Genomic DNA, 230,686 nt, shown 5'->3' with positions numbered 1-230,686 from the left:
TGGAGCATGCCCGGATCCGACCCGCGGGCCTCAAGGGAACCGACACCGGTGTCTTCGTCGGCATCGCCGCCGACGACTACGCCACCCTGCTGCACCGCTCCGGCGCTGCCATAAACGGCCACACCGCCACCGGCCTGCACCGCAGCCTCACCGCGAACCGCCTGTCGTACCTGCTCGGCCTGCGCGGGCCCAGCCTCACCGTCGACTCCGCGCAGTCGTCGTCCCTGGTCGCCGTCCATCTGGCGTGCGAGAGCCTGCGCCGGGGCGAGAGCACTGTCGCGCTCGTCGGCGGCGTGAGCCTCGTCCTGGCCGCGGAGAGCAGCGCAGGCATGGCGCTCATGGGCGCCCTGTCTCCCGACGGACGGTGCTTCACCTTCGACGCACGCGCTAACGGCTACGTCCGTGGTGAAGGCGGCGTAGCGCTCGTCCTCAAGCCCTTCGGCCGGGCGATCGACGACGGCGACCGGGTGCACTGCGTGATCCGTGGCGGCGCCGTCAACAACGACGGTGGTGGTCCGAGCCTGACCCACCCCGACCGGGAGGCCCAGGAGGCGCTGCTGCGTCGGGCGTACGAGCGGGCAATGGTCGCGCCGGAGCAGGTCACCTACGTCGAACTGCACGGCACCGGAACGAAGGCCGGCGACCCCGTCGAGGCGGCTGCCCTCGGGGCGGTACTCGGCGCGGCCCGCACCCTCGACACCAGACTCGCCGTCGGATCGGTCAAGACCAACATCGGCCACCTTGAGGGGGCCGCCGGCATTGCCGGCCTGCTCAAGACGGTGCTCGCCGTCCGCGAGGGAATGCTGCCCCCGAGCCTCAATTTCCAGACGCCGAACCCGGACATCCCGCTCGACGACCTCAACCTGCGGGTGCAGACGGACCTCCAGCGGTGGCCGGGCCGCGAAACCGGCCTGCCCCGCCTCGCCGGAGTCAGTTCCTTCGGGATGGGCGGTACCAATGTTCATCTGATTTTGGAGGAGGCTCCTTTTGTTGAGGGGTCTGTGTCTGTGGGTGGTGTGGGTGTCGGTGATTCGGTGGTGCGGCGTCTTCCGGTGGTGCCGGTGGTGTTGTCGGGTAGGTCGGAGGTGGCGTTGCGGGCGCAGGCTGATCGTCTTCGGGGTGTTTTGGGGGGTGCGCGGTTGGTGGATGTTGGTTGGTCGTTGGTGTCGACGCGGTCGGTGTTTGAGCGTCGGGCGGTGGTTTTTGGTGCGGATTCTGTGGTTGTGGATCGTGGGTTGGCGGCTGTGGCGTCGGGTGATGTGGGTGTGGGTGGTGTGGTGTTTAGGGGGTCGGGTGGGTTGTCGGGTGGTGGGGTGGTGTTTGTTTTTCCGGGTCAGGGGGCGCAGTGGGTGGGTATGGGTGCGCGGTTGATGGATGAGTCGCCGGTGTTTGCTGAGTCGATGGTTGAGTGTGCGGGGGTGTTGTCGGAGTTTGTGGATTGGGATTTGTTGGAGGTGGTGCGTGGGGGTGGGGTGGATTTGTTTGGTCGGGTTGATGTGGTGCAGCCGGTGTCGTGGGCGGTGATGGTGTCGTTGGCGCGGTTGTGGCGGTCGGTGGGTGTGGTGCCGTCGGCGGTTGTGGGTCATTCGCAGGGTGAGATTGCGGCGGCGGTGGTGGCTGGTGTGTTGAGTTTGTCTGATGGTGCGCGGGTGGTGGCGTTGCGGTCTCGGGTGATTGGTCGGGTTTTGGCGGGTCCGGGGGCGATGGCGTCTGTTGCTTTGCCGGTGGCTGAGGTGGAGTCGAGGCTTGTGGGTTTTGGGGGTGGGTTGGGTGTGGCGGCGGTGAATGGTCCGTCGGGGACGGTTGTTTCGGGGGATGTGGGGGCGGTGGTGGATTTTGTGGCGTGGTGTGAGGGGGAGGGGGTTCGGGCGCGGAGGATTCCGGTGGATTATGCGTCGCATTCGGTGCGGGTGGAGGTGGTTGAGGCTGAGTTGCGGGGGGTGTTGGCGGGGGTGGTTCCGCGGCGGGCGGAGGTGCCGTTTTATTCGACGGTTGAGGCTGGTGTGGTGGATGGTGCTGGTTTGGATGGGGGGTATTGGTATCGGAATTTGCGGCAGCGGGTGTTGTTTGGTGAGACGGTGGAGTGTCTTGTTGGGGATGGGTTTACGGGGTTTGTGGAGTGTAGTGCGCATCCGGTGTTGGTGTCGGGTGTGCAGGAGGTGGTGGAGTTGGTTGGTGGTGGTGTTGGGGGTGTGGTGGTGGGGTCGTTGCGGCGTGATGATGGTGGTTTGGATCGGTTTTTGGTTTCGGTTGCGGAGGCTTTTGTTGGGGGGGTTGATGTGGATTGGGGGGCGGTGTTTGTTGGTGTTGGGGGTCGGGTGGTGGATTTGCCGACGTATCCGTTCCAGCGACGCCACTACTGGGCTGAGACCCCGAAGCCTGCTGCCGCCGTCGGTGGCGATACGGACCCGACGACGGGCTGGCGGTATCGGATCACCTGGAAGCCGCTTCCCGTCGGCGGCCCTCGCCGGCTCACCGGACGCTGGCTGCTGGTGGCCGACCCCGCGACGACCGCGTCGGCTCTGGCCGCCGACATCACCGCGGCACTCTCCCGTCGGGGTGCCGAGGTCGAGCCGCTGAGCCTGGATCCGCTCGCCAGCCGTACCCGCCTCGCCGGCCTGCTCGCCACCACGGCCGACGGCGCGACCCCGCTGGCAGGTGTTGTGTCCCTGCTCGGACTGGTAGCCGGCACTCACCCAGACCACCCGTCCATCGCGCGGGGAGTAGCCGCCTCGCTGGCACTGGTGCAGGCCGCCGGTGATGCGGTCCTCGACGTACCGCTGTGGACCGTGACCCGGGCGGCGGTGGGTGTGACGTCGCAGGAGGTGCCCGACGCGGTCGGCGCGCAGGTGTGGGCGCTCGGCCAGGTGGCAGCCCTGGAACTGCCCGACCGTTGGGGTGGCCTGGTCGACCTGCCGCAGGAACCGGACTCCCGGGCCCTGGACCACCTGGCCAGCGCGGTGGCCGGAGGAGAGGGCGAGGACCAGATCGCGGTACGCGGCTCCGGGGTCTACGGGCGACGGGTGGCGCGGGCCTCGGACAACCCCCGCCGGGAGTGGCGCCCCCGCGGCACGGTCCTGGTCACCGGCGGTACGGGGGCATTGGGCGCCCAGGTGGCGCGCTGGCTCGCCCGCACCGGTGCCGAGCACCTGGTTCTCATCAGCCGGCGGGGTGCCCAGGCTCCCGGCGCGGTCGAGTTGGAAGCGGATCTGCTGGCGCTAGGCGCGGCGGTGACCATCGTCGCCTGTGATGTGTCCGACCGCGCCGCGCTCGCCACCGTCCTGGAGGCCCACCCGCCGACCGCCGTCTTTCACACCGCCGGTGCCCTTCACGACGGTGTGCTCGACACCCTCACCCTCGCCCACGCCGAGGCGGTGTTCCGCCCGAAGGCGGACGCCGCCCTGCTCCTCGACGAGCTCACCCGACACCGGGACCTCGATGCCTTCGTCCTCTTCTCGTCCATCACCGGGGTCTGGGGCAACGGCGGCCAGGCTGCCTACGCCGCAGCCAACGCGTCCCTGGACGTACTCGCCGAGCAGCGCCGCGCCGCCGGCCTTCCCGCCACCGCCATTGCCTGGGGGCTGTGGGGTGGCGGCGGTATGGCCGAGGGGGTCGGCGAGCAGAACCTGAACCGACGCGGCATCACCGCCATGGACCCGGACGGCGGCATCCGCGCCCTCCAACGGGCCCTCGACCGCGACGACGTCTGCGTGACCGTCGCCGACGTTGACTGGGCGGACTTCGCCCCCCGATTCGCCGACCTGCGCCTGGGCCGGCTCTTCGACGGCGTTCCCGAGGCCAAGAGCGCGCTCGACGCCCGCCGGGCCGACGCCGCAACGCAGACCTCCGGCCTGGCGCAGCGCGTGGGGAGCATGTCCGAGTCGGAGCGGCAGCAGGTCCTGCTGCAACTGGTGCGCACGGAAGCAGCGGCCGTCCTCGGCCATGACACCGTGGAGGCGGTCACCCCCGGCCGTGCCTTCAAGGCTGCGGGCTTCGACTCGCTCACCGCACTGGAACTGCGCAACCGCTTGAACACCACGACCGGGCTCACCCTGCCGTCCACCGTCGTCTTCGACCACCCGAGCCCATCGGCTCTGGCCTCGTTCGTGGAGGAGGCCCTCACCGGCGCTATCCCTGAACCCGTCGTCTCGGTGGCGACCGGCACCGCACCCGTCGACGAACCCATCGCGATCGTCGGCATGGCCTGCCGCTACCCCGGCGGGGCGGACACCCCCGAGAAGCTCTGGGACCTGCTGCTGAACAAGGCCGACGTCATCGGTCCCGCCCCCGACGACCGGGGCTGGGACGTCGACTCCTTCTTCGACCCCACCCCCGGCGCGGCGGGCAAGTCGTACGTGCGCGACGGCGGGTTTGTGTACGACGCGGGGTTTTTCGACGCCGAGTTCTTCGGGATTTCCCCTCGTGAGGCTTTGGCGATGGATCCGCAGCAGCGTCTGCTGTTGGAGACTTCGTGGGAGGCGTTGGAGCGCGCTGGCATCGACCCGGAGGCACTGCGGAGCAGCCGCACCGGCGTCTATTCCGGACTCACTCACCAGGAGTACGCCGCCCGCCTCCACGAAGCGCCCCACGAGTTTGAGGGATATCTGCTCACCGGCAAGTCGGTCAGTGTCGCTTCCGGTCGGGTTTCCTACGCTCTTGGGTTGGAGGGTCCTGCGGTTTCTGTTGATACGGCGTGTTCGTCGTCGTTGGTGGCGTTGCATTTGGCGTGTCAGGGGTTGCGGTTGGGTGAGTGTGATGTGGCGTTGGCGGGTGGGGTGACGGTTATTGCGGCGCCGGGTTTGTTTGTGGAGTTTTCGCGGCAGGGTGGGTTGTCGGTTGATGGGCGGTGTCGTGCTTTTGGGGGTGGTGCGGATGGTACGGGTTGGGCTGAGGGTGCTGGTGTTGTGGTGTTGGAGCGGTTGTCGGTGGCGCGGGAGCGTGGTCATCGGGTGTTGGCGGTGGTGCGGGGTTCTGCGGTTAATCAGGATGGGGCGTCGAATGGTTTGACGGCGCCGTCGGGGGTTGCGCAGCAGCGGGTGATTCGTGATGCGTTGGTGGCGGCGGGTGTGGCGGCTGATGAGGTTGATGTGGTGGAGGCGCATGGTACGGGGACTCGGTTGGGGGATCCGATTGAGGCTGAGGCGTTGTTGGCGACTTATGGGCGTGGTCGTTCGGGTGGTCCGTTGTGGTTGGGGTCGTTGAAGTCGAATGTGGGTCATACGCAGGCGGCTGCGGGTGTTGCTGGTGTGATGAAGATGGTGTTGGCGTTGCGGGCGGGGGTGTTGCCGGCGACGTTGCATGTGGATGAGCCGTCGCCGTTTGTGGATTGGTCGTCGGGGTCGGTGGAGTTGTTGTCGGAGCGGCGTGATTGGCCGGTGACTGGTCGGCCGCGTCGGGCTGCGGTTTCCGCGTTTGGGGTTAGTGGTACCAATGCTCATCTGATTTTGGAGGAGGCTCCTTTTGTTGAGGGGTCTGTGTCTGTGGGTGGTGTGGGTGTCGGTGATTCGGTGGTGCGGCGTCTTCCGGTGGTGCCGGTGGTGTTGTCGGGTAGGTCGGAGGTGGCGTTGCGGGCGCAGGCTGATCGTCTTCGGGGTGTTTTGGGGGGTGCGCGGTTGGTGGATGTTGGTTGGTCGTTGGTGTCGACGCGGTCGGTGTTTGAGCGTCGGGCGGTGGTTTTTGGTGCGGATTCTGTGGTTGTGGATCGTGGGTTGGCGGCTGTGGCGTCGGGTGATGTGGGTGTGGGTGGTGTGGTGTTTAGGGGGTCGGGTGGGTTGTCGGGTGGTGGGGTGGTGTTTGTTTTTCCGGGTCAGGGGGCGCAGTGGGTGGGTATGGGTGCGCGGTTGATGGATGAGTCGCCGGTGTTTGCTGAGTCGATGGTTGAGTGTGCGGGGGTGTTGTCGGAGTTTGTGGATTGGGATTTGTTGGAGGTGGTGCGTGGGGGTGGGGTGGATTTGTTTGGTCGGGTTGATGTGGTGCAGCCGGTGTCGTGGGCGGTGATGGTGTCGTTGGCGCGGTTGTGGCGGTCGGTGGGTGTGGTGCCGTCGGCGGTTGTGGGTCATTCGCAGGGTGAGATTGCGGCGGCGGTGGTGGCTGGTGTGTTGAGTTTGTCTGATGGTGCGCGGGTGGTGGCGTTGCGGTCTCGGGTGATTGGTCGGGTTTTGGCGGGTCCGGGGGCGATGGCGTCTGTTGCTTTGCCGGTGGCTGAGGTGGAGTCGAGGCTTGTGGGTTTTGGGGGTGGGTTGGGTGTGGCGGCGGTGAATGGTCCGTCGGGGACGGTTGTTTCGGGGGATGTGGGGGCGGTGGTGGATTTTGTGGCGTGGTGTGAGGGGGAGGGGGTTCGGGCGCGGAGGATTCCGGTGGATTATGCGTCGCATTCGGTGCGGGTGGAGGTGGTTGAGGCTGAGTTGCGGGGGGTGTTGGCGGGGGTGGTTCCGCGGCGGGCGGAGGTGCCGTTTTATTCGACGGTTGAGGCTGGTGTGGTGGATGGTGCTGGTTTGGATGGGGGGTATTGGTATCGGAATTTGCGGCAGCGGGTGTTGTTTGGTGAGACGGTGGAGTGTCTTGTTGGGGATGGGTTTACGGGGTTTGTGGAGTGTAGTGCGCATCCGGTGTTGGTGTCGGGTGTGCAGGAGGTGGTGGAGTTGGTTGGTGGTGGTGTTGGGGGTGTGGTGGTGGGGTCGTTGCGGCGTGATGATGGTGGTTTGGATCGGTTTTTGGTTTCGGTTGCGGAGGCTTTTGTTGGGGGGGTTGATGTGGATTGGGGGGCGGTGTTTGTTGGTGTTGGGGGTCGGGTGGTGGATTTGCCGACGTATCCGTTCCAGCGACGCCACTACTGGGCGCACACCTCCCCGGCAGGCGTCGGGACCGCCGCCGCGGCCAGGTTCGGCATGGAGTGGGAGGACCACCCGCTGCTCGGCGGCGCGCTGCCGGTCGGCGGCACCCGGAGCCTCCTGCTCGCCGGCCGGCTCTCGTTCGCTTCGCACGCCTGGCTCGCCGACCACGCCGTCTCCGGCACCGTCCTGGTGCCCGGTACGGCCTTCATGGAACTCGCCCTGCACGCCGCCGAGGTGGCCGCCTGCACCGGTGTCGAGGAGCTGCGCCTGGAGGCGCCGCTGGTGGTGCCGCCCACCGGCGGCGTACGGCTCCAGGTGCTGGTGGACGAACCGGCCGAGGGATCCGACCACCGGCCGGTGAGTGTGTTCTCCCGTGCCGAGTCCGCAGCCGACGAGGCCGCTTGGACCCGCCACGCGGTCGGTGTCCTGACCACCGGGGCGCGGCCCGTCCCGGCGACCTCGTGGCACACCGAGACCTGGCCCCCCGCCGGCACCGAACCCGTCGACGTGGACGCCCTGTACGAGCGGTTCGCCACGCTGGGCTACGAGTACGGCGAGGTCTTCGCCGGACTCCAGGGTGTCTGGCGGCGCGACGGCGAGGTCTTCGCCGAGGTGCGCCTGCCATCCCGGGTCGCAGCCGAGGCCACCCGGTTCGGGGTGCACCCCGCACTGCTCGACGCCGCCCTGCAACCGTGGCTGGCTGGCGGACTTGTCGACGTCCCCGACGGCAGTGTGCTGCTCCCGTTCGCCTGGCAGGGCGTGACCCTGCACGCCGCCGGCGCCGACACGCTGCGGGTCCGCATCGGCCGGGCCGGCGAGGCAGCGGTGTCGATGCAGGCGGTGGACCTCGGCGGGGCCCCCGTCCTCTCGCTCGACGCGCTCGTCCTGCTGCCGCTCGCCCGGGAACACCTCGGCGTCGCCGGTATGACCACCGCCCTGCCGCTGTACCGGGTGGGATGGCGGCGAAGGACCGCAGTGGCGGCGCCGCCGCAGTGGCGGTGGGCGGTCGTCGGCCCGTACGGCACCGAGGTGGTTGGTGCCGCCGCGCGGTACGGATGGCCGGTCACCGCCGTCGACGCCCACGCCAACCTGGCCTCCTTGCGGGAGGCCCTGGACGCGGGCGCGGAAGCGCCCAGCGTCGTCCTTGCCGACTTCCGTATGGGCTCCTATTCCACCGAACCCGCCCACGTCGCCGATGCGGTCCGGGCGGAGACCCAGGCCGGGCTAGAGCTGCTCCAGGGCTGGCTGGCCGACGAGCGGTTCACCGCGGTGAAACTCGTCGTGCTCACTGAACGGGCCGTCGCCGCCGGCACCGACGAGGACGTGCCGGACCTCGTCCACGCCGGACTCTGGGGCATGCTGCGGTCGGCCCAGTCCGAACACCCGGACCGGTTCGTCCTGCTCGACGTCGACGCCGACGACACCTCCATCTCCGCGGTCCCGTCGGCGCTCACCGTGGACACGCCGCAGCTCGCGGTTCGGGCCGGCGAGATTCGGGTGCCCGAGATTGAGCCGCTGCGTGCGGAACCGGAGCCCGCCGACCCGCTGGCGGGCGGGCTCGACCCGGCCGGCACCGTCCTGGTGACCGGCGCCACCGGCACCCTCGGCCGCCTGCTCGCCCGGCACTTGGTGACCGCGCACGGGGTACGTCGGCTCCTGCTGGTCAGCCGGAGCGGACCCGGCGCCGCCGGGGCGGACCGGCAGATTGAGGAGCTGACCGGGCTCGGCGCGCACGTGTCGCTGGTCGCCTGTGACGCCGCCGACCGCGCGGCTCTGGCGGATGTCCTGCGGGGCATCCCCACCGCGCACCCGCTGACCGCCGTGGTGCACGTGGCCGGCGTCCTCGACGACGGGGCGCTCCAGGCGCTGACCCCCGACCGGATCGACGCGGTGCTGCGGCCGAAGGTCGACGCCGCGCTGAACCTGCACGAGTTGACCGCAGGGCTGCCTCTGGCCGCGTTCGTCCTGTTCTCCGGGGCGGCTGGCATCCTGGGCCGCCCCGGTCAGGCGAACTACGCGGCGGCGAACACCTTCCTGGACGCCCTGGCACAGCACCGGCAGGCCCAGGGGCGGCCCGGCGTCGCCCTCGCCTGGGGCCTGTGGGGACCGGCCAGCGACATGACGGGTCACCTCGGTGAGAACGACCTGCGGCGGATGCGCCGCTCCGGCATCGCGCCGATGACCGCCGAGGAGGGGCTCGTGCTGTTCGACCGGGCGCTCGACCGGTCCCGGCACGAACCCCTGCTCGTACCCGCGCGTCTGGACCTCGCGGCGTTGCGGCGGGAGCAGGCCGCCAGCGGACCGGACGCGGTTCCGGCGCTGCTGCGCGGCCTGGTCCCGCCGGCACCGGCCCGACGGGCCACCACATCGGGGAGCGGGGGCGGGGCGTCCGCGCCGGCCGCCGCCTCCGCGGAGCCGGCAGACCACCTGCGGAGGCGACTGGCCGGGCAGGACGCCCCGGCCCGGGTCCGGGAGCTGCTGGACCTGGTCCGCACCCACGTGGCGGGAGTGCTCGCCCTCGACGCGGGGGCCGCGAAGGCGGACCCGAGACGACCGTTCCGGGAGATCGGGTTCGACTCGTTGACCGCCGTCGAACTGCGTAACCGGCTGAGCACGGCGACCGGCCTGCGGCTGGCCCCGAGCCTGGTGTTCGACCACCCGGACCCGCAGGCCGTGGCTGAGCACCTGGCTGACGAACTCGCCGCCGACGGGGTGGCCGACGCGGGCGCGACAGCGCTGACCGGGCTCGACACCCTGGCCGCCGCGCTCGGTGGGATGAAGACCGACGACGTCCGCCGGAACATCGTCCGCCGTCGGCTGGAGGAGATGCTCGCCCTGGTCGGCGGCCCCCGGTCGCTGCCGGCGGAGGACGGGCTGGCGGACGCCACGGTCGCCGAGCGGCTGGCCTCGGCGACCGACGACGACGAGTTGTTCGCCTTCATCGAGGAGCAGCTGTGAACCCCGACCAAGGAGACAACCGGCAGATGGCCGCCAACGAGGACCGGATCCGTGAGTACCTCAAGCGCGTCACCGCCGAGCTGGCCGGCACGCGGCGACGGCTGCGCGAGCTGGAGGACCGGGCGTGCGAGCCCATCGCCATCGTGGGGATGAGCTGCCGGCTGCCGGGCGGGGTACAGACCCCCGAGGACCTCTGGCAGCTGGTCGACGGCGGGACCGACGCCATCTCGGGCTTCCCCGACGACCGAGGCTGGGACGTGGAGAAGCTCTACGACCCCGACCCCGACCCCGACCCGGACGCCACCGGCACCAGCTACGCCCGCGAGGGTGGCTTCCTCCACGACTGCGCCGACTTCGACCCGGAGTTCTTCGCCATTTCACCGCGCGAGGCCCTGGCCATGGACCCGCAGCAACGGCTGCTGCTGGAGACCGCGTGGGAGGTCCTCGAACGGGCGGGCATCGCACCCGGCGAGGTCCGGGGCACCCGCACCGGGACCTACGTCGGCGTGATGTACGACGACTACGGCACCCGGCTCGCCGAGGTCTCGCACGACCTGGAGGGCTACCTGGTCAACGGCAGCGCGGGCAGTGTCGCCTCCGGCCGGATCGCGTACACCCTGGGGTTGCAGGGGCCGGCGGTCACGGTCGACACGGCCTGCTCGTCGTCGCTGGTAGCGCTGCACCTGGCGGTGCGGGCCCTGCGGTCCGGCGAGTGTGACCTTGCCCTCGCGGGCGGGGTGACGGTGCTCGCCACCCCGACGATGTTCGTCGACTTCTCCCGCCAGCGTGGACTCGCCGTGGACGGCCGCTGCAAGGCGTTCGCGGATGCGGCGGACGGCACCGGCTTCGGCGAGGGCGTCGGGATGCTGCTGCTGGAACGGCTCCCGGCCGCGGTCCGCAACGGGCACCGGGTACTGGCCGTCGTCCGGGGCACGGCCGTCAACCAGGACGGGGCGAGCAACGGCCTGACCGCCCCGAACGGTACCGCCCAGCAGGCGGTCATCCGGCAGGCGCTGGCCGACGCGGGGCTGGCCACCGACGAGGTGGACGCGGTGGAGGCGCACGGTACCGGCACCCGGCTCGGCGACCCCATCGAGGCGCAGGCGCTGCTGGCGACGTACGGGCAGGGTCGGCCGGCGGACCGGCCGCTGTGGCTCGGGTCGCTGAAGTCCAACGTTGGCCACACTCAGGCCGCCGCCGGGGTCTGCGGTGTGATCAAGACGGTGCTGGCGATGCACCACGGCCGGTTGCCCCGGACCCTGCACGTCGACCGGCCCTCGACCAGGGTGGACTGGTCCTCCGGCGCGGTCCGACTGCTGACCGAGAGCCGACCGTGGCCCGCGTTTGACGACCGGCCCCGGCGGGCCGGCGTCTCGTCGTTCGGCGCCAGCGGCACCAACGCCCACGTCATCCTGGAAGCCGCCCCCGGCCAGCCGGGGGCCGAACCCGCCGCCGCGCCGCCCTCGGTCGCCGGGGTACCCGTCTGGGTCCTGTCCGGCCGCGACGAGGCGACCCTGCGCGAGCAGGCCCGGCGGCTGCACAGCCACCTGACCGGCCGGCCCGATTCCGCCGACGCCGTCGCCCGCGCGCTGGCCCGGACCCGCACCGCGTTCCCGTACCGGGCCGCCGTGCTCGGGCCGGACGCCGCCACCCTGCTCGACGGGTTGCGGGCTATCGCAACCGGCCGCAGCGCCGCCGGGCTGGTCACCGGCCGGGCCACCCCGGAACGCCGCGTCGCGGTTCTCTTCACCGGCCAGGGCAGCCAGCGGCCGGGGGCGGGGCGGGACCTGTACGCCCGGCACCCCACCTTCGCGCAGGCGCTCGACGAGGTGCTCGCCGAAGTGGACCGGCACCTGGACCGGCCACTGCGGGACGTCATGTTCGCCGAGCCGGGCAGCGACGCGGCGGCCCTGCTGGACGACACGGCATACACCCAGCCGGCGCTGTTCGCCCTGGAAGTGGCGCTGTTCCGGCTCGTCACGAGCTGGGGGCTGCGCCCGGACGCCCTGCTGGGGCACTCGGTGGGGGAGATCAGCGCGGCGCACGTCGCGGGCGTGCTCACCGTGGCCGACGCCGCCCGGCTGGTGACCGCACGCGGTCGGCTCATGGCGGGCCTGCCCGCCGGCGGCGCGATGGCCGCGATCGAGGCCACCGAGTCCGAGGTCGCTCCGCTACTCACCGGACGAGGACACGAACTCTCCATCGCGGCGGTCAACGGGCCGCAGGCCACCCTCGTCGCCGGCGACGAGGCCGCTGTCGAGGAACAGGTCGCCTGGTGGCGCGAGCAGGGTCGCCGGGCCACGCGGCTGCGGGTCAGCCACGCCTTCCACTCGCCCCGGATGGACGGGATGCTCGCGCCGTTCGAGAAGACCATTTGGGACCTCGACTACCGGGAACCGACCATCCCCGTCGTCGGCACCGTGACGGGCGCGCCGGCGTCCGGCGGCGACCTGCGGACCCCAGAGTACTGGGTCCGGCACGCCCGCGACCCGGTGCGCTTCCTCAACGGCGTACGCCGGCTCCGCACCGAAGGCATCGACACCTTCGTCGAACTCGGCCCGGACGGCGTGCTCACGGCGATGACGCGGGACTGCCTGGCCGAGTTCTCGGACCCCGCCGAGACCGACCGGCCCCTGCTGTTCCTGCCCTTCCTGCGCCGGGACCGCGACGACGACTTCGCCGTCGGGGAGGCGCTGGCGACCGCCCACGTCCACGGCCTTCCCGTCGACCCGGTCGCGGCGCTCGGCGACGGCCCGCGCAGCACCGACCTGCCCACCTACCCGTTCCAGCGGACCCGCTACTGGCTAGACCCGCACCCCGGCCCACCCGACCTCACCGCCGTGGGGCTCGACCTGGCCGGGCACCCGCTGCTCGCCGTCGCGGTGGACCTGCCCGACGATGCCGGCACGGTCTGGACCGGCCTGCTCTCCGCCCGCACCCACCGGTGGCTCGCCGATCACAGCGTGTGGGGGCGCACGGTGTTGCCGGGCGCCGCCCTGCTGGAGATCCTGCACGAGGTGGGTGCCGCCGCCGGCTGCGGCCGAGTGGCAGAGCTGACCTTCGAGGCGCCGCTGGTGGTCCCCGACGACGAGGGCGTCCGGCTGCGGGTCGTGCTGAGCGGTCCGGACCCGGACGGCATCCGGACCGTCCAGATCCACTCCGCGCCGGCCGCCACCGGACCCGAGTGGACCCGGCACGCCACCGGCCGGGTGGCCGACACCGCCGAGGAGCCGCCCACCGGCGGGGCTGGGCCGGCCACTGACCTCGCCGGCGTCTGGCCGCCCGAGGGGGCGCAGCCCGTGGAGGTCGAGGGCGAGTACGAGCGGTTCGCCGATGCGGGCATCGGGTACGGCCCCGCGTTCCGGGGACTACGCGCCGCCTGGCGACGCGGCGACGAGACGTTCGCCGAGGTCCGGCTTCCCGAGGAGTACGCCCCGGAGGCGGGCCGCTATCGGATGCACCCGGCGCTGCTGGACGCCGCCCTGCACGCGATCGTCCTCGGCGACCAGTTCCCCGACGGCGCGCACGGAATGCTGCCGTTTGCCTGGACCGACGTCCGGCTTTGCGCCACCGGGACCGACCGACTCCGGCTCCGGATCGCCCCGGCCGGTCCCGAGTCGGTCAGCGTCACCGCCGCCGACGGCGCCGGCGCTCCAGTGCTCACAGCCGCCTCCCTGGCCCTGCGCCGAATACCTGCCGACCGGATCGCCGCCGTCGTCACCATCCAGGCGCCGCTGTACCGGCTGGACTGGGCGGCCGTGCCGTCCGCTCCGCCGACCGGGGAGGTCCGGTTCGTCCTCGTCGGCCCCGATCACCCGGCGCTGCTCGCCGCCCTGTCGGCCGAGGCGCCCGCGCAGGCGTACCCGGACCTGGACGCGCTGGTCGCAGCCCTGGCCGACGGCCCGGAACCGACCCACGTCGTCGTCACCATTGGTCGGGCCGACGGCGTGCCGGCCGGTGAGGTGACGGCCGCCGGTGTGGACCGGGCCACCCGGCAGGCGCTCGACCTCGTCCAGCGGTGGCTCGCCGAGGACCGGTTCACCGGCTTCCAGCTGGTCGTGCTGACCACCGGTGCGGTGCAGACCGGCACCGGTGTCACGGATCCCGCCGCCGCCGGGGTCTGGGGCCTGCTGCGGGTCGCCCAGACCGAGCACCCGCAACGGTTCCTCCTCGTCGACGTCGACGACCACCCGGACACGCTGCGTACCCTGCCGGGGGCGGTGCGAATGGCCGAACCGCAACTCGCCCTGCGCGCCGGGACGGCCACCGTCCCGGGTCTCGTCCGGGCGCCGGCCGTCAACGATGCTGTGGTGCCCTGGTCGGGCACCGGCACGGTGCTCGTCACCGGGGGGACCGGGATGCTCGGTGGGGCCGTGGCCCGGCACCTGGCCCGCCGGCACGGGGTACGGCACCTGCTGCTGGTCAGCCGGCGCGGGCCGGACGCCCCCGGTGCGGCCGACCTGACCCGGGACCTGATGGCCCTGGGCGCCTCCGTCCGGGTCGCCGCCTGCGACGTCGCCGACCGCGACGCCCTGGCCCGGCTGCTGGCCGAGATCCCGCCAGGGCATCCACTCACCGCCGTGGTGCACACCGCCGGTATCGCCGACGACGGTGCGCTGACCGCCCAGACCGGGGACCGGGTCGCGGCCGTGCTCCGCGCCAAGGCGGACGCGGCGATCAACCTCCACGACCTCACCCGCGACCTCGACCTCACCGCCTTCGTGCTGTTCTCATCCGTGGCCGGCACCATCGGCAGCGCCGGCCAGGCCGGGTACGCCGCCGCCAACGCCTTCCTCGACGCGTTCGCCGACTGGCGGCGGGGCCGTGGGCTGCCCGCGACGTCGCTCGCCTGGGGGCCGCTGGACGGCGGGATGGCCGCCGCCCTGGGCCGCGCGGACCTGGCCCGCCTGCGTCGGTCCGGGCTTGTGCCACTCGGCATCGAGGAAGCGCTCGTGCTCTTCGACGCCGCCTGCGACCACCCCGGGGCGGTCTTCTACCCGGTCCGCCTCGACCCGGCGGCGCTGCGCGCGGGCGGTCCGGTCGGCGCGGTGCCCGCCGTTCTGACCGGCCCGACCCGGGCGCGACCGAGACCCGGTACACCGGAGCAGCCGGCCGAGGCCACCGTCACCGCGCAACTGGTGGGTAAGTCGGCAGCCGAGCGAGCGGCGATCCTCACCGGCCTGGTCCGTGCCGAGGCCGCCGTCGTACTCGGCCATGCCGGGGTGACGACGTTGAGTGCGCAACGGTCCTTCCGGGACGCGGGTTTCGACTCGCTCACCGCCGTGGACCTGCGCAACCGGCTCGGCGCGGCGACGGGCCTCCGCCTGCCCGCCGCCATCGTCTTCGACCACCCGACCCCCGCCGCACTCGCCGCCTACCTGGGGACCGAACTGGACCGCCGGTCCTCCGGCGACTGGGTGCCGACCGACGCCGCCGGTGTCCTGGCGGCGCTGGACCAGCTCCGCACCGGGATTTCGGCGGCGGTGCGGGCCTCAGCCGACCGCACCCGCGCCGCCGAACTGCTCCGTGCCCTGCTCGCTGAGGTCGGCGGCACCGCCGGGCCCCCCGATCCCGACGACGGCTCCAGCGCCGAGGTCTCCGACCGGTTGCGGACCGCCTCCGACGAGGAACTGTTCGACCTGCTCGACAGCGACTTCCGGCTGTCGTAGCGCCGGCCGTGCCACCGACCGACCCGACACCCGACTCCACGACGATACCGGACCACAGGGGGAGCACCGTGCCCGTCACCAACGAAGAGAAGCTCCGCGAATACCTGCGCCGCGCGATGAGCGACCTCCACGAGGCCCGCGAGCGGATCCGGCAGTACGAGTCCGCTGCCGTTGTGGACGATGATCCGGTTGTGGTTGTGGGGATGGGTTGTCGGTTGCCGGGTGGTGTGGTGTCTCCGGCTGGTTTGTGGGATTTGGTGGTGTCGGGTGGGGATGCGGTGTCGGGTTTTCCGGTGGATCGGGGTTGGGATGTGGAGTCGTTGTTTGATCCGGTGCGGGGTGTGGTGGGGAAGTCGTATGTGCGGGAGGGGGGGTTTGTGTATGACGCGGGGTTTTTTGATGCCGAGTTTTTTGGGATTTCCCCTCGTGAGGCTTTGGCGATGGATCCGCAGCAGCGGTTGTTTTTGGAGACGTCGTGGGAGGCGTTGGAGGATGCGGGGATTGATCCGGTGGGGTTGCGGGGGTCGCGGACTGGTGTGTATGTGGGGGTGATGGGTCAGGAGTACGGGCCTCGGTTGTCGGAGGGGGGTGGCGGGTTTGAGGGGTTTTTGTTGACGGGGACGACGCCGAGTGTGGTGTCGGGTCGGGTTTCCTACGCTCTTGGGTTGGAGGGTCCTGCGGTTTCTGTTGATACGGCGTGTTCGTCGTCGTTGGTGGCGTTGCATTTGGCGTGTCAGGGGTTGCGGTTGGGTGAGTGTGATGTGGCGTTGGCGGGTGGGGTGACGGTTATTGCGGCGCCGGGTTTGTTTGTGGAGTTTTCGCGGCAGGGTGGGTTGTCGGTTGATGGGCGGTGTCGTGCTTTTGGGGGTGGTGCGGATGGTACGGGTTGGGCTGAGGGTGCTGGTGTTGTGGTGTTGGAGCGGTTGTCGGTGGCGCGGGAGCGTGGTCATCGGGTGTTGGCGGTGGTGCGGGGTTCTGCGGTTAATCAGGATGGGGCGTCGAATGGTTTGACGGCGCCGTCGGGGGTTGCGCAGCAGCGGGTGATTCGTGATGCGTTGGTGGCGGCGGGTGTGGCGGCTGATGAGGTTGATGTGGTGGAGGCGCATGGTACGGGGACTCGGTTGGGGGATCCGATTGAGGCTGAGGCGTTGTTGGCGACTTATGGGCGTGGTCGTTCGGGTGGTCCGTTGTGGTTGGGGTCGTTGAAGTCGAATGTGGGTCATACGCAGGCGGCTGCGGGTGTTGCTGGTGTGATGAAGATGGTGTTGGCGTTGCGGGCGGGGGTGTTGCCGGCGACGTTGCATGTGGATGAGCCGTCGCCGTTTGTGGATTGGTCGTCGGGGTCGGTGGAGTTGTTGTCGGAGCGGCGTGATTGGCCGGTGACTGGTCGGCCGCGTCGGGCTGCGGTTTCCGCGTTTGGGGTTAGTGGTACCAATGCTCATCTGATTTTGGAGGAGGCTCCTTTTGTTGAGGGGTCTGTGTCTGTGGGTGGTGTGGGTGTCGGTGATTCGGTGGTGCGGCGTCTTCCGGTGGTGCCGGTGGTGTTGTCGGGTAGGTCGGAGGTGGCGTTGCGGGCGCAGGCTGATCGTCTTCGGGGTGTTTTGGGGGGTGCGCGGTTGGTGGATGTTGGTTGGTCGTTGGTGTCGACGCGGTCGGTGTTTGAGCGTCGGGCGGTGGTTTTTGGTGCGGATTCTGGGGTTGTGGATCGTGGGTTGGCGGCTGTGGCGTCGGGTGATGTGGGTGTGGGTGGTGTGGTGTTTAGGGGGTCGGGTGGGTTGTCGGGTGGTGGGGTGGTGTTTGTTTTTCCGGGTCAGGGGGCGCAGTGGGTGGGTATGGGTGCGCGGTTGATGGATGAGTCGCCGGTGTTTGCTGAGTCGATGGTTGAGTGTGCGGGGGTGTTGTCGGAGTTTGTGGATTGGGATTTGTTGGAGGTGGTGCGTGGGGGTGGGGTGGATTTGTTTGGTCGGGTTGATGTGGTGCAGCCGGTGTCGTGGGCGGTGATGGTGTCGTTGGCGCGGTTGTGGCGGTCGGTGGGTGTGGTGCCGTCGGCGGTTGTGGGTCATTCGCAGGGTGAGATTGCGGCGGCGGTGGTGGCTGGTGTGTTGAGTTTGTCTGATGGTGCGCGGGTGGTGGCGTTGCGGTCTCGGGTGATTGGTCGGGTTTTGGCGGGTCCGGGGGCGATGGCGTCTGTTGCTTTGCCGGTGGCTGAGGTGGAGTCGAGGCTTGTGGGTTTTGGGGGTGGGTTGGGTGTGGCGGCGGTGAATGGTCCGTCGGGGACGGTTGTTTCGGGGGATGTGGGGGCGGTGGTGGATTTTGTGGCGTGGTGTGAGGGGGAGGGGGTTCGGGCGCGGAGGATTCCGGTGGATTATGCGTCGCATTCGGTGCGGGTGGAGGTGGTTGAGGCTGAGTTGCGGGGGGTGTTGGCGGGGGTGGTTCCGCGGCGGGCGGAGGTGCCGTTTTATTCGACGGTTGAGGCTGGTGTGGTGGATGGTGCTGGTTTGGATGGGGGGTATTGGTATCGGAATTTGCGGCAGCGGGTGTTGTTTGGTGAGACGGTGGAGTGTCTTGTTGGGGATGGGTTTACGGGGTTTGTGGAGTGTAGTGCGCATCCGGTGTTGGTGTCGGGTGTGCAGGAGGTGGTGGAGTTGGTTGGTGGTGGTGTTGGGGGTGTGGTGGTGGGGTCGTTGCGGCGTGATGATGGTGGTTTGGATCGGTTTTTGGTTTCGGTTGCGGAGGCTTTTGTTGGGGGGGTTGATGTGGATTGGGGGGCGGTGTTTGTTGGTGTTGGGGGTCGGGTGGTGGATTTGCCGACGTATCCGTTCCAGCGACGCCACTACTGGGCTGAGACCCCGAAGCCTGCTGCCGCCGTCGGTGGCGATACGGACCCGACGACGGGCTGGCGGTATCGGATCACCTGGAAGCCGCTTCCCGTCGGCGGCCCTCGCCGGCTCACCGGACGCTGGCTGCTGGTGGCACCCGAGGCGCTGGGCGGTGACGAGACGACCGACGGCATCCGGCAGGCCCTGACCGCCCGGGGCGCCACCGTGGACCTGCTGACCGTCGACTCGGCGACCGACCGGGTCCGCCTCGCCGAGCACCTGACCGCCGCCACCGCGACGGACCCGGCCGGCCTGACCGGCGTGGTCTCCCTGCTGGCCCTCACCGGCGGTGCCGAGCCGGACGCCGTCCTGCTCGGCCTGACCGCCACGCTCACCCTGATCCAGGCCCTGGCCGACACCGACACGCCTGCCCGTCTCTGGGCGGTTACCCGGGGTGCCGTGGCCGTCTTCCCAGGCGACTTGCCGGACGCCGGGCAGGCCCCGGTGTGGGGACTCGGCCGGGTCGCCGCCCTGGAACTGCCCGACCGGTGGGGCGGCCTGGTGGACCTGCCAGCCAGCCCCGACTCCCGCGCCTACCCCCACCTGGCCGCCGCGCTGGCCGGCACGGGCGGCGAGGACCAGGTCGCCGTCCGGGTCTCCGGGCTGCACGGCCGACGCCTCGTCCACGCCCGGCCCGTTGCCGGCGACTGGCAGCTCCGGGACACCGCGCTGCTCGTCGGCGAGCCCGGGCCGGTCACCGTACCCCTGGTCCGTCGTCTCCTCGACGATGGCGCGGCGCACGTGGTGCTCGCCGGCCCGGCCGATGCACCCAGCACCGACCTGCCCGCCGGCCGGGTGACCATGGTCGATTGTGACCCGACCGACCGCGACGCGCTCGCCGCCCTGCTCACCGCCCACCGGCCCCGCGCGGTCGTGGTGGTCCCGCCGCCCGTCGCGGCGGCCAACCTGACCGACACCAGCCGCACGGACCTCGCCGCCGCCGTCGCCGCCAAGACCACGACCGCCGACCACCTCGACGCGCTCGTGGCAGAACTGGATCTGGATCTGGACGCCTTCGTCGTCTGCTCCTCGGTCACCGGCACCTGGGGCGGTGCCGGGCACGCCGGCTACGCGGCCGGGATCGCCCGCCTGGACGCGCTCGCCGAAGCCCGGCGGGCCCAGGGGCTGCCCGGCACTGCGGTCGCCTGGGCACCGTGGGTGCGCCCGGATTCCGCCGACGGGGCCGGCCCCGACCTCGACCTGCTGCGCCGCACCGGGCTCACTCCCCTGGAGCCCGGGACCGCGCTCGACGCACTGGCGCAGGCCGTGGCCCTGGGCGAGGGCCACGTCACCGTGGTCGATGTGGACTGGGCCCGCTTCGTCGCCTCGTACACCGCTGCGCGGCCGAGCACGCTCTTCGACGAGCTGCCCGGAGCGGGCGCGCTCCGCGACGCCGACCACGCCCCTGCCGACGACGCCGGCGGATCCAACCTGGCCCGATCCCTGCGCGGTCGGCCCGTGGCCGACCAGCACCGTGCGCTGCTGCGGACGGTCCAGGCCCACGTCTCGGTCGTCCTCGGCCACGACGGGACCGAGGACGTCGACCCGGACCGGGCGTTCCGGGAACTGGGCTTCACCTCCGTGGGGGCGGTCGAGCTGCGCAATCGGCTCAACGCCGCCTCCGGACTCGCCCTGCCGGCCTCGGTCGTGTTCGACCACCCGAGTTCCCGCGCGCTGGCCGCGTTCCTCCGTACCGAACTCCTCGGCCCGGTGGCCGGCGACGGCCCGGCGGACCCCACCGCTGATGACCTGCCGGCCGGCCCGTCGACGGTAGGCGACGACGAGCCGGTCGCGGTGATCGGAATGGCCTGCCGGTTCCCTGGCGGTGTCACCTCCCCCGAAGAGCTGTGGGACCTGCTGGAGAAGGGCCGGGACGGCATCTCGACGTTCCCCACCAACCGGGGCTGGGACGTCGACGGGCTGTACGACCCGGACCCGGCCGCACCCGGCCGCACCTACGTCCGGGAGAGCGGCTTCCTGCACGACGCGCCGGACTTCGACGCCGCCTTCTTCGGGATCTCCCCCCGTGAGGCGCTGGCCATGGACCCGCAGCAGCGCCTGCTGCTGGAGACCACCTGGGAGTCCCTGGAACGGGCCGGCCTCGACCCGACCACGTTGCGGGGTACCCGGACCGGCGTCTTCGTGGGCACCAACGGCCAGCACTACATGCCGCTGTTGCGCGACGGCGCGGACGACTTCGACGGCTATCTCGGCACCGGCAACTCGGCCAGCGTGATGTCCGGCCGGCTCTCCTACGTCTTCGGCCTGGAGGGCCCAGCGGTCACCGTCGACACCGCCTGCTCCGCCTCGCTGGTCGCCCTGCACCTGGCCGTCCAGGCGCTGCGTCGGGGCGAGTGCGGCTTGGCCCTGGTCGGCGGGGCCACCGTAATGTCCACGCCGGACATGCTGGTGGAGTTCTCCCGGCAGCGGGCCATGTCACCGGACGGCCGCTCCAAGGCGTTCGCCGCCGCGGCCGACGGCGTGGGGCTCAGCGAGGGCGCCGCCATGATAGTGGTGCGACGGCTCTCCGACGCCCGCCGGGACGGTCAGGAAATCCTCGCCGTCATCCGCGGCACGGCCGTCAACCAGGACGGCGCCAGCAACGGCCTCACCGCCCCGAACGGCACCGCCCAGCAGGCGGTCATCCGGCAGGCGCTGGCCGCCGCGGGCCTACGCGCCGACCAGGTCGACGCCGTGGAGGCACACGGTACCGGTACCGCCTTGGGCGACCCCATCGAGGCGCAGGCGTTGCTCGCCACGTACGGGCAGGGGCGGCCGGCGGACCGGCCGCTGTGGCTCGGGTCGCTGAAGTCCAACATCGGCCACACCCAGGCGGCCGCCGGTGTCGCCGGGGTGCTGAAGGTGATCCTGGCGCTGCGCCACGACACGCTGCCCCGCACCCTGCACGTGGACCGGCCGACCTCCAAGGTGGATTGGGCCTCCGGCGCGGTTTCCCTGCTGACCGAGGCGGTGCCGTGGCCGGCGGGCGACGAGCCACGCCGGGCGGCGGTCTCCTCCTTCGGCATCAGCGGCACCAACGCCCACGTGATCGTCGAGCAGGCCCCGCTCACCGTGCACGAGTTGCACGACCACCCCTCCGACGAGGTCACCGTCCCGCTGTTCCTGTCGGCCCGGAGCACCACCGCGCTCGGTGCGCAGGCCGGCCGGCTGCGGGCCCGGCTGATCGAGGCACCCGACCTGGACATCGCCGAGGTCGGGTACACCCTGGCGGGTAGTCGGGCGCACTTCGAGCACCGGGCCGTGGTCGTCGGGGAGAACCGGGCCGAGGCGCTCGACGCCCTCGCCGCGCTGGCCCGGGGCGAGGAGCACCCGTCGCTGCTGCGGGGCCGGGCCGCCACCGACGGCCGGGTCGCGTTCGTCTTCCCCGGGCAGGGCTCGCAGTGGGCCGAGATGGCCGACGAGCTGCTGGACCGCTCCCCGGCGTTCCGAGCCAGCGCCGAGGAGTGCGACACGGCGCTGCGGGCGTATCTCGACTGGTCGGTGCTGGACGTGCTCCGGTGCGAACCGGACGCACCGTCACTGAGCCGGGTGGACGTGGTCCAGCCGGTGCTGTTCACGATGATGGTGTCGCTGGCCGCGGCCTGGCGGGCGCTGGGTGTGCACCCCGCCGCCGTGGTCGGCCACTCCCAGGGCGAGATCGCGGCGGCCTACGTGGCCGGTGGCCTCACCCTCGACGACGCCGCGCGGATCGTCGCGTTGCGTAGCCAGGCGTGGCTGCGGCTGGCCGGGCAGGGCGGGATGGTGGCCGTGTCGCTGCCGGTCGACCAGCTCCGCGCCCGACTGGCCCGCTTCGGTGACCGGCTCTCAGTCGCGGCCGTCAACAGCCCCGGTACGGCTGCGGTCAGCGGCTACCCCGACGCGCTCGCCGATCTCGTCGAGGAGCTGACCGCCGAGGACGTGCACGCGCGGGCCATCCCCGGGGTGGACACGGCCGGGCACTCCGTGCAGGTGGACGTGTTGAAGGACCACCTGACGGCGGTCCTCGCCCCGGTGTCGCCACGCAGCTCGCAGATCCCGTTCTTCTCCACCGTCACCGGCGGGCTGCTGGACACCGCGCAGCTCGACGCCGACTACTGGTACCGCAACATGCGTGATCCGGTGGAGTTCGAGCAGGCCACCCGGGCAATGCTCGCCGAGGGGCACCGGGCGTTCCTGGAGCCCAGCCCGCATCCGATGCTCGCGGTGTCGGTGCAGGGCACGGCGGCGGACGTCAACGCCACCGTAGCCGTGCTGGGGACGCTGCGGCGCGGCAAGGGCGGCGCCCGGGGCTTCGGGGTCGCGCTCGGCCTCGCCCACGCGCACGGCGTCGAGATCGACGCGGCGGTGCTCTTCGGCACCGACTCTCGCCGGGTCGACCTGCCGACGTACCCGTTCCAGCGGGAACGGTACTGGTACCAGGCGCCGGCCGTGGCCGGGGACGTCGCCTCCGCCGGCCTCAGCGGCACCGACCACCCGCTGCTCGGCGGCGCCGTCGAGCTGCCCGACCAGGGCGGTCAGGTGTACCCGGCCCGGCTCGGCCCCGGCAGCCACCCGTGGCTTACCGAGCACACCCTGCTGGGCACGGCGATCCTGCCCGGTGCCGCCTACGCCGAGCTGGCGCTCTGGGCGGGACGGCGCAACGGGGCCGAGCGGATCGAGGAGCTGACCCTGGACGCGCCACTGGTGCTGGCCGATGACGGGGCGGTGCAGGTCCGGCTGGTGGTCGGCCCGGCGGACGCGGACGGACGGCGACAGCTCACCGTCCACTCCCGCGTCAACGGGGCGGAACCGGACACCGCGTGGACCCGGCACGCCCAGGGCACCCTCGGCCCGGCCGACCCTGCCGACGACGGTACGCCGGAGGCGACCTGGCCATCGGCCGGCGCGGAACCCGTCGACGTGGCGGGCATGTACGACCGCTTCGCAGACCGGGGTTACCAGTACGGGCCGCTGTTCCGGGGGGTACGGGCCGCCTGGCGGGCCGGCGACACCGTGTACGCCGAGGTGGCCCTGCCCACCCCGCAGGCCGGGCAGCCCCGCTTCGGGATTCACCCGGCGCTGCTCGACGCGGCGTTCCAGGTGATGAGCCTCGGCGCATTCTTCCCCGAGGACGGGCAGGTGCGGATGCCGTTCGCGCTGCGCGGCGTGTCGTCGTCCGGTGGCGCCGCCGACCGGCTGCGGGTCACGGTTGGCCCGGCAGGCGACGACGCGGTGCGGATCGTCTGCGCCGACGAGCAGGGCCGCCCGGTGGTGGCGGTCGACTCGCTGCTGGTGCGTCCGGTCCCGGTGGCGGCGCTCACTTCGGGCGCTCCCGGCACCGGGGACGGCGTGCCGTACCAGGTGACCTGGGCCGCCCGGCCGGCCCTGACCGCCGTACCGGTCCAGCGCTGGGCGATCGTCGGTGGCGACGACCACGGGCTGACCGGGCGCCTGGCCCGGGCCGGCGCGGTCTGCGACCCGTACCCGGATCTGGCCGCCCTGGTAGCGGCGGTGGCCGAGGGCGCGGCGGTGCCCGACGTGGTCGCCGCGCCGGTCGCCGGTGGGGCGCCGATCGGGCCGGACGCGGTCCGCGCGGTCGTGCTCCGGGCACTGGAGCTGACCCGGTCGTGGCTCGCGGTCGACGGCCGGTTGGGCGCGGCCACCCTGGCGTTCGTCACCGCCGGTGCCGTCTCGGTCGGCGACGGACCCGAGCAGGTCGATCCGGTACCTGCCGCCGTGTGGGGGCTGGTGCGGTCCGCCCAGTCCGAGGAACCGGACCGGTTCGTCCTCGTCGACGTGGACGCCGACCCGGCCGGCGCGCAGGCCCTGCTGGCCGCGCTGGCAACCGGGGAACCGCAGGTGGCGGTGCGCGCCGGGACAGCGTATGTGCCCCGGTTGACCCGGCCCCGGTCCCGGCCCGACGGCCCGCTGACGCCTCCGACCGACGTTGCCTGGCGGCTCGCCGCCGGTGGGCAGGGCACCCTGGACGGCCTGGCGCTGGTGCCGGCCCCGGACGCCGAGGCGCCGTTACCGGCCGGCCACGTCCGGGTCGCAGTCCGCGCCGCCGGGGTCAACTTCCGGGACACCCTCATCGCCCTCGGCCTGTACCCGGGCAACCCGGTGCTGGGCGCGGAGGGCGCCGGGGTGATCACCGAGGTCGCGCCGGACGTGACCGGGATAGCCCCCGGCGACCGGGTGCTGGGCATGTGGACCGGTGGGTTCGGCCCGGTGGCCGTCGCCGACGCCCGGATGGTCGCCCCGGTACCGACCGGCTGGTCGTTCGCCGAGGCCGCGTCCGTGCCGGCCGTCTTCCTCACCGCCCACTACGCACTCACCCGGCTCGCCGGGATCCGCTCCGGGCAGTCGCTGCTGGTGCACGCCGGCGCTGGCGGGGTCGGCATGGCGACTCTCCAACTCGCTCGGCATCTGGGCGTGGAGGTCTACGCCACGGCCAGCCGGGGCAAGTGGGACGTCCTGCGCGGCCTCGGCCTCGACGACGCGCACATAGCCGACTCGCGCAGCCTCGACTTCGCCGACCAGGTCCTGGCGGCCACCGGCGGGCGGGGCGTAGACGTGGTGCTGAACTCCCTCGCTGGCGAGTTCGTGGACGCCTCTCTGCGGCTGCTGCCGCGCGGCGGTCACTTCCTGGAGCTGGGCAAGGCCGACGTCCGTGACCCCGAACGGATCGCCGCCGGGCACCCGGGCGTCGACTACCAGGCGTTCGACCTCGTGCGGGCCGGGCCGGAGCTGGTTGGGCAGCTGCTCGGCGAGCTGATGGCGCTTTTCGACGCGGGCGTGCTGCGGCCACTGCCGCTGACCGTCCGGGACGTGCGTCGGGCCCGGGACGCGTTCCGTCTGATCAGCCAGGCCCGGCACGTCGGCAAGGTGGTGCTGACCATGGTGCCCGCGTTCGACCCGTACGGCACGGTGCTGATCACCGGCGGTACCGGTACGCTCGGCAGCGCCGTCGCCCGGCACCTGGTCGCCCGGCACGGGGTCCGGCACCTGGTACTGGCCAGCCGGGGCGGACCTGCCGGTGAGGGCGCGTCCGCGCTCGTCGAGGAGCTGGCTGCGGGCGGCGCGTCGGCCGTCGTCGTCGCCTGCGACGTCGCCGACCGGGAGGCGCTGCGCTGCCTGCTCGACGGCATCCCGGACGCGTACCCGCTCACCGCCGTAGTGCACACCGCCGGTGCCCTCGACGACGCCACCATGACCGCGCTGACCCCCGGGCAGGTGGACGCCGTGCTGCGGCCCAAGGCCGACGCGGTGATCAACCTGCACGAGCTGACCCGGGATCGGGACCTGTCCGCGTTCGTGCTGTTCTCCTCGGCGGCGGCCCTGTTCGGCAGCCCCGGTCAGGGCAACTACGCGGCGGCCAACGGGTTCGTCGACGCGTTCGCCCAGTACCGGCGCGCGCAGGGACTCCCGGCGGTGTCGCTGGCCTGGGGCCTGTGGGCGGACAGCAGTCGGATGGCCGGGCACCTCGACCAGGAGGGGATGCGCCGCCGGATGGCCCGGGGCGGCGTGCTGCCGCTCACCGTCGAACAGGGCCTGGATCTGTTCGACGCCGCGCAGCGGGTGGACGAGGCGCTACAGGTCCCGATCCGGCTCACCGTCGGCGCGCTACGGGCCGCCGGCCCCGTCCCGGCGTTCCTGACCGACCTGGTGCCGAGCGCGGCGACCGGCAGCGCGGCCGGCGCCGTGGCCCGCGACGACGCGGAGCGCACCCTAACCGACCGGCTGGCCGGGCTGACCGCCGACGAGCAGCGGGACGTGGTGCTGGAGAGCGTCCGAGGGCACGCCGCAGCCGTCCTCGGGCACACCGATCCGCAGACCGTCGACGCCGGCCGGGCCTTCCGGGAGATCGGCTTCGACTCCCTGACAGCGGTGGAACTACGCAACCGGCTCGCCACCGCGGCCGGGCTGCGCCTGCCGGCGACGCTGGTCTTCGACCACCCCACCCCGGACGCTCTCGCCGCGTACCTGCTCGCCACCCTCGCACCCGAGCCGGCCACGGCGCAGGTGCCGTTGCTGGCCGAGTTGAGCCGGCTGGAGGCCGCCCTGGCCAGCACCGACGGGGCCACCCTCGACGCGCTGGACGACCTGGTGCGGCGGGAGATCGGCGTCCGGCTCGCGGCGCTGCCCGGCCGGTGGGGTGCCATCCGGGACGACGCGGCCGAACCCGACGGCGCCGAGGCGGCCGAGATGCTGGAGTCCGCCGCCGACGACGACATTTTTGCATTCATCGACGAGCGGTTCCGCACCTCCTGACCGGCGCTCGGGCCGACGACGAGGCGGACGGAACCGACGGACAAGGATGGGTTTGGGCATGTCGGACGAGCAGAAGCTCCGCGAGTACCTGAAGTGGACCACCACCGAACTCACCCGGGTCTCCGACCGACTGTGCGCGGTCGAGTCGCGGGCGCACGAACCGATCGCGATCGTCGGCATGGCCTGCCGCTACCCGGGCGGGGTCAGCTCCCCGGAGGAGCTGTGGGAGTTGGTGGCCTCGGGTACGGACGCGATCTCCCCGTTCCCGGACGACCACGGCTGGGACGGCCACGCGCTGTACGACCCGGACCCGGCGGCCGCGGGGCGTACATACTGCCGGGAGGGTGGCTTCCTCGACGGGGTCGGAGATTTCGACGCCGCCTTCTTCGGCACCTCGCCCCGCGAGGCGCTGACCATGGACCCGCAGCAGCGGCTGCTGCTGGAGACCTCCTGGGAAGCACTGGAGCGGGCCGCTATCCCCCCTGACTCGCTGCGTGGCAGCCGTACCGGAGTGTTCGTTGGGGCCTGGAACGACGGTTACACCGACCTGGCCGGGCAGCCTTCGGCGGAACTGGAGGGGCACCTGCTGACCGGCGGGGTGGTCAGCTTCACCTCCGGGCGAATCTCGTACGTGTTGGGTCTGGAGGGCCCGGCGGTCACCGTGGACACCGCCTGCTCGTCGTCGCTGGTGGCCCTCCACCTGGCGGTACGGGCGTTGCGGCAGGGGGAGTGCGACCTGGTGCTGGCCGGCGGTGCCACGGTGCTGGCCGACCCGGCGGTGTTCGTACAGTTCTCCCGGCAACGGGGGCTGGCCCCGGACGGCCGCTGCAAGGCGTTCGCCGACACAGCGGACGGGTTCGGGCCGGCCGAGGGAGTCGGCATGCTGGTCGTGGAGCGGCTCTCCGACGCCGTCCGGCACGGGCACCGGGTGCTGGCCCTGGTCACCGGCACAGCGGTCAACCAGGACGGGGCCAGCAACGGGCTCACTGCGCCCAGCGGCCCGGCCCAGGAACGGGTGTTGCGGCAGGCGCTGGTCGACGCCCAGGTGACGGCGGCGGACGTCGACGTGATCGAGGCCCACGGCACCGGTACCCGGCTGGGCGACCCGATCGAGGCGCGGGCCCTGATGGCCGTCTACGGTGCCGGCCGGCCCGCCGACCGGCCGCTCTGGCTCGGCTCGCTGAAGTCGAACATCGGCCATACCCAGGCCGCCGCCGGGGTCGGCGGGGTGATCAAGACGGTGCTGGCGATGCGGCACGGGGTCCTGCCGCCGACCCTGCACGTGGACACCCCGACCACCGAGGTCGACTGGTCGACCGGTCAGCTGGCGCTGCTGCGCGAGGCGAGGCCGTGGCCGCAGACGGACCGGCCGCGTCGCGCCGGGGTCTCCTCCTTCGGGGTCAGCGGCACCAACGCCCACGTGGTGCTGGAGCAGGCCTCCGCCTCTGCCGACCCGCCCGCCGCGACCGGCACCCCGCCGCCGGTGGTGCCGCTGGTGCTCTCTGCCCGGTCGGCGGCGGCGCTGGCCGGGCAGGCCCGGCGGCTGCGCGACACCCTGGCGGCCACCCCGGCCCCCGACCTGGCCGCCACCGGCCTCGCACTGGCCACCACCCGGTCCGTCTTCGACCACCGGACAGTGGTGACGGCCACCGGCCGGCAACCGGCGCTCGACGCGCTGGATCTGCTGGCCACGGGCGAACCCGGCCCCACCGTGACGACCGGCCCCACCGTGACGACCGGCCTCGCCGCGCCGACCGGGCGGACCGTCTTCGTCTTCCCCGGTCAGGGCACGCACTGGGCCGGTATGGCCGCCGACCTGCTCGACGAGGCGCCGGTCTTCGCCGAGTCGATGGCCCGCTGCGAGCAGGCGCTGGCGGTGCACACCGATTGGAAGCTCGGTGACGTGATCCGGGGCGCGGCCGGCAGCCCGCAACTGGAGCGCGTCGACGTGCTCCAGCCGGTCTCCTGGGCGGTGATGGTGTCCCTGGCCGAGCTGTGGCGCTCGCTCGGCGTCGAGCCGGACGCGGTGGTCGGCCACTCCCAGGGCGAGATCGCCGCCGCCGTGGTGTGCGGCGCGTTGACCCTGGCCGACGCCGCCCGGGTGGTCGCGCTGCGGTCCCAGGTCATCGGCCGGATGCTTTCCGGCCCCGGTGGCATGGCCTCGGTCCAGCTCCCGGCCGACCAGGTCACGCCTCGGCTGGCCGACTGGGCGGGGCGGCTCGACGTGGCCGCCGTCAACGGGCCTCAGTCCACCGTGGTCGCCGGGCACGCCGACGCGGTCACCGCCCTGGTGGCGGCGTACGAGGCGGAGCAGGTCCGGGTCCGGCGGATCCCGGTGGACTACGCCTCCCACTCGGCGCACGTCGAGCGGCTGCGCGACGACCTGCTCACCGCCCTCGGCCCGGTGGCCGCCCGCCCGGCACGGATCCCCTTCTACTCCACGGTGGATGCCGCCCGGATCGACACCACCACCCTGGACGCCGGGTACTGGTACCGGAACCTCCGCAGTCAGGTCCGCTTCGCGGAGACCGTCGGGCTACTGCTCGACGCCGGGCACCGCGCCTTCGTGGAGGCCGCCGCGCACGCCGTCCTCGTTCCCGGCATCCAGCAGATCGCGGACGCGGCCGGCGTCCGGGTGGTTGCCGTCGGGTCGCTGCGCCGAGACGCGGGCGGCCTGGCCCGGTTCCTGACCTCGGCGGCCGAGGCGTTCACCCAGGGGGTGGCCGTGGACTGGTCCCAGGCCCTGGCCGGTACCGCCCGTACTGCCGTGGACCTGCCCACCTACGCTTTCCAGCGGCAGCGCTACTGGCTGGAGCCCGCCGCTCCGGCCACCGCCGCGACGACAGTGGACGGCTGGCGGTACCGGGTCGGCTGGAAGCGGCTGGCGCACACCGGCGGCCCGCTGACCGGACGGTGGCTGCTGGTCACCGCCGGGGACCAGCCGGCGGAGCCGGTCGAGGCGGCCACGGCGGCGCTCACCGCGCGGGGCGCGCAGGTGCGGCACCTGAGCGTCGACCCGGCCACCGCCGACCGGGCCGCCCTCGCCGCGCTGCTCACCACCGCCGCCGGTCCGGACACCGAGGGCGTGCTGTCCCTGCTCGGCACCGACCGCCGTCCGCACCCCGAGCACCCGGACGTCGCCGTCGCCACCACCGCGACCTTGCTGCTCACCCAGGCCGTCGCTGACGCCCTGCCCACGGCCCGGCTGTGGACCGTCACCCGGGGAGCGGTCGCCGTCGCGCCGACCGAGACCGCCGACGACCACCAGGCGCAGGTCTGGGGGTTCGGCCGCGTCGCCGCGCTCGAACTGCCCCGGTCGTGGGGCGGACTTGTCGACCTGCCCACCGAGGCGGACGGGCCGGTCTGGGACCTGCTGGTCGACCTGCTGACCGGTGCGGAAGACCAGGTCGCGCTACGTGGCGCGGTCGCGTACGGCCGTCGGCTGCGGCGCGCGCCCGTGCTGCCCCAGAAGCGCGCGTACCGGCCCCAGGGCACCGTCCTGGTCACCGGCGGAACCGGCGCGCTCGGCGTGCACGTGGCCCGCCGGCTGGCCGCCGACGGGGCCGCGCACCTCGTGCTGACCAGCCGGCGTGGGGCGGACGCCCCGGGCGCGGCCGACCTGGTCGAAGAGTTGCGCGCGCTGGGCGTCGAGGTGACCGTGGCCGCCTGCGACGTCGCGGACCGGGCCGCCGTGGCGGAGCTACTCGCCGGCCTGCCCGCCGACCCGCCGCTGACCGCTGTCTTCCACACGGCGGGCGTCGCGCACTCGGTGCCGATCGACGAGACCGGTCTACCCGAGGTCGCCGAGGTGTTCGCCGGGAAGGTCGCCGGGGCCCGGCACCTCGACGAGCTCACCCGGCGGTACCACCTGGACGCCTTCGTCCTGTACTCCTCGAACGCGGGCGTGTGGGGCAGCAGCGGGCAGAGCGCGTACGGGGCGGCCAACGCGGCGCTGGACGCGCTCGCCGAACGGCGTCGCGCCGAGGGTCACGTCGCCACCTCTGTCGCCTGGGGCCTGTGGGGCGCGGGCGGCATGGGGGAGGGCGCCGCCGAGGACTACCTCAGCCGCCGGGGCCTGCGGCCGATGTCGCCCGAGCGGGGCGTGGACGCGCTGCTGGCGGCCCTGGACCGGGACGAGACCTTCGTCGCCGTCGCCGACGTGGACTGGGCCCTGTTCACCGCCGGGTTCACCGCGTTCCGGCCCAGCGCGCTGATCGGCGACCTGCCGGAGGTCGGCGCCGCGCTGGCCGCCGCCGCGTCGCCGGAGGCGGCGCCCGCCGACAACGACCTGGCGCAGCGGCTCACCGCGGCGGCCCCGCAGGAACGCCACCGGATCCTGCTCGACCTCGTCCGCCGGCACGTCGCCGCCGTCCTCGGGCACCCCGGCCCGGAGCATGTCGGCCCGGATGCCGCGTTCCGGGAGATCGGCTTCGACTCGCTGACCGCCGTCGACCTGGCCAAGCGGCTCAAGGCGGCGGTCGGCGTGCCGTTGCCGGCGACGCTGGTCTTCGACCACCCTACTGCGACGGCGGTCGCCGGACATTTGGACGGGCTGGTGGCGCCCGCGCCAGCCAGCGGCGAACCCGGTGAGGCCGAGGTTCGGCGGGCGCTGGCCACCCTGCCGCTGGCCCGACTGCGTGACGCCGGCCTGCTGGACGGCCTGCTCGTGCTGGCCGGGCTGCGCGACGACGCGGTGCCGTCCCAGCCGGACCCGGTCACCGACGAGATCGACGACCTCGACTCGGAGGAACTGGTGCGGATGGCGCTGGACAGAGCCGGCTCCTGACCCGCCCGACCCCTTCCTCAAGGAGCCCCACCCATGGCCATGCCCCCCGACAAGGTGATCGAGGCGCTGCGGACGTCCGTCAAGGAGACTGAGCGGCTGCGCCGACAGCACCGGGAACTGCTCGCAGCGCTCCACGAGCCCGTCGCCGTCCTGGGAATGGCCTGCCGCTACCCGGGCGGGGTGGCCTCCCCCGAGGACCTGTGGCGGCTGGTCGAGTCGGGCACCGACGCGATCGGTGACTTCCCCGCCGACCGGGGCTGGGACGTCGACGCGGTGTACGACCCGGATCCCGAGTCGCCGCACACCACCTACTGCCGGCGGGGCGGGTTCCTGGCCGGGGCGGGCGACTTCGACGCCGCCTTCTTCGGGATCTCTCCGCACGAGGCGATCGTGATGGACCCGCAGCAGCGGCTGTTGCTGGAGGTGTCCTGGGAGGCGCTGGAGCGCGCCGGGACGGATCCGCACAGCCTGCGCGGCTCCCGGACCGGAGTCTACATCGGTGCTGCCCACCAGGGGTACGCGGCCGGCCCGCTGCAGGTGCCCGAAGGGTCGGCGGGCTTCCGGTTGACCGGCAGCGCGGACGCCGTCCTGTCCGGACGGATCTCGTACGTACTCGGGCTGGAGGGCCCGGCGCTGACCGTCGAGACGGCCTGCTCGTCCTCGCTGGTCGCGGTGCACCTGGCGGTGCAGGCGCTGCGCCGGGGGGAGTGCGGGCTGGCGCTGGCCGGCGGAGTGGCCGTGATGCCGGACCCGGCGGCGTTCGTCGAGTTCTCCCGGCAGCGGGGCCTGGCGGCCGATGGCCGCTGCAAGGCGTTCGGCGCGGGCGCGGACGGCACCGGCTGGGCGGAGGGCGTCGGCGTACTGGTCCTGCAACGCCTCTCCGACGCCGTCCGCGACGGCCGGTGGGTGCTGGGGCTGATCCGGGGCTCGGCGGTCAACCAGGACGGTGCCAGCAACGGGCTGACCGCCCCGAGCGGCCCGGCCCAGCAGCGGGTCATCCGGCAGGCCCTGGCCGACGCCCGGCTCGGTTCCGACCAGGTCGACGTGGTCGAGGCGCATGGCACCGGTACCCGGCTCGGCGACCCGATCGAGGCGCAGGCCCTGCTGGCCACCTACGGCGCCGACCGGGACCAGGACCGCCCGCTCTGGCTCGGCTCGCTGAAGTCCAACATCGGGCACGCCCAGGCGGCGGGCGGCGTCGGCGGACTGATCAAGATGCTGATGGCGATGCGGGCCGGGGCGATCCCACCCACCCTGCACGCCGAGGTGCCGACCCCGCTGGTCGACTGGTCCGCCGGGGCAGTCCGGCTGGTGACCGGGGCGGTGCCCTGGCCGACGGTGTCCGGGGCGCCCCGGCGGGCCGCGATCTCCGCGTTCGGCGTCAGTGGCACCAACGCCCACGTGATCGTCGAGCAGCCGCCGGCACCCTCCACCGACGCCCCGGCCCCGCCCGACGCGGCGGCCCCTCCGACGGCCCTGCCGCTGACGCCATGGGTGCTCTCTGCCCGCACCGAAGCCGCGCTGCGCGCCCAGGCCGATCGCCTGCGTGCGCACCTGGCTGCAGCCACCCGACCGGACCCGCTGGACGTCGGGTTCTCCCTGGCCACCACCCGGGCCGCCCTGGCCCACCGGGCGGTGCTGTTGGCACCCGACGGGAACGGCCTGCGCCGCGCCCTTGACGCGCTGGCCGCTGGCGGCACCGCGCCCGGCCTGGTCCGGGACACGGTACGGCGCGACGGCGGGACCGCCTTCCTCTTCACGGGGCAGGGCAGCCAGCGGGTGGGTGCGGCGCGGGAGCTGTACGGGGCCTACCCCGCCTTCGCCGTCGCCCTGGACCAACTCGCCGCCGGGCTGGACCGGTACCTCGACCGTCCCCTTCTGCGGGTGCTCTTCGCCGAGCCGGACTCGGCCGACGCCCGGCTGCTGGACGGTACCCGGTACGCGCAGGCCGCCCTCTTCGCCGTCGAGGTGGCGCTGTTCCGGCTGCTCGACGGCTGGGGGGCGCGCCCCGACGCGCTGCTCGGCCATTCGGTGGGCGAACTGGCCGCTGCCCACGTTGCCGGGGTGCTCGCCGTCGACGACGCGTGCGCGCTGGTCGCGGCGCGCGGGCGGCTGATGGGCGAGCTGCCGCCGGGCGGCGCGATGGTGGCGGTCCGGGCCACCGAGTCCGAGGTCGCGCCGCTGCTGGCCGGGTACGGGGACCGGATCGCCGTGGCTGCGGTCAACGGGCCTCGGGCGGTCGTCCTCTCCGGCGACGAGGAGATGGTGCTGGCCGTCGCCGAGCGCTGCGCCGCCCTCGGCCACAAGGTGAAGCGCCTCACCGTCAGCCACGCGTTCCACTCGCCCCTGATGGACCCGATGCTGGAGCCGTTTCGGCAGGTGGCACGGGGCCTCACCTACCATGCCCCGCGCATTCCGGTGGTGTCGAACGTGACCGGTCGGTTCGCCACCGCCGAGGAGCTGTGCGACCCCGAGTACTGGGTCCGGCACGTCCGCTGGCCCGTCCGGTTCCGTGACGGGGTGCACGCCGCCCGGGACCGAGGGGTCGCCACCTTCGTCGAACTCGGCCCCAACGGGGTGCTGTGTGCGCTGGCCGAGGAGAGCATCACGGACACCGACACCGGGCGGGAGCCGGTGCTGGTACCGCTGCTGCGCCCCGGCCGGCCGGAGGCGGTCACCCTGCTGACCGCGCTCGCCACCGCATACGCGGGGGGCACCGGACTGGACTGGTCCCGGCTCTTCACCGGCACCGGCGCCCGCCGGGTCGAGTTGCCCACGTACGCCTTCCAGCACCGGCGGTACTGGGTGGCCCCGCCCGCGCCGCCGGCCCCGCCCGCCGACGACTGGCGGTACCGGATCGACTGGCGGCCCCTGCCGCCGCCGGCCGCCGGGCCTGCGTCGCGGGGCGGACACTGGGTCCTCCTGGTGCCCACCCACCCGGGCCGACCTTCGCTGCCCGGCGCGGCCGAGGCCGCCCTGCGGCGCGCCGGTGTCACGGTGACCCCGGTGACCGTGGACGCCTCCGACGTCGACCGGGACACCCTCGCCGCGCTGCTGGCCGACCCCGCCGTCGGCGCCCGCCCGGACGGGGTGCTCAGCCTGCTGGGCGACGACGACCGGCCGCATCCCCGGTTCGTCGCGGTGCCCAGCGGGGTGCTGGCGACCCTGTTCCTCACCCAGGCCATGGCCGACCGGGCGGCTTCCGCGCCGCTGTGGTGCGTGACCCGGCAGGCGGTCGCCGTCACGACCGGCGAGGGTCCGTCAGTCGCCGGGGCCCAGCTCTGGGGCTTCGGCCGGGTCGCCGCGCTGGAACTGCCCCGGCTCTGGGGCGGCCTGGTGGATCTGCCGGCCGAGCCGGACGACCGGGACTGGGACCGGCTCCTGGCCGCCCTGACCGGCGCGGAGGACCAGATGGCGGTCCGGGCTGGCGTCGCGTACGCCCGCCGGCTGGTCCCCGCCCCGCCGCCAGCGGCCGGGCGGTCCTGGCGTCCGCGCGGCACAGTGCTGGTGACCGGCGGCACTGGGGCGCTCGGCGCGCACACCGCCCGCTGGCTGGCCCGCGCCGGGGCAGCACACCTCGTGCTTACCAGCCGCCGGGGCGACGACGCCCCCGGTGCCGCCGCGTTGCGGGCGGAACTGACCGCGCTCGGCGTCTCGGTGACCGTGGTCGCCTGCGACGTGGCCGACCGGGCGGCCGTGGCCGACCTGCTCGCCGATCTGCCTGCCGACGCGCCGCTCACCGCGGTCTTTCACGCGGCGGGCGTGCCGCAGGTGTCACCGCTGTGCGAGACCAGCGCGGAGTCGTTCGCCGAGGTCTGCGCCGGCAAGGTCGCCGGGGCGGTGCACCTGCACGACCTGACCGGCGACCTGAACGCCTTCGTCACCTTCGCGTCCGCCGCCGGGGTGTGGGGCAGCGGCGGGCAGTGCGCGTACGCGGCAGCCAACGCCGCCCTCGACGCGCTCGCCGCGCGCCGTCGCGCCGCCGGGCTGCCCGCCACCTCCGTCGCCTGGGGCGTCTGGGGTGGGGCCGGGATGGGCGAGGGCGCGGGGGAGGAGTACCTGCGCCGGCGGGGCGTGCGCGCGATGGCCCCGGGGGCCGCGCTCACCGCCCTCGGGCGGATCCTGGACGCCGACGAGACCGGGGTGACCGTCTCCGACACGGACTGGGCCGGGTTCGCCGCCGGGTTCGTCGCCGCCCGCCCCGCCCCGCTGCTCGCTGACCTGCCGACCGGGGAGGCCGGCCCGACCGACCCGGTACACGCCGACGTGCCGCGACGCCTGCCGGCGACCGCCGACCGGGCCGCCCTGCTCGCCCTGGTCCGCGCCGAGGCGGCCGAGGTGCTGGGACACGACGGCATCGACGAGGTCCCGGCCGACGCGGAGTTCGCCGCCCTCGGTGTCGACTCCCTGGCCGCCGTGCACCTGCGCCGCCGGCTCGCCACGGCCACCGGGCTGGACCTGCCGGGTGCCGTGGTCTTCGACCACGGCACCCCCGACGCCCTCGCCGCGCACCTGCACCGGTTGCGCATGGACGTGGCCGGCGCAGCGGCCCCGTCGGCGGCCGAGAGCGCCCTGGTCGGCATGTACCGGCGGGCGGTCGGCGACGGCCGGGCCGGGGAAGCGGTGACGGTCCTCGGCACCGTCGCCACCTTCCGCCCCCTCTTCACCAACCCGGCCGAGTTGAACGGGCGGCACCCGACGCCGGTGCCGCTCGCTACCGGGGCGGGCGGCCCTCCGCTGATCTGCTGCGCCGGCACCGCCGTGGCGTCCGGCCCCCGGGAGTTCACGGCCTTCGCCGCAGCGCTGGCCGGCCAGCGCGACGTCGCTGTGCTGCCGCAGACCGGCTTCCTGTCCGGCGAGCCGCTGCCCGCCGGGCTGGACGCCCTGCTCGACGCCCAGGCCGACGCCGTCCGGGCGTACGCCGCCGGGGGACCCTTCGTCCTGGTGGGCCACTCCGCCGGGGCGAACATGGCACACGCGCTGGCGTTGCACATGGAGGCCCGGTGCGGCGGGCCGGTGGCCCTGGTGCTGATGGACATCTACACGCCCGCCGCGCCCGGGGCGATGGGGGTGTGGCGGGAGGAGATGCTGGCCTGGGCCACCGAACGGTCCGTCCTGCCGGTCGACGACACCCGGTTGACCGCCATGGGCGCGTACCACCGGATGCTCCTGGACTGGACGCCCCGGCCGACCCGGGCACCCGTGCTGCACCTGTACGCCGGCGAGCCGATGGGCACCTGGCCGGACGACGCCGGGCAGGACTGGCGCTCGCACTGGGCGGACGCGCACACCAGCACCGAAGTGCCCGGCACCCATTTCTCGATGATGACCGAGCACGCGGCGGTCACCGCCGCGACCGTGCACGCGTGGCTCGACGAGGTGTGCCCGACCCGTGTGCCGTGACCCGTCCGGTCCGTCCCCGCTGACCCGACGACAGCAGGAGGAAGCGCAGATGACCACAGTCCCTACCGGTGGAGACCCCGCGACCTGGGCCCGCCGGCTGCAACTGACCCGCGCCGCGCAGTGGTTCGCCGGCAATCACGGCGACCCGTACGCGCTGATCCTGCGGGCGGAGACCGACGACCCGACCCCGTACGAGCAGCAGGTGACCGCGCACGGACCGCTGTTCCGCAGTGACCACCTGGACACCTGGGTGACCGGCGACGCCGTGTTGGCCAGCGAGGTGCTGACCGACGACCGGTTCGGCTGGCTGACCCGGTCCGGGCACCGCCCCGCCGAGCGGATCCTGCCGCTGGCCGGCACCGCGCTGGACCACGGGCCGGAGACGCGGCGGCGACTCGACGCGCTCACCCGGCTCGGCGGCCCGGTCCTGCGCGCCGACGCCGAGGGGCTGCGGATCCGGGTCGAGAAGAGCACCCTGGCCCTGCTCGACGGGGCCGGGACCGACGTGGACCTCGCCACCCTGGCCCGCCGGCTGACCGCATCGGTCCTGGCAGACCTGCTCGGGGTGCCCGCCGGTCAGCAGGGCCGGTTCGAGGAGGCCCTAGCCGCCGTCGGCCGGACCCTGGACAGCCGGCTCTGCCCGCAGACCGTGGCGCACGCGTTGGCCACGGTGGCCGCCACCACTGAACTGGCCGGCCTGCTCGCCGAGGCGTCCGCAGCGACCCAGGGCGAGCCCGCGGCCGGCCCGGCCACCGACGTGCGGGCCGACGACCGGGTGACCGCCGGGCTCGCCCTGGCGGTCGGCACCGCCGAACCGGCGACGACGCTGCTCTGCAGCGCGGTCCGGGCACTGCTCGACCGGCCCGCGCAGTGGGCCCTGCTCCGCGCCGACCCCGGCTTGGCCGCCGTCGCCGTCGAGGAGACCCTGCGCTGGTTCCCTCCGGTGCGCCTGGAGAGCCGGGTCGTGTTGGAGGACGTCACCCTCGTCGGGCAGCTCGTCCCGGCGGACGGTCACCTGGTCGTGCTGGTCGCCGCCGCGAACCGGGCGGTGCTCGCGGCGAGCGACCCCGACCGGGACGGCTTCGACCTGACCCGCCCGGCGGCCCCGGCGCTCGGACTCGTCGGGGTGCCGTACCTGGCCGGGGCGGGGGAGCTGATTCGGCTCGTCGTCACGACCGCCCTGCGGACCCTCGCCGGGGCGGCGCCCACGCTGCGGCCGGCGGGGCCCCACGTTCACTGGCGACGTTCCCCCGTCCTGCTCGGCCACGCCCGGCTCCCGGTCAACCGGGACGGCGGAACCCCCGAGTCCGACGACCGCCCGGCGACGGAAGAGGCGACCCGATGCGAGTCCTGATCACGTCCTTCGCGCACAACACCCACTACTACAGCCTGGTACCGCTGGCCTGGGCGCTGCGCGCGGCCGGCCACGAGGTCCGGGTGGCGAGCCAGCCCTCGCTCACCGACACCATCGTGACGTCCGGGCTGACCGCCGTCCCGGTCGGCGACGACCAGGCGATCATCGACCTGCTCACCGAGATCGGCGGCGACCTGGTGCCGTACCAGCGAGGCCTGGACTTCACCGAGACCCGGCCCGAGGTGCTGACCTGGGAGTACCTGCTCGGCCAGCAGACCATGCTCACGGCGCTGTGCTTCGCCCCGCTCAATGGTGACTCCACCATGGATGACATGGTCGCACTGGCTCGGTCCTGGCAGCCGGACCTGGTGCTCTGGGAGCCGTTCACCTACGCCGGGCCGGTCGCGGCCCGGGTCGTCGGGGCGGCGCACGTCCGGCTGCTCTGGGGGCCTGACGTGGTGGGTAACTCCCGGCGGCTGTTCACCGAGGCACTGGCGGGGCTGCCGGCCGAGCAGCGCGAGGACCCGATGGCCGAGTGGCTGCGCTGGACGCTGCACCGGTACGGCTGCCAGGTCGGCGAGGACGAGGTGGAGACCCTGGTCACCGGCGAGTGGACCGTCGACCCCACACCAGGGAGCACCCGCCTGCCCGTTCCCGGTCGCCGGTTGGCCATGCGGTACGTGCCGTACAACAGTCCCTCGGTGGTGCCCGAGTGGGTGGCCAAGGCCGAGCGGCCCCGGGTGTGCCTGACCCTGGGGGTGTCGAGCCGGGAGACGTACGGCAAGGATGTGGTCTCCTTCCAGGACCTGCTCGGTGCTCTCGGCGACCTGGACGTGGAGGTCGTGGCTACGCTCAGCGATGCCCAGCGAGACCACCTCGGCGACCTTCCGGACAACGTCCGGATCTGCGACTTCGTGCCGCTGGACGTGCTGCTGCCGAGCTGCGCCGTGATCATCCATCACGGTGGCGCGGGCACCTGGTCGACGGCGACGCTCTACGGCGTCCCGCAGATCATGATCCCGTCGTTGTGGGACGCCCCGCTCAAGGCGCAGCAGGCGGAACGGCTCGGGGCAGGCATCGCCGTCCGGCCGGAGGAGCTGACGGCCGACTCCCTGCGTGCCGCCGTGGTCCGGGTTCTCGACGACCCGTCGATCACGGCCGCTGCCCGTCGGCAACGCGACGAGCTGCTCGCCGCGCCGTCCCCGGCCGAGGTGGTCCGGATCCTGGAGTCCCTCACCGCAGAGCACCGGTCCGGCCGTCCGGCCGGCACTGCCACCGACCACTCGTGGAAGGGCTGACACGATCCATGATGTACGCGGACGCGATCGCCGAGGTCTACGACCTGGTGTACCAGGGGAGAGGCAAGGACTACGCGGCGGAGGCGGAGGAGTTGACCGCCCTAGCCAGGGCCCGCCGGCCAGGCGCCCGGACGTTGCTGGACGTCGCCTGCGGCACCGGCCTGCACCTGCGGCACCTGGCCGGGCTCTTCGACGACGTGGGCGGCGTCGAGCTGGCCCCGGACATGCTGAGCATCGCCCAGCAGCGCAACCCCGGCGCGGCCCTGCACCTCGGAGATATGCGTACCTTCGACCTGGGACATCGCTACGACGTCATCACCTGCATGTTCAGCTCGGTGGGCCACCTGGAGACAACGGCCGAACTGGACGGGACGCTGGCCCGGTTCGCCGCGCACCTGTCCCCCGGGGGTGTGGCGATCGTCGAGCCGTGGTGGTTCCCGGAGACGTTCACGCCCGGGTACGTGGGCGCGAGCCTGCTGGAGGTCGACGGCCTCACCATCTCCCGGGTCTCCCACTCCGTACGTGAGGGCGGCACTACCCGGATCACCGTGCACTACCTGGTGGCCAGCGCCGACGGCGGGATCCGGCACTTCGACGAGAGCCACCTGATCACCCTCTTCGAGCGGGCGGACTACGAGCGCGCCTTCGCGCGGGCCGGCTTCACCACGGAGTACCTGACGCCCGGCCCGTCCGGCCGGGGGCTCTTCGTCGGCGTCCACCGCTGACCGCCCGGCCCGGCACCCCGGGCCGGGCACCGGCCGCCGGAACGTGACCTGACCCCGATCCGCCCCACCCGACTCCTGGGAGACACCGGTGCGAGATACCCCCGAAATGAACCGCATCCTCGACGCGATCCTCGCTCCAGAGCCGGACGCGCGGGAGCTGGCCGCCCTGCCGTTGCCGCCCTCGTACCGGGCGGTGACCGTGCACAAGGACGAGACGGAGATGTTCGCGGGCCTCTCCCGCCTGGAAAAGGACCCGCGCAAGTCGCTGCACGTCGAGGAGGTGCCTGTCCCCGAACTCGGCCCAGGGGAGGCCCTCGTCGCGGTGCTGGCCAGCTCGGTCAACTACAACACCGTCTGGTCATCGCTCTTCGAACCGTTGGCCACCTTCGGTTTTCTGGAGCGGTACGGCCGCCTGTCCGAGCTGGCCCGGCGACACGACCTGCCGTACCACGTCCTCGGTTCGGACCTGGCCGGCGTGGTGCTGCGCACCGGGCCGGGGGTGAACCGCTGGCGGCCGGGCGACGAGGTCGTTGCACACTGCCTCTCGGTGGAGCTGGAGTCCGCCGACGGCCACGGCGACACCATGCTCGACCCGGAGCAGCGCATCTGGGGCTTCGAGACCAACTTCGGCGGGCTCGCCGAGATCGCGCTGGTCAAGGCGAACCAGCTGATGCCCAAGCCGGCCCACCTGACCTGGGAGGAGGCCGCCTCGCTGGGGCTGGTCAACTCCACCGCCTACCGGCAGCTCGTCTCCGGCAACGGGGCCCGGATGAAGCAGGGCGACAACGTCCTCGTCTGGGGCGCCACCGGCGGCCTCGGCGCGTACGCCACCCAGCTCGCGCTGGCCGGCGGAGCCAACCCGGTCTGCGTGGTCTCCAGTCCGCAGAAGGCCGAGATCTGCCGCCGGATGGGCGCCGAGGCCATCATCGACCGGGTCGCCGAGGACTACCGCTTCTGGTCGGACGAGCACACCCAGAACCCCCGGGAGTGGAGGCGGTTCGGTCGGCAGATCCGGGAGCTGACCGGCGGTGAGGACGTCGACATCGTCTTCGAACATCCCGGCCGGGAGACCTTCGGCGCCTCGGTCTACGTCACCCGCAAGGGCGGCACCGTGGTCACCTGCGCCTCGACGAGTGGCTTCGAGCACGTCTACGACAACCGGTACCTGTGGATGTCCCTGAAGCGGATCATCGGAACCCACTTCGCCAACTACCGGGAGGCATGGGAGGCCAACCGGCTGGTCGTGAAGGGGAAGATCCACCCGACGCTGTCCCGCTGCTACCCGATGGAAGAGGTCGGCCAGGCGGTGTACGACATACACCACAACCTCCACCAGGGCAAGGTCGGCGTACTGGCACTCGCGCCACGGTCCGGGCTCGGGGTGCGGGACGCCGAGCTGCGGGAGCGTCACCTACACGCGATCAACCGGTTCCGCGTGCCGGAGTGAAACCTCGCACGACGGTTGGGGACAAATAGGAGAGTCGGGAGGTGTCCGTGACCCCGCACCGGCCGGATCCGGTCGGTCTATGCGATCGGTCTCTGCAGCGAAAGGCCAGCTCTGCGTGGGTGAGGCAGGGCACGAGGCGGTCCGTACACGCCGGAACGTCGATAAAGGATCATGCGCAATCCGTTGCGATCAGCGAGATACGATAGGTGTATCGATGGCCGTGAACGGAAGTTCCCGGATCCCTGGCCCATGTCCATAGGCGTTGTGTGCGAGGTGGTGGGACGCATGACTGGCCCCGGCTCTCCGTCGCGGGACCACGAACTTCAGTTCTTCGAACTCCTGGCCCGGGAGGCGCCCGTCCTACAGTACGAGGAACTGGTGCAGCAGGCGCAGCGCGACGGCGTGGACCGGGCCGCGCTCGACCGGATCGTGACGGCCAAGCGGCTTGCCCTGCAGCTGCGGGAAACCGTCGGCCGGCGGTGCCGGCGCGGAGTCGAACTGGCTGCCCTCGTCGACACCGCCCGGGACCTCGCCGGGGCCTCGAACCTGGAGGCCGGGCTGCACCTGGTCGTCCGGCGGGCGCAACTGCTGCTCGCCATCGACGTGGCGTTCGTCAGCCTGGTCGACAAGGTGACCGGCGACTCCTACGTCGCGGCGGCTGTCGGCGCGGCCACCACGCTGAACAACGGCTTCCGGCTGCCCCGCCGGCACGGCCTGCTCGTCCCCGCCGGGGGTGGCGAGTCGATCTCCTGGACGGCCGACCACCTCGCCGACGAGCGGCTCGAACACCACCCGGTCACCGACGGCCTGATCCGCGCGGAGGGGCTGCACGCCGTCCTGTCGGTGGCCCTGTGCGTGGACGGCCGGCACCTCGGGGACCTGCACGTCGGCCACCGGCAGATCCGGCACTTCGCCCCGGACGAAGTTGCCGCCCTGCGCCTGCTCGCCGACCTCGCGGCGACCGCCGTGAACCGGATCAGCGTGCTCTGCGACACCTGGGCTGACCTCAAGCAGGCCCAGCAGGAGACCGCCCAGGCCCGCGCAGAGCTGAGCGCTGCCCGGGAGGTGGGCGGCCTGCAACCCGAACTGGTCCAGCTTGTCCTCGACGGCGCCGGACTGGACGGCCTGGCCGCCAACGCGGTACGCCGGCTGGGCGGGGCGTTGCAGGTCCGCGACCGGACCGGTGCCGTGCTGGCCGTGGTCGGTGAGCTTCCGTCGCCCGACGAGCGGGAACTGTCCCGCGCCCGGCTCGGCGCCCGCACCACCGGCCAGCCCGCCCGGCTGAGCACCGGCTCCTGGGTGGTGCCGGTGGTCGCCAGCGCCGACGACCTCGGCTGTGTGCTGTTCCACCCCGACGAGACGTTCGATGCCGAGCGGGTGGCGACCCTCCCGGCCGTCGCCCAGTCCGTCGCGCTGCTGCTGACCCAGACCGTCGGAATCCGGGGCCGTCCGGGCGACCAGCTCCTGGAGGACCTGCTGGGTCCCTGGCCGGAGCTGGACCGGGACGGCAAACCTGGGCGCCGGACCCGGGCCGACCTGGACCGTCCGTACGTGGTGGTGGTCGCCCGGCCCGAGGGCACCGCCCCCCCCGGCGTGGTCGAACGGGCGGTCTGCGTCGCGCACGGGCTGGACGGCATGAAGGCGATGCGCGACGGACACGCGGTGCTGCTGCTGCCCGGGGACGACCCGGGAGCCCGGGCCCGGGACGTCTCCCGCGAACTGGGAGGGCTGCTCGGCCTGCCGGTCACCGCCGGCGGGGCCGGCCCGGTGCGGACCGCCGACGCGGTCAGAGGCACCTACCAGGAGGCGGCCCGGTGCGTCGACGCCCTGGTCGCGCTGGACGCGACGGGACGGGCGGCCTGCTCGCGGGACTTGGGCTTCCTCGGGCTGCTGGTGGCCGACGGCCACGACGTTCCCGGCTTCGTCGACCGGGTCCTCGGGCCGGTGCTGAACTACGACGCCCGGCGGCTCGCGAACCTCGCCGAGACCCTGGAGGTCTACTTCGACTCGGGCGGCAGCCGAACCCGCGCGGCGGAGATGTTGCACGTCCACCCGAACACCGTCTCCCGACGGCTGGACCGCATCGCCCAGCTCCTCGGCAACGACTGGCAGAAACCGGACCGGGCCCTCGACACGCAGCTCGCCCTGCGCCTGCACCGGGTCCGGGACCTGCTCTGCGCAGAACGCTACGACTAGGCCCCGGCCCCGGCCCGGTGGGCGGCACCCGGGCGACCGGACGGGCCTACCGGCGCCTCATGGTGCCCCAGCATCCGCAGGGCGTGCGCCACGGACGCGAGGGTGACGTGCCGGTGCCAACCCGGATACGAGCGGCCCTCGAAGTCCCGCATTCCGACGTCGAGGCTGATGTCGGAGAAATCGGTCTCGACCCGGCGGGTGAGCCGGCTCAGCCGCAGCAGCGGGCCGTAGCCGGCACCGGTCATGTTGGTCAGCCACACCTGCCGCACCCCGCGCTCGTATGTCTGCCACGTGCCGAGCAGCGTCAGCGGTAGCCCGAGGGCGGCCGTCCGGGTCGACCCGGCAGCGGACCCGGCGTACGGGCCGGGCGGGCGGGCGTCGAGCGTACTCGGCCAGTACACCTGCAAGGGTGCCACCAGGCTGGTACGCCGGGACCCGGGGCTGGCCGGGTCGATCCATTCCACCGGGCGGCGCTGGGCCCGCGCCAGGCCGAGCAGGTGTTCGGCGGAGGCCGCCGAGACCCGGTTCTTGCTTTGGCCGACCCCGGCGGCCAGCAGAGTGCAGCCCCCGTTGACCCGCAGCAGGAACGGCAACCCCGCCGCGGTGAACGCCTCCACCAGCGGGGGCAGCGCCGAGTACCGGGCGTCCATTACCACCGGACGCGGCTCGATGCCCCAAGCTGCGGCCTTCAGCACCGCCTGAACCGCCGCTCCGTCGCCGGTCGTGCCGTCCTCGTCGTCGGGGACGGTGGCGCGGATCCGCGTCCGGTTGTCCTGGAGCCACCCTTTACTGATGGACAGCTGCCAGTTGACCGGCGCGGCGGCTGTCTCCGAGGCGAGCCAGAGCCCGTAGCTCTGCTGGCTGTTGACCGTCTCGCCGAGCGCCGGCGCGTACCGACGTTCCACCCCGACCGAGTGCCGGCCGGTCTTCGGCACCAACATCGATCGCACCACCCAGGACCGGGGCGCCAGCAGCCGGTCCAGATGGCGGGCGAGGGAGGCGCGGATGACCGTCCAGTCCCAGGTGGAGCAACTGATGAAGTGGTGCAGGCTCTGCGCCGCCGCCGGATCGTCGGTGCTCGCGGCCAGGTTGCGCATGGTCTTGCGGCCGGGCGAGGTCAGCAGGCCCCGGACGTACATCTCGCCCTTGCGCCGCTGGTCGACCCGGGGCAGCGAGGCCAGCAGGGTGCCGCACGCCCTGGACACCGTGTCCAGATCGGCCCGTCGCGCTCGGCTCTTCTCCCGGACGTCGGGCATCGGCACTCTCCTCCGGTTGCTGGTGGGACGATGCGCTGATCACGGCCAGGGCCCGGCCCTCGTCCCACGATCGCCCGGTGGCCCGGTGTTGCCCAGGTGCGTCGGAACCACACTTGACCGCCGACGGCGGTTGCGCACTGAACGTAGTTGGGTGTGCACCTGAACGTGTGGTCGATTGTGGTCCCGGCACCCGGTGACGCGACCACACCTCACGGCCCGGACCGCAGCGAAATGTGTGATCGGCGAACCTCGCATCCCGCGCCACTCTCCGGAAGCCTTCTAGGAGATCGGCAATCGTCGTGATGTGTGGCAGGTGCCGGTCCCGCCCCCCGGGTTCCAGCCCCCCGTCGGGGCCTACCGCGACCCGTCGCCCCACCGACCTGCTAAGGACCCCGATGACCTCCGCGCCGCACCACCCCCGGTACTCGGCGAGGGCTGACGCCCTGATGGACAACGCCGACGTCCGGCCGGGCACCGAGGAGGTCAACGGTGCGCAACTCGACCGGGACGACCGGGCCGCGCTGCGGCGGGTCGTCGGCCTGTCCACCGAGACGACCGACGTCACCGAGGTCGAGTACCGGCAGGTACGGCTGGAACGGGTGGTGCTGGTCGGGGTCTGGACCGCCGGCACGCTCGACGAGGCCGAACGGTCCCTGGCCGAGCTGGCGGCGCTGGCTGAGACGGCGGGGGCGATGGTGCTCGACGGGGTGATCCAGCGCCGCGGCCGGCCCGACCCGGGAACCTACCTCGGGTCCGGCAAGGCCCGGGAACTACGGGACATCGTCCGGGCGGCCGGCGCTGACACGGTGGTGTGCGACGGTGAACTCAGCCCCGCCCAGCTGGTACGCCTGGAGCAGGTCGTCGACGCGAAGGTGGTGGATCGCACCGCGTTGATCCTCGACGTCTTCGCTCAGCACGCCACGTCCCGCGAGGGCAAGGCGCAGGTGGCCCTGGCCCAGATGCAGTACATGCTGCCCCGGTTGCGCGGCTGGGGTCAGTCGCTCTCCCGGCAGATGGGCGGTGGTGGCGGCGGTGGCATGGCCACCAGGGGACCGGGTGAGACCAAGATCGAGACCGACCGGCGGCGGATCCACGAGAAGATGGCCCGGCTCCGCCGGGAGATCGCCGAGATGCGGACCGGCCGGGAACTCAAGCGCCAGGAGCGGCGGCGCAGCAGCATCCCGTCGGTCGCCATCGCCGGCTACACCAACGCCGGGAAATCCTCGCTGCTCAACCGGCTCACCGGGGCCGGCGTGCTGGTGCAGAACGCGCTCTTCGCCACCCTCGACCCGACCGTCCGCCGGGCCATCACCCCGGCCGGGCGGGCGTACACCATCACCGACACCGTCGGGTTCGTCCGCCACCTGCCGCACCACTTGGTGGAGGCGTTCCGCTCCACCCTGGAGGAGGTGGCCGAGGCCGACCTGCTGCTGCACGTCGTGGACGGCTCGCACCCCGCGCCGTTGGCGCAGCTCGCCGCAGTCCGCGCGGTCATCCGGGACGTCGACGCGGGCGACGTGCCGGAGCTCGTGGTGGTCAACAAAGCCGACGCGGCCAACCCGGCGGCTCTGGCCGCGCTGGCGGAGGCCGAGCCCCGGCACGTCGTCGTCTCGGCCCGTACCGGGCAGGGCGTCGACAGGCTCCGGGAGACCATCGGCACCGCGTTGCCGAATCCCGAGGTGCAGGTCCACGTCCTGATCCCGTACACCGCGGGTGGTCTCGTCGCACGGATCCACGCCTACGGCGAGGTGCTGGCGGAGGAGCACACCGCCGACGGCACCGTGCTCCGGGCCAGGGTGGCTGCCGACCTGGCCGCCGACCTCGACGAATACGCCAGGACCTGAGCCGGGCCGGGGGCGCCCGGGGCCGGACGCAGCCGTGAACCGCGGAAAGGAGGCAGGATCATGAAGCGCGATCTCGGGGACCTGGCGCTCTTCGGAGGGCACGCCAGTTTCCTCCAGCAGATCCACGTTGGGCGGCCCAACCGGATCGAACGGACGCGGTTCTTTGACCGCCTTTCCTGGGCGCTGGACAACCAGTGGCTGACCAACAACGGGCCGCTGGCGCGGGAGTTCGAGGAGCGGGTGGCCGACCTGGCCGGGGTCCGCAACTGCGTGGCCACCTGCAACGCGACCGTGGCCCTGCAACTGCTCGTGCACGCGGCGGAGCTGACCGGCGAGGCGATCATGCCGTCACTGACCTTCGCCGCGACCGCGCACGCGGTCCGGTGGCTCGGCCTGGAGCCGGTCTTCTGCGACATCGACCCGCGTACCGGGGGCATCGACCCAGCGGCGGTGGCCAGCGCCGTGACCCCCCGCACGTCGGGGATCTTCGGCGTCCACCTGTGGGGGCGCCCCTGCGACGTGGACGCGCTGGAGAAGCTGGCCGCCGACACCGGCCTGCGCCTGTTCTTCGACGCCGCCCACGCCATCGGCTGCACCTCGCAGGGACGGCCGTTGGGGAGCTTCGGCGACGCGGAGGTGTTCAGCTTCCACGCGACCAAGGTGGTCAACGCCTTCGAGGGCGGGGCGATCGTCACCGACGACGACGACCTGGCCCACCGGATCCGCAGCCTGGCGAACTTCGGATTCAATCTGCGGAGCCCCAGCACGGCCGGCGGCACCAACGCCAAGATGAGCGAGGCGTCCGCCGCCATGGGGCTCACCTCGCTCGACGCGTTCCCGGAGGTGGCCCGCCACAACCGGGACAACTACGAGCAGTACCGCGGCGAACTGGCCCGGGTGCCGGGCCTCAGCGTGATCGACATCGATCCCGACGAGCGGCACAACTACCAGTACGTGATCGTCGAGATCGACGAGGAGATCACCGGGCTCCCCCGAGACCTGCTCGTCGAGCTGCTGCGGGCCGAGAACGTCGTCGCGCAGCGCTACTTCTCCCCGCCGTGCCACCAGATCGAACCGTACCGGTCCCGGCAGGAGGTGGTGCACCTGCCGCATACCGAGCGCCTCTCGGCGCGGGTCGTGGCGCTGCCAACCGGTTCCATGATCTCCCGTGAGGACATCCGCAGGGTGTGCAACATCGTGCGGTTGGCGGCTACCCGGGGATCCGAACTGACCGCCCGGTGGCACCAGCAGTCCGGGGCCGGTGGACAGGGCGTGGTGCCGGCCGGCTGACCGGCCGGGACCGGATGAACGTGTGGGAGGGCCCATGACGGCAGAGATGTCCGTGACGAACTCCGCGATGCCCGGCAGCGATCTGACGGCGGTGGCGCAGGCACTGCACGAGGAGGTGGCGGGCACCGGGCTTGTGCCGCTGGCCGAGATCGGCCCGACCGCTCACCGGTTGGCGGCACTGGCGCGCATCTACGGGAACGCGCCCTTCGTGCCGCTCGAACAGGCGCGCCACGAACTCGGCGTGGACCGGGCCGGCTTCGAGCGGCTGCTGGAACTGTTCATCCGGATCCCGGCGCTGCGGGCCGCTGTCGAGAACGGCCCCTCGGGCCGCTACTGGACGAACACCGTGCTCAGCCTGGAAAGGGCGGGTGTCTTCGACGCCGTGCTCGCCAGAAAGCCGACGTTCCCGCATCTCGTCGGTCTCTACCCCGGGCCTACCTGCATGTTCCGCTGCCACTTCTGCGTCCGGGTCACCGGCGCCCGGTACCAGGCCTCCTCGCTGGCCGGCGGAAATGAGATGTTCGCGGCCGTCATCGACGAGGTTCCCGCCGGCAACCGCGACGCGATGTACGTCTCCGGCGGCCTGGAACCGCTCACCAACCCCGGACTGGGCGCCCTGGTCAGCCGGGCAGCCGGGCGGGGATTCCGGATCGTCCTCTACACCAACTCCTTCGCGCTGACCGAGCACAAGCTCAAGGGTGAGCAGGGCCTATGGGACCTGCACGCCGTCCGGACGTCGCTGTACGGGCTGACCGACGCGGAGTACCAGGCCACCACCGGCAAGCAGGGCTCGTTCACCCGGGTCCGGGACAACCTCGCGCGGTTCCAGCAGTTGCGCGCCGAGCGGGAGGCGCCGATCCGCCTCGGGCTCAGCTACATCGTCCTGCCCGGTCGCGCCGGGCGGCTGAGCGCGCTGGTCGACTTCATCGCCGAGCTCAACGAGGCGGCGCCGGATCGCCCGCTGGACTACATCAACCTGCGCGAGGACTACAGCGGCCGGCCGGACGGGAAGCTCTCCTCGGACGAGCGGGCCGAACTCCAGGACGAGCTGAACCGGTTCCGGGAGAAGGCGGCGCAGCGTACCCCGACGTTGCACGTCGACTACGGCTACGCCCTGCATAGCCTGATGATGGGCACCGACGTGCAACTGGTCCGGATCCGGCCGGAGACCATGCGGCCCACCGCGCACCCCCAGGTGTCGGTGCAGGTGGACCTGCTGGGTGACGTCTATCTCTATCGGGAGGCGGCCTTCCCCGGCCTGGCCGGCGCGGACCGCTACCGCATCGGCACGGTGCGGCCGGACACCACCCTCACCGAGGTGATGGAGACCTTCGTGACCAGCGGCGCGACGGTCACCCCCCAGGCGGACGACGAATACTTCCTGGACGGATTCGACCAGGCCGTGACCGCGCGGTTGAACCAGATGGAGACCGACATCGCTGACGGGTGGGGGGAACGACGCGGTTTTCTTCGCTGACCGAGATCGGCTGCGGCGCGGGCGACGAATGTGAAGAAACCGACGTACCCGGCGGTTGAGCCTCGTCCGGACCCACGTGTTCCGCAGAGTCGGGTATAGTGCCGGGCATGGGTATTGTGTGTTTCATCAGGTTCCGCCGCGCATAGCGGCGGACTATCGCTCTTCTCGATGAGCTCCGCCGCGTAACGGTTCACCGCCGGTGCGGAATTTCCAGCCGACCGGCTCCGAAACGATAATCGCGGAGCACGCACATGCCTTACCACGAGCACGTCGGACGACACGAGTTCGGCCAGAACTTCCTGGTGGACCGCTCGGTGATCACCAATCTGACCGACCTCGTCGCCCGGACCGAGGGCCCGATCGTCGAGATCGGAGCCGGCGACGGCGCCCTCACGCTTCCGCTGAGCCGGCAGGACAGGGAAGTGACCGCTGTGGAGATCGACCCCAAGCGCGCCAAGCGGTTGAGCAGGCAGACCCCGGAGAACGTCACCGTGATCTGTGCCGACATCCTGCGCTTCCGGTTTCCCCGGCACCCCCACGTGGTCGTCGGGAACGTCCCCTTCCACATGACTACCTCCATCATCCGGACCCTGCTCGCCGCCGACCACTGGCACGCGGCTGTGCTGCTGGTGCAGTGGGAGGTGGCCCGCCGACGGGCGGGTGTCGGCGGCGCGACGCTGCTGACCGCGAGCTGGTGGCCCTGGTACGACTTCGAGTTACACTCCCGGGTGCCGGCGCGAGCCTTCCGGCCGGTGCCCGCAGTGGACGGTGGACTGTTCACGATCGCCCGTCGGGAGACTCCGCTGGTGACCGACCGCAAGGGCTACCAGGACTTCGTCCGGACGGTCTTCACCGGTCGAGGACATGGCCTCGCGGAGATCGTCCAGCGGTCGGGGCGGATCAGCCGACCCGACCTGCAGGACTGGATGCGGGCCAACCGGGTGGGGCCGAACCTGCTCCCGAAGGACCTCGACGCCCACGAGTGGGCCTCCCTGTGGCAGCTGGCCGGCCCGGCCCGGCCCGGTGGCGGTGGCCGGCCCACGCCGCGCCGGCCACGGAACCCCGCCTCGACCCGTCGACTCTGACCGGTGATGGGGGCCGGTCCCGCCCCGGCCCCATCACCGCCTCATCAGGTCGTGGCGGGCGGCGTGATTTCGACACCCGGCTCCCACCAGCCGGGTGTCGGACCACTCGACAGTGTCCGCACCAGCTGGTAACGACTGGCCGGTGAGGCGAGACGCACCTTGTCGGCTCCGACGGACGTGTGGTGTGTCCGATGACGTGATGCCGTGTCGACGGTAGGTCCGCGGCGGCGGCCGGGTAGAACACCTACCTGCGGAGGCGGCTCAGCGGCGGCGGCCCGGCCCGCCGGACGACGACGCAGGCCTTCTGACGCGGCGTTTGGCGGGCTGCTGCTGGTTGGGCGCCGTGGCCTGTGGCGGGCGCCGCCGGTCGGCGAGGTTCCAGTGGTACCGCTCGTACAGTGCGATCCCGGCACAGACGGAGACGTTCAGCGATTCCGCGGCCGGGTCGATGGGGATCGACACCGAATGCTGGGAGATGCTCTCGAAGGAACGCGACGTGCCGGTCTTCTCGCTGCCGAGCAGCAGTGCTAGCTGCTCGTCCGCGTCACGTAGATCGCTGACCGCGAGATCGCCGTCGGCGTCGAAGGCGATCAGCGGAATACCGGTGCGCCGGAAGTAGCCGGTCGCCTCGGCCCGCGACGCGAGCACGATCGGCAGCGAGAATACGTAGCCCCGGCTGGCCCTGATCAGGCGCCGGTCCGCGATGGTGCTCAGGTCGCTGTCCACCAGCACGATGCCGCCGGCGCCGAGCGCGAACGACGTACGCACGATGGCCCCGATGTTGCCGACGATCTTCACCCCGTCCAAAACGACGAGGTCGCCGGTCGTACGGGACAGCTCGTCAAAGCTCCACGGCCTCGGAACCCGGGCTATCCCGAACGCCTTGGGCTTCTTGTCGGTCCGGAACAGGTCGTTCATGATCGGGGCCGCGACCAGGCGGACCGGGATTCCCTCCCGCCGGCATGCGGTGATCACCTCGTCGGGCAGCGGGCTGGTCTGCACCCCGTAGACCTCGATGAACTCCAGCCCGGCGTGAATCGCCTGCACCAGCGGCTCGGCGTCCTCGATCAGCACGGTCCGTACGACGGATCGCGAATGTTTGGTGACGTCGATGATCCGCTGGACAGCCGGATCCGACCGCTCGGTGATGACATCGAGTTCCGCCACGACAACGACCCTAACCCACACCGGGTGCGGCCCCGCCGCCGAGCGCCGGCACCGCACCGGGTTTGCCGCCCCGATCCGGGGGTACGCGCCGGGGATGCTGCCCCACTGACCGGGCGGGTCCACCCTCCCGCCCGGCCGAACCGTACGGGAGGTGTCCGATGAGCCAACCCCGCGACCAGATGCAGGAACGCGGCTGGGATCCGATCGGCAGTCTGCAGTCGCTCTGGTCGGAGCTGGGCCGGGTCTTCGGCGGCGACGCCGGCGTACCCGAGGTCGAGCTGCTGGACACCGACGACGGCTGGCGGGTGGTGGCCCGGCTGCCCGGCGTCGCGCCGGAAGAGGTGGCGGTCGAGATCGACGGCGCGGACCTGTGCCTGCGGGGCCGGTCCGAGCAGGAGGTCAACGTCGACAACGGGCTGCCGGACACCGGTTCGACCGAGCGCGGCTTCGAGTACCGGCTGTGCCTGCCCAGCGGGGTGGACGTGCACCGGATGGACGCGGTGATGGACCACGGGCTGCTCACCGTCACGATGCCCCGGGCCGAGCCGGGCGGCCGCCGGTCGATCACCGTGGGCCGGCCGCAGCATCAGCAGCCGACGGCCGGTTCGGCCGCCGCCCGACCCGGCCGGGCCGAACAGGTCCGGATCACCACGGGCGGCGCCGGGATCGCCGCCGAGGAGATCGATCCGGCCGCCGACCGGGAGATGCACCATCCGTACGCGGGTGAGACGGACATGCAGCGGCAGCAGGCCAGCACCGCCCGATGAACGCCGAACCGGCCCGGCCGGCCACGCTGGGCCTGACCGCCGACGCGGCCGGTGATCGGCTGGCGCCGGACGTGCACCGGATCGCGGTGCTGCGCGCCAACGCGCTCGGCGACTTCATTTTCGCCGTACCGGCGTTGACGGCGTTGCGGGCCGCGTACCCGCAGGCGGAGTTGGTGCTGCTCGGCGCGCCCTGGCACGCCCGCTGGCTGGACCCCCGGCCGGTGGCCGACCGGCCGGGCCCGGTGGACCGGGTGCTGGTGGTGCCGGCCGCCGACGGCATCCGGGCGGCCCAGCCCGACGACGAGCCGGTCACGATGGCCCAGTTCCTGGACCGGGCCCGGCGCGAGTCGTTCGACCTGGCGGTGCAGTTGCACGGCGGCGGACGTAACAGCAATCCGCTGGTCGCGGCGCTGGGTGCGCGGGTCACCGCCGGGCTGCGGGCGACCGACGCGCCGCCGCTGGACCGCTGGATCCGGTACGTCTACTACCAGCCGGAGGTGTTCCGCTACCTGGAGGTGGCCGGGCTGGTCGGCGCCGAACCGGTGACGCTGCAGCCCAAGGTGCCGGTGACCGGCGCCGACCGGGCTGAGGCGGACCGGGTGCTCGGCCCGGCCCGGCAGCCCCGGGCGGTGCTGCATCCGGGGGCCAGCGATCCGCGCCGCCGGTGGCCGGCGCAACGGTTCGCGGCGGTCGCCGACGCGCTCACCGACCGTGGCTTCGAGGTGCTGGTGACCGGCACCGGGCCGGAACGTGACGTGGTCGCCGAGGTCAGCGCGGCGACGGCCCGGCCGGTACGGACCGTGGTGGACGAGTTGAGCCTGGGCGGTCTGGCCGGGCTGCTGGCCGGCTGCGCGGTGCTGGTCGCCAACGACACCGGCCCGCTGCATCTGGCGGCGGCGGTCGGTACACCGACGGTCGGCATCTACTGGATCGGCAACCTGCTCAACGGTGCCCCGCCGGTACGCGGCCGGCACCGCCCGCTGGCCGCGTTCACCATCCACTGCCCGGTGTGCGGGATGAACGTGAGTACGGTCGGCTTCCCGGCCCGGGGCGGCGGGGACAGCTGCGGCCATCAGGAGTCGTTCGTGACCGACGTGCCGGTCGCCGAGGTGGTCGACGCGGTGCTGGAGCTGGCCCCTGCGGCATCCAGCACACCGGGCGGCGGGCACCGACGGTCCGCCCGGGTGCCGGCCGCCGTCAGGGCGGCGGGTCGCCCGGCCTGACCAGCTGGTGCCGGTAGGCGAACACCACCAGCTGCGCCCGGTCCCGGGCGGCCAGCTTGATCATCGTACGATTGATGTGGGTCTTGACCGTCAGCGGCGACAGATGCAGCCGCTCGGCGATGTCAGTGTTGGACAGTCCGTGCGCGACCAGCAGCAGGATCTCCTTTTCCCGGTCGGTGACCAGGTCGAGCTCCGGTGGCCGCCGGACCGGCGGTTGGAGGTCCCGGATCAGCCGGCTGACCAGTCCGCGGGTGGCCCGGGGCGACAGCAGCGCCTCGCCGTCGGCGACCACCCGGATGGCGTTGACCAGGTCACCGGGGGCCACGTTCTTGCCCAGGAATCCGCTCGCCCCGGCCTGGAGGGCGTGGATCACGTTGTCGTCGTTGTCGAACGTCGTGAGCACCAGCACCCGGACACCGGCGAGGCGCTCGTCGGCGCCGATGCGTCGGGTCGCCTCGATGCCGTCGACCCGTGGCATCCGGATGTCCATCAGGACGACGTCGACCCGGTGGCGGTGGCACAGCTCGACGGCCTCAGCGCCGTCGGCGGCCTCACCGACGACCTCCAGCCCTGGCGCGGCGTCCACGATCATCCGGAACCCGGCGCGGATGAGTGCCTGATCGTCGGCGAGCAGAACCCGGATGGTCACGTCACCTCTCCTCGATGGTGCCGGTCCTCGGTAGCTCCGGCGGGAGCGGGCGCCGGCCGTGGCCGGTCCGGCGGGTTGAGCCGGTCGACCGCGCGGTCGTCGGTGGGCAGTTCGGCGCGTACCCGGAACCGGCCGTCGCCGGTCGGTCCGACGGTGATCGTGCCGTTCGCGGCGGTGGCACGCTCCCGCATGCCGAGCAGCCCGAACCCGGTACCCCGACCGGCACCGGACCCGGTACCCCGACCGGATCCGGCGGTGACCCGGTTGGTGACCTCGACGCGGACCGTGTCGACGGCGTATTCGAGGTCGAGGGTGGCGCCGCCGTCGCCGTACCGGTGGGCGTTGGTCAACGCCTCCTGCACGATGCGGTACGCGGCCAGGTCGACCACGGCCGGCAGCGGCCGGGGCTCGCCGCGCTGTCGATGCCGTACGGCGAACCCGGTGGCCGCCATCCCGGCCAGCAGGTCCGGCACCCGTTCCAGGCCCGGCGCCGGTTCGGCGTCGCGTACCTCGTCCGGGTCGCGGAGCACGCTGATCACCGACTTGATCTCCGCCAGGACGGTGTCGGCGGCGGTACGGATGTGCCCGAGCACCGGCCACACCTGGTCCGGCTGGTGGCGCAGCACATGGTCGGCGGCCCCGGCGTGCACACTGATCACCGCGATGTGGTGGGCGACGACGTCGTGCAGCTCGCGGGCGATGCGCAGCCGCTCGTCGACCACCCGGCGGCGGGCCTCCTCCTCCCGGGACAGCTCTGCCTGCCGGGCCCGTTCGGTGACCTCGGCGACGTACGCCCGGCGCATCCGGACCGAGTCGCCCACCCCGGCGCCGCCGAAGATGATCGCCGCCACCGTCAGCTGCTCGGCGTTCCACCAGTCGAGCAGGTAGACGGCCGAGCCGGTGGCCATCAGTGCAGCCCAGACGAGCCCGGCGTAGAACCACGGTCGGCGACGTGGGCTGTACAGCACGGCCGAGTAGGTCAGCAGCCCGACGGTGATGAACAGCCCGTCCGGTGGGCGACCCAGCGCGATGGCGACCATGGCGAGCCCGGTGGCGACCGTCAGCACCGGCACCGGCCACCGCCGGCGGATCAGGGCCAGCGCGGCGCACAGCACCGCCAGCACCGTCATCGCCGGGTGCGTCGCGGTGACGCCGACGAAAAGCACGGACAGCACCCCGGTCGTGGTCAGCACCACGTCGCCCAGCAGGCCACGGTAGCGGTCGTAGGGCAGGAAACTCCGTCGACTGCTCACCGCGTACACGGTCACGACGGTAGAACGCCGGGCCGGTCCCCATCGACCTGTTCCCGCAGTACCGGCGGTCTCGCGGCTACCGCATCCGCGGTACGCGGCCGCCTGCCCCTGCCGGACGACGCACCCGCCCGCCCGCCGCGATCGTGTAACCACCCCTGAATCCGGGGTTCCACCAGCAACGGAGGACGTTCGTGGCGACCTTGTTCTACCGGCTCGGGCGGGCGAGTTTCCGGCACCGCCGACTGACCCTCGTCATCTGGATGGTGCTGCTCGCCTCGTTCGGGCTCGGCGCGGCCAAACTGTCCGGGCCGACCAGCGACGCCCTGTCCCTGCCCGGCTCGGAGTCGTGGCGGGCGATGGAAGTGCTGGGCGAGGAGTTCGGCACCGGCACCACCGCCTCGGTGAAGGTGGTGTTCACCGCGCCGGACGACGCGACGTTGGCCGGCCCCGACGAGCAGACGGCCGTGCGGGCCACGGTCGCCGAGCTGCGGCGACTACCGCAGGTCGCGACGGTCGACGACCCGTACGAGGCGCAGGCGATCGCGCCGGACGGCCGGACCGGCTACGCGGACGTCTCCTACGCGGTGGGCGAGCACGAGGTGACCGCCGAGTCCCGGGCGGCGCTGCTCGCCGCCGGCGACACCGCCCGGCGGGCCGGCGTCGGAGTCGAGTACTCCGGCGACGTGGTCACCGAGGCCGAGGAGGGCGCCGCCGCCGAGGCGCTCGGCCTGGCGGTGGCCGCCGTCGTCCTGCTGATCACCTTCGGTTCGCTCGCCGCCGCCGGCCTGCCGCTACTGACCGCGCTCCTCGGAGTCGCGGTCGGCCTGCTCGGCATCGGGATCGCCGCCGGCTTCCTCGACCTCACCTCGAACACCTCCGCCCTGACCACCATGCTGGGCCTGGCCGTCGGGATCGACTACGCCCTCTTCGTCATCTCGCGCTACCGGCACGAGCTCACCGCCGACCGCGACCCGGCGCAGCCGCCGGGCCGTGACGGCGAGGAGGCTGCCGGCCGGGCCGTCGGCACCGCCGGGTCCGCCGTCGTCTTCGCCGGCCTGACCGTGATCATCGCGTTGACCGCGCTCGCCGTGGTCCGGATTCCGTTCCTGACCGCGATGGGAATCGCCGCCGCCGGCACCGTCGCCGTCGCGGTGCTGATCAGCCTGACCCTGCTGCCGGCCCTGCTCGGCTTCGCCGGCCACCGGGTCCTGCCCAGGGCCCAGCGGAGCCGGTCGAGGGGCCGCCGGGACGGCACCGACAAGCCGGCCGGCCGGGCCGGCCGGGTCCAGCCGGCCCGGACCCCGTTCGGCGAACGCTGGGCCCGGGGCGTGGTCCGGCACCGCGTCCCGGCGCTGGTCCTGTCGGTCGTCGCGGCCGGCATCGCCGCGATTCCCGCGCTCGACCTGACGCTTGCGTTGCCCGACGCCGGCACCGCCGCTCCCGAGTCGACCCAACGCAAGGCGTACGACCAGCTCGCCGCCGGTTTCGGGGCCGGCATCAACGGTCCGCTGCTCGTGGTCGTGGAGACCGCCCCCGGAGCCGCCACGGCCGCCGCCGAACAGGCCCGGCAGTACGTCGCCGGCCTCGACGACGTCGTGGCGGTCACCCCGGCGGCGGCGAATCCGACCGACGACACCGCCATCCTCCAGGTCGTTCCCGCGCACGGGCCGACCAGCGAGGACACCAAGCAGCTGGTCCGCGCGATCCGTGCCCACCAGGCGGACTTCGGCGCGGCCGGCGCCGGCGCGGCGCTGTCCGTCACCGGGCGGGCCGCGATCGACCTGGACGTGTCGGAGCAGATCGACGACGCGCTGCTGCCGTACCTGGCCGTCGTGGTCGGTTTCGCGCTCGTCCTGCTGATGCTGGTGTTCCGCAGCGTCCTGGTGCCGGTCAAGGCGGCGGCGGGCTTCCTGCTGTCGGTGGCCGCTTCGTTCGGCGCGCTGGTCTTCGTGTTCCAGCAGGGCCACTTCGCCGACCTGTTCGGCATCGCCGCGACCGGTCCGGTCGTCAGTTTCATCCCGATCTTCCTTGTCGGCATCCTGTTCGGCCTGGCCATGGACTACGAGGTGTTCCTGGTCTCCCGGGTCCGGGAGGAGTACGTGCACGGTGCCGCCCCGGACGACGCGGTGGTCGCCGGCATGCGGCACAGCGCCCGGGTGGTCACCGCCGCCGCGCTGATCATGATCAGCGTCTTCGCCGGCTTCATCCTCGCCGAGGACAGTGTGGTCAAGTCGCTCGGGTTCGCGCTCGCCTTCGGCGTCGCCGTCGACGCGCTGCTGGTCCGGATGACCATCGTCCCGGCGGTGCTGTCGCTGCTCGGCCGGCCCGGGTGGTGGCTGCCGAGGTGGCTCGACCGGATTCTGCCGAACGTCGACGTCGAAGGTGAGCGGCTCACCCGGCGGCTGGCGTCAGCCGGCACCAGCGGCGCGCACCTGGACCGGCGGGGGGAACAACTCCCGGACGTCGTCGGGCAACGGTAGCTGCACCCGGTACAGCACCCCGGCCGGGCAGTAGCCGGCGATGCGGTCCAACGCGGTCCGCACCCCGTCGCGTACCGCCCGGTCGTCGGTGTCGTACCGGCCGGTCCGGCGGCGGACCCGCCGGACCAGCTCGGCGGCGTCGAACCGCTCCGGCCGGTGGTTCGGGTCCGTCCGGTGCTCCGGGTCCGGGCGGGCCGCCATCGCCAGCAGCGGCGGCAGCGCGTCGACCAGCAGCGCCGCCTCGCCGTCGGGCAGCAGTTCGACGAGGGTACGCAGCACCGCCACGTCCAACTGCCAGATCGTGGTGGTCGGGCGGGCCAGCCGTACCGTCACGGTCCGACCTCCTGCCGCTCGTGCCGTGACCCGCTGTCGGCCGCCGCCGGGGCGTACCCGGCCGCGTCCTCCTCGTCGAGCAGCAGCTGCCAGCATTCGACCCGTCGGTCGGTGACCGTCGTCGGCGACTCCAGGTGGAACGCGCCGCTGGGCACGATGCCGGCACCGCCGTAGCGGCTGAGCACCGCCAGCTGGGCGGCGACGTCCTCGCCCTGGTGGTCGACCGGCATCCGACGCCAGAAGTCGAAACCGCCGGCGGCGACCAGCTTGGCCCGGTCGAACAGCACGCACCCGCCGATCCAGGACACCCGGTACGCCCGCCACTGACCCTCGCCCAGCTGAAGCCGCTCGGTGACGTGCAGCAGGTTGGCGGCCGAGTGCAGCCGGGCCCGGGACCACTGCGGCGTGCCGGGGCGGATCCGCTCCGGCTCCGGCCGGCCGTTCCATTCGACGTACCCGTCGTGGTCCTGCGGCCGTACGTCATCCAGGTAGGACAATCCGTGTACGGCGTTGCCGACGAAGCCGCAGCGCAGTTCGGCGATCGCGGTGACCAGTCGGTCGATGGTGCCGGGGGCGAGCCAGACGTCGTCGTCGAGCATCAGCACCAGCCGGGCGGCGGAGAGGCTGAGCAGGTACGCCCGGTGCTCGGCCAGCCCGCGCCGGGGCAGCCGCCGGGTGAGCAGCACCGGGTGACCGGTGTGCCGCAGCGCCCGCACCATGGTGGCGGCGGCCGGGTCGGCCCACGCCGGTCCGCCGTCGGACTGGTCGCTGACCACTATCCCGAACCCGTCGGGGGCGTCCTGAGCGGCGAGCCCGGCGAGGGTGGCGGCCAGCTCGGCGGGTCGGTTGCGGGTCGGGACGAGTACGTCGAGCAGCCGGTTGCGGCGGAACTCGACCGGGTCCCCGGGCGGCAACGGTCGACTCATCGGGCTCCTTCCGGGTGTGCTTCGGGTTCCGGGCGTGCGTCGGGCCGGCCGGTCGGGACAGCCGCCGACCGGATCCGGTCGATGACCGCCGAGGTGGACCGGTCCGCGACGTAGCCGAGGATGTGCACCGCTCCGCCGAGCCGGCGGACCAGTGGCGCTTCGGGCACCATGTCCGGTGGGTAGTCGCCGCCCTTGACGTAGACGTCCGGCCGGATCTGCTCGATCAGCCCGGCCGGGGAGTCCTCCTCGAAGACCACCACGTGGTCGACGCTGGTCAGCGCGGTGAGCACGGCGACCCGGTCCTCGACCGGGTTGACCGGCCGGTCCGGCCCTTTCAGCCGCCGCACGCTGTGGTCCGAGTTGACGGCGACGATCAGCAGGTTACCGAGGGCGGCGGCCTCCGCCAGGTAGCCGACGTGGCCGCGGTGCAGCACGTCGAAGCAGCCGTTGGTGAAGACGATCCGGGCTCCGGCGGCACGCTGTACGCGTACCTGCTCGACGAGGTCGGCCGGGTCGGTGCCGGCGGCCGGGGTCGGAGCCGAGGTGGCGACCCGCCGGCCGCCGCCCGAGGCCGCGTCCGGGATCGCGTCGGCCAGCGTGTCGCGGTGGCAGACGCAGGTGCCGCAGTCGTGCACGGTCAGCGCGGCGGCGAGCTGGGCCAGTTCGGCGGCGACCGGCAGGGTCGCACCGGCGACCACGGACAGGGTGAGTGCGGCGAGATAGGTGTCGCCGGCGCCGACCGCCCGGCTGGCCGCGACCGGTTCGGTACGGCAGTGGTGCGCCGCGCCGCTGCGGTCGCCGACCACCGAGCCGTCGGCGTCCAGGGTCACCGCCACCAGGTCCGCCCCGGTGGCGGCGTGCAGCCGGGGCAGCAGCCGCCGGGCGGCGGCGACCCGGTCGCGGTCCGGCGTGGGTTCGCCGACGGCCGGTGCGGCCTCGGCGATGCTGGGCGTGATCAGCGTCGGCCGCAGTCCGGCCCACCGGGTGAGGTCGTGGGCGTCGAGGGCGACGGTGCCGTACCGGTCCCGGTGCCGGATCAGCCACTGCCGGATCCGGTCGGGCAGCGCACCGAGCCCGTAGTCGCAGATGACCAGGTCGGGCCGTACCACGTCGGGATTCGCCCCGGTGCCGTCGACATCCGGCTCGGCTGGGCCGAGCCGGATCTCCTCGGTGCTGGCGACGAGCGCGGCGAGCAGTCGTTCGACCTGTTCGGCGGGGAGTGGACCGGCGGGCCCGCCGTCGTCCTCACGGAGCAGGATCTGGTCGGCGGCGAGCAGCCGACGTTTCACCGGGGTACGGGTGCCCGGCTGGGCGACCATCCGGTCCTGCACACCGGCCCGGTGCAGGCAGCGCGCCACCTGGTCGCCGACCTGGTCGACGCCGATCGGGGCGACCAGCAGCGGACGGGCGCCGAGCGCGGCGAGGTTGACCGCGGTGTTCGCGGCACCGCCGGCGGCGACCTGCCGCCGGTCCAGGCTGAGCACCGGGGCGGGTGCCTCCCGGCAGAGCCGGGTGGAGGTGGCGAACCGCCATTCGTCGAGCATCGCGTCCCCGACGACCAGGATCCGGCGCCCGGACCACCGTTCGACGAGGCCGGTGGGACCGGCGCCGCCAGGCGGCCCGGCGGGGCCGGCCGGGCCGGTGCGGTGCCGCTGGTCGTTGGACGAGGGCCGCATGGGGCAGCGGGTGCCCGGGACGGGCACGGTCAAACGTGCGGGTCGGTACATGTCGGGGATCACAGATAAATCGGTTGGCTTTCCGCCCCGGCATGGCAGAATGCTTGTAGCAAGCAACTATCGAATGGGGTGAGATCGGCGGTGCACACCGACCCGCCGACCGGTCCCGACGCGGAGCTCATCGCCCTCGGCAAGCAGTTCGGCGTCTTCCACCGGTCCGTGCACATGTTCTACCAACGGCTGCGGTTCGACCCGCCGCTGGAGCGGGCGGCGTACACCCTGCTGGTGCGGATCGCCGGCGACCGGCCGGCCCGGCTCAGCGTGCTCGCCGACGGCCTCGGCCTGGACCTGTCCACGGTGAGCCGCCAGGTCGCCGCGCTGGAGGCGGCCGGGCTGGCCACCCGTACGCCGGATCCCACCGACCGGCGGGCCAGCGTGATCGCGGCGACCGAGCTCGGCGTGCAGGTCTACACCCACAACCGGGCGGTCTGGGTGGGCGCGATGCGGGACCTGCTGGCCGACTGGACCCCGGCCGAGATGAGCGAGTTCGGGCGACTGCTGACCCGGCTCAACGAGACGATCACCACCCGCTACGGGGGGACGGATCCGGCGGATCGCTGTCCGCGGGGGGAAGGGGAAACACCACAATGACGACCACCGAGGAGCGGGTCGCGCCGGCGCTCAGCCGCCGGCAGATCCTGCTGCTGCTGGCCAGCCTGATGACCGGCATGCTGCTGGCCGCGCTCGACCAGACCATCGTCGGGGTGGCGCTGCCCACCATCGTCGGCGAGCTGGGCGGGATCAACCACTACTCGTGGGTGGTCACCGCGTACCTGCTGGCGTCCACCGCGTCGACGCCGTTGTACGGCAAGACCGCCGACCTGATCGGCCGCCGACCGGTGTTCCTGTTCGCGATCGGGATGTTCCTGCTGGGCTCGCTGCTGGCCGGCATGTCGCAGAACATGACCCAGCTGATCGTCACCCGGGGCCTGCAGGGGCTCGGCGCGGGCGGCCTGATGACCCTGGCGTTCACCATCATCTCGGACGTGGTGTCGCCCCGCGACCGCGGGCGCTACCAGGGCCTGTTCGGCGCCGTCTTCGGCCTGTCGTCGGTGGCCGGGCCGCTGGCCGGCGGCTACTTCGCGGAGACGAACTGGCGCTGGATCTTCTACATCAACGTGCCGCTGGCCATCATCGCGATGGTCATCTGCTGGTACGTGATGCGGCTGATCCCGTTCCGGCGCCGGGACCACGCGATCGACTGGCTCGGCGCGACCCTGCTGGTGGCCGGGGTCAGCGCCATTCTGCTGGCGCTGAGCTGGGGCGGCGGCGAGTACGCCTGGGGCTCCCCGATGATCATCGGACTGTTCGCCGCCGGCGCGGTCCTCGCCGCGGTCTTCCTCGTCCAGGAGTCCCGGGTCGCCGAACCGATCCTGCCGCTGAGGCTGTTCCGCGAACCGACCTTCGCGCTGGCCAACGCCGCCGGCTTCGTGCTCGGTCTGGCCATGTTCGGCTCGATCATCTTCATCCCGCTCTACCTGCAGATCGTCAAGGGTGCCTCGCCGACGGCGAGTGGTCTGCTGATGCTGCCGATGATGGCCGGCATCATCGTCACCTCGGTGGCCGCCGGGCGGGCGATGACCCGGTACGGCCGGTACAAGTGGTTCCCGGTGGCCGGCTCGGGGGCGCTGGTCGCCGGTGGTCTGCTCTTCACCCAGCTGGAGGTGACCAGCCCACTCTGGCAGGCGTTCCTGGTGATGGTGGCGGTCGGCGTCGGGCTCGGGCTGTCCATGCAGTCGCTGGTGCTCGCCGTACAGAACGCGATCCCGCTGCGCGACCTGGGTGCCGGCACCTCCACGGTGACCTTCTTCCGGACGCTCGGCGGCTCGTTCGGGGTCGCGATCCTCGGCGCGGTGCTCAACGCCCGGCTGACCGGTGAGCTGGCCGACCGGATGCCGGCCGCGATCGCCCAGCTGCCGCCGGAGCAGGCCGCCGACATCGCCGCCGCCGGGGGCGCGGAGATCTCGATCGACCAGCCGGCGGTGATCCTGGCGCTGCCCGACCCGGTCCGGGACGCCATCCAGTACGCCTTCGTGGAGTCGCTGCACACGGTGTTCCTGGTGACCGGCCTGGTCGCGGTGATCGCCGTGCTGATCACGCTGGTGCTGCCGGACCGGGAGCTGCGCGGCGAGGTCGAGTCGCAGGCCACCTCCGCCGACCTCGCCGGATAGTCCGGAGACCGGAGCGGGCCGGATAGTCCGGAGCGGACCGGGCCGGATGGTCCGGTCCGCTCCGGGTCTACTTCAACACCAGCTGGCCGGAGTGCTCGAAGGCGGCCAGGTCGGTGAGGGTCTCGCCGACGGTGCCGGCCAACGGCGCCGGCATCGCGGCGGAAGCGAAGAACCCGGCGTCGGTGGTCTCGTCGGTGACGGTCAGCAGCTCGCCGGCGAAGCCGTCGACCCGGAAGCAGACCACGAACAGCTGGTACGTGTCGTCGAACATGTTGGTGAAGGTGTAGTCGGCGCCGGTGTGCATGGCGAACGGGGTGACCCCGGCGGCCCGCAGCCCGGTCTCCTCGAAGACCTCCCGGGCGGCGCAGCCGGCGATCGACTCGCCGAGCTCCATCGCGCCGGCCGGTAGCGCCCACAGCCCGTTGTCCGACCGCCGGATCAGCAGGACCCGGTCGTCGGCGTCGCGGACCACACAGCGGGCACCGACGAACATCAGGGTACGGTCGCCGGCCAGCGCCCGCAGTTGCCCGAGGTACGAGTCCGCCCAGGAGATGCTGGCCATGGATCAACCTTAGGCGAGGCGGGCGCCGACGTTCGCGTGGCCGGACGACTGCAACTGCTCCACGCCCGTTGGCGGGCTGGCCCTGACCTGTTACGCTTTCACCTGTCAGAAAAACATGACACGTGAAGGAGAGCGATGACATCGGCCACGCCCTCCGGCGACGATCTGGTCGAGAAGCTGGCGGCGCTGGCCAACCCGCTGCGGCTGCGGATCATCGGCCGGCTCGCCGCCGGTCGGGACTACGTCAGCCACCTCTCCCGCGAGATCGGCATCAGCCGGCCGCTGCTGCACATGCACCTGCAGCGGCTGGAAGCCGCCGGCCTGATCGTCGGGAGTCTCGAGCTGTCCGAGGACGGCAAAGCCATGAAGTACTACGAAGTCGCCGATTTCACCCTGCACCTGACCCCGTCGATGCTCGCCGCGGCGGCGGCGACCCTCACCGGACCGGACCCGTCGGCAGCGGGCCCCGCGCGTAAGGAGAAGTCCTGATGTACGCCAACGCGGCGCAGGCCGCATCAAGCTGGCCGGAGACGACCCTCGTCCTCGGGGCGATGGCGCTGGCCGTCATCCTGGTCATCGCGATCCTGTCCACTTTGCATGAGTTCCGCAAGACCCGGACCCTGGCCGGTCAGGAGGAGGCGATGCGCCAGCTGGTGCGCCGCTACGAGCAGCTCGCCGAGAACTCGGTCGACACGCAGCAGCGGGTCGCGGCCGATCTGGCGGAGCTGCGGACCCGGACCAGCGCCATCGAGCAGATTCTGCGGACCGTCGAATGAGCGCCGGTCGGACCACCCCGGTCACCGACACCATGCGGGCCGTCGTCCAGGACCGCTACGGGTCCGCCGAGGTGCTGACCGTGCGGCGGCTGCCGTGTCCGTCCATCACGGACAAGGACCTGCTGGTACGGGTACAGGCTGCCTCGATCAACTACGCCGACCTGGTGTTCGTCACCGGTGAGCCGTACCTCGCCCGGTTGGCCTTCGGCCTGTCCGGCCCCCGGGCGAAGGTGCGCGGGCGCGACGTCACCGGCGAGGTCGTCGCGGTTGGCGCGGCGGTCTCCGACTTCCGGCCCGGCGACCGGGTGTACGCCGAGATCGACAGCGGCAGCTTCGCCGAGTACGCCGCCGTTCCCGCCGACCGGGCCTGGCGTACCCCGGCCAACGTCACCCCGGTGCAGGCAGCGACGGTGCCGCTCGCCGGCGTCACCGCCTGGCAGGGGTTGCGGGACCACGGCCGGCTCCAGCCCGGTCAACGGGTGCTGGTCAACGGCGCCTCCGGCGGGGTCGGCACCTTCGCGGTGCAGCTCGCCAAGGCGCTCGGTGCCGAGGTCACCGGGGTCTGCCGGGACCGCAACGTCGACCTGGTGCGCTCACTCGGCGCGGACGACGTGATCGACTACACCCGGGAGGACTTCACCCGGTCGGGCCGGCAGTGGGATCTGATCTTCGATGTGGCGGGTCGGCACCGGCTGACCGACTGCCGCCGGGCGCTGACCCCGCGCGGAACGCTGGTCCTGTGCGGCGGTACGGGTAGTCGCTGGTTCGGCCCGGTGGGCCGGCTGCTGCGGTCGAAGGTCTGGGCACCGTTCGTCAGCCAACGGGTGACCGGGTTCCTGTCCGCGCCCGGGCAGCAGCCGCTGCGGGAGTTGACCGAGTTGATCGAGGCCGGCCGGATGGTCCTCCCGGTGGAGCGGACGTTTCCGCTGGACCGCGCGGCCGAGGCGGTGCGGTTCTTCGTCGAGGAGCATCCCCGGTCGAAGATCGTCGTCGAGGTGACCCCGGACGGGTCATGATCGACACGCGGTGGCCGGCTCCGGTACCCGGCCGGGCCGCCGGTGCGCGACACTTGTCGTCGACCCGACAGCGGGGTCGAGCCGTGCGCGGGAGCGCAGCGTCGGCGGATCGGAGGTGAGTGGCGTGCTGCTGGATCGGCGACGGGTCGTAACGCTGCTGACCGCCGTCGCGGCGGTCGCCGCCACGGCGGGATGCACCGGGTCGCGGTCGGCCGAGCCGGCGCTGGTGCCGGTCGTCCCCGAGCGGGCCGCGTCGGCCGCGCCCACCGAGCAGTTGCGGGTCGAGGTGCTGGCCCGCTATCCGCACGACACCGCCGCATTCACCCAGGGGTTGGAGCTGGCCGGTTCGGACCTGTACGAGGGCACCGGCCAGTACGGCGAGTCCGAGCTGCGGGTCGTCGACCTGGCCAGCGGTACGGTGCGGCGCCGGGTGAGCCTGCCGGACACCGCCTTCGGCGAGGGCATCACCGTGCTGGAGTCGCGGATCTGGCAGATCACCTGGCGGGAGGGGGTCGCGTACGAGCGCGACCGGGAAACCCTCGACGTGCTGCGCGAGGTGACCTACGACGGCGAGGGCTGGGGCATCTGCCACGACGACGCCGGGGACCGGCTGGTGATGAGCGACGGCACCGACCGGCTCACCTTTCGTGACCCGGCCACGTTCGAGCCGACCGGGTCGGTCACGGTGACCCGCGACGGTACGCCGCTGCGCGACATCAACGAGCTGGAGTGCGTCGACGGCCAGGTCTGGGCGAACGTCTGGCGGACCGACGAGATCGTCCGGATCGACCCGGCGACCGGGCAGGTGGTCGCCGAGGTCGACGCCGGTGACCTGCTGACCGGTGCGGAGCGGGCCGGAGTGGACGTGCTCAACGGCATCGCGGCGGTGCCCGGCACCGATGATTTCCTGATCACCGGCAAGTACTGGCCGGCGCTGTTCCGGGTCCGGTTCGTCTCGGGCTCCTGAGCCCTGGCCCGGGCTCCTGAGTTCTGGCCCGGCGCCGGCGGCGCCGCCCGGTAGCCGCTGGTCAGCGTGGTGCACCGACGACGGCGCGGAGCGCGATGTCGACGGAGGCCTGCAGCTCCTCGCGGCTGGCGCCGGCCGCCGCCTGGACGGCGTGTCCCTCGCTGAGCGCCATCACGAACCGGGCCAGCGCCCGGGCGTCCACCCCGTCGGGCAGGTCGCCGTCCTCGGCCGCGCGGGCCAGCCGTGCGGCCACGGCGGCTTCGGTGGCGGCCCGGCCGGCGGCCAGCATCTCGGAGATCCGGGCGTTCTCCGGCGAGCAGCTCAGGCCGCCCTGGACGGAGAAACAGCCGGCCGGGTGGCTGTCGGCGGTGAGGCCGTCGGCGCTGGCGCGCAGGAGAGCTTCTATCGCGGCGTACGCGGTGGGCTGGTCGAGCGCGGTGCGCACGGTGGCCAGCTGAGCGTCCTGGTAGCGGGCGAGGGCGCGCTGGAACAGCTGCTCCTTGCTGCCGAACGCGGCGTACAGGCTCGGCCGGTTGATGCCCATCGCGGCGGTGAGGGTGCTCAGCGAGGCGCCTTCGTAGCCGTGCCGCCAGAAGACCTCCGTGGCCCGGTCGAGGACCGCCTCCTCGTCGAAGGCCCGGGGTCGGCCGGCGGGGTGTGTCCCTGTGCCCATGCGCCCACTTTACCGCTCGGTACAGATCGTGACCGGGCTCACCAACCGATCGGTACAGAATCTGTTACGGTTCCTCCCAACCGATCGGTACAGAATGAGGGGCGGACCGGTTCCGCCGCCGCTGGGAGGAGACACATGTCAGTCGCACTGGTCACCGGCGCCAACAAGGGTCTGGGCTTCGAGACCGCCCGGCAGCTTCTCGCGTTGGGCCACACCGTCTACCTGGGCGCCCGCGACGTCGAGCGGGGTGAGCGGGCCGCCGCGACGCTGGGCGCGCGGTTCGTGCAACTCGACGTCACCGACGACGCATCGGTACGCGAAGCCCTGGCGGTGGTCGCCTCGGCCGAGGGCCGCCTCGACATCCTGGTGAACAACGCGGGCGTACTCGGACTCGACGCGGTCGACGGGCCGGCGGCCCTGCGGGTGTTCGACACCAACGTGGTCGGGATCTACCGCGTCACCGAGGCGGCGCTGCCGCTGCTGCGCAAGGCCGCGAACCCCACGGTGGTCACGGTGTCGAGCAGCATGGGTTCCTTCTGGGCGGTGACCAATCCGCAGCGCCCGGAGTTCGGTCTACCTGCGGCGCTGTACGCGGCGTCCAAGGCGGCGGCCACCATGCTTACCGTCCAGTACGCCAAGTCCGAGCCGGGCATCAGGTTCAACGCGGTCGAACCCGGCTTCACCGCCACCGACATGACGGCCGCCATGAGCGGTGGACGGCCGGCGGCGGACAGCGCCAGGGTCATCGTGCACTGGGCCACCCTCGACGCCGACGGTCCAACTGGGACCCTGCACGACGAGTCCGGTCCGCTGAGCTGGTAACGAGCAGGAGAGGGACGGTGACAACGACGATCGGGATCATCGGTGCCGGCGAGGTCGGCAGCCAGATCGCGCGGGCGGCGGTGTCGGTCGGATACCAGGTCGTCATCGCGAACTCCCGGGGACCAGAGACGCTGGCCGGTCTCGTCGCCGAGCTCGGCCCGGCGGCGCGGGCGGCGTCCGCCGCGCAGGCCGCGGCCGCCGGCGACTTCGCCGTCGTGGCGGTGCCTCTCAAGATCGTCAACGACATGCCGGTCGACGAACTCGCGGGCAAGATCGTGCTGGACACCAACAACTACATGGTCTGGCGCGACGGCAACATCCCGGTCCTCGACTCCGGAGAGAAAACGGTCCACGAACTACGTCAGGAACAACTCCCGACGTCCAAGGTCGCCAAGGCGTTCACCCACATCCAGGCTCCCCGGCTGCTCACCGCCGGCCGGCCGGCGGGTGCCCCCGACCGGCTGGCGCTGTCGGTGTCGAGCAACTTCCCGGACGCCGTGGCACTGGTGACCCGGCTGTACGACCAGTTCGGGTTCGACACCGTCGACAACAGCCCGCTGAGCGAGTCCTGGCGCAGTGGTCCGGGCCAACCCGCCTGGCTCCGGCACGCACATCAGAACCGTGACGAGTTGATTGTCAACCTGAGGAAGGCGCGGCGTGTGATCCCGGGCTGACCTGCGGACCCCTGGGTTGACCTGCGGTTTGACCATGCTAGCTTGCCGACATGAAAACCGTTACCGTTTCCGTTGGGCTGGCGGTGGTGCTGGCGGTCGGCCTGGCCGGCTGCGCCACCGCCAGCCCCGACGCCGACGCCGGCACCGCCACGACCCCGGCGGCCGACGTCGTCGAGATCACCAACTGCGGCACCACGCTGACCATCGCCGCACCGCCGCGCCGGGCCCTCGCCATGGAGCAGAACGCCACCGAGATCCTGCTCAGCCTCGGCCTGGCCGACCGCATGATCGGCACCAGCTACCAGACCGACCCGGTGCTGCCCGAACTCGCCGACGACTACGCGGCCGTACCGGTGCTCGCCGACCTCTACCCCAACCGCGAAGCCGTCCTCGACGCCGCGCCCGACTTCGTCTACTCCACCTTCACCTCCGCGTACAGCCCGGAGGCCGCCGGCCCGCGCGCCGACCTGGCCGCCCTCGACGTGCCCGCCTACCTGTCCCGCTTCGCCTGCGAGGACCCAGCTACCGGCGAGAGCGCGGTCGACTTCGACGGCATCTTCGCCGAGATCACCGAGATCGCCACCATCTTCGGCGTCACCGAGCGGGGTGAGGCACTCGTCGCCGACCAGCGTGGCCGGCTCGACGCCGCCACCGCGGCCGCCACCGCACCGGCCGACACCAGCCTGCTCTGGTACTACTCCGGCACCGCCACCCCGTACGTCGCCGGATCCGGCGGCCTGCCCGACGCGATCAGCACCCAGCTCGGGGTCACCAACGCCTACGGTGACGCCGAACAGACCTGGCCGGCCGGCAGCTGGGAGGAGATCGCCGCCCGCAACCCCGACGTCATCGTGCTGGCCGACCTGACCCGGGGCGGCGACGGCGACAGCGCCCAGGCCAAGATCGACTACCTGCGGAGCAACCCGACCACCGCCGAACTCGACGCCGTCAAGGCCGGCCGGTTCATCACCGTCTCCGGTTCGTCGATGGACCCGTCCGTACGCAGCGTCACCGCCGTCGAAGCGGTCGCCGCCGGCCTCGCCCAGCTCACCGACTCCTGAGGAACAATCTGATGACCGACCTGATGACCGACCAGTTCACCCCGGCCGACGCGCGTCGACTGCTCGACCTGTGGGACACCCAGCAGGCCGCGTACGTCGCCCACCGGGAGAACCGCTTCCAGGCGATGCGCGACGTGCTGCGCCTGCACCTCGGCGACCGGCCGGCGACCGTACTCGACCTGGCCTGCGGACCCGGCGCCCTCACCGACCGGGTGCTCACCGAACTGCCCGCCGCCCGCTGCGTCGCCGTCGACTACGACCCGATGCTGCTGCGCATCGCCACCGCCGCGCTCGCCGACCACGGCGACCGCGCCGACGTACGCGACCTCGACCTGGTCGCCGACGACTGGGCCGACCGGCTCGGCGTCGACACCGTCGACGCGGTGGTCAGCTCCACCGCCCTGCACTGGCTCTCCCCGGCGCAACTGCTCGCCGTCTACACCGCCGCCGCCCGGCTGCTACGCCCCGGCGGAATCCTGCTCAACGCCGACCACCTGCGGTTCGGCCCCGAGCAGCCGACCCTGGCGACGCTGGCCCGGCAGCACGACGAGCAGACCCAGCAGGCCGGCTTCGCCGCCGGAGCGCTGCGCTACGACGCCTGGCACGCCGAGGCGGCCCGCACCCCCGCCCTCGCCGCCCTGACCGACGAGCGGCAGCGGCGCTTCGTCGACCGGCCGCAGCAGCCGGACTCGCCGCTGCAGTTTCACCTCGCCGCGCTGCGTACCGCCGGATTCGCCGAAGTCGGCACCATCTGGCAGTACCTCGACGACTACGTGGTCTTCGCCCACCGATGACCATCGCGCCGCCACGGGCGAGTCCCACCCGGGTGCGGGCAGCACGGGGTGCCCGCACCCGGGGGCCGGTCCTCGTCCTGGCCCTGGCCGTCCTGACCCTGAGCGTCGCCGCCGCGACCACCATTGGCACCGCCGACCTGACCGTCGCCGACGTGTTCCGCACCCACGCCGTCCACCTCGGACTGCCGGTGACCGGGCTGCCGCCGCTGGCCGACAGTATCGTGTGGAACCTGCGTACCCCTCGGGTGCTGCTCGCCAGCCTGGTCGGCGGCGGCCTCGCGGTCTGCGGCGCGGTCCTGCAAGCGTTGACCCGTAACCCACTGGCCGACCCGTACCTGCTGGGCATCTCTGCCGGAGCGTCGACCGGCGCGGTGTCGGTGCTGGTCTTCGGCCTCGGCGTCGGCACCGCCGCGCTCACCGGCGGGGCGTTCGTCGGCGCCGTCGCCGCGTTCGCCGCCGCCCTGGCCATGGCCGGCCGCCGATGGACCGAACCGTCCCGGATCCTGCTCGCCGGGGTCGCCGTCGGCCAACTCTTCGCCGCCGTCACCAGCCTGATCGTGGTCTCGGCCGCCTCACCGCAGCAGACCCGGGGCGTCACCTTCTGGCTGCTCGGCTCGCTGACCATGGCCAGCTGGCCGTCGGTGGCGCTGGCCGCCGCGGTCACCACCGTGGCTGTCCTGATCTGCTGGGCCGCCACGCCGGCGCTCGACGCGTTCACCTACGGCACCGACATCGCCCAGTCCCTCGGTTTCGCCCCGGCGAAGGTCCGGGCGGCGCTGTTCACCACCACGGCGTTGCTGGCGGCGGTCCTCGTCGCGGCCAGCGGCGCGATCGGCTTCGTCGGGTTGACCGTGCCGCACGCCGCCCGGTTCCTGGTCGGCTCCCGGCACCGGATCCTGCTGCCCACCTGCGCGATCATCGGCGCCACCTTCCTGATCTGGGCGGACACCGCCGCCCGGACCGTGTTCGCGCCGCAGGAGGTGCCCGTCGGGGTGGTCACCGCACTGCTCGGGGTGCCGGCGTTCGCACTGCTCATCCGCCGTCGGCAGGCGCCGGCATGAGACTGCGCGCCGAGAAGATCAGCTGGGCGGTACGCGGGAAGCCGCTGCTCGCCGACGTCACCCTCGACGCGCCCGCCGGCACCCTGGTCGGGCTGCTCGGCCCGAACGGCTCCGGCAAGTCCAGCCTGCTGCGGGTGCTCGCCGGCCTGCAGCGGCCGGACACCGGCCGGGTGCTGCTCGACGGGGTCGACACCCGGTCCATGCCCCGCCGGGCACTGGCCCGGACGTTGGCACTGGTCACCCAGCACACGGCGGCCGACGTGGACATGTCGGTACGTGACGTACTGCTGCTGGCCCGGATCCCGCACCGGCCGCTGCTCGCCGCGACCACGGCGGCGGAGGTCGCCGCCGCCGAGCAGGCGCTGGCCGACGCCGGGTTGGCCGGTTTCGCCGACCGGCGCTGGTCGACGCTGTCCGGCGGGGAGCGGCAGCGGGTCGACATCGCCCGTGCGCTGCTGCAACAGCCGCAGGTGCTGCTGCTTGACGAGCCGACCAACCACCTGGACATCCGCCACCAGCTGGAGCTGCTGCACCGGCTGGCGCGGGAACCGGTCACCGTGGTGACGGCGCTGCACGACCTCAACCTGGCGGCACGGTTCTGCGATCAGATCGTGCTGCTGCACGCTGGCCGGGTAATGGCCGCCGGCCCACCGGCGCAGGTGCTGACGCCAGCCCGGATCGCCGAGGTCTACCAGGTGACCGCCGACATCGATGTGGACCCGGTCGGTCATACCCGCGTCCATCTACGTCAGAGCATCGAATCAGTCCACTCAGGCTAGCTGGATCAGGAACCACCGCTTACTCATTGACAGTGAGCGATCAGCCCCGTAGCGTCGCGATCCACTTGACTTTCGGTGGTCTCTACGGGGGAGGACCGGATGGCAGTCGTTCAATGGCGCGCATTCAGAGGCGCACGGCGGCGAGCGGTGGCGGTGGCGACCGCAGCGGCACTGCTACTGACCGTCGCGACCGTGATCACCGCCGAGGAACCAGGGCGGTTCGACGCGGTCCTCGCCGCACCCAGCACGATGCAGGGGCGAGCACTGCAGGCCGCCCGGGAGAGCGGCGCACCGGTCCGCGTCGACGGGCAGACCTCGGAGACGACCGAGGTGTGGGCCCGCCCGGACGGCCAACTCGAGGCACGGATCTCCGCCGACGTCGTCCGGGTCCGCCGCGACGGCGCGTGGGTGCCGGTCGACCTGCGGCTGAGCCGGGCCGCCGACGGCACCGTCGCGCCTGCCGCACACCCGAACGACCTACAGATCTCCGGTGCCCGCCCGGCCGGCACCCACGAGCTGGCCGCCGTCGGCCACGACGACGCCCGAGTTGCGATGAGCTGGACCGGCGCACTACCGGAGCCACGGCTCGACGGACCTGTCGCCACCTACCCCGATGTGCTGCCCGATGTGGACCTCGTGGTGCGGGCCACCCGGACCGGGTTCGAGCAACTGCTCACTGTGCACGACCGCGACGCGGCAGACCGGATCCGCGAGATCCCCCTCCTGCTGACCGGGCCGGGCATCGCCGGGCACCGCCACGACGAACTCGGTGGCGTCACCCTGACCGGTGCCGACGGCGAAACCACCGCCACCATCCCGGCACCCGCTATGTGGGACGCGCAGACCACCCCGGCCGGCACACCGGCCCGCACGGCACCGATCGACACCACGGTCACCGCCCGCGCCGACGGCGTCGACCTCGTGCTGCGCCCCGCCGCCGACTGGCTGGACTCGCCCGACACCGTCTACCCGGTGACCCTCGACCCGACGGTCAACCCACTGTCCACCACCTTCGACGCGTACGTACGGGAAAGCGTCACCACGAACCAGAGCGGCACCGACGACCTGCAGATCGGGCTGCTCGCCACCAGCCCACCGACGATCACCCGATCGTTCGTCACCTGGAACGCGGCGGTGCTCGCCGGCAAGCAGATCAACTCGGCGACCGTCCACTTCTGGAACTGGTGGTCGCACACCTGCACCCCGAAGGCATGGGAGATCTGGTCCACCGGCGCGGCCAGCACCGCCACCCGGTGGACCAACCAGCCGCAGTGGCTGCACCGCGAAGCCAGCTCCACCATGACCAAGGGCTACGACTCCAGCTGCGACGACGGCTGGTCGACGATCAGCGGCACCGGGTTCTTCCAACGGGCCGCGACCGCCGGGGCGAGCCAGGCCCACATGGGCATCCGGGCCACCGACGAAACCGACACCGCCACCTTCAAGCAGTTCCGCTCCCGGGACACCTCCGCTTCCTCACAGGTGCCGTACGCCGTCGTTACGTACAACTCGTGGCCGACGGTGACCGCCCGGTCGACGGTGCCGGCCACCGCCTGCGTCACCGGCACCAACCGGCCACTGGTCAACACCTTGACCCCGCAGCTCCAGGCCAGCGTCGCCGACGACGACGGCACCGCGATGTCGGTCGAGTTTGAATGGTGGGCGGTCGGCGCCACGGCGCCGCTCGGCGGCCAGACAGTCGGCACCGTCCCCTCCGGTGCCACCGCGAGCGTCACCGTGCCGGCCGGCGCGTTCCTCGACGGTGGCCGCTACCAGTGGCGGGTGCGGGCCGACGACGGCGTCAGCGGCAGCGCCGTATGGTCCGACTTCTGCGAGATGACCGTCTACGTGACCGTGCCACCAGCGGAAGGCTGCGTCGGCGGAGTCGCCAACGATTACGACGGCGACGGAGTGGCCGACGTGGCGATCGCTGACCCGGAAGCCACCGTCGCCGGGCAGGCCGAGGCCGGCCAGGTGCACGTGCGCTACGGCGGCAGCGGCACCGTCGACACCCTGCACGAGAACAACATCCAGGGATCCGGGGCCGCCGGGGCCGGCGACCAGTTCGGCGCGGCGTTGGCCAGTTACGACGTGAACAACGACGGCTGCACCGACCTGGCCGTCGGGGTGCCGTACGACGATCTCGGCGGACAGGCCGACGGCGGCTTGGTGTACCTGCTGCTCGGCTCCACGGACGGGCTCGCCGGTGGCCCGTCGTCGATCATGCTGCACCAGAGTCAGTCGGAGTTCCCGGAGACAACCGAGGCCGGCGACTGGTTCGGGTTCTCCCTCGCCGCCGGGCACACCGTGGTCGGTGAGCCGTTTCTGCTGATCGGCGCCCCCGGCGAGGACGTCGGCACCGCAGTCGACACCGGCGTGGTGCACTACCTGAGAGGCACCGCGAACATCCTGCTCAGCCAGGGCGGCAACGGTGTGGTCGGCGCGCTGGAGAACGACGACAGGACCGGCTATGCGCTGGCCGCGTCGAGCCACCACTTCGCCATCGGCTCGCCGGGCGAGGCGATCGGCGCCGAGGTCTTCGCCGGCGCGGTCAACGTCTTCAGCCACCAGTACACCTCCGGCCGCCCCACCCTGGTTGGCGCGATCGACCAGGACCAGGCCGGCGTGTGGGGGACCTCGACCGCGAACGACACGTTCGGCAAGTCGCTGTCCATGGTCGACTACCGGGCGGCCGGCGCACCCGTCGGCGGGACCGACTCGTTCCTCGCCGTCGGCGCTCCCGGTAAGGAGTACGGTACCGCCGGCATCGCCGACACCGGCGTCGTACAACGGTTCCACGTCACCGACAGCGGATTCACCGAACTGCCGGTCCTCGCCCAGCACATCGTCGGCATACCCAGCGGCGACGAGGAGGGCGACTACTTCGGTGAGCGGGTCCACCTCGTCAACCTGGCACCCGGATCGGCCGCGACCGCGCAGAACCTGCTGCTGGCTGTCGGCGCCCCCGGTGAGGACACCGGGTCAGCCGCCGACGCCGGAGTGATCCGGGTGTTCGGTGCGGCCGCGGACCCGATCACCGGCTACGCGACCGTGGAACGGGTGTCCGGTGCCCTGCCCGGGGCACCGGCCGCGCAGGAACTACTCGGCCTGGCGATCGCCGGCAACCAGACCCATCTGTACATTGCCAGCCCGTACTCCGACCAGGCGGTCTACGCCATCCCCTGGTCGACGCTGGCCGGCGGGTCGGCGACGCCCGAGCACGTCTGGCGGGCCGGCGATGGCGGCTTCCCCGCCGGAGCGGTCGCCTTCGGGACGGCGGTCGAGTGATGGCCATCGACAGGTGGAACGGCGTGACGGGGGAGGACCGCGACATGATCGGTGGCAACACGAAGTTCAGTGTCCGACGCCGGCTCGGGCTGAGCCTCGGCCTGGCCGGGCTGCTGACCGCGTACGCGGTGGTGTCCAGCCCGGCGGTGGCGGCCCCGGACCGGACGGCGCAGGCCGCCCCCGCACCGGCGGCAGAATCGGACGAATCGGCACCGGCACCGGCCGTGGACGGCGCGGAGCCGGTCCGGCAGACCGAAGCCGAGGCGTTCGCCCACGCCGTCGACATCGGTGAGCGGGTCGAAATCGGTGCCCTGCAGGGTGAGAGCACCCAGACGTTCGCCAACCCGGACGGCACGCTGACTTCGGTGCAGCACGCCCAGCCGTTCCGGGTGGTCCGCGACGGCCAATGGGTGCCGACCGACGCGACCCTGGTCACCGCCGCCGACGGCAGCATCGGCCCCCGGGCCGCCACCCTCGGGCTGCGGCTCTCCGGTGGTGGCGACACCCCCCTGGTACGGGTGCAGCGCGCCGGCCGCAGCATGACCCTCGACTGGCCCGGTGCCCTGCCGGAGCCGACGGTCGACGGTGACCAGGCCATCTACGCCGAGGTGCTGCCCGACGTGGACCTGGTGGTCGATGTCGAGGTCACCGGTTTCTCCCACGTACTCGTGGTCAAGACCCCGGAGGCGGCACAGCAGCCAGAGCTGGCCGAGCTGGAGTTCGGCCTGGCCACCGCCGGGCTGACCGTGCAGGACGGCCTCGAAGGTGGGCTGGCCGCCGTCGACACGATGTCCGGCGCGCCGGTGCTGGAGGCCGCCGCACCGGCGATGTGGGACTCGGGTGACGACACCGCCGGCACCGACGCCGCGACGCCGGGCCGGACCGCTCCCGACGCCGGAGACGCGACCGGTGTCGACGCCACCGAGTCCGCCCCGCCGGGTGCCAGCCAGGCACCGATCGGCTGGCGGATCGACGGCGACACCCTCACCCTGCTGCCCGACCAGGCGATGCTCACCGATCCCGACACCCGCTGGCCGGTCTACATCGACCCGGTCTGGCAGGACACCCGCAGGAGCGACTGGGCGATGGTTGCCAGCGGCTACCCGCACATGTCGTACCACAAGTTCTCCGGCACCGAAGGCGTCGGCAACTGCCCGGTCAACTCCGGGCAGTGCAACAAGGTCGGGAAGAAGCGGATCTACTACGCGCTGCCCACACCGTACGCGGGGCGGACCATCCTGAGCGCGGAGTTCCGGGTGACGATGACCCACACGTACAACTCGACCCCGAAGAACGTCTCGTTGTACCGGGCGTCGTCCGGCATCAGCTCCGGCACGAACTGGAACAACAAACCGGCGCTCGGCGTCCTGCTGCAGACGAAGGCACCGACCGCGAAGAAGGACTCCTGCACCTCGACGAACCAGAACGTCGGCTTCACCGCCACCGCAGCGGTGCGGGAAGCTGTGACCAAGGGCTGGTCGACGACCACGTTCGGACTCGCCGCCACGGACGAGAACGACCAGACGGCGTTCAAGCGGTTCTGCGGAAACGCGCTCCTGGCTGTGCACTACAACCGGACACCGAGCCAACCGAAGCAGTCCGAGTTGACCATGTCACCCGGTGGCCAGTGCGTCACCGGCACCAACCGACCGTACGTGGACACCCCGCCGACGCTGTTCATGGTGCTACGCGACCCGGACCACAGCTCGTCGCACACCGAGGATGTCCGGGGCCAGATCCTCTACTACTGGTACGACTCGGCCGGCACCCGGGTCAACAACTACGTCACCACCGGGTGGAAGGCCAGCGGTTCCCGCTTCCAGTACACCCTGCCATCGAACATCCCGCAGAACACGCCGATCACCTGGGAGGTGCAGGCCGGCGACTCGGAGGTCTGGGGGCCGTGGAGCTGGGAAGGCAGCACCCAGACCGCCTGCCAGTTCGTCTACGACTCCACCGCGCCGGCCGCGCCGGACATCGACTCTCCGGAGTATCTGCCGCTCGACGCCAGTGAGCACACCAGCGCCTGCGTCGAGGACGACCAGCACCGGGGCGGGGTCGGCATCTACGGCACCTTCATTTTCGACTCGGTCTCCACCGACACCGTCCGCTACCTGTACGGGTTCAACACCAACCCGTTGCCGGACAACGAACTGGTGCCGACCAGCCCCGGCGGCCCGGTGTCACTGCGCTGGATGCCGGTCGATGACGCTCCGAACATCGTGACGGTGCAGGCGGTCGACCAGTCCGGCCTGCGGTCGGCGATCGCCACCTGCGTGATATCCGTGCCGACCCGGCTGGCGGCCGGCGAGTGGGGGCTCGGCGAGGCGGCCGGTGCCGTGTCGGCCGAGGACGCCCGGGGCAACCATCCGGCGGTCGCCGGGGCCGGGGTGACGTTCGGGGTGTCCGGGCCGGGCTGCGGTGATTCCGGCTCCGAGTGCCAGTTCGACCGGGCAATACAGTTCACCGGCGACGCCGCCGAAAGCTACCTGGCCACCACCAGCTCGGCGCTGGTCGACACGTCGAGCGGGTTCGGAGCCAGCGCCTGGGTGCGGCTCACCGACGACACCACCGACCGGGTCGCGGTCAGCCAGGACGGCAGCGGCGAGCCCGGCTTCACCCTCGGCTTCGACGCCGCCACCGGCAAGTGGGAGTTCGCGATCCCGTCGACGGACGTGCTGTCGCTGGGCGGCTGGTCGGTGACCAGCACCGCCCCGGCGATTCGCGACGAATGGACTCATCTGGCAGCCGCGTACGACCCGGAGCTCAAGACGATGACGCTGTACGTCAACGGGGACGTCCAGCCGACGGCGCAGCGTCGGTCGGCGTGGAAGTCCCGGGGCGCGGTGCAGATCGGTCGGGCGTACGCCCGCAGCGCCCACACCGCCGGCTGGGCCGGCGAGCTGGCCGACATCGCCGTCTACGACCGGGTGCTGGTGCCCCGGGAGGTCAGCGAACTGTCCACACTGCGGCCTATCCGCCTCGGCTACTGGCCGTTGGACGACGTCTCCGGCGACCGCAGCCCCGAATACGACGACGAGAACGGCCAGGAGCTGCTGTTGGAAAACGGTGCCCACCTGTACGCACCGGACGTCGACGCAGACCCGTTCGCCGAACCACCGCTGGTCGGCGGCGGACATCTGGTACTCGACGGGGTCGACGACCGGGCCCGCACCGACGCGCCGGTGGCGGTGACCGACGGCAGCTTCACCGTCGCCGCCCGGGTCCGGTTGCCCAGCCCGACCTGTGGTGACCGGGATCAGGCGGTGCTCTCCCAGGCAGGCACCGTCGCGAGCGGATTCGTCATCCGCTGCGGCAGCGCCAACCGCTGGGAGCTGGTGCTGCCGCACAGCGACAACAACGACCCGCAGACCACCCTGGTCTTCGATGGTGAACAGTTGCCAAGTGCCGACCAGTACGGCCAGCACCTAGCGGTGGTCTACGACGCGTTCCGCAACGAGCTGCGGCTGTTCGTCAACGGCGAGGTCGCCGTGACCGCCGCCGCCACCTACACCGCCGGCTGGCGGGCGGACGGACCCCTGCAGGTGGGCCGGGCGCTGCACAACGGCGGCTTCGGCCAGTACCTCGGCGGTGTCGTCGACGAGGTACGCGTCTACACCGGGGTCGCCGACGACGAGACGATCCAGCTGATGACCTCCATCGATCCGAACCCGTACCTCTGACCCGATGCCTCGCTTTCCCGCCCGCTTCGCCCGGCCCTTGGAGTGGTGATGAGTTCCCGGATTCTGGCTACGACCCCGGTCAGCCGTCGACGGCTGACCGCCGCTGTCACCTGGGCGACGGCGGTCGTCGTCGCCGCCGGCCTGCTGCAGGGGGTGGAGAGCCCGGCCCAGGCCGAGCCATCCTCCGGGGCACCGGCCGTCCAGCAACATGACAAGTCGGCCCCGGACCGCCCGGCGGCTCCGGTGCCGCCCCGCGAGCCGAACCCGGTGGTGCAGGCGGCGCTGCGTACCGCACCGGAGGTTGCCTGGCCGGCGGTCGGGACGGTGGAGGTGCCGGTGACGCCAGTGGCCAGTCCGACCAGCGGGACGGGCCGGGCGGCCGGCGCCGCGCCGCCGAGCAGGGTGCGGGTGCAGACCCTCGACCGCGCGGTGTCGACGAAAGCGAAGGTCGACGGACCGGTCACCCGGATCGGGCGGGCCGCCGGCGAGACCGGTGCCGGCACCGTCCGGGTGGCGTTGAGCTACGCCGGGATCGCCGATGCGTACGGCGGCGATTTCGGTGCCCGACTGCGGCTGGTCCGGTTGCCCGACTGCGCGTTGACCACGCCGGACGCGTCGGCGTGCGCGCCGCAGCCGGTACCGGCGGTCAACAACGCGGGAGCGGACACCCTCACCGCCACGATCGACGTCGGTGCCGGCTCGGCGCTGTACGCGATGGTCGCTTCGGAGGCTTCCGCGCAGGGCAGCTTCGCCGCGACCGAGTTCGCTCCGTCGTCGAAGTGGAACGTGTCACCGTCGTCGGGTGCGTTCAACTGGTCGTACCCGATGCGGGTGCCGCCGGTGCCGGGCGGGCTGACCCCGTCGGTGGTGCTCGGTTACAACTCGCAGGCCACCGACGGGCGGACCGCGACCACCAACAACCAGGGCTCCTGGCTGGGTGAGGGCTTCAGCTACGACCCCGGGTACGTCGAACGCCGCTACAACACCTGTCTTGACGACGGCCGTGACGGCATGGGCGACCTGTGCTGGGCGCACGACAACGCCGTACTCATGCTCAACGGACGGTCCAGCACGCTGGTGCGGACCGGCAGCACCTGGCGGTTCGCCAACGACGACGGGTCGAAGATCGAGCGGTACAGCGGGACGGTCGACGGCGCCGTCAACGGTGACAACGACCGCGAGTTCTGGAAGGTCACCACGATCGACGGCACCGAGCACTACTTCGGGCTGAACCGGCTGCCCGGATGGGCGTCCGGCAACGCCGAAACCAACTCGGTGTGGACGGTGCCGGTCTTCGGCGACGACAGCGGCGAACCCTGCTACAACGCGACACTGGCGAACGCCTGGTGCCACCAGGCCTGGCGGTGGAACCTCGACTACGTCAAGGACCGGCACGGCAACGTCACCTCGTACTTCTACGAGCGGGAGACGAATCACTACGCGCTGCGGGCGCAGACCACCGTCAACGGCACCGTGTACCACCGAGGTGGTTGGCTCAAGCGGATCGACTACGGTCAGCGGCACAACGCGGTCTACTCCACCCCGGCACCGGCCCGGGTGGTATTCACCGACGCCGAACGGTGCATCCCGAGTGGCAGCATCACCTGCGCGCCGGGTCAGTTGAACAACAGCACGGCCAACTCCTGGCCCGACGTGCCGTGGGACCGCAACTGCGCTGCTGGAACCCATTGCACAGCCGGCCAGTCGTCACCCAGCTTCTGGACCCGCAAGCGGGTCAGTCAGATCACCACCGAGATCCGCACCGCCAGCGGATGGACGCCGGTCGACTCGTGGAAACTGACCCACCTGTTCACCAACAACGCCGACGGCAGCCGGTCGCTGTGGCTGCACAAGATCGACCACCAGGGCCGCTACGGTGGCGGCGACCCGCTGACCGTGCCCTCGGTCGAGTTGGGTCCGCTGCAGCTGCCCAACCGGATCGACATCCCCGGCGACAACGTCGCCCCGCTGATCCGGCCTCGACTGACCACCGTCTACACCGACTCCGGCGGTCAGGTCGACGTCGCCTACAAGTCGCCGGACTGCTCGGCCAACTCGCTGCCGACCCCCGGCAACAGCACCCGCCGCTGCTACCCGGTGAAGTGGTCGCCGAGCGGCGAGGTGAATCCGATCACCGACTGGTTCCACAAGTACGTCGTCGAGTCGGTCACCGAAACGGACCGCACGAACGTCGAGCCCGGCACCGCCCTGGCCCCGGACATGGTGACCAGCTACGAGTACCTGGGCGACGCGGCCTGGCGGCACGCCGACCCGGACGGCATCGGTGACACCGAGTTGCTGACCTGGAACCAGTGGCGCGGCTACGAGAAGGTGCGCGTCCGGCGCGGCGACGGCGAGACCTTCACCACCCGCACCGAGCACACCTACCTGCGCGGCATGCACGGCGACAAGAACCCGGCCGGCGGCACCCGCACGGTCACCCGTACCGACTCGGTCGGCACTTCCCACACCGACCACGACGAACTCGCCGGCTTCGAGATCGAGACCGCCGTCTACAACGGCTCCCAGGTCAGCAGCAAGTCGGTGACCAGCCCGTGGCGTTACGAGACCGCCAGCTACAGCCGGCCGTGGGGCACCGATCGGGCGTTCTTCGTCAAGTCGCGGGTCAGTCGGGGCTTCACCGCGCTGGCTGGCGGCGGCTGGCGGGAAACGAAGTCGATCACCACGTACGACCCGGCGACCAGCGGTTACACCGACCCGGTCGGGCGGGTCACGCAGGTCGAGGATCTCGGCGACGTCAGCACCGCCGCCGACGACCAGTGCACCCGGACCACCTACGCCGACAACCACAGCCTGCGGCTACGGACCCTGGTCGCCCGAGAGGAGACCGTCTCGGTCGCCTGCTCGGTCACCAACCCGGACCTGGCGGCCCAACTGCTGACCGACAACCGGACCTCGTACGACGGCCAGGCATACGGTGCGACGCCGACCAAGGGCAACGCCACCCGGATCGAGAAGCTCGCCAGCCACAGCGGTTCCGCCGCGAGCTATGTCACCGTCGGTGAGGGCACCTTCGACATGTACGGCCGGCCGCTGACGGCGCAGGACGGCTCCGGCGCGGTCACCAACATCGCCTACACCGAGACGAACGGTCTGACCACCCGCAAGATGGAGACGGGACCGCAGATCCGGGTCGGCACCGCCGACACCCGGTTCATCGCGACCACCGACTACCACCCGGCGTGGGGACAGCCGGTTACCCAGATCGACTGGAACGGCAAGCGCACCGACGTCGAGTACGACAAGCTTGGTCGCGCCGTCCGGGTCTGGCTGCCGCACCGTCCAAGGACGACTCACCCGGATAGCCCACGCATTCAATACACCTACCGGAACCAGGACAACGCACCTGTCTCGGTGAAGACCGAGCGGCGCGACAGTGCCGGTAACTGGCTGACTCCTGAGTACACGATTTATGACGGCTTCCTGCGCCCTCGGCAGATCCAGGTCCCTGGACCGGACGGTGGACGGCTCGTCTCGGAAACCTTCTACACCGCTACCGGCAAGGTGGCGAAGGTCAACGACAAGTTCCACGCCTCCGGTGCCCCGTCAAGCACTCTGCTGAAGACGGTCAACGGCGATGTCGACCTGCAGACGGTGTATCAGTACGACGGCGTTGACCGGGTCACCGACACCATCACCCAGGTCGCCGGTCAGGAGAAGTGGCGGACGGTCACCACGTACGGCGGGGACCGGGTGCATGTCGACCCGCCGACGGGCGGCACCCCGACGACCACCATCACCGATGCCCGCGGTCAGGTCGTCGAGCTACGGCAGTACCACGGTGCCGGGACGAGTGGCAGCTTCGACAGCACCACGTACACCTACACTCCAGCCGGTCAGCAGGCCAGCGTCACCGACCCGGCCGGCAACGTGTGGACCTATGGGTACGACCAACGGGGTCGCAAGATCGAAGCGGTCGACCCGGACAGCGGAACCAGCACCTTCACCTACAACGACTACGACCAGTTGACCTCCGCCACGGACGGTCGGGGCATCACGATCAGTCACACTTACGATGTGCTCGGCCGCAAGACCGGCACCTATGAGGGCTCGGTCGGAACCGGCACCAAGCTGGCGGAGTGGGGCTACGACACCATCGCGAAGGGGCAGCTCTACTTCGCCACCCGCATCGCCGACGGCGGTCACAAGTACCACGTCATCTACCCGGCTAGAGATGCCTTTTATCGGGTGCAGGAGACCCGCTACTTCATCCCAGAGGCAGACACCCACGCCGAACTCGCCGGGACCTATCGATTCTTCACTCAGTACAACAATGACGGAACCGTACAGAGCACGAGCTTCCCTGAAAGCGGCGGGCTTTCGGGCGAAACGATTGTTTACAGCTACGACGATCTGCAGCGGGTTACCAAGATCAGCAACTGGATGTATACGTACCTCAGCCGGGCTGAGTACGCGCAGACGGGCGAGCTGTTGCAGGCTGAAACCAGCGTCGGTAGCCGTAAGGTCTACGGCACCTACTTCTACGAAGAGGGCACCAAGCGGCTGACCCGGTCGATGCTGAGCAGGCAGGCATTTTCGGGCGAGAATCCGATGGTGCCGACCAGCGACATCGACCAGCACTACGAGTACGACGACGCCGGTAACGTCCTGTCGATCGCTGACCGGCCGGGCTCCGGAGTGCGGGACATCCAGTGTTTCCAGTACGACTATCTGCGGCGGATGACGCGGGCGTGGAGCACGGCGACCACCGCGAGTGATTCGTGTGCGGGTGGGCCGGGCACCAGCGGGGTGGGCGGACCGGCGCCGTACCACCACTCCTACAGCTACGACCTGGCTGGTAACCGGCTGAGCGAGACGATCCACGCCGCAGGTGGGGCCGACGAGGTGGAGCGGACGTATTCGTATCCGCAGCCGGGTCAGGCACAGCCGCACACGTTGTCGCAGGTGGTCGAGGAGACTTCGGCGGGTGACCGATTGTACTCGTACGAGTACGATGCGGCGGGCAACACGACGAAGCGGGTCCGGGTCGGCGAGGAGCAGGACCTGGTCTGGAACGCCGAGGGCCGGCTGGAGTCGGTCACCGAGGACGGGAAGACCACCAGTTTCGTCTACGACGCCGATGGCGGTCGGTTGGTCCGGAAGGATCCGGATTCGATCACGGTGTATCTGCCGAACATGGAGTTGAAGCTGAACCGCTCCAACTCGGTGGTCGATGGGACGCGCTACTACCCGGTCGGCGGTCAGTTGACGGTGGTGCGAACGGTCGCGGGTGTGCAGGTGCAGGCTGCGGATCATCACGGTTCCGGGCAGGCCGCGGTGGACGGAGCGACGGGGCAGATCACGCATCGGCGGATGGCGCCGTTCGGCACGCCGCGCGGCACTCAGCCGGGGGTTGGTCAGTGGTTGGGTGAGAAGGGCTTCGTTGGTGGTACGGAGGACGCATCGACGGGGTTGACGCATCTAGGTGCGCGGGAGTATGACCCGCAGACTGGTCGGTTCATTTCGGTGGATCCGATCATCGATGTGAGTGATCCGCAGCAAATGCACGGGTACGCGTATGCAAACAATTCGCCGGTGTCGTTTGCGGATCCGGATGGTCTGCGGCCGTTGGCGACGGGTAGTGGTGCGGAGGAAGACGCGTACTGGAAGAAGTACGGTGAGCAGTTGGTGTACTCGATGTCGTCGAACCGGTGGACGGTGGTGCCGCGGCCGCCGCCGGTGTCGACGGTGCCGCCGGAGGTGGCGCAGGCGCGTCGGGATGTGGAGGACGCGAAGCAGGTCGTTGTGGCGGTGGCGAAGGAGCTCGGCCAGATTTTGATGGACGAGTTAGGGATCACCGATGCGGTCGACTGTTTCATCAACGGTGATCTGGCGGCTTGTGCGACGACGGCGTTGAACGTCGTGTTGACGGCGGTGGGTGGTGCGGCGGGGAAGCTAGCGGCCCGATACTGGAACAAGTTGGACCACGTTGGTGCCCTGGTGAACCGATTGTGGAACCTGGGCGGCCAGTTGAAGAAGGCTGTTGGCAAGTTCTTCAGCAGCCGCAGGAAACTCGACGACCTGGGTAGCTGTCCGACGAGGCACAGTTTTGTGCCGGGCACGTTGGTGCTGCTCGCCGATGGTTCGACGAAGCCGATCGATGAGCTCGAGGTCGGCGATCTGGTGATCGCGACTGATCCGGAGACCGGTGAGTCGGAGGCGAAGGCGGTCGTCGCCACGATTACCGGGCACGGTGTCAAGGAACTGGTCGAGATCATCGTGGACACCGACAGTGACCGAGGCGACGCCGAAGGTGTTCTGGTTGCCACCGATACCCACCCGTTCTGGGCGCCCGATACAGGCGAGTGGCTCCATGCTGGCGACCTGACAGCCGGGCAGTGGCTGCAGACCTCCGCCGGTACGTGGGTCCAGATCACCGCCGTCCGGCAGTGGACCCAGACCCAGAGGGTCCACAACCTCACCATCGACGACATCCACACCTACCATGTGGCGGTCGGGGTAGCCCCGGTGCTGGTGCACAACTGTGGTGGATACTTTGACGGTCATGCTGATTCGTGTGAATGCGAAGGTATCGGTGACATCACTTACGAGGAAGTGTTAGATGATGTCGTTGAGGAGGCTGATGATTTTACCGGGCATGCCCTGGAGCGGTTGAAGGGGCGTGGCGTCTCTGAATCGCAGGCTAGGGCTGTCCTTGACAGGCAACCGTTCTCCTATCGGCATGATGGGCAGTGGAAAATGGGCTACTACGACCCTCGCTCAAAGATATTCATTGCTAAGACTGTCGATGGAAACGTAAATACAGTTATGACAAACGTCGACAAGGCGTATATTCGTCGACTCCAAGGTGGTCGTTAAGTAGTGGCTGAGTTTAGGGTGACTTACGATGCGAAGGCTGATGCGGCCTATATCTATCTGGGTGAGGTGGGACCTAGTGGGGTTGCCTCTATGTACCCATGTGATCCAATTCGCGTCGGTGGAATGATCAATCTCGACTTCGATGATAGTGGCAGGCTTGTGGGGGTGGAGGTGCTTGGTGCTGCATCGAAGTTGCCGCGAACTCTAATCGATCAGGCGGAAAGAGTGTGAAGCGATCAACGGTTTTCGGCTATTGTTAGTAGTCCGCCGATCGGTCAGGGTCGTTGCGTAGTCGGCTGAGGGCTGGCTGAGGTGGGAGTTTGGGAGGAATTCGGGGGTCTATGCAGGATGGGCGCGGCCTGGCGGCCGCGTACGACCCGGAGCTGACCACGATGACCCCTGTACGTCCACGGCGACGAACAGCCGGTGGCGCTGCGTCAGTCCTGACTTCGGTCACCGGCTTCCGGCGCGACGGTGGGTAGCGCTCTGACCTGGGGTGTTGGGTGCTGGTGGGGTGTTTCTGAGGCACTAACGGTTCCCCTTACGCTCGGGTTCATGGCGTGGATTCGGCGGGTGCGGACGGCCTCGGGCGCGACGGCGGTGCAGATCGCCGAGTCCGTCGGGGGACGTCGGCGGATCGTGGCTCATGTGGGCTCGGCGCATACCGAGGCCGAGTTGGGGCTGCTGATGGGCACGGGCCCCGCGAGTTGCTCGCCGATCCCGGTCAGGGCGAGTTCGACCTCGGTGTCGCCCCGGGCGCGCAGAGGACGACACTGATCGGCCCGGCCAGCGACGCGGGGCTGTTCGAAGTCGCCGGTTCGTCGGAGCGTGGGCCGGCGGCGGTCGCCGCGCCGCGGGTGGTGTCGACGGCGTCGCGGGTGCTGTACGAGGCGCTGGCCTCGGTGTTCACCTGCCTCGGGTTCGACGCCCTGGACGACAAGGTGTTCCGGGACCTGGCGATCGCGCGGATCGTGGAACCGACCTCGATCCGCGACACCGGCCGGGTACTGACCGACCTGGGGTGTCAGCCGGCCAGCGAGAAGACGATGCGCCGCACCCTGACCCGCGCCCACACAGGCGCGTACCGGGACCAGATCGCGCGGCTGTGCTTCGCCCACGCCATGAACAACGGCGACGTCAGCCTGTGCCTGTACGACGTGACCACGTTGTACTTCGAAGCCGAGAAAGAGGACGACCTGCGCAGGGTCGGCTACTCCAAAGAGCGGCGGGTGGACCCGCAGATCGTCGTCGGGCTGCTGGTCGACCGGCACGGGTTCCCGTTGGAGATCGGCTGCTTCGCCGGCAGCAAGGCCGAAACGTTGACGTTGCTGCCGGTCATCCGCCAGTTCCAGGCCCGCCACCAGATCACCGGCATGGTCATCGTCGCCGACGCCGGCATGCTCTCGGCGACCAACCTACGCGAACTCGACGACGCCGGCCTCGGCTTCATCGTCGGTTCACGCACCACCAAGGCGCCGATCGACCTCGAGTCGCACTACCGCTGGCATGGCGACCACTTCACCGACGGACAGACCATCGACACCGTCACCCCCCGCACCGGCGCCAACCGCGACAACGACCCCGCCCTCAAGGCCGAACCGGTGTGGCACCCGAAAACCCACACCCGTTCATGGCGGGCGGTGTGGGCGTACTCCGCCAGCCGCGCCGCCCGGGACAACAGGACACTCAACGCCCAGGAAGCGAAGGCGCGGGCCGTCATCGCCGGGGAGAAGGCGGCACGGACTCCGAGGTTCGTCACCATCAACGGCGACGCCCGCACCCTCGACGAAGCGTCCCTGGCCAGGGCACGCAAGCTGGTCGGACTGTCGGGTAGCCCCGACCCATTGCTGGGTCGGGGCCCCCTCAGAGTGAAGTGGGCCGCCGGCGAGGTGCCCATGGTGTGGGTCCTTTTCCGTCGGCCTCTTCCCGAACCGTGCTGGTCGGTTTCCCTGACACACGGCTCTCCAGTGGTCAGTTCCGGGTGGATGTGCGTGTCCGACCGGCGTGGATGTCCTCGTGGCAGTTCCGGCAGATCACGAGGGTCTTGCGGCGCCGTTTGGCCATGAGGTGCACCCACGCGGGTTTGTCGGGTCGATCGCGGCGGTTGAGGTCGGCGAGTTTCCGCAGGTGATGGACTTCCAACCTGTCGGTGGACTCGCAGAGCTCGCATCGTCCGGCCAGCAGCCGGTGGATCAGTTCGTTGCGGTTGGTGCTGGCCATGATCGGTGACATGTCGGTCAGGACCGCTGCGCGTTGGCGGCGGAGCGGTATCCCACCGAAACGGGCGACCAGTGGCTTCCTGCCTCGGTCCCGGGGGACGGTGACCTGGAAACAGGTCCGTGGCCCGTCAGGGGTGCCGATGACCGTCTTGTACTTGCGGGCCATCTTCGTGACGGTGGACCGGTGTTTGCCTGCGAGGGTCTTGAGCATGGAGGTCTCCATGACCCAGCGCAGGGTGTCCAGGCGGAACACGTCCTGGGCGAGGAGGTAGTACTGGACCAGGCCCCGGTACTCGGCCTGGTACTTCGCGACGATGGTGAAGTCGTCGTCGTGAAGCAGCGCACCGCGTTGGGCGGGTTTGCCTTCGCGCAGGTAGTTCGCGCATCGCTGTCTGATGACGTCGCGGGGCACGAACAGTCCGATTGCCCCGTTGGCCGCTCGGCGGCCCCGGGTGATCTTCGTGTCCGAGTGTTGCGTCTTGATCTCGTAGCCGAGGAACTGCGCCGCCTGGCTGGTGGCGTGGGTGATCAACGTCTTGGATGGCGAGAGTTCCAGCTTGAGTTCCTCGCGCAGGAACGTCGCGATCCGTGTCTTGATCTGTTCGGCTTCGTGCCGCGGTCCGGCGAACCCCAGCAGCCAGTCGTCGGCGTAGCGCACATACCGAAGTCGTCGATAGCCCGGATCGTTGGGGTCCTGGCTCGGTATCCGGCGGCGGCGCTGCGTGAGCAGCCGGACCGCAGCACGGTCACCGTGGCGTTTGGCCTTCGCGATCTGGTCGACGACGACTTGGTAGGCGCGGTGGCGCCGACGCCGGACGCCTTGATGGTATTCAGGCAGCAGAGTCTGTTCGACGAACCGGTCCAACCGGTCCAGGTAGATGTTCGACAAGACCGGTGACGCCACTCCGCCCTGCGGCGCACCGCTGAGCGTGGCGTGCCATCGCCAGTCTTGCAGGTACCCGGCCGTGAGCATGTTGGACACCAACCGCAGGAACCGGCCGTCATGGATCTTCTCCGCCAGAATCGAGCCCATGACCTGGTGATCAAGAGACCCGAAGCAGTCGGAGATGTCGCCCTCGATGAACCAGTGCGTTCCCTTCCAGACCTCGACCACCTCACTCAACGCGGTGTGGCAGCCCCGGCCCGGACGGAAGCCGTGGGACCGGTCGGAGAACTGGACGTCGTAGTACGCCTCCAACAGCAGGCGCACCACCTCAGCGACCAGTTTGTCCGACCACGTCGGCAGGCCCAGCGGGCGCGATCTCCCGTTGCTCTTCGGGATATGCACACGCTTGACCGGCCGCCATCGGTAGCGCTCACGACGTAGCACGTCGATGATCGCTTCGATCTTGGCCAGGGACATGCCGTCCACGGTCTCCGGCGTGACCCCGGGCGTCATCGACCCCTTGTTGGCGTAGATGCGCCCGTAGGCCAGCAGGAACAACTGCGGGTTGAACAGTTGCCGATACAGCCTCTCGATCGGCAGGCCACGCCTGCCGCGTTCTCGGATGACGCCCAGCACCGTTGCGGCGTTCCGCATCACGCGTACCTCCCATCGCTGGACGTCGTGATCACCTGTGCCCCTTCGCCCTGCGGTCCGGCTTTCCCGGCCTCCCTGGCGGGTCGTGACTCCCGCGACTACTACGGGCACTCCGTCGCCGTAGGACTCGCGTCCCGTAGGCGATCCCGTGGTACGTCTTCGTCATACGTGTCGAGCCCGACGTAGGCCGCCCACTCATCCCCTCACCCGCCCTCGTTGGGCGGTGCCACACGCCGTGGAGGTTGCATCGACCTCCGGGTTCATGCCGACGCACGACGCGGCATCGGTTTCAAGCGTCATTCCGATGGATGCGCACATTCATCGCTGGGGATTGGGCTTCAAGCAATCCAGCCTTGGCCATATCGGGCGGGTCCCGTGACACGTCACCCTGGACGCCTCCAGACAACCGTCACGCTTCCGGCATGCTCTTGTCCCCTCGCGCTTTCGCGTCCAGGTAAGCCGGCAGACCCAGGAACCTCCCTCCAGTTCCTCCCCGCTGCGCGGGGGATACAACGAAGCGCCTCACGGCGCACACCGGACGTGCCCCTTTCAGAGCATCCGGCTCAAGCAAGTCCAAGGACGGTGTCAGGTGCGGGGAGGAACGTCGGCAGGATCTCGGTGGGGTCCGGTCGCCGTCTGCGGCGCTGTCGCCAGTAGTCGGTCAGGGTCGGGTCATCGACGGATGCCCGGCCCTTCACCTTCACGTGGCGGACAATGGGAGTCCATGCGAATCGTCGCAGGTCGCGACCACTGTCGTGGTCGCCGAACACCCACCGGTCGTCGCGTCTGGGGTTGAACCGTCCCCAGTAGCGAGCCTGAACCCATCGATTCCCCTTGTTCGGATGCGCGCGTCGCGCCCAGCGCCAAAGGCGTATCCACATCCAGTAGTCCAACTGGGCGTAGATCTTCTTTGACGCTCCGATACGGTAGTACGCCGCCCATCCCCGGATGATCGGGTTGAGCGCGGCGATGATCGCCGCCGCGTTGGCACCGTTGCGTCTGGTCACTTCGACTCTGAGCTTGTCGCGGATCCGTTGCCGCGCGGCCTTGGATGGCATGGTCAGGACCTTCCCGCTGGTCGGGTAGCGCCTGATGGTGAACCCGAGGAAGTCGAACCCCTCGGACAAGGGCACGATTTGTGTCTTGTCCTCGTTGAACGCCAGCCCTCGGGGCTTGAACCATTCCGTTAGCCGCGCCTTGACCGCCAGGGCTTCCTCGCGGGTGTGGCACATGACCACGAAGTCGTCCGCGTAGCGGACAACGGCCGGAGTGCCGGGCACGATCCCGTCCGCCTGTGACTTCCTGGTCGGGGAGTACCTGCGTTCCCCGGCGGCTTCCTCCATCCCGTGCATGGCGATGTTCAACAGCAGCGGTGAGATGATGCCACCTTGCGGGGTTCCCGCCTCGGTCGGCAGATACTCGCCCTGCTCCATGACCCCGGCCTTCAACCACGCGGCGACGTGTTCCCTGGCGGGGAACCCGTTCAGCATGGCCAGGAGGTGGTCATGGTCGATGTTGTCGAACGCCGCCTTCAAGTCGGCGTCCAGCACCCATGCGCGAAGCGACTTGCGCTTCCCGCACAGGCCGAAGATCGACTCGATGGCGTCATGGCAGCCACGTCCGGGCCGGAAGCCGTAGACGTCCGGCTCGAAGCGGGCTTCCCACTCCGGCTCCAGCGCGTTACGGACCATCGCCTGGATGGCGCGATCGATCAGCGTCGGGATGCCGAGCGGTCGGCGTTTGCCGTTCGCTTTCGGGATGTAGACACGCCTCACCGGCGAGGGCGTCGTCGTCATCGCGTTCTTCGACAGCCACTGAACCATGGCGGTCCGTGACTCGTCGTCGAGAACGACAACACCGTCCACCCCGGCGGTGTGGCGTCCCGCGTTGTCCTGCGTCACCCGGCGCACGGATACGAGCACGTTCGCTCGTGACCGCAGCATCAGGCGTTGCAAGCTGCGGACCCGCTTGTGGTCCGCGTCCTTTGCCGCCGTGAAGATCCGTTGCCTCAACGCACGTACGTCCGCCTCGACCTTCGACCAGACGACGCCCGGCCACCAGTCGAAGCGCTCGTCTGCGGGTCTGTTCGCCGAAGCGTCCAACATCCCCCGCAATTCCCTGCGCATCCGCACCTTCCATTCACGACTCACCTGGCTCACGTCAGCCCGGTTTCCCGTCCGGGAACGTGCCCGGTATCCAGGTGGTTATCGCTACGGCAACTGCTTGGAGGAGCAGCCGCGTGCCGCGCGTTTCCCAGTGCCTTTCGACGTCCTGGCGTTCGCTTCTTGAGCCATCCTGTTCCCGCCGCGCACGTCAACGCCCCTTACGGGCACGTCCACCGGATCAACCGGCGCGTGACGGGGTTTCCGTGTTCCACACCCTTCAGATACGACCTGGCAGGGCGCCGTCTATCCCCCGAGGGCAGTGGTGTCCTCGCACCGAGACCCTTACCTCTCTCGTGCCACCTGCCGGACCTTCCCCGGCCGGCCCTTGCCACCCCCGCCGCCTGCCAGCAAAGGGGCTCAACGTTAACGAGGGGTCGACGACGGTTCACTTGCGTTCGCCCATCCAGGTCTCCCTCTCTGTCAGGCTGAGTTGAGACAGGCCGTCTACCAGGGGATACGCTCCCCGGGACGGGTCTGAGGGGAGTTCATCAGCATGGCAGACAAGTCCATCGGTTCCGGCGATCTGGACGCCAAGCCGGTTCGTCGGACATTCACCGCAGAGTTCAAGGCCAGGATCCTCGCGGAATACGACGCGGCCCCCGACGCCACGGCCCGGGGTGCGATCCTGCGCCGGGAACGCCTGTACGGATCACACATCCTGGACTGGCGCAAGGCCCGTGACGCGGGCGCAGCGGCAGGCCTGACCGACCGACGCCAGTCCACCGAACGGACCCGGAAGAACACCGAGTCAGCCGAACTCGCCCGGCTACGTCGACAGAACGCCCGCCTCGAGATCGAGCTGACCAAGACACGCACAGCACTGGACATCATGGGAAAAGCGCACGCGCTCTTGGAACTGCTCTCCGAGAGCGCGGACACCGCGACACCCCCGCCGGCCTCGGCGAGGCGCACACCGCGCTGACACCACTGTGGGGCACCGCTGCGGCGTGCCGACTGACCGGCCTGTCCCGAGCCACCATCTACCGCCACCGCGACCCGACACCGCCGAAGCCCCGGACACCCCGCAGACCATCACCGTCCGCACTGACCGAAACCGAACGACAGCAGGTCCTCGACCTGCTCAACAGCCCGCCCTACCAGGACCTGGCACCCGCACAGGTATGGGCACGCGAACTCGACGAGGGCCGCTGGTGGTGCTCCGAGTCCACCATGTACCGAATCCTGCGCGCCGCTGGACAGAACGGCGAACGCCGCAACCAGGCCACCCACCCGGCCCGCACCAAACCCGAACTCGTCGCCGACGCCGCGAACCAGATATGGAGCTGGGACATCACGAAGCTACGCGGACCCGTCAAAGGCGTCTGGTACCACCTGTACACCGTGATCGACATCTGGTCCCGCTACGTCGTCGGTCACCTGGTCGCCACGCACGAGGACGGCCAACTCGCCGAAGCGCTGATCGCCGACGCCGCCGCCCGCGAACGCGTCGACCCCGACCAGCTGACCGTGCACGCCGACCGGGGCGCGGCGATGACCTGCAAGACCATCACCCAACTCCTCACAGACCTGAAGATCGGCCGCAGTCACAGCCGACCCAAGACATCCAACGACAACCCGTACATCGAGGCGAGCTTCAAGACCCTGAAGTACGACCCCACGTTCCCCGACCGGTTCGGGTCGATCCAGCACGCCCGGCAGCACTGCGAAGCCTTCTACACCTACTACAACCACGAGCACCGGCACTCCGGGATCGGCCTGCACACCCCCGCCTCGGTGCACCACGGCACCGCTGGACAGATCCGTCAGCAACGCCAGCACACCCTCGACGCCGCCCGTGCGGCTCACCCACACCGGTTTGGCCGCCGCCGACCCCAGCCGCCCCGCCTACCGGACCGGGCATGGATCAACAAACCAGACAACACCGCCCCCGACCAGAGCACCACCCCGCCCACGACCACACACCCAGCAACACAAAGCTAAGAAAAATCAAGAAGCTGTCTCACTTGCCTTGACAGGCTCCGGGTCGTGCCGTCAGCGGCAGCGGCTACACCGCGGGCTGGGCCGGAGACATGGCCGACGTCGCGGTCTTCGACCGCGTACTGGTGTCCCGCGAGGCGCGAGACCTGTCGGCTCGGCCGACGACCTCGTTCGGCTACTGGCCGCTGGACGAGGCCACCGACGGCAACAGCCCGGAGTACGGCGGCGGCGCGGACCTGCGGCTACACGGCGATTCGCACCTGTACGCCCCGGATATGGACGAGGACCCGTTCGTTGAGACCCCGCTGGTAGGCGATGGGCATCTGGTGCTCGACGGAGTCGACGACTGGGCGCAGACCGACGGGCCGGTCGCGGTGACCGACCGCAGCTTCACCGTCGGCGTACGGGTGCGGTTGCCGGGCCCGAACTGCGGAGACACCGACCAGGCGGTGCTGTCCCAGGCTGGTACGACGGCTAGCGGGTTCGTCATCCGCTGCCACGCCGCGTCGAATCGCTGGGAACTGGTCCTGCCACAGCAGAACACCACCGACCCGACGACGACAGTCGTCTCCGACAACTTGACGTACCCGGAATGGGATTACTTCGGCCAGCACTTGGCGGTGGTCTACGACTCGGCGCGCCAGGAGGTGAGACTTTACGTCGACGGCTACCTTTCTGCGACCGGCACTGCCGCGTACACGGCCGGCTGGCGGGCGAACAGCGGCCTGCAGGTGGGCCGGGCGTTGCACGACGGGAGCTTCGGCCAGTACCTCACCGGCGTCGTTGACGAGGTCCGGGTGTACGCGGGAGCCGCCGACGAGACCATGATCGCCGAGATGTCAGGAACGGCGGGCGGCCCGATCGGGTAGATTTAGCTGGGTGGGAATGGACGGACTCGGTATGCAGAATCTGACGGGGGACATGAGGCGTAGCATCGCCGAGAGGTTCGCCAGATCCGGTTGGGTGGAGATGGCCACCGGCGAAGAAGACTACGCTGTTCTGGGGAAGTGCAAGGGCGATCTAGGGCTTCGGATTGGGTTCGATCTGTCGATGCGAGAGTTTGGACTCTCCTTGAACCCCTCGGTAGGAGTTCACCACGGTCGGGTTTCGGCCTTAGTGGGCTCCTTGTACGGGCTGTCCGATGGTGGTTTCTTGGTCGGCTCTTCGCTAGCAGGTCTGTTTGATGCGGCTGGCCGCGAAGGAGGTTTGCTTCCGCGATGGTGCGTCCTGTCCAACGATGACGTCGACTTAGTTGTCGATCTACTCGAGTCCGACATCCGGGCGTACGCGATCCCCTATTTTGATGGATTCTCCAATTTTTCTGATATTGCTTCCAGCTTGAAGGAAAGGCCAAATATTTCCCAGTTTGAACTAGGTCGACTGGCGGTTGTCTGCGCTGAGCTTGGGGATCTTTCATCTGCCAGGTCTGCGATTTCCAGTATTAGACGCCTCGCTGACTTCAGCTCCACTTTCGTGGCCGATCAGATCCGGCTATTTATCGGCAACTTCGAAAAGGAATATGGGTGCTGATGTAGGAAGTTGAAGGCTCGGTGGTTGGGTCATGGTTGGGAAGGACCATTCGGCGTTGCTTGCCGAGGCCGAGTTGCACCTCATTGGGGCAGCTGACTATTCTGAACTGCCTATCCGGCCGCCAATGTGCCGTCGTGGGGGGCGCGACAAAGTGAGGTCATCGTGTCGGCAATGGTTGCTTTGAAAATGGAGAGGTTTTCCTAAGGAGCGTTACGTTCGGGGTGCTAATGGATGAACTTCTTTCTGTCCTGAGTGACCCTGCTGGTCATCAAATCGTCGTGGATGCGGTTGATCTAAACTGTTTGTGGATAGATGAGGTGAACCTGGGCCGCCGGCTTGATCTGGTTGCCGCTCTCCGTCGTTCAGTCGACAACTTCGTTGCAGGTCGACTTGCGGTCCGACCCGACGATGTTGCTCTTGAGCAGTTACATGAACTGGCATCCGAATTACGACGACGGTATCGATGAGAAGTCAGATCAAGCTGTTCTTTTCAAGCTTCAGGGAGAATTGCCATCCTTGCTAACCGGAGGGCTGGCGCAGGCAGGAGTCGTCGGGGTCGATGGTGGTGGTGATGCGTCGGCCGATGTCGCGTAGCTGCCGGCACTGGGCCTTCGTCATCGGGTCGAAGACGAGTCGGCGCACCTCGGCGACGTGCCCGGGGGCCGTGGCGACCAGCTTGTCCCAGCCGTCGTGGGTCAGCGTCGCGAGGGTGTAGCGGCCGTCGGTCGGGTCCGGCGTGCGGCTGACCCAGCCGCGTTTCTCCAGCCGGGTGACGACCTGCGACAGCCGTGACAGCGATCCGTCGGCGATCATGGCGAGCCGGCTCATCCGCATGGTGCGCTCGGGCGTCTCGGACAGCGCGGCCATCACCTGGTACTCGAAGTGGCTGATCCCGGCGTCGCGCTGCAACTGCCGGTCGAGCGCCGCCGGCAGCCTGGCCAGTACGCCGGCGAGGGCGAACCAGGTCTCCAGTTCCTCCTTGTCGAGCCAGTGCGGCTGCTCGGTCGGGGTGGCCATGTCGTCGAGTCTAGCTTCAAGCGTCAAGTGATCACGAGAGCTGCGTCACTTGACGCTTGAAGTCATTGCGGACTAGCCTCGCTTCAAGCTTAAAGCGTGACGACATCGGAGGCAGATATGAACATCGTTCTGTGGGTACTCGCCGGCGCACTCGCCGCAGCATTCCTCGGCGCCGGGGTGATGAAGGTCAGCCAGCCGAGGGAGAAACTCGTCGAGAAGGGGATGGGCTTCGCCGCAGACTTCCCGATGGGTCTGGTCCGGACCATCGGCGCGCTGGAGATCCTCGCCGCGATCGGCCTGATCCTGCCGGCGGTCACCGGCATCGCCCCGATCTTCGTACCGCTGGCCGCCCTGGGCCTGGTCGCGATGATGATCGGCGCGGCGATCGTGCACTTCCAGCGCAAGGAGTACCCGGCGATTCTGCCCAACCTGGTCCTCCTGGCAATGGCCGCCGTCGTCACCTGGGGCCGCTTCGGCCCGTACGCCTTCTGACCATTCCGCCCACATCACGTCACCACCTGGGGAGACCTGACCAATGCCTGAGCTGTTCGAGCCGGTGGCCATCGGCAAGTGGAACCTGCCCAACCGGGTCTTCATAGCGCCCATGACCCGCAACCGGGCGCAGCCCGACGGGGTGCCGGGCGAGCACGCCGCCAGCTACTACCGGCAGCGGGCCACCGCCGGCCTGATCATCACCGAGGGGGTGCAGCCGAGCGCCGTCGGGCAGGGCTACCCGAACACCCCCGGCCTGCACACACCCGCGCAGGTCGACGGCTGGCGGCGGATCGCCGACGCGGTGCACGCCGCCGACGGGCGGATCGTCGCCCAGCTGATGCACGCCGGCCGGATCGCCCACCCGGACAACAAACACGGGCAGGAGACCGTCGCGCCGAGTGCCGTCACCGCCGACGGCACGATGATCACGGCCACCGGCAGACAGCCGTACCCGACGCCCCGCGCCCTGACCACCGACGAGCTGCCACAGGTCGTCGACGAGTTCCGGCAGGCGGCGCGCTCAGCCATCGACGCCGGCCTCGACGGGGTCGAGCTGCACGGCGCCAACGGCTACCTGTTGCACCAGTTTCTCGCCCCGGCGACCAACCGGCGTACCGACGGGTACGGCGGTTCGCCGGCCGCCCGTGCCCGGTTCGTCGCCGAGGCGGTTGCCGCCGTCGCGCAGGAGATCGGCCCGGAACGGGTCGGCCTGCGGCTCTCCCCGGCCAACGGCGCCAACGGGCTGGTCGAGGACGACCCAGCCGAGACCGCCGCCACCTACCGGGCGCTGGTCGACGCGATCGCCCCGCTCGGCCTGGCCTTCCTGCACCTGTCGATCGACCCGGCCGATCCGCTGCTCGCGGACCTGTCGGCCCGCTTCGGCGGCCCGGTCGTCGTCAACACCGGGTTCGCGTCGGTCACCGATCGGGAAACCGCGCAGACCCTGGTACGCAGCGGGCAGGCGACCGCGGTCGCGGTCGGTCGGCCGTTCATCGCCAACCCCGACCTGGTACGCCGCTGGCGTGAGCAGGCTCCGCTCAACGAGGTCGACCAGGCGACGGTGTACGGCGGTGACGCCCACGGCTACACCGACTACCCGTTCCTGGACGGTGCCAGCACGTCGGCCGACGCCGGATAGGCCCCGACGGCAGCACTGCGGCCCTGCGGGGCTCCGGTCTCGCGGCACTGCGGGTTCAGCGGACACGATGCCCGGGAATCCGGACAGGCCGCGACCGGGGCCTCGTCACCCGCCGCCGGCCCCGGCACCGTGATCGGCATGACCTCGAATCTGCTGCACCGCTGGCCGAGCGCGCTCGGCCTGGGGTGTGCCGTACTGGTGCTGGTGGCCGGGGCCGGGCGTGAAGTCCTGGCGATCGTGCTCGGTGTCGCCGTGCTCTGCTACCTCACCGCCGCCGCGACCCGGCGGCGCTGGATGGCCTGGGTCGGTCTCGGCGCCGGCTCGGTGGCGGTCGCGGCGAGTGAGCTGGCCGGCCTGCCGTGGTGGGCCGGCCTCGGCTTCGTCGCGGTGGTGCTGGTGGCCGGTGGCCTGGTCGGCGGTGTGCCGAGGGCGCCGCTCACCGCGCAGACGGTTGCGCTGCTCGGCTACGGGGGGCTCGCGGTCACCGCGGTGCTGGTCGTGCCGGCTGTCGGGATGGTGCTGGCCGGGCTGGCGTTGGCCGCGCACGGCGTCTGGGACGTCATCCACTACCGGCGTGACGAGGTGGTGCCCCGGTCGCTGGCCGAGTTCTGCGTCCTGCTGGACGTCCCGTTAGGACTCGGCTTCCTGGCCCTCGCCGCCACCGGCGCCGTTTCCGGCTGACCCAGCTGACCCGGCCGGGTCAGCTGGGGCACCGGTGCGGCTGCTGCGGTACGCGGCCCGGTAACCGGACGGGGTGATGCCGTACCGGTCCATAAAGGACTGGCGCAGCGCGTCGGTGGAGCCGAAGCCACACCGGGCGGCGATCGCGGCCAGCGGTAGCCGGCTGGTGACCAGCAGGTGGGCCGCCGCCTCGGTCCGTACGTCTCGCACGAAGCGGGCCGGGTTCTGCCCCAGGTGGGCGACGAACAGCCGGGTGAGGTGACGTTCGCTGACCGCCGCCCGGGCGGCGAGCGCCGGCACGCTCAGGTCGGCGTCGGGCGCGTCCCGGATTGCCCGGACCAGGTCGCGGACCAGGCTGTGCTCGGGGACCGGGGCGGTCAGGAACATGCTGACCTGGGCCTGGTTGGCCGGCCGTTGCAGGTAGGTGACCAGCGCGCGGGCGACGTGGCGGGCCAGCTCCGCGCCGTGGTCCTCCTCGACGAAGGCCAGAGCGAGATCGAGGGCGCTGGTGACGCCGGCCGCCGTTGTCACCACGCCGTCGCGGATCCACAGTGGACGGGCGTCCACCCGTACGGCCGGGTGGCGGGCGGAGAGCTGGTCGGCGTACATCCAGTGGGTGGTGGCCCGCCGCCCGTCCAGCAGCCCGGCGGCGGCCAGCACCGACGCGCCGGTGCAGACCGAGGCGACCCGGCGGGACTCCCGGGCCAGCCGCCGTACGTGGGCGACCAGCCGGGAGTCCCCGGCGGCGGCGAGATGCCCCTCCCCGCCCGACACGATGACCGAGTCGAGCGGGCCGCGGAGCCGTTCGAGCGCGGCCTGGGCGTGCAGCGTCAACCCGGACTGGCAGCTGATCGGCTGCCCTGCCGGGGCGGCGACCACCAGCTCGTACGGTGGGTCCGCGCCCCGGTTGGCATAGTCGAACGTCGTCGTCAGGCAGGCGATGTCCAGCAACTCGGCGTCCGGGTAGCCGATCACGGCCACCACCCGGGGCGGGGCAGCACGGTGGCGGGTCACCTCACCAGCGTGCCGGATGCCCACCAGGGTCGGTATCGACCGTCAAGCGGGCGGGCCGACCGTGACCGTTGCCGTGGCCGGCATACACGAGCCGGTGTCGGCGGTCGCGGTGACCCGGGCGACGGCTCCGACGCTGCCGGGTGCGGCGGTGATGGTGACCGGATGCTCCGGGCTACCAGGTCGGGTGACCGTCGGGGTGACGCTGACACCGGGATCGCCGGTGACGGTCAGGGTCAACGCCGGGGTTGCAGCGCAGGCGGCCAGCACGAACGTCACGATCGCGGTGCCGCCCTCGGGCACCTCCACCCGCGACGGGCAGGCGATCACCATCAGCGCCGGTGGTATCGGCGCGGGCGTGAAGCCGACCATCGGCGAGTCGGCGCTGGCCGCCGGGGCGACGGTGAGGACCCGGGCGAACGCGGTGTGTCGGGGGATGTTCGGTGAGCCGACGCGCAGCGCCGGATGGTCCGGCGGGACGTCGATGCCGTACGGGGCGCTGCTGTCGCTGCCGACCAGGATGTCGTTGATGTAGAACTCGACCCGGTCGATGGTCCCCACGTCGGTGCTGGCGTCGGCGGTCATCCGGACCGCGCAGACCGGCACCAGCAGGCTGCCGTCGATCGGACTGGTCAGCGTCACCTCGGGTGACGGCTCCGGCCCGGTGCCGTCGCACGGCTCGCCGTTGATGGTGCAGCCCGGATCCTGCGGTCGGCCGCCGGTCCAGGCACCGACGTACCCGATCTCGACCGACCCGCCGGCGGCGATGACGTTGTTCCACGTTGTCGGGGTGGCGGTGAGGGTCCCGCCGCCCAGGGTCCAGTTGGCGTTCCAGCCCTGCTGGACCGTTTCGCCGGCCGGCAGCGTCAGCACCAGTTTCCAGCCGTTGACCGCTGTGGCGCAGTTGTTGGTGATGGTGATGTCGCGGAAGACGCCACCGCTGTCCGGGCCGTTGTTCCAGTAGCTGCTCTCGATTGTCACCGTCAGACATCCGGTGCTGGTGGCGTCGCCGCCGGTCGCGTACGCCGGGGCGCTGGTCACCGCCGTTCCGCTGGTGGCGAGAAGCATCGCGGCGGCGACGCCGGCCGCGGCCCGCCACCACGAGGTCCGGGGGCGGCTGCGGGGCACTTCATCGGTACGGTGGTGCGTCAGTGGGGTGAACGACAACGACATGGGGCTGGTCTCCTTCGATCCCAGGAACCCGTGCCGACCCGGCGGGCCGGCAGGACGGACGGTCCCACAGCTGTCCGCCGGCCCAGGCCACTGTAGGCACCCACATCGTGGCATCAGCGACCGTCGATGCACAACGGGTGTGATGGGCCGCTCCCCTCGTGGCGCCACTTCCGGAGGTGGCAGTGAGTGGGGTGGCAGTGAGCCAAGCGGTTGGCGGGTGAACCCGGGGGCCGTCGCCGGCCCCGCGCTCTCTTGGCGCTGGCTGATCAGGCTCGGCGACCCGTAGCAGCGGGCGGTGACTTGGCTGACGGCTTGGCGGAATGCCTGTCTGCGGTTTATGCGAGCTTCGTCGCGGAGCTTTGTTGACCGACCGTCACGGTGGCGGCCGGCGCAGACTTCACCCACGTCGAGGTGACGCTGACGCACGCTACCTTCGCGGCTTGACGTGCGTCAGCGTCACCTCGATACGGCACGCCGGCCGTTCCGGTCTTGGCGATAACTGAGAGTGAGAGTGAAGCCCGGTAGGCGAGCCCGAATTCGGCGTGCGGGTCTGACGAGGGCGGTTCGCCCCGGCCGGGGTTGGCGTCGGGAGAGCCGGTCGAGCCGGTCGAGTTGTCGGCAACGTGGGTGCCTCGTCCCTGCTAACCAATGATCAGGTCTTGGTCGTAGTCCGAGCGGGTGATCGGATGCGCGCCTTCTGACAGGCCGTCGGCGTGTCGAGTCGATGAAGCGCAGTGGATCATCGCCCGGCGATGCCTGAAGAGACGGCAGAGGTCACCGGTGGCCGGTCGAGGCCCTACGGCTTGCGCATCCACGTCGCCGGATCGGTGACGAAGACACCTTTGCCCTGGTGGCGGTCGATGACCTCGAGTGCTTCGAGCCGCACAAACACCAGGCGGATCGTTGACGGGCTCACGTCGTACTGCTTGCAGAGCTGGGCGATCGACGGCAGTTTGTCGCCGGCCTTGAGTGTGCCGTTCTTGACGTCGGCGACTATGGCGTTCGAGATCTTGAAATAGTCGGGCAAAACAGGCATGGCGCTCCCTCGCGTGGCACCTCCATTCGACCACGTCACTTATGTGTGGAGCAAGGTTTAGATGGCCACCACGCAGAGGTTGACATCGGCGACATCCGCACATAAGTTCATCGCTACGGGCGCTCCCTCGCGTGGCAACGATGGGTGCTCGTGCCCCTGGTCGGGGCGGGGTGGTGGCGCGCGGCCTGCCCGCCCCGACCGCCCTACCCGAGCGAATCCCCGCGAAACCCGTAAACCCGAAACGCGTAGCCGCAAACCCGACACCGCAAACCCGACATCCGTAAATCCGTAACCCGTAAGCCCGTGAGTAGCAGAGATCCAGCATGAGCCGCTCCGGGGTCGTACTCGCCGAATGTGGCTGCGACCGGCCGGAGCTGGGGCGACCCGTCGGCTATGAGTCCTCCCGCCTCGGCCTTCCCGGCTGGCGGGTCGCCCCGTCCAAGCACACAGATACGCAGCACCAGCACCAGCACCGGGAGCAGATCAGGCACTACACCAGCGCGGCATCGCGTCGGCGGCACCGGCTGCCGGCGTACTCCTGACCGAAGGGGAACCCCGACGATGCGCAACCTTCTCCACCGGATCTTCAACCGACCAGGCCGGCGAGCGAACCGGGTGGTCGAGCCACCGCAGCACCTGCGGCCCCGCAACGCCGGGGTGCTTCGCAACGCCGGAGTGTTCCGCCGGCCGCCGTTGCGGCCCCGGATCCACCCCGGCCAGGTCCGCGACCGCCGGTTCCGCGAAGTGCGGCGCGGCCTCGACCCCGCCGAGGTGTACGCCTTCCTGCACTACGTCGCCGAGGACCTGACCGCCCTGCGCGACGACCTGCGGCGCACCGACGACGAGAACCTGCGGATCAAGCGGGCGCTGCGCGAATGGCAGTCCTCCCAGACCCGGATGTACGCATGACCGGCGGGCCGCGTACCCAACTGGTGTTGACCGTCGCGAACCTGGACACCGGCGCGGTCGCCTCCGCCAGCGTGGTGCCCGGCGACATCGCGCCGGAGCAGGCACCACACGGCGGCTGGGAGATACCACTGTGGCCGGTGCGCGACGAGTTGGCGGCGCAGGTCAAGGTCGACCGGTCGACGCTGCGTGACCTGCGCTACCTGGACCACACGGCCCCGCTGGGGGCCGATCCGGTGCTGAGCCTGCCGTCGACCTGGCGGCCGGACCTGCCGGCCGCCGAGCGGGCCGCCGGGCTCGCGGCGGCGCACGCCGGTCCCGGCCACCCGGCCTGGTCGATCCACTTCGGGCATACGGTGGCTGAGCCGCCGGTCAGCGTCGACGAGTCGTTGGGCCGGCTGTGCGCGCTGGCCGACCTGCTCTGCCTCGACCTGGTCGTCGAGGCCCGGTGGGGGGTGTTCGCGGCCGGCCTCAACTGGGACATCAGGTTCGAGACGCCCGGCGCGGCAGTGCCCCGTGACCAGCGCGGGTACGCCGCGAGCCTGTCCGCCGCCGTCGACGGTACCGCCGTGGCGGACGCGTTGGCCGGGCTGGCCGAGCGGTCGTTGACCGCACCGGCGCACTTCCTGCTGCCGGCGTTGCGGTCGGCGGCGCCGCCCGACGGGATCGACGTCGAACGGCTGGAGCGTCGGATCGTCCAGGACTGCGGTACGGCACCGCCGGTCCCGGCCGGTGCGGGGGAGTGGACCGCCGGCGCGCAGGCGATCTGGCGGGACCGCCGCTGGCACCGCACGTCGCTGTGCCGGATCCCGGGCCCCCGGCCGGCGATCCCCGAACTTGCCCCGGTGCTGCGCCGGACCTGGCAGCCGCCGCTGCCGCCGTGGCTCGGCGAACCGATCCCGAGTGTGCCGTGCCCGGACTGTCACGCCACCGGCTGGCGGCACCCGGTGCTGACCTGCCGGCGGTGCGACGGTCACGGCCGGCAGTTCGACGGTGTCGTCGTCACCGTCACCAATCTGCGGGACCGGGCGACGCACGTCGAGTGGCGGCCGAGCCGCACCACGAGCGGGGACACCGGTGCGTCCGTCAACGGGCCGGGTGGGTCGCCGGTGGTGCGGTTGCCGGAACGGTTCCGGCTGGCCCGGCTGGCCGGGGTGTTCGGCGTACGGCCGGTGGACCTGCTCGACCTCACCGGCGAGCGGGTGGTCCCGCAGGAACTGCGCGAGGCGGTGGTGCCGGTGCTCGGCGACGGGCCGGACCCGATCCGGCGGTACCTGCGGGCTGCCGCCGCCGGCCGGCCCGGTGCCCGCCTGCTGGTGCACGCCACCGACTGGGCGGAACTGCCGGCGTTCGACGCGTTCGCCGCGCTGGTGGTCGGGCTCGGCCTGGCGCTGCGGGTGACCGCGCGGGACATGCGGCCGTACGTCGACGATCCGATGGTGGTGCACGACCTGCTCTGGGGCGTCGAGGCGATGCCCGCGACCGGCCCGGTCGACGAGGTGGAGCCGGTCGACGGGACGGAGCGGGTGGGCGAGCCGGAGCCGGTCGATGAGCCGTTGAGTCGCAGTGTGCAGCAGGCGCTCGGCCGCTGCCTGCGCTACCTGGAGCTGGCGGTGGTCGAGTCGCTGCCGGCCGACCCGGCACGGCCGATCCCGGTGCCGCAGCAACTGGTGCCGCCGGTCGTGCCGGACATCGTCGGGCGGCTCACCGAGCTGGCCGCCGCGCACGCCGGGCAGGTGGTGGCCGCTCACCTTGACCAGGCCGGCTGCCGCTACTGGGTCGCCCCCAGCCGCTGAGGCCTGGGCCGACCCGAGCCGCTGAGGCTGATGCCACAGGTGCATCATGATGCACCTGTGGCATCAAGCTGAAAATCGCATCTGCCCCGGGCGCGGCCCGGTGCATCCGAATAACCCGTTTTATCCAGCCCGACTTGGGTGGTTCAAGCGGACTTGCGGGCAGTGGTCTTCTTCGCGGCGGTCTTGCGGGCGCCGGACTTCTGCGTACCGCCGGCCTGTCCGGGGCTCTTCGCGTCGGCCTTGCGGGCGTCGGTCTTCTTCTCCGGCTGCGCCTTCTTGGCGGTCGCCTTCTTCTGGTCGGCGGCCGCAGCCTTCTTCGCCGGGGCCGTCTTCCTGGCCGGGGCCGCCTTCTTCGCCGCAGGAGCGGCGGCGGCCTTGGCCGACTTGGCCGAGGTGATCGGGGTCGGCTCGGCCGGCTCCCGGTCTTCGCCCGGAGCTTCCCCACGTGCCACCCGGGCCCGTTCGACCGAGGCACGCAGCGCGGCCATCAGGTCTACCGCGGCGGCCGGTGCCTCCTCTTCCTCCTCCGGGGCGACGATCTCCCGACCCTCCACCTTGGCGTCGATGACCTCCTGCAGCGCCGCCCGGTAGTCGTCGGTGTACTCGTCCGGGGCGAACTCGCCGGCCATCGAGTCGATCAGCGAGGCGGCCATCGCCAGCTCCGGCGGGCGGACCTGGATGTCGTCGTCGAGGAAACCGAACGACGCCTGCCGGATCTCGTCCGGCCAGAGCATCGTGTTGAGCACCAGCACGTTGTCGCGTACCCGCAGGGTGGCCAGCTGTTCGCGTTGGCGGATCGCGACCTTGACGATCGCCACCCGGTCCGAGTCAGCCAGGGCGTCGCGCAGCAGCACGTACGGCTTCGTCGCGGTGCCTTCCGGCTCCAGGTAGTAGGCCTTGTTGTAGAGCATCGGGTCGACCTGGTCGGCCGGCACGAACTCCAGTACGTCGATCGCCCGGGAGGTGCTCAACGGCAGGTCGGCGAAGTCCTCGTCGGTGAGGATCACCATCTCGCCGCCGCCGAGGTCGTAGCCCTTGGCGATGTCGTCGTAGCTGACCTCCTCGCCGTCGACCGAGCAGACCCGCTTGTACCGGATGCGCCCGCCGTCCTCCCGGTGCACCTGGTGGAACCGGATGTCCTTCTCCTCGGTGGCGGAGTACAGGCGTACCCCGATCGACACGAGGCCGAACGACACCGCGCCTTTCCAGATCGCGCGCATGGCTGATCCCTTCGCCACCACCGGCGGCCGCCGACCTGTCCCGCCCTTCCCCAAGGTCAAGATCACCAGGTCGGCCCGGTGTTGATCCAGGATCGCATCCGACAGAACTCAGCGCGACCACTTCGTTGCTGGTTTTACAGTGGCAGGATGCCGGGTGGACCGCTGCGGCCGATGCTCGCGACGACCGGGGAGCTGCCCACAGGCCCCGGCTGGTGGTACGAGTTCAAATGGGACGGAGTGCGCGCTCTGGCGGATATCTCCGGCGGCGGGCAGCGGCTGTACGCCCGGTCCGGTGCCGAGATCACCGTCGCCTACCCGGAGCTGTCCGGGCTGCCCCGCGCCCTGGACGACGCCCTGCTCGACGGGGAGATGGTGCTGCTCGACGCCGCCGGCCGACCGTCGTTCACCCTGCTCGCCGAGCGGATGCACGTGCGGGATCCGGCGCGGGCGGCCCGGCTGGCCGCCGGTGCGCCGGCCACGTACATGATCTTCGACCTGCTGCGGCTGCGCGGTGCCGACCTGACCGGCTGGCCGTACCGGGACCGGCGGCAGGCGCTGGAAGCGCTCGGGCTGGCCGGGCCGGCGTGGGCGGTGCCGCCCAGCTTCACCGACGGGCCGGCCACCCGGGCCGCCGCCGCCGAACACGGGCTGGAGGGCGTGGTCGCCAAGCGCCGCGACGCGATCTACCGACCGGGTGCCCGCAGCCCCGACTGGGTCAAGGTCAAAATCGAGCTGACCCGGGACTTCGTCGTCGGCGGCTGGCGTCCCGGGGTGCGCCGGATCGGCGGGCTGCTGGTCGGCGTACCGGTGCGGGACGCGGCCGGCGCGGCGACCGGCGCGCTGCGGTTCACCGGCCGGGTCGGCGGCGGGATCGGGTCGGCGGCCGAGCGGGCCCTGCTGGCCGCGTTGGAACCGCTGCGCGCCGAGAGGTCACCGTTCGACACGCCGCTGCCCCGGGAGGACGCCCGCGGCGCGATCTGGGTACGCCCAGAGGTGGTGATCGAAGTACGGTACGGGCAGCAGACCCCGGACGGGCGGCTGCGGTTCCCCCGGTTCCTGCGGATCCGCCCGGATGTGCCGGCCACCGACGTCACCGAGGAGGACGCCGATGCGGGCTGACCGCAGTCTCGGCGCGGGCGAGAGCCGGATCCGGGTGGACGTGGCGGGCCGGTCACTGGAGTTGTCCAACCTGGACAAGGTGCTGTACCCGGCGGCCGGGTTCACCAAGGGCGAGGTGATCGACTACTACACCCGGGTCTCCGCTGCGCTGCTGCCGCACCTCGCCGACCGGGCACTCACCCGGATCCGCTACCCGAACGGTGTCGACGGTCAGTTCTTCTTCGAGAAGAACGCCCCGGCCAGCACCCCGGACTGGGTGCGTACCGAGCGGCTGCCCACGCCCGGGTCGTCGCGGGGCCGCGACGAGCTCGACTTCGTGGTCGCCGACGACCTGCCCACCCTGGTCTGGCTGGCCAACCTGGCCGCGTTGGAGCTGCACACCCCGCAGTGGCGGGTCGGCGCCGACCCCGATCTGCTGGTCGTCGACCTCGACCCGGGGGCACCGGCCGGCATCGAGGAGTGCTGCGCGGTGGCGGTGCTGATCCGGGACCGGTTCGCCGACGACGGCATCGCCTGCTTCCCGAAGACCTCCGGCCGCAAGGGCATGCAGCTCGGCGCGCCGGTGTCGGCCGGGCAGTCGGCCGACATCGTCTCCGGCTACGTGAAGCGGGTCGCCGAGGAGCTGGAACGCCGGTCACCGAAGACGATCACGTCGAAGATGGCCAAGCGGCTGCGCCCCGGCCGGGTCTTCATCGACTGGAGTCAGAACAACGCGGCGAAGACGACGGTGGCGCCGTACTCGCTGCGGGCCGGCCCGGTGCCGGCCGCCTCCGCGCCGCTGACCTGGCCGGAGGTGGAGGCCGCGGCGGCCGGCGAGCCGGGCGTCGTCCGCCAGTTCACCGCCGCCGAGGTGCTGGACCGCCTCGACGAGTACGGCGACCTGCTCGCTGACCTGCTGACCGTCGGCCCACCGGTCCCGATCCGTAACCGAGGGTCAGGGTAGGGCCGGGCCGAGGACGTCGTCGGCGTCGACGATCGTGTACGCGTACCCCTGCTCGGCGAGGAACCGTTGCCGGTGCGCGGCGTACTCGGTGTCGATGGTGTCCCGGGAGACCACGGTGTAGAAGTGCGCCTGCCGGCCGTCGGCCTTGGGCCGCAGCACCCGGCCGAGCCGCTGCGCCTCCTCCTGCCGGGAGCCGAACGTGCCGGACACTTGGATCGCCACCGCCGCCTCCGGCAGGTCGATGGAGAAGTTCCCGACCTTGGAGATGATCAGCGTGGGGATCTCACCCTGCCGGAACGCGTCGAACAGCCGTTCCCGCTCCTTGTTGGTGGTGGAGCCCTGCACGATCGGCGCGCCCAGGAACTCACCGAGCTGGTGCAGCTGGTCGATGTACGCCCCGATGACCAGCACCTGCTCGCCGTGGTGCCGGTCGACCAGCGCCTTGACCACCGGCAGTTTGGTGCGCGCGGTGGCCGCTGCCCGGTACCGCTCCTCGGTCTCGGTGACCGCGTACCCCATCCGTTCCGCGTCGGTGAGGGTGACCCGCACCTCGACGCATTCGGCCGGGGCGATCCAGCCCTGCGCCTCGATGTCCTTCCACGGCGCGTCGTAGCGTTTCGGCCCGATCAGCGAGAAGACGTCGCCTTCCCGGCCGTCCTCGCGGACCAGGGTGGCGGTCAGGCCCAGCCGGCGGCGGGCCTGCAGATCGGCGGTGAACCGGAAGATCGGCGCCGGCAGCAGGTGCACCTCGTCGTAGATCACCAGGCCCCAGTCGCGGGCGTTGAACAGGTCGAGGTGGGTGAAGGCGCCCTTGCGGCGCGAGGTCAGCACCTGGTACGTGGCGATGGTGACCGGGCGGATCTCCTTGCGCTCGCCGGAGTACTCGCCGATCTCGTCGGCGGTCAGCGAGGTGCGGGCGATGAGCTCCCGCTTCCACTGCCGGCCGGCGACCGTGTTGGTGACCAGGATCAGGGTGGTCGCCTTGGCCTGGGCCATCGCCGCCGCGCCGACCAGCGTCTTGCCGGCGCCGCAGGGCAGCACCACCACGCCGGAGCCGCCGGCCCAGAACTGCTCCACCGCCTCCTGCTGGTAGGAGCGCAGCGTCCAGCCGGGCCGCCCGTCGCCGCCGGCGGTGTCCAGCTCGATCGGGTGCGCCTCGCCGTCGACGTAGCCGGCCAGGTCCTCGGCCGGCCAGCCCAGCTTGAGCAGGCCCTGCTTGAGCCGCCCCCGCTCGGACGGGTGCACCGCCACCGTGTCGTCGTCGATCTTGTCGCCGAACATGCCGGCGAGCTTCTTGCTCTTGGTCACCTCGGTCAGCACGGCCCGGTCGGTGGCCCGCAGCACCAGCCCGTACGCGGGGTCGTTGGCCAGCTGCAGCCGGCCGTACCGGTCCATGGTGTCGGCGACGTCGACCAGCAGCGCGTGCGGCACCGGGTAGCGGGAGAACTTGAGCAGCGCGTCGACGACGCTCTCGGCGTCGTGCCCGGCGGCGCGGGCGTTCCACAGGCCGAGCGGGGTGAGCCGGTACGTGTGCACGTGCTCGGGTGAGCGCTCCAGCTCGGCGAACGGGGCGATCGCCATCCGGCACGCGGTGGCGTCCGGGTGGTCGATCTCCAGCAGCAAGGTCTTGTCCGACTGGACGATCAGTGGTCCGTTGTTCACTGCCGGTATCCCCCTTCTGGTCGACCCACCAGTCTCGCACGCGACCGCCCGGCACCGGGCGGTCCTGGTGACCGACGCCACTGTCGGAGTGACGATCGTTGCGTACCTGGTGAATATCGCAACCTCAGCGGCCGCTGCGGCGTCTTACATCACGACGGCTGTCCGCCTAGGGCAGCGTCACACTGGCCGGTGCCGACGGACGCGTTCGATCCGCGCCGTGACCCGTCCGGGCCGGAGAGGCAGCCCGGGGAGCGGCGACGCGGGCGGAGCAACGGGGGCGAGCGGTCCACATCCGTGTGACGGCCAGGTGGTGGCCGCCGGCTGCTGGCGACTCTCCAGCGAGCCGCCGGCGGCCACCACCTCAGCGAGCCGGGGTGAGCCCGGCGCCGGGGGTGTACCGCACCGGGACCGGGTCGATGATCTCGCCGACGAACCGGCCGTCCAGGTGGTCCAGGAAGCCGATCAGCTGCCAGCCGTCCTGGTCGGTGTCGGGTACGAGGCGTGGTGCGTACAGGCCGGGGTGGGTGAACGGCCTCGCGGCGGCGACGTCCCACGGGCCGGTGGTGGCGGTGCCGGGCACCACCCAGATCTGGTCGGTGGTCGCGCCCCGGGTCGGCGAGACGGCGTTGTTGGTGCAGAACAGCAGCAGCGGCTGTCCGTCGATCACCACCACCTGCGGGACCTCCAGGTGTCCGAAGCCCGCCGGTACGGACAGCGGCGGCCGTACCCGCCAGGTGGTCAGGTCGTCCGAGGTGGCGTGCCCGATCACGCCCCGGGTGTCGGCCGGCCCGGTGGCCGACCGGGCGGTGATCAGCATGTGCCAGCCGGTGCCGGCCGGGTCCGGGAAGACCCACGGGTCGCGCCACGCCTGTTCGTACCAGGCGTCCCGGTCGAGCAGTTCGTACCAGGTCGGGTCGGCCTCGACCAGCGGTTCGGTGCCGTGCCGGTGCCAGGTCAGCAGGTCGTCCGAGACGGCTAGGCCGATCCGCTGCACCAGCCCCTGCTCGGCCCGGCTGACCCCGGTGTAGAACAGGTACCAGCGGCCGTCCGGACCCCGGACGGTGCTGCCGGTCCAGGTGGCGAGGTCGTCCCAGGCGGGTGCGTCCGCCGGGACCAGCGCGTCGGCGACCAGCCGCCAGTTGCGCAGGTCGGTGGAGACCGCGTGGCCGATGCTGGCGCGGTGATGCCGCCGGTGCGGGTCGCCCAACGCCCGGGAGGCACGCAGGAAGAACACGTGCCAGCGGCCGGTGTCGTCCCGTGCGTACCAGCTGTCCCACACCCAGTGATCCGGTAGCCGAAGCATGGGTGGAAACCTAGCAGTGAATCGGTTTAGCGCCAAGTTCGTGCAGTTCCCACCGGGCCCCCGGTGGCGGGTGGTCCGGTGGCTAGGCGGTGCCTGGCGCGGCGGCGATCGACTTGCGGCGGCGCAGCGGCATCGGCACCACGCACCGCTCGGTCGACTCTCCGTCGAGCAGGATCTCCACCGCCCGCTGGCCCATCCGCTCGTGCGGCAGCGCCGCGGTGAACAGGCCGGGCCGCAGCCAGGTGGCGATCGGGTCGTCGTCGAACGAGACGACCGAGATGTCGGTGGGCACGGTCAGCCCGGCGTCGGCGATCGCCTGGTACGCGCCGAAGGCGAGGCGGTCGTTCATGCAGATGACCGCGGTGGGCGGCGCGGCTCGGGCGAGCAGGGTGCGCATCGCGGTGTAGCCGTGCTCGGGCAGCCACTCCCGGCAGAACGGCTCGGCGTACAGCGTGGCGTCGGCGGCCGACAGGGCGTGCCGGATGCCGAGCAGCCGGGCCTCGGCGGCCAGCGACACCTCCGGGTCGCGTTCCTTGAGGCGGTTGCGCCCGATCAGCGCGATGCGCTGCCGGTGGCCCTGCTTGAGCAGCGCCTCGGTGACCGCCCGACCGGCCAGCTCGTCGTCCGGCAGCACGCATGGCAGATTGTCCGGGCTGGTGGCGTTGAGCAGCACCACCGGGCCGCCCAGGATGGCCGGCGGCACGGTCAGCCGTCGGGTGGCCATCGCGGCGTAGATCACCCCGTCGACCTGCCGGTCGAGCATGGCTTCGATCGCGTACCGCTCGAACTCGGCGTCGCCCTGCGTCTCGGTGATCAGCAGTACGTGGTCGCGCTCCCGGGCGGCGTCCAGCGCGCCCCGGATCAGCCCACCGGCAAAACGGGTAGTTGCCACGATGTCGGACACGAAGGCAATCGTGGCGGTTTTCCTGGTCCGCAGACTTCGTGCGGCGACGTTCGGGCGGTAGCCTAGTTCTTCGGCGGCGGCGAAGACCCGCTGGTGCGCCTCGACGGAGAGGCGCGTTCCCTCCCGCCCGTTCAGCACCATCGACGCGGCGGTCTTGGACAGGCCGGCTCGGCGGGCGACATCGGCCAAGGTGGCCCTGTTCCGCACCGTTGATCCTCTTGATGGGGGTTCACTGTCCACAGCACTGCCTCCGCCGGTCATGCCCATGCTCCATCATGCGATGCCGCCCCTGGTCCGGGACAGGCGGGCTGACCCGCCACCTGTGAACGAGCCGTTTCCGGACCGTTGCCAACTGGTCCTTGACAGCAACGAGCTTTTCGCAGCATGCTCTGCTAAATCAGTTTAGCTAGACGATCCGCCAAGCCACTCACGGCGGAACCCCAGGCGACGGTGCACCGGAGCCGTCACAGGCGAAACATCACGAACCGCTGCGCCGCGTGGGATCGGCGAGGCGGCGACAACTCAAGGAGTCCCGAGATGCGTAGATATGCGCGGAAGCTCCACGCCGGTCGCCCGGCGCTGGCGCTGGCGCCGCTGATGGCGGCCGCCCTTGCCATCACCGCCTGCTCGGCCCCGGGTGCCGACCCGGTCACCGAGGACGACGGTGACACCGAGGTCAGCACCGAACTGGGCAGTGACCCGATCACCCTGGAGATGTACGCCGAGACCGGCTTCCCGCTGGCCAAGGCGCTCGCCGACGAGTTCAGCAACCAGTACCCGAACGTCACGTTCAACGTGCGTGAGGACCAGTTCACCGTCATCGTCGAGAACGCCCCCCGGGTGCTGGCCGGCGACAACGCGCCGGACATCATCCGGCTGCCCACCATGATCGACCTGGTCTCCGACGGCCTGCTGAAGAACCTCGACCCCTACTTCGACGCGTACGGCTGGGACAGCTTCCCCGCCTCGCAGCTGGAGCAGCTGCGGATCGCCGACGACGGCACCCGGGGCAGCGGCTCGCTCTACGGCATGGGCCTCGGCTACAGCGTCACCGGCGTGTTCTACAACAAGGAACTCGCCGAGCAGGTCGGGATGACCGAGCCGCCGGCGACCATCGCCGAGTTCGAGGAGCTGCTCGCCGCGGCCAAGGACGCCGGCATCCAGCCGATCATGCAGTTCAACCAGGACACCGCCGGGATCAACTTCCCGCACCAGGCGCTGCAGAACCAGTACGGCGACCCGCAGGAGATCGCCGACTGGATCTTCCAGAAGGAAGGCGCCACCTTCGACACGCCGGCCGCGCTCAAGGCCACCCAGACCATCGAGAAGTGGGCCCAGGCCGGCTACTTCCCGGCGGACGCCAACGCCATCGACTACACCGCGATGATGGGCCAGTTCCAGGAGGGCAACGGCCTGTTCATGTTCAACGGTGACTGGGAGTCGGGCAACCTGGACACCAACATGGCCGGCGAGGTCGGCTTCTTCCTGTTCCCGGGGGAGACCGCGGACGCCTCACACGTGGCGATGTCCGCCCCGAACACCTTCGGGGTCGGCGCCAAGGCGAAGAACCCCGACGCCGCCGCCTTCTTTCTGAACTGGGTGCACACCAACGAGAAGGCCCGGGAGATCTCGGTGCAGGTCGGTGGCTCCAGCCCCGGCGGCCCCGCCGACCTCGAGGTGCCGACCGCAGCCGAGGGCACCGTCCTCGCCCAGACCCTCGCCGCCAGCGGGCAGCTGGCCGAGGAGAACGGCGCGGTGGACTTCACCGCCAACGCCACCGGCTCGATCTTCGCCTCGGCGATCACCCCGGAGATGCAGAAGCTGATCGTCGGCGAGCAGACCCCGGAAGGGTACGTGCAGGCGGTCCAGGCCCAGTACGAAGAGGAACTGTCTCGATGACGCTGCCCGCTACCGGCAGCACGTCACCCGCGCGGGCCCACCGGAACCGGTGGGCCCGTTCGGGCCGCTGGTCCGGCTGGTTGTGGGTGGTGCCGGCCCTGGCGATGTACGTGGTCTTCGTGGTCCGCCCGCTGACGCTCACCGTCCAGTACTCGCTCTACCACTGGAACGGCATCGGCGTCGCGCGGTGGGCCGGGCTGGACAACTACCTCACCGTGTTCACCGACTCCGACCTGTTGAAGATCATCGGGAACGCGTTCGTGCTGATCGTCTTCTTCAGCTTCATCCCGGTCGGGGTCGGGCTGCTGGTGGCCAGCCTGGTCCGGCGGATGGCCACCGGGCTGTTCGGCACCGCCGTACGGACGATTCTGTTTCTCCCGCAGGTCATCCCGCTGGTCGCCGCCGGCATCGCGTGGAGCTGGCTGCTCTCGTCGTCCGGCGTGGTCAACCAGGCGCTGCGCGCCGTCGGCCTGGGCGGGCTGGCCCGGCCGTGGCTCGGCGACTTCGACACCGCCCTGCCGTCGGTCGGCATGATCGGTGCCTGGGTCTCCCTCGGCCTGTGCACCATCCTGCTGATCACCGGGATCGGCAAGATCGACCCGAGCCTGTACGAGGCCGCCCGGATGGACGGCGCCGGCCCGGTCCGGGAGTTCCTCGCGGTGACCCTGCCCGGTCTGCGCCGTGAGATCGGCGTCTGCCTGACGGTGACCGTCATCGCGGCGCTGGCCAGCTTCGACATCGTCTACATCTCCACCAGCGGCGGCCCGGGGTACCAGACCACCGTGCCGGGCCTGGAGATCTACCGGCTGGCGTTCGCCCAGCGGCAGGTCGGCCTCGCCTCCGCGCTGGCCATCGTGCTGATGGCACTGGTGCTGCTCTGCGTACTGCCGATCCAGCGTCTGACCCGGGAGGAGAAGGGATGAGGCTCAGCCGCAGCGAGCAGGTGACCGGGCGGGTCTTCCTGATCCTGCTCGTCCTGGTCACCCTGCTGCCGTTCGTGAGCATGCTGTCGGCGGCGCTGCAACCCCGCGGCACGGTGCCGACCGGGTTGACCTGGCCGTCCGACCCGCAGTGGGGCAACTTCGCCGACGCCTTCACCGTGGCCAACATGGGCGCGCTGCTCAAGTCCAGCGGCCTGATCGTCGCCGGGGTGGTGCCGGTCGCCGTGGTGATCGCCACCATGGCCGGCTTCGGTCTCGGCCACCTGAAGATCCCCGGTGCCCGGTTCGTCTTCGTCTTCTTCCTGCTCGGCCTGACCATGCCGTTCGAGGCGGTGATCACCCCGCTGTACTACCAGATCCAGGACTTCGGGCTGCTGAACACCCGGTGGGCGATCATCCTGCCGCTGATCGGGCTCTTCATGCCGTTCGGCGTGTTCTGGATGCGTACCCATTTCATCAACGTGCCGGCCGAGTTGTCCGAGGCCGCCCGGGTCGACGGCAGCAGCACCTGGCAGCTGTTCTGGCGGATCCATCTGCCGCTGGCCCGGCCGGCGATCGCCTCGCTGACCATCCTGCTGTTCCTCTGGACGTGGAACCAGTTCCTGCTGGCCATCGTGCTCGTCGACGACAGCACCAAGCGGACCATGGCCGGAGCGCTCGGCGCCTTCCAGGGGCAGTGGGGCACCGACCAGGTGCTGCTGTGCGCCGGGTCGCTGCTGATCCTCACCCCGACGCTGATCGTCTTCCTGATCTTCCAGCGGCAGTTCATCAAGGCCCTGCTGCAGGGGTCGGTGAAGGGGTGACCGTGTCCAACCAGTCGCTCGTCCAGGGCGACGTCGCCGACGGCTTCGGCCGGGTCGCCGACGTGTTCCGGGACAATTTCGTCACCCGGGGCGAGGTCGGCGCCGGCCTGGCCGTCTACGTCGACGGCCGCCCGGTGGTCGATCTGTACGGCGGGCTCGCCGATCCGCGTACCGGCCGGGTCTGGGATCGGGACACCCCGGCGGTGGTCTTCTCCTGCACCAAGGGCATCCTGGCGGTCTGCGCCTATCTGCTGGTGCAGTCCGGCCGGCTGGACCTGGCCGCGCCGGTCACCCGCTACTGGCCCGGGTTCGGGCGTAACGGCAAGGCCGACATCGTGGTCCGCGACCTGTTCACCCACCGGGCCGGCCTGCCGGCGCTGGACCGTGACCTGACCCGCGAGCAGGTGCTGGCCTGGGATCCGGTGATCGCCGCGATCGAGGAGCAGACCCCGCTGTGGCAGCCGGGTACGGCGTACACGTACCACGCGTTGACCTACGGCTGGTTGGTCGGCGAGGTGATCCGGCGGGTCACCGGCGTACCGGTCGGGAAGTTCTTCCGCGACACCCTGGCCGGACCGCTCGGCCTGCGGACCTGGATCGGGCTGCCGGCCGCCGAGCGCGACAGCGTGGCCTGGACGCTGGCGCCGCCGGACAACCCGGTCAGCTACCCGGACCGGGTCAGCGAGCGGTCGTTGACCATGGGCGGCGCGTTCGACTTCCCGGCGGACGCCGCCGGCCTGGTCAGCTTCAACGACCCGGCCGTCCAGGCGGCCGAGGTTCCCGGGGCCGGTGGGGTGAGCTCCGCCGCCGGCCTGGCCCGGCTGTACGCCGCCTGCGTCGCGCCGGTGGCCGGACCACCGTTGCTGACCACCGCCTCGGTGGACGACGCGGTGGTGGTGCGCTCACAGGGCCGGCAGCGGTACGGCGGTCCGGACGCCGGGCAGCGCTGGGGGACCGGCTTCCTGCTCGGGTCGCCCCGAATCCGTCCGATGCTCGGCGACCGCAGCTTCGGTCACGACGGGGCGGGCGGGCATCTGGGCTTCGCCGACGACCGCTACCGGGTCGGGTTCGGGTACGTGCTGAACCAGATGGGCGCGGCGGACGACGACCGGGCCAACCGGCTGACCGCCGCGTTGCGGGACTGCCTGGACTGAGGGCACCGGCCAGGTGTCCTGTCGGGCACCGACCGGTGTCCCGCGTCGGGCGCAGACCGGGTATCCCCCGTCCCACCAGCAACAACTGTATGTCCAGCCGATTTCTGGCCGGTGTCTTGACACGGCCCGATCGCGGCGAGCATGCTCAGCTAAATCAGTTTAGCGTCGATCTACTCGCCCAGTTCGACTGCCGGTCCCCCTCCCTACCCCCCGACCCGCAGCGCTGGCTGGGCACACGCGCTCGCGCGGAAAGGAATGGACGCATGACCCTTCGCAAGAAGGCGGTGGCCCTGCTCGCCGCAGCCGCGGTGCTGAGCACCGCCGGGGCGGCGAACGCTCAGGGTGGCAACGGCGGCGGCATCACCACCGGCATCCAGAGCATCACCCCGATCACCGAGGTCTACACCTACGGCCAGCGGGTCTCCGCGGTGGCGGTCGAGTACGGCGAGATCGTCAACCCCGACTCGATCGACCCGAGCACCTACACCGTGTCGGACACCGTGTACAACTTCCGGTTCAACCCGATCGAAGACCTGACCAAGATGGCCGACCGGACCATCACCAACGTCTACACCAACAGCCGGGCGCACACCCGGTTCGACCAGCGGTCGGTCACCGGCCGGTACGTGATCATCGAGCTCGACCCGGCCGACCCGGGCGGCTGGACCGTGATCGTCTCGAAGTGCCCGACCTTCCTGTGCACCGTCAAGGTCAACCCTGACCTGCCGACCACGCTGACCCAGCGCAAGCGGATCCACGCCAAGCCGGGCAACGGCAACGGCCTGGGGCCGGTACTCGCTCCGGGCACCCCGCACCGGGTCCGGGCGATGACCGAGGAGCCGGTGAACCTACTGGTCGACGAGTTCACCTACGGCTCGTACCTGAGCGGCGGCATGGTGCTGCCGTACCACTACCACCTGCCGAAGAACTACAACCCGACCAAGCGGTACCCGCTGATGGTCGTGCTGCCCGGCCACGGCATGGGCTTCGACGGGGACAACACCGGGGTACAGATCGCGGCGGACATTCCCGCCGTGGCCTGGCTGGAGCGCAAGTGGACCGGCAGCGACGAGGACGTGATCGTGCTCGCCCCGCAGAACCAGCGGGTCGGCGCGGCGGCCGAGGCCGAGCTGCTGATCAAGCTGATCGACCAGTTCGTCGACGAGTACAGCGTCGACCCCAGCCGGATCTACACCACCACGGTCTCCTACGGATCCCAGCTGGCCTGGGCGGCGTTCGAGCAGCGGCCGGACCTGTTCGCCGCCGGCCTGATCACCGGTGGTTTCCAGATCAACGAGGCGCAGGCCGCCGCGGTGGCCGAGGCGGAGATGCCGGTGTACGTCACCCACGGCGTCAACGACCACCTGCTGAACATCTCGTTGGGGCGCAACTCCCGTGACGCGCTGCAGGCGGCGCACGCGGCGCAGGGCAAGGGCGAGCAGGAGATCGCCGGCCTGGTGCGCTACACCGAGTACGAGAACGACGCGTTCTCGCTGCCCGACTACCACGCCGCCTACGGTCCGACGTACGAGGACCGCAGCATCCTGAAGTGGCTGCTCAGCCAGCGCAACGACAGCGCCTCCTGAACCGGCGGACCCGGACCCGGGCAACCGGGTCCGGGTCGGCCTGGGCACCGCCCGACCGTGAGTCCCGTCGAAGGATCTCCGAATCCTTCGACGGGACTCACGCGTGTCTGCGGCCCGGCGCCGGCCACAGCAGTGGTCGAAACGGTTCGAACGAACCTTGTTATCGTAAACAAAGCTCGACCGGATGAGGATGGGCGGTAGGCCGAGGAGCGATGAGGGGAAAGCATAATTCCCGATTGCATCGTTACAACGCCCCGGTTGTAGATCAAACTGTCTCGATGTCTTGAACGTGTTAGCGATAACACCTATGCTCCTGCTGTGGGGCTCAGGGCACGCCCCACCTACATCCACCGGCCTTGTCGGGAGTCGGCCGGGGGTGGCCGTCGGCAGCGTCTGCGCCTTCCGAGCCGGGCCTCGGGCGTCGAGCGCTGCGGGCAGGCCTCGTCCACCTCGGTCTAGCGTGCCGGGCCACGCCGTGCGACGCGGCTGCCCGGCGGTGCCGGTGTCTGCTGGCGTCGACCACGGTGCCCAGCCTGCACCGTGGTCGACGCCGCCCCATCCCCACTTGTGATTCCGCCGAACCCTGCTGCCCGGATACCCGGCGCCGTCGGCACCACCTTCCGGAAAGGAACTCCAGTGCGACAAACAGCTGTCAAACGAGCAGCGCTGCTCGCGGTGGCCGGTGGCCTGGTCGCCTCGGCGGCGACCGTGGTCCTGCCGGCAACCGCCTCCGCGGCTGCCGGGTGCTCTGTGGACTATGCCGTGTCATCCCAGTGGCCCGGCGGATTTGGCGCCAACGTCACCGTCACCAATCTCGGTGACCCGATCGACGGCTGGACGCTCACCTGGTCGTACTCGGCCGGACAACAGGTCACCCAGGCGTGGAACACCTCGCTGACCCAGAGTGGGGCGCAGGTTACCGCGCGCAACGTCAGCTGGAACAGCGCGATCGCGACGAACGGCACCGCCTCGTTCGGGTTCAACGGCTCCTGGAACAACAGCAGCAACCCGACGCCCGGCTCGTTCACCCTCAACGGAACGGTCTGCACCGGAGGTGTGACCGACCCGACCACGGCTCCACCGACGACGGCTCCACCGACCACCGTCCCGCCCACCACGGCTCCGCCGACGACGGCTCCGCCGACGACGGCTCCGCCCACGACGGCTCCGCCCACGACACCGCCGCCGTCGGGGGAGTACACGAATCCGGTGGTGTGGCAGGACTTCGCGGATGTGGAGGTGATCCGGGTCGATGACGTGTACTACATGACGGCGTCGACGATGCATTATTCGCCGGGTGCGCCGATTCTGCGGTCGTACGATCTGGTGAACTGGGAGTTCGCCGGGCATGCGGTGCCGAGGTTGGAGTTCGGGTCGAAGTACGACCTGTCGGGGGCGCAGCGGGGGTATGTGCGGGGGATCTGGGCGTCGACGTTGAACTACCGGCGGAGCAACGGGACGTACTACTGGGCGGGTTGTATCGATTTCAGTCAGACGCACATGTATACGTCGTCGTCGGTGGAGGGGCCGTGGGCGAAGCATGCGACGTTGCCGTGTTACTACGACGCGGGGTTGTTGTTCGACGATGACGACACGCCGTATGTGGCGTACGGCAACGGGACGATCAGTGTGGCGCAGTTGTCGGCGGATGGTCGGTCGCAGGTGCGGGCGCAGCAGGTGTTCCAGACGCCGTCGAGTGTGGGGACCTTGGAGGGTGCGCGGTTCTACAAGCGTAACGGTTCCTATTACATCTGGTTGACGCGGCCGGCGAACGGTCAGTATGTGTTGCGGTCGACGAACGGGCCGTTCGGGCCGTACGAGATGCGGCAGGTGTTGTTGGATCTGCCGGGGCCGATCTCGGGTGGTGGGGTGCCGCATCAGGGTGGTGTGGTGCAGACGCAGAACGGTGACTGGTACTACATGGCGTTCGTGGACGCGTATCCGGGTGGGCGGATGCCGGCGTTGGCGCCGATCACCTGGACGGGTGACGGGTGGCCGCGGTTGCGGACGGTGAACGGCCGGTGGGGGGTGAACTATCCGCGGCCCAACCTGCCGGCGCCGCCTCGGGTGGTGAAGCCGTTGACGGGGGTGGACACGTTCGCGGGGACCGCGCTGGGGCCGCAGTGGGAGTGGAACCACAACCCGGACAACTCGCGGTGGTCGGTGAACGACGGGCTGCGGTTGTCGACCGCGACGGTGACCAATGACCTCTACAGTGCGCGGAACACGCTGACGCATCGGATTCAGGGGCCGACGTCGACGGCGACGGTCGAGTTGGATTATTCGTCGATGCGTGATGGTGACCGGTCGGGGTTGGTGATGTTGCGGCAGTCGTCGGCGTGGGTCGGGGTGCGTCGGGACAGTGGTTCGACTCGGGTGGTGATGACCAACGGGTTGACGATGGACAGTAATTGGAACACGACCGGGACCGGGACTGAGGTGGCGAGTGCGCCGGTGTCGGGTGGTCGGGTCTGGTTGCGGGCGAATGCTGACATTCGGCCGGGTGTGGGGCGGCAGGCGCGGTTTTCGTACAGCACGGACGGGGTGAATTTCACGTCGTTCGGGCCGGCGTTCACGTTGAACAACGAGTGGCAGTTCTTCATGGGTTACCGGTTTGGAATCTTCAATTACGCGACGCAGGCACTCGGCGGCGCCGTCACCGTCCGACGGTTCGAACTCAGTACGCCGTGAGCGTCGGTCGCGACTTCAAGAGAGGAAATGGAATGAGAAGACCCAGTAGGGTACGCGCGATGGTCGCGATCTCCGCGACGATCGTGCTGTCCACCTCAATGGCGGTGGCGGTCGCCACCTCAGCAAATGCGGCGTCGACGTTGGGTGCGGCCGCCGCCGAGAGCGGCCGCTACTTCGGCGCCGCCACCAACTCGTTCATGCTGAACCGGCAACCCCACGCCACCGTCCTCAACCGCGAGTTCAACTCCATCGTGGCCGAGAACGAAATGAAGTGGTACCACACCGAACCCAACCAGAACCAGTTCAACTTCACCGCCGGCGACCAGCTCATCGCCCACGCCCGCGCCCGCGGCATGACCGTCCGCGGCCACACCCTCGTCTGGCACGCCCAACAACCCCAGTGGGCGCAGAACATGTCCGGCACCGCCCTACGCAACGCCATGATCAACCACATCAACCGGGTCGCCGGCCACTGGCGCGGCCAGATCCACTCCTGGGACGTCGTCAACGAGGCATTCGCCGACGGCGGCAGCGGCGGCCGCCGCGACTCCAACCTGCAACGCACCGGCAACGACTGGATCGAGGTCGCCTTCCGCACCGCCCGCGCCGCCGACCCCGGCGCCAAACTCTGCTACAACGACTACAACACCGACGGCATCAACGCCAAGTCGACCGGCATCTACAACATGGTCCGCGACTTCAAGGCCCGCGGCGTACCCATCGACTGCGTCGGCCTGCAGTCCCACCTCGGCACCAGCCTCGACCCCACCTACCAGCAGAACATCCAACGCTTCGCCGACCTCGGCGTCGACGTCCAGATCACCGAACTCGACATCCAGCAGGGCGGAAACCAGGCCAACATGTACGGCCAGGTCACCCGCGCCTGCCTCGCCGTCGCCCGGTGCACCGGCATCACCGTCTGGGGCGTCCTCGACCCCGACTCCTGGCGCACCGGCGCCAACCCGCTGCTGTTCGACGGCAACGGCAACAAGAAACCCGCCTACGACGCCGTACTCAACGCCCTCAACGCTGGCGGTAACCCCCCGCCGCCGACCACCGCACCGCCGCCGGGCACCACCCCGCCGCCGGCGACCACGCCACCACCGTCCGGTGGCGGGTGCTCCGCCACCGTCTCGATGAACTCCTGGAACGGCGGATTCGTGGCCACCGTCCGGGTCACCGCCGGATCGTCGGCGATCAACGGTTGGCGGGTCCGGCTCACCGTACCGTCCGGGGCCACCGTCACCAACGCGTGGAACGCCGACCGCAGCGGCAACACCGGTGCCGTCGACTTCACCAACGTCAGCTACAACGGCCAGGTCGGGGCCGGACAGTCCACCGAGTTCGGCTTCCAGGCCAGCGGAAACGGTTCCATCCCGACGCCCGGCTGCACTGCCAGCTGAGCAGCCAGCCCTGGGCCGGTGCGGAGGCCGTCCTGCCCGCACCGGCCCAGCCGCACCAGTTCCTCCCGGCGGGCTTTCCGGCTAGCCCAATGCGGTTGACCGTCCATCAGATCAGGGGAAGCGCATGAGACAAAAGTGGAGAATCAACGCCGCGGTGGCGTCAGCCGGTGCTGTGCTGCTCGCCTCGGCCGCGGTGGCCGCCGCGACGCCAGCCGCCGCGGCCGCCGGATGCTCGGTGGACTACACGGTGTCGTCGCAGTGGCCGGGTGGGTTCGGCGCCAACGTCGCCATCACCAACCTCGGTGACCCACTCACCAGCTGGACCCTCACCTGGTCCTTCGGGGCCGGCCAGACCGTCACCCAGGCGTGGAACACGACGCTGACCCAGAGCGGTGCCGCGGTGACCGCCAGGAACGTCAGCTACAACGGTGCCATCCCGACCAACGGCACGACGTCGTTCGGCTTCAACGGGTCGTGGAACGGCGGCAATCCCGCTCCCACCAGCTTCGCGTTGAACGGAGTGGCCTGCACCGGCGGTACCGCGCCGACCACCGCACCGCCCACCTCCGCACCGCCACCCACCACCGCGCCGCCGACCACGCCACCTCCGACCGGGCCGGCCGACATCACGGTGAACAGCGCCACCCGACACCAGACGGTCGACGGCTTCGGTGCCGCCACCTGGATCTGGGGCAGCGGCACGTGGTCGACGGCCGAGACCCAGACCATGGTCGGGCTGGGCCCCAACCAGCTGGGCCTTTCGATCATCCGAACCGGGATCTCTCCGGAGTCCGGTGAGTGGCCGGTCCAGGTCAACGCGCTGCGTACGGCGAAGTCGTACGGCTCCGACGTGAAGATCCTCGCGTCACCGTGGACGGCGCCGGCGGCATGGAAGACCAACAACAGCCGGATCAACGGCGGCAAGCTGCGGACCGACTACTACGACGACTACGCCAACCATCTGAACAGCTATGTCCAGTACATGCGCAATCAGGGCGTGACGGTCGACGTCACCTCGGTGCAGAACGAGCCGGACTGGCACCCGAGCTACGACTCGATGGACTGGAGCGGTACCGAACTGCGCAACTTCATCCGCGACCACGGGTGGCGGGTGCAGAACACCGAGCTGATGGTCGCCGAGGCGGTCAACCTGAACTACAGCTACACCGATCCGACCCTCAACGACGCGACCGCCCGCAACAACATCGGCTACATCGGCGGGCACCTGTACGGCACCGAGGCGTCGGGCCGGCTGGGGCCGTACAACCTGGCCAACCAGCACGGCAAGCCGGTGTGGATGACCGAGTGGAACCTCCACGAGGCGGACGGAAGCGGTTCGAACATCTGGGGCAACCCGAGCAACCAGACCGTCTGGAACGAGACGCTCGACGACATCATGCGTACGGTGCACCGGTCGATGGAGGCCAACTGGACCGCCTACATCTGGTGGTACGGCAAGCGGTACTACTCCTTCATCGGCGACGGCGAGTCGGCCTTCGGCACCACGGCGGGAGCGCCGCTCAAGCGCGGGTACGCGTTCTCGCAGTACGCCAAGTACGTTCGCCCCGGCTACCAGCGAATCGCCCTGACCAAGAGCTCCAAGGCGTCACCGCTGGAGGTGACCGCCTACACCGGTGACGGGAAGACCACCCTGGTGATCCTCAACCGGTCGAACAGCGCGGTCAACGGTGCGGTCGTCCAGGCTCCGCGCAACGTCACCCGGGCGGAGCACTACCTCACCTCGCAGTACTCCAACGCGGCCAGCCAGTCGGTGACGGTCAACGGCCAGCAGGTCACCGTCAACGTGGGCGCACGCAGCATCTCCACCGTCGTGCTCACCCACTGAGGCCCTCGGTGCCGGTGCGGGTCCCCGGCCCGCACCGGCACCGGACACGTCGGCCGGTGCCGGTTACTGTCCGATCCCGCCCCGACCTGCCAGTCTGGAGACAGCGAAGGGCAGCGATCGGGCCGGGAGGCGGTCATGGCGGTCAACGACAGTGCGGATCGACCAGGGCCGGCCGACCGGAGCTACCCGTCGTCGGTCTCGCGCGCCACGTTGTTCTGGTACGCGTTCGCGTCGACCCTGCTTGTCGGCTGGTTCCTGTTCGGCTGGCTGGTGCTGCGTCAGGGCTTCGTCGACTCGGTGGGTGAGGCGCTCGGTACCGGATTCGCGCTGCTGCTCACGGTGTCGGTGATCGAGGCGGCCCGCCGGCACCGGCACGACGGCCGGCCCACGGGCTGACGCCCGGTCGGAGCCCGGCCGACCCGGCCGACCCGACCACGGAGGGTCGCCGCGCGGTCAGTCGTGCACCACTGCGGCGGTCACCCGCTGCAGCGCGAAGGTGTGCAGCGTCTCGGTCCGCTCGTCCTCGGCCCGCAGGTAACCCCCGCCGATCGACACCGGACGGACCAGTCGGGAAGCGGCGGCACCGTGCGCGTCCACGTAGCCCACCCAGACCAGCGCCTTGTCCCGTACCGCCTGCTGCAGCACGGCCAGCGCCTGCGAGTGCGCCTGCACCGCCGCCAACCCGTCGACCGCCTGCCCGTTCGCCGCCCGGATCGGGCCGGGGGTGCGCCGTACCGCCCGGGCCGCCGCCTCCCCCCGACGCAGCTGCTCGACCAGACCGCTGATCCGGGGCGCGGTCAGTTTCGGCGCGGCCAGCGGATCGACCGAGCGCAGCGTCACCGGATGCCGCACCGGTGCCCGCCGGGCCCGTGGCCGGCCAGTACGCAGCGCGGCCCCGGTGCCGTCCTCCGGCACCGGGGCGTAGCCGGCCTGCCGCAGCGCCTCCAGCATCCGGCCGGCGGGCACCACGCAGACCAGCACCGTCGGCGCCAGCCGACGCAGTGACAGGGCGGCCAGCCGGCGGTCGGCCAGCACCGTGGCCAGCAACGCCTCGTCGTCGCTGCGCAGATAGCCGCCGGCCGATCCGGCGCGCAACCCGCCATGGGTACGGGCTGAGTCGTCGATCAGGTAGGTGAGGCCCTGCGGCACCGGGGTGCGGGACCGCCGGGCGAACAGCTCATGCAGCTCAGCCGCCTGGTAGCCGGCGTCCAACGCCCGACGCACACTCGCCGGCGTGACCCGGTGCACACTGGCCGCCCCGGTCGACTCCGGCTCGGCGACCAGCTCCAACTCGGCAGCCAGGGCCGGCTCGGGCGGACCGGGCACCACCACGGTCAGGTCGGCCTGCAGCAGAACGTGGTCCACCGGGGACGGCAGCAGGTCGTTCAGCGCGCGTTCCACCGTCGACGCCGCACCTCGGTGCTCCCGTTCGGTGGCCCGTACGCCGAGCGGATCGTCGTCGGCCGCGGTGTCCCGACCGTCCCGGCCCTCCCCGGCGAGCAGCGAGCGGCCGTACCCGGTCAACACGCCCAGCCCGGTGACGCCCAGCTGAGCCGCCTCGTCGAGGACCTCGCGGTGCAGGTCGTCGCGGCCCCGGCTGCGCCGTGGCGCCTGCCAGGCGAGCAGCGTGAGCACTTCGTCGGCGGTCGGCGCGGCCCCCGGCGGCAACCCGGCCAGCACCCCCAGCACGGTACGGCGTACCGTCGGCGCGCCGGCCCGCTCCACGTCGGTCGACAACGCGGTGATCGGCCGGTCCCGGTCGTCCCGTCGGCCGATCAACCCGGCCCGCCGGGTCATCGCCAGCCACGCCCCGGCCAGCCGCTCCCACCGCCGGGCCACCGGTTCGTTGGTCCACTGGTCGTAGCTGCCGGTCGGCAGGATCTGCTGGTCGACGGCGGTGCGGCTGGCCGAGGCGGGCAGTTCGGCGGCACCGAGCAGCCCGGCGGCGTACCCGACCTCGATCAGCAGCCCGGCCAGCGACTCGCTGACCCCACCGGCGCGGGCCAGCCGGCGCAGCTCCCGCACCCCGATCCCGCCGGTACGCAGCAGCGGCGCCGGCTCGGCGGCCAACGCCTCCAGCAGCGCGCCGGCCTGCCGGACCAGCTCCATCGCCTGCCCGGCACCGGTCGAGTCCACCGCCTTCGGATCGCGTTCGGCGGAACCGGCCGCAGGTGGGTCGGGGCGCAGCGCGCCGAGCGGCCCGGTGTCCCGGCGCAGCAGCAGCCCGACCTCGCGGGGCAATTCCACGGCCTGGCTGCCGGCCGTGGCCGGCGCGTCGGTGACCACCGCCAGCAGGCCGGCCTCGACCAGCCAACGCACCGGGCTCACCCCGTCGCCCGGACCGAGGGCGGCCGGGGCAGCGGCGGCCGGGGCCCCGCGGGCCTGAGCGCCGGCGGCCGGGACGGCAGCGGCGGTAGTCACCGTGCCGAGCGGTGGGCCGGCGGCGAGTCGGTCGAGCACCGCCCGGGCCGACGGTGGGGCGCTGAGCAGCGTGCGGCGCAACGCGGCCGGGTCGGCGCACCGCCGCGCCACCCGGTCGTCCAGGTCGGCGGCGGGCCGGCCCAGTCCTGCCGGGTACGGCGAACTCGCCTCGTCCACCCCGCCGGCCACCCGGAACTGCCCGGCCGACCCGTACAGCAGGCAGCGGGCCAGCAGCCGGTCCACCGCCGCGCGGACCTGAGTGGCGGTCGCCCCGCTGCCCGGCGCGGTGGCCATCGCCAGCACCGCGTCCAACTCGACGGCGGCGACGGCGGCGTCGGCCGAACCGGCTGGGTCGACCGTAGCGGCCGAACCGGCCGCGTGGACCGTAGCGGCCGAACCGTCCCGGGCCGACGGCTCCCGGCACAGTCGCGCGGCGTCCAGGATCCGCAGGGTGAACTCGTCCAGGTCGTCGAGGGCACGGGCGGAGGAGACCCGCGACTGGGCCCGGGCGGCCAGCGTGGCGATGTCGGTCGGCGCCGGCACCACCAGATCCGGACGCAGGCGCAGCAGGTCACCCAGCTCCGCGTCGGAGCGGGACCGCAGGTGGTCGGCGAGTGTGTTGGCCATGGTTGTTCCACGCTAGCCCGCCGGACGCCTCAGGTGGCCTCGGCCGTCCGGAGCAGATGCGCCGGCTCGGGAGTCGCTCACATAGGCTCACCCTCCGGCCGCCACCCGACCGGCCACCCGCCGGCCGGATCCACCCGTCGTGGCGGGCGTGACGAGGGAGGGACGTGCGCATGTCGCCGGTGGTCGGATTCGACCTGGACATGACATTGATCGACTCACGGCCGGGGGTCGCCGCCACCTACCGGGCGTTGACCGAGCTCACCGGGGTGCAGGTGGACGCCGAGGTCGCGGTGTCCCGGCTCGGCCCGCCGCTGCGCCACGAGATCAGCCAGTGGTTTCCGGCCGACCAGGTCGATGCCGCGGTCGAGCAGTTCCGGTCGCTCTACCCCCGCTACGCGGTCGGTCCGACGCTGCCGATGCCCGGGGCGGTCGCCGCGCTCGAACTGGTCCGGAAGCGGGGTGGGCGGGTGGTGGTGGTCACCTCGAAGCTCGGCCGGCTGGCTCGCCTGCACCTGGACCACCTGAGGCTGCCGGTGGACGAGGTCGCCGGGGACCTGTTCGCCGAGGGCAAGGCGGCCGCCCTGCGCGAGTACGCCGTACAGCTGTATGTGGGTGACCACACGGCGGACATGGTGGCCGCGCGAACCGCCGGGATACCGGGCCTCGGGGTGGCCTCCGGCCCCTGTTCGGCGGCTGAGCTGCGGTCCACCGGAGCGGCCGCGGTGATCGACGACCTGACCGGATTCCCGGCGGCGGCCGACGCTCTGCTCCGGCTAGCCTGGTGAGGTCAATCCTGCGAGTGAAGTCGAGGTCAGTGGTGCCGACGGGTCGAGTGAAATGGTACGACGCGGGGAAGGGGTACGGATTCGTCACCAGTGACGAGGGTGGCGACGTGTTCCTGCCCAAGGGTGCGTTGCCGGCTGGCGTCACCGACCTCAAGTCCGGGCAACGGGTGGAGTTCGGGGTGGTGGACAGCCGGCGCGGCGCGCAGGCGCTCGGCGTACAGCTGTTGGAGGCCCCGCCGTCCGTCGCCGAGCTGCGTCGGCGACCGCCGGAGGAACTGCACGGACTGGTCGAAGACATGATCAAGGTACTGGAGGCCAAGGTACAGCCGGACCTGCGGCGGGGCCGGTTCCCGGACCGTAAGACGGCGCAGACCGTGGCCCAGCTGGTGCACGCGGTCGCCCGCGAACTGGAGGTCTGACCCGCGGTCGCGGTCCCCGGACCGTAGTGGTCGGCTGTCTACCGCTGCCGTAGCTGGTCATCGGGCGGCGGCGCGAGCAGCCCCGCCGTCGGTGGGGTGAGCCCTTGCGCCGCCGCCCGGTCCAGCAGCGCGGTGACCGCCGCGTACCCGTCGGCGCCGAGGTCGGCGGTGAACTCGTTGACGTACAGCCCGATGTGCCGGTCCACCACGTCCGGCTCCATCTCCTGGGCGTGCGCCAGCACGTAGTCCCGGGAGGCGCCCGGATCGGCCCAGGCCAGTCGGACCGACTCGCGTACCCAGCCGGCCGCCTGCGCCGGATCGACCACGCCCCGCCGGGCCAGGATCGCGCCCAACGGGATCGGCAGGCCGGTGTCCGACTCCCACCACGCCCCGAGGTCGACCAGCGCGGTGAGCCCGTACCGCTGGTAGGTGAACCGTGCCTCGTGGATCACCAGGCCGGCGTCGTACCGGCCGGCGGCGACGCCGGGCATGATCTCGTGGAACGGCACGACCTCGATCCGGGCCGGCGGCCGGCCCGCCGACCAGAGCCGGAACAGCAGGTACGCGGTGGTCCGTTCACCGGGTACGGCGACGGTCGCCCCGGTCAGGTCGCCGGCCGCCCAGCGGCCCTCCCCGGCCGTGCCGTCCGCCGTGCCGCCGGTCAGCAGCAGCGGGCCGCAGCCCCGGCCCAACGCACCCCCGCAGGGCAGCAGATGGTAGTCGGACAGCAGCCAGGGCAACGCGGCGAAACTGACCTTGACCAGGTCGAACTCGCCGCGTTCGGCGGCGGAGTTGGTGACGTCCACGTCGGCGTACCGGACGGTGACCGGTGGGGCGTCCGGCACCAGCCCGTGCACCAGGGCGTGGAAGACGAACGTGTCGTTGGGGCAGGGGGAGAAAGCCAGCCGCAGGGTCACGTCAGCCACGGTAGTCGGCGATGCGGCCGGTCAGCGCGCTGGCCGCCGTGGTCAGCGCGGCCAGCGCCGACGGGATCCGCCAGCCGGCCCGGTCGCGCGGGCCGACCGGGTTGGAGATGGTACGCAGCTCCGCGAAGGGCAGCCCGGCCAGCTCGGCGGCGCAGGCCACCCCGTACCCCTCCATGGCCTCGGCCACCGCGTCGGGGTAACGGCCGGTGAGCGTGCCGGTGGTCGTCGCGGTGCCGGTCACGGTGTTCACCGTCAGCACCGCCCCGGGTACGGCGTCCGGCAGCGCTGCCCGCAGCCAGCTGGTGAGGGCGTCGTCGGTGCCGGCGACCGCGGTGCCGAAGCCGAGCTCGTCGATCGCCAGGAACCCGTCCGGCGACTCGGCGCCGAGGTCGGCCGCGACGCTGCGGGTGGCGACGGCGGTCTGCCCGACGGCGATCCGGTCGGGGAACCCGCCGCCGATCCCGGCGCTGACCACCGCGTCGTACGGGCGTCCGCTGCTCGCCGCGAGTGCCAGCTGCCGGCTGGTCCCGGCGGCGGCGGCCGCCGAGCCGACCCCGACCACCGCGACCTCGACGGCCAGGTCGGCTGCGTCGACCGTCGTGCCGCTGCCCGCTGTCGCGTCGACCGTCGTGCCGTTACCTGCTGCGCTGCCGGCCGTCGTGCCGCCGACCGGGGCGATCCCGCGCCGGAGGGCGACCGCCTCGGCCTCGACCGCTGTCACGATCAGAATCCGCACCTGCCGCACCCTACCCACCGCGCCTTCCTGGACCTACCGGCCGCCGGGCAGGTTCATTGCCCGGTCAACCGTCACCTGCCCGTGGATCAGCGTCTTACCTGCTCGTGGATCAGCGTCCGGCGTCCGGCCCGTCGGGTCGATCGTCCTCGGCCGCGCGGCGCAGCGTCGACGACGGGCGGTAGATGTGAAATCCGGGTGGCGTCGGATCGTCGTCGTCGGCTTGGCCGTCGGCCCGGTCGTCGTCGCGGTGACCGGCGGGTGCGCCGGCGGCCGGGACGCCGACCGGCTCGGCGCCGACCGGCTCGGCGCCGACCGGCTCGGCGCCGACCGGGCCGGTGCCGCCCTGCCCGGCGCCGACCGGTGCCGGCGGTGCCGGCGTCGGCGGGGCGGGTCGCGGACGTGGCCGGATGCGGGCCGGGACGATCGACCGGCGGGCGCGTGGCGGGACAACCGTGCCGGGTCCGGCCGTACCGGGGTCGGCGTCGCCTGATCCGGCGGTGCTCGGTTCGGGCGTTTCCGGGACGTCGTCGGCTGCGTCGACCGGTCGGCCGTTGAGCCGGTCCTTGCGCTGCCGGCCGGCGACGATCATCGCGCGGGCGGCGGCGAGTACGCCGAAGCCGGCCGCCGCGACGAGACCGACCCGGCCGTCCACCGGGATCAGCCCGAACGCGCCACCGGCGACGAACGACAGCATCAGAATGGTCTCGGAGTGGGCGAAGGCGCTGGCCCGCAGCCGTTCCGGCAGCCGCTCCTGGATGGTGGCGTCCACCGCGAGCTTCGCGATGCCGCTGATGATCGCGGTGACGAAACAGAACAGCGCCACCATCAGCAGCGAGAACTGCAGGGTGGCGAGGACGCCCACGCCGGCCACGATCACCAGCCCGCTGGACTGCAGGGCGAGCGGACGGTGGATCCGCATCCGGCTGCCGATCGCGGTGGCCGCGAAGCTGCCGGCGGCCAACGCCGCTCCGACCAGCCCGAGCGCGCCCTCGTCGCCGAGCTGCTGGCCGAACACCACCGTGGACAGATCGCCCGCCTTGATCGCGAAGGCGAGGAAGAGCAGCAGGAAGCCGTAGAGGCAGCGCAACGTGCCGCTGCCGACCAGGGTGGCGATCACCAGCCGGCTTCCGGTGAGAATCCGCTGCCGGTCGGTGCCGCGCCGCAGCCCGAACACCCGGAACGCGCGCGGCACCCGCTCGGCGGGCTCGGAGTCGGCTCGCGGCGGCAGCCGCAGCGCGATGACCATGCCGACCAGGAAGATCACCGACGCGACCCGCAGCGGCCACTGCGGCCCGAACCAGAACGCCGCCAGCCCCAGCGGTGCGACCAGTGCTCCGGCGATCGTGCCGTAGACGCTGGCCCGGGCCCCGGCCTGGGACAGCCCCAGCCCGGCCGGCAACAGCCGGGGCACGGCGGCGGAGCGGCCGACGCCGTACGCCCGAGACAGGGCGAGCACCCCGAACGCCGCCGGATACAGCCCGAACCCGTTCAAGTGGTCGGCGATCAGCCAGGCCAGGAAGGCCCGGCCGAGCATGGTGGTGGCCAGCGCGTACCGCCGGCCGTGCCGGAAGTGGTCGAGTACCGGGCCGACCACCGGGGCCAGCAGCGCGAACGGGACCATCGTCACCAGCAGGTAGAGCGCCACGCTGCTGCGGGCCTCGCCGAGCGGCGCGCTGAAGAAGATGGTCCCGGCGAGCCCGATCGTGATCAGGGTGTCCCCGGCGCAGGAGGCGGCGTGCAGGTCGAACAGGCGGGACATGCCCGGTTCGCCGCCCGCCCCGCGCTGGCGTACCTGCAGAACCTTGTGTCCGGCCCAGCGACCGCTGTGCGCCGTGCCGCGCAGTACCGCGCGGGTGCCGCGGAAGGCGGTCCCGGCCGTGTGCCCGAGCGAGCGAAACAGCCCCATGCGCCCATCCTCACCTATCCGCAGCCGTCCCGTCTCGGGCTGTGCCGGTTTTCGCGGTCGGGAGTGCGGGTCGGCGGGGGAGTGCTGGGCAACGACGAGTCGCTGTCGTCGGGGGAGTGCCTGTCGGCGGTGCCGGCCGGTAGGCAACAATGGGACGGTGACCAGGAGCACCGCTCGTGCCGCCCGCCTCGACTCGGTCTGCGCCAAAGCCGTCGACGTGGCGTACGCCGCGCTGACCGACGCGGTGGATCCCGCCGAGGTCGGCGAGCACCTGCAGGCGGTCGCCGAAGGCGACCGGCTGGTGACCCACCTTTTCGACTGCCATCTTGCCGGTTACCAGGGCTGGCGGTGGGCGGTCACCGTGACGCGGGTGTCCCGTAGCCGACAGGTGACCGTCTGTGAGGCGGTGCTGCTGCCCGGCCCGGACGCCTTGCTGGCTCCGGGCTGGCTGCCCTGGCACGACCGGCTGCAGCCCGGTGACCTGGGCGTCGGTGACCTGCTGCCGACGTCGTTCGACGATGACCGGCTCGCGCCGGGTTACCTGCAGTCGGACGATCCGGCCGTGGAGGAGGTCTCCTGGGAGCTCGGGCTCGGCCGGAGCCGGGTGATGTCCCGCGAGGGCCGCGCCGACACCGCGCAGCGCTGGTACGACGGCGAGCACGGCCCGCAGGCGCCGATCTCGGTCGCCGCGCCGGACACGGCCCGCTGCGGCACCTGCGGGTTCTACCTGGTGCTGGCTGGGGCGCTCCGGCAGGCGTTCGGGGTGTGCGGCAACGTCTACGCACCGGACGACGGCCGGGTGGTGAGCGTGGACCACGGCTGCGGCGCGCACTCGGAGACGCTGACCGGGCCGGCGGTAACCCCGGTGGACGAGCTGCCCACGGTCTACGACGACGGCGAGGTCGAGACGGTCACGGTGCGTTCGGGCCCGGCTGGCGACTGACCTGGTCGGCGTGGCGCCGTCGCCGGTTGGCGTCGTGCCGCAGCATCACCGCGAGCCCCGGCAGCCCGAGCAGGAAACCGGCCAGGCAGGTCCAGAGCCAGTCGGTACGCCCGGTGTCGGCCAGCCAGTCCCGGGCGAGCAGGCAGACCAGCCCGGCGACGGCCCAGGCGATCATCCCGCCGACGGCGAACGGCACCATCGGTGGGTCCAGCGGCGCCGGTCGGGGTGCCCTCGGCAGCCGCACCGGGCCGGTCGGGGCGTCCGGCGGGGTCATCGGCGGCGAGTCGGGCACCCTACCAGCGTACGTCCCGGTTGATCGAGGCCGCCGCGACGGGCCGGTCGACCCGGATGGTGGGCGGCCGGAACGGCGATGTCGCGGGACGTAACCGGATGGACCTCCATCGGTAACAGCTGATCTGAGACGATGCGCGCAACCCAGTCAACCTGATGATCAGCTGTGAGGACCCATGGCGACAGTGCCGGCGGAGACGACCGGGCCGACTCCGGACCGCAGCCCACGTAACGCGTTCGACCGGTTCTTCGAGATCACCGCCCGCGGCTCCACCCCCGGCCGGGAGGTACGCGGCGGCCTGGCCACCTTCTTCACGATGGCGTACATCGTGGTGCTCAACCCGTTGATCCTGGGCAGCGCGGTCGACGGCGAGGGCGCCGCGCTGGCGATCCCCGCGATCGCCGCCGCGACCGCCCTGATCGCCGGGTTGATGACGCTGCTGATGGGGGTGGTCGCCCGGTTCCCGCTGGCGCTGGCCGCCGGTCTCGGGGTGAACGCCCTCGTCGCCTTCGAGATCGCACCGCAGATGACCTGGGCCGACGCGATGGGCCTGGTGGTCATCGAGGGCGTGATCATCCTGGTTCTGGTGCTGACCGGGCTGCGTACCGCCGTCTTCCGGGCCGTGCCCACCCAGCTGAAGACCGCCATCGGGGTCGGCATCGGGCTGTTCCTCGCGTTGATCGGCTTCGTCAACGCCGGGTTCGTCACCGGCGGCACCGCGTCGCCGCCGCTCGGCCTGGGCGTCAACGGCATGATCGCCACCTGGCCGGCGTTCGTCTTCGTGCTCGGCCTGCTGCTCACCCTGGTGCTGGTGGTCCGCAAGGTACGCGGCGCGATCCTGATCGGCATCCTCGGCTCCACGGTGCTGGCCATCGTCGTCGAGGCGATCGGCGGGTTCGGGCCGGCCGGCGGCCCGGACGGCCGACCTGGCGGCTGGGCGTTGACCGTGCCGAGCCTGCCCGACCAGGTATTCGGTATGCCGGATCTGTCGCTGCTCGGCAACTTTTCCGTGCTGGGCGCGTGGGACTCGGCGACCTGGCTGATCGCCCTGATGTTCGTCTTCACCCTGCTGCTGACCGACTTCTTCGACACGATGGGCACCATGGTCGCGGTCGGCCAGGAGGGCGGCCTGCTCGACGCCGAGGGGATGCCGCCGAGGACCAAGGAGATCCTGGTCGTCGACTCGATCGCGGCGGCGGCGGGCGGCATGGCGAGTACGTCGAGCAACACCTCGTACATCGAAAGCGCCGCCGGGGTGGCGGAGGGCGCCCGGACCGGAGCGGCCAACCTGGTCACCGGCGGGTTGTTCCTACTGGCCGTCTTCCTGTCCCCGCTGGTCGAGGTGGTGCCGTTCGAGGCGGCGTCGACCGCGCTGGTGGTAGTCGGTTTCCTGATGCTGACCGCGGTGCGCACCATCGACTGGACCGACTACGAGATCGCCATCCCGGCGTTTCTCACCATCGTGCTGATGCCGTTCACCTACTCGATCTCCAACGGGATCGGCGCGGGGGTGATCACCTTCGTGCTGATCAAGCTGGTGAAGGGCCGCGCGGCGCAGGTGCATCCGCTGCTGTACGGGGTGGCGGTGCTGTTCACCCTCTACTTCCTGCGGCACCCGCTGGAGTTGCTGATCGGCTGAGCCGGCCGCCTCGTCGCTTCGTCTGCCGGCACCGGCGGTACCCTGGTGCCGCCGGTGACGGTGGTCATAACGGCTGGTCGATCGGGGTGTTCGTTAGTTAGGCTAACGAACGTGACGGAGTGGGCGGTGATGGGAGAGCAGCAGGTCGCGGCCGCGCAACTGGCGACGTCCCTGCGCGATGCCATCACCCGACTCAACCGGCGGGTCCGACGGGCCCGGCCGGTCGGCGATCTGACGGTCACCCAGCTGTCCGCGCTCACCAGCCTGGAGCTGGCCGGTGCGATGACGCCGCGGGAGCTGGCCGACATCGAGCGGGTCCAACCGCCGACGATGACCAGGATCGTCGCCAAGCTCGAGGAGCGCGGACTGGTGCAACGCACCCCGCACCCGACCGACGGCCGGCAGGTGATCCTGTCGGCAACCGAGTCGGGCCGGGCGGTGATCGCCGGGTTCGAACGGGTACGTGACGAGTGGCTCGCCACCCGGCTCGCCGCGCTGAGCCCTGCCGAACGGGACACGTTACGGCAGGCGGCGGAGATCCTGCAGCAGGTCGCCCGCGGCTGACGCGACAGTCGCCACCGGGTCCGCTTCGTCCCATGTGGATGACGCGTACGATCCGAGGAGGCGCACCCCGAGTGCGGGCGACACTGAACACCACCTTCCAGTCCCTACAGGTCCGTAACTACCGGATCTTCGCCACCGGGCAGCTGATCAAGCTGATCGGTGTGTGGATGATGTTCATCGCGCAGGACTGGCTCGTCCTGCAGCTGTCGGACGACTCCGCCACCGCACTCGGAGTGGTCGTCGCCCTCCAGTTCACCCCGGTGCTGCTGTTCACCCTGATCTTCGGTCGGCTCGCTGACCGCTACGACAAGCGGCTGCTGCTGTTCGTCGCCAACGCCATCTGGTGCGTGCTCGCCCTGGTGATGAGCGTGCTGGTGCTGACCGGCGTGGTGGCGCTCTGGCACGTCTTCGTCTTCGCCGGTCTGCTCGGTGTCGGCAACGCCCTGGAGACCCCGGTCCGGCAGGCGTTCGTCTCCGAACTGGTCGGCACCCCGCTGCTGCCCAACGCCCTCGCGCTGTCCTCGGCGACGTTCAACACCGCCCGGATCGTCGGCCCGGCCGTGGCCGGACTGGCCATCGCGGCGTTCGACGTCGGGCCGGTCTTCCTGATCAGCGCGCTCGCGTCGACGGCCCCGCTGGTCGGACTGGTCCGGATGCGCTCCGGCGAACTGCACCGGGTCGGCCTGCCGGTCGGAGCGCAGCGGGACGCCGCCAAGGTGGTCGACGGATTGCGCTACGTCGCCCGCCGCCCCGACCTGATGCTGCCGATGGCCCTGATGGCCGTGCTCGGCCTGCTGCTGTTCAACTTCCAGCTGACCCTCGCCGCGTTGGCCAAGACGGTGTTCGAGACCGGCGCGGCGTCGTTCGGGCTGTTCACCACGGCGCTCGCGGTCGGCGCGCTGGCCGGTGCCCTCGCTGCCAGCGGCCGGCGCGACCGGCCGTCGGTCTACGTCGTGCTGGGCAGCGCGTTGACCTTCGCCGGCCTCGGCACCCTGGTCGGGCTGGCCCCGACGTACTGGCTGGTGGTGCTCCTGCTGCTGCCGACCGGATTCTTCATGGTCTACTTCGCGCAGGCCTCCAACCAGCGGGTGCAGCTCGGCGTCGACCCGGCCTTCCGGGGGCGGGTGATGTCGCTGTGGGTGCTGGTCTTCCTGGGTACCAACCCGGTCGGCGCACCGATCATCGGTTGGGTCGCCGAGCGCTTCGGAGCCGGGGCCAGCATCTGGCTGGGCGGCCTGCTGTCCTTCCTGACCGCCGCCGCCGCGCTGGCCTGGCAGTTGCGGCGCACCGGCGGCCGGCTGCGGCTGAGGTGGGCGCCGATGCCCCGGCTCTACGTACTGCCCGCCCAACCCGCGCCGGCCCACGCCGGTGCCGCCCGGGCCTGACCCGAAGTCGTGGTTGACCAGGTCTGTGGTTTCGCAGTCACCAGGCCCAGGCTTCCGGGGCCGGCCCGCCACGCCCGACCGGCGGGAAGAGCTCGTCCAGCCGGGCCAGGGCGCTGTCGTCGAGAACGACATCGAACGCCCGGAGTGAACTGTCCAACTGGGCGACGGTCCGCGGACCGATGATCGGCGCGGCCACCCCGGGCCGGGAGAGCAACCAGGCCAGCGCGATGTCCGTCGGGTCGTGTCCCAGCTCGGCGCAGAACTCCTCGTACGCCTCAATGGTGCTCCGATGCTCGGTCAACGCGGCAACGGAACGGCCACTGGCCGACCGGGCGCTCTCGCCGGTGGCCTCCTTACGGATGGCACCACTGAGCAGCCCACCGTGCAGCGGGGACCAGGGGATGATGCCGAGCCCATGGTGCTGGGCGGCCGGAATCACCTCGAGCTCGACGTACCGGGTCAACAGGTTGTAGATGCACTGCTCGGCGACGAGGCCCAGGAAGTTGCGCTGGGCGGCGGCCTGCTGCGCGGCGCCGATGTGCCAGCCGGCGAAGTTCGACGAGCCGACGTAGAGCACCTTGCCCTGGGCGACCAGGGTCTCCATCGCCTGCCAGATCTCCTCCCACGGGGTCTGCCGGGAGACGTGGTGCATCTGGTAGAGGTCGATCCAGTCGGTCTGCAGCCGGCGCAGCGAGTCCTCGCATGCGCGGACGATGTGCCGGGCGGACAGGCCCTGCTCGTTGGGCCAGTCGCCCATCTTGCCGTACACCTTGGTGGCCAGCACGACCTTGTCCCGCCGGCCACCACCCTGGGCGTACCAGCGACCGATGATTTCTTCGGTGGCGCCTGCGCCGAGGTGCCAGCCGTAGACGTTCGCGGTGTCGTGGAGGTTGATCCCGTGTTCCAGGGCCCGGTCCATGATCGCGAAGCTGTCGGGTTCGTCGGTCTGCGGTCCGAAGTTCATTGTGCCGAGACACAACCGGCTCACGGACAGGCCGGTGCGGCCGAGGTTGGTGTACTCCATCGCTCTAACATGTCACGCGGCCGCCGACCAGCAGGCCCTGGCCGACCCGCCCGACGGGTCAGGAACTCGCGCGGTCGGCCGGGCCGCTGCCGAACAGGACGTCGTCCCAGCTCGGCAGCCGCTTTCGGGGCTTACCGGAACTGTCGGCCGGGGTCTCGGTGGCACCGGACGTGGCGCGCCCGGGCCGCAGCACCGCCAGGGACGGCACCGCTGGGACCTCCTTGGGTGCGTCGGCGTCGTCATCGAAGGCGGAACCCGCGCCACCGCCGAGCAGGGCGGCGGCACCACCGGCCACCGGTCGCTGCCGGGGCGTCTCGGCGTTGGCGGCCGGCTCCAGGCCGCGACCGGCCGCCGAACCGAGCGGTCGGTCCAGCGAAGCGAGCAGCGCGTCCCGCCCGGCCCGGATCGGGTCCCGGCTGGGTCGTGGCTGGTCACCCGGGGCAGCCGGGAGGCCGTGCCCGCCGCCCCGGCCCGGCTCGGCACGCGACGGACCGGGCAGCGCGTGCCCGCCCCGCTCCGGCGCCGGCTCCTGACCGAGGATCTGGGTGGGCCGCTCGGTGCAGAGGTACTGCGCCATGTCGTCGTGCGGCGAGATCACCTGGCGGCTCTTGTCGAGCTCCCAGATGGCCTGGGCGGTGGCCTTGCCGGACGGCCAGGTGGCGATGATCCGCCAGGTGCCGTCGTCGCGCCGGTACGCGTCCCAGGAGATCTTCTCCGCGTCGATGCCGTGCTGGGCCAGCCGGCCGTCGACGACCTCGGCGAGCGGGGCACCCTTGTCGGAGTTCTTCAGCCTGGTACGCCGGGCGTGCTGGGCGAGCATGGCCCGCTCCTGCAGCACCGGTCCGGCGTAGCGCAGCACCCGGTCGACCGGCACGCCGGCGATGCGGGCGACGTCGTCGGCCGACTCGCCGGACCGGATCCGGGCCTGGATGTCCCGGGGGGACAGCGACGGCTGCGGATCGCCGGGCTGGCTGGCCACGGTCAGCGTGGTCGAGCTGTCCGGGTCGGCCTGCACGGCGGTGGAGACACGGTCGTCGATCGGCAGGGCGAGCAGTCGGCCGACCTCGTCAGCGAGGACCAAGGCCTGACCGTCCTCGGAGAGGGCGACGAAGCGTACCGGGCGCATCGCGTTGCCTCCGTCCCGCTGAGCTGCCCCACGCCGCAAGGTCGACCCGCCCGCGACGTCCTCCGCACACGGTACGCCGATATGCCACCCGATGGGAGTAGGCCACGCCGGGCATGTCGAGTGAGCTGCCCCGATCCGCCCGGCTGGGCGAGTCGGGTAGTGGACGGTGGTGGTGAACGGTGATCGAGCGGCGGCGATCACGATCGATCACGGATGGTCAGCGGTTGATCGTCATCCTAGAGCAAACCAGCCGGTTCGGCGACAATCAACGCCGAACCGGCTTTATCACCCGATATGCCTCAGAGCCGCTCGATCACGAAGTCGACGCAGGCGGTCAACGCCTCGACATCGGCCGGGTCGATCGCCGGGAACAGCGCCACCCGCAGCTGGTTGCGGCCGAGCTTGCGGTACGGCTCGGTGTCCACGATGCCGTTGGCCCGCAGCACCTTGGCGACCTTCGAGGCGTCCACTGCGTCGACGAAGTCGATCGTCGCCACCACGTTGGACCGCAGCGCCGGATCGGTGACGAACGGGGTGGCGACCGCGGACCGCTGAGCCCAGCCGTAGATCGCCGCCGCGCTCTCCGCCGTGCGCTTCGCCGCCCAGGCCAGCCCACCCTGGGCGGTCATCCAGTCGGTCTGCTCGGCGGCGAGGAAGATCGTCGCCAGCGCCGGGGTGTTGTAGGTCTGCTCCAACCGCGAGTTGTCGATCGCGGTGACCAGGTCCAGGAACGCCGGGATGTACCGGCCGGACGCCTTGACCTGGGCGGCCCGGTCCAGGGCGGCCGGCGACATCAGGGCCAGCCAGATGCCGCCGTCCGAGCCGAAGCACTTCTGCGGGGCGAAGTAGTAGACGTCGGTCTCGGTCGGGTCGACCTCCAGGCCACCGGCGCCGGAGGTGGCGTCGACCAGCATCAGCGCACCGTCGTCGGCCCCGGCGACCCGCCGGATCGGCACCGCGACCCCGGTGGAGGTCTCGTTGTGCGGCGTCGCGTAGACGTCGACGCCCGCCTCGGCGACCAGCGCCGGGGCGCTGCCCGGCTCGGCCTTGTGCACCGTCGGCTCGCCGAGGAACGGCGCGTCGCGTACCGCCTTGGCGAACTTCGCCCCGAACTCGCCGAAGCTGGCGAACTGCGCCCGGTCGCGGACCAGACCGAACGTGGCGACCTCCCAGAACGCGGTGGTACCGCCGTTGCCGAGAATCACCTCGTAGCCCTCGGGCAGCGCGAAGAACTCGGCGATGCCGCGCCGCAGCCGGGCGACCTCGTCACGGACGGTCTTCTGCCGGTGGGAGGTGCCCAGGTAGCTGGTGGCGACCTCGGACAGCGCCTCGACGGCTGCCGGGCGGACCTTCGACGGGCCGCAGCCGAACCTGCCGTCGGCGGGCTTGATCTCGTCTGGGATGCGGATGGTCGCAACGTCAGCCACGGTGGTCAGCAGTCCTTCCAGATGCGCTACGGGTCGACCAATCCTCGCACCCGACCGGCTGGCCCCGGGGTGTGGTCCCACGTCTGCGACTGAGGCGTGCCCCACATCCCCCGGGCCGGCGTCGGATCAGACGTCGTGCGGGACCGCGTCCCAGCCGGCGACCTGCTGCGGCTTGCGCGGCTGCGGGCCGACGTACCGGGCGGACGGACGGACCAGCCGCTTGAGCCGCTTCTGCTCCAGGATGTGGGCGCTCCAGCCGCCCATCCGGGCGCAGGTGAACATCGAGGTGAACATGTGCGCCGGCACCTCGGCGAAGTCGAGCACCACCGCCGACCAGAACTCGACGTTGGTCGCCAGCACCCGGTCCGGCTTGCGGTTGTGCAGCTCCTCCAGGGCGGCCTTCTCCAGCGCCTCGGCCACCTCGTAACGGGGCGCGCCGAGCTCCTTGGCGGTACGGCGCAGCACCCGGGCGCGCGGGTCCTCGGCCCGGTACACCCGGTGACCGAACCCCATCAGCCGTTCGCCGCGGTCGAGCACGCCCTTGACGTACGACTCGGCGTCGCCGCTGCGCTCCACACCCTCGATCATGTGCAGCACCCGGGACGGGGCACCACCGTGCAGCGGTCCGGAGAGCGCGCCGATGCCCGACGAGATGCAGGCGGCGGCGTCGGCTCCGGTGGAGGCGACCACCCGGGCGGTGAAGGTGGAGGCGTTCATGCCGTGTTCGGCGGCGGAGATGAAGTAAGCGTCGACCGCCTTGACGTGCCGCGGGTCCGGCTCGCCACGCCACCGGCGCATGAACCGCTCGACGATGGTCTGCGCCTTGTCGATCTCCTTCTGCGGCACGGCCGGCAGACCGAGCCCACGGGCCGACTGGGCGACGAACGACAACGCGGTGACCGACACCCGGGCCAGGTCCGCGCGGGCCTGCTCGTCCGAGATGTCGAGCAACTGGGACAGCCCCCAGTACGGGGCGAGCATGGCGACCGCCGACTGCACGTCCACCCGGATGTCGCCGGAGTGCACCGGCACCGGGAACGGCTCGGCGGGCGGCAGACCCGGCCCGAACCGACCGTCGACCAGCAGTGCCCAGACGTTGCCGAAGGAGACCTGTCCGATCAGATCCTCAATGTCGACGCCGCGGTACCGTAGGGCACCGCCCTCCTTGTCAGGCTCGGCGATTTCGGTCTCGAATGCGATCACACCTTCGAGACCCGGTTTGAAGTCGGACATGTGGCTCTCCTGGTGGGGATTTGGCGGTGCTGCCCGAGCGCCCGGGTAGAACTGCTGCAGGCTGCCCTGAACGGCTTTCACTGACGTCCGTGTGCTGCGGTGACTGGTCGTTCGTGCCCCGGTCGGTGACCGGTTGTTCGTGCCTGGTGGGTACCCAGCGTAAGTTCGGTGCCAGGGGTAGCCCTAGTTCAGGAGAGCGACGTGACGGGAGACACACCACGGCCGGGTCTGACGCGTCGTGACTATCGCGGTGCCCCGGAACTGCGTCGCCGCGACCTCGCCATCGACTGGCACACCCAGTTCGCCCGATGGTTCGCCGACGCGGTGGCGGCCGGGTTGCCGGAGCCGAATGCGATGGTGCTGGCCACGGCCGACGTCGATGGGCGACCCAGCACCCGGACGGTGCTGATGAAAGGGTACGACGAGTCGGGAATCGTCTTTTTCACCAACTACCGGTCCCGCAAGGGCACCGAGACCACCGACAATCCCTCGGTCAGCCTGCTCTTTCCGTGGTTCGCGATGTCCCGACAGGTGGAGGTACGCGGGGTGGTGGCACCGGTCCCACGGGCGCAGACCGAGGCGTACTTCGCCACCCGGCCGCGCGGCTCCCAGCTCGGCGCGTGGGCCAGCCCACAGTCGCGGGTGGTGCCGGACCGTGCGGCGGTCGACGCCGGTCTGGCTGCCGCCCGGCGGCGGTTCCCGGAGCCGACCGTGGTGCCCCCGCCGCCGCACTGGGGCGGCCTGCTGGTGACGCCGTGGACCGTCGAGTTCTGGCAGGGCCGGGCCGACCGGCTACACGACCGGTTCCGGTACCGCCGGGACGCCGCCGGTGGCTGGTCGATCGAGCGGATCGCGCCGTAGCGCAACCTTTAATTTACTCTTAGCTATTGTGGATCACTGGCCGGCGGGTGACCCGCGAGCTGGATTGAACCGTTATCGTCGCCGCATGGACAACGTCGATGCACGTCCGGGCCCGCCGTCCGGAGCGCAGTGGACGATTGCGGCGGACGGGCACGAGGCCGTCGTGGTCGAGGTGGGTGGCGGGCTGCGGGCGTACCGCGCCGGTGGGGTCGACTACGTCGACGGGTACGCCGAGGACGAGCTCTGTGTCGGCGGTGCCGGCCAGGTCCTGGCTCCGTGGCCGAACCGGATCCGGGACGGCCGCTACACCTTCGCCGAGGTCACCCGGCAGCTGCACCTGTCCGAGCCGGACCGGCACACCGCGCTGCACGGGCTGGTCTGCTGGCTGCCCTGGCACCTGATCTCCAAGACAGCCGACGAAGTGGTGGTCGGCTGCACCCTCTTCCCGCACCCCGGCTACCCGTGGTCGCTGGTGCTGCGTACCCGGTGGGCGGTCGGCGCCGACGGACTGCGGGTGACCCATCAGGTGACCAACGCCAGCGCCGAGCCGGCACCGTTCGGGCTCGGGGTCCATCCGTACCTGCGGCTGCCGGACACCGTCGTCGACGACCTGACCCTGCACCTGCCGGCCCGCAGCCGGCTGCTGGTGGACGGCCGGCTGCTGCCGATCGGCGCGGCGAAGGTGGCCGGTGGCGAGTACGACTTCACCAAGCCGCGGCGGATCGGCCCGGTCGTGCTGGACACCGCGTTCGGTGATCTCGACCGGGATCCGTCGGGCGGCTCCGCCGTCCAATTGTCCAACCAGGACGGCTCGGCCGGCGTGACGCTCTGGGCCGACTCCGCTTTCGGCTGGTGGCAGCTGTTCAGCGGGGACACCCTGGCGGAGCCGCGCTACCGGCGGTCGGTGGCGGTCGAGCCGATGACCTGCCCGCCGGACGCGTTCCGGTCCGGGCGGGATCTGATCGTTCTGGCGCCGGCCGAGACCTGGCAGGCGAGCTGGGGCATCCGTCCGGGGCAGGACCCGGCGGGACCGGGGCCGGAGGGTCGGTGATGGAGTTCCGCGACGCGGTACGCCGGCGGCGGATGGTCCGCAACTACGACCCGGACCGCCCGGTACCGCCCGAGATCGTCGACCGGTTGCTGGAGCACGCGATCCACGCGCCGTCGGCCGGGTTCTCCCAGGGCTGGGGTTTCCTGGTGCTGGACCGGCCGGACGACCGGTCGGCGTTCTGGGCGGCGACCACCCCGGTGGCGGCGGACCCGGACACCGAGCGGCGCAGCCGCTGGCTGGCCGGCATGACCCAGGCGCCGCTGATCATCGTCCCGCACGCCAACCGGTCGGCGTACCTGGACCGGTACGCCCAGCCGGACAAGGGCTGGACCGACCGCGACGAGGCGCGCTGGCCGGTGCCGTACTGGCACATCGACACCGGGTTCGCCGCGCTGCTGATGCTGCTGACCGCCGTGGACGAAGGGCTCGGAGCCTGCTTCTTCGGCATCCCGCCGGAGCGCACGCCGAGTTTCCGGGAGGCGTTCGGCGTGCCGGACGAGTTCGTCCCGATCGGTGCGATCACCGTCGGCTACCGGGCACCGGACACGCGTTCCCCGTCGCTGCGTCGCGGTCGCCGTCCGGTCGACGAGGTGGTTCATCGTGGCCGGTGGGACGGTTGACCGGGGCCGGTTGCGGGCGGTGACGCTGCGGTACGGGCCGCAGGATCGCTCCGGTTGGTCGCGGCAGGTCGCTACGCTGGCAGACGCGCCGACGTACGGTGGCGTCCGGCCGGCGGGTGGCGGTTCGGCAGACAGACGGTTCGGTAGGCGACATGGGAGGAGCGCGCCGTCGTGATCTTCAAAGCGGTGCGGGACGGTCGTCCTTACCCTGAGCACGGTCTGACCCTGAAGCAGTGGGCGGAGATTCCGCCCCGCCCGCTGCGGCTCGATCAGCTGATCACCACCAAGCGGGAGCTGGCGCTGGACAAGCTGCTCGCCGAGGACTCGACGTTCTACGGCGACCTCTTCCCGCACGTGGTCCAGTGGAACGGCGGTCTCTACCTGGAGGACGGCCTGCACCGGGCCCTGCGGGCCGCGCTCCAGCAGCGCAACCAGATCCACGCCCGGGTGTACCTGCTCATCCAGCAGCGGGCCGCCGGCTGACCTTGCCGGCCTGACCTTGCCGGCCGGCCCGATTCGTCCGTCGGGCGCGATGATCCGCCGGCCGGCTCCGGATGCGGTTGTCGTACCGGGGCCGTACGGTGAATCCAGACGTCCCGGCGGTGGGCCGGCGTCTGGTGAGGACGGTGATGGGGATGTCCCGTAGCGGCGATGTCAACACTCCTACTCGGGAATTTCCGGAATATCCCGACGGTTCGTCGGAGCCGGCCGAGCCGGCTACGCCGCCGTCGGAGTCCGGCGGGCGTCGGCGCGGGCTGCTCGGGCTCGCCGCCATCGTCGGCCTGGTCGCGGTGCTGCTGCTGTCGACCCAGGCCGCCGGGCTGCTGCCGAGCTGGCGCAACCCATTCGCCCAACAGGAGACCGATCGCACTCAGCCGCCGGTGCTGCAGTCGATCCAGGATCTCAGCCGGTTCGTCGCGGCGGAGGGCAACTACCAGGTCGTCGTCGACCTTGAGCAGGACCGACGGTACGTGCCCGATTTCCTGCTCAACGAACGGACGCTGTTCGTCGGGGTCGGAACGGTCGAGGCTTACGTCGATTTCGGGCAAATCGGCGAGGAAGCCATATCTACCTCTGAAGATGGGCTTTCTGCGCAAATCGAGTTGCCGGCCCCACAGTTGACCGACGCGGATCTCGATCTCGACAACAGTTACGTCTTCGCCGAGGAGCGTGGCCTGTTCAACCGTCTCGGTGAGGTGTTCGGCGGTGACCCGAACCGGCGGCAGCAGGTCTACCAGTTGGCCGAGGACCGGATCGCGGCCGCCGCCCGGGAGAGCGGGATCGCCGGGCGGGCCGAGGAGAACACCCGCAAGATGCTCACGGGGCTGTTGCGCTCCCTGGGATACGAGGAAATCTCAGTCACCTTTGTGACGCCATAGACATTTTCGCAAGCTCAAACCGCCCGTAACGGGTGGGTGATCCGCCGGACCGAATCATCCTTCGGTCCGGCGTTTTCTGTCCAGGGGTGGGCACTCGTTCCGCATGGGTCGCGCTAGAGTGCAGTCGAGGGCCGGATCCGCAGTAACGGCGGGCCAGACAATGAAATCGACTCATGACTGGTACGGCGGCCTGACTGTGGTCAGTCTCTAATTCGGGGGTGCACCCGTGGCGCGTTCGGTGCGCAACGACGAGGTCGAGGTCACGGTCCTTCTGCCGTGTCTGAACGAGGCGGAGACGCTGGAGGTGTGCATCCGCAAGGCCCGCCGGTCCCTCGACGAGCTCGGGGTCCGGGGTGAGGTCCTGGTCAGCGACAACGGCTCCACCGACGGCTCACAGGAAATTGCCGTACGCGCCGGCGCCCGGGTGTCGCACGCTCCGATGCGCGGCTATGGCGGAGCACTGATCAACGGCGTCGAGCAGGCCCGTGGTCGGTACGTCATCATGGCCGACGCCGACGACTCGTACGACCTTTCCGATCTTGGACCTTTCATTCATGAATTGCGGCGCGGTCGGGACGTGGTGATGGGGAACCGGTTCCGCGGCGGTATAGCCGACGGCGCGATGCCGTTTCTGCACCGTCATCTCGGCAACCCGGTGCTCTCCTGGCTCGGCCGTCGGCTGTTCAACCTGAATGTGGGTGATTTTCACTGCGGGATCCGCGGCTTCAACCGGGACCGGGTCCGGCAGTTGCAGCTGTGCATGCCGGGCATGGAATTCGCCTCCGAACTGGTCGTCCGGGCCGCGCTCAACGGCTACGACATCACCGAGGTGCCGACCACCCTCCGTCCCGACGGCCGGAGCCGGCCACCCCACCTGCGGACCTGGCGGGACGGCTGGCGTCACCTGCGGTTCCTGCTGGTGTTCGCCCCCCGAAAGATGCTGATCTGGCCCGGTGCGGTGCTGTTCACGGTCGGCCTGATCGGCACCGTCACGTTGGCCGTCGGCCCGTTGGTCGTCGGCGGGATCGGTTTCGACGTCAGCACCCTCGTCTACACCTGTCTCGCCATGCTCGCCGGCGCACAGCTGCTGCTCTTCGGAGCGTTCGCGCTGATCTACGGCAGATACGAGGGCATCACCGACCTGCGACAATCCGACCGGTGGAGCCGGTACGTCAGACTGGAGACCTGCACGGCCGGCGGGATCGCGTTGATCCTGCTCGGTCTGGCCGGCACCATCCTGGCGGTGGCCACCTGGGGTGCGACCGGCTTCGGCGCCCAGGACGCGAGTGACACCATGCGGGTAGTGCTGCCCTCCTCGACCGCGATCGGCCTCGGCGCGACACTGATCTTCGCCGGGCTCTTCTCCAGCCTGCTCAGCCTGCGGCGGGTCTCCGTCGCCGTGGCCGATCAGCAGACCTCGGAGCTCGGCCCGCTGGTGGTCAGCACCCACTGACCAGGACGGCCCGCCGCTACACGACACGGTCGGCGCGTCACGATGACGAACGGTTCCGCGGAGCACCATGACTGTCGAGACATCCCCGGCCGGCACCGGCGAGCCGAGCGGCCGGGGGGTAGGTTCACCCGGCCGGGAGGCAGGCGCGCAAGGCCGGGAGGCGTCGGACCGGATCCCGGAGCAGGACAATCCGGACGGATCTCGTAGACCGGAACCGGAACCGAAACCGGAACCGAAGCCGGAACCCGGGCCGGGCCGGACCTGGATCGCCCGGTTGCGGTCCCTGGCCGACCGGCCGGGACCGCTCGCCGTACTGACCTGGCTGGTGGCCACGCCGGTGGCGGTCGTGCTGCCGTCGGTGGCGCGCGTTGACCCATTCACGGTGGCCGGCCGGGCGCTGCCGGTCGCCAGCGGCCTGCTGCTGGTCTGCCTCGGCGGACTGGCCGCTGCCGCCGTCCGGCGATGGGTGCCGGCCGCGATGCCGGCACTGGCCGGAGTCAGCGCCGGCCTGGCCTCCGCCTGGCTGGCGCTGATCCTGCGGGCCGCGCTGTACGGCACCCCGTTCGGCTTCGGCGGCCTGTCCGGGGACATGCTGCGGATGACCGCCACCGCCACCCGGTACACGGTCACCGTGGCCAGCGCGGACACCACGGTGCCGGGGCTGCCGTCGGAGTACCCGCCGCTGTACGCCTGGCTGGTCGGCCGGGCGGCGGTGCTGCTCGACCAGCCGGCCTGGCGGTTGCTCGGCGACGCCGAGGTGCTGTTCGTCTCGGCGTCGGTGCTGGTCGGATTCCTGCTGTGGCGCCGCCAGGTGGGTCCCTGGACGGCGCTAGCGATCTCCTGCGTGGGGGTGCTGGCCTGGTCCGACCCGCGGAAGGCGTACGAGGTCCTGGCTTTGATGATCTTCATCCCGTGGGTGCTGGAGACCTTCACCCGTCCGCCGCGCAGCCGGCTGCACTGGCTGGCCTCCGGACTGCTCGGGGGCCTGCTGGTGGTGCTCTACCAGGCCTGGCTGGTCTACGCGGCGCTCGGCCTCGCGGTGATCGTCGGGTCGGCCTGGCGGGCTGAGCCGGACCGGTGGGCGTACCTGCGGCGACTGCTGCTGGTCGCCGCGGTCGCCACCGTGTCGTCGGCGTGGTACGTGCTGCCGTACCTGAGGGCGTTGACCACCGGCGGTGGCGGACAGCTGGTTTCCGACCTGTTCGTGTCGCCGTACTACCTCGATGGTCTGCTGCCGTTCCTGGAGCGGGGTGACCTGCCGCTGCGTGGTCTGCAGTTGGCCGGCATGGTGGGCCTGGTGTGGCTGGTCCGGTCGACCTGGTGGGCCCGGCCGCTGCTGCTGATCGCCGCTGGCGCGTTCGCCTACCGGCTGCTGTCGATGGTGCGGTTCGTGCTGACCGGGCACACCGCCTTCGCGCACTACACGGCCCGGCTGTACGGCGTGGTGCTGGCCGTCGCCGGGGTGCTGACCCTGGTGCACGTGGTGCCGCTGCTGCTGCGCCGGCTGCAGATCAGCCCACCGGTCGGGCTGGCCGGCGTGCCGTTGGCGGTGCTGCTGGCCTGGGCGGTACCGGTCTACTCCACGAACTGGATGCCGGGCACCAACGGCTCCGGTTCGGGGTACGCGACGGCCGCGCACGCCGAGCCGCTGCCCGGCGGCGGCCATCCCCGGTACGCGCCCGACACCGGCCGCGCCGACTGGTTCCCGGTCGAGCCGGTACGTCGAGCGGTCGAGCAGGTCACCGGGCCGGACCCGGACCGGGTCACCCTCAGCGTCGACGAACGGCTCTTCTCGTACCTGCCGTGGCCCGGTTACCTGAGCAACGACCGGACCGCGGCGGGCACCCTGTCCCGCTGGGACGAACGCCGGGCCGAGCTGCGCGACCTGGCCGACCAGGACGACCCGGCGGCGTTCGCCGCCGAGTCGGCGGCGACCGGGTTCGGACCGATCGACGTCTTCGTCCTGACCCGGGACGGCGACGAGCTGATCTGGCAGGACCTGCGGTTCCACCGCGACCAGTTCGACGAACGGTACTGGGTGGTCCGCGACGACCTGCCGGGACAGGTTGTCGTCACGGTCCGTCGGTGACCCGTCGTCGGCCGTCCCACGGGGCGGGTCGTCGGCAGTCTCCGGGCCGGGCGGTGCCCGGGACGGGTGCTCAGTACGACGTGGCGAGGTTACGGTCCTCGTTCGGCATCACGATCCACAGCGCCAGGTAAATGATCACCTGGGTGCCGGGCAGCAGCAGGGAGAGCAGGAAGATCAACCGCACCATTCCCGCTGAGATGCCGAACCGTTGGCCGAGCCCGGCGCAGACGCCGGCGATCATCCGTCCGTTGCGGGGACGTACCAGTTTGCGGCTCATCGGACGCTCCTTCGGGTGTCGTTGCTGGCCGGTCTGCCACATTCCACGGTAGGCGCGTCGGGACGCGGCGCCCTCGGTCCACGGACCGATTCGCGGTGCGGCTCCCGTACGGCGTTACCCTGACCGATTCAAGATCATTCAGGGGGTCGCGCCAGAGCGGCGTCATCTCGCGGACGTGCGAGCTACCCGCATTGTTCACCGACTGCTAATCTTGCCGGCGTTGCCCACACCGACGGTGCCCCCACCCGCGTCGGCGCCCTCGGGCGACGCCACCCCTCGGAGCGCCTCGCGCGCTCGTCTAGACGGAAGCGCGCGAATGTGACACTGGCGATCCTGATTTCGGCGAACCGGGCTTCTGCCACCTCGACCAGCGCCGATCCCGGAAAGTTGCGCACAGTAAGTGGATCGTCGCTTGACGACCATCTTCGGGAGCAGCTCGTGGCGGCCTGTGCCGACGAGGCGCGGACAGCGGAGCTGGCTACCGTCGCCGACATCGTCGAGCGGGCCGTCGGACCGGTCCTGCTGTGCGCCACCGACGTGGTCGCCCACACCGAGGTGATTCGACTGCTCTCCGTGGCACCGGCCGGGACCACCCGGGCGCTGCTGCTGCCCGCTGCGGACGGCTCCGCTGGTGGTCGGGTCGCCGCCGTCAGCGCTCTGCGCGGTCGGATCGTCGCCGTCACCACCGACCCGGCCACCGCCGACCCGACGCCGGCCACCGCCGACCCGACCACCACCGAGCCGCTTCCGCGCTTCGGCGGCGTACTGCGGGTCGGCGTCGGTGACCTGCCCGCGTTGGCCACGGCGGCCCGGGCCGCCGCCACCCGGCGGCTGCCCCCGGGCACCCACCCGCTGGACGCGATCCTCGCCGAGTTCGTCGCCGACGGCGCCGCCGTCGGGGCGTACCCGCTGCGGCACCTGGTGGCCCGGCGGGTGGCCGACCCGGCCGGTCTGTCCGACGCCGAGGCCCGGATCCGTGCCGTCGACCCCGACCGGGCCCGACTGCGCCTGGTGGTCAAGGAACAGGACGACCTGTTCGCCACCTACTTTGTGAGTAGCTGGTCACCGATAGTTGCGAAGGTCGCGGCCCGGATCGGGCTGAGCCCGACCGGGGTCACCGCGATCTCGGTCGCGTTCGCCGCCGCCGCCGCGCTGCTGTTCGCCGTAGGCGACCGGCCGCTGCTGGTGCTCGGTGCGGTCCTGCTCTATCTCGGCTTCGTGCTCGACTGCGTCGACGGCCAACTGGCCCGCTACACCGGCCGGTTCAGCGCATTCGGCGGCTGGCTGGACACCATCGCCGACCGGGGCAAGGAGTACCTGGTGTACGCGGGGCTCGGCGTCGGCGTACACCAGGCGGGACCGGCCGACGGGTGGGCGGCCGACGGGTGGGTGCTGGCCACCGCCGCGATCGTGTTGCAGACCGTCCGGCACATGACCGACGCCTGGTACGGGGCGCTGCACGACGAAGCCGCCCACCGGCCGTCGAGCCGGCCGGCCACCGGCGCGTCGGCGGTCGGGGTCGGCGGTCGGCTCAGCCAGGCCTCCGACCGGGTGCTCGCCGCGCCACGCTCGCCGATCTACTGGGCGAAACGGACCATCGTCTTCCCGATCGGCGAGCGGTGGGCGCTGATCGCCGTCACCGTGGTGCTGTTCGGCCCGCTGGTCAGCCTGTGGGCCGTACTCGGCTGGGGGCTGCTCGCGGCCATCTGGACGGCGGGCCTGCGGACCCTGCGGGCCCGGTCGATGCGGGTTCCGGTGCTGGCGGCGGTGGACACCGCGAACTACCGCGACGACGGCTTCCTGGCCGGTCGGATCGCCAATCTGCTGACCGGTCGATCCGCCGCCGGGCAGTTGCCCCTCGCGGTGGCTGCCGCCGGGACCGCCGCGACCCTGCTGGCCCTGACCGCGACCGGCATGCTGTCCGGTGCCGGTGCCGGTGCCGGTGCCGGTGCCGTCCTCGTCGGCGCGGCGGCCCTGCTGGCGGCCGGCGCGGCCAGCGCGGCCCGGCCGGCCACCGGCGCGCTCGACTGGCTGGTGCCAGCGGCGCTGCGGGCGGCCGAACTTCTCTTCGTCGTCGCGGCCGGCGTCGTCGCCGGCGTGCCGGCTGCGGTCACCTACGGACTGCTGCTGATCCTCGCCCTGCACCACTACGATCTCACCGCCCGGCTGGAGAAACGGCTCGACGGACCACCGCTGCGCCGGTGGAGCCTCGGCTGGGACGGCCGAACACTGCTGCTCGCCGCCGCCGCTGCCGGGCCGATGCTGCTCGCCCCCGGGCTGCCCGCGACGGTCACCCCGGTCGCGGTGACCACCGGTGTGGTAGCCGCGCTCGCCGGCTACCTGATGCTGCACTTCCTCGTGACCGCGGTGCTCGATCACCGGCCGTCGGCGCCGGATCGAGCAGCGGATCACCGCCCGCCGGGCGCCGTCGCCCGGATTCCGGCACCCCGCCGGCCGCCGGCCATGCCGGTAGGTCCGGCTCCCTCCCTCCACCCCGCCGGCCGCCCCGCCGGCACGATCGCAGGTGATGACCGATGACGTTGATCAGTATCGTTGTGCCGGTGTACAAGGTGCAGGGCTACCTGCGGGAGTGCCTTGACTCCATCCTCGGGCAGTCGTTCACCGACGTCGAGGTGATCGCGGTCGACGACTGCTCGCCGGACACCTCCGGGCAGATCCTCGCCGAGTACGCCGCCCGCGACCCCCGGCTGACCGTGCTGTCGCTACCGGCCAACGTCGGCCTGGGTAAGGCCCGAAACGCCGGGCTGGACGCGGCGACCGGCGAGTACGTCTGGTTCCTGGACAGCGACGACTGGCTGACCGACGGTGCGCTGCGGGCGGTCGCCAACCGACTCCGCGACACCACCCCCGACGTACTGATCGTCGACCACGTACGGGTCTTCTGGAACAACTACCACGCGGGTAGCGCGCTGCGCCAGGCGTTCCCGACCTCGCCCGGCGCCGAGGTGTTCGACGTACGGACCCGGCCGGAGACGCTCAAGGTCCTGCACACCGCCTGGAACAAGGTCACCCGTCGGGAGTTCCTGGTCGATCTCGGGCTGCGGTTCGAGGCGGGCTGGTACGAGGACGTCTCGTTCACCTTCCCGCTACTGGTCGCGGCCGAGCGGGTCACCGTACTCGACCGGGCGTGCGTCAACTACCGGCAGCGCCGCACCGGGGCGATCACCCGGACCCGCAGCGCCCGGCACTTCGAGATGTTCGACCACTGGGGCCACACCTTCGACTGGTTGGACGCCCGTGGCCCGCAGGCCGATCCGGTCCGGCCCGAGCTGTTCGGCCTGATGATCTCCCACTATCTGATGGTGCTGGGACACGGCGGTCGGCTGCCCCTCGAGCTGCACCGGAAGTTCTTCGCCCGGGCACACGACGACTACCAGCGGCGGCTGCCGGCCGGCGGTTACCCACAGCCGGACGGCGTGGAAGGGCTGAAGCGGCGGCTGCTGGCCGCCAACCGGTGGCGTACCTTCGCCGCGTTGCGGATCGTCCAGCAGGCCCGCAAGAAGCTTCCCTCGATCAGCCGACGGTTCGGCCGGCCGGTCAAGCGGCGGCTGATCAACCTGGCCCGGGCCGGCCGGCGGGCGCTGCTGCGTGGCTACTACCGGCTGCAGCTGCGGCTGCCGATGGACGAGTCGCTGGCGCTGTACGCCGCGTACTGGTACCGGGGCTACAGCTGCAACCCGGCGGCGATCCACGCCAAGGCGGCGCAGATCGCCCCGCAGATCAAGAGCGTCTGGGTGGTCCGTCGGGACCGGGCGGCGAGCATGCCGCCCGGGGTGCCGTACGTCGTCGCCGGCACCCGGGGCTACTACCGGGCCCTGGCCCGGTCGAAGTGGCTGATCAACAACGTGAACTTCCCCGACTACGTGCGCAAGCGGCCCGGCTCGGTGCACGTGCAGACCCACCACGGCACGCCGGTCAAGGTGATGGGCCTGGACCAGCAGCGGCACCCGATCGGTGCCACCTCGATGAACTTCTCCCTGCTGCTGCGCCGGGTGGACCGGTGGGACTACAGCGTCAGCGCCAACCACTTCTCCACCCAGATGTGGGAGCGGGCGTACCCGGCCGGCTTCGAGTCGCTCGACACCGGCTATCCGCGCAACGACCGGCTGGCGCTGGCCACCGACGCCGAGGTGGCCGCGGCCCGCGAGGCGCTCGGCATCGCCGCCGGCGAGCGGGTGGTGCTCTACCTGCCGACCCATCGCGAACACCAGCCCGGCTGGCGGCCCGACTTCGACGCCGACGCCTTCGCCGAGGTCCTCGGCCCGGACGCCTGGCTGCTGATCCGCAGCCACTACTTCCATGACCGGCAGCGGACCGGGCGGGCGCCCAACGCCCCGGCCAGCGGCCGGGTTCGGGACGTGTCGGCGCACCCGGTGGTCGAGGACCTGTACCTCGCCGCCGACGTGCTGATCACGGACTACTCGTCGGCGATGTTCGACTACGCGATCCTGGACCGACCGATCGTGATCTACGCGCCGGACGCCGCGGCGTACGCGATGGCCCGGGGCGTCTACTTCGACATCACCGCGGAACCTCCGGGAGCGGTCGCCACCACCTTCGGCCACCTGCTGGACGTGTTCCGTACCGGAGCGGTCGACGACGACGCCGCGGCCAAGGCCCGGACCCAGTTCCGGGGGCGGTTCTGCCACCTTGACGACGGGCACGCCGCCGAGCGGGTGGTCCGCCGCGCGTTGCTCGGCGAGCCGGCACCGTCGGCCGCCGGCTGATCCCAGGGTGGGCGCACTGCTCAGCGTCGTCACACCGATCTACAACGTGGCGCGTTACCTGCCGGAGTGCCTCGACTCGCTGGCCGACCAGACCCACCCGGACATCGAGTTCGTCCTGGTCGACGACGGCTCCACCGACGACAGCGGTGCGATCGCCGCCGCGCGGGCCGAGGCCGACCCCCGGTTCCGGTTGATCCGGCAGCCGAACCGAGGGTTGGGCGCGGCCCGCAACACCGGAATCCGCGCGGCCAGCGGCGACTACCTGGCGTTCGTCGACAGCGACGACGTGCTTCCCCGGTACGCCTTCGAGTTGCTGGTCGGTGCGCTGGAGTCGACCGGTTCGCAGATCGCCTCCGGCAACGTCCTGTTGTTCAACTCACGCGGGCTCTGGCAGTCTCCGCTGCACCGGGGCACCCACCGGCAGACCCGGCTCGGTGCCCGGCTACGTCGCCGCCGGAACCTGTTCTACGACCGGCTGGCCTGCAACAAGGTGTTCCGGCGGGACTTCTGGACCGGCAACGAGCTGTGGTTTCCCGAAGGGGTGCGGTACGAGGACATCCCGGTGACCGTTCCGGCGTACGCTCTGGCCGCGAAGATCGACGTGCTGAGCACCCCGGTCTACCACTGGCGCCAGCGCGAGGCCGGTGCCGAGGAGTCGATCAGTCAACGGCAGACGGAGATCACCAACCTGGTCGACCGGTTCGCGGCGGTGCGCAGCGCCAGCCGGTCACTCGCCGCGCTCGGCAACCGTAAGATGAAGAACCACTACGACACCATCGCGTTACGCAGCGACCTGCGGATGTTCCTGCACCTGCTGCCGGACGTGCCGGACGAGGCGTACCGGCAGCGCTTCCTGCAGTTGGCCGGCGAGTTCCTCGCCGAGGTCGACCCGTCGGTGCCGGACCGGCTCGAACCGGGACTGCGGGTGGCCTGGCGGTTGGCTAGCGACGGTCGACTCGCCGAGCTGCTCACCGTGGTGGCGGCGACCCGGCTCGGACAGCAACCGCCGGTGGTGCCGGACGTTCCGGTACAGCTGTACCGGCCGGACCGGCAGTTGCGTACCGCCCTGCGGTCGGTCGCCTGGCGGGACGGCCGGTTGCGAATTTCCGGGCACGTCTACCGTGCGCCGCAGGTGGCCGGCGCACCCTGGCTCCGGCTACGCGCCCTGTGGCTGCGCGAGCGGGGCCGTCCCGGGCGGCGCGTGCCGGGCCTGGCCCACTCGCGGGTGTTCGCTGGTCGCGGCTCGGTGTCGTGCCAGTCGGCCGACGACCTGCCGGCCGGGTCGGGGTTCGACGCATCGTTCCGTACGTCGGCGCTGCGGCCCAGCTCAGGATGGCGGACCGGCACCTGGCTGGTGATGACCGGCGTCGTCGACCCGGCCGGACCGCCGGTCAGCGCACCGGTCAAGGTCGGCGAGATCCAGCCGGCCCTTCCCGCAACCTGGGTGGCACCCGGGGTACGGATCGTGCCGGTGCTGTACGACGGTGCGCTGCGGTTGCGGGTCGAACGACCCAGGGTGTGGGCCACCGCCGCCGAGGTCGACGACGACAGCCTGGTGATCAGCGGAACAGCCGCCGCCGGTGTCGCACCGCCGACGGCCCTGTCCCTGTCCCGGGCGCCGGCGGTGGTGTGGCGGCGCTACCCGACCGCCGTCGGCGGATCCGCCCGGCCCGCCGCCGATCCGGCGGCGGCCGGCCGGGACACCGACGAGGCGACCGGAGCTGTCTTCAGCTGTCGGATCCCGCTCGCGGATCTGCTCGCCGGGGCTGCCGTCCAGCGACCGGCGCCGGTCGGTGATCCGGTGTCGGGCTGGTTGGTCGGCTACCGGCTCGGCGCCGACCGGACCGACGAACAACTGCCGGTCGGGGAGGGCTTCGTCGATCTGCACCCGGTCGGTGGGCGCCCGGGCCCGTTGGTGGAGCCGGGGGATCACGGCAGCCTGACGATCCGGATGCTGCCGACCGGTCCGGTGGCCACCTGGGCGACTGTAGATCAGGGCGGGGTGACGATCGGCGGTGAGTGCGCGGTTGGTGACCTGCCGTCCCTGGTTGTCCTGCGGCACGCCGACGACCTGCGGGACGCGGCCGCCCCGGCGGACCGCGACCTGCCGGTGGAGAGCGTCGACGAAGGCTGGCAGGTCCGGGTGCCGGCCGCCGGCCCGGACCAGCTTGAACCGGGCCGCTGGTGGTTCGGCTACCAACCGGGCGCGGCTGACCAGGTGTGCGACCTGCCGGTGTCCCTGCGTATCCGGGACGGCCTGGGCCGAGCGGACGGCACCGGCGGCAGGCAGCCGCTCCGGCTGCGACTGGAGCCGGACCGGCTGCACCGGATCGCCCTGCTGGCCAGTTGACGGCGATCGGCCCGACGGCCGCGACCGGTCAGCTGTCGGTACGGCGGGACGTCAGCCGCCGCCGACCGGACCGTGCCGTCCGCCATGCCCGGCGGAGCAGGTTCCGGCTCTGCCGGGCACCCATCTCGGACAGCCACTGCGGACTGCGGGCCAGGGTGCCGGCGGTGCCGTCGGTGACGACCAGCGTCGGCCCGGCGGCGTCCGGCGTCAGCCAGAGCACCCGGGTGCCGACCCGGGTCGGTCGGGTGCCGAGGGTGCCCCGGCCGCCGCGCTCCGGACCCGGCGGTACGGCGTACTCGCGACCGCTGTCCCGGACGACCAGCCGGACCGGGTACCGGCCGGGGGCCAGCTCGCCGGCGGCCAGCCGGCAGGACCAGCGCAGATCGTTGCTCTTGCGGTCCTCGACGGTGACCGGTTGGCGGAGCAGCCCGTCACCGATCTCCAGCAGCAGATCGGAGCGGACCTGACCGGGTTCGCCGTCGATGCCGGCGCAGCGCACCGTGCCGTGGACGGTGACCGTCGGGCCGGTGACCGGCCGACTGTCGCGCAGGCCGTGCACACTGACCGTCACCTCACGGACCCGGAGCAGGTCGCGGTAGGTGTCGAAGTCGGGGTGCCCGAGGTACGGCTGGCCGGCGTGCACCCGCAGCGGTCGACTGGTGCGTGGCCGGCGAACCGTCGCGGCGTCCTGCTCGTAGATCGCGACGGCACGTAACCCGGCCCCGGCGTTGCCGACGAACTCGCTGGCCACATCGGTCGGGATGTCCTTGAAGAGGCTGTGCATCCGGGCGGTGAACTCGGCGAGCTGGTCATCGTCGCAGCCGGCCGCCGCCCGCCACGCGTAGTGCAGCTGCACGTAGGCGATCCACCGGTGCACCGCTTCGCGGTCGTCGGGGCGCAGGTCACGCACCTCGTCGGCGAGCCGTTCGATGATGGTCAGATGCTGCATGATCCGGGCCGGCTGGCTGCGGGAATCCATCAGCGAGGAGTTGTCCCCCCGCTGCCGGTAGAGGTAGCTCAGCCGGGGCGTGAGGATCGTCCGGGGCGACCTGGCCAGGAACGGAATGGTGAACAACACGTCCTCGAACGCGGTGCCCTCGGTGAACTTGACGCCGAGGGCGTCGACCAGATCCCGGCGGAAGATCTTGTTGCAGGCCGAGGGGTTGCCAACCAGGTCCGGGGCGTGCGCGATGTGTTCGACCACCCGCTCACCGGCGAGCAGTTCCCGCCGCCAGGCGGGGTTCGGCCGGGGCGGCAGCCCTTGCATGTCGCCGACGGCGATCGCCGCCTCGTGACGGTCGGCGAGCCCGGTCAGGTGACTGAGCGCTCCGTCCGGGTAGATGTCGTCCGAGTCGAGGAATGCCAGGTAGCGGCCGGCGGCGAGGCGTACGCCGTGGTTGCGGGCCGCGCCGAGTCCGGCGTTGTCCTGCCGGACGTAGCGCACCGCGGTGGCCTGGTCGGCGTACCGCTGGGCGACCTCGGCTGACCCGTCAGTCGAGCCGTCGTCGACCACGACGACCTCGATCAGGTCCCGGCCCGGCTGGCGGTCGATCGATCCGAGCGCTTCCGCGAGCCACTTCTCTGTGTTGTAGACCGGCACGACGACGCTGACCGTCGGGGATGGCACCGCGTTCACCTCACGTCACGACTGGGTAATCTGGATCGGTGACCCTTATGCGTAGAGTACGTCGCGTGCTGCGCCCGGCACGGCGGATGGTCGGTCGGTTGCAGCGCAGGGCCGGCCGGCCGGCGGCGCAACTCTACAGCCCGAACGTTACTGCGAGCGATGTCCGTCTTTTCGTCGGCATCGCCGAGCGCAAGGGCGATCGTCAGGGCGTGACGGCGGCACTGCTCCGGCTGGTGCAGCGCGGGGCGGCGAACGAGACCGAGCAGCGGCGGGTCCGGTCCGTGGGCGTCGGCGCCCCGGCCCCGGCCGCCGACCCGCCGCCCACGACCGACCGGCCCGTAGGTCCGCCGGCCGAGCCAGAGTCGGTCGCCGACCGGTCGACTCAAGCAGACGACGCGGTCCGGCTCACCCTGCACCGACCCGATCCGGCAGCTCCGATCGAGGCCACCGTCACCGGCCGACCCGGAGCGTTGCCCTACTGGCGCCCCGCCTGGGCGGGGCTGCCCTCCGACCTGCGAGACCAGCTCACCACCAGTGTCCTCACCCGACTCGCGGCGACCGGCGGTGTCACCGAGGTGCGTGCCGGCGACCCGGCCAGCACATCCGTCGCCCGAGCGGTCGCCGCCGGCACCGGTGCACGGTACGGTGGGCAGCCGTGATCGTTCCCTGGGGCCGTGGCGCCTCCGCCGGACACCTGCTCGACGACGCGTTGAGCGCGCTGGCCGCCGCCGACTGGTCCGACACCGACCGCCCGCCGGTCGCCTGGCTGCACTGGCCGGTCGACATGGCCAACCCGTACCAGTCGTTGCTGTACAGCCGGTTCGCCCGGCGCAACCTGACGCCGATCCGGGTCCGCCGGCTCGACCAGCTGGACGAACTGCTGCCCGCGCTGCCCGACGGCATCGGCCGGGTGCTGCACGTGCACTGGCTCTACGACGTCACCTCCGGTTGCACCACCACCAGCCAGGCCGAGGCAGCGGTCGACGCTTTCGCCAAGCGGCTGGACGCCCTGCGCGACCGGGGCGTACGGCTGGTCTGGACGGTGCACAACCTGCTCCCGCACGAGACCGTGCACCGGGCGACCGAGACCCGGCTGCGCCAGGTGATGCTCGCCGGCGCCGACGTGGTGCACCTGATGCACGACAGCCACCTCGACATCCTGCGGGACACCTTCGGAGCCGAGCCCCGACGCGTGGTGATCGCCCCGCATCCCACCTTCGCCGGCGCCTACCCGGACTGGGTGGACCGGCCCGCCGCCCGCAGCCACCTCGGCATCCCGCTCGGCGCCCGGGTGCTGGTCACCTTCGGACAGGTCCGGCCGTACAAAGGGCACGGGGACTTCCTCGACGCGCTCGACGTCGCGGTCCGGCACGACCCACGGCTGCGCTGGCTGGTCGCCGGCAAGGTACGCGAGGAGGCCGGCGGCCCCGAGTTCATGCGCCGGGCCGCCGAGCACCCGGCGGTGATCTTCCATCCCGGCTTCGCATCCGACACCGACGTGCAGTACTTCCTGCGGGCGGCCGACGCCGCCGTCTACCCGTACCGGTCGTCGCTGAACTCCGGTGCGCTGGCGTTGACCGCCGGATTCGGCCTGCCGGCGTACGTGTCGACCGGCACCACCATCGGTGGTCTGCTGCCGGACGCCGCGCTGCGCCGGTTCGACCTGTCCGACCCGGACAAGACCGCCGAGACGATCACCGAGTCCGGTGGGGCCTGGGAGCGTGCCGAGCCGGTCCGTGCGGCGGTCCGCGACCACGTCGAGGATCTGGCCCCGGCCAAGGTCAGCGCCCGGTTCGCGGCCGAGTTGCGGCGGCACCTCGACCCACTGGCGTGACCGCGTACCTAATTGGATCGATTGGCCGCTAGTCTTGTCGGCATGTCGAGCCCCGTACCACCGGCGCCTCCGTCGGGTCCGGACCGCAGACTGGTGTGGGCCTCCGACGAGGTGCGGGTCGGTATCGCCGAGCAGGTCCTGCCGCTGCGGGACCGGCAGACCAGGCCGGCGACGGCCGTACGGGCGGCGGTGTTCGTCTACGCCTTCACCTGGCTGCCGGCGTTCGTCGTCTTCGCGGTTGCGACGACCGCCGCGCCGGCGTCCACCAACCACGCCAGCGTCGCGGCGACCGCCGTCTGGGCACTGCAGTTCGCCACCCTGATCGCGGTCTGGGCAGTCGTCGGGGCGTTGACGTCGCGGCAGGCCACAGCGACCGACGGGGCCGATGGCAACCCGCCGACCCGCCGGGTGCTGCTCCGCGCGTCCGGCGGCGCGCTGGTCACCGCCGGATGCGCGGCACTGGTGCTGGCGTTGCACGGACTTTCGATCGGTCAGCTGGCGGTGCCGGTGGGCCTGCTCGTCGTCGTCCTGCATCTGCTGCCGGCACTGGTCGCCCGGCTGCTGCTGCGTCGCCGTCGGCGCGGTCCGGCCGATGCGCATGACGCGGCCGATACGCCGGACCCGGCGACCTGACGGTCCGGACAACTGCCGCCCGACCCGTCAGCTCCGCCCGTCAGTCCTGCCCGTCAGTCCTGCCCGTCAGTCCGGTTCGACGGGCAACCACAGCTCGCAGGTGGCGGTGCTGAAGTCGGCCGAACGTTCGAGGAAGGCGACCATCGACGGACCCGGCCGCAGCCGCCACGGGTTGGACGGGAACCACTCGGTGGCGGTCGCGGCCCAGGCGGCCTGCAGGGTCTGCGGGTGCGGTCCGGCGGTACGGAACACCGCCCAGGTGCCGACCGGCACCTCGACGGAGTCGAGGTCGGCGGGGACGGCCGTGTCCGTGTCGATGGCGACCCCGTGCAGGTAGGTGAGCTCGGTGCCTTCGGTGCTGTCCGGGTCGAGGTCGTGGAGAATCTGCAGCAGTCCGGCCGGCTCGGCGTTGCCGAGCGACTTCAGCCGGGAGTGCTCCTCGGCCGGTAGTGCGGCGATGTGCCGCTGGATGTGCGGGTTGACGCCGTGGTGGATCAGCGGGACCCGGGCCGCGTGTCCGACGAGCCGGAACGCGGGCCGGTCGAGGATTCGGGTGTGCATCGGGGTGTTCCCTTCGACGGTCAGGCGGAACCTGAGCTGTGACTGGGTGCGAAGGGGGCCGCCGCAGCGGCGGACGTCACCCGGGCCGACACCGTGTACGGCCCGGAAGGCCCGCCCGAACGCCTCCGTCGAGCCGTACCCGTACCGGATGGCGATGCTCAGCAGGTCGTCGTCGCCGCGAACGAGGTCGGCGGCGGCGACGGTCATCCGGCGGCGGCGTACGTACTCCGACAGCGGTATGCCGGCCAGCGACGAGAACATCCGGCGCAGGTGATACTCGGTCGTGCCGAGCCTGCCGGCCACCGCGTCGACGTCGAACTCCTCGGTCAGGTGCTCTTCGATGAGGTCGACCAGCCGGTTGAGTGCCGAGATCACGAGGAACCCCCTTCACCGTTCAGCCTGGCCGAACGCACCTCGGTGGCGCCCGACTATTGCGGCCCGATCCGATCATTCGCGACCGGCCCGACCTGGAGCGCCGCCGGTCGGAAGGTCAGCCGACGATCGGGCTGCGGCGTTCGAGGAGGACGACGTCGCGCCAGCGGCCGTGGTGGCGGCCGATGCGTTCGCGGGTGCCGATGGTACGGAAACCGCACCTGTGGTGCAGGGCGATGCTGGCGGTGTTCTCGGGGAAGACTCCGGACTGGATGGTCCAGATGCCGGCCTGCTCGGTCGAGCCGATCAACTGCTGGAGCAGCAGCCGGCCGATGCCGCGCCCGCGGGCATCGGGGTGGACGTAGACCGAGTGCTCGACGACCCCGGCGTAGACGCACCGGTCCGAGACCTGGGCGCAGGCCGTCCAACCGAGGACGGTGTGCATCCCGGCGGCGGGGTCGACGGCGACCCAGCGGTGGTCCGGCAGGCGGGTGGCGGTGAACCTGTCCCAGGAAGGCGGCTCGGTCTCGAAGGTGGCGTTGCCGGTGGCGATGCCGAGCCGGTAGATGTCGAGTACGGCGTCGCGGTGCGCGTCGGACATCGGGGCGAGGACCAGCGGTGGTGCCTCGTCGGCGGCGGTCACCGGGGCGCTCCGGTAACGGTCATCGGGCAGCTTCGGTAGCGGCGATCGGGACGTCGAGCAGTCGGGACAGGGCGGCGACCCGGGCCGGGACGATCCAGTAGTACACCCAGGTGCCGCGGCGCTTGCAGTCGATCAGACCGGCCTCGCGCAGCACCTTGAGGTGGTGCGAGATCGTCGGCCCGGTCAGGGTGAACGCGTCGGTCAGGTCGCAGACGCACACTTCGCCGCCGGCCTGGGACGCGATCAGGGACAGCAGCCTCAGCCGCACCGGGTCGCCGAGGGCCTTGAAGCCGCGGGCCAGGCTGGCGGCCGCGTCGTCGGTCAGCGCCTGGTCGGTCAGCGGGGGGCAGCAGGTCGACGCGTCCGGCACGACCGGCAACTCTTGTCTTGACACTCGTCTAGTTTGACAATCGTCGAGTCAGCCCGCAAGCTCATTGTCTAGATGTTCGTCTAATCAACATGGAGGTGCGGGATGTCCCGTGTCCAACTGGCCCTGCGCGTCGCCGACCTGGAAGCGTCGGTCGCGTTCTACAGGAAGCTGTTCGGCGTCGAGCCGGCCAAGCGGCGGCCCGGCTACGCCAACTTCGCCATCGCCGAGCCACCGCTGAAGCTGGTGTTGCTCGAAGGCGCCCCCGACCAGCCGACCGTGTTGGACCACCTTGGGGTCGAGGTCTTCGACGGCGCGCAGGTCACCGCCGCGACCGACCGGCTCACCGAGGCCGGCCTGATCACCCTTGCCGAAAACGACACCTCCTGCTGCTACGCGGTGCAGGACAAGGTGTGGGTCCGTGGCCCGGGCAACGAGCCATGGGAGGTGTACGTGGTCAAGGGCGACTCCGACGACATCGGCGCCTCTGGCGTCGCCGACGCCTCGGAGACCTCGGCGGAGCCCGCAGCCGTCGGATCGGGCAGCTCGCCTGCGGGCGGCTGCTGCTCGTAACAGTCGCGGTCATCCGGCCCGGAGCGCGGTCATCCGGCCCGGAGCGCGGTCATCCGGCCCGGAGCGCGGTCATCCGGCCCGGACCGGCGGGCACACCTGCCGGGTCGGCACCGTCAGCTGGCCACGCTCCGGGGCCGGGGCTCGCGCCACATCGGCCAGATCGGCGGGCCGTCGGGCAGCCGGACCGGTCCGTGCGGCCGGTAGCCGTGCCGCAGGTAGAGGTCCCGGTTGCGGGGCGTGGTCGCCTCCAGGTAACCAGGGGTGCCGTAGCCGTCCAGATGCCGGTGGTGGTGCCGGAGCAGCGCACTGCCCAACCCACCGCCCTGCCGCCACGGCGCCACCGCCAGGTAGGCCAGATGCCAGTGCGGCTGCCACGGATGGTGTGCCGCCAGGATTCGGCCCAACGCGGCGAAGCGGGGCTGCCACCGTCCGGTCGCGGTGAGCAGTTGAAGCTCGTGGTCGCTGACCGTCTCCGGCTCGGTGGGCGTACGTCGCCCGCGCGGGTGCCAGACCGCGACCCCGCTGAACTGGCCGGCGACGTGTACCGTGCCGCCGGCCCGGATGGCGTGATCGAGCTCGATGGTGAACAGCGTCCGGAAGATCTCCGCCCGTGCCTCCAGGTCCTTGACCAGCCACTGCGACACCGGCGCGATCAGGAACGCCTCGGTGAGCAGGGTGGCGGCCTGCGGGAGGTCGTCCACTCCGGCGGTACGGATCGTCACGGCGGCTGGGTGGATCGCGGTCATCAGCGGCCTCCTGGCGGTCGGCGTATCTGCGTGACGGGTGGCCCCGGCCGGTGGGCCGAGCCATGCAGATGACGCCCGTGGCGCCGGGCCGGATGGCGTAACGGCAGGTCAGATGCCCGACACTCGTACTGTCGGCGGTTGATGCTGCGATACACCGGTGGTGGCCATCTGGCGGCGCTCAACCACCACGGGAGCTGGCCGACCGGCTGGAGGCGTACCTCCTCGCCTGACGCGACCGGGTGTCCGCCGAGCGTGAGCCCGGCGCGCACCGGACCGGGGGGCGTCGCAGGTCCGCGACGCCCCCCGATCCGGTGAACTGCCTGCCGGACCCGGTCAGGATCGATCCGACCGGGTCCGGGGCAGGGTCACAGCTCCAGCGACCAGGTGTTGATGTAGCCGGTGTCGCCGCTGAAGATGTCGCGGACCCGCAGCTGCCAGGTGCCGTTAGCGGTCTCCGACGACAGATTCACCGTGTACGTCTCGATCACGTTGTCCGCGCCGTCGAAGAACGCCCAGCTCTTCAACCGGTAGGACGAGCCGTCCGGGGCGATCAGATCGACGATCAGGTCACCCCGGTAGGTGTGCTGGATGTTGACGTCCACCGTCGACGACGACGAGGGGGTGCTGCTGCAGCCACTGATCGCGATGCTGCTGCTCACCCACGATCCACTGTCCGGGATCGCCACGTCGGTGCCGTTGGTGCCGGTGCAGCTGCCGCCCGGGCCGATCACCGTCAGGGTGAACGTCGCGGTACGGGTCGCCGAGCTGCCGGTGCCGGTGACGGTGACCGGGTAGCTGCCGCCCGGGGTGCTCGCCGAGGTGCTGACGGTCAGGCTGGCCGAGCCGCCCGAGGTGACGCTCGACGGGCTGAAGCTGGCGGTCGCACCGCTCGGCAGACCGCTGGCCGAGAAGCTGACCGACTGCGCCGAGCCGGAAGTGGTGGCGGTGGAGACGGTCGCCGTCACCGAACCACCCGGCGTGGTCGAGCCGGACGTCGGGCTGACCGACATGGAGAAGTTGTCCGCTGGCGGGGTGCCGTCGTTGACCACGTACAGCAGCCGGTTGGGCGAGCCGCTGCCCGGGTTGCCGACCGCGCCCACGGTCGCGTTGTCGTACAGGTAGTCGCGGACCTCCTGCGGGCTCCAGCCGGGGTTGACCGAGGCGACCAGGGCCGCCGCGCCGGCCACGTGCGGCGCGGCCATCGAGGTGCCGCTGATGGTGTTCGTCGCGGTGTTGCTGGTGTGCCAGGCCGAGGTGATCGACGACCCGGGAGCGAACACGTCCAGGCAGGTGCCGTAGTTGGAGAAGCTGGACCGACCGTCGTTGCTGGTGGTGGAGCCGACGGTGACGGCTTCGGTGACCCGGGCCGGGGAGGTGTTGCAGGCGTTCGCGTTGCTGTTGCCCGCCGCCAGGCTGTAGGTGACACCGGTGGCGATCGAGTTGCGCACCGCGGTGTCCAGCGAGGTGTTGGCGCCGCCGCCGAGGCTCATGTTGGCCACCGCCGGCAGTTCGGCGTTGTCGGTCACCCAGTCCACCCCGGCGATGACGCCGGCGGTGGTGCCACTGCCGGAGCAGTTCAGCACCCGGACGCCGACCAGGGTGGCACCCTTGGCGACGCCGTACGCGGTGCCGCCGACGGTACCGGCGACGTGCGTGCCGTGGCCGTTGCAGTCGTCCGCCGACCCGCCGTCGACGGCGTCGAAGCCGCTGACCGCCCGGCCGCCGAAGTCGTTGTGGCTGAACCGGATCCCGGTGTCGATGATGTACGCGTGCACGTTGGACGCGGTGTTCGGGTAGGTGTACGAGTCATCCAGCGGCAGATCGCGCTGGTCGATCCGGTCCAGCCCCCACGACGGCGGGTTCGGCTGGGTGTCGGTGATCCGTACGGTGTGGTTCTGCTCGACGTACTCGACGGCCGGGTGGGCTGCGATCCGGGCCGCCTGCTTCGCGTTGGCGGAGATCTCGAAGCCGCGCAGCGCGGCGGTGTAGGTGCGGGCGACTGTCCGACCGTGCTGGCTGGCAAGGTTGCGGGCGGTCGCGGCGACCTGTCCCCGGGTGACCGCGCTCTTCTTGAAGACCACGATGTAGCTGTCCGGTACGGCGGTCGGTCCACCGGCGTGCCGGATCGTCCCCTCCGGTTCGGCGGCGGTGACCGGTCCGGTGACTGCCGCCACCATGGCCAGTGCGGTGGCACCGACGATGATGATCCTGCGGGGGAGATTCATCTCCCGTCCTCCCATCAGATCGGCAGGCGTCAGTCCGCTGACGGTGACAGCGGATCAGTGAACGCCGATCTTGCTGAGAGTAATCTGAGCCGACACTGGGAAGTTATATTCCGAAACGTCTATACCACTGGTGCGATGGAACCGGCGGGATCATCGCCCACCTGCGACGCCGTGCCCGAAGATCGGGTGGTGCCGGGCGGCCCGAAACAAGGAATTTTCATGATCGTCCTTGGTTTCATGGTCGCCCTTGACGGGGGCGGCTGATCGAGGCTCAGCGGGAGACCAGCCGACGGCGTACCCCGCGGGCGTACTTGCGGGCGACGAAGACGGTCGCCCGGCCGAGGCTGCGGGCCCCACCGACGGTGACCGTCTGCCCGGCCCGTCGGCCGCCGCGCGGTCCGGCCGTCACCGGGCCGCCCGCCGCACCCGACCCAGCCGCGGTCAGGTCGACGACGTCGTACTCACTGCCGGTCTCCCACCGTTGACCGTGGCTGGCGGCGACCGCCTCGACCAGCGCGCCGTCGGCGGTACCGGCGTGCAGCGCCCGGCTGCGGGCTGCGGTGGACCACAACTCGACGGCGTGGGTGGGGGCACCGGCACCGGCCGGCAGCACCCGCAGCAGACCGCACCGCCACTTCTCCATCGCCGCGACCAGCGAGCCGACGGTCCGCGGACCGACGCCCAGCCGGGCCGGCACCCGGAGCAGGTACGGCGCGGGAAAGGCGGTCACCGGAGCGCTGCTGACCATCCGTACCCGTGGTTCGCTGCGGTACTCGGCGGCCAGCAGCCGCAGGTCGGCTCCGCTGCTGTCGGCCCTGTTGCTGTCGGCCCTGTTGCTGTCGGCCTCGGCTGCGGCCCAGTCGCCGACCAGGGCCACGTGCAGGTCGCGCTCGTCGCCGCCGAGCAGCCGGTCGACGCAGGACCGGACCACCCGGTACGGCTGGTCGACCGGCACCACGGCGGTCACCAGTGGCACCTGCCAGACCCGGCCGGGTCGGTGGCGACGCTCGCGAGGGAACGGCACCAGGTCGGTCAGCTCGGCGTCGGCCCGCTGCCCGGCGGTGACCGGATCCGCCGGGGCGGCCGTCCACAGCGTCGCCGCCGGCTCGGGTACGAACACCGCCCCGGCCTGCGCCAGCCGGTAGGCGACCTCGACGTCGGTGCCCTGGAACCGGTCGGAGCCGGCCTGGTAGCGGTCCCGCTGAAAGGCGTAACCGGTGCCGGCGGCGGCCAGGAAGACGAGATGGTCGGCGGTGCGGAGCTGATGCGTGGTGTCGAGCAGCCGGGCCAGCCCGGGGTCGACCGTACTGCCCGGGAAGAGCTGGCCGAGGGTGCCGGCGCTGGCATGGGCCACGATCACGTCCGGGTCCGGGGCCCGGCCGGAGAAGATCATCGGTACGGCGACGCTGACCGCCGCCGGGCTGGCCTGTTGCCAGCGGGTGAGCGCCGAGACCAGGTCCGGTGCGGGGACCGCCCCGGCCGGAACCCGGACGATGATTTCGCCCTTGGCGGTGCCGACCTGGTCGGCGAAGTCGCTGTCGGCGGCGACGGTGACGATCTGCAACAGCCGGTCCGGGTACCGCTGCTGGCGCAGCGCGGCGACGGTCCGGGCGGCGGCCGCCGGGTCGCCACCATCGCCGACCACCAGCACGCTCACCTGGGCGGTGGGTGCCGGGTGACCGGGCTCTACGGGGGCGATCAGCGTCCAGTCGTTGTGTGGTGACGGAGCGGCGGACACGGCACCAGGCAGGGACACGCGTGCAGCGTACCGGAAGCCTGGCCGGTAGCCTCTGCCGTGATGTGGGTCGGGCGTCGCGCGCGTCGGCCCGACGTGGTGCTCCGAGCCGGAACGACAAGGTGGCGCAGGGTGGCGGAGAATGCGGTGGGTGGCGTCGTGCGCGGCGGGAGCCCCGATCACCGGCGCTGGTGGTGGCGGGTCCGGCTGACCGATCGACCGGACGGCCGCCCGGTGTCCGGGCCGACCACCGGGACGGCCCGTCGGGCGCTGGTGGACGCCGACTCGGTGGCGGCGCTGCGCCGCCTGCTGGCTGAGCCGGCTGCGGCCACGCCGACCCGCCAGCTGGTGGTTCGGGTACGCCGTTGGCGTCCGCCGACCGCCGGCTGGTCCGGCCGCCTCGGCCCGGTACCGGGTCTGCGGCGGCACCGGGTGCGGCTGCCGCGCGGTGGCGGCAACGCACGGCTCAGCGTCGACCTGGCCGAGCCGGTCCCGCTGCACGATCTGCTCACCGCCGCGTTGGCGGTGCTGGCGCCGGTCCGGCCGTTGCCCCGACCGGCCAGCGCCGACGTCGCGGCGGTCGGGGTGGCGCCCGGCTGGCTGCCGGTCGACGCCAACCATTCGGTGACCGGGGCGCTGACGACGAACCCCGAGATCCGCGGGTACGACGTGGTGCTCGCCCCGGACGCGGCGACGTTGGCCGCCGCGTCGGACCTGGTCGGGGTGGCGGTGACCGCAGGTGGCACCGGCGCCCGGGTAGCCAACCGGCAGCCACTGGTGCTGATCGATTCGGCGGTGGCGAACCCGGTCGGCCGGGGCCGCCGGTACGGGCCGACGGAGCCGACCGGGGTGCTGGAGTTCCTGCCCGGCGACCCGGTGCCGGGCTGGCAGGTGCGGCCGGCTGAGTCCGACCCGGCCGGGTCGGACCTGGCACCGGCCGGGGCGGATTCCCCGCCGGCCGGTGCGGTGCCGGTGGCGCGTGGCGGGTTGGCCGGCGTACCGCTGTCCGGCGACCAGCTGGCGGCCATGCGCCGGTTCACCCATCTGATCTGCCCCGACGTGCCGGCGATCGCGCCGGCGGCGGAGGCGACGCTGCTGGCCCAGCTGGCGGCGACCGGTGCCGTGCTGCGGGTGCCGCAACTGCCGCCGGCGGTGGCGGACCGGCTGGCCGAGCCGTTGCTGGCGGTGCTGCGCAGCGACCTGCCCGGGGTCGGCGCGGATCCGTTGGAGTGGGAGATCCGCAGCGTACGGCAGCGGTCGGCGGCGTTGCGTGGGCATGCCGCCGCGTTCGCCGCCGGTGACGTCACCGCCGACACCTTCCCGGCGCTGGCGGCGCCGCCGTCGGTGAGCGCGGTGCTGGTCACCCGGCGTCCCGAGTACCTGCCGGACGTGGTGCGGCAGTTGGCCGGGCAGACCTACCCGGAGTTGGAGATCGTGCTCTGCCTGCACGGTATCGAGTTGACGGCGGACCTGCGGGCGCGGCTCGGTGAGTGTGGCCGGCCGATCCAGATCTTCAGCGCGCCCGCCGGGTTCAGCTTCGGCGAGGTGATGGGCGCGGCGACCGCGCGGGCGCGGGGCAGCCTGGTCACCAAGGTCGACGACGACGACGTGTACGGCCCGGAGCACATCTGGGACCTGGTGCTGGCCCGGGAGTATTCGGGCGCGATGCTGGTCGGCAAGGCCGCCGAGTTCGTGGTGCTGCAGATGCTCGGGGTCACGGTCCGCCGGGCGGCGGTGCCGCCGGAGGCGTACGGCGCCCCGGTGGCCGGCGGCACGATGTTGATGGCGCGCGGTGACCTGGAGGCGGTCGGTGGTTGGCGGCCGGTGCCCCGGTCGGTGGACCGTGGCCTGATGGACCGGGTGCTGCGCGCCGGTGGGCTGATCTACCGCACCCATCCGCTCGGCTACCTGTACGAACGGCGGGCGGCCGGGCACACCTGGGACGCCGGTCTCGACTACTTCCTGCGTCGGGGTGGCCAGCAGTGGGACGGGGTACCCCGGCACCCGGAGTTCGGTACGTCGCCGGTCGGACTACCCGAAGTAACCGCTCGGTAATCCATCCGATCTCCTGGTAATCGAGCTGTCACAATATGAACATGGCACGTTTACCCGATGTGCCAGGGCGATGGCGCTCGTCACAGTCATTCGGGGGCCGGCAACCGATGGCTGGGGGAGGTGACGGTGACCACCGTCGCGCTCAAGGATGTATCCAAGGTCTTTGCCGACGGGACCGTCGCCGTCGACAAGGTCAACCTCGACGTCAACGACGGTGAGTTCATGGTGCTCCTCGGCCCGTCCGGCTGCGGCAAGTCGACCGTGCTGCGGATGATCGCCGGGCTGGAGGACCCGAGCAGCGGTGCGGTGCTGCTGGACGGCGAGCTGGCCAACGACATTCCGCCCCGGGACCGCCGGGTCGCGATGGTCTTTCAGGACTTCGCCCTCTACCCGCACATGTCGGTGCAGGACAACATCGCCTTCCCGCTGCGCCTGTCCGGAGTGGAGACGACGTCCCGGCAGGAGCGGGTGGCCGACGTCGCCAGCGCGTTGGGCATCGGCGACGTACTCGCCCGCAAGCCCAGCCAGCTCTCCGGCGGCCAGCGGCAACGGGTGGCGATGGGGCGGGCCATCGTCCGCCGTCCCGGCCTGTTCCTGATGGACGAGCCGCTATCCAACCTGGACAGCGGGCTGCGGGCCGAGTTGCGGGCGGAGATCTCCGGGCTGGTCCGCGAGCTCGGCGTCAGCACCGTCTACGTCACCCACGACCAGGCTGAGGCGCTCACCATGGCCGACCGGGTGGCGATCATGCGCAAGGGCGTGCTGCAGGACGTCGGCACCCCGACCGAGGTGTACGGCCGGCCGGCCACCCTCTACGTCGCCGCGTTCCTCGGCAGCCCTCGGATGAACCTGCTGGAGGCCTCGGTCTACGTCCATCTCGACCGCTACGTGGCGCTCAACCTGGGCGAACAGACCCTCTACCTGCCCTGGACCGATCTGCGGGCCCGGGCCGTGTCGCACTACCACGGGGAACGCATCGTGGTCGGCCTGCGGGCCGAGGCGCTGACCCCGGTCGCTCCCGGCAGCCCGGGTGACGTGCTGCAGGGCCGGATCCGGTTCCTCGAACACCACGGCCACGAGTCGCTGGCCTACCTCGACATCGGGGCCACCGCGATCGTGGTCGACGACCTCGCCGGTACGGCGGTGGAGCCGGCCGGTGCCGGCCGGCGCCTGCGTCGGTTCGGCGGCGTGATGCAGCGCCTCACCGGTCGGTCGGTCGGCCGGGCGGCCGTCGCCGAGCCGTCGGCCGAGTCCGGCCCGGAGCGGGAGAGCGTGCTCAGTGACCCGGGGCGGCACCACCGCCGGCCGGCCGAACTGGCCGTGCGACTGGCCCCGTACCCGGCGGTCACCCCCGGCCATCCGCTGGCCGTCTCGGTCCGGATGGACGCCCTGCACTTCTTCGATGAACGGGGCGACCGGATCGACGTCGGCTGGCGATGAGTGGGCGGATGGCGACGGGTGACTGACCGGTCACTACAGGCTGGCGCGCCGGTGGAAACCGAGCAGTCCGACCGGAGATCAGGTTAGATTGGCTGCGTGCTCGGTCTACCCGCTCATGTGACCGCCTGCCTGTTCGACCTCGATGGGGTGTTGACTCAGACCGCGAAAGTGCACAACACGGCGTGGGAGGAAACGTTCAACAACTTCCTCCGCGCTCGGGCCGACGAGACCGGCCAGCCGTTCCAGCCGTTCGACCCGGGCGCCGACTACAGCCGGTACGTCGACGGTCGACCGCGGGCCGACGGGGTGCGTTCCTTCCTCGCCTCGCGAGGCGTTGAGCTTCCCGAGGGGTCGGCGGACGACCCCCCGGAGGCCGACACCGTGTACGGCATCGGCACCCGGAAGAACGAGGTGCTGCTGCGACGCATCGCCGAAGACGGGGTGCAGGTCTACGACGGTTCACTGGCCTACCTTCATGCTGCCCGCTGGGTCGGGCTGCACCGGGCCGTCGTCTCGGCCAGCGCCAACTGCCGGGACGTGCTGATCGCGGCGGGGATTGAGGAGTTGGTCGAGGTGCGGGTAGACGGGGTGATCGCGCGCGAGAAGGGCCTGCGGGGCAAGCCGGAACCGGACACGTTCCTGGCCGCTGCCGCGCAGCTCGGCGTCGAGCCGGGCAACGCCGCGGTGTTCGAGGACGCGCTGGCCGGCGTGACGGCGGCGCGAGCGGGGGAGTTCGGCTGTGTCATCGGTGTCGACCGGGTCGGTATCGGTGACGAACTGCTGGCCAGCGGTGCCGACATCGTGGTGAGCGATCTGGGGGAGTTGCTGGTCGGAGCCGAACGATGATCCGCGAGCGGGCCTACCCCGTGGAACCGTGGCACGTGCGGGAGACCCGGCTCGACTTCGACATCCTGGCCCAGTCGGAGTCGGTCTTCGCCCTCGCGAACGGGCACGTCGGATTCCGCGGCAACCTGGACGAGGGCGAACCGCACGGCCTGCCCGGCACCTACCTGAACTCGTTCTACGAGTTGCGACCGCTGCCGTACGCCGAAGCCGGCTACGGCTTCCCCGAGTCCGGTCAGACGCTGGTCAACGTCACCAACGGCAAACCGATCCGGCTGCTGATCGACGACGAGCCGTTCGACGTGCGCTACGGCGACCTGCTCTCCCACGAGCGGGTGCTCGACCTGCGGGCCGGTCTGCTGGACCGTCGGCTGGAGTGGCGCTCGCCGGCCGGGCGTACCGCCCGGGTCCGCAGCACCCGGCTGGTGTCGTTCACCCAACGGGCGGTCGCGGCGATCTGCTTCGAGGTGGAGGCGGTCGACGAGCCGTTGCGCATCATCGTGCAGTCCGAGCTGGTCGCCAACGAGGAGCTGCCGGCACAGAGCAAGGACCCGCGCGTCGCGGCGGTGCTTGAGACGCCGCTGCAGGCCGAGGAGCGGCTGGTACAGCCCGACGGCGGGCTGCTCATCCACCGGACCAAGGCCAGCGGGCTGCGGATGGCGGCGGCGATGGGGCACGAGATCGACGGCCCCGGCGAGGTGTCGGTCAGCACCGAGGGGTTCGACGACTGGGTCCGGACCACCGTCTCCTGCCTGCTGGAGCCGGGGCAGCGGCTGCGGATGGTGAAGCTGCTGACGTACGGCTGGTCCAGTCAGCGTTCGTTGCCGGCGCTGCGCGATCAGGTCGGCGCGGCGTTGGCCGGCGCCCGGATCTCCGGCTGGGAAGGGCTCTGCGCCGAGCAGCGCAAGTACCTCGACGACTTCTGGGGCCACTCGGACGTGCGGGTGGACGGCGACCCGGAGATCCAGCAGGCGGTCCGGTTCGGGCTGTTCCACGTGCTGCAGGCCGGCGCCCGCGCCGAGCAGCGGCCGATCGCGGCGAAGGGGCTGACCGGCCCGGGGTACGACGGACACGCCTTCTGGGACACCGAGATGTTCGTGCTGCCGGTGCTGACCTACACCCAGCCGGGGGCGGTCGCCTCGGTGCTGCGCTGGCGGCACTCGACCCTGGACCAGGCGCGGGAGCGGGCCCGGATGCTCGGGCTCAACGGGGCGGCGTTCCCGTGGCGGACCATCCGGGGCCAGGAGTGCTCGGCGTACTGGCCGGCCGGCACGGCCGCGTTCCACGTGGCGGCGGACATCGCCGACGCGGTCCGGCGGTACGTGCACGCCACCGGGGACGTCGAGTTCGAGCGGGAGATCGGCCTGGAACTGCTGGTGGAGACCGCCCGGTTGTGGCGTTCGCTGGGCCACCACGACCGGCACGGCCGGTTCCACATCGACGGGGTGACCGGGCCGGACGAGTACACCGCAGTGGTAGACGACAACATCTACACCAACCTGATGGCGCAGCGGAACCTGCTGACCGCCGCCGACTGCGCGCTGCGCTACGCCGACCGGGCCTGGGTGCTCGGCGTCGACGACGAGGAGACCGCGGCCTGGCGGGACGCGGCGCTGTCGATGCACGTCCCGTACGACGACGAGCTGGGCGTGCACCCGCAGTCGGCCGGGTTCACCCGGCACCAGGAGTGGGACTTCGCCGGCACCCCGCAGGACCACTATCCGTTGCTGCTGCACTACCCGTACTTCGATCTGTACCGCAAGCAGGTGGTCAAGCAGGCCGACCTGGCGCTGGCGATGCACTGGCGGGGCGACGCGTTCACCGAGGAGGAGAAGGCCCGCAACTTCGCCTACTACGAGCGGCGTACGGTGCGGGACTCGTCGTTGTCGGCGTGCACCCAGTCGGTGATCGCCGCGGAGACCGGCCATTTGGAGCTCGCCCACGACTACATGGGCGAGGCCGCGTTGATGGACCTGCACGACATCAACCGCAACACCCGCGACGGCATCCACGTGGCCGCCCTGGCCGGGGCGTGGCTGGCGCTGGTCGCCGGCTTCGGCGGGATGCGAGACCACGGCGGGGAGTTGACCTTCGCTCCCCGGCTGCCGCAGCGGATCAACCGGCTGGAGTTCGCCATGATGTGGCGGGGCCTGCGGCTGCGGGTGGCGGTCCAGCACGATGAGGTGACCTACTCGCTGCGCGACGTCGACCCGAACGCCACCGTGGACCTGACCCACCACAGCGAGCCGATCACGGTGGCCGCGGACAAGCCGGTCACCCGGGCGATCCCGCCGGCCGGCCCGGTCGGTCCGCCGCCGCAGCAGCCGACCGGCCGGTCACCGGTACGCCGTTCGGCGCGTACCGACTGACGACCCTTCTCTCCCGTGCGGCTCTCTCTCGCGCGGTGCCGGGCCGGCCCGGCACCGCGCGGGATGAGGTCAGGTCACAGCAGGGACAGATGTACGTGGTTGGTGTGGTCGCTGTTCGGGTCGCCGCCGGCACCGCTGTACGAACTCCAGCCGGTCGTCGGTGACCAGAACTGGCGATACCAGATTACGTACAGGATGCCGAGCTTGTCGGCGTTGCGGACCAGGAAGGCGGTCAGGTTGTTGCCGTACAGCCGGTCGTCGCCGAAGGCGTCGCCGCCGAACCCCTGCTGCTGGGCGGAGAAGTCGCAGGCCCGCCCCTTGGGGTGCTCGAACGGACCGCCGGGGCGGAAACAGGAGACGAAGCGGGTGAAGCCGGCCTTCTTCGCCTCGTTCAGCGCGTGCATGGTGCGCGGCGTGATGCAGCCGCTCGTGGTGGGGTCGTCCAGACTGCACGACTGGGACGGCCAGGAACCGTCCGAGTTGCGCGGCGCCTGGGCGGCGACCGGTGAGGTGGCCGAGACGAATCCGTTGGTGGCGACCGCGCCGACCAGTTGCAGGGCCTTCTCGGCCTCTTTCTTCTGGCGGGCCATCGCCTCGAGTTGCTGTTCCTCGCGGGCCACTTCGGCGTCGATCGCGGCGACCGCCCGAGCGGCCTGTTCGCGGGCCTCGTTGAGCTCCCGGATTCGCTTGTTGTCGTGCATGGCGATCATGTCCAGGCCTTCGGCGCGTTCCAGCAACGCGTCCGGGTCGGCGCTGTTGAGCAGGACCATCACCGGCGTGATCCGACCGAGACGGTACGAGTTGGAGGCGACCTGGCCGATCTGTGGGGTCAGCGCCGCTATCCGTTCCTCGACCTTTTCCAACTCGAGGCTGAGCTTCAACTGGCGTTTGCGGGACTCGTCGACTGCGGCCTTGGCTTCGACGAAGCCCCGGCCGGTCGATTCGAGCACTTCACTGAGCAGTGGCGGGGCGCCTTCGTCGTCCGGATCCTGAGCGGCGGCCGGCGACGCTACGACGAAGCCGGCGAGCAGGGCGGCGACGGCGGCGAGGGCCGCGGCCGTCGGAATCCGCCGGCGGAGGGGTGCGGTCATCCTGTTCCTTTCCTTGGCCGCCGACCGAGTTAGCTGACGGGTTCGGGACGGAACGATCCCTACCGCTGGCGCGGATTCACCCCGGTGGAAACGTGGTTCCCCGGCTCACCCCGGAGGGGTGATTGGGCGGCGGTCACCGCCGGCGCCGGTGGGCGCCGCCTGGCGGAGACCGCGGGCAAGCTTACCGGATCGGTCACCGGCATCAACACCTCGACAATCCTGACTGAGCTGGAAAAATCCGTTACCGGACAACGACTTTCGGTGATGTCCACTGTCTGCGCTCGGCGGCGTACGACAAGTCGCGGGACGGGCCGGATACCGCTGCGCCGAGGTTAGCGGCTGACTACAGTACGTATGAGGAAAAGTGGGAAAGTCGTAGCGTCGGACGGATCCTCGGTGAGAGATGACGATTCCCCGGTCGGGCCGCCGGACGCCGACAGCGTGGCGGTGATCGGCCTCGGCCGGTTCGGCGGTCAGGTCGCCCAGTCCCTGCTCCGCCTCGGCCATCACGTGCTGGGCATCGACGAGCATCCCAAACGGGTGCACCGCTGGTCCGAGCGGCTGCCGAGGGTGGTCGAGGCGGATTCGACCGACGACCAGGCGTTGCGCCAGTGCGGCGTCGCCGGCTACCCCCGCGCGGTGGTCGGCATCGGCTCGGACGTCGAGGCCAGCATCCTCACCGTGGTGGCGCTGACCGAGCTGGGCGTCCCGGAGATCTGGGCGAAGGCGATCACCGCCAAGCACGGCCGGATCCTCGCCTCGGTCGGCGCGCACCATGTGATCTTTCCGGAGGCGGCGATGGGTGACCGGGTGGCCCACCTGCTGGCCAGCCGGATGCTCGACTTCATCGAGTTCGACGACGGGTTCGCCATCGCCAAGGTCTGTGCCCCGCCGGACGCCGCCGGTCGGACGTTGGCCGAGTCCCGGCTACGCCAGCGGTACGGCATCACGGTGGTCGGGATCAAGGAGCGGGACCGGCAGCTGCGGTACGCGGGACCTGAGACGTTGATCCCGCCGGACGCGCTGCTGATCGTCGCCGGGGCGACCACGGCGGTCCAGCAGTTCGGCCGGTGAACATGGGCGTGACCGCCTCATCACACCTTCATTTCGTGAGCTGATCAGCCGCTGCACTTTCGCAAACTCGTGACTCAGGCTACAGTCCCTGCATGGGAGCGCTTCCATCGATGGATGTGCCCCGCTGAAGTAGTCGACGCGTGGCGCGGCGATGGCGACATCACCGTGTCAACCGCACAGCTCCCGAGGCTGGCGGCGGGCCAAGCCCGGACTCCGCCGCCAGCCCGCGCACCACCTGTCGAGAGGAGGTGGAACCAGAGCCACTCGCGTGGCCCGGCTCCCGCGCGTCACGCACGACCTGGACGCCAGACCGCTCGTGCGTGTGTAGCAACTGATGGTGGGGACGGGGGTTGCCCTCCCCGTCCCCACGCTAGTCTCCGATTGTTACGGCGGGGAATCGCCGACAAGTCAGGACCGCGACGCTGGTCCGTCCGACAGCGCTGCCCAGCCCGCCGATGAGCCGGCGGGCTTCGTTGTGTATAGGGCCTGGAGCAGCGGCTGGGCGGCCGTGCCCGGTCTGCGGCGACGGTCGGACCGAAGCCCGTTCCGTCGTCGCGCAAGGGTCCGGGGCTCGCCGATTGGTAGTGGGCAAGCTCACAGTCGGTTGATCCGCTGGTCGCGACCGGATGATCCCGTCGGGTGCTGCCGGTGCGGTGGTGCCCGGCTATTAAATCGACAATCATGGATCTCACAGTCGCTGGTCCGTCCCGGCGTCCGCACCGAAAGCGAGATGTCCATGCCGCAACCGCCGCACCACTGCCGCCGGTGGATCCGGCGCGATCCCAACCGCACCCGACGCCGGCTCGGCGTCGCGGTCGCCGCCGCGCTGCTCGGCCCACCCCTGCTGCCGGCGTCCGCGGCGCTCGCCGTGGCGGACACCGAGCCGCCGACCACCCCCGGCACCCCGACCGTCGCCGCGATCGGCACCACCGACGTCACCCTGGTCTGGACGGCGGCCACCGACGACGTCGGGGTGACCGGCTACGAGGTGGCCCGACTGCACACCGACTACATCGTGATCAGCACGACCCCCGACAACGAGATCACCATCGACGGGCTGGGGCCGTCGCAGACGTACCAGTTCTGGGTGTACGCGCTCGACGCCGCCGGCAACCGTTCGCCGGCCAGCCCGAGCCTGCGCCTGACCATGCCGCCCGGCGACGGCCAACCACCCACCGCGCCCACCGCGCTGACCGCCACCACGATCGGCACCGACTCGGTCACCCTGCGGTGGCAGCCGTCCGCCGACAACGTCTACGTCGCCTGGTACGAGGTGCTGCGGATCAACCCCGACGGCTCCACCACCCCGGTGGCGACCGCCCCGCAACACCCACCGACCGGACCGACCGCCCGGGTCGGCGCACTACAACCGCAGACCGCGTACACCTTCGTGGTGCGGGCCCACGATGACGCCGGCAACACCTCACCACCGTCCGAGCCACTGACCGTGCGGACCCTGCCGGCGGCACCCGACTGCAAGGTCAGCTACCAGGTGGTGAACCACTGGCCCGGAGCCTTCCAGGCCCAGCTGACCATCCACAACGCCGGACCGGTCGCGATCGACGGCTGGACCCTGCGCTGGACCTTCCCCGGCGACCAGCGGATCAGCCACCTGTGGGGCGCCGAACCGGTCGACCTGGTGCCGCCGGAGATCACCGTCGCCAACACCACATGGAACAGCCGGATCCCGGTCAGCGGCAGCGTACAGCTCGGTTTCGTGGTCAGGTACCAGGCGAGCAACCCGCCGCCGACGGACTTCCTGCTCAACGGCGACCGGTGCGCGTCCTCGGGTTGACCCTCGTCGAAGACGCGCTGGTGACGGCGGCTTGCTAGCCTCGCCCGCATGCGGGTGCTGGTGGTCGAGGACGACCCCGAGGTACGCAGCGCCGTCGTCACCGCGCTGCGCTCCGGCGGATTCGCCGTCGACCAGGCGGCCGACTGGAGCCAGGCCGACCTGAGCATGAGCATCAACGACTACGACTGTCTGGTGCTCGACCGGATCCTTCCGGAAGGCGACTCACTGCACCAGCTCGGCCACCGCCGGCGGGCCGGGCTCACCACACCGGCGCTGGTGCTCACCGCGCTGGACAGCGCCGGGGACCGGATCGCCGGCTTCCAGGCCGGTGTCGACGACTACGTGGTGAAGCCCTTCGTCACCGCCGAACTGGTGCTGCGGGTCCGGGCCCTCTGCCGACGCCGCGGCGCCACCACCCCGCCGCTGCTGCGGGTGGCCGATCTGGAGGTCGACGCCGCCCGCCGGGAGGTGCGCCGCGCCGGCGTCCTGCTGACGCTCACCCGCAAGGAGTTCGCCGTACTGGAGATGCTGCTGGTCCGGCGCCCGGCGGTGGTCAGCCGCAGCGACCTGTTCGAACACTGCTGGGACGAGCTCGCCGACCCCAGCTCGAACGTGGTGGACGCGGTGGTCGCCCAGCTGCGCCGCAAGCTCGGCGAACCGCAGCTGATCCACACCGTACGCGGGGTCGGCTACCGGGTCGGCGGGGCGCCGTCGTGACCGCCGGTCGAGTTGGCGGGGCGCCGTCGTGAACCGCCGCGACCGGCGGGGCGGCAAGCCGCTGCAGACCGCCGACCGGCTGCGCAACCTGCGGATCCGGATCACGCTGCTGGTGATGGCGATCAACGTGGTCGGCCTGGCCGGGATGGGTGCCGTCGCGCTGCTGGTCGACGGACGGCAGCGGGACGAGGTGGTCGCCGCCGAGCTGCGGCGTACCGCCAGCACCGCCGCCGCCCTGCTCTACTACGAGTCCGGGGCGCTGCAACTCGACAAACTGTTCGACAACGCGGTCGCCAACGGCACCACCGCCGTCTACGTGTACGAGGCCGGCCGGACCGACCTCAGCCTGGTCTTCGCGTACCCGGCCCGGTTGCCGGTCGTCCCACCGGGCAACCTGCTCGCACCGGCCCGAACGGTCTGGACCTCCGGTACCGAGCTCGCCGGCGGAGTCGGCGACACCGCCGGTACCCCCACCCCGCTGCTCGCCGTACCGTTCGAGCACGCCGTCACCGGCGCGGTGGCCGGCGCCGTCGTGGTGCTCGGCGACACCGGGCCGGCCGAGACCGCCAACCGGCGGCTGGCCCTGGCCCTGGTCGCCGGCGGCGTCAGCTTCACCGCGTTGGCCTGTGCCGGCGGATACCTGCTCGCCCGCCGTGGCACCGAGCCCATCGCCGACGCGCTCAACCAGCAGGAACGGTTCGTCGCCGACGCCGCGCACGAGCTGCGCACACCGCTGACCGTGATCCGTGCCGTCTCCGAGACCGCGCTGGCCGAGCCGCAGCGCCGCCCGGCGGCGCTGCGCCAGGTGGTGCGCTCCGCCGACCGGCTCGCCGACTCGGTCTCCGTCCTGCTCACCCGGGCCCAGCTCGTCGCCGGCCTGCGTGACCTGCGCCGGGAGCCGTTCCGCCTGGACCAACTGGCCGAGGAGGTGCTGGCCGACACCGTCGTCGCGCCGCACCGGGCGGTGCCGGTCACCGAGGCGGTGGTGGCGTACGGCGACCCGGCGCTGGTCCGGATCGCGCTGCGCAATCTGATCCAGAATGCGGTCCAGCACGGTCGGGCCGCCGACCAGCCGGCCGAGATCCGGCTCGAGGTCACCGCCGGGCCACCGACGGTACGGGTACGCGATCGCGGCACCGGGCTCAGCGAAGCCGTCGCCGCCGCGCCCGAGCAGCGGTTCCGCAGCGGCACCGAGGACGGCACCGGGCTCGGGCTGGCCATCGCCAGCTGGGTGGCGCAACTGCACGGCGGGCAGCTGCGGCTGGTCAACGCCGAAGGCGGCGGTGCCGAGGCCCGGCTGCGGCTGCCCGGCGGTCAGGGCGGGTAGGGCGGCGTGCCCGAGCGGACCGGTCAGCATGCCGGGACCGCCCGATCAGGGTACGTAGACCGCGTTGTCGCCGTCGGGGCGGATCGCGAACCAGATGCCCGACTGGCCGTGGCCGTTCGCGTCGCCGGGCATCCGGTCACCGGCGTAGCCGTACAACGGCCAGCCGGCCAGGCTCAGCTGCCGGCTCCCGTCGGACCGGTCGAAGCAGCCGACCAGCTGCCGGTCGATTCCCTCCACCCGTACCTCGCCCTCGCAGGGGGCCGGAAGCCAGGACTGCCGGCACTGTCCCTCGCAGGCGGACCAGGTCGGTGCTGCGGTGTCCCGGTCGGACCGGTACAGCACGAACCCCTGCGCGTCGATGACGATCTCGTCCAGCGTCCGGGAGTCGACCGCATACAACGCGGTGCCGGTCGCGGTGGACGACGGCGCGGCGGAGACACCCGCCGGGGCCCCCGCCCCGGGGTCGCTGCACCCGCTGAGGACCAACCCGGTGAGGACCAGCACCGCGCCCCGTACAAATCGTCTCATCAAAACCTCACGCTCCTACCAGCAGGATAGGCGGGTCCGACCGGGTACAGGAGGTGGACGTGCGTACGTTGCTGCGGCCGACGGCGATGCTCGGCCTGCTGTCGGTGCTGACCGGATGCGTCGCGGCCGGCGGCGAGCAGCCGGCACCGGCCAGCGCCTGCGGCAGCCGCATCGCGGTCCTCGGCCCGCTCTCCGGCGACTCGGCCGACCTCGGCGGCAACGTCCGCGACGGTGCCCGACTGGCCTTCGACCAGTACCGGGCGGAGCATCCGGACTGCCCGGTGGAGCTGGTCGAGTTCGATTCGCAGGGCGACCCGAAGCAGGCCCCCGCGCTGGCCCAGCAGATCGTCGACGACGCCCGCATCATCGGGGTGGTCGGTCCGGGCTTCTCCGGCGAGGCCGAAGCGGCACTGCCGATCCTCGACCAGGGTGGCGTCGCCACGATCACCACCTCGGCGACCCGGACCGAACTCAGCGAACGCGGCTGGTCCACCTTCCACCGGCTGGTCGGCAACGACGCCGTGCAGGGGCGTGCCGCCGGTCGGTACATCGACCAGGCGCTGGGCGGCACGGCGGTGTTCGTCGTCGACGACGGCGGGGCGTACGGCCAAGGGCTGGCCGACCAGGTGGCCGCCGGACTCGGCGCCAAGGTGGTGCAGCGGGCGACGGTCGCCGCCGGAGCGACCGACTTCAGCGCGGTGGTCGGGCAGATCCGTTCCGCCGACGCCGACGTCGTCTTCTACGGCGGCTACTACGCGGAAGCTGGTCGGCTGCGCCGCCAGCTGCGCGCGGCCGACATCCCGGCGACCTTCGTCGCCGGTGACGGGGCGAAGGCGGACGGATTTCTCCGCGAGGCCGGCGACGACGCCGAGACCGGGGTGGTGATCACCTGCCCCTGTCTGCCGCCGGAGCGGGCCGGGGCCGAGTTTCCGCAGCGCTACCGGGAACGCTTCGGGGTGGAGCCGGGCACGAACTCCGCCGAGTCGTACGACGCGGCGACGGTGTTCCTCGCCGGAATCCAGGCCGGACACGGGGACCGGGCCGCGATGGCCGCGTTCGTCGACGACTACGACGCGCCCGGGGTCACCACCCGGATCGCCTGGACCGGCACCGGTGAGCTGGTGGCGTCGTCGGTAGTGGTCTGGGCGTTCCGCGTCCAGCAGGGCCGGTTCGTGGCGGAGCGGTCCATCCCGGCAAGTTGACCTGCGCGCCCCTGGCGGGCGCGTCCGTGAACGTGGCAGAGGAGCTCAGTCATGACCCTACCGACCACGGCCGGCAGTGGCGCTGCCGGCGACGCCTGCACCGGGGCGGACAACCGGCCCGGTGGTGGCACCGAGAAGGTGCTGCGCGCCGTCGCGGCCGGCCCGCTCGGCGCGTACCCGTTGCTGGAGGCCGCGTTCTGCTGGAACGAGCGGCGGCCGGTCGGCTGGCGCCGGCTGGGGCCGGCGTCGGCCACCGCGGACCGGCAGCTACCGGTGGCCCAGACCGAGCAGCCGGCGGCCGCGGCCCGGACCGCCCGCCTGCTGTCCACGATCACCTGGTCGGTGACCAGCCCGGTCGGCGCATGCGCCTCGCTGACCAGGGTCGAGGTGTCCTCGGACGGGTACCACCGGGTGTTGCGGGCGTTGGCCGGCGCGTGGCGCGACGGGCGGCGGATGCTCGGCAGCCCCGGGCTGGCGGCCGCGCACTACCCCGCTGCGCTGGCCGTCTGGCGGATGGCCGCGCTGCTGGCTCCGGCGGACCGGACCGCCGGGGTGCTCGCCATCTCGGTGAGCACCCCGGCGGCGGCGCTGCTGCGAAGTGCCGCGCCGGCGTTGGCGCTGCCGCACACGGTCGTCGAGCGCAGCGGGCGCAGCACCGTGATCCGGGTAGACCGCCCGACGCTGTTCCGTAGGCTGCTGACCGAGATCGACCCGGCTGCCGCCGGTCCGATCGACGGCACGCCTACCGGACGGCCGGTGGTGGCGGTCGGACGCCGGCTGCCGGTCGAGTCGATGCGGCGGCTGGCGGCCGCCGGTTGACGGTCAGCCGGCTGCGGCGGGGCCGGTCCGGCGGCGGGGCCGGCGGGTCAGCCCGAAGCCGACCACGCCACCGACGGCGGCCAGTACGCCACCGGCCACCGTCCAGATCCACCGACTCGTCAGGCCGGGCAACCAGTCGCTGAACCAGCCGGCCACCCTGTCCCACCAGGACTCTTCGCCGACCTGTCCGGCGGCGTCCGGGTCGTCTGCGGCTGGGTCGTCCCCGGCCGGGACGTCGTCGGTCTGCCCGGCGGCGTCCGCCGTACCGGTGCCGTCGGCCGCGCTGGTGAGCACCGCCCCTTGCCGTACGGTCGGCGTCAGCGGCGCCTCCAGCCGGCCGCCCTCCGGGCTGGTGTCACCCGACATGTCGGCGCTCACCCGCAGCTCGACCTGCACCGGCAGGCCGAGGTCCTGCTCCGGCAGGTCGGTGACGGAGAGCCGGACGTAGTAGGTACCGGGCAGTGGATCGGCGGACCACGGTTCGGCCCAGGCCCGGACCTGCCGCAGTGCGCAGCCGGCCCGTACCTGCCGGTCGGTGGCGGATCCGACGGGTGACTGCATGCCCGCGGTGCACGGCTGGCGGCGGCGCAGCCCGTCGAACACGTCGATGGTCCAGGTCGACGCGCCGCTGCGCGTCGCCGGATCGGCGAGGGTCACGGTCGCCACGATCGAGCTGGTCTGGCCGGCCTGGGCCGGGAACGACCAGTACAGGTACTCACCGGTCGCGGCGGAGACCCGGACCGGCTGGTCGATGTGGACCGCCGCGGCGGTGAGAAACGACGTACCGGCCTTGGTGAGGGTGGCCTCCGCCGGTGCCGGGGTGGGACCGTCGGCCGCCGCCGGAGTCGCGATGAGAAGGACGGCGGCGCCAGCGGCGCCGATGGCCAGGCCGGTGCGGGTCGGCCGGAATCTACGACGGGTCAACTCAGCTCTCCTTCCAGACAGTGGTCCACCAGCGGGTCAGCCAGCCGGCGAGGACTCCGGTGACCAGCCCGGCGAGGCTGAGTACGATCAGCAGCAGCCAGCCGCGGCCCAGGCCCGGGCTGTCCGGGGTGGGGGAGGCGGCCACCAGATCGACGGTGAGCTCGATCGGCATGCCCGGGGCGTCGCCGGCCCCGCCGGCGGCGGCGAACGAGTTGCTGACCACCAGGCAGACCTCGGAGGGCGGTGGTTCCGCGTCGGCGGCCGTCGGCGCGGCGGCGGACGCGGCACCGGTCGGCGTACCGGCCAGGTCAGAAGTCCCATCGGCGTCGTCGGCCCGGTCGGTCTCGTCGGCCCGGCCGTCTTCCGGGCCGGCGGACCATCGCAGGCCGGTGGACAGTACGTCGGTCCGGCCGCTGCCGGCGTCGGTACCCCGGACCAGCTCACGGCCGTTGGGATGGACGGCGCGGAGCAGGATCCCGTAGTCCCGGTTCACCGGGCGGTCCAGCGCGATGCTCACCGAGGCGCGCAGCTCCTGGTCCGCTCGGATCGGTACGCGGTACCAGCGGTGCTCCTCGAAACGTTCCCGGTCGGTGTAGACACCGGCCGCGAGCAGTGGCGCCGCCGTGCAGTCGGTGCTGCCGGTGACCAGCTCCGGGGTCTGGGTGTAGGTGTCCTGGGCCCGGTCGACCAGCTGGTTGATCCGGTCGGCGAGCTGGTCGGCGCTCTGCGCGGTGGTGTACGTGCCGCCGGTGGCCCCGGCGATGCAGACCAGCTGCTGGCGGACCTTGTCGTCGAGCGTGAGGCCGAGCGTGTCGATGATCAGCCGGGTGCCCTGGGCGGCGAGTTCCCGGGCGACGTCACACGGGTCGGGCGGGGCGCAGGTGTCCTCGCCGTCGGTGATCAGGACGATGCGTCGGGCGGTCTCACCGGAGCCGAGGTCCTTGGCCGCCTCCCGCAGCGCCAGCCCGATCGGGGTGAAACCGGTGGGCCGCAGGCTGGCGATCGCGGCCTTCGCCTGGTCGCGGTCGACCGGCCCGACCGGCACGATCTGCTGGGTGTCCTGGCAGCCGAGGGCCTTGTCGTCGCCGGGGTAGGTGGCACCGAGGACCCGGATGCCGAGGTCGGTGCCGGCCGGTACGGCGTCGACGACCTCGTTGAACGCGCGTTGGGCGACGGCCATCCGGGTCTGGCCGTTCATGTCGGGCTCCCGCATCGAGCCGCTGACGTCCAGGACCAGCTGCATCCGCAGGTTCTCGGTGGTCTCGTCGGCACCGGCGGGCGGGGTTCCGGGCAGGATGATGACGCCCAGTAGTCCGATCAGGACAACCTGGGCGGTACGTCGGATGATCACCGGCCGATCTTAGTGATCATCCAATGTGCCCTCCACAGTGGCAGGGCGTGGCCCGGTGCGCCCGAGCGGTCGTCAAGCGTACCGGCTCAGTGGCGGTGTGGGGTCTCGAACAGTTCGGTGACCATCTTGGCGTAGTCGCGGGCCATGTCGGCGAACTGGTAGCTGCGGGCGGCGGCCCGGGCCGCCAGTTCCACGTGCCGGCCGCGCAGCTCGGTCGAGGCCAGCAGGGCGTCGGTCAGCCCGTCGCGGGCCGCCGGATCGAAGCCGATGGTGTATGTCGGATCGAGCAGTGCGGTCAACGCGCCCACCCGTGGCGCCACCACCGGGCGGCCGAACGACACCGCCAGATGGAAGCTGCCCGAGTTGAGCACCGTGCGGTACGGCAGCACCACCGTGTCCGCGGCCTTGAAGTAGAACTGGACCTCCTCGTCCGGGACCGGATCGAAGATCGCGGTGATCCGGGGGTCACGGTCGCAGCGTTCGGCCAGTCCGTCGCGCGGGTCGAGCCGTTTCGGCGCCCCCGCGACGATCAGTCGCAGCCGGGGGTCCTGCTCGCCGGCCGCGTCGAACGCGTCGAGCAGTTCGCTGACCCCCTTGTACGGTCGGATCCCACCGAAGAACAGCAGGACGTGGTGGTCGGCGGCGTACCCGAATCGGCGACGGGCCGCGAGCCGGCTCACCGAGTCGGGATACACCCCGAGGTAGCTGCTGTGCCGGACGATCCGGACCTTTTCCGGCGGCAGCGGATAGTGTGGCGCGGTCGCCGCCACCGTCTCCGGGCAGAGCAGGTGCACGACATCGGCCTCGCCGGCGAGGTACCGGGCCAGTTCCTTCTCCACCTCCGGGTACTTCCACTCGTGCGGGAAGACGTTGTGGATGGTCCAGATCAGCCGGCCGCCCCGACGCCGTAGGTCGGCGATCCGGTTCTGGAACTCGGCCAGCCGCGCCGCCGCCTGCTGGGCGTCGGTGGCCGGGTGCACGATCGGGTCGGTCCAGTGCACGTGTAGCACGTAGCTGTCCAGCCGCCCGGTGGCCAGGTGCGGGGCGGCGGAGACCCGGACGGCGTCGGCGACCGGGAACCACCGCACCCCGACGTCGCGGAGACCCGACATCAGCAGCTGCTGGTACGGATTGTCCAGGTAGTAGGGGTAGGTGCCGACGAACCGGCTGTTGGCCCGGCGCGGCTGCGGGTCGAGCCCGTCGATCACCGCGTGCAGGTCCGCCGCCCGGCGGGCGAACGAGTGACGCTCGCGTACCACCTCGGACAGCTGGCCGGCCAGCGCGACGGTGCCGGCGGGGTCGCCGGTCAGCCGGGCGATCAGGTCGCCGAGGCTGGCCGCGTCGCTGTACGTGGGCAGCTCCCCCAGCCCGAGTTCGGCGAGCCCGATCCGGCAGTTCGTCAGTGGCAGCGCGCCCGCCGCCAGGCTCTCCAGCAGCCGGGAGTTGACGTTGCCGTACGGCCGGGTGGTGTGGTTGAGATCGTCGAGCACCAGCAGCGCCCGCCGGTACAGGTCCGGCAGGTTGAAGTAGCTGGTGGGGCCGCCGGCGTATCGGGAGAAGTACGAGCTCAGCCCGCGCTTCTCGCCGAACACGACGAACGGGAAGGTGATGTCCACCCCGCGCAGGCACTGGTACAGGTGCCGTTCCCGTCCCCACGAGTTGACCGTCGTCACCGCGCCACTGCGGACCTGCTCGGTGCCGGGCAGGGTGAACAGCTCGGTGTCCACCCCGAGCGGCAGCAACCCGACCGGCCCGTCGTAGTGTTCGCGCAGCCGGCTCACCGAGGCGGACGAGGAGGCGACCACCGTGTCGAACAGGGCGAGGTGCGGATGCTCCCGCCACCGGTCGGTCTCGTTGCGGACCCAGGCGACGATCCGGCAGCGGTCCGGCACGGTCAGCGGGTCGAACGTCGGGATCATGGCGACCGCCACGTCGGTCTCCGGTGGCAGCTCCGCCCAGCGCTCCGCCGGCAGGTACGCGACCTGGTAGCCGTGCCGCTGCAGGTAGCGGCCGATCCCGACGGCGACGTAGAGGTCGCCACGGCCGGCGTCCAGGTCGACGGTGGAGACGCAGAACATCACCTTCACCGCGTCCGAGCGGTGGAACCGGTCCTGCCCGCAGGCCTGCCGGTAGGCGTCGCGCAGCACCGGATCAGCGGTCAGCCCGTGGAACTGGGCCGGCACGTTGGTGGTCGGTACGTTGGTGGCCGGCGCCCCGCGGCCCTCCGAGCTGTCGGCGCCGGCACCGGCGCCGGCCGTGGTGCGTCGGTTGGTCGACCGGCTCCGTCGGCGTTTGACGGCCCGCAGGCCCTCGTTCGGCCGGAACACGTACCGGACCATCTTTCCGGCCCGGTACGTGTTGCTGTTGGTCATCTTGTTGATCCGGGTCTGCAGCCTGGTGGCCGTCTCCTGCAGCTCCTTGACCTTCTGCTGCGAGTCCTTGAGCTTCGCCTGGAACTGCGTCCGTTCCTGCTCGGCCCGGCGCAGCGTCTCACGGGCCTGCAGCGCGTCGAGCCGTTCCTGGCCGACCAGGTCCTGGGCGAGGCGGAACTGCTCGTCCAACTGCCGGTGCCGGTGCCGCAGGTCGTCGAGTTGCGCGGTCAGCCGCTCGTTTTCGGCCAGCGTGTCGAGGTGGGCCGAATGCTCGGCGGTGAGCCGCTGCTCGGCCAGGCTGATCCGGGCCGCTTCGGTGGACGGCCGGCACTCCACGACGTACTGGTAGGTTTCGGCCTCCGCACCGAGTTGGGCCACCACCCGGCGCAGCTCGGTGCTGATCTCGAAGGCGTGGGCCCGGTGCGGAGTCTGCTCGGCGGACCGGATCGTCCGGTGTGTCGCGCTGACCAGGAACCCGTTCGACTCCAGCAGCGTCTGCATGCTGGTCCGGGTGAAGAAGCGCAGGTGGGTCGAGTCCAGCAGGCCCGTCCTGGTGTACTCGAAGTTGCCGGTCATCAACTGGATGATGATCGACTCGTGCGCCATGTTCGGGAAGCTGACGACCAGGAGGCCGTCCGGAGCGAGGATCTTGTCGTCCCGCAGTGCGCGCAGGACGGAACCCGGCTCGATCAGGTGTTCCAGTACGTCGGCGAGAATCACCACGTCGTACTCGCGGCCGGCCAACATGCCGGGCCAGTCCGGTTCCCGCAGGTCGACGACCATCGTCTCCTGTACGCCGCCGGCCCGGGCCTCGGCGAGCGCCTCGGTGTCGACGTCGGCGCAGGTGACGGTGCGCCCCGCGACGGTGGCGAGCATGCCGGAGACGACGCCCGGCCCCGAGCCCAGATCGAGCACCCGGGGGCCACCGCTCGCCGCCAGCCGGTAGACGGCGGCGGCGGTGTTGTTGGTGTCCTCCGGCTCGAAGCTGTAGGAGTATCTGCTCATGACCGTCTCCGCGGGTGCGCCGTGGGCCTCGTCGGCCGGGCGGTGCGTAGTCGGGGCGCAGGGGGTGGCTGAACAGCAACTTTACTGGATCAACGGGGTGACCGGCGGCGAAGCGCCAGCAACCGCGTCAAATCCGGTTGGCGATCCGCTCGTCGTCTCCGGCTAGCCGGAGACGAGCGCGTCGAGGTCGTCGCGGCGGCCGAGGCGACCGTCCCGGCCGTCGGCGAGTGCCAGTTCGACGAGCTTTTCGTAGCCGGCGCGCAACTGCGGGGCGTGGGTGGCGACCTGCCGGAGCCAACAGGTGACGAACGCCTCGAGCTCCGACTCGATCTCGCTCAGCGGGGCGGTGAAGAACCGCTTGCTGAAGTGCATCCGGTTCCGGCACATGTAGTAGACGTAGTACGGCGGCGGGTATCTGCCGGCCGACCGTTTGTAGTGCCACACCCGGGAGTAGGGCGCGAGGACGGTACGCCAGCCGGCCTGCTGGGCACGCAGGCAGTAGTCGGTCTCCTCGTAGTACAGGAAGTAGTCCTCGGACAGCAGACCGATCTGGCGCAGCGTCTCCCGCCGGATCAGGAAACACGCGCCGGTGACGTAGTCGACGTCGCGTACCGTCCCGTCCGGCACGGACGGATCGAACACCCCGGCGTCGGCGTGGTACGTGGACCCGTGGCCCTTGATCACGCCGCCGTTGAACAGGATGCGGGCCGGGTGTCCGCCGTCGAGAATGCGGCTGCCGACGATCCCGGCGTCCGGGTGCTCCTCGGCGGTCTGCAGCAGACGGGTCAGCGTCTGCGCGCTGACGACCGCATCCGGGTTGAGCAGCCAGACGAACTCGGCGGACGACGCCAGCGCGGCCCGGATGCCGATGTTGCAGCCGGCGGCGAAGCCGATGTTGTCACCGGCGGAGACGACTTCCACGGCCGGATCCAGCAGGTCGGTGAGATCGGGCCCGTGGTGCTCCCGTTCGGTGTTGTCGACCACGATCACCCGCTGGTCGGCGGTGTCACTGGCCTGCAACGAGGTGAGGCAACGGACAGTGTCGTCGTAGTGCCGGTAGTTGACTACGACGGTTGCTACCCGCGGCCCGATCCGCACAGGTGACCTCCCGAACGGCAGGCGTCCGCAGCCGGTCCGTCCACCTGGGCCGACGCTATCAGCTCGGCCGCCGGGTGTACGGCGGACCGCTCGGAGCCGGTCCGCCGCACCCTGTCGAATCACCGCCAGGTGTCGGTGAGGGTGGTCGCGCCGCCGGCCGGGGTGGCACTGCGGTTGCCGCCCGACTCCCAGTCGACGGTGCCGTCCGGCGCCCGCTTCACGTACTTGTACTCGAAGGGCTCACCGGCCGGCAGCGTGACGCTGCCCGACCAGACCGGGTAGCCGTCCGGAGCGAGGGCGACCGCCCGGGTCGGGTCCCACGAGCCCAGCGCCGGGACCGAGCCGACGACCAGGACCTCCTGCCCGTACCAGGTGGTAGCGGTGACGTCGAAGGTGACCGGGACGGTGCCCGAGCCGGGCTGGCCCCAGGTGGCGGTGAGCGGTGTGCCGCCGACGCCGCTGCGATTGGCGCCGCCTTCCCACTCGACCGTGCCGTTTGCGTCCACCTTGACCAGTTTCCACTCGAACGCGGTACCGTCCGGGACGTCGACGGAGCCGGTCCAGGTCGGGTAGCTGGTCGCGTCGGTGCTCAGCGGCGCCGCGTCGGCCGGATCCCAGGAGCCGAGTTCGGGCAGCGAGCCGACCACCCGTACCTGCTGGCCGAATACGGTCTGCACGGTGGCGGTGACCGGGGTGCCGTCGCCCGGGGGCGGGTCGACCGGGCCGCAGCCGGCCGGGTCGGTGCAGTCGAGTCGCGCCGCGACGTGCAGTGCCACTGCCCGGTTCGCCGGGATGTCGGCGTGGAAGCCGCCGTCGGTGACGGCGATCGTGCCGCCGGTGCAGGTGCCACTGTCCGGGCGGTAGGTGCCTCGGGCCACGTTGCAGTACCAGCCGTCCGGCAGGCTGGTGGTGAAGCTGCGGCTCCAGGTGCTGCCGGTCGCGTTGAAGGCGGCGTACCCGCGGTCGGCGCGGGCGAAGCCGAGCCGGCCGTTGCCGTCGGTGACCACGCCGCCGACGCCGGTGCCGGCGGTGGCGTTGCGGAAGCCGACCATTCCGGCGACCTGCTCGTCGCGGTGCTCGCAGATCCACTCGGCGCTGGCGCAGTCGGTGGGCAGCGTGGTGCCGTCGCCGGTGCTGGGCGGGCCCTGGGCGACCACTGAGCCGAACGCGTAGCTGGACATCAACTGCGGGGTTCCGTACGGGTGGGCCAGCATGAACGCGTCGGCCAGGTAGTAGCGGTCGCCGTCCTGGTAGGTGAGGGTCGGGGTGTTTCGCTGGGTGTCGTGGTTGTCGATGAAGACGACGGCCTGGTCGCTGGTCAGCCCACCGTAGTTCGGCATGCTGGCCAGTTGGGCGACGTTGCCGTCGCGGAACGCCGCGGAGACCGCCCGCTGGTAGTCGAAGTTGGTGACCGCGCCGTACGGCGCGTAGGCGGTGTACGGGACGGTGCCGTCGCCGTACACCTCGTGGAACAGGTCGGGTCGGCCGCCGAAGCCGGGCACGTCGTCGAGCCGGGAGATGATGTCCGCCAGGTGGGCTTCCTGGACGTGTTTGGCGGCGTCCACCCGGAACCCGGCGACGCCGAGGGCGATCACCGAGTTCATGTACTTGGCGATCTTGCGGCGTACCTCCGGGTCGGCGGTGTTGAGGTCGGCCAGGTCGAGCAGTTCGCAGTCCTGCACCTCGGTCTTGCTGCCCCAGTTGCTGATGGTGCGGTAGCAGGGTCCGAAGTCGGCGTAGCCGTAGCTGTCCCCGGATCCGTCGCCGAACAGGTCGGGGTAGCCGTACTTGCTGTAGACGGTGCCGGCGCTGCCCGGCCCGCTGCCGACCGAGCCGGTGCCGCTCATGTGGTTGAGCACCATGTCGACGTAGATCTTGACGCCCTGGTCCCGGCAGCGTTCGACCATGTCGATGAAGTCGGCCCGGTCCCCGCGCCGGGTCTGGTCGATCCGGTACGAAACCGGCTGGTAGTCCTGCCACCACGGGTAGCTGGCGCCTTCGGCGCTGGGCAGCACCACGTGCTCCTGCGGTGGGGAGACCTGGACCCCGCCCCAGCCGTCCGGGCCGAGTGTCGTCTCGCACTCCTCGGCGATGGAGTCCCACCGCCACTGGAACAGGTGCACGATCGCGTCGCCGTTGCCGACGGCGGTGGCGGTCGCATCGGCGGTCGTGGCCGGGGCCGCTGCGCGGGTCGTGGCGGTGGTCGGGGCCGGGGTCGTGGCGGTGGCGGGTGCGGCCAGGGTGACGGCCAGCGGGATCCCGAGGACGGCCGCCACGGCGGTGGCCATCGGTCTGGACACGGTCGATCCGGGTACGGACATCAGCGCTCCAATGCTGGTGATGGCTTGCCTGGGAGGAGGCAGGCACCAGGGGCCTGAAAGTGTCTGCAAGGATCGCAAGTACTTTCAGGCGTGTGGTGAGGGTAACAATCAGACGTCTCGCTGTGAACAGCTTGTTTCGGCCGCCTACCTGAGGTGCATCGGGTGGCAGCCCGTGATCGGGCTGCAAGAAGTGACTTTCACTTGCAGCAAGATCCGTCGATCTGCGGTCCCGGGCCGGGGTCAGCCGACGGTACGCGGAGCCCGCCCCCGGCCACCGGCGGTCGGCCGACCGGCGGCCCCGACCGCCTCGCTGACCGCCGCCACCACCGCCGGGTCGGCGTCCGGACGGGACAGCAGGATGAACTCCACCTCGCCCAGCGGCGGCAGATCGGCCGGGGCCACCGGGGTCAGGCCGGCCGGCACCAACCGGGCCGAGTGCGGCAGCAGGCCGAGGCCGGCACGGGCGGCGGCCACCAACCCGCCGAGGCTGCCGCTGGTGCAGGCGATCCGCCAGGGCTGGCCGGCGGACGAGAGCGCGGCGAGTGCCTGCGCCCGGGAGATGCTCGGCGGTGGGTAGACCACCAGCGGCACCGGTTCCCCGGTGGCGCGCCGCGACGGCGTCGGTTGGTCCGCCGCGCCCAGCCAGACCAGCCGGTCACGCCAGACCAGGGTGCCCCGGGACTGACCCGCCAGGCGTTTGGCGAAGACCAGGTCGAGTGCCCGGGCGTCCAGCAACTGGTGCAGTGTGCCGCTCAGCGCCACGGTCAACTCGACGTCGACCAGCGGATTGCGGCGGCGGAAGGTCTGCAGCACGTCCGGCAGATAGCTGGAGATCAGGTCCTCGGAGACGCCGAGCCGCAGCTTGCCGCGTACCACCGTGGTGCTGAAATGTCGGCGGGCCCGGTCGTGCGCGTCGAGAATGTCCCGGGCGAAGCTGATCATCGCTTCGCCGTCCACCGTCAGCTGCACGGTGTGTGTGTCGCGCAGCAGCAGCGGCCGCCCGGCCGCCTCCTCCAACCGCCGCACGTGCGCGCTGACCGTGGACTGCCGCAGGCCGAGCCGCTCGGCGGCTCGGGTGAAGCTGAGTAACTGGCTCACCGCCAGGAAGCTGCGCAGCTGGACAGGCTCGTACACGACCTGAATGTTATCGCGGTACGCGATGACAGTCAGTGCGGTGATCGGCTTTCCCGCTGATCGTCCGGCCGCCCAGAATGGGTGGACCACCCCTCATCGACCTGGAGCACCCGGATGCGCTGGCCCCGCTGGCTGATCATCGACCCGTTCATCGCGATGCTGTTCGCCGTCGTGGCGCTGGCCGCGCTGCTCCCGGTCCGCGGTACCGCCGCCTCGGTCGCCGGCGTCGTCGCCAGCGTCGGCATCGCCCTGCTGTTCTTCCTGCACGGGGCCAGGATCGCCCCGGCCGCGGCGCTCGCCGGTGCCCGGCACTGGCGCCTGCACACCGTGGTGCTGAGCACCACCTTCGTGGTCTTCCCGCTGCTCGGCCTGGCCGTCGCGGTGATCAGCCCGCAACTGCTGCCGGCCGACCTCTACCAGGGGGTCCTCTTCCTCTGCGTGGTCCCCTCCACGGTGCAGTCGTCGATCGCGTTCACCTCGATCGCCCGGGGCAACGTGCCGGCCGCCGTGTTCAGCGCGTCGTTCTCCAACATCGTCGGGGTCGCACTCACCCCGCTGCTCGCCGTGCTGCTCATGCAGAACACCGGTGACCTGCGGCTGACCGCCGGTTCGATCGGCTCGATCGTCGGGCAGCTGCTGCTGCCATTCGTCGCCGGTCAGTTGTCCCGGCGGTGGACCGCCGACTGGATCGGTCGGCACAAGAGCCTGACCTCGGTGGTCGACCGGGGCTCGATCCTGCTGGTGGTCTACACCGCGTTCAGCGCCGGAGTGGTCGCCGGGATCTGGCAGCAGATCGCCGTCAGCCAGCTGCTGGTCCTCGGGGCCACCGTCGGCGCGCTGCTGGCGGTGGTGATGGGGTTGCTCTTCGGCGTCACCCGGCTGCTCGGCTTCGACCACGCCGACCGGGCCGCGACGGTCTTCTGCGGTGCCAAGAAGAGCCTGGCCACCGGGTTGCCGATGGCGGCCGTGCTGTTCAGCCCGCAACTGCTCGGCCTGCTGGTCCTGCCGCTGATGATCTTCCACCAGATCCAGTTGATTGTCTGCGCGGCGCTGGCCCGGTGGTGGTCGAACCGGGCCCCGGTCACGCCGCCCGGGCCCCCGACCGGACCCGCCGAGCCACCATCGCCAGACCGCCGAGCACCAGCAGGCCGAGCACCAGCGACCCGCCCATCATCGTCGGCGCGGTGAGTATGCCGCTCAGGATCGACGCGGGTACGCCGACCTCGCCCGGCCCTGGAAAGGTCAGCCGTCCGGTCGCCTCGTGGGCAACGGTTCCGCTGCGCAGCCGTACGGTCACCGCCCACGGCCCGTCGGGCAGGTCACCCGGCAGTTCGACCAGCACCGACCCGGTCTCCCCGGGCAGCAGGGTGGTGCCCTGCACCACCGGGAACGGCCCGGCCCGCGCCCCGGCCGGCCCGTCGGACAGCGCCACCTCGCCGGTCAGGTCGACGGCCCGGCCGCCGGTGTTGCGTACCCGCGCGCTCAGCGACGGCACCCCGGCGTCGTCGCGGGCCGGCAGCAGCCCTTCGATCTCGAAGTCGGAGCGCGGCTCGCCGCCCATCCCGACGTCGAGATAGACCCGGATGCCGACCCGGTGCACCTGGCGGACGTCGCCCTGCACCCCCTGCTGGTCGCCCGGCTGGCCACCGCCGGTGCCGTCGCCGTTGCCGCTGTCCGCACCGGTGCCGTCGTCCGTGCCAACGCCGTCCGGGTCGGTCGCCGCCCAGATCACCGCGTACCGCTCGCCCTCGGAGGCCTTCGGCGGTACGGCGATGGTCACCTCGACCCGGGCCTGCTCGTACGGTGCCAGGTCCAGCCGGGGCTGGTCCACGGTGATCCAGGAGGTCAGTTCGTTGTCGGTGCCCGCTGTGGCGAAGCGGAACCGGCCCTGCTCGATGCGGGCGGCACCGGCGTACACCTCGATCCCTCGGTACTGCCCCGAGTTGCTGACCACCAGCACCTCACGCCGGATGCCGGTGCCCGGTGGCACGTGGTCGACGATGTACCGGTGTGCCCGCGGGTCGGCACGACGCTGCGTGGGCGCCTCCAGCAGTTGGATGCCGATCCCACCGTCGGTTGCGGGTGCCGGTTGCGGGGCCGGGGCGGCGCCGGCCCGGGCCGGGTGGCCCAGACCGGCGACGCAGCACAGCAGGACGGCGAGCGACAGCCACCGCCGACCACGGTCAGGCGACCGAATGGGTCACCGTCCCGGTGTAGGTGCCGGCGACGTTCGCCAGCGGTACGTTGACCTCCAACGTCGGGTTCCAGGACGCGGAGTTGTTGCCGGTGCCGCCGGTGTGGTCGAACGCGGTGATCGGTGTGACGTCACTGAGCGGCTCGGCCGCGCCGGCGTCGGCCTGCCCCGGCGTGAAGGTGCCGTTTCCTTCGGTCGCGGTCGCCGCGCCGGACCAGTAGTCGATGTTGCCGGGAGTGACGATCTCGCTCGCGTCACCGCCGTCGTCGGTGGTGAAGTCGGTGGCCTCCACCTCGGCGGTCCAGGTCGCGTCGGCGGCGGCCCGGGTGTCGTCGACGGTCACCACGCCGAGTTGGCCGGTGATCGTCGTGCCGCCGCCGCCGTTGCCCAGGTCAGCGGTGCCCGGGACGGTCATGTCCAGGGTGCCGGCGTCCAGGTCGAAGGTTGTCGTGGTGTCTTCCTGGGCGGCGGCCGGGGTGGCCGCCAGGGCGATCGCCGTCACCGTCGCTGCGCCGACGGTCAGGATTCTGCTGGTACGCACAGATTCTCTACCTTCCTTGTTTTGTTCCGGTGTTTCCCGGTTTCGGGACGGATCCGGCGCGTAGGTGCGTCGGGTCCGACTGATGGGAGGGGCGGGTGGGGTGGTCAGCGGACGACGACCGAGTCGAGCTGTTCGGCGCCGTACCGCTCGATGTACTGCTCCAAGGTGTCGCCGCGTACGGCGGTCCAGAAGTCGACGCCGCGATCGGTGTCCAGCCACATCACCCACTGGTCGCCGACGTACCCGGTGTTCGCCACCGGCGCGGTGACGAACCGGACGTCGTTGCGGATCTTGCGCAGGTCGAAGGTGAGCTGCCGGAGCTTGTCGTTGGTCAGGCCGTCGTCGACGGTGACGGTCGCGGTGATCGCGTCGAGCAGCGCGCCGAGCTGTCGCGGGCTGGTCAGGGTGTCCCGGTCGAGGGTCTCGTCGAGCAGCGCGCGCAGGTAGTTCTGGTGTCGGCGCATCCGGTCGAAGTCGCCCTCCGGCAGGCCGTAGCGCTGGCGTACGTACTTGACGGCCTGCTCGCCGTTGAGCCGCTGTGGTCCGGCGGGCCAGCTGGACTGCAGGCTCGGTCCGGGCGTCCCGGCCGGGATCTCCACGGTCACCCCGCCGACCGCGTCGGTCAGGTCCTGCAGCCCGACGAGGTCGATCAGGGCGACGTGGTCGATGCGCAGGCCGGTCACATTCTCGACGGTCTGTACGGCGAGGCTGGCACCACCGAGCGCGTACGCGGAATTGATCTTGACGTTGCCGTGGCCGGGGACCGGCACCCACGAGTCGCGGGGGATGGAGACGACGTACGCCCGCTCCCGGTCGGCGGTGATCCGGACCACCATCAGCGAGTCGGTCCGCCCGTACGGCCCGGCGGGGGAGTCCGCGCCGGTGGCGCTTGAGGCCAGGCTGTCGATGCCGGCGAGCAGCACGGTCAGGCCCTTTGCCGTCGGCGCCGGGCGCTGATCGGCCGGGATGGCGGCGAACGGGTCGGGTATCCGGTTGATTTCGCCGAGGTAGTAGTGGCTGACGACGGCCACCCCGGTCACCCCGGCGAGGGCGGCGACCACCAGGCCGGTGATGCCGAGCAGGGCGATCCGGCGCAGCCGGCGACGGCCGTGCCGGGCCGGTGGCCGCCGGTGCTGGCCACTGCCGGTGCTCGACCGGGTCAACGCCACCGGGCTGGTCGCCGAGACCCCCGGCTGCCGGTCTGACCACTGCTGCTGGTTGGCGGTCGCCCACTGGTCGTACGTCTGGTCGGCGGTCGCCCACTGGTCGTGCTGCTGGTCGATGGTCCACTGGTGTGACTCGGCCCAGTCGTCGTCCGCCGTGGCGGGGCGGTGCCGGCCCTGGTCGTACGCGGGCAGGTCGGCCCAGTTCTCCGGGGCCGGTGCCGGATTGCCCTGATCGTCAGGTCGTCCGGTCATGGTGATCACCTCTGGCTCGATCGCTGAGAGATCCAGGCTAACCAGACATTACGGTCCTATGGCGTCAATCGGCGAAAACCAAGACGGGATTCCGGCTACCCGGCGCCGTCGGTGGAGCCGGATCGACATCTCGGCACCCGAGACGACGAGCTGAGGTTAGCGTCACGCTATGTCAGCAATAGTCGGTATTATCGGTGAGGCCGGTGGTCGCGGCCAGCGCGCCGACCAACTCGCCCTGGCCTGCACCCCGCATGACCTCCAGCGGACCGGTCGCTACCTGGACGACCGCGCGGCGATCGTCGCCCGTTGGCCCGACGAGCACCCAGCGGCGACCCGGTCGCCCTTCTACGCGACCCGGTCGCCGTACTACGCGGCCACGACGGACGCGGTCGCGGTCAGCTGCACCGCCCAACCCGACCTGCTCGACCTGTACCAGCGGCACGGTACGGCGGCCGTCACCAGGCTGACCGGCGACTTCGCGATCGCGGTCTGGGACCGCGACCGGAGCCAGCTGATGCTCGCGGCCGACCGGACCGGAGAGCGGACGCTGTACTGGCGGCTCAGCGGTGGCCGGCTGACCTTCGCCTCGCAGCTGCGGGCGTTGCTGGCCGATCCCCGAACCGGCCAGGAGCTCGACCCGGTCGCACTGCACCACTACCTGACCTACCGGTACGTCCCCGCGCCGTGGACGATCTACGCCGGCATCCGCAAGCTTCCCCCGGGCACGTCGCTGATCTGGGCGGACGGGCGGGTGACCACGCGTCGCTACTGGACACTCGACGCCGCTGCCGGGCCGACGACGTCGGGCATCGACCAGGCCGCCGAGCAGCTCCGCGGGCGGCTGGTCGACGCCGTGCGCTCCCGGCTGCCGGCCACCGGGCCGCCGCACGTGCTGCTCTCCGGCGGGATCAGCGCCACGCTGGTCGCGGCCGCCGTGACCCGCAGCACCAGCGTCAGGGCGCACACCTGCTCGGTCGGGTTCGGCGAACCCCGGCTCGACCAGCGGGCGGCGGCGCGAGCCGTCGCCCGGGCGCTCGGCACCGAGCACCAGGAGTATCTGGTGACCGGGCTCGACCCGGCCGTACCGCAGCAGATCGCCGGCCTGTTCGACGAACCGTTCGCCAGCCCGGCCGCGATCCCCGCCTACCTGGTCGCCCGGTACGCCGGGGTGCGGCGGGCGGAGGCGTTCTGCGGCCTCGGCGGTGCCCTGCTGTACGGCGGGTTCCCGCACCACCTGCTGCTCGGCTGGCTCAACGGCTGGCCGCAGCGGCCGGCCGGACTGCCCGGGTTGCAGCGGGCCGGGGCCGCGCTGGTGCGGCGGAGCATGGCCGGGACCCCGGTGCGCCGGTTCGGCCGGCTGCTGGAGGTCGCCGGCTGCCCACCACCGACCCGGTACGCCCGGATCGTCGCCGAGTGCAGCGCCGAGCAGAAAAGTGCCCTCTACCCGGCGCGGCTGCGCGACGAACTCGCCGATGTGGACAGCGCCCTGCTGGCCGAGGCGGCCTACCTCGCCTCGTCGGGGGACTCTCAGTCGACCCGGATGACCGATGCGGACCTGCACGGATACCTGCCCGGCGACGTACTCGCCCGGTGGTCGACCGTGTCGGCCGGCGCGGGACTACGGCTGCAGGCGCCGTTGCTCGACCACCGACTGCTCGAGTGGGTGGCCGGCCTGCCGGCATCGTGGAAGGTGCCGGGGCGGCGGCGGAACCTGGCGCGGCGGGCGGCGGCCGGCTGGTTGCCGGGCCGGGCGGTCACGTCCGAGCCGGTGGACGCGCGGCCGCCGCTGGCCAGTTGGCTGCGGGCCGAGCTGCGCGAACTCGCCCGGGACCTGCTCACCGACCGGACCTTCGAGGACCGTGGCCTGTTCCAGCCGGCTGCGGTCCGCCGGCTGCTCGACGAGCACCAGGCCGGGCTCGACCACGCCGGCGAGATCTACACGTTGCTGCAACTCGAACTTTGGCTGCGCAGCCGGCCGGGGTCGGTGAGAGACCCCGCACTTGCTGGTCAGCGCGACATGAGCTTGGAAGAATCGGGGTACGGCGTACCGGGCGGCGGGCGTCGCCCGACGACGGCGTCGCCAGCCGCAGACCTTCGGTAACCGGGCCGGAACGGATAGTGTGATCATCATCGACACGCCGGTCAACCAGGGCCGGCGTCGCTGTACCTGCTGCATGTACGTGGAGGTGGAGTTCTCTACATGACCGACCCGACCCCCACCAAGGCTTCCGGATCCGGCGACAAGTCCGGATCGAGTAAAAAGTCGGACTCAACCAGGCCGCCGGAGTCCCGGCGTCCCTTCCAGCTCTCCTCCTGGGCGGAAGCCAAGTTCATCGGCGACGTGCTCCGCACCGAGACCGTCGGCGGCGGGCTGCTGCTGCTCGGCGCGGTCATCGCGCTGATCTGGGCCAACTCGCCGTGGAGTGCCGCCTACACCGACCTGGGCCAGTTCGTGCCCTGGCCCGGCGGGGCACCGCTGCACCTGGACGTCGACCTGGCGCACTGGGCGGCGGACGGCCTGTTGGCGATCTTCTTCTTCGTGGTCGGTCTGGAACTCAAACGCGAATTCGTCGCCGGTGAACTGCGCAGCCCCCGCCGGGCCGCGCTGCCGGTGATCGCCGCGATCGGCGGCATGGCCATGCCGGCGCTCATCTACGTACTGATCAACCTCAACACTGGCGACAGCGCGCTGCGCGGCTGGGCGATCCCCACCGCCACCGACATCGCGTTCGCCCTCGCCGTGCTCGCCGTCATCGGCTCCCACCTGCCGCAGGGGCTGCGCGCCTTCCTGCTCACCCTGGCCGTCGTCGACGACCTGCTGGCGATCACCATCATCGCGTTCTTCTACACCGAACAGGTCAACTTCCTGGCACTGGCCGGCTCCCTGCTGCCGCTGCTCGCCTTCGCGCTGCTGCTGCGGTTCGGCAAAACCTGGTGGTGGGCGCTGATCCCACTGGCCGCCATCACCTGGACGCTGATGCACGCCTCCGGCGTACACGCCACCATCGCCGGCGTACTGCTCGGCTTCATGGTGCCGGTGCTGCCCCGCAAGGGCGAGCAGCACGGCCTGGCCGAGCACTTCGAACACCGGTGGCGGCCGGTCTCCGCCGGCTTCGCCGTGCCGGTCTTCGCCTTCTTCGCCGCCGGGGTGTCGCTGCGCGACGGCGGCATCGGGTCGGTGCTGACCGATCCGGTGGCGATCGGCGTGATCGCCGGTCTGGTCCTCGGCAAGACGATCGGCATCCTGGGCGCCACCGGGCTGATGACCCGCTTCACCCGCGCCGACCTGGGCGGGCTGAAATGGGTCGACCTGCTCGGGGTGTCCCTGCTGGCCGGCATCGGGTTCACCGTCTCGCTGCTGATCGGCGAGCTGGCGTTCGGCGCCGGCAGCGACCGCGACGCCCACGTCAAGGCAGCCGTCCTGATCGGCTCGCTGACCGCGGCACTGCTCGCCGCCATCGTCCTCAGCCGGCGCAACAAGGTTTACCGGCGGATCTCCGAACAGGAACGGCAGGACCGCGACGGCGACGGGATCCCGGACATCTACCAGCAGCCACCACCGCAACCGACACCGGACGCCGACCGGCTCTGAGCCGGATTGGCAGCGGCGGGCGGCTCCCGCCGCTGACCCGGACTGGCCGGCGGCGGCCCCGCAACCCGGTCGTACCCTTTGGTCCTGCCCCTAGTCGAGGGACAGGTCCAGCAGCGACCGGAACGCGGGGCCGTCGCCGCCCAGCGTGATCCGGCGGGTCAGCCGCACCGACTCCAACATCCGGCGGTCGTGCGTAACCAGCAGCAACGTGCCGGTGAACGACGCCAGCGCCGACTCCAACTGCTCGATCGCCGGCAGATCCAGATGGTTCGTCGGTTCGTCGAGGACCAGCAGGTTCACCCCGCGCGCCTGCAGCAACGCCAGCGCGGTACGGGTTCGCTCACCCGGTGAGAGGGTGGCCGCCGGCCGCAGCACGTGGTCGGCCCGCAGCCCGAACTTCGCCAGCACCGTACGGGCCTCGGCGGGGGCCAGGTCGGCCGCCGCCCGGAACGCGTCCAGCACCGGCTCGTCGCGCAGGAACACCTGGCGGGCCTGGTCGATCTCGCCGACCACCACCCCCGGGCCGAGCCACGACTCGCCCGAGTCCAGCGGCAACCGCCCCAGCAACGCACCGAGCAGCGTCGACTTGCCCGACCCGTTCGGCCCGGTGATCGCCACCCGGTCCGCCCAGTCGATCTGCAGATCCACCGGACCGAGGGTGAACCCGCCCCGGCGTACCACTGCTTGTCGCAGCACCGCGACCACCGCGCCGGCCCGGGGCGCGGCGGCGATCTCCATCCGCAGCTCCCACTCCTTGCGCGGCTCCTCGACGGTCTCCAGACGCTCGATCATCCGCTCGGTCTGCCGCGCCTTCGCCGCCTGCTTCTCGGCCGTCTCGCCCCGGAAGTGGGGGATGAACTTGTCGTTGTCGGTGGCCTTGCGGCGGGCGTTGCGCACACCCTTGTCCATCCAGGCCCGCTGAGTACGGGCGCGGGCCTCCAGCCCGGCCCGGGTGTCGGCGTACTCCTGGTACGCCTCGCGGGCGTGCCGGCGGGCGACCTCCCGCTCGGCCAGATAGCCGGCGTACCCGCCGCCGTAGTGGTTGACCTGCTGCTGGGCCAGATCCAGCTCGACCACCCGGTGCACCGTACGGGCCAGGAACTCCCTGTCGTGCGACACCAGCACGGCACCGGCGCGCAGCCCGGTGACGAACTGCTCCAGCCGGGCCAGCCCGGCCAGGTCGAGATCGTTGGTCGGCTCGTCGAGCAGCACCACGTCGTAGCGGCTGAGCAGCAGTGACGCGAGCTGGGCGCGGGCCGCCTGGCCGCCGGAGAGCGCCGTCGTCGGCTGATCCAACGCCACCGTCAGACCCAGGTCGGCCACCACCTGCTCGGCGCGTTCGGCCAGGTCGGCGCCGCCGAGATCCAGCCAGCGTTCCAGCGCCACCGCGTAGTCGTCGTCGGCGCCGGGCTGGCCGGCGGCCAGCGCCTCGGCGGCGGCGTCCATCGCCTGCTGCGCCGCCGCCACCCCGGTCCGGCGGGCCAGGAAGTCGCGTACCGACTCGCCCGGTCGGCGCTGCGGTTCCTGCGGCAGCAGCCCAACGGTGGCGGTCGGCGGGGTGCGGGTGACCGTGCCCGACTCGGGTGCGTCCACCCCGGCCAGGATCCGCAGCAGCGTCGACTTGCCGGCGCCGTTCGCGCCGACCAGCCCGATCACGTCGCCGGGCGCGACGACGAGGTCCAGCCCGGTGAAGAGCTGCCGGTCACCGTGCCCGGCGGACAGGTCCCTGGCGATCAACGTGGCGCTCATGGCCCGGCGATCGTAGCCGCCGACCGGCAGACTGTGCTGATGATTTCCACGCTGGCCATCGACTGCGGCGGCGGCGGCATCAAGGCGTCCGTACTCGACGAGGCCGGCACCATGCGGGCCCGGCCGCTGCGGGTGCCGACCCCGTACCCGCTGCCGCCGAAACGCTTCGTCGACACCCTGCGCGAGTTGAGCGACCAGCTGCCGGCGGCCGACCGGGTCACCGTCGGGATGCCCGGCATGATCCGGCACGGGGTGGTGGTCGCCACCCCGCACTACGTGACGAAGGCCGGTCCGCGGACCAAGGTCGACCCGGGACTGCTCGCCGAATGGTCCGGCTTCGACGCCCGTACGGCGCTCGGCGCCGCCTTCGACCTGCCGGTGCTGGTGCTCAACGACGCCGAGGTGCACGGCGCCGGAGTGGTCGCCGGCACCGGCTGCGAACTGGTCCTCACCCTCGGCACCGGGCTCGGCTGCGCGCTGTTCGACGGCGGCCGGCTCGCCCCGCACCTGGAGCTGTCCCAGGCGCCGGTGCGCTGGGGGCAGAGCTACGACACCTACGTCGGCGAGCACGAACGCCGCCGGCTCGGCGACGCGTTCTGGTCCCGACGGGTACGCGGCGTCGTCGACGGTCTGCGACCGGTGTTCTGCTGGGACCGGCTCTACCTCGGCGGTGGCAACTCGCGGCTGATCCGGCCCGAGCAGGTGGCCCGGATGGGTGACGACGTGGTGGTGGTGCCGAACACGGCCGGCATCGTCGGCGGCGTACGGGCCTGGACGCTGGTCCGACCCTGAGACCGCTCCAGCTCTGACTGGTCTGTGGCGGATCGTCCGGAAACTGACTGGGTGACCGGCGGATGTCCGGTACGGGAACAGTCGCATTCCGCCGGTGGTTGTGCCAGCGTCAAGGTTGTCGGTGATCGCGACCGGGAAGGTGGGGCGGCCATGGATCTGTTGGAGGAGTACCGCCGGGCGAACCTGTACTTCGAGTCCGGCGACCCGTCCGGGGCGGCCCGGCTGCTGGAGCCGATCATCGCCGCCGAGCCCGACAACTCGGCGGTCCGCCAGCTGCTGGCCCGCTCCTACTTCAAGTCGGCGCAGCTCGGTCGGGCCGAGGAGCAGCTGCGCGAGCTGATCGACCGCGACCCGAGTGACCACTACGCCCACCACGTGCTGGGCCGTACCCTGGAACGGCTCGGCCGGCCGTCGCAGGCGCTGCGGCACCTGCGGCTCGCCGCCGCCATGCGCTCCGAGCATTCGGACTACCTGGCCGCGCTGCGCCGGGTCGAGGCGAAGGTCAACGGAAGGGCGTCGTGAAGATCAAACTGGACCTGCACGACATCTACAACCGTGGCCAGGATATCGATCGGGCGTTGCGGGGTGTCATCGACGAGGCGGTGGCCAAGAAGGCCACCCTCGTCGAGATCATCCCCGGCAAGGGCTCCGGCCAGCTGAAGAAGCGGGTGCTGCGGTTTCTCGACCAGAAGGACGTCAAGCAGCTCTACCACCGGGTGGAGAAGGACTCGAAGAACTTCGGCCGACTGTTCGTCCATTTTCGATGGAAGTGACTCCGCCGCTGCGCTGGTAGCGACGCAGCCACTTATCGCGGGCTGAGGGCCGCCATCGCCCGGTCGACGTAGTCGGCGAGTGAGTGCTCGGTCGTGGCCGCCAGCCAGGCGTGCTGCGCCGCGACCAGGCAGCCGAAGGCGGCGGCGGCGAGCGCCCCGGGCGTCGGATCGTCGGCGGCGTACGGGGCGCCGGCCGCCGCGGCCCGCTCCCGTAGCACCGCGACGACGGCGTGCTGCATGCTCTGCAGCTTGCGCAGGTAGACGGCGAGCAGCGCAGGCGTCTCCAGGATCACCCGCTGGACGGGCTTGCTGACCTGCTGCTGGTCTGTGGTGTCCACGATGTCGAACAGCCGGCGCAGCGACATCCAGACGGGTTCGTCTGCGGGGCGTTCGCGCAGGTTGTCGAGCATGCCGTCGGCGCCGAGGTCGAACTTGCCGACGACGATGTCCTCCTTCGTCGGGAAGTAGCGGAAGACGCTGCGTTGGGACATGCCGACGGCTGCCGCGATGTCGTCGATCGTGGTGGCGTCGTAGCCACGGGAGACGAAGAGTCGCAGGGCTGCGTCGGCGATGTCGCGCTGCACGGCCCGGCGGGTGCGTTCGCGCAGAGTTGGCTGCTTTCCAGTCATCGGATTCCTTCCGTGGATACTCCGGCGTTGCGGCCGGGGAGGAAACGGAACTCCTGCGGAGCAGGGCAGGGAAAGCCGATCCGCCGCCAGGGCGGATCGGCGTCCACCCCACACGCCACCCCACGGCTCACGACCGAATCGCTAGACTGTGGACTGTGTCCAGGACCGTGAAGCGGGCGTTCAGGTACCGCTTCTACCCCACCCCCGGGCAGGCCGCCGAGCTTGCCCGGACGTTCGGCTGTGTCCGGCTGGTCTACAACATGGCGCTGGCCGCCCGCAGCGAGGCGTGGACCCTGCGTCGGGAACGGGTCACCTACAACGCGACGTCGGCGATGCTGACCGGGTGGAAGAAGACCGACGACCTCGCGTTCCTCAACGACGTCTCCTGCGTCCCTCTGCAGCAGGCGCTGCGGCACCTGCAGACCGCGTTCACCAACTTCTGGGCGAAACGGGCCCGGTATCCGACGTTCAAGTCGAGGAAGCGGTCGCGTCGGTCGGCGGAGTACACCGCCAGTGCGTTTCGCTGGCGCGACGGTCGGCTGACCCTGGCGAAGATGTCCGATCCGTTGGACATCGTCTGGTCCCGACCGTTGCCGGAGGGTGCGGCGCCGTCGACGGTGACCGTGTCGCAGGACCCGGCGGGCCGCTGGTTCGTGTCCCTGCTCTGCGACGACCGGATCGAACCGGCCCCGGCCTCCACTGCCGTGGTGGGGGTCGACGCCGGGCTCGACAGCCTGTTCACCCTGTCCACCGGGGAGAAGATCCCCAACCCGAGGCACGAACGCCGCGACCGCGATCGGCTGGCCCGGGCCCAGCGGAACCTCGCGCGTAAGGCCCGAGGTTCGGCGAACCGGGCCAAGGCCCGCCTGTCGGTGGCCCGGGTTCATGCCCGGATCGCCGACCGCCGCCGCGATCACCTGCACAAGTTGACCACTCGGCTCGTTCGTGAAACCCAAACGATCGTGATCGAGGACCTGGCCGTCCGCACCATGATGGCCAATCACAGTCTGGCCCGCGCCGTCTCGGATGCGGGCTGGCGGCGGTTCCGCAGCATGCTGGGGTACAAGGCGGACTGGTACGGCCGGGACCTGGTGGTCGTGGACCGCTGGTTCCCGTCGACCCGACTGTGCTCGGGCTGTGGGGTACTGGCCGAGCGGATGCCGTTGGCCGTGCGGTCGTGGACCTGCCGGTGCGGGCAGGCCCATGACCGGGACGTGAACGCGGCACGGAACATTCTCGCGGAGGGGCTCTCCGTGATTGCCTGTGGAGGCGGTGTAAGACCTCACCGGGAGTCCTCCTCTCGGACGGGGCGGTCGTCGGTGAAACAGGAACCCCCTGGGGCGACCCAGGGAATCCCCGTCCCTTAGGGCGGGGAGGAAGTCAAGATGTGGTCAGCTTAGCACTGGCCGTCGAAGTTGACAGTAGCTGACAGTTTCGGCGTACAGTGTCGTCATGACCAAGGTGATCGTCATGTGACGCCCTTGAGTGAGTTGACCAGGCGGGAAACGGCGACTTTGGGTGGGTGGTCGACCAGCAGGTGGACATGGTCGTGGCCGCCGTTGAACTCGACCAGTTCGGCCTCGAAGTCGCGGCATACGTCCCGCATGATCTGTTCCATGCGGGACAGGTGCCGGTCGGCGAACACCGTGTGCCGGAACTTCGTCACGAAAACCAAATGAACATGCATCGCGAAGACGCAGTGTCTACCGGTACGGATACCCTCAACTTCTGCCATAGACCAACATGATATCGTGTGGTTCGTGCAGCTCCGGTACCAGTTCCGGGTCTACCCGACACCCGGCCAGCAGGTTGAGCTGGCCCGGGCGTTCGGGTGCGCGCGGGTGGTGTTCAACGACGGGCTGCGCGCACGGCAGACCGCCCACGAGCAGGGCCTGCCGTACGTGTCGGACGCCGAGCCGTCCAAGCGGGTCATCACGCGGGCCAAGGCGGCTCCGGAGCGGGCGTGGCTCGGCGAGGTGTCCGCGGTGGTGTTGCAGCAGGCCCTCGCGGACCTCAACACCGCCTACCGCAACTTCTTCGCCTCGATCACCGGCAGACGCAAGGGTACGAAGGTGGCCCCGCCGAGGTTCCGGTCCCGCAAGGACAACCGGCAGGCCATCCGCTTCACCCGCGATTCCCGGTTCACGGTGCTGGACAACGGTCGTCTGCGGTTGCCGAAGATCGGCGACCTCGCGGTCCGCTGGTCCCGGACCCTGCCGTCGGACCCGTCGTCCGTGACGGTCATCCGGGACGCGGCCGGGCGGTACTTCGCCTCGTTCGTCGTGCGGGCCACGGACGAGCCGTTGCCGCCGACCGACGCCGAGGTGGGGATCGATCTGGGGCTGACGCACTTCGCGGTCATGTCGGACGGCACGAAGGTGGCCGCACCCAGGTTCCTGCGCCGTGCGGCCCGCAGGCTCAAACGGCTGCAGCAGGCCCTGTCGCGCAAGCAGCGGGGCAGCAACCGCCGTGGGAAGGCTGTCGTGAAGGTCGCCAGGGCGCACGCCCGGGTGGCCGACACCCGGCGGGACTGGCAGCACAAGTTGTCCACGACGATCATCCGTGAGAATCAAGCGGTGTATGTCGAGGATCTGTGTGTCGTCGGTCTCGGTCGGACCCGGCTGGCGAGGTCGGTGCACGACGCGGGATGGTCGTCGTTCGTCGGCATGCTGGAGTGCAAGGCGGCGAGGTACGGGCGTACGTTCGCCCGGGTGGACCGGTGGCTCCCGTCCACCCGGATGTGCTCGGACTGTGGCCGGATCAACGAGCAGATGGCGTTGAACGTGCGGTCGTGGGTCTGTCCGTGCGGCGGTCACCACGACCGGGACGTCAACGCGGCGATCAACATCAAGGCCGCCGGGCAGGCGGACTTCAACGACCGTGGAGCGCGGGTAGGACCGGGACCCGTCCCCGGCACCGCGCGGTGAAACGGTAACCCACCAGAACACTGCGCGTGTCACGCGCGGCGTGGCTGGAATCGCCGCGGTTTAGGGCGGCGAGGATGTCAATACGAGAAGCGTCGGCCCGCCAAACGCGTCAACTCCCAGGCGTACGACCCTGATCTTGCTCGTCGGCTGTGGGAGCGTTCGGAACAGCTGCTCGGCTGACCGGCGGCTTCGCCGGGCGGGCCCGGCGTCGCGGCGGTCGCCGATCCGCAGGCCGCCAGTAGAACGTTGCCGCTACGACCAGGTCAAGCACCGGCGCAACGGCTGCTCGGACTCTCCGGCGTCCTGGAGTTCGCGGCGGTGATGTTCGGCCGCCGCCGGGCCGAGCGTGGGGTGCGGTTGCTGCGACCCGTCGTACCGCAAACCGCACTCCACGTCCCGACGCGCGCTTGCTCAAGCCGATCCGCCAGCTCGATCGAGGATGAGCCGCCCGGGTCGCGCAGCGGACTCCTCGCGATGGCCGCCGTGACTTGGCACAACCGGACCACCGGCCAACCCGTGACAAGGGATCCTTGATCGCCGACGAAACTGACTGACCCGACTTCGGACCTACTCGTCTAGTGTCCCGCGCCGGGAATTCGTTGAAGATATGAGGCGAGTCGTTCGAGGATCTCGTCGGCGGTCTTGGTCCAGGTGAACGGTTTCGGGTTGGCGTTCCATTGCTGGACCCAGGTGCGGATGTCGTTTTCCAGGCTGCGCAGGGTGCGGTGGGTACCGCGGCGTAGGCGTTGGTCGGTGAGTAGCCCGAACCAGCGTTCGTCGGGTAGCCCCGGCGCATTGCTGCGCCGGGGCCCCCTCAGCCTCGATCCACCGACGCGGTTGCCGCTAAATGTTGGTTGAACATTTCTGTATTGGGGTGGTGGGGCGGGCGTGAGGGAGTCGCCGATCACGTGATCGGCTTGCTCCGAGGGTGAGGGTTCGAGGTGGAACGGGGATTGTGGCCTGTGGTCGGGCCGCCTGGTTTCGGCTGGTGGGGTGTGGTCAGCCGGGTGCCGGCTGGACGGCGGTGAACAGGTTGTCGAACGCCGCCTGCCAGGGCCAGTACTCGGGCAGGTGTAGGTGGATGGTGCGGGCCCGGTGGGCGAGGCGGGCCGCGACGGTGATGATCCGGGTCCGGATGGTGGCGGGTCTGGCGGTCGACCAGGTGCCCGCGGCGAGGTGTCCGGCGGCGCGGGTGAGGTTGTGCGTGATCGCGGCGCAGGTCAGCCAGGCGTCGTTGGCGCTGAAGTGTCCGGAGGGCAGGTGGGCGAGGGGCCCGGCGATCAGGTCGGCGTTGACCTGCTCGATGATCGCGTGTTGCCGGTGCTGGGCTTCGGCCTGGACGAGGGTGTACGGGCTGTCGGTGAACACGGCGTGGTACCGGTAGGTCGGCAGGAGTTCGTCCTGGCCGGGGATCTGTTGCGGGTCGTCGCGGCGGACGCGGCGCACGATCAGCCGGGCGGTCGCCTCGTGTCGGGTGCCGGCGAACGCGGTGTACGTGGTTTCGGCGATCTGCGCGTCGGAGATCCACCGGCCGGCGTCTTCGTCCCAGACGGCCTGCGGATAGGTGATGTCGACCCACTGGTCGGCGGCGATGCCGTCGCACGCGGCGCGGATCTTCGGGTCGATGCGGCAGGTGACCGAGAACCGCACGCCACGACGCCGGCAGCCGCTGATCACCGTCTTGGCGTAGAACGCCGAGTCCGCTCGCACCATGATCTCCCCCGAAGCGCCGCATGCCCGGGCGGTCGTGATGGCCTCGGCGATCATGGTGGCGGCGCCCCGGGCCGAGCCGGCGTTACCCGACCGCAGCCTCGTGGCGGCGATCACCGGCGCGGACAGCGGGGTGGACAGCGTCGCGACCAGGGGGTTGTAGCCGCGCAGGTAGACGTTGTAGCCGCCGACCTTGGCGTGGCCGAACCCGATGCCCTGCTTCTGCTTGCCGTACACCCGCCGCAGCATGGAGTCGATGTCCACGAAGCACAGGGTGTCGGCGCCGGTCAGGATCGGTGCCCGGCCGGTCAGACCGATCAGGGTGTCGCGGGCGGCGGCCTGTAACTGCCGTACGTGCCCGTGGGTGAACGTACGCAGGAACGACCCGAGTGTCGACGGCGCGTACACGCCGCCGAACAGCGACCGCATGCCGCCGTGCCGGGCGATGTCGAGGTCGTCGATGCTGTCCGCGCCCGCGAGCATCCCGGCCACGATCGTGGCGACCTTGCCGGCCGGGTTCGCGCCCTTGTCCGTCGGTAGCCTGACCCGGTCTGCGACCGCGTCGTGCAGACCGGCCTGCTCGGCAAGGCGCATCACCGGAACGAGACCGGCACACGACACCAGATTCGGATCGTCGAACGTCGCGCGCACCACCGGCGCGTCCTGGCGTATTCTCACCTGCGAGGTGCCCTCTCGAACCGAGTGATAGAAGCGTCAGAACTCCTATCCTTCCAGTTCAGAGGGCACTTTCTGTAGCCGGGGTCCTGCCGGTCAAACCTTCATCGGTGGATCGAGGCTCAGAACCGGCCATGCCCGCTTTCCGGGCAACCGGCTCAAGCAAGCCCTGGAGGCTCGCGGGTGGGCGGAAGTGCTGGGCTGCCGTTGCTGGTGGTCCGGCGGTGGCAGTGGGTGTGTATGAGGCGGTTGGCGACGCGTTCGTCCGGTGTTCCCGCTCCCCAGACGGTGACCGCGTGTCTGCGGACCGCTCTGCGGGTGGCGGTGAGCCATTGTTCCCACTCACGTGGGCTTCGCGGCTCGTGGTCGGCGTGCAGCAGCAGGTCTCGGCAGATCGGACACCGGCCGTGCTGGGCTCGCAGGAGCCGTTGCGTGGTGATGTCCACCGGGAGATTGCTGCGGCGACGCCGCAGGGTCCAGTAGTCGGTCAGGGTCGGGTCGTCGGGTGATGCCGTCCCTGCGACCATCCGGTGCCGGACAATCGGAGTCCAGGCGAACTTGCGCAGGTAGTAGCCGGTTTCCCGGCTCCCGAATACCCACCTGTCGCGCCGGGACGAGTTGAACTCGCCGAAGTACCGGGCTACCACCCAGCGTCTCGGCTTGTTCGCGTGGGTGAACCTGGCCCACTTGTAGACCAGTTTCCACGCGTGGGCGTCCAGCGCGTTGAACACGCGTTTGGACACCCCGATCCGGTAGTAGGCGCACCATCCGTTGATGATCGGGTTGAGCTTGCCGATCATCGCGTCGGCGTTGGACCCGCGCAGGGCCCGCACCTCCACGGACAGGCGTCTGCGGATCCGTCGCACCGCGTCGTTACTCGGCTTGGTCAGCAGCTTGCCGTTGGGGTAGCGGCGGATGTTGAACCCCAGGAAGTCCACGCCCTCGGTCAGGTGCGTGATCCGGGTCTTGTCCTCGTTGAAGACCAGACCCCTGGGCGCCAGCCATCCGGCCAGTGCCGCCTTGACCTGTTCGGCCTGCTCACGGGAGTGACACAAGGCGATCAGATCGTCGGCGTAGCGGACCACGACCGGGCAACCGTCCATCGTCTTCCCGGCACGGGTGCCGGTGACGTGGTAGCGGACCCCGGCCGCAGCCTCCATGCCGTGCAGAGCAACGTTCATGAGCAACGGACTGATCACGCCCCCAACGCAATGGGTAACTTCTGTTTCGATGTGACGCTGGGTTATCGAAGGTTGGAGTTTCCTCGGCGTATCCAAAGTGGTGGATGACTCGTTGGGTAGTACGTGGATGTCGCTTCCGGTGGTCGTCGTGTGGGTGGTGGTGAGTTCGCCGGGCGGGTGAACGCTGCTGTCGAGCTTGTCGAGGCCGGGGTTTCGGTCACGGAGGTGGCTCGGTTGCTGGCCGTGCGGTTCGGGGTGTCGGTGCGTCAGGGGCGCCGGTATGCCGATCGTGGCGCGGTGGCGGGCCGGGTGGCGGTGCCGGAGACGAGTGTGGTGTTCACGGTGAAGCTGCCGGTGTCGGTGGCCGCTGGGACTCGGTCCCACGCGGCGCGGTCCGGGGTCACGATCTCCGCGGTGGTCGCCTCGGCGTTGACCGAGTTCCTTCAACGGGGTCGCAGTCAGCGTCCGCGCTGGTGAGCGACCGGGTGGTCGAGACGGAGTTCGTCTTCGACCGCCACGGCGCGGCGGATGTGTCGGCCGCCTATCAGGTTCTTGTCCCCCAACGGCGGGCCCGGCTTGGTCGCGACGCCGAGATACGGAGTTTCCTTGATGACGAGCGCGGCGATCTACGCCCGGGTGTCCTCGGCCCGGCAGAAGCAGGACGACACGATCGTGTCGCAGACCGCGGCGGTGCGCGCGCACGCCGAGCGGAATCGGCTTGAGGTGCCCGCCGAGTGGGTGTTCGAAGACGAGGGACACTCCGGCGCGACCCTGGTCCGTCCGGCCCTGGAGCGGCTGCGGGACCTGGTCGCCGGCGTCGGGGTGGATGTGATCCTGTGCTATTCGCCGGACCGGCTGGCCCGCAAGTTCGCCTACCAGGCACTGCTGATCGAGGAGTTCTCCCGGGCCGGGACCCGGGTCGAGTTCGTCAACGGTCCTCGCGGGGACAGCCCCGAGGACGCCCTGCTGGTGCAGTTCCAGGGCATGTTCGCCGAGTACGAGAAGGCGCAGATCCTCGAACGCAGCCGCCGCGGGAAGCAGCACCGGGCCAAGGCCGGATCTGTCAACGTCCTGGGCGGCGCCCCGTTCGGCTACCGCTACGTCAAGAAGAGCGACCATGCCGGCGCCGCCTACGCCATCGTCGAGGGCGAGGCGGTGCTGGTCGCCGAGTTGTTCCGCCGCTACGCCGACGACGGCGCCTCCATCGCCGACCTGACCCGGTGGCTCACCGAACAGGGCGTGCCCACACGCACGGGCAAGACCCGCTGGGACCGCTCGGTCGTCTGGGCCATGCTCCGCAACCCCGCATACGCAGGCCAGGCGGTCTTCGGCAAAACCATGACGATCAACGAATCCCCAGGTCTGAACCGCAGAGCCCGGCTTGAGGGCCGGGCCACACCACGCGCGGTCAAGGTCGTCGACCGGCCCCTCGCCGAGCAGATCACCATCGCCGTCCCGGCGATAATCGACGAGCAGACCTTCGAACGGGTCGCCGGGCGGCTGGTCGACAACAAGCGCTTCGCCGCCCGCAACACCAAGATCCCATCCCTGCTGCAGGGCCTGGCAGCCTGTTCAGGCTGCGGATACGCCTACTACCGGACCAACACCACCACGACCGCGAAGAAGAAGATCTTCTACTATCGATGCCTCGGATCGGATGACTACCGCTACGAAGGCGGCCGGGTCTGCGCCAACAAACCGGTCCGCGCCGACTACCTAGACCAGGTCGTCTGGGACCACATCGGCGCCCTGCTCACCGACCCGACCATGATCCGCGGCGAGATCGACCGCCGCCTAGAGCAGGCCCGAACCTCCGACCCGGTCACCCACCAGCGCAAACGCCTCGAGGCCGCCCTCGCGAAAGCCACGGCGGCGATCACCCGCATGATCGAGGCATTCCAGGAACAACTCGTCACCATCGACGAGTTGCGCGCCCGAATGCCCGACCTCCGAGCCCGCGAAACCGGCCTACGCGTCCAGATCGACGCCCTCAACGCCCAGGCCGCCGACCGCGACGCCTACCTCAAACTCGCCGACAACCTCGAAGGCTTCCTCACCCAGCTCCGCAACCGGGCCAACACTGCCGAAGTCGAAGAACGCCAACACGTCCTGAGACTGCTCGTCAAGGACGTCCTCGTCGGACCCGAGAAGATCACCATCCGACACCGCATCCCCACCCCCACACCAGGCTCCACCAGCCAAGCAGACCACGACCAACCCGCAACACAGGGTGACCAAACCCGAAGTTACCCATTGCGTTGGGGGCGTGAACACCCCGCCCTGGGGAGCGCCCTCCCCGGTGGGGGTGAACCGGCCGTCCTCGACCACGCCCGCTTTCAGCCACTGCCGGACCAGTCCCCGTCCGGGGAACCAGCCCAGCGACCGGCAAATGTGGTCGTGGTCGAGCCGGTCGAACGCCGCCGCCAGGTCGGCGTCGAGCACCCACAGCCGTTTGGCGTCGGTGCGGCTCGACGTCGTGTGGATGGCCACGATGGCGTCGTGGCAGCCACGACCCGGTCGGAAGCCGTAGGATTTCGGCTCGAACCGGGCCTCCCATTCGGGCTCCAACGCGTTCACCGTCAGGGCTTGCAGCGCCCGGTCAGCGATCACGGGAATCCCGAGGCCGCGACGGCGGCCGTTGCTCTTGGGCACATACACGCGCTTGACCGGCAGGGGAGTCCACGGCTTGGCGTCGTTCTGGATCCAGTCGGCCAGTTCGGCCTTCTGCTCCCCAGTCACCACGACCTGCCGGTCCACCCCGGCCGTCCTGCGACCAGCATTGCGCTCCGTCACCCGCCGCACCGCCACCACGGCGTTGCTGCGCGAGCGGAGCATCAACTTCTGCAAGTTCCGGACCTTCTTCAGGTCCCCGTCCCGCGACGCCGCGAAGATCCGCTGCCGTAGCCGCCGTACGTTGTCCTCGCAGGTCCGCCAGTCGATGGCGTCCCAGCCAGCAGGATCGTCCTCCGGTCCGTTCACGTCGAGAGCCGCCATCGCCAAAGCGAAGGCATGAGCTGTCATCGTGTCTAACTTGCCCTTCGGTTCCGAAGCTGTGGTCAGCAGTAGCTCCGCAGGCTCACCCGACCCGCGTCAGCGCCCTTTCAGGCCAGGGCACATGCCCTTATCCGGCCGGTTATCCGGCGACCGCTGGCGGAGGAGCCAGCATCACCGCCGCCGGTTTCCCGCTGCCTTTCGGCCACCGGCATTCGCTTCTCGGGTCGTCCTGCGCCCGCTGGGACATCGTCCGCCCTCACAGGCGGCCTACCAGCCGAATCACTGTCCGTCTGGACCCCATCGGGGTTGTCACGTTCCGCATGAGACAGATACGACCGGGTAGGGCGCCCTCTGAACCCCGGGGACGGTGGTGCGCTCCCGCCCGGCTAGATTCCTCCGAGCGGCACCTGCCGCCTTGCAACGGCTGGCCCCTGTCTCCCGCTGGCGCGTCCCATCGAGCGGAAGTGCCTATGACGAGGCGTCATCGAGGGTTCACTTGCGTTCACCCGTCCGGTCTTCCCCAGCCGGTAACCCCTGGATGGAACAGGAGTCCTTGGGCCCTTCCCCGGGCTTCGCACCCCGCGGTTACCCGCGACGCACGCCGAGGCGGGGACGGTCCTTGCGCACGGGACCGGACACTACATCCGCGACGTCACGCCGCACCCCCTTCGATGAGTGTCGCTGTACTCATGCGACTTGCGTGTCGCACCACCTGGTTGAGCCAGCTGGAGTAGGTCGGGGTGAAGTGCATGTGGAACCGGGGGTGCGTGACCAGCCACCGCTGGATGGTGGGGTGTTTGTGCGTGCCGTAGTTGTCGCAGATCAGGTGGACGTCGAGGTCGGCGGGCACCTCACGGTCGAGTTTGGTGAGGAACTTCTTGAACTCGACGGCGCGGTGCCGGCGGTGGATGGAGCCGATCACGGTGCCGGTGGCCACGTCCAGGGCGGCGAACAGCGTGGTGATGCCGTGGCGTACGTAGTCGTGGGTGCGTCGCTCGGGCATGCCGGGCATCATCGGCAGCACGGGGGCTGACCGGTCGAGGGCCTGGATCTGCGACTTCTCGTCGACCGCGAGGACGATCGCGTTCTCCGGCGGGTCCAGGTACAACCCGACCACGTCGCGGACCTTGTCGATGAACTGCGGATCGTTGGACAGCTTGAAGGTGTCGACCAGGTGTGGCTTGAGCCCGAACGCCTTCCACACGCGGCCGACCGTCGACTTCGACAGCCCGGACTGCGTGGCCATCGATGCCCGCGACCAGTGCGTGGCGTTGGCCGGTGTCGCTTCGAGGGTCTTGACGATCACGTCCTCGATCTGTTCATCGGTGATCTTCCGGGGTGCGCCCGGTCGTTGCTCGTCGGCCAGGCCGTCGAGACGCCGTTGGAGGAACCGCCTGCGCCACTTGGTCACCGTCTGCGGCCAGATCCCCAACTGCTGTGCGACGTCCTGGTTCGGGCGCAGGCCGTCATCCTCGGCGCAGCCCAGCACGATCCTGCACCGCACCGCGAGGGCCTGCGACGACTTCGCTCGCCGTGACCAGCGCACCAGGGTTTCCCGTTCCTCATCGGTCAACATCAACGGCGTTTTCGGGCGCCCACGACCAGCCATCACCCGACACTACATTAATTCATCGAATTAACGGCGCGGGACACTAGATGATCGATTCCAAGGGATACGGGGTAGCAAGCGGACGCGAGGGCATCCATGATCAACGTTGCCTAGGCAGCGAAACCATGGAGGCCACGTGCACGTCGATCTGGACACCCTCGCGACCGCACTGTACGTCAGGATCGACGACGAACTGAAGGCGTCCCCGCACCTCAACCGGTGGCGTCCAGCGGTCGGCATCACCGCCCGGATCACCGACGCCGAACTCATCACGGTGTCAGTGATGCAGGCACTACTCGGCTACCACAACGAGACCCGCTGGATCCGCTACGCCCGCAAATCCATCATCCACCTGTTCCCCCACCTGCCCAAACAGCCCGGCTACAACAAACGGCTGCGAGCGCTGACCACCCAACTGGCCCACTTCATCACGGTGCTCGCCACCGACACCGACCTGTGGCGGCACCCGATCCGGATCGCCGACTCCACACCCGTGCCCTGCGGCACATCCCGCGAGACGGTGCAGCGTTCCGACCTGGCCGGCTGGGCCGGCTACGGCTACTGCGCCTCCCACTCCCGGCTGTTCTGGGGACTACGCCTGCACCTGGTCACCACGGTCCACGGACTGCCGGTCGCGTTCGCCCTCACCAACGCCAAGACCGACGAACGTGAAGTCCTCATCGACCTGGTCACCCTGCAACCCGGCATGTTCCACCACCCCGACGGGGTGATCCTGGTCGTGGACAAGGGCTACCGCGACCGCGACACCGAAATCTGGCTCAACGACAACGATGTCACCGTCGTACGCCCCGCGTACCGCACCGAACCCGCACGACCCGGCCGGGGCCTGCTCCGCGCCGTCCGGCAGACCATCGAATCAGTCAACCAGACCTTCAAAAGCCAACTCGACCTCGAACAGCACGGCGGCCGGACCATCACCGGCGTCGCCGTCCGGGTCCTGCAACGCGTCCTCGCCCTGACCGCCGCGATCTGGCACAACTGGCACACCGGCCAACCGACCCTGCGCTCCCTGACCGCATTCGACCACTGACCCCTTGGAATCGATCATCTAGGCATCGACCTTCGCGAACTTGCCTGACCGCAGGGGTCCGTCGCCTGCCCCTGCCTAGAAGTCGGGGCAGACTTGATGGGTAAAGCCGACCATCCTCGCGTATCGGGCTTATGGACACCCGGCACCGAACCGATTCCTGCGCCGATGACGCCGAACCGGAACGCCGCGCTCGAGGCGATGATCGAGGAAGCCACGGTCGACACGTACGGCGACGACGAACAGCTCACCGGGCTGTTCACCATGATCGAAGAGCATCTGGCGGTGCCGTGCGCCACCGCCGTCCTCGGCATTGAGGCCACCGTGCAGAAGGTCGACCTGACTGCCGTATCGTCGCGGTCTGCAGCCGGGGCCGGCACCGGCAGAAGATCGACCTGCTCGACCTGCCGCTACCCACTCCTGCACCGGACGGCTCCGCGTGGATCGACACCTACCGGCATTGGGCAGGGCGATAAGCCAGGACCAGCACCAAGAACTCGCCGCTGCGTACAAACGGGCCTTCAAGAGGCGGTGCGGACCAAGTCGCCGCCGCAAGAACTGGAACCGCCTGGCAACACGGCCTGGACTGTGCGGCGGCCCGGGACATCCGGATGGGGAACGGCATGGCATCGGATGTTGTTGGGCCAGGTCGGACCGGTGGGCCGTGGCCTATGGGCGGCAGGCTCGTTGCGTGATGTGCCGCATCCGCGATACTCGCGTACCCCAGGAGGCAGCCCATGTCGATCGCCGGCCCCGTCGTGCAGCCTGACGAGCCTGTCATCGTCGAGATCGACGGGCTGTTGTGGAAGCCTGTCCCGGGGCCGAGGCGACCGCAGTCGAGTTCGAGGCCGCGAGGTCTCTATTTATCGAGGTACACCGTGAGGCCAGATGGAACCGGTGGGTGAAGGCGGAGCGCGCTGCGGATCTGGAGGCAGCGTTGGCGGTGGTAGGGGAGTGGACTCGCGCGGAGCCGGGCTTCCGGAAGACGACCCCGCAGGAGTTTGAGGAGTGGCTCGCCTACTGGAAAGCGGAGTTCGAGGAAGAGCAGGCTGAGCGGGAGCGGCAGGCACGAGCGGCTGGATACGACGAGGGTCGTCATCAGTCGCGCCTGGCGCCGCTGGAGCAGCAGTCGTTCCTCACGGCCCGGATCGCCGAGCGGACCGGGCTACAGGACCGGACATGCATCCCTGCTATGGAGGAGCGGCGTCGAGCGGCTGAGATAGCGAAGCTGGACGCGGAGGTCGCCGAGACCGAGACGAACATCATTGCCCTGCAGCGCGAAGTGGGCGACTCCGAGACAGTCGTTGACGTCAACGGCGGGTTCTCCGCGGCGATAGGGCATACGGGACGTACGCGTCACAGAGGTCCCCGATCCGAGGATCGATGAGCCGACCGATGCGATCGTACGGATCACCTCCACCGCCGTCCGCTCAGCGACCCGGACCGTCTCATCCACCTGAGCATCCACCGATGTGACCGCCGCGGAGGCCTCCTCCACGAGTACGAACATGCCGCCTGACCTGCCCGGATGACATTCTCGGCAGGAACAAGCTCGTGCCGGACGGCGGTGAGGAACTCGGCCATCAGCATCGCGAACCCGACGTCGCCGACGAAGGCGATGACCTGCCGGCCGGGGTACGCGGGCTGCATCGCGATAGCGTACGGCAGTCCGGGTGCCATGGTGGCCAGGTTGCCGGAGAGGTGGAACTCCCGGGTCGCCGCGGATGGTCCAGTGCCGGGCCGCCCAGGTGGCGACGGTGCCGCAGCCGCAGGTCAGGATGGTTCCTGGGCGGCGCCGGCGCCCGCCACGACGCCCCTCCGGCTGCCCTCAACCCACCTCAGTGTGGTCACCCCGTAGATCACCACCCCGCCCACCGCGCGCTGTCCCGACCCCCGGCTGAGGAAGCCGACCCGTAGGCGCTCCTGCTCACGACGCTGTTTCATCTGGGCTGTCCGGGGTAGGCCGCCGCCATGCGACGTCTTCTCAGCGCAGCGCTCGCCGGCGCTGCCGGCTCCAGCGCCCTCAACATCGTCACCTACCTGGACATGACGCTGCGCGCCAGACCCGCGAGCCAGACACCCGAACAGACCGCCGACCGCCTCACCAGCACCCTGCACGTCGACCTCGGCGACGAGCAGACCGCCGCCAACCGGCACGCCGGAATCGGCCCCCTACTCGGATACGCCGCCGGCATCGGCGCCGCCGCCCTGTACGCCCTCGCCGACCCTGCCCGCCCCCGCTGGGCCACCGCCACCGCCGCGCTCACCGCCACCGCGATGATCGCCGCAGCCACGCCGATGACCCTGCTCAAGGTCACCGACCCGCGCACCTGGAGCACCGCCGACTGGGTGACCGACCTGATACCCCACCTCGCCTACGGCGCGGTCACCGCCACGACCTACCGGGCCCTACGGTCCTGACCCGCGGACCGGGACCTCGGTCCCGTCATCGGCAGCCGCCGGTCGGGTGCCAGAGCGTGTCGGGAACCGACCGTCCGGACGTCGTCCCCACCAGAGCACGCCGGCCACGGCGAGCAGCGCGACCAGCGCCTTGAGGCGGTCAGTCTCCTGCTTCCGCGGCGACGCCGACCGGATCGAGGATGGTGATCTTGCCTCGGCCGAGTCGGATCAAGCCGCGGTCGGCGAGTTCGCCGAGGGTCTTGGTGGCGGTTTCGCGGGAGGTGCCGACGAGGGCGGCGAGTTGTTCGTGGGTGAGGGCGACCTGGGCGGTGCGGGGGCCGACGCCGAGGCGGCGTTGCTGGCCGGCGAGGGTGGCCAGGGTGCCGGCGACGCGTTGGGGTACGGACTTGAATACGGTGTCGGACAGGCGGCGTTCCATCTCGATGAGGCGTTGGCCGAGGATTTCGGTGATGCGGGTGGCGATGCACGAATCCGACAGTAGATGCTGCTGGACGCAGGAGCGGTCGAGGACACAGACGACGGCTTCGTCGAGGGCTTCGGCGTAGTTGTCGTACATGTGCTGGCCGAGCAGGACCATCTCGCCGAAGATCGTGCCGGGGGTGATCAGGGCGGTGGTCAGGGCGCGGCCGTCGGCGGCGACGCGGAAGATGCGTACCCGGCCTTGTTTGAGGATGAACAGGGTTTCGACCGGGTTGTGCGGCGAATACAGCAGTTCGCCGACGGCGTAGGTCTTCATCGGCGTCATGGCGGCGATGGCGTCCAGTTCCGTGGCCGACAGGTCGGTGAAGATGTCGACCTCGGACAGGCAGTAGGTGCGGTCGAAACCGGCCGCGATGCGTTCCACGTGTGCGGCCTCCTCGCGTCGCCCGGGTGCCCATGGTGGCGGTGCCGTGCCCCAGGCGGGTTGGTACAGGGCGTCGAGCCCGTCGACCAGACAATACGACGCCACGTCGGTGCTGGTGCCGGTCTGGGCCGGCGTGCCGGGGTGAAGGGCGGCGGCGGCCGGCCGCCGGGGCCCGGGGGCGGCGAGCCACGCGGCGGCGGCGCCGGGGTGGACGGCCATGGTCGTCGGCGGGTCAGGAGTGCCGCAGCCGGGGCCGCAGGAGCGCGTAGACGATTCCGAGGACGAGGCCGTAGATGAGGTGGCCCATCAACGACTGCCAGGCGGTGTTGTTGAACGTGAAGGTGGGCATGCCGAGTGTGGCGGGCATGAGCAGCAGCGCGCCGAGCACCCACCACACGATTCCGTAGCCCATGCCGAGCAGGGCGGCGGGCGCGAGGCCGGTGGCCCAGTGGGCGAACAGCAGCGCGTAGGTGGCGCCGATGAACGCCGAGATGGCGAGGTGGACCAGCCAGCCGACGGCTGCGGTGTCGCTGCCGACGAGCATGGCGACCATGCCGATCATGTTCATCATCTGCATCAGGATGCCGAACATCACGCCTCCGGCCAGGCCACCGGCGACGCCGGCGACCAGGCGGGTGGGCAGCGCGGTGATGGCCGGCGAGGTGCTTGCGGTTGTCATCGTTTCCTCCTCGCAACTTGGGAATCTGCCGGTGACGGTAGGTGTCGCGGGGCTACGGCGTCGGTGAGCGGGCACACACAACGCGACCTCAGCGCGGGGGAAAGTGCGTCTCTGCGGTTAGTCAGCTGGGCGAGACACGGATGGAGGAGGTGACCATGACTCGGACGTACACGAGAGCGCGGGCGGAGCGGGTCCGGCCGAGGCCGTGCGGCGTGGGCGGCTCCGAGCCGGGCGGCGGTGCGGGTCAGCGACACGTTGCGGCTGGGCTCCTCGACGGTGGTGCGGCGGCGCTGGTGGTCGGTTCGACGCTGCTGGCGAGCGCGGCGTACGTGGTGGCCGCCTACCGGTACGGGCTGCTGTCGCATCTGGCGGAGCCGGAGGTGTGATGGCTGGACCCGGACCGGGTCGATGCCAGCGGCGAGATGCACGCGGTGGGGCACACCCCGAACAACCGTGCTGGCGTTGTGCAGTGCCGCGGCCCGCCCTCGCGCTGGTCGGGACTGGTCCGGTTACTGCTGGCGGGCTGGGCGGGCCTGCCGGCCGTTGACGGGCATGAAGAACTGGGCGGCTGCGAGTTGCACCGCGTAGGACCAGGTGGGATAGGCGTGGGTGGTGGCGGCGAGCCGGCCGGTGAACATCCGGGTGGCCATGGCCAGGGCCGGTTCGTGGATCATCTCCCCGGCGCGGGCGGCGACGATGGTGGCGCCGAGGATCCGCCCGCCGCCGAGGTTGCGAAGCAGCGGGCGGGGCCCGGCGAGCAGCTTGACGAAGCCGTCGGTGCGGTCGGCGGCGATGGCGCGGTCCATGTCGGCTATCGGCAGTGATGCCACCCGTCCGCGGTGGGCGGCGGCTCGGGCTTCGGTCAGCCCGACTCGGGCGACTTCCGGGTCGGTGAAGGTGACCCAGGGGGTGGCGGCCGGGTCGTAGCGGCGCCTGCGGCCACGACGGGTGAGGGCGTTGCCGGCGGCCAGGCGGCCCATCGCGAAGGCGGCATGGGTGAACGGCATCCGCCCGGTGACATCCCCGGCCGCGTAGACGCCCTGCGCTGTGGTGGCCAGGTGGTCGTCGGTCGCGATGTAGCCGCGCTCGTCCACGGCCACGCCCGCGGCCGGCAGGTCGAGGCCGTCGGTGACCGGGGTACGCCCGACCGCGACCAGCAGCCGCTGCACGGCGACGGTGGCGCCGTCGCCCAGTGCCAGCCGCACCCCACCGCCCGGGTCGGTGGCGATCTCGTCGACCCGGCACCCGACGCGCACGTCGATGCCGTCCCGGCCGAACACGTCGGTGATGACGGCCGAGGCTTCCGGTTCTTCCTTGGCCAGGAGCCGGTCCAGGGCCTCTACGACGGTGACCCGGGTGCCGAACCGGGCGAACGCCTGGGCCAGTTCGCAGCCGATCGCGCCGCCGCCCAGCACGGCCAGGGAGTCCGGCGGCTCGGACAGGTCGAAGACGGTCTCGTTGGTCAGGTACGGCACCTGTGTCAGTCCCGGGATCGGTGGGATGAGCGGGGCGGCGCCGGTGGCGATGACGAACCTGCGCCCGGTGATGTTCTGCCCGTCGATCTCGATCCGGGTGGAGGCGGTGAACCGGGCGCGGCCGAGCACCACGTCGATGCCCTCCGCCCGTAGCTGATCCGAAAATGGACGGTGAGTGGGCAGGCGGCAGCGTCCCGGCGGAGCCGGGACGGGTTCTTGATCTGGGTCGGTCAGGCGGCTGGGGCGAGGGTGACGGTGTAGCCGAGGGCTTCGAGTTGGCGGATGTGGTTGCGTTTGCGGCGTTCGGGGTTGACGCGGGTGTCGTAGAACCCGGAGCCGATGTCGTTGAAGTGGGTTGCCGGGTCGCGGAGCAGGTGCCAGACGATGGTCAGGATGGAGCGGCCGACAGCGACGATGGCGCGTCTGTTGCCGCGGCGTCGGGCGATGCGCCGATAGCGTTCGCCGAGGAAGGTGTCGGTCTTACCGGCGGCGACGGCCGCCTCGCCCAGGACTCTGGCCAGGTAGGAGTTACCGTGGCCGGTGGAGCCGGAGCCCTTGCTCTTGCCGGCCGATTCCTTGACTCCTGGAGCGAAGCGCGCCCACGATGCGAGATGGGCCGGGGTGGGGAACCTGCTCATGTCGACGCCGACCTCGGCGATGATCACGTGAGCGGTGGCCGGACCAACGCCGGGGATCTCGTCCAGACGACGCGCGACATCACCGAAGGGACCGATCTGCTGTTCGATACGTTGGTTCACCTCGGCGATGTCCGCGGTGATCGCGTCGATGCGGGCCAGCATCCTGGTGAGCAGGAACCCGTGATGCTCGCTGAACCGGCCGACGAACGCGTCCTCCAGCTGGGTGATCTTCGCGCGTAGCCGACTGCGGGCCATCTGCGCCAGGATCTTCGGGTCGCGCTGCCCGGCGATCAGCGCGGCCATCATCTCCCGTCCGGAGGTTCCGAAGATGTCGCTGGCCACCACGCTCAGCTTGATCTGGGCATCCTCGAGCAGCTTCTCGACCCGGCTGCGTTCGGCGGTCCGGGCGGCAATCAGATCGACCCGATAGCGAGTGCGGATCGGCGCCGGCGGTACGAAGCTCGGCCGGATCATCTGCCGTTCGGCGACCTTGCACAGCCAGACCGCGTCGAGCCGGTCGGTCTTCGGACGTCCGGGTAGATGCTTCACGTCCTTGGCGTTAACCAGCCATGCGTCGACGCCGGCTGCTTCGAGCAGGTAGAACACCGGCTTCCAGTAGTCCGAGGTCGATTCCATCACGACCCGGGTCACGCCCAGTTCCCGCAGCCGGTCGGCCATCGTCAGCAACGACCGGGTCATCGTGGAGTAGGTCGACACCTCCTGCCGTCGCCGCCCTCCAGGTCCCTGGCCCGGGATCCGCACGCAACACACCAGCTCGGCCTTGCCAATGTCGAGCGCCGCGATCCGCTCGATGATCTCCTCGTTGTCCTGACTTGACTCCAACACCCGGTCCTTCCACCCAGTCGGTCACAGGATGGCCGCCCGCGGGAGCTGCTGGAGTCGAAAGCGAAGCTGATCCGCGTGCTCGAAGCAACATTGAAGGGCCCATGTCGCAGCTCCCCACACCCGACTTTTCCACGGCCTCGAAGACCAAGCGCACACGGCGTCAGCGAGCGGCCGCGATCATTTTCAGCCCGGAACGGGCCCGCTCAAAGAGCAGCGAGGGAACTTTTCCGGGGTTTCGGTGGCGGCGATGGTGGCGACGGCGTCGCGGACCCGTTGCGCGGCGGCCGGGTACGGCACCGCGTGGGCGGCGGCCTCGATCAAGGTTTTCGACGGCACACAGCCGGTGAAGGTGCAGTCCCCGCCCGGCGGCCCATCGGATACCAGCAGCACCCGTGCCCGGGCTCGGGCGGCGGCGCGGGCCGCGCCGAGTCCGGCGGCCCCGCCGCCGATGACGACAAGGTCGTAGTCAGCCACGGGTCAGCCCTTCACATCGGCGAGGTGGACAGTTGCGGTGACCAGCGGTGTCACGGTTCGCCCGGGGTGACGTCGCCCAGGGTACGGTGCGTAGGTCGCCGATGACCGCCGCCCGGGCAGGCGCGGCCGTCTCATTCCGGTTTCTGAGCGGTGAGCAGGGCGTAGCCGAGGACGCCGTCGGTGATGGCCGCGCGGGCGGCGGAGAGCACGGCGGGGGCGCGGTCGAAGTCCAGGCCGAGGGCTTCGGCCCGGGCCCGGGCGGTCATCCGGACCAGGCTGAGCCGGGCCTCGATCTGGTCGATCATCGCCAGCATCGCGGCGTCGTGGCGTTCGGTGTGGGTGACCCGCAGCCCGGCGGCGGTCAGCAGGGCGGTGTACTCGGGCAGGGGGCGGGCGTCGGCGACGCAGGCGATCCAGGCGCCGAGCCCGGTCAGCTCGGCGGGCAGCCGGTCGGGGTCGACGGTGACGTCGGTGATGCCCAGCCGCCCACCCGGCCGCAGGACACGGGCCAGTTCGTTGGCGGCGGTCGGCTTGTCGGGGAAGGTGCAGAAGGCGCACTCGCACACCGCCGCGTCGAACCCGCCGGTGTCGACGGGGAGGTGTTCGGCGTCGCCGGTCCGGAAGGTGACCTGCGCGGCGAGGCTGGCGGCCTGGGCCGCGCCGGTGGCGAGGGCGATGTTGGCGGTCGACAGGTCCACCCCGGTCACCGTCGCGCCGTGTTCGCGGGCCAGCAGCAGCGCGGTGGCGCCTCGGCCGCTGGCCACGTCCAGCACGTGCTGGCCGGGGCGCAGGTCGAGCCGGTCGGCCAGCCGGCGGGTGAGCCCGAGACCGCCGGGGTGGTAGGAGCCGCCGAGCAGCAGCGCCACCACGTCGGAGCCGTACGTGGCGGCGCAGCACGCCTTCGCCTCCTGCGCCTGTGGTGTGGTTCGGGTGGGTTCGGTCACCGGATCCGCCTTCCCACGTTGGTGGTGTCCGGGGCGATCGCGGCCCGGTCACCGTGGCCGGTGGCGGCGATCTTCGACCCGTACGGCGAGTCGGTCAGGACCGTTTGCAGCGGCGCCGCGTTGGGCACCACGTCGGCGACCGGCACGCCGGACATGGCTTCGCGGACCTGTTCCCGGTAGCCGACCGAGTTGTAGGCGCAGAAGGGGATCAGCCGGCCGTCCGGGGTGATCTCCTCGACGCAGCATTTCATGAGCTGTTTGACGTTGAGGGTGTACGGGTCCTGGAAGTCCTGGATGACGATCATGAAGGCACGGTCGGTGAGGTTCGCGACGGCCTCGGGCAGGTTGATGCCGCAGGCGTCGGCGCAGTCCAGGGCGGCGGCGGCCCGGGTGAGCCGGTCGGTCGTGGTGTCGGTGCCCATGAACGCCGACGCGGACCACAGTTTTTCCAGGGCCTCGCGGACGGCGTAGTCTGGTACGACCCGGTTGGAGACGTAGTCGAGGTAGTCCTCGACGTTGAGCAGCCGCGGGATCGGCACCACCGCGAAGTCGGGCTGTCCGGGGGTGCCCTCGGACAGCAGATAGGTGATCGAGCGGCAGGTCGGGAAGCAGCACGGCACCGGGAAGAAGTCTTTCGGCTGAAACCAGTCGGGGCGTTGCGCGGCGATGCCGTGGATGATGTCGGAGTTGGTCAGCCGGGTGAGCGGGTCGAACTCGACGTGCCGGCCGGAGTGGGTGACCGGCTGGAACGACACCGACCGTACCGCGGGGTGCGCCAGCCCGTATTCGATGATCGCGCCGAGCTCGTGGTCGTTGAGGCCACGCTCTACCGCGGCGACCAGGGTGACGGTCAGCCCGGCCGCGGCGCAGTTGTCGAGGGCCTTCTGTTTGATCTCGCGCAGGTCCCGGCCGCGGATGGCGCGGTGGGTGCGCTCGTCGAGGCCGTCGAACTGCAGGTAGATGTTGACCGCCCGGCCCGGCCTGTTCCGCTGGCCGAGGGCGGCGACGAAGCGCTTGTCCGAGGCCAGGCGGATGCCGTTGGTGTTGAGGTTGACCGCCTTGATCGGGCGGGCCTGGGCGGCGTCGATGAACGCGAGGATCTGTTTGTGGATGGTGGGTTCGCCGCCGGAGAACATCACCACCTCGGCCTCACCCTCCGACGCGACGAAGGTGTCGAGCATGCGTTCGCACTGTTCGAGGGTGATGGAGTAGCCGTCGGGTTGGTGGCCGGAGTCGGCGAAGCAGATCGGGCAGTCCAGGTTGCAGCCCGTGTTGACCTCGATGATGCCCAGGCAGGCATGCTGCTTGTGCTCCGGGCACAGCCCGCAGTCCGACGGGCAACCGTCCTTGACCTCGGTCTGGAAGGTCAGCGGGATGGTGCCGGGTTTGTTGAACCGGGTGCTGTCGAGGTACATCTGCGCGTCGCCGTATACGAGGGCCTCGAACGTGCCGTGCTCGCGGCAGCGTTTGCGCAGGTACACCTTGCCGTCGCGGATGTTGACCTGGGCGTCGACCACCACCTTGCACACCGGGCAGATCGACTTGGTGTACTCGACGAAAACCTCGTCACGGTCCCGCTTACGCGGCGGCGAGCCCTCGCCAGTAGGGACGGGGACGGGTTCGACAGCGGTCATCGGCGCGTGCTCCTCACATTGCGGCGGTTGGTTCTTGTCCGGTTGGCCCGCTGCTGCTGGGTCAAACCGTCGCTGATCGCGCAGGACTGTTCTGCCCGGCTCGGCGTTAGGGCAGGGCGCGCAGGGCGTCTTCGATCGCCCGGTGGAAGGTCGGGTAGGCGTACCCGTCGTTGCCGGCCTTGTGGATCCAGCCCCGCGCCGACGACGGCACCCACGCCACCCCTGCGGCGACGGCGAGACCCTGCTGGCGGGCCTGGGCCTCGGTCAGCCCGACCGCGCCGATCTCCGGGTCGGTGAACGTCACCCGCGGCAGTGCCCGGTAGTCCGCCGGCCGGCCGGGTTCGCCGAGGATGTCACGCACCGCGATGCCGGCCTGGTGTATCGCGACATGGGTGAACGCGCCCTGTCCGGTGACGTCGCCGACCGCCCACAGCCTGTCGCCGGCGCGCATCCGCTCGTCAACGGCGATCGCCGTCGCGGTCGGGTCGAGCCCGACGGTGTCGACGCCGAGCGCGACCAGGTCGGCGCGGCGGCCGGTGGCGACCAGCAGCGCCTCTCCGCTCACCTGGCCGCCGGTGTCGAGGGTGAGGGTGAACCGTTCGCCGCCGTGGCCGACGTCGACGGCTGACGTGCCGGTGTGCACGGTGATGCCGTCGCGGGTCAGCGCGTCGCGGGCGAGCGCCGACGATTCGGGTTCCTCGCCGGCGAGGAGCCGATCCAGGGCCTCGATCACCGTCACGGTGACGCCGAACCGGGCGTACACCTGCGCCAACTCCAGGCCGACGGCGCCGCCGCCGAGCGCGATCAGCGACCCGGGCAGGGTCCTGGCCTCGACCGCTTCGCGGTTGGTCCAATAGCGGGTGCCGGCCAGGCCGCCGATCGGCGGTATCGCCGGCGCGGTGCCGGTGGCCACCACCACCGCCCGGGACGCCTCGAACACGGTGTCCCCGACGGTGACCCGGCCGGGTCCGCCCAGCCGGCCCCGGCCGCGGACGAACCGGCCGCCCTTGCCGACGAACCGGTCCACCGCGACCTGGTCGTTCCAATCGTCGGCGGCCTCGTCGCGGATCCGCGCCGCGACCGGCGCCCAGTCCGGGTGCACGTCGGCGTGTCCGGCCATCCCGTCGACCCGACGGGCCTCGGCCAGCAGACCGGCGGCGCGGATCATCATCTTGCTCGGCACGCACCCCCAGTACGGGCACTCCCCGCCCAGCAGGTTCACCTCGACGCCGACCACCGTCAGGCCGGCCTCGGCGAGGCGGCCGGCGACCTCCTCACCGCCCGGGCCCATACCCAGCACGACGACGTCGACCTGTTCGGTCACCGCGACACCCCCGTCCCGCCGGCCGGCTCGTCGGCCACGACCTGCACCTCGACCCCGCGCCAGAACGCCACCCGGCTGCGGACCTTCCTGGCCAGCAGGCTGGGGTGCGGGTAGAACCAGGCCGCGTCCGGGTTGCTCACCCCGTCCACGGTGACCGTGTGGTAGCTGGCCAGCCCCTTCCACGGGCACAACGTGTGCGTCGAGCTGTCGCTGAAGTACTCCCGGCGCAGTGCGCCGGCCGGGAAGTAGTGGTTACCCTCCACCACCACCGTGTCGTCCGACTCCGCGATGACCGTGCCGTTCCACACCGCGCGCACCGTCATGATCTCCTCCTACACGTTTCTGGTTGATTCGTCCTGTTTCATCCGGCGGGGACGGATCGGTGCTCCGGCACCGGGTGACCGGTTCGCGCGGTGAGCGGCGCGCACCATCAGCACGGCGTAGCCGAGCAGCAGCCCGTCCTGGGCCAGCACGAACCAGCTCAGCCGCTGCGCCAGGTACACCCCGAAACAGCCACAGTTGGCCACCGGCAGCCCGCGCAGCTGGGCCTGCACACCGAGCACCGCCCACACCACGGTCACCGCCGTGTAGATCCACACCGGGGCGAGGGTCACAGAGCGCGGCCGGCTCAGCAGCCACACCCCGCACACCGCCTCGGCGGCGATCAACGCCCCGGCCAGCCACGGCAGCACCGGCGCGGGGACCGCCCGGTAGGCGGCGAGGATCGCCGGCATCCGCTCCCAGGAGACCGCCTGACCGGCGGCCATCGCCGTGTACACACCGCCGAGGACGAACCGTAACCACATGAACACGACGTTAGCCGGGTTCGCCGCCGCCGACCGTGAGCGCGGTTACGGAACCGGCACCGAACCCGGCCGGCTCCGCCCGGGCGGCAGGGTGGCGACCGAGACCAGCCCGACCGCCGCGAGAATGATCGTCTGGATGGCGAGGCCGTCGAACGCCGTCGACTGGGCGAACACCCCACCCAGCAGGTTGCCGGCCAGGTAGCCCAAGCCGAGCACCACCGAGTAGACGCCCATCACCAGGCCCCGGTCGGCGGCGAAATCAGCCGACGTGTCCGCGAGGTAGGTCAACGCGGCCGGGGCGAACCCTGCCTCCAGGAACATCCCGACCAGCGCCAGCGGCCCCAGCAGCCCGAACGGGCCGCCGTGGTTGAGCCCGATCAACGCGGCTGACGCCAGCCCCGCCCCGGCCACCGCGGCGGCCAGCACCAGGCGGGTCGGTGCCCGGCCGACCAGGAACGCCCACGCCACCGTGCACGCGGCGAAGACCAGCACGTACCCGCCCAGCAGCGCGGACAGCCCGGTTTCGTGGCCGGCGAAGGCGCCGACGAACCGCTGCCCCGCTACCCGACGCGGCCCCGCCAACACGAACGTGATCTGCGCGGTCACCCACGTGCCGAGAATGGCGTTCACGGCGACCCAGGCCGGCAGGAACGCCGCCAGCCGCCGGTCGGCGAAGATCAGCCGCCAGCCCCGTCGGGCCGCCACCGCCGGCCGCCCACCGCGACGGGCGGGCCTCGCTCCCGGCCCGCGGCCGGATCCGACGAATCCGGATCCGACGAACATCGCCGCCAGTGCGGCGGCGGCCAGGTACCCGGCCGCGATCGCCGGGAACGACCACAGGCCGGCGGCGGCCCACAGCAGCGGACCGGCCGCTGCGCCCACCGCGATGCCACCCGTGGAGGACAGCTCGTAGAAGCTCATCAGCCGGCCCCGTCGCAGCCGGTCGCCCTCGGTGCCGTCGGCCAGCAGGCCAGCGTCGCCGGTGCGGCCATCGCACTGCCGGCTCCCTCCACCAGCCGGGACACGCCGACCACCGCCGCCAGTAGCCCCAGCGACGGGACGGCGGCCAGCAGCGACGCGCCCGGCAACACGGCGATCCCGGCCGCGGCCAGCACCGGCGCGACGACCAGGAACACC

At 71.2% G+C, this 230,686-nt stretch carries 165 protein-coding genes, 4 pseudogenes and 1 riboswitch (2 of these 170 running past the window's edge); of the genes and pseudogenes, 101 read left to right on the top strand and 68 right to left on the bottom strand.

Features of this window, described 5'->3' with window-relative positions; all coding sequences use genetic code 11:
• The 10 genes and pseudogenes from EDC02_RS34740 to EDC02_RS34695 all read left to right on the top strand — a co-directional run.
• Window positions 1-9,791: the 3' portion of a type I polyketide synthase gene (locus EDC02_RS34740; RefSeq protein WP_123606383.1), read on the top strand. The gene continues 268 nt to the left of window position 1, outside the view; the window shows 9,791 of its 10,059 coding nt (coding positions 269-10,059); the start codon falls outside the window, past its left edge; its stop codon occupies window positions 9,789-9,791.
• Window positions 9,788-15,460: a type I polyketide synthase gene (locus tag EDC02_RS34735; protein ID WP_123606382.1), complete on the top strand. Its 5,673-nt coding sequence runs from the start codon at window positions 9,788-9,790 to the stop codon at window positions 15,458-15,460. The genes EDC02_RS34740 and EDC02_RS34735 overlap by 4 nt, the downstream gene beginning before the upstream one ends.
• 8 nt (window positions 15,461-15,468) lie before the next feature.
• Complete coding sequence (locus EDC02_RS34730; protein WP_370461597.1) at window positions 15,469-26,589, top strand: SDR family NAD(P)-dependent oxidoreductase; 11,121 nt, start codon at window positions 15,469-15,471, stop codon at window positions 26,587-26,589.
• 52 nt (window positions 26,590-26,641) lie between these two features.
• Window positions 26,642-31,375 carry an SDR family NAD(P)-dependent oxidoreductase gene (locus EDC02_RS42595; RefSeq protein ID WP_370461596.1) on the top strand — a complete coding sequence of 1,578 codons (4,734 nt, stop codon included), beginning with the start codon at window positions 26,642-26,644 and terminating at the stop codon, window positions 31,373-31,375.
• A gap of 33 nt (window positions 31,376-31,408) precedes the next feature.
• Window positions 31,409-36,778, top strand: a pseudogene (locus tag EDC02_RS34720) (SDR family NAD(P)-dependent oxidoreductase); the annotation flags it as partial.
• Window positions 36,779-36,827: 49 nt separating this feature from the next.
• Window positions 36,828-38,132 carry a P450-derived glycosyltransferase activator gene (locus EDC02_RS34715; protein WP_148083760.1) on the top strand — a complete coding sequence of 435 codons (1,305 nt, stop codon included), beginning with the start codon at window positions 36,828-36,830 and terminating at the stop codon, window positions 38,130-38,132.
• A complete protein-coding gene (locus tag EDC02_RS34710) occupies window positions 38,120-39,430 on the top strand; it encodes an activator-dependent family glycosyltransferase (protein ID WP_123606378.1) in 1,311 nt (436 codons plus the stop codon). The genes EDC02_RS34715 and EDC02_RS34710 overlap by 13 nt, the downstream gene beginning before the upstream one ends.
• An 8-nt stretch (window positions 39,431-39,438) precedes the next feature.
• The gene (locus tag EDC02_RS34705) at window positions 39,439-40,155 is read left to right on the top strand and encodes a class I SAM-dependent methyltransferase (RefSeq protein WP_123606377.1); all 717 of its coding nucleotides are present in this window, start codon (window positions 39,439-39,441) and stop codon (window positions 40,153-40,155) included.
• A gap of 106 nt (window positions 40,156-40,261) precedes the next feature.
• Window positions 40,262-41,602 (top strand): crotonyl-CoA carboxylase/reductase, encoded by a 1,341-nt coding sequence (gene ccrA / locus EDC02_RS34700; RefSeq protein ID WP_123606376.1) that lies wholly within the window; start codon window positions 40,262-40,264, stop codon window positions 41,600-41,602.
• A gap of 285 nt (window positions 41,603-41,887) precedes the next feature.
• Entirely contained in the window at window positions 41,888-43,798 is a 1,911-nt protein-coding gene (locus EDC02_RS34695) for a helix-turn-helix domain-containing protein (RefSeq protein ID WP_123606375.1), read from the top strand.
• On the opposite strand, the gene EDC02_RS34690 is transcribed toward EDC02_RS34695, so the two are convergent.
• Window positions 43,795-45,054 carry a transposase gene (locus EDC02_RS34690; RefSeq protein ID WP_123606374.1) on the bottom strand — a complete coding sequence of 420 codons (1,260 nt, stop codon included), beginning with the start codon at window positions 45,052-45,054 and terminating at the stop codon, window positions 43,795-43,797. The two genes, EDC02_RS34695 and EDC02_RS34690, sit on opposite strands and share 4 nt — an antisense overlap.
• 446 nt (window positions 45,055-45,500) lie before the next feature.
• Here EDC02_RS34690 and hflX point away from each other — a divergent pair, with 446 nt between their 5' ends.
• From hflX to erm, 4 genes are all read left to right on the top strand, one after another.
• On the top strand, window positions 45,501-46,898 hold the full coding sequence (hflX, locus tag EDC02_RS34685) for a GTPase HflX (protein WP_199758113.1): 1,398 nt from the start codon (window positions 45,501-45,503) through the stop codon (window positions 46,896-46,898).
• Between the two features lie 60 nt (window positions 46,899-46,958).
• Window positions 46,959-48,188: a dTDP-4-dehydro-6-deoxyglucose aminotransferase gene (locus EDC02_RS34680; protein WP_123606372.1), complete on the top strand. Its 1,230-nt coding sequence runs from the start codon at window positions 46,959-46,961 to the stop codon at window positions 48,186-48,188.
• A 46-nt stretch (window positions 48,189-48,234) separates the two neighbouring features.
• Entirely contained in the window at window positions 48,235-49,665 is a 1,431-nt protein-coding gene (desII, locus tag EDC02_RS34675; protein ID WP_233606593.1) for a dTDP-4-amino-4,6-dideoxy-D-glucose ammonia-lyase, read from the top strand.
• A 251-nt stretch (window positions 49,666-49,916) separates the two neighbouring features.
• Window positions 49,917-50,750, top strand: coding sequence for a 23S ribosomal RNA methyltransferase Erm (gene erm, locus EDC02_RS34670; RefSeq protein WP_123606370.1), 834 nt, complete (start codon window positions 49,917-49,919; stop codon window positions 50,748-50,750).
• 261 nt (window positions 50,751-51,011) lie between these two features.
• Here the strand turns inward: erm and nshR are convergent, their stop codons facing one another.
• Window positions 51,012-51,917 (bottom strand): NshR/TsnR family 23S rRNA methyltransferase, encoded by a 906-nt coding sequence (nshR, locus tag EDC02_RS34665; protein ID WP_123606369.1) that lies wholly within the window; start codon window positions 51,915-51,917, stop codon window positions 51,012-51,014.
• A 158-nt stretch (window positions 51,918-52,075) separates the two neighbouring features.
• Here nshR and EDC02_RS34660 point away from each other — a divergent pair, with 158 nt between their 5' ends.
• Together EDC02_RS34660 and EDC02_RS34655 are read left to right on the top strand one after the other, a co-directional pair.
• The gene (locus tag EDC02_RS34660) at window positions 52,076-52,684 is read left to right on the top strand and encodes an Hsp20/alpha crystallin family protein (RefSeq protein ID WP_123606368.1); all 609 of its coding nucleotides are present in this window, start codon (window positions 52,076-52,078) and stop codon (window positions 52,682-52,684) included.
• Window positions 52,681-53,907, top strand: a complete 1,227-nt coding sequence (locus tag EDC02_RS34655; protein ID WP_123606367.1) for a glycosyltransferase family 9 protein — start codon at window positions 52,681-52,683, stop codon at window positions 53,905-53,907. Before EDC02_RS34660 ends, EDC02_RS34655 begins: the two co-directional genes overlap by 4 nt.
• Here EDC02_RS34655 and EDC02_RS34650 read toward each other — a convergent pair.
• Both EDC02_RS34650 and EDC02_RS34645 read right to left on the bottom strand, forming a co-directional pair.
• Window positions 53,882-54,556, bottom strand: coding sequence for a response regulator transcription factor (locus EDC02_RS34650; RefSeq protein WP_123606366.1), 675 nt, complete (start codon window positions 54,554-54,556; stop codon window positions 53,882-53,884). The genes EDC02_RS34655 and EDC02_RS34650 overlap by 26 nt on opposite strands.
• The gene (locus EDC02_RS34645) at window positions 54,553-55,809 is read right to left on the bottom strand and encodes a sensor histidine kinase (RefSeq protein ID WP_148083759.1); all 1,257 of its coding nucleotides are present in this window, start codon (window positions 55,807-55,809) and stop codon (window positions 54,553-54,555) included. Before EDC02_RS34645 ends, EDC02_RS34650 begins: the two co-directional genes overlap by 4 nt.
• 191 nt (window positions 55,810-56,000) lie before the next feature.
• On the opposite strand from EDC02_RS34645, the gene EDC02_RS34640 reads away from it, so the two are divergent.
• A complete protein-coding gene (locus EDC02_RS34640; RefSeq protein WP_123606364.1) occupies window positions 56,001-58,289 on the top strand; it encodes an MMPL family transporter in 2,289 nt (762 codons plus the stop codon).
• On the opposite strand, the gene EDC02_RS34635 is transcribed toward EDC02_RS34640, so the two are convergent.
• The 3 genes from EDC02_RS34635 to rfaE2 are packed head-to-tail and all read right to left on the bottom strand — an operon-like array spanning window position 58,218 to window position 61,224.
• Window positions 58,218-58,622 (bottom strand): DUF2267 domain-containing protein, encoded by a 405-nt coding sequence (locus EDC02_RS34635; RefSeq protein WP_158632412.1) that lies wholly within the window; start codon window positions 58,620-58,622, stop codon window positions 58,218-58,220. The two genes, EDC02_RS34640 and EDC02_RS34635, sit on opposite strands and share 72 nt — an antisense overlap.
• Window positions 58,619-59,548 (bottom strand): glycosyltransferase family 2 protein, encoded by a 930-nt coding sequence (locus EDC02_RS34630; RefSeq protein ID WP_123606362.1) that lies wholly within the window; start codon window positions 59,546-59,548, stop codon window positions 58,619-58,621. The genes EDC02_RS34635 and EDC02_RS34630 overlap by 4 nt, the downstream gene beginning before the upstream one ends.
• On the bottom strand, window positions 59,545-61,224 hold the full coding sequence (rfaE2, locus tag EDC02_RS34625; protein ID WP_123606361.1) for a D-glycero-beta-D-manno-heptose 1-phosphate adenylyltransferase: 1,680 nt from the start codon (window positions 61,222-61,224) through the stop codon (window positions 59,545-59,547). Before rfaE2 ends, EDC02_RS34630 begins: the two co-directional genes overlap by 4 nt.
• A gap of 141 nt (window positions 61,225-61,365) precedes the next feature.
• Here rfaE2 and EDC02_RS34620 point away from each other — a divergent pair, with 141 nt between their 5' ends.
• Both EDC02_RS34620 and EDC02_RS34615 read left to right on the top strand, forming a co-directional pair.
• Window positions 61,366-61,875 (top strand): MarR family winged helix-turn-helix transcriptional regulator, encoded by a 510-nt coding sequence (locus EDC02_RS34620; protein ID WP_123606360.1) that lies wholly within the window; start codon window positions 61,366-61,368, stop codon window positions 61,873-61,875.
• Window positions 61,872-63,455: an MDR family MFS transporter gene (locus EDC02_RS34615; protein ID WP_123606359.1), complete on the top strand. Its 1,584-nt coding sequence runs from the start codon at window positions 61,872-61,874 to the stop codon at window positions 63,453-63,455. Before EDC02_RS34620 ends, EDC02_RS34615 begins: the two co-directional genes overlap by 4 nt.
• A 67-nt stretch (window positions 63,456-63,522) precedes the next feature.
• Here EDC02_RS34615 and EDC02_RS34610 read toward each other — a convergent pair whose 3' ends face one another.
• Window positions 63,523-64,017 (bottom strand): NUDIX domain-containing protein, encoded by a 495-nt coding sequence (locus EDC02_RS34610; protein WP_233606592.1) that lies wholly within the window; start codon window positions 64,015-64,017, stop codon window positions 63,523-63,525.
• 135 nt (window positions 64,018-64,152) lie between these two features.
• Here EDC02_RS34610 and EDC02_RS34605 point away from each other — a divergent pair, with 135 nt between their 5' ends.
• The 4 genes from EDC02_RS34605 to EDC02_RS34590 all read left to right on the top strand — a co-directional run bounded on the left by EDC02_RS34605 (window position 64,153) and on the right by EDC02_RS34590 (window position 66,776).
• Window positions 64,153-64,506, top strand: coding sequence for a winged helix-turn-helix domain-containing protein (locus tag EDC02_RS34605; protein ID WP_123606358.1), 354 nt, complete (start codon window positions 64,153-64,155; stop codon window positions 64,504-64,506).
• Window positions 64,506-64,793: a hypothetical protein gene (locus tag EDC02_RS34600; RefSeq protein ID WP_123606357.1), complete on the top strand. Its 288-nt coding sequence runs from the start codon at window positions 64,506-64,508 to the stop codon at window positions 64,791-64,793. Before EDC02_RS34605 ends, EDC02_RS34600 begins: the two co-directional genes overlap by 1 nt.
• Window positions 64,794-64,825: 32 nt before the next feature.
• Window positions 64,826-65,809, top strand: coding sequence for an NAD(P)-dependent alcohol dehydrogenase (locus EDC02_RS34595; RefSeq protein ID WP_123607383.1), 984 nt, complete (start codon window positions 64,826-64,828; stop codon window positions 65,807-65,809).
• A gap of 124 nt (window positions 65,810-65,933) precedes the next feature.
• Window positions 65,934-66,776, top strand: a complete 843-nt coding sequence (locus tag EDC02_RS34590; RefSeq protein WP_199758021.1) for a glutaminyl-peptide cyclotransferase — start codon at window positions 65,934-65,936, stop codon at window positions 66,774-66,776.
• A gap of 61 nt (window positions 66,777-66,837) precedes the next feature.
• On the opposite strand, the gene EDC02_RS34585 is transcribed toward EDC02_RS34590, so the two are convergent.
• On the bottom strand, window positions 66,838-67,449 hold the full coding sequence (locus EDC02_RS34585) for a TetR/AcrR family transcriptional regulator (RefSeq protein ID WP_123606356.1): 612 nt from the start codon (window positions 67,447-67,449) through the stop codon (window positions 66,838-66,840).
• Window positions 67,450-67,584: 135 nt separating this feature from the next.
• Between EDC02_RS34585 and EDC02_RS34580 the strand changes: the two genes are divergently transcribed.
• From EDC02_RS34580 to EDC02_RS34530, 11 genes are all read left to right on the top strand, one after another.
• A complete protein-coding gene (locus EDC02_RS34580; protein WP_123606355.1) occupies window positions 67,585-68,271 on the top strand; it encodes an SDR family NAD(P)-dependent oxidoreductase in 687 nt (228 codons plus the stop codon).
• Window positions 68,272-68,288: 17 nt separating this feature from the next.
• Complete coding sequence (locus EDC02_RS34575) at window positions 68,289-68,945, top strand: NADPH-dependent F420 reductase (protein ID WP_123606354.1); 657 nt, start codon at window positions 68,289-68,291, stop codon at window positions 68,943-68,945.
• A 50-nt stretch (window positions 68,946-68,995) separates the two neighbouring features.
• Complete coding sequence (locus EDC02_RS34570; RefSeq protein WP_199758020.1) at window positions 68,996-70,006, top strand: ABC transporter substrate-binding protein; 1,011 nt, start codon at window positions 68,996-68,998, stop codon at window positions 70,004-70,006.
• A gap of 11 nt (window positions 70,007-70,017) precedes the next feature.
• Window positions 70,018-70,800 (top strand): class I SAM-dependent methyltransferase, encoded by a 783-nt coding sequence (locus EDC02_RS34565; protein WP_199758019.1) that lies wholly within the window; start codon window positions 70,018-70,020, stop codon window positions 70,798-70,800.
• On the top strand, window positions 70,797-71,861 hold the full coding sequence (locus EDC02_RS34560) for an iron ABC transporter permease (protein WP_123606353.1): 1,065 nt from the start codon (window positions 70,797-70,799) through the stop codon (window positions 71,859-71,861). Before EDC02_RS34565 ends, EDC02_RS34560 begins: the two co-directional genes overlap by 4 nt.
• Window positions 71,858-72,640, top strand: a complete 783-nt coding sequence (locus tag EDC02_RS34555) for an ABC transporter ATP-binding protein (RefSeq protein WP_123606352.1) — start codon at window positions 71,858-71,860, stop codon at window positions 72,638-72,640. Before EDC02_RS34560 ends, EDC02_RS34555 begins: the two co-directional genes overlap by 4 nt.
• A gap of 99 nt (window positions 72,641-72,739) precedes the next feature.
• Complete coding sequence (locus tag EDC02_RS34550) at window positions 72,740-75,928, top strand: FG-GAP repeat protein (protein WP_123606351.1); 3,189 nt, start codon at window positions 72,740-72,742, stop codon at window positions 75,926-75,928.
• A gap of 23 nt (window positions 75,929-75,951) precedes the next feature.
• Window positions 75,952-79,611, top strand: coding sequence for a LamG-like jellyroll fold domain-containing protein (locus EDC02_RS34545; RefSeq protein ID WP_148083758.1), 3,660 nt, complete (start codon window positions 75,952-75,954; stop codon window positions 79,609-79,611).
• Between the two features lie 48 nt (window positions 79,612-79,659).
• Entirely contained in the window at window positions 79,660-86,451 is a 6,792-nt protein-coding gene (locus tag EDC02_RS34540) for an RHS repeat-associated core domain-containing protein (protein ID WP_123606349.1), read from the top strand.
• 3 nt (window positions 86,452-86,454) lie between these two features.
• Entirely contained in the window at window positions 86,455-86,682 is a 228-nt protein-coding gene (locus EDC02_RS42990) for a DUF2283 domain-containing protein (RefSeq protein WP_123606348.1), read from the top strand.
• Between the two features lie 476 nt (window positions 86,683-87,158).
• Complete coding sequence (locus tag EDC02_RS34530) at window positions 87,159-88,517, top strand: IS1634 family transposase (protein ID WP_233606591.1); 1,359 nt, start codon at window positions 87,159-87,161, stop codon at window positions 88,515-88,517.
• On the opposite strand, the gene EDC02_RS34525 is transcribed toward EDC02_RS34530, so the two are convergent.
• Both EDC02_RS34525 and ltrA read right to left on the bottom strand, forming a co-directional pair.
• Window positions 88,423-90,210 (bottom strand): reverse transcriptase/maturase family protein, encoded by a 1,788-nt coding sequence (locus EDC02_RS34525; protein ID WP_123606347.1) that lies wholly within the window; start codon window positions 90,208-90,210, stop codon window positions 88,423-88,425. The two genes, EDC02_RS34530 and EDC02_RS34525, sit on opposite strands and share 95 nt — an antisense overlap.
• Before the next feature lie 563 nt (window positions 90,211-90,773).
• Window positions 90,774-92,336 (bottom strand): group II intron reverse transcriptase/maturase, encoded by a 1,563-nt coding sequence (gene ltrA / locus EDC02_RS34520; protein WP_233606590.1) that lies wholly within the window; start codon window positions 92,334-92,336, stop codon window positions 90,774-90,776.
• A 532-nt stretch (window positions 92,337-92,868) separates the two neighbouring features.
• Between ltrA and EDC02_RS34515 the strand changes: the two genes are divergently transcribed.
• From EDC02_RS34515 to EDC02_RS39925, 4 genes are all read left to right on the top strand, one after another.
• Entirely contained in the window at window positions 92,869-93,297 is a 429-nt protein-coding gene (locus tag EDC02_RS34515; protein WP_123600236.1) for a hypothetical protein, read from the top strand.
• Window positions 93,294-94,316 (top strand): IS3 family transposase, encoded by a 1,023-nt coding sequence (locus EDC02_RS34510; RefSeq protein WP_123600235.1) that lies wholly within the window; start codon window positions 93,294-93,296, stop codon window positions 94,314-94,316. The genes EDC02_RS34515 and EDC02_RS34510 overlap by 4 nt, the downstream gene beginning before the upstream one ends.
• Window positions 94,317-94,405: 89 nt before the next feature.
• Window positions 94,406-95,182, top strand: a complete 777-nt coding sequence (locus EDC02_RS34505; protein ID WP_123606345.1) for a LamG-like jellyroll fold domain-containing protein — start codon at window positions 94,406-94,408, stop codon at window positions 95,180-95,182.
• A gap of 10 nt (window positions 95,183-95,192) precedes the next feature.
• On the top strand, window positions 95,193-95,843 hold the full coding sequence (locus tag EDC02_RS39925) for a hypothetical protein (protein ID WP_148083757.1): 651 nt from the start codon (window positions 95,193-95,195) through the stop codon (window positions 95,841-95,843).
• Window positions 95,844-96,362: 519 nt separating this feature from the next.
• Here the strand turns inward: EDC02_RS39925 and EDC02_RS34500 are convergent.
• Window positions 96,363-96,860 (bottom strand): MarR family winged helix-turn-helix transcriptional regulator, encoded by a 498-nt coding sequence (locus EDC02_RS34500; RefSeq protein WP_123606344.1) that lies wholly within the window; start codon window positions 96,858-96,860, stop codon window positions 96,363-96,365.
• Window positions 96,861-96,977: 117 nt separating this feature from the next.
• Between EDC02_RS34500 and EDC02_RS34495 the strand changes: the two genes are divergently transcribed.
• The 3 genes from EDC02_RS34495 (at window position 96,978) to EDC02_RS34485 (ending at window position 99,174) form a co-directional block, all read left to right on the top strand.
• The gene (locus EDC02_RS34495; RefSeq protein WP_123606343.1) at window positions 96,978-97,352 is read left to right on the top strand and encodes a DoxX family protein; all 375 of its coding nucleotides are present in this window, start codon (window positions 96,978-96,980) and stop codon (window positions 97,350-97,352) included.
• 43 nt (window positions 97,353-97,395) lie between these two features.
• Window positions 97,396-98,493, top strand: coding sequence for an alkene reductase (locus EDC02_RS34490; protein WP_123606342.1), 1,098 nt, complete (start codon window positions 97,396-97,398; stop codon window positions 98,491-98,493).
• A 138-nt stretch (window positions 98,494-98,631) separates the two neighbouring features.
• Window positions 98,632-99,174 carry a hypothetical protein gene (locus EDC02_RS34485; protein ID WP_123607379.1) on the top strand — a complete coding sequence of 181 codons (543 nt, stop codon included), beginning with the start codon at window positions 98,632-98,634 and terminating at the stop codon, window positions 99,172-99,174.
• Here EDC02_RS34485 and EDC02_RS34480 read toward each other — a convergent pair.
• The 3 genes from EDC02_RS34480 to EDC02_RS34470 form a co-directional block, all read right to left on the bottom strand.
• Complete coding sequence (locus tag EDC02_RS34480; protein WP_199758018.1) at window positions 99,124-100,188, bottom strand: GlxA family transcriptional regulator; 1,065 nt, start codon at window positions 100,186-100,188, stop codon at window positions 99,124-99,126. The two genes, EDC02_RS34485 and EDC02_RS34480, sit on opposite strands and share 51 nt — an antisense overlap.
• A 42-nt stretch (window positions 100,189-100,230) precedes the next feature.
• Window positions 100,231-101,358, bottom strand: a complete 1,128-nt coding sequence (locus EDC02_RS34475) for a cellulose binding domain-containing protein (protein ID WP_158632411.1) — start codon at window positions 101,356-101,358, stop codon at window positions 100,231-100,233.
• 796 nt (window positions 101,359-102,154) lie between these two features.
• The gene (locus EDC02_RS34470) at window positions 102,155-102,394 is read right to left on the bottom strand and encodes a winged helix-turn-helix domain-containing protein (RefSeq protein WP_123606340.1); all 240 of its coding nucleotides are present in this window, start codon (window positions 102,392-102,394) and stop codon (window positions 102,155-102,157) included.
• A 323-nt stretch (window positions 102,395-102,717) separates the two neighbouring features.
• Here EDC02_RS34470 and EDC02_RS34465 point away from each other — a divergent pair, with 323 nt between their 5' ends.
• The 3 genes from EDC02_RS34465 to EDC02_RS34455 are packed head-to-tail and all read left to right on the top strand — an operon-like array spanning window position 102,718 to window position 105,096.
• On the top strand, window positions 102,718-102,936 hold the full coding sequence (locus EDC02_RS34465) for a hypothetical protein (protein ID WP_123606339.1): 219 nt from the start codon (window positions 102,718-102,720) through the stop codon (window positions 102,934-102,936).
• A gap of 19 nt (window positions 102,937-102,955) precedes the next feature.
• On the top strand, window positions 102,956-103,303 hold the full coding sequence (locus EDC02_RS34460) for a DivIVA domain-containing protein (protein ID WP_123606338.1): 348 nt from the start codon (window positions 102,956-102,958) through the stop codon (window positions 103,301-103,303).
• Window positions 103,300-105,096, top strand: a complete 1,797-nt coding sequence (locus EDC02_RS34455; RefSeq protein WP_123606337.1) for a hypothetical protein — start codon at window positions 103,300-103,302, stop codon at window positions 105,094-105,096. Before EDC02_RS34460 ends, EDC02_RS34455 begins: the two co-directional genes overlap by 4 nt.
• A 143-nt stretch (window positions 105,097-105,239) precedes the next feature.
• On the opposite strand, the gene EDC02_RS34450 is transcribed toward EDC02_RS34455, so the two are convergent.
• On the bottom strand, window positions 105,240-106,316 hold the full coding sequence (locus tag EDC02_RS34450) for a Ku protein (protein ID WP_123606336.1): 1,077 nt from the start codon (window positions 106,314-106,316) through the stop codon (window positions 105,240-105,242).
• 147 nt (window positions 106,317-106,463) lie between these two features.
• On the opposite strand from EDC02_RS34450, the gene ligD (EDC02_RS34445) reads away from it, so the two are divergent.
• On the top strand, window positions 106,464-107,435 hold the full coding sequence (gene ligD / locus EDC02_RS34445) for a non-homologous end-joining DNA ligase (protein ID WP_123606335.1): 972 nt from the start codon (window positions 106,464-106,466) through the stop codon (window positions 107,433-107,435).
• The gene (gene ligD, locus EDC02_RS34440; protein ID WP_123606334.1) at window positions 107,425-108,378 is read left to right on the top strand and encodes a non-homologous end-joining DNA ligase; all 954 of its coding nucleotides are present in this window, start codon (window positions 107,425-107,427) and stop codon (window positions 108,376-108,378) included. Before ligD (EDC02_RS34445) ends, ligD (EDC02_RS34440) begins: the two co-directional genes overlap by 11 nt.
• Here ligD (EDC02_RS34440) and EDC02_RS34435 read toward each other — a convergent pair.
• The 3 genes from EDC02_RS34435 to EDC02_RS34425 form a co-directional block, all read right to left on the bottom strand.
• A complete protein-coding gene (locus tag EDC02_RS34435; protein ID WP_123606333.1) occupies window positions 108,370-110,040 on the bottom strand; it encodes a DNA repair helicase XPB in 1,671 nt (556 codons plus the stop codon). The genes ligD (EDC02_RS34440) and EDC02_RS34435 overlap by 9 nt on opposite strands.
• Before the next feature lie 361 nt (window positions 110,041-110,401).
• The gene (locus tag EDC02_RS34430; RefSeq protein WP_255500608.1) at window positions 110,402-111,379 is read right to left on the bottom strand and encodes a glycoside hydrolase family 68 protein; all 978 of its coding nucleotides are present in this window, start codon (window positions 111,377-111,379) and stop codon (window positions 110,402-110,404) included.
• Between the two features lie 46 nt (window positions 111,380-111,425).
• Window positions 111,426-112,454, bottom strand: coding sequence for a LacI family DNA-binding transcriptional regulator (locus EDC02_RS34425; RefSeq protein WP_233606589.1), 1,029 nt, complete (start codon window positions 112,452-112,454; stop codon window positions 111,426-111,428).
• Window positions 112,455-112,784: 330 nt separating this feature from the next.
• On the opposite strand from EDC02_RS34425, the gene EDC02_RS34420 reads away from it, so the two are divergent.
• From EDC02_RS34420 to EDC02_RS34380, 9 genes are all read left to right on the top strand, one after another.
• Entirely contained in the window at window positions 112,785-114,146 is a 1,362-nt protein-coding gene (locus EDC02_RS34420; RefSeq protein ID WP_123606330.1) for an ABC transporter substrate-binding protein, read from the top strand.
• On the top strand, window positions 114,143-115,069 hold the full coding sequence (locus tag EDC02_RS34415; RefSeq protein WP_123606329.1) for a carbohydrate ABC transporter permease: 927 nt from the start codon (window positions 114,143-114,145) through the stop codon (window positions 115,067-115,069). Before EDC02_RS34420 ends, EDC02_RS34415 begins: the two co-directional genes overlap by 4 nt.
• Window positions 115,066-115,890 carry a carbohydrate ABC transporter permease gene (locus EDC02_RS34410; protein WP_123606328.1) on the top strand — a complete coding sequence of 275 codons (825 nt, stop codon included), beginning with the start codon at window positions 115,066-115,068 and terminating at the stop codon, window positions 115,888-115,890. Before EDC02_RS34415 ends, EDC02_RS34410 begins: the two co-directional genes overlap by 4 nt.
• Window positions 115,891-115,892: 2 nt before the next feature.
• The gene (locus EDC02_RS34405) at window positions 115,893-117,044 is read left to right on the top strand and encodes a serine hydrolase domain-containing protein (protein ID WP_123607377.1); all 1,152 of its coding nucleotides are present in this window, start codon (window positions 115,893-115,895) and stop codon (window positions 117,042-117,044) included.
• A 263-nt stretch (window positions 117,045-117,307) separates the two neighbouring features.
• Complete coding sequence (locus EDC02_RS34400) at window positions 117,308-118,630, top strand: prolyl oligopeptidase family serine peptidase (protein ID WP_123606327.1); 1,323 nt, start codon at window positions 117,308-117,310, stop codon at window positions 118,628-118,630.
• Between the two features lie 636 nt (window positions 118,631-119,266).
• On the top strand, window positions 119,267-121,321 hold the full coding sequence (locus tag EDC02_RS34395) for a family 43 glycosylhydrolase (RefSeq protein ID WP_123606326.1): 2,055 nt from the start codon (window positions 119,267-119,269) through the stop codon (window positions 121,319-121,321).
• 32 nt (window positions 121,322-121,353) lie between these two features.
• Window positions 121,354-122,724: an endo-1,4-beta-xylanase gene (locus EDC02_RS34390; RefSeq protein ID WP_123606325.1), complete on the top strand. Its 1,371-nt coding sequence runs from the start codon at window positions 121,354-121,356 to the stop codon at window positions 122,722-122,724.
• A 124-nt stretch (window positions 122,725-122,848) separates the two neighbouring features.
• Entirely contained in the window at window positions 122,849-124,570 is a 1,722-nt protein-coding gene (locus EDC02_RS34385; protein WP_123606324.1) for a cellulose binding domain-containing protein, read from the top strand.
• Between the two features lie 135 nt (window positions 124,571-124,705).
• A complete protein-coding gene (locus tag EDC02_RS34380) occupies window positions 124,706-124,966 on the top strand; it encodes a hypothetical protein (protein WP_123606323.1) in 261 nt (86 codons plus the stop codon).
• A 57-nt stretch (window positions 124,967-125,023) separates the two neighbouring features.
• Here the strand turns inward: EDC02_RS34380 and EDC02_RS34375 are convergent, their stop codons facing one another.
• A complete protein-coding gene (locus tag EDC02_RS34375; protein WP_123606322.1) occupies window positions 125,024-127,618 on the bottom strand; it encodes a helicase-associated domain-containing protein in 2,595 nt (864 codons plus the stop codon).
• A 170-nt stretch (window positions 127,619-127,788) separates the two neighbouring features.
• Between EDC02_RS34375 and EDC02_RS34370 the strand changes: the two genes are divergently transcribed.
• Window positions 127,789-128,403: an HAD family hydrolase gene (locus EDC02_RS34370; protein ID WP_123606321.1), complete on the top strand. Its 615-nt coding sequence runs from the start codon at window positions 127,789-127,791 to the stop codon at window positions 128,401-128,403.
• 32 nt (window positions 128,404-128,435) lie between these two features.
• Window positions 128,436-128,822, top strand: a complete 387-nt coding sequence (locus tag EDC02_RS34365; RefSeq protein ID WP_123607376.1) for a cold-shock protein — start codon at window positions 128,436-128,438, stop codon at window positions 128,820-128,822.
• A gap of 38 nt (window positions 128,823-128,860) precedes the next feature.
• Here the strand turns inward: EDC02_RS34365 and EDC02_RS34360 are convergent, their stop codons facing one another.
• From EDC02_RS34360 to EDC02_RS34350, 3 genes are all read right to left on the bottom strand, one after another.
• Complete coding sequence (locus tag EDC02_RS34360) at window positions 128,861-129,739, bottom strand: 1,4-dihydroxy-6-naphthoate synthase (RefSeq protein ID WP_123607375.1); 879 nt, start codon at window positions 129,737-129,739, stop codon at window positions 128,861-128,863.
• A 1-nt stretch (window position 129,740) separates the two neighbouring features.
• A complete protein-coding gene (locus EDC02_RS34355) occupies window positions 129,741-130,484 on the bottom strand; it encodes a futalosine hydrolase (RefSeq protein ID WP_233606588.1) in 744 nt (247 codons plus the stop codon).
• 109 nt (window positions 130,485-130,593) lie between these two features.
• A complete protein-coding gene (locus tag EDC02_RS34350; RefSeq protein ID WP_123606319.1) occupies window positions 130,594-132,390 on the bottom strand; it encodes an MFS transporter in 1,797 nt (598 codons plus the stop codon).
• A 157-nt stretch (window positions 132,391-132,547) separates the two neighbouring features.
• On the opposite strand from EDC02_RS34350, the gene EDC02_RS34345 reads away from it, so the two are divergent.
• Complete coding sequence (locus EDC02_RS34345) at window positions 132,548-133,333, top strand: DUF3027 domain-containing protein (protein WP_233606587.1); 786 nt, start codon at window positions 132,548-132,550, stop codon at window positions 133,331-133,333.
• On the opposite strand, the gene EDC02_RS34340 is transcribed toward EDC02_RS34345, so the two are convergent.
• On the bottom strand, window positions 133,302-133,607 hold the full coding sequence (locus EDC02_RS34340) for a DUF2530 domain-containing protein (RefSeq protein ID WP_199758111.1): 306 nt from the start codon (window positions 133,605-133,607) through the stop codon (window positions 133,302-133,304). The two genes, EDC02_RS34345 and EDC02_RS34340, sit on opposite strands and share 32 nt — an antisense overlap.
• Before the next feature lie 193 nt (window positions 133,608-133,800).
• Here EDC02_RS34340 and EDC02_RS34335 point away from each other — a divergent pair, with 193 nt between their 5' ends.
• From EDC02_RS34335 to EDC02_RS34325, 3 genes are all read left to right on the top strand, one after another.
• The gene (locus tag EDC02_RS34335; protein ID WP_123606317.1) at window positions 133,801-135,264 is read left to right on the top strand and encodes an NCS2 family permease; all 1,464 of its coding nucleotides are present in this window, start codon (window positions 133,801-133,803) and stop codon (window positions 135,262-135,264) included.
• 129 nt (window positions 135,265-135,393) lie between these two features.
• The gene (locus tag EDC02_RS34330; RefSeq protein WP_123607373.1) at window positions 135,394-135,828 is read left to right on the top strand and encodes a MarR family transcriptional regulator; all 435 of its coding nucleotides are present in this window, start codon (window positions 135,394-135,396) and stop codon (window positions 135,826-135,828) included.
• A gap of 71 nt (window positions 135,829-135,899) precedes the next feature.
• A complete protein-coding gene (locus EDC02_RS34325) occupies window positions 135,900-137,213 on the top strand; it encodes an MFS transporter (RefSeq protein WP_123606316.1) in 1,314 nt (437 codons plus the stop codon).
• Between the two features lie 37 nt (window positions 137,214-137,250).
• Here the strand turns inward: EDC02_RS34325 and EDC02_RS34320 are convergent, their stop codons facing one another.
• The 4 genes from EDC02_RS34320 to EDC02_RS34305 form a co-directional block, all read right to left on the bottom strand.
• Window positions 137,251-138,237 (bottom strand): aldo/keto reductase, encoded by a 987-nt coding sequence (locus EDC02_RS34320; RefSeq protein ID WP_123606315.1) that lies wholly within the window; start codon window positions 138,235-138,237, stop codon window positions 137,251-137,253.
• 58 nt (window positions 138,238-138,295) lie between these two features.
• Entirely contained in the window at window positions 138,296-139,363 is a 1,068-nt protein-coding gene (gene sepH / locus EDC02_RS34315; RefSeq protein ID WP_123606314.1) for a septation protein SepH, read from the bottom strand.
• Window positions 139,364-139,662: 299 nt separating this feature from the next.
• Window positions 139,663-140,790 carry a phosphoserine transaminase gene (gene serC / locus EDC02_RS34310; RefSeq protein WP_123606313.1) on the bottom strand — a complete coding sequence of 376 codons (1,128 nt, stop codon included), beginning with the start codon at window positions 140,788-140,790 and terminating at the stop codon, window positions 139,663-139,665.
• 126 nt (window positions 140,791-140,916) lie between these two features.
• Complete coding sequence (locus EDC02_RS34305) at window positions 140,917-142,023, bottom strand: citrate synthase 2 (RefSeq protein ID WP_123606312.1); 1,107 nt, start codon at window positions 142,021-142,023, stop codon at window positions 140,917-140,919.
• A gap of 201 nt (window positions 142,024-142,224) precedes the next feature.
• Between EDC02_RS34305 and pdxH the strand changes: the two genes are divergently transcribed.
• The 7 genes from pdxH to EDC02_RS34270 all read left to right on the top strand — a co-directional run bounded on the left by pdxH (window position 142,225) and on the right by EDC02_RS34270 (window position 149,476).
• Window positions 142,225-142,884 (top strand): pyridoxamine 5'-phosphate oxidase, encoded by a 660-nt coding sequence (gene pdxH / locus EDC02_RS34300; protein WP_123606311.1) that lies wholly within the window; start codon window positions 142,225-142,227, stop codon window positions 142,882-142,884.
• A gap of 85 nt (window positions 142,885-142,969) precedes the next feature.
• A complete protein-coding gene (locus EDC02_RS34295) occupies window positions 142,970-143,935 on the top strand; it encodes an aldose 1-epimerase family protein (protein ID WP_123606310.1) in 966 nt (321 codons plus the stop codon).
• Entirely contained in the window at window positions 143,935-144,555 is a 621-nt protein-coding gene (locus EDC02_RS34290) for a nitroreductase family protein (protein WP_123606309.1), read from the top strand. The genes EDC02_RS34295 and EDC02_RS34290 overlap by 1 nt, the downstream gene beginning before the upstream one ends.
• Before the next feature lie 171 nt (window positions 144,556-144,726).
• The gene (locus EDC02_RS34285; protein WP_123606308.1) at window positions 144,727-145,038 is read left to right on the top strand and encodes a type II toxin-antitoxin system VapB family antitoxin; all 312 of its coding nucleotides are present in this window, start codon (window positions 144,727-144,729) and stop codon (window positions 145,036-145,038) included.
• A 308-nt stretch (window positions 145,039-145,346) separates the two neighbouring features.
• Window positions 145,347-145,934 carry a DUF4230 domain-containing protein gene (locus EDC02_RS34280; RefSeq protein ID WP_233606586.1) on the top strand — a complete coding sequence of 196 codons (588 nt, stop codon included), beginning with the start codon at window positions 145,347-145,349 and terminating at the stop codon, window positions 145,932-145,934.
• Window positions 145,935-146,160: 226 nt separating this feature from the next.
• Entirely contained in the window at window positions 146,161-147,387 is a 1,227-nt protein-coding gene (locus EDC02_RS34275; RefSeq protein WP_123606307.1) for a glycosyltransferase family 2 protein, read from the top strand.
• A 67-nt stretch (window positions 147,388-147,454) separates the two neighbouring features.
• Complete coding sequence (locus EDC02_RS34270; protein WP_123606306.1) at window positions 147,455-149,476, top strand: arabinofuranosyltransferase; 2,022 nt, start codon at window positions 147,455-147,457, stop codon at window positions 149,474-149,476.
• A 70-nt stretch (window positions 149,477-149,546) separates the two neighbouring features.
• Here EDC02_RS34270 and EDC02_RS34265 read toward each other — a convergent pair whose 3' ends face one another.
• On the bottom strand, window positions 149,547-149,753 hold the full coding sequence (locus EDC02_RS34265; protein WP_123607371.1) for a PspC domain-containing protein: 207 nt from the start codon (window positions 149,751-149,753) through the stop codon (window positions 149,547-149,549).
• A 438-nt stretch (window positions 149,754-150,191) separates the two neighbouring features.
• Here EDC02_RS34265 and EDC02_RS34260 point away from each other — a divergent pair, with 438 nt between their 5' ends.
• Genes EDC02_RS34260 through EDC02_RS34250 form a run of 3 tightly spaced genes read left to right on the top strand, consistent with a single transcriptional unit; the run spans window position 150,192 to window position 156,851 of the window.
• Window positions 150,192-152,291, top strand: coding sequence for a DUF5941 domain-containing protein (locus EDC02_RS34260; protein WP_233606585.1), 2,100 nt, complete (start codon window positions 150,192-150,194; stop codon window positions 152,289-152,291).
• Window positions 152,288-154,501: a bifunctional glycosyltransferase family 2 protein/CDP-glycerol:glycerophosphate glycerophosphotransferase gene (locus EDC02_RS34255; protein WP_123606305.1), complete on the top strand. Its 2,214-nt coding sequence runs from the start codon at window positions 152,288-152,290 to the stop codon at window positions 154,499-154,501. Before EDC02_RS34260 ends, EDC02_RS34255 begins: the two co-directional genes overlap by 4 nt.
• 7 nt (window positions 154,502-154,508) lie before the next feature.
• Window positions 154,509-156,851 (top strand): glycosyltransferase family 2 protein, encoded by a 2,343-nt coding sequence (locus EDC02_RS34250; RefSeq protein WP_158632410.1) that lies wholly within the window; start codon window positions 154,509-154,511, stop codon window positions 156,849-156,851.
• 28 nt (window positions 156,852-156,879) lie between these two features.
• On the opposite strand, the gene EDC02_RS34245 is transcribed toward EDC02_RS34250, so the two are convergent.
• A complete protein-coding gene (locus EDC02_RS34245) occupies window positions 156,880-158,478 on the bottom strand; it encodes a glycosyltransferase family 2 protein (protein ID WP_158632409.1) in 1,599 nt (532 codons plus the stop codon).
• A gap of 65 nt (window positions 158,479-158,543) precedes the next feature.
• Here EDC02_RS34245 and EDC02_RS34240 point away from each other — a divergent pair, with 65 nt between their 5' ends.
• From EDC02_RS34240 to EDC02_RS34230, 3 genes are read left to right on the top strand one after another with little or no spacing between them, the layout of a single operon-like run.
• Window positions 158,544-159,137, top strand: coding sequence for a hypothetical protein (locus EDC02_RS34240; protein WP_123606302.1), 594 nt, complete (start codon window positions 158,544-158,546; stop codon window positions 159,135-159,137).
• Window positions 159,134-160,312 carry a glycosyltransferase gene (locus tag EDC02_RS34235; protein ID WP_123606301.1) on the top strand — a complete coding sequence of 393 codons (1,179 nt, stop codon included), beginning with the start codon at window positions 159,134-159,136 and terminating at the stop codon, window positions 160,310-160,312. The genes EDC02_RS34240 and EDC02_RS34235 overlap by 4 nt, the downstream gene beginning before the upstream one ends.
• Before the next feature lie 42 nt (window positions 160,313-160,354).
• Window positions 160,355-160,945, top strand: a complete 591-nt coding sequence (locus EDC02_RS34230) for a hypothetical protein (protein WP_148083756.1) — start codon at window positions 160,355-160,357, stop codon at window positions 160,943-160,945.
• A 66-nt stretch (window positions 160,946-161,011) separates the two neighbouring features.
• Here the strand turns inward: EDC02_RS34230 and EDC02_RS34225 are convergent, their stop codons facing one another.
• The 3 genes from EDC02_RS34225 to EDC02_RS34215 all read right to left on the bottom strand — a co-directional run bounded on the left by EDC02_RS34225 (window position 161,012) and on the right by EDC02_RS34215 (window position 162,915).
• A complete protein-coding gene (locus EDC02_RS34225; protein ID WP_123606299.1) occupies window positions 161,012-161,881 on the bottom strand; it encodes an AraC family transcriptional regulator in 870 nt (289 codons plus the stop codon).
• A gap of 115 nt (window positions 161,882-161,996) precedes the next feature.
• Window positions 161,997-162,479, bottom strand: a complete 483-nt coding sequence (locus EDC02_RS34220) for a GNAT family N-acetyltransferase (RefSeq protein WP_123607369.1) — start codon at window positions 162,477-162,479, stop codon at window positions 161,997-161,999.
• A gap of 61 nt (window positions 162,480-162,540) precedes the next feature.
• Window positions 162,541-162,915, bottom strand: a complete 375-nt coding sequence (locus tag EDC02_RS34215) for a helix-turn-helix transcriptional regulator (protein WP_123606298.1) — start codon at window positions 162,913-162,915, stop codon at window positions 162,541-162,543.
• A 78-nt stretch (window positions 162,916-162,993) separates the two neighbouring features.
• Here EDC02_RS34215 and EDC02_RS34210 point away from each other — a divergent pair, with 78 nt between their 5' ends.
• Window positions 162,994-163,461 (top strand): ArsI/CadI family heavy metal resistance metalloenzyme, encoded by a 468-nt coding sequence (locus tag EDC02_RS34210; RefSeq protein ID WP_123606297.1) that lies wholly within the window; start codon window positions 162,994-162,996, stop codon window positions 163,459-163,461.
• Window positions 163,462-163,574: 113 nt separating this feature from the next.
• On the opposite strand, the gene EDC02_RS34205 is transcribed toward EDC02_RS34210, so the two are convergent.
• Complete coding sequence (locus EDC02_RS34205; protein ID WP_123606296.1) at window positions 163,575-164,207, bottom strand: N-acetyltransferase; 633 nt, start codon at window positions 164,205-164,207, stop codon at window positions 163,575-163,577.
• Between the two features lie 365 nt (window positions 164,208-164,572).
• Window positions 164,573-166,432, bottom strand: coding sequence for a S8 family serine peptidase (locus tag EDC02_RS34200; RefSeq protein WP_123606295.1), 1,860 nt, complete (start codon window positions 166,430-166,432; stop codon window positions 164,573-164,575).
• 57 nt (window positions 166,433-166,489) lie between these two features.
• Between EDC02_RS34200 and EDC02_RS39920 the strand changes: the two genes are divergently transcribed.
• Window positions 166,490-166,696, top strand: coding sequence for a hypothetical protein (locus EDC02_RS39920; protein ID WP_148083755.1), 207 nt, complete (start codon window positions 166,490-166,492; stop codon window positions 166,694-166,696).
• Between the two features lie 7 nt (window positions 166,697-166,703).
• Here the strand turns inward: EDC02_RS39920 and EDC02_RS34195 are convergent, their stop codons facing one another.
• On the bottom strand, window positions 166,704-168,188 hold the full coding sequence (locus EDC02_RS34195; RefSeq protein ID WP_123606294.1) for a hypothetical protein: 1,485 nt from the start codon (window positions 168,186-168,188) through the stop codon (window positions 166,704-166,706).
• Between the two features lie 111 nt (window positions 168,189-168,299).
• Here EDC02_RS34195 and EDC02_RS34190 point away from each other — a divergent pair, with 111 nt between their 5' ends.
• The 4 genes from EDC02_RS34190 (at window position 168,300) to EDC02_RS34175 (ending at window position 174,874) form a co-directional block, all read left to right on the top strand.
• On the top strand, window positions 168,300-170,222 hold the full coding sequence (locus EDC02_RS34190) for a glycosyltransferase (protein ID WP_148083754.1): 1,923 nt from the start codon (window positions 168,300-168,302) through the stop codon (window positions 170,220-170,222).
• A gap of 126 nt (window positions 170,223-170,348) precedes the next feature.
• Entirely contained in the window at window positions 170,349-171,662 is a 1,314-nt protein-coding gene (locus tag EDC02_RS34185; protein WP_123607368.1) for an ABC transporter ATP-binding protein, read from the top strand.
• A gap of 96 nt (window positions 171,663-171,758) precedes the next feature.
• Window positions 171,759-172,508, top strand: a complete 750-nt coding sequence (locus EDC02_RS34180; protein WP_123606292.1) for an HAD family phosphatase — start codon at window positions 171,759-171,761, stop codon at window positions 172,506-172,508.
• Window positions 172,505-174,874 carry a glycoside hydrolase family 65 protein gene (locus EDC02_RS34175; RefSeq protein ID WP_123606291.1) on the top strand — a complete coding sequence of 790 codons (2,370 nt, stop codon included), beginning with the start codon at window positions 172,505-172,507 and terminating at the stop codon, window positions 174,872-174,874. The genes EDC02_RS34180 and EDC02_RS34175 overlap by 4 nt, the downstream gene beginning before the upstream one ends.
• A 74-nt stretch (window positions 174,875-174,948) precedes the next feature.
• Here the strand turns inward: EDC02_RS34175 and EDC02_RS34170 are convergent, their stop codons facing one another.
• Window positions 174,949-175,965, bottom strand: coding sequence for a hypothetical protein (locus tag EDC02_RS34170; RefSeq protein ID WP_123606290.1), 1,017 nt, complete (start codon window positions 175,963-175,965; stop codon window positions 174,949-174,951).
• 2 nt (window positions 175,966-175,967) lie between these two features.
• Window positions 175,968-176,104: riboswitch (cyclic di-AMP (ydaO/yuaA leader) on the bottom strand.
• Window positions 176,105-176,361: 257 nt separating this feature from the next.
• On the opposite strand from EDC02_RS34170, the gene EDC02_RS34165 reads away from it, so the two are divergent.
• From EDC02_RS34165 to EDC02_RS34150, 4 genes are all read left to right on the top strand, one after another.
• Window positions 176,362-177,039, top strand: a complete 678-nt coding sequence (locus tag EDC02_RS34165; RefSeq protein WP_233606584.1) for a TrkA family potassium uptake protein — start codon at window positions 176,362-176,364, stop codon at window positions 177,037-177,039.
• Window positions 177,040-177,769: 730 nt separating this feature from the next.
• Window positions 177,770-178,834: a cellulose binding domain-containing protein gene (locus EDC02_RS34160; RefSeq protein ID WP_158632408.1), complete on the top strand. Its 1,065-nt coding sequence runs from the start codon at window positions 177,770-177,772 to the stop codon at window positions 178,832-178,834.
• Between the two features lie 48 nt (window positions 178,835-178,882).
• Window positions 178,883-179,551: a response regulator transcription factor gene (locus EDC02_RS34155; RefSeq protein WP_123606287.1), complete on the top strand. Its 669-nt coding sequence runs from the start codon at window positions 178,883-178,885 to the stop codon at window positions 179,549-179,551.
• Between the two features lie 28 nt (window positions 179,552-179,579).
• Window positions 179,580-180,878, top strand: a complete 1,299-nt coding sequence (locus EDC02_RS34150) for a HAMP domain-containing sensor histidine kinase (protein ID WP_123606286.1) — start codon at window positions 179,580-179,582, stop codon at window positions 180,876-180,878.
• Window positions 180,879-180,923: 45 nt separating this feature from the next.
• Here EDC02_RS34150 and EDC02_RS34145 read toward each other — a convergent pair whose 3' ends face one another.
• Entirely contained in the window at window positions 180,924-181,406 is a 483-nt protein-coding gene (locus EDC02_RS34145) for a hypothetical protein (RefSeq protein WP_123606285.1), read from the bottom strand.
• A gap of 59 nt (window positions 181,407-181,465) precedes the next feature.
• On the opposite strand from EDC02_RS34145, the gene EDC02_RS34140 reads away from it, so the two are divergent.
• A complete protein-coding gene (locus EDC02_RS34140; RefSeq protein ID WP_148083753.1) occupies window positions 181,466-182,608 on the top strand; it encodes a branched-chain amino acid ABC transporter substrate-binding protein in 1,143 nt (380 codons plus the stop codon).
• Window positions 182,609-182,659: 51 nt separating this feature from the next.
• Window positions 182,660-183,427 carry a hypothetical protein gene (locus tag EDC02_RS34135; protein WP_123606283.1) on the top strand — a complete coding sequence of 256 codons (768 nt, stop codon included), beginning with the start codon at window positions 182,660-182,662 and terminating at the stop codon, window positions 183,425-183,427.
• A gap of 3 nt (window positions 183,428-183,430) precedes the next feature.
• Here the strand turns inward: EDC02_RS34135 and EDC02_RS34130 are convergent, their stop codons facing one another.
• From EDC02_RS34130 to EDC02_RS34105, 6 genes are all read right to left on the bottom strand, one after another.
• Window positions 183,431-184,351 (bottom strand): peptidase, encoded by a 921-nt coding sequence (locus EDC02_RS34130; protein ID WP_233606583.1) that lies wholly within the window; start codon window positions 184,349-184,351, stop codon window positions 183,431-183,433.
• A 1-nt stretch (window position 184,352) separates the two neighbouring features.
• Complete coding sequence (locus tag EDC02_RS34125) at window positions 184,353-185,702, bottom strand: VWA domain-containing protein (RefSeq protein ID WP_158632407.1); 1,350 nt, start codon at window positions 185,700-185,702, stop codon at window positions 184,353-184,355.
• Window positions 185,703-185,788: 86 nt separating this feature from the next.
• Entirely contained in the window at window positions 185,789-189,079 is a 3,291-nt protein-coding gene (locus tag EDC02_RS34120) for a methyltransferase domain-containing protein (RefSeq protein WP_123606282.1), read from the bottom strand.
• Window positions 189,080-189,241: 162 nt separating this feature from the next.
• Complete coding sequence (locus EDC02_RS34115; protein WP_158632406.1) at window positions 189,242-190,177, bottom strand: glycosyltransferase family 2 protein; 936 nt, start codon at window positions 190,175-190,177, stop codon at window positions 189,242-189,244.
• A gap of 119 nt (window positions 190,178-190,296) precedes the next feature.
• Complete coding sequence (locus EDC02_RS34110; protein WP_233606582.1) at window positions 190,297-192,477, bottom strand: carbohydrate-binding module family 20 domain-containing protein; 2,181 nt, start codon at window positions 192,475-192,477, stop codon at window positions 190,297-190,299.
• A gap of 261 nt (window positions 192,478-192,738) precedes the next feature.
• Window positions 192,739-193,632 carry a LysR family transcriptional regulator gene (locus tag EDC02_RS34105; protein ID WP_123607365.1) on the bottom strand — a complete coding sequence of 298 codons (894 nt, stop codon included), beginning with the start codon at window positions 193,630-193,632 and terminating at the stop codon, window positions 192,739-192,741.
• A 114-nt stretch (window positions 193,633-193,746) separates the two neighbouring features.
• Between EDC02_RS34105 and EDC02_RS34100 the strand changes: the two genes are divergently transcribed.
• Entirely contained in the window at window positions 193,747-194,820 is a 1,074-nt protein-coding gene (locus EDC02_RS34100) for a bile acid:sodium symporter family protein (protein ID WP_123606279.1), read from the top strand.
• Here EDC02_RS34100 and EDC02_RS34095 read toward each other — a convergent pair.
• From EDC02_RS34095 to EDC02_RS34085, 3 genes are all read right to left on the bottom strand, one after another.
• Window positions 194,714-195,622, bottom strand: coding sequence for a hypothetical protein (locus EDC02_RS34095; RefSeq protein WP_123606278.1), 909 nt, complete (start codon window positions 195,620-195,622; stop codon window positions 194,714-194,716). The two genes, EDC02_RS34100 and EDC02_RS34095, sit on opposite strands and share 107 nt — an antisense overlap.
• Before the next feature lie 193 nt (window positions 195,623-195,815).
• A complete protein-coding gene (locus EDC02_RS34090) occupies window positions 195,816-196,367 on the bottom strand; it encodes a hypothetical protein (protein WP_123606277.1) in 552 nt (183 codons plus the stop codon).
• A 104-nt stretch (window positions 196,368-196,471) separates the two neighbouring features.
• Window positions 196,472-197,785: an LCP family protein gene (locus tag EDC02_RS34085; protein WP_148083752.1), complete on the bottom strand. Its 1,314-nt coding sequence runs from the start codon at window positions 197,783-197,785 to the stop codon at window positions 196,472-196,474.
• Between the two features lie 169 nt (window positions 197,786-197,954).
• On the opposite strand from EDC02_RS34085, the gene EDC02_RS34080 reads away from it, so the two are divergent.
• Window positions 197,955-199,886, top strand: coding sequence for an asparagine synthetase B (locus EDC02_RS34080; RefSeq protein WP_123606275.1), 1,932 nt, complete (start codon window positions 197,955-197,957; stop codon window positions 199,884-199,886).
• A 99-nt stretch (window positions 199,887-199,985) separates the two neighbouring features.
• A complete protein-coding gene (gene nhaA, locus EDC02_RS34075) occupies window positions 199,986-201,377 on the top strand; it encodes a Na+/H+ antiporter NhaA (RefSeq protein ID WP_123606274.1) in 1,392 nt (463 codons plus the stop codon).
• A gap of 90 nt (window positions 201,378-201,467) precedes the next feature.
• On the opposite strand, the gene EDC02_RS34070 is transcribed toward nhaA, so the two are convergent.
• Window positions 201,468-203,126, bottom strand: a complete 1,659-nt coding sequence (locus EDC02_RS34070) for an ABC-F family ATP-binding cassette domain-containing protein (protein ID WP_123606273.1) — start codon at window positions 203,124-203,126, stop codon at window positions 201,468-201,470.
• Window positions 203,127-203,165: 39 nt separating this feature from the next.
• Here EDC02_RS34070 and EDC02_RS34065 point away from each other — a divergent pair, with 39 nt between their 5' ends.
• The 3 genes from EDC02_RS34065 to EDC02_RS34055 all read left to right on the top strand — a co-directional run bounded on the left by EDC02_RS34065 (window position 203,166) and on the right by EDC02_RS34055 (window position 204,691).
• On the top strand, window positions 203,166-203,918 hold the full coding sequence (locus tag EDC02_RS34065) for an ROK family protein (RefSeq protein ID WP_123607364.1): 753 nt from the start codon (window positions 203,166-203,168) through the stop codon (window positions 203,916-203,918).
• Between the two features lie 150 nt (window positions 203,919-204,068).
• Window positions 204,069-204,440, top strand: coding sequence for a M48 family metallopeptidase (locus EDC02_RS34060; protein WP_123607363.1), 372 nt, complete (start codon window positions 204,069-204,071; stop codon window positions 204,438-204,440).
• Window positions 204,437-204,691 (top strand): Smr/MutS family protein, encoded by a 255-nt coding sequence (locus tag EDC02_RS34055; protein ID WP_123606272.1) that lies wholly within the window; start codon window positions 204,437-204,439, stop codon window positions 204,689-204,691. Before EDC02_RS34060 ends, EDC02_RS34055 begins: the two co-directional genes overlap by 4 nt.
• 32 nt (window positions 204,692-204,723) lie before the next feature.
• Here EDC02_RS34055 and EDC02_RS34050 read toward each other — a convergent pair whose 3' ends face one another.
• Window positions 204,724-205,320 carry a TetR/AcrR family transcriptional regulator gene (locus EDC02_RS34050; RefSeq protein WP_123606271.1) on the bottom strand — a complete coding sequence of 199 codons (597 nt, stop codon included), beginning with the start codon at window positions 205,318-205,320 and terminating at the stop codon, window positions 204,724-204,726.
• Between the two features lie 155 nt (window positions 205,321-205,475).
• Between EDC02_RS34050 and EDC02_RS34045 the strand changes: the two genes are divergently transcribed.
• Window positions 205,476-206,687: an RNA-guided endonuclease TnpB family protein gene (locus EDC02_RS34045; protein ID WP_123606270.1), complete on the top strand. Its 1,212-nt coding sequence runs from the start codon at window positions 205,476-205,478 to the stop codon at window positions 206,685-206,687.
• 104 nt (window positions 206,688-206,791) lie between these two features.
• Here the strand turns inward: EDC02_RS34045 and tnpA are convergent.
• Window positions 206,792-207,055, bottom strand: a pseudogene (gene tnpA / locus EDC02_RS34040) (IS200/IS605 family transposase); the annotation flags it as partial.
• A 25-nt stretch (window positions 207,056-207,080) separates the two neighbouring features.
• Between tnpA and EDC02_RS34035 the strand changes: the two are divergent.
• Window positions 207,081-208,247 (top strand): RNA-guided endonuclease TnpB family protein, encoded by a 1,167-nt coding sequence (locus tag EDC02_RS34035; RefSeq protein ID WP_123607362.1) that lies wholly within the window; start codon window positions 207,081-207,083, stop codon window positions 208,245-208,247.
• Between the two features lie 575 nt (window positions 208,248-208,822).
• On the opposite strand, the gene EDC02_RS39915 is transcribed toward EDC02_RS34035, so the two are convergent.
• The 3 genes from EDC02_RS39915 to EDC02_RS34025 all read right to left on the bottom strand — a co-directional run bounded on the left by EDC02_RS39915 (window position 208,823) and on the right by EDC02_RS34025 (window position 211,909).
• Complete coding sequence (locus tag EDC02_RS39915) at window positions 208,823-209,155, bottom strand: hypothetical protein (RefSeq protein WP_148083751.1); 333 nt, start codon at window positions 209,153-209,155, stop codon at window positions 208,823-208,825.
• 91 nt (window positions 209,156-209,246) lie between these two features.
• The gene (locus EDC02_RS34030) at window positions 209,247-210,635 is read right to left on the bottom strand and encodes an IS1380 family transposase (RefSeq protein ID WP_199757495.1); all 1,389 of its coding nucleotides are present in this window, start codon (window positions 210,633-210,635) and stop codon (window positions 209,247-209,249) included.
• 155 nt (window positions 210,636-210,790) lie between these two features.
• Window positions 210,791-211,909, bottom strand: coding sequence for a group II intron maturase-specific domain-containing protein (locus EDC02_RS34025; RefSeq protein WP_255500604.1), 1,119 nt, complete (start codon window positions 211,907-211,909; stop codon window positions 210,791-210,793).
• A 138-nt stretch (window positions 211,910-212,047) separates the two neighbouring features.
• On the opposite strand from EDC02_RS34025, the gene EDC02_RS34020 reads away from it, so the two are divergent.
• Together EDC02_RS34020 and EDC02_RS42080 are read left to right on the top strand one after the other, a co-directional pair.
• Entirely contained in the window at window positions 212,048-212,290 is a 243-nt protein-coding gene (locus EDC02_RS34020) for a hypothetical protein (RefSeq protein ID WP_199757540.1), read from the top strand.
• A 51-nt stretch (window positions 212,291-212,341) separates the two neighbouring features.
• Window positions 212,342-213,544: pseudogene (locus tag EDC02_RS42080) on the top strand (recombinase family protein); the annotation flags it as partial.
• A gap of 237 nt (window positions 213,545-213,781) precedes the next feature.
• On the opposite strand, the gene EDC02_RS42075 reads toward EDC02_RS42080, so the two are convergent.
• Window positions 213,782-214,807: a reverse transcriptase N-terminal domain-containing protein gene (locus EDC02_RS42075; RefSeq protein ID WP_233606719.1), complete on the bottom strand. Its 1,026-nt coding sequence runs from the start codon at window positions 214,805-214,807 to the stop codon at window positions 213,782-213,784.
• A gap of 652 nt (window positions 214,808-215,459) precedes the next feature.
• Entirely contained in the window at window positions 215,460-216,416 is a 957-nt protein-coding gene (locus EDC02_RS34005; RefSeq protein WP_233606581.1) for an IS630 family transposase, read from the bottom strand.
• Between the two features lie 136 nt (window positions 216,417-216,552).
• On the opposite strand from EDC02_RS34005, the gene EDC02_RS34000 reads away from it, so the two are divergent.
• The 3 genes and pseudogenes from EDC02_RS34000 (at window position 216,553) to EDC02_RS40585 (ending at window position 218,851) form a co-directional block, all read left to right on the top strand.
• The gene (locus tag EDC02_RS34000) at window positions 216,553-217,467 is read left to right on the top strand and encodes an IS982 family transposase (RefSeq protein WP_123601180.1); all 915 of its coding nucleotides are present in this window, start codon (window positions 216,553-216,555) and stop codon (window positions 217,465-217,467) included.
• A 112-nt stretch (window positions 217,468-217,579) separates the two neighbouring features.
• A pseudogene (locus EDC02_RS42985) lies at window positions 217,580-217,940 on the top strand (hypothetical protein).
• A 425-nt stretch (window positions 217,941-218,365) separates the two neighbouring features.
• Window positions 218,366-218,851: a hypothetical protein gene (locus EDC02_RS40585; protein WP_158632405.1), complete on the top strand. Its 486-nt coding sequence runs from the start codon at window positions 218,366-218,368 to the stop codon at window positions 218,849-218,851.
• A 23-nt stretch (window positions 218,852-218,874) separates the two neighbouring features.
• Here EDC02_RS40585 and EDC02_RS41095 read toward each other — a convergent pair whose 3' ends face one another.
• Window positions 218,875-219,144: a thiamine pyrophosphate-dependent enzyme gene (locus tag EDC02_RS41095; RefSeq protein ID WP_233606580.1), complete on the bottom strand. Its 270-nt coding sequence runs from the start codon at window positions 219,142-219,144 to the stop codon at window positions 218,875-218,877.
• A gap of 291 nt (window positions 219,145-219,435) precedes the next feature.
• Here EDC02_RS41095 and EDC02_RS33980 point away from each other — a divergent pair, with 291 nt between their 5' ends.
• Complete coding sequence (locus EDC02_RS33980) at window positions 219,436-219,885, top strand: hypothetical protein (RefSeq protein WP_123606243.1); 450 nt, start codon at window positions 219,436-219,438, stop codon at window positions 219,883-219,885.
• Window positions 219,886-220,024: 139 nt separating this feature from the next.
• Here EDC02_RS33980 and EDC02_RS33975 read toward each other — a convergent pair whose 3' ends face one another.
• Together EDC02_RS33975 and EDC02_RS33970 are read right to left on the bottom strand one after the other, a co-directional pair.
• Window positions 220,025-220,948, bottom strand: coding sequence for a Crp/Fnr family transcriptional regulator (locus EDC02_RS33975; RefSeq protein WP_123606268.1), 924 nt, complete (start codon window positions 220,946-220,948; stop codon window positions 220,025-220,027).
• A gap of 13 nt (window positions 220,949-220,961) precedes the next feature.
• Window positions 220,962-221,408 (bottom strand): DUF6789 family protein, encoded by a 447-nt coding sequence (locus tag EDC02_RS33970; RefSeq protein ID WP_123606267.1) that lies wholly within the window; start codon window positions 221,406-221,408, stop codon window positions 220,962-220,964.
• 155 nt (window positions 221,409-221,563) lie between these two features.
• Here EDC02_RS33970 and EDC02_RS39905 point away from each other — a divergent pair, with 155 nt between their 5' ends.
• Entirely contained in the window at window positions 221,564-221,794 is a 231-nt protein-coding gene (locus EDC02_RS39905; protein WP_148083749.1) for a hypothetical protein, read from the top strand.
• A 123-nt stretch (window positions 221,795-221,917) separates the two neighbouring features.
• On the opposite strand, the gene EDC02_RS33965 is transcribed toward EDC02_RS39905, so the two are convergent.
• From EDC02_RS33965 to EDC02_RS33920, 10 genes are all read right to left on the bottom strand, one after another.
• Complete coding sequence (locus tag EDC02_RS33965) at window positions 221,918-223,066, bottom strand: NAD(P)/FAD-dependent oxidoreductase (RefSeq protein WP_255500669.1); 1,149 nt, start codon at window positions 223,064-223,066, stop codon at window positions 221,918-221,920.
• A 47-nt stretch (window positions 223,067-223,113) separates the two neighbouring features.
• The gene (locus EDC02_RS33960) at window positions 223,114-224,364 is read right to left on the bottom strand and encodes an IS110 family transposase (protein WP_233606579.1); all 1,251 of its coding nucleotides are present in this window, start codon (window positions 224,362-224,364) and stop codon (window positions 223,114-223,116) included.
• A 186-nt stretch (window positions 224,365-224,550) separates the two neighbouring features.
• Complete coding sequence (locus EDC02_RS42465; RefSeq protein ID WP_123606264.1) at window positions 224,551-224,841, bottom strand: FAD-dependent oxidoreductase; 291 nt, start codon at window positions 224,839-224,841, stop codon at window positions 224,551-224,553.
• A gap of 131 nt (window positions 224,842-224,972) precedes the next feature.
• Complete coding sequence (locus EDC02_RS33950; RefSeq protein WP_123606263.1) at window positions 224,973-225,785, bottom strand: class I SAM-dependent methyltransferase; 813 nt, start codon at window positions 225,783-225,785, stop codon at window positions 224,973-224,975.
• Window positions 225,782-227,419: a radical SAM protein gene (locus EDC02_RS33945; RefSeq protein ID WP_123606262.1), complete on the bottom strand. Its 1,638-nt coding sequence runs from the start codon at window positions 227,417-227,419 to the stop codon at window positions 225,782-225,784. The genes EDC02_RS33950 and EDC02_RS33945 overlap by 4 nt, the downstream gene beginning before the upstream one ends.
• A 106-nt stretch (window positions 227,420-227,525) precedes the next feature.
• The gene (locus tag EDC02_RS33940; protein ID WP_123606261.1) at window positions 227,526-228,743 is read right to left on the bottom strand and encodes an NAD(P)/FAD-dependent oxidoreductase; all 1,218 of its coding nucleotides are present in this window, start codon (window positions 228,741-228,743) and stop codon (window positions 227,526-227,528) included.
• On the bottom strand, window positions 228,740-229,066 hold the full coding sequence (locus EDC02_RS33935) for a DUF427 domain-containing protein (protein ID WP_123606260.1): 327 nt from the start codon (window positions 229,064-229,066) through the stop codon (window positions 228,740-228,742). The genes EDC02_RS33940 and EDC02_RS33935 overlap by 4 nt, the downstream gene beginning before the upstream one ends.
• Window positions 229,067-229,075: 9 nt before the next feature.
• The gene (locus EDC02_RS33930) at window positions 229,076-229,549 is read right to left on the bottom strand and encodes a MauE/DoxX family redox-associated membrane protein (RefSeq protein ID WP_123607360.1); all 474 of its coding nucleotides are present in this window, start codon (window positions 229,547-229,549) and stop codon (window positions 229,076-229,078) included.
• Between the two features lie 45 nt (window positions 229,550-229,594).
• Complete coding sequence (locus tag EDC02_RS33925) at window positions 229,595-230,470, bottom strand: MFS transporter (protein WP_123606259.1); 876 nt, start codon at window positions 230,468-230,470, stop codon at window positions 229,595-229,597.
• Window positions 230,470-230,686, bottom strand: partial view of a hypothetical protein gene (locus EDC02_RS33920; RefSeq protein WP_123606258.1) — the 3' portion only. The gene runs 68 nt beyond the window's last position; the window shows 217 of its 285 coding nt (coding positions 69-285); its start codon lies off the right edge, out of view — the gene reads right to left on this strand; its stop codon occupies window positions 230,470-230,472. Before EDC02_RS33920 ends, EDC02_RS33925 begins: the two co-directional genes overlap by 1 nt.

Origin of the sequence: Micromonospora sp. Llam0 (assembly GCF_003751085.1) — a bacterium.
GTDB lineage: Bacteria > Actinomycetota > Actinomycetes > Mycobacteriales > Micromonosporaceae > Micromonospora_E.
Note: the sequence above shows the minus strand (reverse complement) of the source record. Positions and strands in the feature narration are given on the sequence as shown.

What these genes read in the sequence shown, in the direction of transcription:
- EDC02_RS34690 (WP_123606374.1), bottom strand. Translation starts at nt 45,054, where the DNA reads ATGCCCGACGTCCGGGAGAAGAGCCGAGCGCGACGGGCCGATCTGGAC.
- EDC02_RS34485 (WP_123607379.1), top strand. Translation starts at nt 98,632, where the DNA reads ATGACCTCGAATCTGCTGCACCGCTGGCCGAGCGCGCTCGGCCTGGGG.
- EDC02_RS34465 (WP_123606339.1), top strand. Translation starts at nt 102,718, where the DNA reads ATGAGCCGCTCCGGGGTCGTACTCGCCGAATGTGGCTGCGACCGGCCG.
- EDC02_RS34505 (WP_123606345.1), top strand. Translation starts at nt 94,406, where the DNA reads ATGGCCGACGTCGCGGTCTTCGACCGCGTACTGGTGTCCCGCGAGGCG.
- EDC02_RS34550 (WP_123606351.1), top strand. Translation starts at nt 72,740, where the DNA reads ATGGCAGTCGTTCAATGGCGCGCATTCAGAGGCGCACGGCGGCGAGCG.
- hflX (WP_199758113.1), top strand. Translation starts at nt 45,501, where the DNA reads ATGGACAACGCCGACGTCCGGCCGGGCACCGAGGAGGTCAACGGTGCG.
- EDC02_RS34455 (WP_123606337.1), top strand. Translation starts at nt 103,300, where the DNA reads ATGACCGGCGGGCCGCGTACCCAACTGGTGTTGACCGTCGCGAACCTG.
- EDC02_RS34555 (WP_123606352.1), top strand. Translation starts at nt 71,858, where the DNA reads ATGAGACTGCGCGCCGAGAAGATCAGCTGGGCGGTACGCGGGAAGCCG.
- EDC02_RS33930 (WP_123607360.1), bottom strand. Translation starts at nt 229,549, where the DNA reads ATGTGGTTACGGTTCGTCCTCGGCGGTGTGTACACGGCGATGGCCGCC.
- EDC02_RS34200 (WP_123606295.1), bottom strand. Translation starts at nt 166,432, where the DNA reads ATGAATCTCCCCCGCAGGATCATCATCGTCGGTGCCACCGCACTGGCC.
- EDC02_RS34385 (WP_123606324.1), top strand. Translation starts at nt 122,849, where the DNA reads ATGAGACAAAAGTGGAGAATCAACGCCGCGGTGGCGTCAGCCGGTGCT.
- EDC02_RS34085 (WP_148083752.1), bottom strand. Translation starts at nt 197,785, where the DNA reads ATGACCGGACGACCTGACGATCAGGGCAATCCGGCACCGGCCCCGGAG.
- EDC02_RS34660 (WP_123606368.1), top strand. Translation starts at nt 52,076, where the DNA reads ATGAGCCAACCCCGCGACCAGATGCAGGAACGCGGCTGGGATCCGATC.
- EDC02_RS34230 (WP_148083756.1), top strand. Translation starts at nt 160,355, where the DNA reads ATGTCGAGCCCCGTACCACCGGCGCCTCCGTCGGGTCCGGACCGCAGA.
- EDC02_RS34390 (WP_123606325.1), top strand. Translation starts at nt 121,354, where the DNA reads ATGAGAAGACCCAGTAGGGTACGCGCGATGGTCGCGATCTCCGCGACG.
- EDC02_RS34655 (WP_123606367.1), top strand. Translation starts at nt 52,681, where the DNA reads ATGAACGCCGAACCGGCCCGGCCGGCCACGCTGGGCCTGACCGCCGAC.
- EDC02_RS34145 (WP_123606285.1), bottom strand. Translation starts at nt 181,406, where the DNA reads ATGAGACGATTTGTACGGGGCGCGGTGCTGGTCCTCACCGGGTTGGTC.
- EDC02_RS34330 (WP_123607373.1), top strand. Translation starts at nt 135,394, where the DNA reads ATGGGAGAGCAGCAGGTCGCGGCCGCGCAACTGGCGACGTCCCTGCGC.
- EDC02_RS34295 (WP_123606310.1), top strand. Translation starts at nt 142,970, where the DNA reads ATGGACAACGTCGATGCACGTCCGGGCCCGCCGTCCGGAGCGCAGTGG.
- EDC02_RS34680 (WP_123606372.1), top strand. Translation starts at nt 46,959, where the DNA reads ATGAAGCGCGATCTCGGGGACCTGGCGCTCTTCGGAGGGCACGCCAGT.
- EDC02_RS34265 (WP_123607371.1), bottom strand. Translation starts at nt 149,753, where the DNA reads ATGAGCCGCAAACTGGTACGTCCCCGCAACGGACGGATGATCGCCGGC.
- EDC02_RS34710 (WP_123606378.1), top strand. Translation starts at nt 38,120, where the DNA reads ATGCGAGTCCTGATCACGTCCTTCGCGCACAACACCCACTACTACAGC.
- EDC02_RS33935 (WP_123606260.1), bottom strand. Translation starts at nt 229,066, where the DNA reads ATGACGGTGCGCGCGGTGTGGAACGGCACGGTCATCGCGGAGTCGGAC.
- EDC02_RS34580 (WP_123606355.1), top strand. Translation starts at nt 67,585, where the DNA reads ATGTCAGTCGCACTGGTCACCGGCGCCAACAAGGGTCTGGGCTTCGAG.
- EDC02_RS33970 (WP_123606267.1), bottom strand. Translation starts at nt 221,408, where the DNA reads ATGACAACCGCAAGCACCTCGCCGGCCATCACCGCGCTGCCCACCCGC.
- EDC02_RS34120 (WP_123606282.1), bottom strand. Translation starts at nt 189,079, where the DNA reads ATGAGCAGATACTCCTACAGCTTCGAGCCGGAGGACACCAACAACACC.
- EDC02_RS34070 (WP_123606273.1), bottom strand. Translation starts at nt 203,126, where the DNA reads ATGAGCGCCACGTTGATCGCCAGGGACCTGTCCGCCGGGCACGGTGAC.
- EDC02_RS34410 (WP_123606328.1), top strand. Translation starts at nt 115,066, where the DNA reads ATGAGGCTCAGCCGCAGCGAGCAGGTGACCGGGCGGGTCTTCCTGATC.
- EDC02_RS34415 (WP_123606329.1), top strand. Translation starts at nt 114,143, where the DNA reads ATGACGCTGCCCGCTACCGGCAGCACGTCACCCGCGCGGGCCCACCGG.
- EDC02_RS34170 (WP_123606290.1), bottom strand. Translation starts at nt 175,965, where the DNA reads ATGACCGCACCCCTCCGCCGGCGGATTCCGACGGCCGCGGCCCTCGCC.
- EDC02_RS34205 (WP_123606296.1), bottom strand. Translation starts at nt 164,207, where the DNA reads ATGACCGCGATCCACCCAGCCGCCGTGACGATCCGTACCGCCGGAGTG.
- EDC02_RS34540 (WP_123606349.1), top strand. Translation starts at nt 79,660, where the DNA reads ATGAGTTCCCGGATTCTGGCTACGACCCCGGTCAGCCGTCGACGGCTG.
- EDC02_RS34515 (WP_123600236.1), top strand. Translation starts at nt 92,869, where the DNA reads ATGGCAGACAAGTCCATCGGTTCCGGCGATCTGGACGCCAAGCCGGTT.
- EDC02_RS34380 (WP_123606323.1), top strand. Translation starts at nt 124,706, where the DNA reads ATGGCGGTCAACGACAGTGCGGATCGACCAGGGCCGGCCGACCGGAGC.
- EDC02_RS34335 (WP_123606317.1), top strand. Translation starts at nt 133,801, where the DNA reads ATGGCGACAGTGCCGGCGGAGACGACCGGGCCGACTCCGGACCGCAGC.
- EDC02_RS34565 (WP_199758019.1), top strand. Translation starts at nt 70,018, where the DNA reads ATGACCGACCTGATGACCGACCAGTTCACCCCGGCCGACGCGCGTCGA.
- EDC02_RS34470 (WP_123606340.1), bottom strand. Translation starts at nt 102,394, where the DNA reads ATGCCTGTTTTGCCCGACTATTTCAAGATCTCGAACGCCATAGTCGCC.
- ltrA (WP_233606590.1), bottom strand. Translation starts at nt 92,336, where the DNA reads ATGCGCAGGGAATTGCGGGGGATGTTGGACGCTTCGGCGAACAGACCC.
- EDC02_RS34695 (WP_123606375.1), top strand. Translation starts at nt 41,888, where the DNA reads ATGACTGGCCCCGGCTCTCCGTCGCGGGACCACGAACTTCAGTTCTTC.
- EDC02_RS34570 (WP_199758020.1), top strand. Translation starts at nt 68,996, where the DNA reads ATGAAAACCGTTACCGTTTCCGTTGGGCTGGCGGTGGTGCTGGCGGTC.
- EDC02_RS34255 (WP_123606305.1), top strand. Translation starts at nt 152,288, where the DNA reads ATGACGTTGATCAGTATCGTTGTGCCGGTGTACAAGGTGCAGGGCTAC.
- EDC02_RS34500 (WP_123606344.1), bottom strand. Translation starts at nt 96,860, where the DNA reads ATGGCCACCCCGACCGAGCAGCCGCACTGGCTCGACAAGGAGGAACTG.
- EDC02_RS34100 (WP_123606279.1), top strand. Translation starts at nt 193,747, where the DNA reads ATGCGCTGGCCCCGCTGGCTGATCATCGACCCGTTCATCGCGATGCTG.
- EDC02_RS34060 (WP_123607363.1), top strand. Translation starts at nt 204,069, where the DNA reads ATGGATCTGTTGGAGGAGTACCGCCGGGCGAACCTGTACTTCGAGTCC.
- EDC02_RS34705 (WP_123606377.1), top strand. Translation starts at nt 39,439, where the DNA reads ATGATGTACGCGGACGCGATCGCCGAGGTCTACGACCTGGTGTACCAG.
- EDC02_RS34450 (WP_123606336.1), bottom strand. Translation starts at nt 106,316, where the DNA reads ATGCGCGCGATCTGGAAAGGCGCGGTGTCGTTCGGCCTCGTGTCGATC.
- EDC02_RS34175 (WP_123606291.1), top strand. Translation starts at nt 172,505, where the DNA reads ATGATCCGCGAGCGGGCCTACCCCGTGGAACCGTGGCACGTGCGGGAG.
- EDC02_RS34005 (WP_233606581.1), bottom strand. Translation starts at nt 216,416, where the DNA reads ATGGCTGGTCGTGGGCGCCCGAAAACGCCGTTGATGTTGACCGATGAG.
- EDC02_RS33975 (WP_123606268.1), bottom strand. Translation starts at nt 220,948, where the DNA reads ATGGCCGTCCACCCCGGCGCCGCCGCCGCGTGGCTCGCCGCCCCCGGG.
- EDC02_RS34595 (WP_123607383.1), top strand. Translation starts at nt 64,826, where the DNA reads ATGCGGGCCGTCGTCCAGGACCGCTACGGGTCCGCCGAGGTGCTGACC.
- EDC02_RS34160 (WP_158632408.1), top strand. Translation starts at nt 177,770, where the DNA reads ATGTCCATGCCGCAACCGCCGCACCACTGCCGCCGGTGGATCCGGCGC.
- EDC02_RS34605 (WP_123606358.1), top strand. Translation starts at nt 64,153, where the DNA reads ATGACATCGGCCACGCCCTCCGGCGACGATCTGGTCGAGAAGCTGGCG.
- EDC02_RS34600 (WP_123606357.1), top strand. Translation starts at nt 64,506, where the DNA reads ATGTACGCCAACGCGGCGCAGGCCGCATCAAGCTGGCCGGAGACGACC.
- EDC02_RS33945 (WP_123606262.1), bottom strand. Translation starts at nt 227,419, where the DNA reads ATGACCGCTGTCGAACCCGTCCCCGTCCCTACTGGCGAGGGCTCGCCG.
- EDC02_RS34525 (WP_123606347.1), bottom strand. Translation starts at nt 90,210, where the DNA reads ATGCGGAACGCCGCAACGGTGCTGGGCGTCATCCGAGAACGCGGCAGG.
- EDC02_RS42075 (WP_233606719.1), bottom strand. Translation starts at nt 214,807, where the DNA reads ATGGCGGCTCTCGACGTGAACGGACCGGAGGACGATCCTGCTGGCTGG.
- EDC02_RS34320 (WP_123606315.1), bottom strand. Translation starts at nt 138,237, where the DNA reads ATGGAGTACACCAACCTCGGCCGCACCGGCCTGTCCGTGAGCCGGTTG.
- EDC02_RS39905 (WP_148083749.1), top strand. Translation starts at nt 221,564, where the DNA reads ATGACTCGGACGTACACGAGAGCGCGGGCGGAGCGGGTCCGGCCGAGG.
- rfaE2 (WP_123606361.1), bottom strand. Translation starts at nt 61,224, where the DNA reads ATGCGGCCCTCGTCCAACGACCAGCGGCACCGCACCGGCCCGGCCGGC.
- EDC02_RS34370 (WP_123606321.1), top strand. Translation starts at nt 127,789, where the DNA reads ATGTCGCCGGTGGTCGGATTCGACCTGGACATGACATTGATCGACTCA.
- EDC02_RS41095 (WP_233606580.1), bottom strand. Translation starts at nt 219,144, where the DNA reads ATGGCACCCGGACTGCCGTACGCTATCGCGATGCAGCCCGCGTACCCC.
- EDC02_RS34495 (WP_123606343.1), top strand. Translation starts at nt 96,978, where the DNA reads ATGAACATCGTTCTGTGGGTACTCGCCGGCGCACTCGCCGCAGCATTC.
- EDC02_RS34290 (WP_123606309.1), top strand. Translation starts at nt 143,935, where the DNA reads ATGGAGTTCCGCGACGCGGTACGCCGGCGGCGGATGGTCCGCAACTAC.
- EDC02_RS33925 (WP_123606259.1), bottom strand. Translation starts at nt 230,470, where the DNA reads ATGAGCTTCTACGAGCTGTCCTCCACGGGTGGCATCGCGGTGGGCGCA.
- sepH (WP_123606314.1), bottom strand. Translation starts at nt 139,363, where the DNA reads ATGCGCCCGGTACGCTTCGTCGCCCTCTCCGAGGACGGTCAGGCCTTG.
- EDC02_RS34305 (WP_123606312.1), bottom strand. Translation starts at nt 142,023, where the DNA reads ATGTCCGACTTCAAACCGGGTCTCGAAGGTGTGATCGCATTCGAGACC.
- EDC02_RS34610 (WP_233606592.1), bottom strand. Translation starts at nt 64,017, where the DNA reads ATGGCCAGCATCTCCTGGGCGGACTCGTACCTCGGGCAACTGCGGGCG.
- EDC02_RS34080 (WP_123606275.1), top strand. Translation starts at nt 197,955, where the DNA reads ATGTCAGCAATAGTCGGTATTATCGGTGAGGCCGGTGGTCGCGGCCAG.
- EDC02_RS33980 (WP_123606243.1), top strand. Translation starts at nt 219,436, where the DNA reads ATGCGACGTCTTCTCAGCGCAGCGCTCGCCGGCGCTGCCGGCTCCAGC.
- ccrA (WP_123606376.1), top strand. Translation starts at nt 40,262, where the DNA reads ATGAACCGCATCCTCGACGCGATCCTCGCTCCAGAGCCGGACGCGCGG.
- EDC02_RS34460 (WP_123606338.1), top strand. Translation starts at nt 102,956, where the DNA reads ATGCGCAACCTTCTCCACCGGATCTTCAACCGACCAGGCCGGCGAGCG.
- EDC02_RS34490 (WP_123606342.1), top strand. Translation starts at nt 97,396, where the DNA reads ATGCCTGAGCTGTTCGAGCCGGTGGCCATCGGCAAGTGGAACCTGCCC.
- EDC02_RS34615 (WP_123606359.1), top strand. Translation starts at nt 61,872, where the DNA reads ATGACGACCACCGAGGAGCGGGTCGCGCCGGCGCTCAGCCGCCGGCAG.
- ligD (WP_123606335.1), top strand. Translation starts at nt 106,464, where the DNA reads ATGCCGGGTGGACCGCTGCGGCCGATGCTCGCGACGACCGGGGAGCTG.
- EDC02_RS34340 (WP_199758111.1), bottom strand. Translation starts at nt 133,607, where the DNA reads ATGACCCCGCCGGACGCCCCGACCGGCCCGGTGCGGCTGCCGAGGGCA.
- EDC02_RS34585 (WP_123606356.1), bottom strand. Translation starts at nt 67,449, where the DNA reads ATGGGCACAGGGACACACCCCGCCGGCCGACCCCGGGCCTTCGACGAG.
- desII (WP_233606593.1), top strand. Translation starts at nt 48,235, where the DNA reads ATGTCCGTGACGAACTCCGCGATGCCCGGCAGCGATCTGACGGCGGTG.
- EDC02_RS34270 (WP_123606306.1), top strand. Translation starts at nt 147,455, where the DNA reads ATGACTGTCGAGACATCCCCGGCCGGCACCGGCGAGCCGAGCGGCCGG.
- ligD (WP_123606334.1), top strand. Translation starts at nt 107,425, where the DNA reads ATGCGGGCTGACCGCAGTCTCGGCGCGGGCGAGAGCCGGATCCGGGTG.
- EDC02_RS34375 (WP_123606322.1), bottom strand. Translation starts at nt 127,618, where the DNA reads ATGGCCAACACACTCGCCGACCACCTGCGGTCCCGCTCCGACGCGGAG.
- EDC02_RS34065 (WP_123607364.1), top strand. Translation starts at nt 203,166, where the DNA reads ATGATTTCCACGCTGGCCATCGACTGCGGCGGCGGCGGCATCAAGGCG.
- EDC02_RS34050 (WP_123606271.1), bottom strand. Translation starts at nt 205,320, where the DNA reads ATGACTGGAAAGCAGCCAACTCTGCGCGAACGCACCCGCCGGGCCGTG.
- EDC02_RS34715 (WP_148083760.1), top strand. Translation starts at nt 36,828, where the DNA reads ATGACCACAGTCCCTACCGGTGGAGACCCCGCGACCTGGGCCCGCCGG.
- EDC02_RS34420 (WP_123606330.1), top strand. Translation starts at nt 112,785, where the DNA reads ATGCGTAGATATGCGCGGAAGCTCCACGCCGGTCGCCCGGCGCTGGCG.
- erm (WP_123606370.1), top strand. Translation starts at nt 49,917, where the DNA reads ATGCCTTACCACGAGCACGTCGGACGACACGAGTTCGGCCAGAACTTC.
- EDC02_RS34400 (WP_123606327.1), top strand. Translation starts at nt 117,308, where the DNA reads ATGACCCTTCGCAAGAAGGCGGTGGCCCTGCTCGCCGCAGCCGCGGTG.
- EDC02_RS34350 (WP_123606319.1), bottom strand. Translation starts at nt 132,390, where the DNA reads ATGGGGCTGTTTCGCTCGCTCGGGCACACGGCCGGGACCGCCTTCCGC.
- EDC02_RS34155 (WP_123606287.1), top strand. Translation starts at nt 178,883, where the DNA reads ATGCGGGTGCTGGTGGTCGAGGACGACCCCGAGGTACGCAGCGCCGTC.
- nhaA (WP_123606274.1), top strand. Translation starts at nt 199,986, where the DNA reads ATGACCGACCCGACCCCCACCAAGGCTTCCGGATCCGGCGACAAGTCC.
- EDC02_RS34135 (WP_123606283.1), top strand. Translation starts at nt 182,660, where the DNA reads ATGACCCTACCGACCACGGCCGGCAGTGGCGCTGCCGGCGACGCCTGC.
- EDC02_RS34210 (WP_123606297.1), top strand. Translation starts at nt 162,994, where the DNA reads ATGTCCCGTGTCCAACTGGCCCTGCGCGTCGCCGACCTGGAAGCGTCG.
- EDC02_RS34220 (WP_123607369.1), bottom strand. Translation starts at nt 162,479, where the DNA reads ATGTCCGACGCGCACCGCGACGCCGTACTCGACATCTACCGGCTCGGC.
- EDC02_RS34475 (WP_158632411.1), bottom strand. Translation starts at nt 101,358, where the DNA reads ATGTCGTTGTCGTTCACCCCACTGACGCACCACCGTACCGATGAAGTG.
- EDC02_RS34560 (WP_123606353.1), top strand. Translation starts at nt 70,797, where the DNA reads ATGACCATCGCGCCGCCACGGGCGAGTCCCACCCGGGTGCGGGCAGCA.
- EDC02_RS34630 (WP_123606362.1), bottom strand. Translation starts at nt 59,548, where the DNA reads ATGAGTCGACCGTTGCCGCCCGGGGACCCGGTCGAGTTCCGCCGCAAC.